We start from the raw sequence: 190126 nt of genomic DNA, 5'->3' as shown, positions 1-190126 counted from the left end.
CCCGGAGGTCACCGAGGTGAAAGAGTCGGCCGCAGCGCCCAATTCGTCGGCCAACCCGTTCCAGGCCGCCGCCGCCTGCAGCATGGGCGCCGACCCCGCGCCGCTGAACATCAGCAACGAATTGATCTCCGGCGGCAAGATCGGAAAACTCACCACAATTGGCCTCCTGGTCCTGCGCGCGGGCCGTCATCGGCCGTCGGTAGACGTATGAGAACGAGCGTTTTCTCAGCAAATGTTACGGCGCGCTCGCCGCGGATGTCGGATTTTCGCCGCCTCAGTTAGGCGCCCCTCGAGCCCCGCCTAACCGAGGAAGGCGAACCGCTGGGCGATGCTGAACAAGCCCGCTAGTTCGGTGCCCACGTTGAAGAACCCGGAGTTGAACCCGATCACGCCGGGAATGTTGGCGTTCGGGGCGCCGGTGTTCCCGATGCCCGAGGTGAAGCCGTTGAGGAAAGCGCTGCCGCTGGTCGTGTTGAAGAAGCCCGATACGAAGCCGGTGGCACCGCTGCCCGTGGCCGAGTTGTTGAAGCCCGACATAAGGTAGCCAGTGTTGTTGAAGCCCGAGGTGGTGTTGTCGCTGTCGGTGGTGAACCCGGAGCCGGTATTGACACTGCCCGAATTCCAGAAGCCGGTGTTGGCGATGCCCGAGTTCCCGCCGCCGGTGTTGACGGAGCCCGAGTTCCCAAAGCCGGTGTTGAAGCTGCCGCCGTTCCCGAAGCCGGTGTCGGCTTGACCGGCATTGCCGAAGCCGGTGTTGAGCGTGCCCGAGTTTCCGGTTCCGAAATTCGCACCGCCCGAGTTGCCGAAGCCGATGTTGCCGGTGCCGGAGTTTCCGATACCGAAGCTGTTGAGATGGCCCGGCGCCGCAATATTGGTGCCACCGTTGAAGATGCCGATGTTGCCGTCGCCGGAGTTGAAGAAGCCGATGTTGTTGGTGCCCGAGTTGCCGAAGCCGATGTTGCCGGTGCCGGAGTTCAGCCCGGCGAACGTGAACTGACCCGTCGCGGTGTTGTAGTAGGCGTTCCCGACGCCGACCAGGTTGTTGCCGGTCAGGCCGAATCCGACGTTGTTGTCGCCGTTATTCCCGCCGCCATAGTTTCCGTTTCCCTGATTCCCCAGGCCGAAGTTGCTGTTGCCGGTATTGCCCATCCCAACGTTGAATCCATTGACGCCGGTGCCCGCCCCCGCGTTGCCGAATCCGATGTTGTTGTTGCCGGTGTTTCCGCCGCCGATGTTGTTGTTGCCGATGTTTCCACTACCCACGTTGTTGTTGCCCTGGATAGGGTTGGCGAACAAACCGCCGCTGGTTCCGTTGCCGCTGCCGATGTTTCCGCTGCCGGTGTTGCCGCTGCCGACGTTGGCGCTGCCGTTGTTTCCGTTGCCGATGTTGCCGGTGCCGCCCTTGTTGCCGATCCCGATATTCGGCAGGTTCTGCAGCAACTGCGCAAACGGGTTCAGCTGGGCGGCGGCGGCCACCGCCCCGGCCTGGTAGCCGGTCATGGCCTGCACGTCGGCGGCCCACATCTCCTCGTACTGGGCTTCGGCGGCGGCGATCGCCGGGGCGGCCAGGCCGAAGAAGTTCGAGCGCACCAGTTGCACGAAGGCGTTGCGGTTGGCCTCGATCAGCAGCGGGTGAACCGTGGACTGCAGGGCCGTCTCGAAGGAACTGGCCACCGACTGGGCCTGCGCGGCCGCCCCGGCCGCCTGCGCCGACGCGGTGCTCAACCAGCCCGCATACGGGGCGGCCGCGGCCACCATCGCCGCCGACGCCGGACCCTGCCAGGCCTGGCCCGCCAGCCCCGAGGTCACCGAGGAAAACGACTCCGCCGCGGCACTCAATTCATCGGCCAGCCCATTCCAGGCCGCCGCCGCCTGCAACATCGGCGACGACCCCGCACCGCCGAACATCAACAGAGAATTGATCTCCGGCGGCAACATCGGAAAACTCACCATGGCGGACCTCCTGCCCGTTACACCGGCCGTTTGCCCGAACTGTCGGTGCGCCATGCGGTCATCGCGGCGCTCGCCAGATTTACCGAAGCGATGCCGTTCCTCCGGAGTAGAGGAATCCGCAGCATCGAGGATGTTACGACTGACAACGTGCAACCATTCGAGTTTCGCGGAAATTCGAGAACAAGTTGATTTGCTGACGGTCCCGACAATAAATTAATTCACTTCCCCGCCAACCCTCCGCGCTGGCCGAGCAAGCGCTTGGTTGATACCCTGATCGGATGGACCGAGTGCCCGGTCAGGCCAACAGCCGGCGAGACGAGCTACTGGACCTCGCCGCGACCATGTTCGCCGAACGCGGACTGCGCGCCACCACCGTGCGCGACATCGCCGACGGTGCGGGCATCCTGTCCGGCAGTCTGTACCACCACTTCTCGTCCAAAGAGGAGATGGTCGACGAGTTGCTGCGTAGTTTCCTGGACTGGCTGTTCGCCCGGTACAGCGAAATCATGGACACCGAGGCCAATCCGCTGGAGCGGCTCAAGGGGCTGTTCATGGCGTCGTTCGAGGCGATCGAGGACCGGCACGCCCAGGTCGTCATCTACCAGGACGAGGCCAAAAGGCTGCTGGCGCAGCCCAGGTTCTCCTACATCGAGGACATGAACCGCCAGCAGCGAAAGATGTGGGTCGAGGTGCTCAATCAGGGCGTCGACGAGGGGTACTTCCGGCCCGACCTCGACGTCGACCTGGTTTACCGTTTCATCCGTGACACCACCTGGGTGTCGGTGCGCTGGTACCAACCCGGCGGCCCGCTCACGGCAAAGCAGGTGGGTCAGCAATACCTCGCCATCGTGCTTGGCGGGATCACCAAAGAAGGAGCCTGAAACATGCCTGAGGCGTATGTCATCGACGCTGTGCGTACCGCGGTCGGCAAGCGCAATGGTGCGTTGGCCGGAGTACATCCGGTCGACCTCGGCGCGCTGGGATGGCGCGGGCTGCTCGATCGGGTCGACGTCGACCCCGCGGCCGTCGACGACGTGATCGCCGGTTGCGTCGACGCCATCGGAGGGCAGGCCGGCAACATCGCCCGGCTCTCCTGGCTGGCGGCAGGGTATCCCGAAGAGGTTCCCGGTGTGACCGTGGATCGGCAGTGCGGTTCCAGCCAGCAGGCGATTTCCTTTGGCGCGCAGGCAATCATGGCGGGGACGGCCGACCTGATCGTGGCCGGTGGCATGCAGAACATGAGCTGGATCCCGATCTCGTCGGCGATGACGGTCGGCGAGCAGTTCGGGTTCACCTCGCCGACCAACGAGTCCAAGCAGTGGCTGCACCGCTACGGCGACCAGGAGATCTCGCAGTTCCGCGGTTCGGAGATGATCGCCGAGAAGTGGAACCTGTCGCGCGAAGAGATGGAGCAGTACGCGCTGACCAGCCACGAGCGGGCGTTCGCGGCGATCCGCGGCGGTCACTTCGACAACGAAATCGTCACTGTCGAAACCGAATCCGGCCCGTTCCGGGTCGACGAGGGACCGCGCGAGTCGTCGCTGGAGAAGATGGCCGGCCTCAAGACGCTGGTCGAGGGTGGTCGGCTGACGGCGGCGATGGCCAGCCAGATCTCCGACGGCGCCAGCGCGGTGCTGCTGGCCTCCGAGCGGGCCGTCAAGGACCATGGGCTGAAGCCGCGCGCCCGGATTCATCACATCAGCGCCCGCGCCGCGGATCCGGTGTTCATGCTCACCGGGCCCATCCCCGCCACCCGTTACGCGCTGGACAAGACAGGGCTGTCCATCGACGACATCGCCACCGTCGAGATCAACGAGGCCTTCGCGCCCGTGGTTTTGGCCTGGCTCAAGGAGATCAAGGCCGATCCGGAGAAGGTCAACCCCAACGGGGGTGCAATCGCGCTCGGCCATCCCCTGGGTGCCACCGGCGCCAAGCTGTTCACCACCATGCTCAACGAGCTCGAGCGCGTCGGCGGTCGCTACGGCCTGCAGACGATGTGCGAGGGCGGCGGCACCGCCAACGTCACGATCATCGAGCGGTTGTAGCCTCTGACGCGCGGGTGTGCTGGCCCGCCAACGCAAATCAGAACGGGCTGACGGCGGTGTCGCTCGTGACAAACATGCCGTGGCCGGTGCCATCGTGGGTGAAGCGGATGCCGTCAGCGCCGGCGACGATCGTCCACCCTTGGATGTGATACGTCTGGCCCGCGACGAGGGTGGCAAACGGGGGATGGTCGTAGCCGACGCCGATGTTGGCGCCGCGGTAGGAGAACTGGCCCGCCGCGGTCACGACGGCCTGATCGGTGTCGGGCGGAGCCTGCACAAAGCTCCCCTGACACACGACATTGGGGCCGATCCCCGGCTCCGCGTCGTCGGAGCCGATCTCGCACAGCATCGGTGGCGTCTGGGTGGTCACTTTGGCGTCGTGCCCGGGAGTGGGGTCGGCGCTCGCGGGCGCCGCGCAGGCCAGCCCGGCGATGCTCATCGCCGCGATTGCGATGTTCCTCATATCGGTCCTCTCCGAACGGGATTGATTGGCTTCCCGCGACCGCCGCGTTGATGGATTGCGGATTGGCTTTGCTGGCGTGCATCTCAATGTAGCGGCTGGGATTAGCGCGCGGCCAGGACCAACGCGATCCCCCCGAGGGCCAGCAGCCAGCTGGTGAAGCTGCCCACCAGAAAGTATTCGGTTACCTCGTCGATGCCGACGCCCCCGTTGCGGTCTTTTGGGCGCTCAACTCCGGAAAGCGGATGATGCCCTTGGCGGCGACGACCGCGCTGGCCGCGGCCACCTGCCCGCCGACGCCCAGGCTCAGGATCAGCAGGCGCTCCATCGGGCCCAGCAGCCGTCCACCCTTGAGCCGGTCCGACGGCTGCGGCTCACCGGCCGGACGCACCGCGCCCACGGAGCCAAGCACCAAGCGCACCAACTGGTTTGCCGTGGCGAACTGCACCAGCACCACCCCGGTGACCATCAGCAGCCGGGTGGGCGCGACGTGTTGCAGGGGCAGATGTACCCACCCCGACCAGCGCGCGACGGTGCCGTCGACCGGCGCGGACCATCCCGACAACGCGATCAGCGCGACCAGCGTGACGGCGAACACGACCAACGGGGCCGCCTGCTGTTCGCCGCTGCCCCTCGCTGCGCCGACACAGCCACTCCCAGGCAGCCACCGCGACCGCGGCCAGCGCGAGCAACGGGACGTCGCCGGGATGCCACAGGCCGCCCAGCGCCGCGCACGCCACCACCACGACCGGCCCGACGGCCAGCGGCGGCCACGCGGCGCGAACCGCCCGCCGGCACAGATCGGCGATTGCGGCCGCGATCAGGAAGACCGCGACGGCGCTCACGGCAGGCTCCGAAGGTATTGGCTGGCAAGGACAATGAGATCAAGGCCGTCGCGCGCCGCCCGCTGGGACACCGCGGACGGGCTGATGCCTTCGGCCGCGGCAAGCTCCTTTTTGGTCCGGCCGGTCATCAAGCCCCTCACAATCCGCAACGATCTCTCATCGAGCGATCCAAGCAGATGGTCCCGACAGATCAGGGCGGCGTTGACCGCGGCGACGTCGCCGCGCGCGTCGCCGTCCGCCCGGAATGTCGTGCGCACCAGCGTGAACCCCGGCTGCCGTTGCGCGTCCGCGGTCTGCTGGATCGCCTCGCGGGCGGTCCACCAGCCCGGCCCGTCCTGGATCCCCGCCTCGGGATCGAGGATGGTGACCGCGCCCCAGCCGACACCGAACCGGACGTCGATTTCGGGCCCCAGGGTCAGCCGCAGGGACAGAGCGGCGTCGATTGCGGCGCCGACTGCCGCGTAGCTGCCCTGAAACTCGTCGCCCACGGTGAACGCCGGCGCGTCGATCGCGTCATCGGCGATTTGCCGCAAGGCGTTCGCGACGACGCGGTGCAGCTCGGCGCGGTCGGCGGCGCGGCGGGAACCAACCACGTCACCGATGAGCGTCGCGCGTGGTAAAGCGGTCCGCTTCATTCGAGCCATATAAAGATATTAGCCTAATTTTTAGCAAGTTTAGCTATCACCTTCACTATGGCGGGGCTTATGCATCCCCCACCAGCGCGGACGCCGCTCGCAGGTGCTCAATGGCGTCGCGGACGACCGACTCGATGAGTTCGGCGCACGACGGCAGGTCGTCGAGGATGCCGGCCACCTGCCCGGAGGCCAGCACGCCGGCTTCGGTGTTGCCTTCCACCAGTCCGGCTTTGAGCAGCATCGGGGTGTTCGCCGCCATCACCACCTGCGACCAGGTCAGCTCCTTGCCGTGGCGCATCGCCAGTCCGTCGCGCGCCATCGACCGCCAGGTCATCTGCGACATTTTCTTGAACTTTGCCGCGTTGCGTACCGCCGCGGCGAAACCGCGCACCGGGGAACCGCTTTCCAGCTTTTCGACCAGCCCGGTGCGCAGCACCCGGTGTGGCATGCCGTCGACGCGAGTGGTGACGACCGTCCCGTCCAGCGCGGCCTCCAGGTAGCGCCGCTTGACCGCGTCGGGCACGGTGGAATCCGAGGTGAGCAAAAACCGGGTGCCCATCGCCACGCCCGCCGCACCGTAGGACAAGGCCGCCGCGAGGCCACGGCCGTCGTAGAATCCGCCCGCCGCGATCACCGGGATCCCACTGCCCTCAACGGCATCCAGCACCGACGGCAGCAACAGCGTGGTCGCGACGGGCCCGGTGTGCCCGCCGCCCTCGCCGCCCTGCACGATCATCGCGTCGGCGCCCCAGCCCGCGACCTTGCGCGCGTGCTTGGCCGCGCCGATCGACGGGATCACCACCGCCCCGACGTCTTTCAGCCGGGCGATCAGCTCCTGTTTGGGCGCCAGGGCGAACGACGCCACCTTCACGCCCTCGCGAATCATCAGCTCGACGCGGTCGCCGGCGTCGGCGGCGTCGGCGCGGATGTTCACGCCGAAGGGCTTGTCGGTAGCGGCCTTCACCTTGCCGATGGCGGTCGCCAGCTCGTCGAGGGTCATCGTCGCCGACGCCAGGATGCCCAGCCCGCCGGCGTTGGCGGTGGCCGCCACCAGCCGGGCGCCGGCGACCCAGCCCATGCCGGTCTGCACCACCGGATGCTCGACGCCGACCAGTTGGGTCAGCGGCGTTCGCAGCCTCATCAGCGGATCTCTCTGTCGCGCAGCGCTTTCGGGTCGATCGTCTCGCGAATCAGGCGCAGCTCGTCGTCGGTCGGCAGCCGGGTCTCCTCGGCGCCGTCCAGGTCGTGAATCTCGAACGACGTGTTTTCCCGCACCTCGTCGGCCGAAACGCCCGGGTGCAGCGACGCCGCCCGCATGGTCCTATCCGGTCGGTTGAAATCGAACACCCCGAGGTTGGACACCACCCGGTAGGTGTTGGCGAACCGGAACGCCGGATTGTCGGCGTCCACTTTGTCCCAGCCGATGCCGCAGACCACGTCGACCGTCTCGCAGAACACCCGCTTGGAGTGGTTGCCGACCCAGTAGCTGGTCGCGTGGTTGATCGCGTTGCCGGGCGCGCCCCGCAGGCCGAACATCTGCCGGGTCGGGTGCTGCAGCGGTCCGAACGCCGAGATGTTCTGATTGCCAAAGCGGTCAACCTGATTGGCGCCCATCACCACGTGCCGCCGTCCCCAGGCCAGGGTCTCGAAGACGCGCCCGAACGGCATCCACCCTTCGATAGCTCCGGTCTTGCCCAGCGCCGGAGTGTCGGCCAGCAGCTGCGCCTCGCCGTCGGTCAATAGGATGTCCGGTGAGAACGTCAACCGCGCCAGCCGCGCACCGACTGACGCCATGTTGGTCATCGGGCTGACCATGATTTCGCCCGCGTCCCTGAACAATTCGGCGCATGCGACCGCGCAGATCTCGGCTCGGGTGCTGGTCACTTCGAAGCCTCCTCGCCAAAGGCACGCACGGCGGCCTGATAGTCGTCTTCGCTGCCGGAGAGGTAGGTCTGGACGAACTTCCGCCAGCCCTCGTCGGTGGAGGCCGCCTCGGCGTAGTGGCGCTGGAATTTCTCGTCCCGGCCGTAATCCGGTGCTGCGGTGGTGAAGTGGGCGCCGCCGGGCGCCTCTACGACCGCGTCGACCATCATCCGGTTCACCAGCAGCGCTTGCGGTGGCACTGCCTTGACCAAGTCCTCGGTCGCCACGACGCGTTCCACCGACAGGTAGCGCTGGTCGGCTGCCATCAGGAAGAGGTCGTCGAAGTACGGGTCGATGCCGGTGTAGGCGGCATTGCCTTGGCTGTCACCGAGATTGAGGTGCACGAACGCGGCGTCCAGGCGCAGGGCCGGCATCGCGAGCAGCGTCTCGTGCCCCCCGTCGGTGGGGTAGGGCGACGTCACGGTCTGCAGTTCGCCCTCCCAGAAGTCGGGGACAGAGCTGCCCAGCCCGGCGCGGATCGGCAGGAACGGCAGGCGTTGCGCGGCAGCCTGCAGGCCGCAGCGCAGCATCCCCTCGTCCATCTCGCGGGCCTCGATGGCACCGCTGGTGCGGGCCTTGGCAAACCACGGGTCGTAGAACGGCGGGGAGTCCAGCGATACGAACCCGTAGTAGACGCGCCGGACCTTGCCCGCCGAACAGAGCAGGCCCAGATCGGGTCCGCCGTAGGTGATTACGGTCAGGTCCTTGATGTCGGTGCGCAGCATGGCGCGCACGAAGGCCATCGGCTTGCGCCGGGATCCCCAGCCGCCGATGCCGATCGTCATGCCGCTGCGCAGCCAGGCCACCGCCTCGTCGAGGGTGGCTCTCTTGTCGCTCAAGACTTCTCCCCCTTCGCCGTACCGGCGAACGCGTCGCGGTGCTCGTCGGACACCCCGGCGAGGTTGAGTTCGAAAGTAAAGCCTTGCTCCATGCGGTAACTCGAGTTGACCCGTTGGACGTCGATGAGGTTGAGGGCCTCCTTGGCGGCGCGGATGACGCGGGTGTCCTTGGCGGCGATGTCGCGGGCCACCCGCAACGCGGCCTCGTCCAACTGGTCGCGCGGCACGACCTCGTGCACCGAGCCGAAGTGGTGCAGGGCGGCCGCGTCGACGGTGGCGGCGGTGAAGAACAACCGGCGCATCATGTGCTGGGGCACCAGTCGGGACAGGTGCGTGGCCGCGCCGAGCGCGCCGCGTTCAACCTCGGGCAGGCCGAAGGTGGCGTCGTCGGAGGCCACGATCACGTCGGAGTTGCCCACCAGGCCGATGCCGCCGCCGACGCAGAAGCCGTTCACCGCCGCGATCACCGGCACCGCGCATTCGTACACCGCGCGGAACGCGGCGAAGCAGCCGCGGTTGGCGTCGATCAACGCGGTGAACCCCTCGGTCTTCTGCATCTCCTTGATGTCCACCCCGGCGTTGAAGCCGCGACCCTCGGCCCGCAGGATCACCGCGTGGGTGGTGGGGTCGTTGCCGGCGGCGGTGATCGCCTCGGCGAGTTCGAACCAGCCGCGCGACGGGATGGCGTTGACGGGCGGGTAGTCCACGGTGACCGCGACGATGCCCGGTTCGATGGTGCTGGATGTGATGGTCAACGTGCACGTCCTCGGAAAAATAGGGTCGGCTACCTAAGCAAGCACTTGCTTGGTACGCTAGCACAGTGACTCCGCCCGAAGCAGGCCCCCTTTCGGGAGAAGCCATCAATCTGGGCCTGGCGGGACGGGTCGTTTTGGTCACCGGCGGGGTGCGTGGTGTGGGTGCCGGCATCAGTTCGGTTTTCGCCAAGCAGGGGGCCACCGTGATCACCTGCGCGCGACGGTCCGTCGAGGGCCTGCCGTATGAGTTCCACTCGTGCGACGTGCGCGACGACGACGCCGTCAAGGCGATGATCGATGCGATCGCCGACAAGCACGGCGGCCTCGACGTCGTCGTCAACAACGCCGGGGGTTCGCCATATGTGCTGACCGCCGAGTCCAGCGCGAAGTTCAACCGCAAGATCATCGAGCTCAACCTGCTTGGCGCGCTGTCGGTTTCGCAGCACGCGAACGCTCACATGCAGAACCAAGCGCGCGGCGGGTCGATCGTCAACATCTGCAGTCTGTCCGGGCGCCGGCCGTCGCCGGGCACCGGCGCCTACGGGGCGGCCAAGGCGGGGCTGGAAAGCCTGACCCAGACCCTGGCGGTGGAATGGGGCCCGAACGTGCGCGTGAATGCGTGCGTGGTCGGAATGGTAGAGACCGAACAGGCCGACCTGTTCTACGGCGACGCCGAGTCGATCGCCGCGATTTCGAAGAACGTGCCACTGGGCCGACTGGCCAAGCCCGAGGATGTCGGTTGGGCCGCAGCGTTTTTGGCTGCGGACCTCGCGTCCTACATCAGCGGTGCCACGTTGGAGGTACACGGCGGCGGTGAGCCACCGCACTACCTGGCCACCACGAACGCGAGCGCGATCAAGTAGAGGAGACGGGAAACTATGGGAGTGGTTGACGGCCGCGTCGTCATTGTCACCGGAGCGGGCGGCGGGATCGGTCGCGCGCATGCGCTGGCCTTCGCGGCCGAAGGCGCACGGGTGGTGGTCAACGACATCGGGGTGGGACTGGACGGTTCACCCGCCGGCGGTGGCAGCGCCGCCCAGGGCGTCGTCGACGAGATCATCGCGGCCGGCGGGGAAGCCGTGGCCGACGGATCCAATGTCGCCGACTGGAACCAGGCGGCCGGCCTGATCCAGACCGCCGTCGACACCTTCGGCGGCCTGGACGTTTTGGTGAACAACGCCGGTATCGTCCGGGACAGGATGATGGCCAACACCAGCGAGGAGGAGTTCGACGCCGTCATCGCCGTGCACCTCAAGGGCCACTTCGCCACGATGCGCCACGCCGCGTCGTACTGGCGGGGGCTTTCCAAAGAGGGCAAGGCGGTCGAGGCGCGGATCGTCAACACCAGCTCGGGCGCGGGCCTGCAGGGCAGCGTCGGGCAGGGCAACTACAGCGCCGCCAAGGCCGGCATCGCGGCGATGACGCTCGTCGCGGCCGCCGAGATGGGCCGCTACGGCGTGACCGTCAACGCCATCGCGCCGTCGGCCCGCACCCGCATGACCGAGACCGTCTTCGCCGACATGATGGCAACGCAGGACCAGGATTTCGACGCGATGGCGCCGGAGAACGTCTCGCCGCTGGTCGTCTGGCTGGGCAGCACCGAATCGCGCGGCGTCACCGGGAAGGTGTTCGAGGTCGAGGGCGGCAAGATCCGCATCGCCGAGGGCTGGGCGCACGGACCGCAGATCGACAAGGGCGCGCGGTGGGACCCGGCCGAGCTGGGGCCCGTCGTCGCCGACCTGCTGGCCAAGGCGCGCCCGCCGGTCCCGGTCTACGGGGCGTAACCCCGACTCAACGCGGCGGGTCGCACACCACCAACGGGATCACCCGGTCGGCGGCCTCGCGGTAGTTCCGGTAACGCGGATACATCTTCGTCAGTCGAGGCCAGTAATCGGCGCGCTCTTCTGCCGTGGCGTCGCGGGCGACCAAATCCAGCCGCTCGGCACGGATTTGGACCCGCACCTCGGGATTCTCCATGAGGTTCAGATACCACGACGGGTTTTCCTCACGTCCGCCGAAGGACGCCGGCAGGATCACCCGATCGCCGTCGCGCAGGTACAACGTCGCGGTGGTCCGCGGCTCGTTCGACTTACGCCCGGTCGTGGTCAGCAACGCGGCCGGAAAGCGCAGCAGCTTGGCGCCGATGCGGCCGTCGGTCCGCCGGTACACCCAAATGTGGGCGCGCGCAAAGTATTTGAGCAGCAGCGCGATCAGTCGAGAGTTGCGAACCCGGTTCACGGGTCGCAGATGACGACCGGGATCACCCGATCGGTCCACGACCGGTAGTCGTCGAATGACGGGTACATGGCGTCCAGCTTCGGCCAGTACTCTGCGCGCTCGGCCTCGGTGGCGTCGCGGGCCCGCAGTTGCAGCACCTCGTCCTTGATTTGCACGGACACTTGGGGATTGGCCTTGAGGTTGAGGTACCACAGCGGGTGCTTGTCGCTGCCCCCCTTGGATGCGACCAGCACCACGCGATCACCCTCGCGCAGGTAGAGCAGCGGGCTCACCCGCGGCTCACCGCTCTTGCGGCCCGTGGTGGTCAGCAGCGCGACCGGAGCCTTCTGGAACGTGCCGCCGAATTTGCCGTTGCTGCGTTGGTAGATCCACGCGTTGCCTTTGGCCATCCATTTGATGATGAAGCCGACCCACGGTGCGTTCAGCGAGCGGGGCTTCGGTTTGGGCATGGCGTTTCCTTAGCGCTGGATGAATGGTCGAAAGCGAACTTTAATGTGGTGGATTTCGGCTTGCCCGCCCGGGCTTTCGGCGGGGATCACGAACCTCTCGTCGACGTGCGCGGCCAGCCGTCGGCCACCGAGCCCCGCCTTGGTCACCACGGTGTAGGCCGCGTGCACCTCGTCGCCGGCGATGCGGTAATCCGGCGGCGTGGTGCCCGCGAGGACCCGGTACTGCGGCCCGCGGTTGAGGCTGCGGCGCAGGTGATTTCCGGAGAAGCCGTTCTTGAACCCCTGCTCGACGCGGGTGCACCGGGCCGCGAACGGAACGGCGTCGCCGTCGTGGCTGACCAGCGCGTCGATGTAGGCCTGCGCCGCCGCGATCCGGCTTTCGTCGGAAACGAGCACCGACTAGATGCGCTCGATGATGGTGCCCGTGGACAGGGCGCCGCCGGCGCACATGGTGATCAGCGCGGTGCTCTGATCGGTCCGCTCCAACTCGTGCAGGGCGGTGGTGATCAGCCGGCTGCCGGTGCTGCCCACCGGGTGGCCCAGCGCGATGGCGCCGCCGTTCACGTTCACCGTGGCCATGTCGGGCTCGTGGACCCGCGCCCACGACAACACCACCGATGCGAACGCCTCGTTGATCTCGGTGAGGTCGATGTCGCCCATCTTCATCCCGGCCTTCTCCAGCACCTTCGCCGTCGACTGGACCGGCCCGTCCAAGTGGTAGTACGGCTCCGCGCCGACCAGCGCCTGGCTGATGATCCGGGCCCGCGGCCGCAGCCCGAGCGCCTTGGCCTTGTCCTCGTCCATCCACAGCACCGCGGCCGCGCCGTCGGATATCTGCGAGGACGTCCCAGCGGTGTGGATCCCGCCCTCGAGGACCGGCTTGAGCTGGCTCAGGCCCTCCAAGGTGGTGTCGCGCAACCCCTGGTCGCGAGAGACCATATGGCGCTCGCTGGTCGGCTGCTTCTGCTCGTCGAGCACCGGCGCCTCGATGGGCGAGATCTCCCGGTCGAACCGGCCCTCGTCCCAGGCCCGCTTGGCGCGCAGCTGAGACTCGTATCCCCACGTGTCGATGTCGTCGCGGGTGATCCCCCGGCGCTTGGCGATCCGCTCGGCGGCGGTGAACTGGTCGGGCAGGTCGATGTCCCACGACGCGGGCCGCAGGATGGTGCGGTCGGGGCCGGCGTTGGCGCCGAGGCCGACGCGGCTCATGGCCTCGATTCCGCACGCGATGCCGATGTCGATGGCACCCGCGGCGATCAGGCCCGCGACGAGGCCGTTGGCCTGCTGGCCGCTGCCGCACTGGCAGTCCACGGTCATGGCGCCGACGTGCTCGGGCAGGCCGGCGACGAGCCAGCTCACCCGGGTGATGTTGTTGGACTGTTCGCCGTACTGCGTCACGCAGCCGCCGATGACCTGTTCGACGTCACCGGCTTGAAAGCCAGACGAGAGGCCCGCCTTTTCGACCAATGCCTTTTGCGTCGCCCCCAACAACTCGGTGGCGTGCAGTCCAGAGAGCCATCCATTGCGCTTGCCGATCGGGCTGCGGGTGGCTTCAACGATTACCGGGTTACCCATGACGCCAGGCTAGAACACGTTTCATTACTATGACAAGCGACGATGCTTCGGCGCCTTTTGTCTGCGGTGGAGGCATGTTTTACTGGCAACAGAGCGCCACTAGGAGAGCTAGTAAGGAGAAGTACGCCGTGCCCAGCCCCAATCTTCCCGCAGGGTTCGATTTCACCGACCCCGACATCTGGACGGAGCGCATTCCGGTCGAAGAGTTCGCCGAGGTGCGCGCGACCGCACCCATCTGGTGGAACGAGCAAGCCCCGGGTGAGGGCGGCGGTTTCCACGACGGCGGCTACTGGGCGATCACCAAGCTCAACGACGTCAAGGAGATCTCGCGGCGCAGCGACATCTTCTCCAGCTACGAGAACGGTGTGATCCCCCGGTTCAACAACGACATCGCGCGCGAGGACATCGAGGTCCAGCGGTTCGTCATGCTCAACATGGACGCCCCGCACCACACCCGGCTGCGCAAGATCATCTCCCGCGGTTTCACGCCGCGCGCCGTGGGACGCCTCGAGGACGAGCTGCGCGAGCGGGCCCAGAAGATCGCCCGCGACGCCGCCGCCATGGCGTCCGGCGACTTCGTCGAGCAGGTGTCCTGCGAGCTGCCGCTGCAGGCGATCGCCGGGCTGCTCGGGGTCCCGCAGGAGGACCGCGACAAGCTGTTCCGCTGGTCCAACGAGATGACCGGCAACGACGACCCCGAGTACGCCGACATCGACCCGAAGATGTCGTCGTTCGAGTTGATCCAGTACGCGATGCAGATGGCCGAGGAGAAGTCGAAGAACCCCGGCGACGACATCGTGACCCAGCTGATCGAGGCCGACATCGACGGCGAAAAGCTCACCGACGACGAGTTCGGCTTCTTCGTGGTGATGCTCGCCGTCGCCGGCAACGAGACCACCCGCAACTCCATCACCCAGGGGATGATGGCGTTCGCCGACTTCCCCGAGCAGTGGGAGCTCTACAAGAAGGAACGCCCGGCGACGGCCGCTGACGAGATCGTCCGCTGGGCCACCCCGGTCAGCTGCTTCCAGCGCACCGCCCTGGAGGACTACGAGCTGTCCGGCGTGACGATCAAGAAGGGCCAGCGGGTGCTGATGTTCTACCGCTCGGCCAACTTCGACGAAGAGGTCTTCGAAGACCCGTTCACCTTCAACATCTTCCGTGACCCCAACCCGCATGTCGGGTTCGGCGGCACCGGCGCGCACTACTGCATCGGCGCCAACCTGGCCCGGATGACGATCAACCTGATCTTCAACGCGGTGGCCGACCACATGCCCGACCTCACGTCGATCTCCAAGCCGGAGCGCCTGCGCTCGGGCTGGCTCAACGGCATCAAGCACTGGCAGGTCGACTACACCGGTCAATCCCCAGTGGCGGGCTGATGGACTTCGATCTCACCGCGACGCAACAGGCCGTCGCCGACGTCGCCACGTCCGTGCTCGAGCGGGACTTGAGTTGGGACGCCCTGGTCAGCGGCGGCGTGACGGCGCTGCCGGTGCCGGAGGGCCTCGGCGGCGACGGCGTCGGCCTGCCCGAGGTCGCCACGCTGCTCACCGAGGTGGGTCGCCACGGCGCCATCACGCCGGCGCTGGCCACGCTCGGTCTCGGCGTGCTGCCGCTGCTCGACTTGGCCTCCGAGGAACAACAGGGGCGTTTCCTGGCCGGCGTCGCGAAGGGCGGAGCGTTGACCGCGGCGCTCAACGAACCGGGCGCGGCGCTGCCCGACCGGCCCGCCACCACGTTCGCGGGCGGGCGGCTGTCGGGCACCAAAATCGCTGTGCCCTACGCCGAACAGGCCGAGTGGATGATCGTGACCGCCGACAGCGCCGTCGTGGTCGTCTCACCCAAGGCCGACGGCGTGCGGCTGGTGCGCACGCCGACGTCGAACGACTCCGAGGAGTACACGGTCACGTTCGACGGCGTCGCGGTTGGCGACGGCGACGTGCTGGCGGATGCGACGGCACGGCGGGTGAACCAGCTGGCGCTCGCCGCGATCGGCGCCTACGCCGACGGGCTGGTGGCCGGGGCGCTGCGGCTGACCGCCGACTACGTGGCGGGGCGCAAGCAGTTCGGCAAACCGCTGTCGACCTTCCAGACCGTGGCCGCGCAGCTCGCCGAGGTCTACATCGCCTCGCGCACAATCGACCTGGCGGTGAAGTCGGTGATATGGCGGCTGGCCGAGGGACGGGACGTCGATGACGACCTCGATGTGCTCGGGTATTGGCTGGCTTCGCAGGCGCCGCCGGTGATGCAGCTGTGCCATCACCTGCACGGCGGCATGGGCATGGACATCACCTATCCGATGCACCGGTACTACTCCACGATCAAGGACCTGACCCGGCTGCTGGGCGGGCCCTCGCATCGTCTTGATTTGGTAGGGGCGCAATGTTCATAGACCTGACCCCGGAACAGCGGCAGCTGCAAGCTGAACTGCGGGAATACTTTTCGAATCTCATCTCGTCCGACGAGATGAAGGCGATGGAGCAGGACCGGCACAACGAGGCCTACCGCGCGGTGATCCGCCGGATGGGCAAGGACCGCAAGCTCGGGGTCGGATGGCCAAAGGAGTTCGGCGGCTTGGGTTTCGGCCCTATCGAGCAGTCGATCTTCGTCAACGAGGCGCACCGCGCCGACGTGCCGCTACCCGCGGTCACGCTGCAGACGGTCGGTCCGACCCTGCAACAGTTCGGCAGCGAGCTGCAGAAGAAGAAGTTCCTGCCGGCGATCCTGGCCGGCGAGGTGCACTTCGCGATCGGCTACACCGAACCCGAGGCGGGCACCGACCTGGCGTCGCTGCGCACTACCGCCGTGCGCCACGGTGACGAGTACATCGTCAACGGCCAGAAGATCTTCACCACCGGCGCCCACGACGCCGACTACATCTGGCTGGCCTGCCGCACCGACCCGGAAGCCGTGAAACACAAGGGGATTTCGATTCTCATCGTCGACACCAGCGATCCCGGCTACTCCTGGACGCCGATCATCCTGTCCGACGGTGCCCACCACACCAACGCCACCTACTACAACGACGTGCGGGTGCCCGCCGACATGCTGGTCGGCGAGGAGAACGGCGGTTGGCGACTGATCACCACCCAGCTCAACAACGAACGCGTCATGCTCGGTCCCGCCGGGCGGACGGCAGGCATCTACGACCGGGTGCACGCCTGGGCCTCCAAGCCGGGTGCCGACGGGGTCACGCCGATCGACCACGCCGACGTCAAGCGGGCGCTCGGCGAAATCTACGCGATGTGGCGGATCAACGAGCTGCTCAACTGGCAGGTGGCCGCGGCCGGCGAGGACATCAACGTCGCCGACGCGGCATCGACCAAAGTCTTTGGGACCGAGCGTGTTCAGTACATTGGGCGCCTCGCCGAAGAAATCGTCGGCAAGTACGGCAACCCCGCCGATCCCGACACCGCCGAGTTGCTTCGTTGGCTGGACTCCCAGACCAAGCGCAACCTGGTCATCACTTTCGGCGGCGGCGTGAACGAAGTCATGCGCGAAATGATCGCGGCATCCGGTCTGAGGGTGCCGAGGGTGCCCCGATGACCGATATCAAGGAAGCGGTCGCGGAGATCACCGCCACCGTCGTGGCTGCGCCGCGCGTGGCCCGGGACCCGGTGAATCAGCCGACGATCAACAACTGGGTCGAGGCGCTCGGCGATGCCAACCCCATCTACGTCGACGAGGCCGCCGCCAAGGCCGCCGGTCATCCCGGAATCGTCGCGCCGCCGGCCATGATTCAGGTGTGGACCATGTTCGGGCTGGGCGGCGAACGCCCGACCGACGATCCCATGGGTCCGATCATGCAGCTATTCGACGAGGCCGGCTATATCGGTGTGGTCGCGACCAACTGCGAGCAGACCTACCACCGTTATCTGCGTCCCGGCGAGCAGGTCACCGTCCACTCCGAGATGCGCGACGTCGTCGGCCCCAAGCAGACCGGGCTCGGCGAGGGCTGGTTCATCAACCAGCACATCACCTGGCGGGTCGGTGACGAGGATGTCGCCGAAATGGCCTGGCGCATCCTGAAATTCAGGCCCCGCGAGGATTCGGCCGGGTCGGCCGTCCCCGACGACCTGGACCCCGACGCTATGATGCGCCCGTCGTCGTCGCGCGACACCGCGTTCTTCTGGGAGGGCGTCAAGGCGCACGAATTGCGGATTCAGCGTCGTGCCGACGGCGGCCTGCAGCACCCGCCGGTGCCAGCGGTGTGGCGGGACAAGGCGGAGCCGATCGACTACGTGGTGGCCAGCGGTAAGGGAACCGTGTTCAGCTTCGTGGTGCACCACGCGCCGAAGGTGCCCGGTCGCACATTGCCGTTCGTGATCGCACTGATCGAGCTGGAAGAGGGCGTTCGGATGCTCGGCGAGCTCCGCAACGTCGACCATGCCGAAATCAAGATCGGGATGCCGGTCCGCGCAACCTATATCGACTTCCCGGCCGGCGAGTCCGGTCCGGAGTGGAGCCTTTACGCCTGGGAGCCCTTGGGGGATCAAGCATGAGCGCGCCCGTTGCCGAAGTGGGCCTGCAGCTGCCCGAACTCAAGTTGCACGGCACGCCGACGTTCATCATCTCGACGGCCATCGCCACCCGGGACTTCCAGGACGTGCACCACGACCGGGACTTGGCTCAGACCAAGGGATCCAAGGACATCTTCGTAAACATCCTCACCGACACCGGCCTGGTGCAGCGTTACGTCACCGACTGGGCCGGGCCGTCGGCGCTGATCAAGTCGATCGGGCTGCGGCTCGGGGTGCCCTGGTACGCCTACGACACGGTGACGTTCTCCGGCGAGGTGACGGCCGTGGACGACGGGCTGATCACCGTGAAGGTGGTGGGCCGCAACAGCCTTGGCGATCACGTAATCGCGACCGCGACGCTGACGATGGGGGCCAGCTGATGCTTTCCGGGAAGGCCGCCATCGTCGGGATCGGCGCCACCGACTTTTCGAAGGACTCCGGCCGGAGCGAGCTGCGCCTGGCCGCCGAGGCGGTGCTGGACGCGCTGGACGACGCCGGTCTCAGCCCCGCCGATGTCGATGGCTTGACCACCTTCACGATGGACACCAACAACGAGACCGCGGTGGCGCGTGCGGTCGGCATCGGCGAGCTGAAGTTCTTCTCGCAGATCGGTTACGGCGGCGGGGCGGCGTGCGCGACCGTCCAGCAGGCGGCGATCGCCGTCGCGACCGGCGTGGCCGATGTCGTCGTCGCCTACCGGGCGTTCAACGAACGATCCGGGATGCGGTTCGGCCAGGTGCAACGGCGGCTGGTGGGAGACGGTGGCGCTCAGGCGGATTCGACGACGGCGGACAATTCGTTCTCCTACCCGCACGGGCTTTCCACCCCGGCGGCGCAGGTCGCGATGATCGCGCAGCGTTACATGCACCTGTCCGGTGCGACCAGCCGGGACTTCGGCGCGATTTCGGTGGCCGACCGCAAACACGCCGCCAAGAACCCCAAGGCGTACTTCTACGAGAAACCGATCACCATTGGGGACCACCAGAATTCGCGGTGGATCGCCGAGCCGCTGCGGTTGCTGGACTGCTGCCAGGAAACCGACGGCGCGGTGGCGATCGTGGTGACGTCGGTGGAACGGGCGAAGGATCTCAAGCAGCGGCCGGCGGTTATCGAGGCGGCGGCCCAGGGGTCCAGCCCGGACCAGTACACGATGGTGAGCTACTACCGCGACGAACTCGGGCTGCCCGAGATGGGGCTGGTCGGTCGGCAGATGTGGGCGCAGTCCGGGTTGCAGCCGACCGACATCCAGACCGCGATTCTGTACGACCACTTCACCCCTTTCACGCTGATTCAGTTGGAGGAGTTGGGGTTCTGCGGCCGCGGTGAGGCGAAGGACTTCATCGCCGGCGGTGCGATCGAGGTCGGGGGCAGGCTGCCCATCAACACCCACGGCGGTCAGCTCGGTGAGGCCTACATCCACGGGATGAACGGGATCGCCGAGGGCGTGCGGCAGCTGCGCGGCACCTCGGTGAACCCCGTGCCCGACGTCGAGCACGTGCTCGTCACCGCGGGGACGGGTGTGCCGACGTCGGGGTTGATCCTGGGCTGAGTTTCATGCCGAGCGTGCGGCTAGCCGCACGTTCGGGGCCCAACGTGCGTCCAGCCGCACGCTCAGCGACGTGTGAATAGGTGAAGTGACTACGGTGGTGCGGCGTGTAACGCTGCCGGCGTGCGTGAGCCGTTCATCGGCAGCGAGGCGATCGCTGCAGGCGTGTTGACGAAATCTCACTTGGCAACGCGTTGCGCTCGACTGTTTCCGGACGTCTACATCGCACGTGGCGGGGAGGTCAGCGCCAAGCTCCGGGCGAAAGCGGGATGGCTCTGGACGGAACGTCGAGGTGTGGTTGCCGGTTTATCCGCGGCGGCACTTCACGGCAGCGAATGGGTCGACGATGGGGAGGCCGTCGATTTGATCCACGACAATCGCCGCAGACCGGCCGGAATCCGGGTTCACGGAGATCGCATCGAAGAGGACGAGATCATGGCGGTAGCCGACATACCTGTCACGACGCCGGTTAGGACGGCGCTGGATCTCGGCTGTTGGTACCCGACCGTTCCCGCCGTGGCTGCCATCGACGCGCTTGCCCGTGCCACCGACCTGAAAGCACCCGACCTGGAAATGCTCGCTCTGCGGTACGCCGGACGCCGTGGAATCGCCCGGGCACGTGTCGCAGCGGACCTCTTCGATGCTGGTGCGCAATCGCCGAAGGAGTCCTGGCTGCGAGTAATCCTGGTGCAAGCGGGATTTCCGAAGCCGCGAACACAGATTCCCGTCTGTGACGAATTTGGTGAAGCATTCGCGTACCTCGACATGGGCTGGGAGAACGTGATGGCGGCTGCAGAGTACGACGGCGAACAGCACCGGACCGATCGGCGGCGGTACAGGTGGGACATTCATCGACAGGAAAAGATCGAGCGCCAGGGCTGGACCAATGTACGAGTGGTGGCTGGAGACCAGCCGGCTGAGATCATCCGTCGTGTTGCCGCCGCCGGAGTTCCCCGATCGTGCGGCTAGCCGCACGCTCGTCTTCGACTGTGCGGCTGGCCGCACGCTCGGCGGTAAGTGGCTGGCGGGTCAGGCGGGGACCAACTCCACTCCGCTCAGCACCACGGCGTTGTCCCGCGACGGCGCGACGACGCTGGCCACAAACCGGCCGTTCTCCTTCCAGATGCCGACTTTGAGCGTCTCGCCGGGAAAGGCCACGCCGGAGAACCGCGCGCCGTAGGAGGCCACCGCGCCCGCGTCGCCGTCGAGCAGCGCGTCGGTGATCGCCTTGCACGTCATGCCGTAGGTGCACAGCCCGTGCAGGATCGGCCTGGGAAAGCCTGCGGCGGCGGCGAAGTCGGGGTCGGAGTGCAGCGGGTTGCGGTCGCCGCACAGCCGGTACAGCAACGCCTGCTGCGGCAGGATCGGCACGTCGACCTCCAGATCGGGGGCACGATCCGGTGCGGTGTCCGACGAGGACGGCCCGCGCTCGCCGCCGAATCCGCCTTCGCCACGGGCGAAGATGGACCGCCGCTGCGTCCACAACAGGGTGCCGTCCGACGCGCTGACCGCCGTCTCGCTCCAGATCACCGCGGCCTTGCCCTTGTCCCAGATGTCGGTGAACCGGGTGACCGCGCGGGCGGACCCCGACGGCGGCAGCGGCGCGGGCACCTCGACGCGCTCGGAGGCGTGCAACACCTTGCCCAGCTCGATGTCGATGCCGGGGAACTGCACGGTCGGCGGAGTCGTCATATGAAACGACGCGGCGACGTTGCCGAACGTCGGCAGCACCTGCGGGGTGTCGTCCACCAGGTAGCGCAGCTCGCGGGGGTCCATCGGGTCCGCGCCGGCGCCCAGTCCCAGGTGGTAGAGCTGGATATCGCTGCTGGACCAGGAGAATTCGATGGGTTCCAGCTCGGCGGCCAGCGCGACCGCTACATCGATCGGCACGTCAGTTCACCCCCGCGATGTGCAGCGCCGCCAGGTAACCGAAGGTCATCGCCGGGCCGATGGTGCCGCCGGGGCCGGGATAGGTGTGCCCCATCACCGGCGCACTGACATTGCCCGCGGCGTACAGGCCTTCGATGATGCTGCCGTCGTCGCGTAGCGCGCGCCCGTGCACATCGGTGCGGATCCCGCCCTTGGTGCCCAGGTCGCCGGGCACCATCTTGGCGGCGTAGAAGGGCGCGCGGGTGAGCTCGCCCAGGTTGGGGTTCGGCTTGTTGGTCGGGTCGCCGTAGTAACGGTCGTAGGCGCTCTCGCCGCGGCGATAGTCCTCGTCGACGCCCGAGCGCGCGAAGCCGTTGAAGCGCCGCACGGTGGCCACGAACTCGTCGACCGGAAGGCCGGCCTTCTCGGCGAGCTGCTCGAGGGTGTCGGCCTGGATGATCACCCCGGATTCCAGCCACTTGCGCGGAATGCGTTGTCCGGGCTGCAGTCCCGCGAAGATGTAGCGGTCGCGGTACTGCTGGTCGAACACCAGCCAGGCGGGAATGTTCTCGCCCGGCCCGGGCCCCTGGCCGTATTGCCCGCCGTACATGTGGTGGCAGGCCTCGACGTAGGGCATCGATTCGTTCATGAACCGCTTACCGGACATGTTGACGATGATCGAGCCCGGCGAGTTGCGCTCCGACAGCGCGAACCACGGCGCGCCGACCAGCGGCACCGTCGGGCCCCACCACGCGTCCTCCATGATGTCCAGTGCGGCGCCCAGCTTTTCGCCGGCGATGATGCCGTCGCCGGTATTGGCCTTGGCGCCGACGGTCCATTCGGTGGTGATCGGCGCGCGCTGGTATTTCACCCGCATCTGCTCGTTGTGCTCGAAACCGCCGCAGGCCAGGATCACCCCGCGCCGGGCCCGGATCAGCTGTGGCTCAACGGATTCCGACGAGCCGGCGTCGCGCGCGTAGACGCCGCGCACCACGCCGTCCTCGACGTACAGGTCGGTCAGCGCGGTGTTGAGGACCACCGGAACGCCGGCGCGCTGCAACCCGATCCGCAGCGGCCCGATCAGCGCGCGACCCATGCCCACCAGGTTCTTGCCGGTCGCCTTGGCCCACATCGTGCGCGCGCCGACCTTCAGGCTGCGCGCCATCCCCCGCGGGTGCCGCTTGAGCTGGTTGAGCCGCACATAATCCTGTTGCATCACAACCACATTGAGCGGGACCTTGCCATAGGCGGGTTCGAGTCCGGCCTCGTCGGCACCGAGCTTGCGGGCGTTGAACGGCTTGGGCTCGATCGACCGGCCGTCGGGGCGGCCGCCAGGCGCCTCGGGGTAGTAGTCGGAGTAGCGCGGCACCCAGCACATCTTCAACGGCGTGTGCTTGAGCACGAACGAGAGCATCTCGGGCCCGCGCCGGAGGTAGGTGTCGATGCGCTCCGGCTCCACGACGTCGCCGATGATGCCGTGCAGGTAGGTGCGGGCCGCCTCGCGGGTGTCCCGCACGCCGTCGCGCTCGAGCACCTCGTTGTTCGGGATCCACACGCCGCCCCCGGACCGCGCGGTGGATCCGCCGAAATGGGGGGCCTTCTCGATCACTATTGTCGAAAGGCCCCGCTGCGCGGCGGTGAGGGCAGCCACCATGCCGGCCCCGCCGCTCCCGACCACGACGACGTCGTACTCCTGCGCTGTCATGTAGAACACGTTATAGAATTGCCCGGGTGGGGCGCTACTTGCCCGGTCAAACGAACGATGGGAATTCGGTAAATGCTCTCTGTTGCGATCCGCGACGAGCTGGCCGCCGACCTGGCCCAGGCCGAGCGGAGCCGCGAGCCGATCGGCCCGCTGACCGCCGCCCACCCGGACATCGACGTCGTCGACGCCTACGAGATCCAGCTGATCAACATCCGGCAGCGAGTGGCCGAAGGGGCGCGCGTGCTGGGCCACAAGGTGGGACTGTCGTCGCTGGCGATGCAGCAGATGATGGGGGTCGACGAGCCGGACTACGGGCACCTCCTCGACGAGATGCAGGTATTCGAGAACACCCCGGTCAAGGCGGGCCGCTACCTGTACCCGCGGGTCGAGGTCGAGGTGGGTTTCATTCTGTCCGCGGACCTGCCGGGCGCCGACTGCACCGAGGACGACGTGCTGGCGGCCACCGAAGCCCTGGTCCCGTCGATCGAGTTGATCGACACCAGGATCACCGACTGGAAGATCGCGCTGTGCGACACCATCGCCGACAACGCCTCGTCCGCCGGCTTCGTGCTCGGCGAGGCGCGGGTGTCGCCGGCCGATATCGACGTCAAGGCGATCGACGCGGTGCTGACCCGCAACGGCGAGGTGATCGCCGAGGGCCGCAGCGACGCCGTGCTGGGCAACCCGGTCACCGCGGTCGCGTGGTTGTCCCGCAAGGTGGAAAGCTTCGGGGTACGGCTGCGCAAAGGTGACATCGTGTTACCGGGATCGTGCACGCGAGCGATAGACGCACACCCCGGCGACGAGTTCGTCGCCGACTTCACCGGGCTGGGTTCGGTCCGGTTGTCGTTTGAATAGTGTCGGATTAGTTTTGAACTAATCCAGTTAAAAGGGAGCATCATGCCGTCTAAGGCGAGTGTGGCGATCGTCGGGTCCGGAAACATCAGCACCGACCTGCTCTACAAGCTTTTGCGCTCCGACTGGCTGGAACCGCGCTGGATGGTGGGCATCGACCCGGAGAGCGAAGGCCTGGCGCGGGCCCGCAAGCTGGGGCTGGAGACCACCCACGAGGGCGTCGACTGGCTGCTGGCGCAGTCGGAGAAACCCGATTTGGTGTTCGAGGCGACCAGCGCCTACGTCCACCGCGACGCCGCGCCGAAGTACGAGGCCGCCGGGATCCGGGCCATCGACCTGACCCCGGCAGCGGTGGGCCCGGCGGTGATCCCGCCGGCGAACCTGCGCGAGCACCTGGACGCGCCGAACGTCAACATGATCACCTGCGGCGGGCAGGCCACGATTCCGATCGTGTACGCCGTTTCCCGGGCCGTCGAGGTGCCGTATGCCGAGATCGTCGCGTCGGTCGCGTCGGTGTCGGCGGGGCCGGGCACTCGCGCCAACATCGACGAGTTCACCAAGACCACCAGCAGGGGCGTCGAGACCATCGGCGGGGCCAAGCGCGGCAAGGCGATCATCATCCTCAACCCGGCCGACCCGCCAATGATCATGCGCGACACCATCTTCTGCGCCATCCCCGAGGACGCCGACCGCGACGCGATCGCCAAGTCCATCCACGACGTCGTGGCCGAGGTGCAGACCTACGTGCCCGGCTACCGGTTGCTCAACGAGCCGCAGTTCGACGACCCGTCGATGAATTCCGGCGGCCAGGCGCTGGTCACCACCTTCGTCGAGGTCGAGGGCGCCGGCGATTACCTGCCCCCGTACGCGGGCAACCTCGACATCATGACCGCGGCGGCGACCAAGGTCGGCGAGGAGATCGTCAAGGAGTCCCTGTCGGCGACGGCGGGAGGAGCGCAAGCATGAGTGACATCTTCTTCAACCCGATCTGGGACGTCCGGATGACCGACACGTCGCTGCGGGACGGCTCCCACCACAAGCGCCACCAGTTCACCAAGGACGAGGTCGGCGCCATCGTGGCGGCGCTGGACGCGGCGGGCGTCCCGGTCATCGAGGTGACCCACGGCGACGGGCTGGGCGGGTCGAGCTTCAACTACGGGTTCTCCAAGACACCCGAGCAGGAGTTGATCAAGCTCGCCGCCGAGACGGCCAAGGAGGCCAAGATCGCCTTCTTGATGCTGCCCGGCGTGGGCACCAAGGAGGACATCAAGGAGGCGCAGAACAACGGCGGCTCGATCTGCCGCATCGCCACCCACTGCACCGAGGCCGACGTGTCGATCCAGCACTTCGGGCTGGCCCGCGAGCTCGGCCTGGAAACCGTCGGGTTCCTCATGATGGCCCACACCATCCCGCCGGAGAAGCTGGCGGCCCAGGCACGCATCATGGCCGACGCCGGCTGCCAGTGCGTCTACGTCGTCGACTCGGCGGGGGCACTGGTCCTCGAAGGGGTGCGCGACCGGGTGGAGGCGCTGGTCGCTGAACTGGATGACCAGGGAGATGGAGCGCAGGTGGGCTTCCACGGCCACGAGAACCTCGGACTCGGCGTCGCGAACTCGGTCGAGGCCGTCCGGGCCGGCGCCAAACAGATCGACGGCTCGTGCCGCCGCTTCGGCGCCGGGGCGGGCAACGCGCCGGTCGAGGCCCTGATCGGGGTGTTCGACAAGATCGGCGTGAAGACCGGCATCGACTTCTTCGACATCGCCGACGCCGCCGAGGACGTGGTGCGCCCGGCCATGCCGGCCGAATGCCTGCTGGACCGCAACGCCCTGATCATGGGCTACTCGGGCGTCTACTCCAGCTTCCTCAAGCACGCCGTGCGCCAGGCCGAGCGCTACGGCGTGCCGGCCCACGCGCTGCTGCACCGCGCCGGTCAACGCAAGCTCATCGGCGGCCAGGAAGACCAGCTCATCGATATCGCTCTGGAAATCAAACGCGAGCAGGCGAGCGGCGCCGTCGTCACGCGCTAGTCCCGAGCGATCGGCGTGTGCGCGGCCGGCGGAATCTATAAAATACTTTGAATCCGGCCGAAGGTGACGAACCTCCGCCGGGGTTGGTTTAGCGTTCGTCGTACTGATTGCATGCGCCGCTAGGGGATTCGATGAGCTTCCAGATGCTCCCGCCCGAGATCAACTCCGCGTTGATGTACATGGGTGCCGGAGTGGCGCCGATGCTGGAGGCCGCGACCGCCTGGAACGGGCTGGCGGCCGAACTAGGTTCCGCCGCCGAATCATTCGCTTCGGTGACCTCGACGCTGGCGAGCCAGGCCTGGCAGGGTGCCGCGGCGCAGGCGATGGCGGCGGCGGCCGCCCCGTACGCCGGGTGGTTGAGCGCGGCCGCCGCGCAGGCGTCCGGCGCGGCGGTCCAGGCCCAGGCGGTCGCCAGCGCGTTCGAGTCGGCGCTGGCCGCGACGGTGCACCCGTTGCAGGTGGACGCCAACCGCAACGGCCTCGTGCAACTCGTGATGTCCAACCTGTTCGGCCAGAACTGGCCGGCGATCGCGCAGACCGAGTTCAACTACGCCGAGATGTGGGCCCAGGACGTGGCCGCGATGGTGGGCTATCACGGCGGGGCGTCGGCGGCGGCCGGGCAGCTGCTGTCGGGGCAGGCCAGCCTGCCGCCCATTCCCAGCATTCCCGGCGCCGGCGGCTTGGCCGGCGGCGCCAGCTCGGGCCCGGCCGGCACCGGTGCCGGCGGCGTGGGTGCCGCAGCCGCGGGCAGTGCCGGTGCCGCCGGTGGCGCCGAGGGGGGCGGGCCGGCCGGCGCGGTAGGCGGAACCGGCGGCGACGGGGGCGGCGCCGGGGGTGCCGTCGGTGTCGGCGCCGGCGGTGCAGCCCTGGACGGCGGCTACGCCGGCGCCGCGACGCCCGGCGATGTCAACGCCGCTCCCGTCACGGCGGGCGGCACCGACGTCGGCGCCGGGAGCGTCGGTGGCGGCAGCCTCGGTGGCGGCAGCGCCGGCGGCATGGGTGGCATGGGGGGCATCAACCCCGGGCTCATCGGGACCGGTGGCATGGCGGCCATGACGATGGCGGCCGCCGCGAACAATTCCTCGGCGCCGGCGGGCACCGCCCCCGCGCCCCCGGCTCCGGCGGCCAAGGAGCCGCCCGCGCCGGTCGAACCCGTGGCGCCGGAAGCCCCGGAGGCGTTGGAGCCTTTGGAAGCGACGATCCCCGCGGCCGCAACGCCTCTCACCACGACATCGACGGCGGCCGGACCGGCAGCCGAGGTCACCGAGGCCGCAACGGCCGGGGCCGTCAAGTCCGAGGCCACGGGAACGGACGGGCCGGGCGAGCGGCTGGCCGTGGCGATGCCGCTGGACGAGCCGTCGGAACCGGAAGCCCGGGCCAACTAGCTCCCGCGCTCGCGGAGCCGTTTTCACTCCCGCCGGCGCGGGTAGTGTGGATTGCAAGCCTGTGCAAAGGAGCAATCCGATGACCGTGAAAGTCGCTTTGGGCCGTGGGCTGTACGGCCTGGTCGCCGGGGGTCTGCTCAGCGCCGCCGCCTCGGTGATGATCGCCCTGCCGTCGGCCAGCGCCGACCCGCCCTGCAATCAGACGGTGGGCAATTCCATCGACGCGTACCTGACCCGCCATCCGGATGTGAAGGCGCAATTGCAGGCCAAGTCCGAGGCCGAGGGTGGGGGCGGCAACGTCATCGACTACCTGAACCGGCATCCCGACGTCCGGCAGCACCTGATCGACCTGTCCCAGCAGTGCGTGCCCTGACGGCTTAGTCCTTCAAGTCTTGGAACGTACGGAACGACGCGCGCGAACGTTCGCCATTGACTAAAAAGTAGAACACGTTCTAGCGTCTAGGCGTGTCCGAAAATTCCTTTTCCGGCCCGCTGACCGCTGCGATCGCCGAGGCCGAACAACTCGTCGCCGCCGCACCGTTCATCGAGACCGAGGCCGACCTGCTCGAAGGCATGCAATATCTGGCCGGCTGCATCGCGGCCTGCACGCATTTGGCCTTCGATTACGACCGCGACCACCCGTTCCTGCAGTCGGGCACCGGGCCGTTCACGAAGATGGGCCTGGACAACCCCGACACCCTCTACTTCGGCACCCGGGTGCAGCCCGACAACGAGTACGTCGTTACCGGCCGGCGCGGCACCACCACCGACCTGAGCTTCCAATTGCTCGGCGGCGAGTACACCGACGACAACGTGCCCGCCAGCCAGGCCGCCTTCGACGACCGTGAACTCGACATCGCCGCCGACGGCAGCTTCGAGTGGCGGGTGCGACCAAGCAGCCCCGGCCAATTGGTGATCCGCGAGGTGTACGGCGACTGGTCGGCGCGGCGCGGCACGCTGACCATCGCCCGGACGGACACCGCGGGCACCGCGCCGCCGCCCCTGACCCGCCGGACGCTCGAAAAGCGTTACGCCACAGCGGGTAAGCAGCTGGTGAACCGGGTGAAGACGTGGCTGCAATTCCCGCAGTGGTTCTATCTGGACATCCCGGTCAACACCATGGTCGCGCCACGGCTGACGCCCGGCGGACTGGCGACGCAGTACTCGTCGGCCGGGCATTTCGACCTGCTACCCGATCAGGCGCTGGTGATCACCATCCCCGTCTCGGACGCCCCCTACCTCGGCTTCCAGCTGGGCAGCCTGTGGTACATCTCCCTGGACTACATCAACCACCAGACGTCGCTGAACAATACTCAGGCCCAAGCGGATCCGGACGGTAAGGTCCGCATCGTGGTTGCCGACCGGAATCCGGGCGTCACCAACTGGGTGGAAACGCTGGGCCATCGGCGTGGTTTCCTGCAGTTCCGGTGGCAACGGGTGTCCCGAGAGCTCACCGAGGCCGACGGGCCCACGGTCGAGCTCGTCGACTTCGACGCGGTGGCGGCCGCGCTGCCGTATTTCGACCACAACAAGATCTCCGAGGACCAATGGCGGGCGCGAATCGCGTTGCGCCAACAACAGATTCAAGCAAGGATGCTGGGATGACAAAGTTGCTCGACGGCAAGGTGGTGGTGATCAGCGGTGTCGGCCCGGGCCTCGGGACCACGCTGGCGCACCGCTGCGCGCGCGACGGCGCCGACCTGGTGCTGGCCGCCCGCAGCCTGGACCGGCTGGAGGCCGTCGCCAAGCAGATCGCCGACCTCGGGGCCCGCGCGACGACGGTGCGTACCGACATCACCGACGAGGACCAGGTGAACAACCTCGTCGCTGCGACGCTGGAGGCCTACGGCAAGGTCGACGTGCTGATCAACAACGCGTTCCGGGTGCCGTCGCTGAAACCATTCTCGGGCACCAGCTTTCAGCACATCCGCGACGCGATCGAACTCAGCGCACTCGGCGCGCTACGGCTCATCCAGGGATTCACGCCGGCGTTGGCCCAGTCGAAGGGTTCGGTCGTCAACGTCAACTCCATGGTGCTGCGGCACTCTCAGGCGAAGTACGGCGCGTACAAGATGGCCAAGTCCGCCCTGCTGGCGATGTCGCATTCACTGGCCACCGAGCTGGGTGAGCAGGGGATCCGAGTCAATTCCGTTGCGCCGGGCTATATCTGGGGCGAGACGCTGCAGGGCTACTTCAACCACCAGGCCGGCAAGTACGGCACCACGGCCGAGCAGATCTACGACGCCACCGCGGCAGGCTCCGACCTCAAACGACTGCCCACCGAGGACGAGGTAGCCTCGGCAATCCTGTTCATGGCCAGCGACCTGTCCAGCGGCATCACCGGGCAGACCCTGGACGTCAATTGCGGGGAGTACCACACCTGATGGGTTCTGAGCGCACCGATGTCGGCACCGTCGACGAGCTGCACGCGTCGGCCACCAAGCTGACCGGGCTCGACGACTTCGGTGCCGACGACGACAACTACCGCGAGGCGCTCCAGGTGCTGCTGGAGTCCTACCGGCGCGATGCGGGCCTGACGGTGTTGGGCAGCAAGATGAATCGGTTTTTCCTGCGCGGCGCGCTGGTGGCCCGGCTGCTCTCCGAATCGGCGTGGAAGCAATACCCGCAGCACGCCGACGTCGCGATCCAGCGCCCGATCTTCGTCACCGGGCTGGTACGCACCGGCACCACGGCGCTGCACCGGCTGCTCGGTGCCGACCCGTCGCATCAGGGCCTGCACATGTGGCTGGCCGAGTTCCCGCAGCCGCGCCCGCCCCGCGACACCTGGGACTCACACCCGTTGTACCGCCGGCTCGATGACCAATTCACGCAGCACCACCAGGAGAACCCCGGCTATACCGGCCTGCACTTCATGGCCGCGTACGAGCTGGAGGAGTGCTGGCAGCTGCTGCGGCAGTCGCTGCATTCGGTGTCCTACGAGACGCTGTCGCACCTGCCCACGTACTCGAAGTGGTTGTCGCAGCAGGACTGGACGCCGTCGTATCGCCGGCACCGCAAGAACCTCCAGCTGATCGGGCTCAACGACCCCGAGAAGCGGTGGGTGCTGAAGAATCCCAGCCACCTGTTCGCGTTGGATGCCCTGATGGCGACCTACCCCGACGCGCTGGTGATCCAGACCCACCGGCCCGTCGAAACCATCATGGCCTCGATGTGCTCGCTGGCTCAGCACACCTCGGAGGGCTGGTCGACGACGTTCGTCGGCGCCGAAATCGGCGCTGACGCAATGGAAACCTGGTCGCGCGGGCTGGAACGGTTCAACACCGCGCGCGCCAAATACGACTCGGCCCAGTTCTACGACGTCGACTACCGCGACCTGATCGCCGACCCGATGGGCACGGTTGCCGACATCTACCGCCACTTCGGGCTGACGCTGACCGACGAGGCGCGGGCCGCCATGGAGAAGGCCCACGCCGACAGCCAGTCCGGCGAGCGGGCGCCCAAGCACAAATACTCGCTGGCCGACTACGGGCTGACGGTGGAGGCGGTCAAGGAGCGGTTCGCCGGACTGTGATCGGCCGGCCGGGAGACTGCAACAGGTAATGCATTTCCGCCAGTGGCGCCGTCGCTATATGCAGTCTCGCGGGGGTTGAAGTATGCCCTCGGCGACCGCGTGTTCGATGCTGTCGCTCAGTTTGGGGCATGACTTGACCCGCGCGGTATCGCCGCCGGAGTCCCGTATTTCGCTGAAGTACGCGCACCGCTGAGCCGCCTGCGTGCTCCACTGCACCGCGGTGTGGCCCGGGCCCAGCCTGCGGACGGTCACGGTGACATGGCAGAACCGGCAATCCACGGGCAGCAGTCCCGACGTCAGGTAGCGCTCACGGTCGGCGCGGCTGGCCTCGGCCACCGCGGCGGCCCGCTGCGGGTCCCCCGCGAAATCCCTTGATTTCGACCACGATCCGGAGCCGTCCTCGGACACCGGCGCATCATCGTGGTCGTGATGGCCGTGCAATGCCAGCATCGACCGGGCCAGCCGATCGACGTCGGGAACCGGTGGCTGCTCCTCCGGCATCAGACCGATTCGGCGTCTTTGGCCTTGAGGTTCTCCTCGACCTCGGCGTTCCAGTACTCGTTGGCGCGGGTGGTGTCCACCTCGATCTCGAAGCGCTCCACCATTTCCGGCTGGATGTCGGCCACGTCGACGTAAAATTGCTGATACCAACGACGCAGCTGGTACACCGCGCCGTCCTCCTCGACCAGCAGCGGGTTGTCGATGCGTGTCTTGTGCTTCCAGATCTCGACGTCCTGCAGGAAGCCCTTGCTGACGCCCTCGGTGAACACACGCGACAGCTTGTCGGTCATTTCGTCGTCCATGCCCTTGGGCTTTTCGACGGTGACGCCCCACTGCAGCATGAACGAGTTCTGCGTGACGGGGTAGTGGCAGTTGATCAGGATCGACTCGGCCTTGTAGCCGCCGTAGCTGTTGTGCAGCCAGTTGATCATGAACGACGGCCCGAAGTAGGACGCCTCGGAGTCCAAATGCGCTTCGCCGTAAGAGGTTCCGAGGTCATTTACGTCGGGCCGGCCCACGTTGTGCAGATATTGCGAGGCGATGTGGCCCTCGAAGACGTTCTTGAAGTACGTCGGCAACCCGAAGTGGATGTAGAAGAAGTGCGCCATGTCGGTGACGTTGTCGATGATGTCGCGGCAATTGGATCCCTCGATGAGGATGCTGTTCCACCGCCAGTCGGTCCACTCGTCGCTGTGAGCCTCGGGGATGTCGGGGATCCTGACCGCCGGGTCGGGTGGGTTGCCCTCGTGGTCGTGCCAGACGAACAGCAGGCCACCGCGGACATCGGTCGTCCACGATCGCGTACGCGCCGTCTTGGGCGTGCGCTTGGCGTACGGCACCAACTTGCAGCGCCCGTCGCCGCCCCAGCGCCAATCGTGGAACGGGCAGGCGACCTCGTCGCCCTTGATGGTGCCCTCGGACAAGTCGCCGCCCATGTGCCGGCAGTAGCCGTCGAGGACCTTGATGTCGCCGTGGGAGTCGGCGAAAACCACCAGCTTGGTGCCGAAGGCCTGGACCGCGTGCGGTTTGCCGTCCCGGAAGTCCTTGGCGACGCCCAGGCAATGCCATCCCCGGGCATACCTTGTCGGCAGGGCGCCGGGGTCGATTTCCCGGATGCCGGCCGCTGTGGTGTCGGTACTCACCTGTCACCTCCAACTAGTCTCTAACTAGAACACGTTACAGTTTTGGGTCGGGGTGGCGCAATGACGGCCGGTCTAGCTGGGGTTTGCTGGGGCGTATTCACCCCTCGGGTATATGTAGACGATGCCCCTGTTTGCTTTCGAGGGTCGCGCGCCGCGGGTCGATCCCACCGCGTTCGTGGCCCCGACCGCGACCCTGATCGGCGACGTCACCGTGGAAGCGGGGGCGTCGGTCTGGTTCAACGCCGTGCTGCGCGGCGACTATGGGCCGATCGTGGTGCGCGAGGGCGCCAACATCCAGGACGGATCGGTGCTGCACGCGCCGCCCGGCATTCCCGTCGACGTCGGCCCCGGGGCGACGGTCGCGCACGTCTGCGTCATCCACGGCGCTCACATCGGGCCCGAGGCCCTCATCGCCAACCACGCCACCGTTCTCGACGGCGCGGTGATCGGCGCGCGCAGCCTGGTCGCGGCCGGGTCGCTGGTGCTGGCCGGAACCCAGATCCCGGCCGGGATGCTGGCGGTCGGATCGCCGGCGCAGGTCAAGGGCCCGGTCGCCGGCACCGGCGCGGAAATGTGGATCAACGTCAATCCGCAGGCCTACCGCGACCTGGCGCAGCGCCATTTGGCCGGGCTGGAACCGATCTAGCCCGACACCTTCTTGACCGACGCGGTCGCGCGGTCCAGTTCCCAATACGCACGAAGGGCGGTCATCTTGCCCTCGTCGTTCGCCCTGTAGGTGAACACGCCCTCCGCGGTGACCCGATAGTCGCCCGTGGTGATCAAAATGTGCCCGACGTTGGCTTCCTCGTTGCCGCACTGGTAGGTGTCGCGGAAGACGAACTCGATCTTCGTGGTGGGGGCGATCGCCTTGTCCCAGAACGCCGAAATGGCGTCGCGGCCGCGGTGTCCCTTGCCCTCGGGGTCGAAATGCGACGGCCCGATGGGATCCTCGACGATGGCGTCGTCGGCGAACACCGCCAGCCAGGCGTCCTTATCCCTGGCGATGACCGCCTCGCGCGAGCGGCGGCCGGCCTCGTGCGCCGGGTGCTCGGTCACGGCTTATCGGCTCCGACCACCCACATGGAGTAGTACTGCGAGCCGCCACCGTAGGCGTGCCCCAGCGCTTTTCGCGCACCCGGAACCTGGTGGTCCCCGCCCTTGCCCATCACCTGGATCGCGGCCTCTGCGAAGCGGATCAGGCCCGACGCACCGATCGGGTTCGACGACAGCACGCCGCCCGACGGGTTGACCGGCAGCCGCCCGCCGATCTTGGTCTCGCCGGCCTCGGTGAGCTTCCAGCCCTCGCCCTCGGGGGCAAAGCCGAGGTTTTCCAACCACATCGGCTCGAACCACGAGAACGGCACGTAGATCTCGGCGGCGTCGATCTCGTCGATCGGGCTGGTGATGCCGGCCGCCTTCCACAGCGCGGCGGCCGCGTCCCGCCCGGCCTGCGGGCTGACCTGGTCGCGCCCGGAGAACTGCAGCGGCTCGGTGCGCAGCGCGGTGGCGTGAATCCAGGCGACCGGATTGCCTTGGGCCAGCCGGGCTTCGGCGGCCTCCTCGTTGCCGATCACGACGGCCGCGGCGCCGTCGGACGACGGGCAGGTCTCGTCGTAGCGGATCGGGTCCCACAGCATGGGCGACTCCATCACCTTCTCCAGGGTGATGTCGGGTTGATGCAGGTGCGCCAGCGGGTTCCTGGCGCCGTTGAGCCGGTCCTTGACCGCGACCATGGCGCCGATGTTCGTCGGCGCACCCGATCGACGGATGTACGAACGCACGTGGGGGGCGAAATACCCGCCGGCGCCGGCACCGACGGGCTTGATGAAGGGGATCGGAATCGACAACGCCCACATGGCGTTTGACTCGGACTGCTTTTCCCACGCCATCGCCAGGACGCGCCGGTACTTGCCCGACTGCACCAGGCTCGCGGCCACCACTCCGGTGGACCCGCCGACCGATCCCGCGGTGTGCACCCGGATCAGGGGCTTGCCGGTGGCGCCCATGGCGTCGGCCATGAACAGCTCGGGCATCATGACGCCCTCGAAGAAGTCCGGCGCCTTGCCGACCACGATGGCGTCGATGTCGTCGAAGGTGGAACCCGAGTCTTCCAGCGCCCGGTCGATGGCCTCGCGCACCAAGCCGTTCATCGAAACGTCTTGGCGCTTGGCGACATACTTCGTCTGCCCGGTACCCAGTACCGCGGCAAGGTGTGCCCCTGCACCGGCCATCAGTTCTTTCCTTCCATGACCGCGACCAGGTTCTGTTGCAGGGCGGGACCGCTGGTGGCATGCGCCAGCACCCGCTCGGCCGAACCGTTCCAGATGTGTTGTGCCGCAAACCCGATGCGCTCCAGGCCGGCGACGAACATGGGGTTGGCCGCCAGGGCGCCGCCGGACGGATTGACCTTCGTCTGCCCGGGAATCCTGATCGACTCGGCGAGGATCAGGTGCTGGTGGGTGAACGGCGCGCAGATCTCGGCCACGTCGAGGTTGTGGACTTTTCCGCCGGTGGCCGCGTGCGCCGCCGCCCTCGTCGACGGCGACTCGGTGAGGTCACGCGCGCCGAGCACGGGTGTTTCGATGCGGTGTTCGATACCGGTGATCCAGGCCGGGTTTTCGCGCAACTCGCGCGCCCGGTCGTCGGCGGCGAGCACGATGACGGCCGCACCGTCGGTGATCGGCGCGATGTCGTGGCGGCGCAGCGGGTCGGCGAAGAACGGCCGCTCCAGCAATTCGTCGAGGCCGACCGGGGCCTCCACGGAGTCGACCCGTTTGGCGTTCGCGAAGGAATCGAGCGCGACGCGCGCCATCTGCAATTCGGTCCACTTGCCGCTGTCGAGCCCGATGCGGGCCTGCAGCCCGGCCATCGACACCGAGTCCGGCCACAGCGGCGCGACGGTGTACGGGTCGGTCTGCCGCGACAGGATCCGGCGCAGGACCCCGGCCGAGGACTTGCCGAAGCCGTACACCAGCGCGGTGTCCACCTCGCCGGTCAGGATCTTGATGTAGGCCTCGTACAGCGCCCAGGCCGCGTCCATCTCGACGTGCGACTCGTTGATCGGCGGCACGGCACCGATCGAGTCGATCGCCGAGATGAACGAAAACGCCCGTCCGGCAAGGTAATCGGAGGAGCCCGAGCACCAGAAGCCGATGTCGGCCTGGCTGATGTTCAGGTCCTCGTACAGCTGGGCGAAGCACGGCATCAACATTTCGACGCCGTTGGTGGTGCCGTCGGTGCGGCGGACATGCGGGGCGTGGGCAAAGCCGACGACCGCAACGTTGCGAGCGCTCATGTGCAGGTAGGCCCTTTACAGGTGGTGCTTGTAGGTGTCGTATTCGGCGTCGGGTTCGCCGGTCGGCCGGAAGTACTCGATGTTGTCGATGCCAAAACCCCACTCCTCGCGGGGCTTCCACACCGCCTCGACGCGCATGCCCATGCGCACCTCGTGCGCGTCGATGTCGGCGACCAGATGCAAAAACGGGATGTCGGCGCCGTCGAGCAGCACGTAGGCCGCCACGTAGGGCGGTTTGATGCGCTGGCCCTGGAACGGGATGTTGATGATCGCGAACGTCGTCACCGTGCCCTTGTCGGGCAGTTCGACGAAGTCGGTGGTGGGCAGGCCGGTGGCCGGGTCGGCGCCGTGCGGCGGGAAGTACACCTTGCCGTTTTCGCCGGTTTTAGCACCGAGCAGCTTGCCCTCCGCGATGGCCCGCAGATACGCGCTCTCCTCGTGCGAGGCGCTGTGCTGGATCGTCAGCGAGACCGGTGTGACGATCATGGTGACCGGGTCCTGATCGCTCGGCGCGCCCTCTGGTGCTGGAGTTTCCGCGTCGTCGCCCAGCTTGAAGTAGGCGATGTCGGTGATGGCGCCGACGGTCTCGTCGGCCCAGTGCACGTGCACCCTGGTCCCGGTGCCGATCGCATCCGGTTCGCCCACGTCCACCGCGTGCAGCAGCAGGGTGTCGGCACCGTCGAGCTTGATCAGCGCCCACGCGAAGGGCCGGTCGAGCGGCTGGCCCTCCAGCGGCTCGGGTTGCCACGTCCACGACGCGACGGTCCCGACGCTGGCGACCGGTACCATCTCGCCCAGCGGTTCGTAGGTGACGGGGTCATATTCCGCCGGCGGGACATGCACCCGGCCATCGGATCCGCGCACCCCGAGAATGCGGCGCTCGCGCAGCGCGGTGAAGAACTTGCCGAGCGTGGTACCGACTGAACGGGTGTAGTCGAAGGCCAGAGTTAACGGCGCTGAGAGAGGCGGCTCGGAGTGATCGATCGTGGTCGGGCCGCTCGAAGTGGCTGTCACGCCATCGAGTAGAACAGGTTCTAAGAACCGTTTCAACATCGGGTTGTGATCGGGTCGGTTCCGGCCGGGAAAGGCGCAGAGATGAAGCTGGGATTGCAGCTGGGGTACTGGGGCGCTCAGCGCCCGGAGAACCACGCAGAACTCGTCGCCGCCGCCGAGGATGCCGGGTTCGATGCCGTGTTCACCGCCGAGGCGTGGGGATCCGACGCCTACACGCCGCTGGCCTGGTGGGGCTCGGCGACGCAGAGGCTGCGGTTGGGCACCTCGGTGGTCCAGCTGTCCGCGCGGACCCCGACGGCGTGCGCGATGGCCGCGCTGACGTTGGATCACCTGTCCGGTGGCCGGCACATCCTGGGGCTCGGCGTGTCCGGCCCCCAGGTGGTGGAGGGCTGGTACGGCCAGTCGTTTCCCAAGCCGCTGGCCCGCACGCGCGAATACGTCGACATCCTGCGGCAGGTTTGGGCGCGGGAGGCGCCGGTGACCAGCGACGGGCCCCACTATCCGCTGCCTCTGACCGGTGAGCGCGCAACGGGGCTGGGTAAGCCGCTCAAGCCGATCACCCATCCGCTGCGCGCGGACATCCCGATCATGCTGGGCGCCGAGGGGCCCAAGAACGTCGCGCTGGCCGCCGAGATCTGCGACGGCTGGCTGCCGATCTTCTACACGCCGCGCATGGCCGACACCTACAACGAGTGGCTCGACGAGGGGTTCGCCCGCCCGGGCGCGCGCCGTAGCCGCGAGGACTTCGAGATCTGCGCGACGGCCAACATCGTCATCACCGAGGACCGCGCCGCCGCGTTCGGCGCCATGAAGCCCTACATCGCGCTCTACATGGGCGGGATGGGCGCCGAGGACACCAACTTCCACGCCGACGTCTACCGCCGCATGGGCTACTCCGAGGTGGTCGACGACGTGACGAAGCTGTTCCGCAGCAACCAGAAGGACAAGGCGGCGGAGATCATCCCGGACGAGGTGATCGACGACGCCGCGATCGTCGGCGACATCGACTACGTGCGTAAGCAGATCAAGGTCTGGGCGGCGGCCGGCGTCACCATGATGGTGATCAACGGCCGCAATACCGGGCAGCTACGCGAGGTGGCTGGGCTGGTCTAGGCCAGCCTTGCCAGGGCATTAGAACGCGTTCTAGATTGGCCCGATGACAGCCTCGCAGCACACCATCGCGGGCACGGTACTGACGATGCCGGTGAAGATCCGCAAGGCAAACCAGCACATGGCCATGTTCTCGGTCGACGCCGACGCCGCGCAACGACTGATCGACTACAGCGGCCTGCGGGTCTGCCGCTACCTGCCCGGCCGGGCGATCGTGGTCCTGATGCTGATGCACTACATCGACGGCGACCTGGGCGAGTACCACGAATTCGGTACCAGCGTGATGGTCAACCCGCCGGGCTCTGAGGCGACCGGGCCCCGCGCCCTGCAGTCGGCCGGCGCGTTCATCCACCACCTGCCCGTCGACCAGCCGTTCACGCTGGAGGCCGGCACCAAGATCTGGGGCTACCCGAAAGTCATGGCGGACTTCACCGTTCGCGAGGGGCGCCGGTTCGGTTTCGGCATCAGCGTCGACGGACAACTGGTGGCCGACATGGAGTTTCGCCGGGGCCTGCCGTTCAGTCTGACCCCGCGCACCCAGTCGCAGCTCTCGTACTCGCACCGCGACGGAGTCACCCGCGAAACCGGGTTCGAGCACATGCTGGAGGGGGTCCGCACCCGGTTGGGTGGGGTGCGCCTGCGGCTCGGCGACCACCCCTACGCGAAAGAGCTGGCGTCGCTTGGCCTTCCGAAGCGCGCGCTATTGTCGAGCTCTGCCGAGAACGTCCAAATGTCGTTCGGCGACGCCCAGGAGATCTCATGACCATGACTTCAGCGACCCGACCCGACGTGGACCTGACGGACGGCACCTTCTACTCCGGGGATTCCCGGTCCGTCTACAAGTGGATGCGGGAGAACGAGCCGGTCTTCCGCGACCGCAACGGGTTGGCCGCCGCGTCGACGTATCAGGCCGTGATCGAGGCCGAGCGCAATCCCGAATTGTTCTCGAACGCCGGCGGCATCCGGCCCGACCAGCCGGGCGTCGAGATGATGATCGAGATGGACGACCCGCAACATCTGTTGCGCCGCAAGCTCGTCAACTCCGGTTTCACCCGCAAGCGCGTCAAAGACCTCGAGGGGTCGATCACCTCGCTGTGCGACACGCTGATCGACGCGGTGTGCGAACGCGGCGAATGCGACTTCGTCTGGGACCTCGCCGCACCCCTGCCGATGGCGGTCATCGGCGACATGCTCGGCGTGCGTCCCACCGAACGCGAGATGTTCCTCAAGTGGTCCGACGACCTGGTCAGCTCGCTGAGCAGCACCGCGGCCGAGGCGGATATGCAGGTCACCATGGACGCCTTCGCGGCCTACAGCGAATACATGATGGGCATGATCACGGCCCGCAAGTCCGAGCCCACCGACGATCTGGTCAGCGTCCTCGTGCACGCGGAGGTCGAAGGGTCACGGCTGGAGGACCACCAGATCGTCACCGAGGTGCTGCTGCTGCTGATCGGCGGCGACGAGACCACGCGCCACACGCTGTCCGGCGGCACGCGGCAACTGCTGCTGCACCCCGACCAGCACCAGCGCCTGGCGGGCGATTTGAGCTTGCTGCCCAACGCGATCGAAGAGATGCTGCGCTGGACCGCGCCGGTGAAGAACATGGCCCGCACGGTCACCGCCGACAACGAGTTCCACGGCACTGCGCTGACCCAGGGCGAGAAGATCATCCTGCTGTTCGAGTCGGCGAACTTCGACGAGAAGGTCTTCGACGACCCGGAGAGCTTCGACATCGAGCGCTACCCGAACAACCACCTCGCGTTCGGCTTCGGGACGCACTTCTGCCTGGGCAACCAGCTCGCTCGTCTGGAGCTGTCGATCATGCAGACGCGCCTGCTGCAGCGCCTCCCCGACATGCGGTTGGCGTCGGACGCCGCGCTGCCGCTGCGGCCGGCCAACTTCGTGTCCGGACTCGAGAAGATGCCGGTGGCGTTCACGCCGGGCGCGCCGCTTTCGTAACCGTTCGCGTTCGGCGGGCCCAAGCCGTTGCCAGCCGCGCCAGAATGCCGCCCGGCGTGTGCCCGGCCATCACCCGGATCGTGATCCACCCGAGTTCGGCCAGGGCTTCGTAGCGCTCGGCATCTCTGCGCACTTGGCGGGGATCGGTCCAGTGATGGACGCCCTCGTACTCGAGCGCGATTTTCTTGTCGTCCCAACCCAAGTCGACTACCGCGACAAGCTCTCCGTATTCGCCGTACACCGGTATCTGGGTCTGCGGCCGCGGGTAGCCGGCGTTGATGACCAGCAGTCGTAGCCAGGTTTCGCGGGGCGACTCGGCGCCGGGATCGACGAGATCCAGCGCGCGTCTTGCCCGCCTGATGTTTCGGTGGCCTTTGTAGCGCTCGGCGAGCAGTTCCGTATCGGCGATCTTGAGGCGCGTCGCCCGGGCGAGGGCGTCGATCAGCGCGACCGCTTTGTCGACGGGGTATCGCGACGCCAGGTCCAGGGCGGTGCGCGCCGGCGTCGTCACTGGCATCCCGCGGAGGATCTCGACCTCGTCGTCCTCGAAACGATCGGCCCAGGTGCGGATCGTCTTGGGTGCACGCCTGTTCTGGTAGATGAGTTCGGCGGGCGCGTGTGCATCGATCCATTTGGCGCCGTGCAGCGCGGACGCCGAATGTCCCGCGACGATTCCGCGCCGCCGAGACCACAGCCAGGCGGCATGGGCGCGCGTCACCGCGGTGAGGGCTGTGCCCCGCGGCGTGTAGACGTCGGGATGCAGCGCGACGAATCGGGTTCGCAGGCTATGTCGCGTCAGCTCGCCCGCTGCTAGGGCCTCGCTGCCGATGAATGGTTCTTCCACGGACGCAGTCTGTCTCGAACCACCGACAGCCGCGCCGAGCGTGACGTGAGGGCGCAAAATCGGCCCTCAGACTCCGAAAACTCGCCATGAGTTCACGCTCGGCGAGGGGCGGGGCTCGGCGGGGGGAGCTAGCGGTTTTTGAACTGCGGCTTGCGTTTTTCGGCGAACGCGCGCGGGCCTTCCTTGGCGTCGTCGGACAGGAATACCTTGATGCCGATCTGGGTGTCGATCTTGAAGGCCTCGTTTTCGTGCAGGCCCTCGGTTTCGCGGATGGCCCGCAGGATGGCCTGCACGGCAAGCGGGCCGTTGTTCTCGATCAGCGAGGCGATCTCGAGCGCCTTGGTCAGCGCCTGCCCGTCGGGCACGACGTAGCCGATCAGCCCCATCTCCTTGGCCTCGGCGGCGGTGATATGCCGTCCCGTCAGCAGCAGGTCGCAGGCGACGGTGTAGGGGATCTGCCGCACCAGCCGCACCGCCGAGCCACCCATGGGGTAGAGGCTCCACTTGGCTTCGGAGATGCCGAACTTGGCGCTCTCGCCGGCGATGCGGATGTCGGTGCCCTGCAGGATCTCGGTGCCCCCGGCGATCGCGGGCCCCTCGACGGCCGCGATCAGCGGCTTGGTCAGCCGTCGTCCCTTCAGCAGGGCGTCGATGCGCGACGGGTCGTAGCTGCCGTCCTTGAACGACTCACCCGGCGGCTTCTTGGTCGCCGCCTTGAGATCCATGCCGGCACAAAAGTAGCCACCGGCCCCGGTGAGGATGCAGCAGCGGATGTCGTCGTCGCTGTCGACGCGGTCCCACGCCTGCACCATGATTTCCATCATTTCGGTGCTCAGGGCGTTGCGGGCGTGCGGTCGGTTCAGGGTGACGATCAGGGTGTGACCGCGCTGCTCGACGAGCGCATCGGCTGCGGAGGGCCCGGTCTGCCCGTTTGCTGGAGTCTCGGCCACGGCTACCGCCTTTCGGTCGACGTTGGGGGCGAGCTTGTCAAGAAATGTAACACGTTCTAATTTGGTGGCCGTGGCCCTGAACATTGCCGACCTCGCTGAGCACGCCATCGACGCTGTGCCTGACCGTGTCGCCCTCATCTGCGGCGACGAGAAGCTGACCTACGCCCAACTCGAGGAGAAGGCCAACCGCCTGGCGCACTACCTGATCGACCGGGGCGTCAAGAAGGACGACAAGGTCGGGCTGTACTGCCGCAACCGCATCGAGATCGTCATCGCGATGCTGGGCATCATCAAGGCCGGCGCCATCCTGGTCAACGTCAACTACCGCTACGTCGAGGGCGAGCTGCGCTACCTGTTCGACAACTCCGACATGGTCGCGCTGGTGCACGAGCGCCAGTACTCCGACAAGGTCGCCAACGTGCTGCCCGACACCCCGAACGTCAAGACGGTCCTGGTCGTCGAGGACGGCTCGGATGACGACTTTCAGCGCTACGGCGGCGTCTCGTTCTACGACGCGATCGCGCAGGGGTCACCCGAGCGCGATTTCGGTGAGCGCAGCGCCGATGACATCTACCTGCTCTACACGGGCGGCACCACCGGCTTCCCGAAGGGCGTGATGTGGCGCCACGAGGACATCTACCGGGTGCTGTTCGGCGGAACCGACTTCGCCACAGGCGAATTCGTCAAGGACGAGTACGACCTGGCCAAGGCCGCCGCCGCCAACCCGCCGATGATCCGCTACCCGATTCCGCCGATGATCCACGGCGCCACCCAGTCGGCGACCTGGATGTCGATCTTCTCCGGCCAAACCACCGTGCTGGCTCCGGAATTCAACGCCGACGAGGTGTGGCGCACCATCCACGAGCACAAGGTGAACCTGCTGTTCTTCACCGGCGATGCGATGGCGCGGCCGCTGCTCGACGCGCTGAACAAGAGCAACGACTACGACCTGTCGTCGCTGTTCCTGCTCGCCAGCACCGCGGCGCTGTTCTCCCCGAGCATCAAGGAGCGGCTGCTCGAGCTGCTGCCCAACCGGGTCATCACCGACTCGATCGGCTCGTCGGAGACCGGGTTCGGCGGCACCAGCATCGTCGCCTCCGGTGCGCCGCACGCCGGCGGGCCCCGCGTGACCATCGACCACCGCACCGTCGTGCTCGACGAGGACGGCAACGAGGTCAAGCCCGGTTCGGGCGTGCGCGGTTTCATCGCCAAGAAGGGCAACATCCCGGTCGGCTACTACAAGGACGAGAAGAAGACCGCCGAGACGTTCAAGACCATCAACGGCGTGCGCTACGCCATCCCCGGGGACTGGGCCCTGGTGGAGGAGGACGGCACGGTCACCATGCTGGGCCGGGGCTCGGTGTCGATCAACAGCGGCGGCGAAAAAATCTACCCCGAGGAGGTCGAGGGCGCGCTGAAGGGCCACCCCGACGTGTTCGACGCGCTGGTGGTCGGCGTGCCCGACCCGCGCTACGGGCAGCACGTGGCCGCCGTCGTGCAGGCCCGGCCGGGCACCCGCCCGTCCCTGTCGGAGCTGGACAGCTTCGTGCGCACCGAGATCGCGGGATATAAAGTGCCGCGCAGCCTTTGGCTGGTCGACGAGGTAAAGCGTTCTCCCGCAGGCAAACCCGACTACCGCTGGGCCAAGGAGCAGACCGAGGCGCGCCCCGCCGATGACGTGCATGCGAGCCACGTGACAACCTGACCGGCGTGACGGACTTCGTCAAGCGCCACCCGGACGCGCCCGCCGGTTACTTCGGCTGGGAGGCCGCCGGATTGCGATGGCTCTCCGGCGTCGACGGCGGGGTGCCGTGCGCGCGGGTCGTTTCCGTCGATGCGAAGAGCCTGACGCTGCGGCGGCTCGATTCGGTGGCGCCCAGCGCGGAGGCGGCCCGGGCATTCGGTCGCCGGCTGGCCGTCACGCACGACGCGGGCGCCCCGGCCTTCGGCGCCGGGCCCGGCGGTTGGGACGGGCCCGGGTTCTTCGGCCCGCTGTCGCAGCCATTGCCGATGTCGCTGCGCCGGCACGAGCGCTGGGGCGACTTCTACGCCGACGAGCGCCTGGCGCCCATGGCCGAGCGCGCGGCGGGCCGCCTCGACGCCGCGACCCGCGCCGCGATCGACGCCGTTATAAAGCGATGCCGCGCCGGTGAGTTCGACGACGACGACTCACCGGCTCGGCTGCACGGCGACCTGTGGTCCGGCAACGTGATGTGGACACCCGACGCGGTGGTGCTGATCGACCCGGCCGCCCACGGCGGCCACCGCGAGACCGACCTGGCGATGCTCGCGCTGTTCGGCTGCCCCCACCTCGACGCCGTCCTCGAGGGCTACCAGCGGGAGCGGGCACTGAATAACGGCTGGCGCAACCGCATCGGGCTGCACCAGCTCTTCCCGCTGCTGGCGCATGTGGTCCTGTTCGGCGGCGGGTACGCGCGGCAGACGCACGCCGCCGCCCGCGCCGCGCTGGATGCCTGACCGGCGGCTACTGTTGGTCGCGATGACCATCGACGTCTGGATGCAGCATCCGACACTGCGCTTCCTGCGCAGCGACATGCTGGCGTCCCTGCGGCGCTGGACCGGGGGAGCGATCCCCGACACCGACATCCCGATCGACGCCACCGTCGCCGCGATGGACGCCGCCGGTGTCGAGGTCGGGCTGCTCAGCGCGTGGCTTGGACCGAACGGCCAGGACCTGGTCTGCAACGACGAGGTCGCCGAATGGGTTCGGTTGCACCCCAACCGGTTTGCCGGCCTCGCCACGGTCGACCTGGACCGGCCGATGGAGGCGGTCCGCGAGCTGCGCCGCCGCGTGCGGGAGGGGTTCGTCGGGCTGCGGGTGGTGCCCTGGTTGTGGAACGCGCCGCCCACCGACCGCCGCTACTATCCGCTGTTCGCGGAGTGCGTGGAGGCGGGGGTGCCGTTCTGCACCCAGGTCGGCCACACCGGCCCGCTGCGACCGTCGGAGACCGGGCGCCCGATCCCCTACATCGACCAGGTGGCCCTCGACTTTCCCGAGCTCGTCATCGTCTGCGGACACGTCGGCTACCCGTGGACCGAGGAGATGGTCGCCGTCGCCCGCAAGCACGAGAACGTCTACATCGACACCTCGGCCTACACCGTCGAGAGACTGCCGGACGAGCTCGTCCGGTTCATGAAAACCCGCACCGGACAACGCAAGGTCCTGTTCGGCACCAACTACCCGATGATCACCCACACCCACGCCCTGGCGGGCCTGGACGGGCTCGGGCTCAGCGACGAGGCGCGCCGAGACTTCCTGCGCGGCAACGCCCAACGCGTATTCGGACTGGAGGCAGATAGGTGAACGGCGCGCACGCCCTGATCAACACCCTGGTCGACGGCGGCGTCGACGTGTGCTTCGCCAACCCGGGCACCTCGGAGATGCACTTCGTGGCCGCGCTCGACGACGTTCCCCAAATGCGCGGCGTGCTAACCCTTTTCGAGGGCGTCGCCACCGGCGCGGCCGACGGCTACGCCCGCATCGCCGAGCGACCGGCCGCCGTGCTGCTGCACCTGGGTCCCGGGTTGGGCAACGGACTGGCCAACCTGCACAACGCCCGGCGCGCCCGGGTGCCGATGGTTGTCGTCGTCGGTGACCACGCCATCTATCACAAAAAGTACGACGCCCCGCTGGAATCCGACATCGACGCGGTGGCGGGCAGCGTCTCGGGTTGGCTGCGCCGTAGCGAAGACACCGCCGCCGTTGCGTCCGACGCCGCCGAGGCGATCGCCGCCAGCCGGTCCGGTTCGCAGATCTCGACCCTGATCCTGCCCGCCGACGTGTCCTGGTCCGACGGGGCGCAGCCCGCCCGCACGGCGTCCGCGCGGCCGGCGGCGCCGCGGTCGTCGGCCGCTGCGCTCGAGGTGCTGCGTTCCGGGGAGCCCGCGGTGCTGATGATCGGCGGCGACGCCACTCGCGGTGCCGGGCTGGCCGCCGCCGCGCGCATCGCCGCGGCGACCGGGGCCCGGTTGTTGTGCGAGACGTTCCCGACGCGGCTGGAGCGCGGCGCGGGCGTGCCGGCCGTCGAGCGGCTGGCCTACTTCGCCGAGGCCGCCACCGCCCAGCTCGACGGCGCCAAGCACCTGGTGCTGGCGGGTGCCCGGTCACCGGTGTCCTTCTTCGCCTACCCCGGCCTGCCCAGCGACCTGGTGCCGGCCGGCTGCGCGGTGCACCTGCTCGCCGAAACGGGCGGTGCCACAGAAGCTTTGGTGACGTTGGCCGACGAGCTGGCGCCCGGAACCGTCGCGCCGGTGGCAGCGGCGTCGCGCCCGGGGCTGCCGACCGGCGCCCTGACGGCGGCCGCGGTCGCCGACGCGATCGGCGCGCTGCTGCCCGAGCGGGCGATCGTCGTCGACGAGTCGAACACCTCCGGGGTGTTGCTGCCGCAGGCGACCGCCGGTGCGCCGGCGCACGATTGGCTGACGCTGACCGGCGGGGCGATCGGGTACGCCATCCCGGCCGCGGTGGGCGCGGCGGTGGCCGCGCCCGATCGTCCGGTGCTGTGCCTGGAGTCCGACGGCTCGGCGATGTACACGATCTCGGGGTTGTGGACCCAGGCGCGCGAGAACCTCGACGTGACCACCGTGCTCTACGACAACGCCGCCTACGACATCCTGCGGGTGGAGCTGCAGCGCGTCGGGGCGGGGTCGTCGCCCGGACCCAAGGCGCTCGACCTTCTCGACTTGTCCCGCCCTACAATGGATTTCGCCAAGATCGCCGAGGGCATGGGAGTGCCGGCCCGGCGCGTCAGCACCGCCGAGGAATTCGCCGACGCCCTGCGCGCGGCGTTCGCCGAACCCGGGCCGCACCTCATCGACGCGGTGGTGCCGTCCCTGCTGGGTTAGTCGAAGACCGTCGTCCCGAGACCGCTGGGGCTTTCGGAGATGTACACCGGCCCGAGCTCGAAGGGGATATTCCCGGTGTTCATCACGCTGCCGGTGACGGTGAGTGGGTTGGCCGCGGTCGTCGTGTAGGTGTACAGCAGCTGACCGTTGCTGTAGACCGAAACGACGGTGCCCACCGGCACGGTTCCCGTTGATTGACCGGTCCCGAGCAGGGCTCCCGGGATGGATCCGAAATTGTCACCGGAATCGACGATCAGGGAGGGCACGACCGTGGACGTCATCGTGTGCCCGGGGACGGTGACCTGGACGTCCAGGTTGCTGACGGTCGGCGATCCGGTCACCGAGACACCGCCGGTCAATTGGTTGGGACCGAACACCAGCTGGCTTTGCGGCTGGTTGAAGAGCGCGCCCTGGTTGAGGGTGCCGGGCAACGCCGTGATCACCGTGCTGGTCCCCGGGCCCCCGGCGTTCGGGCCGATGCCCAAGACGCCGACCACGCCGGTGCCCGCCCAATAGTTCGCGAAATTCGTTGCGTTGCTGCCGGTGAGGACGTCGACGGCGGTCGGCGACGTGACGCTGACGACGGACCCATTCGCCCCGCTCAAAAAACCCACCGTCTGGTCGGAGGTGGTGTAGTTGACCGTCACCGACGCGCCCGGCCCGGAATAAGTGACCGAACCGGTGGCGACCGATGGACCGGGGTTCGGCACGTATTGCCCTTCGATGACAAGCCCGGACGATCCGGTGTCCACCAGCACGGGCGCCGGCGGCCCGCCGTTGACCGAGACGTACACGATCGGGAAACGGTTCTGCGACAACGTCAATGCGACGGCTTGGTTCTGCGAAATCGGCGTTCCGTTGCTGCCGGCGCCCCCGGTGCCGGTGCCGGCTCCGCCGGTACCGCCGGCGCCGTTGGTGCCGGGCGAGCCGACCGTGCCGCCGCCGCCCCCGGTTCCGCCGTTGCCGCCGTTGCCGCCGTTTGAGCCGTGACCGCCGGCGCCGACGGTTCCGCCGGAGCCGGCCGCGCCGCCGGAGCCTACGGCGCCGGCGCTGGCACCGTTGCCGCCCGTTCCGCCGCTGCCGCCGTTGACGCCGGTGCCGGCCAGGGTGGCGGCGCCGCCGTTGCCGGCATTCGCGCCGTTGCCTCCTTGGCCCGCGTTGCCGCCGGTTCCGCCGTTGGCGCCCGCCCCGCCGGTGCCGCCCGTGCCCCCGGCGCCGCCGGCTCCGCCGCCGCCGCCGTTGCCGCCGTTGTCGCCTTGGGCGTTGAAGGTGCTGCCGCCGGCGTCGCCGCCCGCGCCGCCGCTCCCGCCCTGCCCGCCGGTGCCGCCGGTGCCGCCAGTGAAGCCGCCGCTACCCAGCCCGCCGTTGCCACCGGAGCCGGCGGCGCCGCCGGCGCCGCCGTTCCCGCCGGTGCCGACGGGCAGCGCTTCGCTGCCGGGCGCCGACTGGAAGCCGCCGCCGGGCGCGCCGCCCGCGCCGGCGCCGCCGCCGTTGCCGCCGGCGCCGCCGGTACCGCCGACGCTGCCGGCGCCCGTGCCTCCGGTGCCGCCCCCGCCGCCGGTGCCGCCGTCGCCGCCCGGCCCGCCGTTGCCGTTGGAGCCGAAGAAGCCGTGCTGGGGTGCCGTCGAGCTGAGCCGTTGACTGGCCGCGCCGCCTTGACCGCCCTGGCCGCCCGCGCCGCCGTTGCCCCCGCCGAAACCGGAATTGGGGCCGGGCGCGCCGTTGTCGCCGAGGCCGCCGGCCCCGCCGTTGCCTCCCGCGCCGCCGTTGCCACCGCTGCCGAAGTAGGTGTTGTTGTTTGCGGCGTCCTGCAGGCTGGCGCTTTCGCCGGGCTCGCCCCCGGCGCCGCCGTTCCCGCCATTTCCGCCGCTGCCGCCGGCGCCGCCGCCGGTATTGACGCCCGCGCCCCCGGCGGTGCCCTGACCGCCGGCGCCGCCGTCGCCGCCGTCGCCGCCGCTGCCGCCGGCGAGCGCGCCGGTGCCCGGGTTGCCGCCGGTGCCGCCCGCGCCGGCGTCGCCGCCGTTGCCGCCGTTGCCGCCGGCACCGCTGCCGACCGCCGCACCGCCGTCGCCGCCGCTGCCCCCGTTGCCGCCGTTGCCGGCCCCGCCGCCGTTGGCCGAGCTGCCGCCGTTGCCGCCGTTACCGCCGGTGCCGCCGGCGCCGCCTTGGCCGCCGGTGCCCGCGGCGCCCGCGCCGCCCGCGCCAGTGCCGGCCTGCCCGCCGTCGCCGCCGCCCCCGCCGTCGCCGCCGCGGCCGCCTTGACCGCCGACCAGCCCCGCATGGGCGGTGTTGTCGGTGCCGGTACCACCCTGCGCGCCGGCGCCGCCGACCCCGCCGGTGCCGCCCGTGCCGCCCACACCCTGCCGGCCGCCGCTGCCGATACCGGCTGCTCCGCCGGTGCCACCGTCGCCGCCGGTCCCGCCCTGGCCGCCCTGCCCGCCGGCCGCACCCGCGGCGGCGACGCTGGTGTTGTCGGCGCCGTCGCCGCCGGTGCCGCCCTGGCCGCCCTGCCCGCCGTTGCCGGCGGTGCCCGCCGCGCCCTGCGTCAGGCCGGCGCCGCCGATCCCCGCGGCGCCGCCGGTGCCGCCGGTGCCCCCGGCCGCGCCCTGCCCGGCGGCCTGCGTCGGGTCGCTGCTCGCGGTTCCGTGGCCGCCCTGCCCACCGGTACCGCCGACTCCGCCGGTGCCGCCGGTGCCGCCCACACCCTGGTGGCCCCCGGCGCCGGACCCCGCGGCGCCGCCGGTGCCGCCGTCGCCGCCGTCGCCGCCGGCCCCGCCCTGCCCGCCTTGGCTGCCGGCCGCGGCGACCGCGTTGTTGGCGCCGGTGCCGCCGGTGCCGCCCTGGCCGCCCTGGCCGCCGTTGCCGGCGGTGCCGGCCGCGCCCTGGGTCAGGCCGGTGCCGCCGATCCCGGCGGAGCCGCCGGTGCCGCCGGTGCCGCCGGCCGCGCCCTGCCCGGCGACCTGGGTGGGGTCGCTGCTCGCGGCGCCCTGGCCGCCCTGCCCGCCGGTCCCGCCGATCCCGCCGGTGCCGCCGGTGCCGCCCACACCCTGGTGGCCGCCGGTGCCGGAACCCGCGGCGCCACCGGTGCCGCCGCCACCGCCGGCCCCGCCCTGGCCGCCCTGCCCGCCGGCGGCGCCTGCCGCGGCGACCCCGGGGGCGGCGCCGGTGCCGCCGGTGCCGCCTTGACCGCCCTGCCCGCCGTTGCCGGCGGTGCCGGCCGCGCCCTGGGTCAGGCCGACGCCACCAATCCCCGCGGAGCCGCCGGTGCCGCCGGTGCCGCCGGCCGCGCCTTGCCCCGCCACCTGGGTGGGGTCGCTGCCCGCGGCGCCCTGGCCGCCCTGCCCGCCCGCCCCGCCGCCACCGCCGGTGCCTCCGGTGCCACCCACACCCTGGTGGCCGCCGCTGCCGGACCCCGCGGACCCGCCGGTGCCGCCATTGCCGCCGGCGCCACCCTGACCGCCTTGAGCGCCCGGGAGGCCGGGCCCGGCAACCGCCGCACGGTCGGCACCGGTGCCGCCGGTCCCGCCCTGGCCGCCCCGCCCGCCGTTACCGGCGCTGCCGGCCGCGCCGTGCGTCGAGCCGGTGCCGCCGACCCCCGCGGAGCCGCCGGTGCCGCCCTGACCGCCCTGGGCGCCTTGGCCTGCGACGACGGCGGGGTTGGTGCCCGCCGCCCCGGCGCCGCCCTGCCCGCCGGCGCCGCCCGTGCCGCCGGTGCCTCCGGTTCCGCCGATGCCCTGGTGGCCGCCCCCGCCGGATCCGGGATCGCCGCCCAGACCGCCCTGGCCGCCCTGGCCGCCCTGGCCACCTTGGACGCCTTGGATACCGGGCGCGACGACGGTCGTGCTGTCGGCGCCGGTGCCGCCGGTGCCGCCCTGCCCGCCTTGCCCGCCGCTGCCCGCGATGCCGGCCGCGCCGTGCGTCGAGCCCACGCCGCCGAACCCGGCGGACCCGCCGGTGCCGCCGGTGCCACCGGCCGCGCCCTGCCCGGCGGCCTGGGCCGGGTCGGTGCTCGCGGCACCCTGCCCGCCCTGCCCACCGGAGCCGCCGCCACCGCCGGTGCCGCCCGTGCCGCCGACACCCTGCTGGCCGCCGCCGCCGGAGCCCGCTGCTCCGCCGTTGCCGCCGGTGCCGCCGGTGCCGCCCTGGCCGCCTTGGGCGCCTTGGATACCGGACGCGGCGACGGCGGTGTTGTTGACGCCGGCACCGCCGGTACCGCCCTGACCGCCCTGCCCACCGTTGCCGGCGGTGCCTGCGGCCCCCTGCGTCGAGCCCGCGCCTCCGGCGCCCGCCGCCCCGCCGGTGCCGCCGTCGCCGCCGAGCCCGCCCCCGCCGGCGGCCGCGCTCTGGGTCGCGTCGGTGCCGGTGCCGCCCTGACCCCCGGTGCCGCCCTGACCGCCCGTGCCGCCCTGTCCGCCCGCGCCTTGCTGGCCGCCACCACCGGGGCCGGTCGCCCCGCCGACACCGCCCTGTCCGCCGGCGCCGCCATCGGCGCCCAGGCCGCCCTGTCCGCCCCCGGCCGCGCCCTGGCCGCCCGCGCCGCCCTGGCCGCCGGTGCCGCCCGCTCCGCCGGTCCCGCCGCTGCCGGCACTGCCGGTACTGCCGTCGCTGCCGTGGCCGGCGGCGCCGCCCGCGCCGCCGGTGCCGCCGACGCCGCCACTGAAGCCGCTGATAGTGCTGCTGCCGCCGGCAGCGCCGATGCCTCCAGCCCCGCCGGCGCCGCCCGCTCCGCCGTTGCCCGCGAGGCCCCCGAACATGCCGCCGTTTCCGCCCGCGCCGCCGGTCCCGCCGCTGCCGCCCCCTTGGCCGGCGCCCGCAACGCCGGTGGCGCCGGCGCCGCCCACCCCGCCGGAGCCGCCCGTTCCGCCGTTGCCGAACAACCCGGCGTCCCCGCCGCGGCCGCCGGTTCCGCCGGGCGTGCCGGGGGCGCCGGTCTGACCCGAGCCGCCGGTGCCACCGTTGCCGAACAAGATCCCGCCGGGCCCGCCGGCCTGCCCGGTCCCGGCGGCCCCGTTGGTGCCGTCACCGATCAGCGGGCGTCCCAACAGCAATTGCGTGGGCGCGTTGATGACGCCCAGCAGGTCCTGCTCGACGGTCTGCAGCGGTGAGGCGGCGGCCGCCTCGGCGGCGGCATACGAATTCCCCGCGCTCGCCAACGCCTGCACGAACCGGTCATGAAACGCCGCGGCCTGCTGGGCAAGCCTCTGATAGTCCTGGGCCTGTTGGGAAAACAGCGTCGCGATGGCCGCCGACACTTCGTCGGCCGCCGCGCTCGATACGGACGTGGTCAGGGTGGCCGCAGACGCATGACTGCCGGCCAGGCCCGCGCCGATGCGCTCGAGGTCCGCGGCCACCACGCCGAGCGCTTCCGGCGAGACGAGCACGTACGTCATCGGGCACCTCGCCGTAGCTCGGGAAGGGCTGAACAGCTACTGGGGGAGCCTAACGCGTCACGCGCGGCCACCGAGGGTTTCCGCCGAAATCGCGTGTTCTCGCCAAAAGCGCTCTCTGTCAACTGAATTAGGGTCGGGCACCGCTGAGCTCCGGAAGGTGGCCGACGAGCCAGTCCGTCATCGCGTTGACGGCGTCCACGCCGGCCTCGAACGCGCCCGTCTCGGCCGCGAGGGCCACGCCCGTGTAGCCGGAATCCGTTGGGATGAGGCCGAATTGGCGGACCAGATAGCCGATGTCGACGCCGGGTCCCCAACCGCCTTTGGCGGCAACGTCTTTGGCGGCCAGGCCCCAGCGTTGCCCGGCAACGAGTTGGCGCATGAGAGCGACGACGTCGGCCGCGTCCGGCAGATGGGCCAGGCTGGCGGCGAACCGCGCTTGACCGGCCAGGGTCCACTGTGTTTGGCCGAATACGGTGAAGCCCGGGCGAATTCGTCGTGATTCAACGGCGGTGGCCGCGTCACCGCATTCGCTGAGGACGGACTGCACCTGCCGGGCCGCGTCCACCGGCTCGCCCAGCTGCGACCACAACTGCTCGGACGCGTGGTTGTCGGATTCGGTGATGGCCTTGACGACCAACTCGCGGGCCCGCGCGGGGTCGCGGCGCAACGCCGCGATCGCCAACGGCACCTTGATCGTCGACCACGCGACGCCACCCGACCATCGGCCCAACGAGTACACCGCGGCCGGACCCGGGCGGGCGATCGCGATGCCGATGGTCGCCGGGACGGCCGCCGCGAGCGCTTCGAAGCTCGCTTCCAGCTCGGGCGTCAACCTCAAACCGTGCCGCCGGAGCCGCCCGCGCCGCCGGTACCGGCGCCGGTACCCCCGGCGCCGCCGGTCTGGCCGCTGCCGGCCTGGCCCGCATTACTCGTACCGGCAACGCCGCTGCCGCCGACACTGCCGGTGCCGGACGCGCCCCCGGCGCCGCCGGTGCCGCCGGTGCCGCTGTTGCCGCCGGTCTTGCCGTCCCCCGCCGCGCCGGCGCTGGCGCCGCTGCCGCCACCTCCGCCGCTGCCCCCGGTGCCGCCGCTGCCCGCGGCCCCACCGGCGCCGCCGGCGCCGCCATCGCCGGAGGTGCCACCGCCGAAACCGGTCCCACCCGTGCCGCCGATGCCGCCGCCGCCGCCGGCGCCGCCGATCGACCCCACACCGCCGTTGCCGCCGGTGCCGCCGTTGCCCGCGGTGCCGGTCGCGCCGCCCTGCAGGGTGCCGCCGTTACCGCCGGCACCGCCGATCCCGCCGGTAGCGCCGGTGCCGCCGGCTCCGCCGGCCCCGGCATTGCCGCCGGTACCACCGCTGCCGCCGTTGGCGCCGCCGTTACCCGCGGCGCCGCCGTTACCGCCTTGCCCCCCGGCGCCCGCACTGATTGAGCCGTCGTTGCCGTTGCCGCCGTGGCCGCCGTTGCCGGCGGTGCCGGTGACGCCGGCGCCCACGATGTTTCCGCCGCTACCACCGGTCCCGCCGGCGGCGCCGTTACCTCCGGCGTTGACGGGCTGGCCGTCGACGATGGTGGTGCCGTTGGTGGCGTTGCCGCCGTTGCCACCGTTGCCGGCGGTGCTGCCGGCCGACCCGGCGGTCACGTTGCCGCCGTTGCCGCCCTGGCCGCCGGCGCCGAACCCGCCGCCGGCCCCGCCGTCGCCGCCCTTCCCGGCGTGGGCCACCCCGTTCGCGCCGGTTTCGGCCGCGTTGCCGCCGGCGCCGCCCGTCCCACCGGGCGCGAACTGCCCGCCGGCGCCGCCGTTCCCCGCGTTCCCGGCGGTGGCGGTCCCGTTGTCGGCGCTGTTGGACGCGTTGCTGCCACCGCCGCCCGTTCCGCCCTGCTGAATGACGACGGTCGGGCTGGTGGAGCTGACGCCATCGGCCCCGGTGCCGCCGGGGTTCCCAGGATCGGGGGTGCCGGTCGCGGCGGTGGAGGTCGGTGGGATCGAGGTGTTGACTGCGTCGGCGCCCTTGCCGCCGGCGCCGCCCTTACCGCCGTTGCCGCCGTTGCCGCCGGTGCCCAGAGCGCCGCCCGCGCCGCCCGTGCCACCGCCCGCGGCCCCGCCGGAACCGGGGCCGCCGCCCGCGCTCCCGTCGCCGCCCCTACCGCCGGCGCCAGCGGTCGGGGTCGCGTTGGCAGTCGCGTTGATGCCGTCGGCGCCCTGGGCGCCGGCACCGCCGTCGTTGCCGTTGCCGCCGTTCCCGCCCTGGCCGCCGTTGCCGCCGCTGAGGCCGACCCCGCCGGTGCCGCCCTGGCCGCCGGAGCCGGCAGCACCGGCGTTGCCGCCGTCGCCGCCTCGGCCGGCCGGCGGGACGACGTTCGGGTTCGCGCCGGCCCCGCCGGCCGCGCCGGTATTTCCGTCGCCACCCTTGCCCGCGTTGCCGCCGTTGCCGCCTAGGCCGCCGTTGCCCGCAGGCGCACCGGCGGCGCCGGCCCCGCCGGCGCCACCCTGGCCGCCGTTGCCGGCGCTGCCGCCCTGGCCGCCGCCACCACCCGATCCGGGCGCCGCGGTGTTGGTGCCCTGTACACCCGTGCCACCCTTGCCGGCGGTTCCGCCGTCCCCGCCGAGGCCGCCGGTGCCGCCGAGGCCGCCCTGGCCGCCCGCGCCGGCGCCGCCGCCCTGGCCCCCTTGGCCGCCCTGGCCGCCTTGGCCGCCGGTGCCGCCCTGGCCGCCGTCCGGCGCGGTCGGCACGCCGCTGCCGGGGGTGACGGCGGTGCCGCCGTTGCCGGCCGTGCCGCCGGCGCCGGCCGCGCCGCCCTGACCCCCTTGGCCGCCGATTGCGCCGACGCCGCCTGCGTTGCCGCCGTCACCGCCCTGGCCGCCGCCGGCGCCAGCGCCGCCTGAACCGCCCTGGCCGCCGGCTGGCGCTGCGGCGGTGCCGGTCGTGCCGCCACCGCCCTGGCCGCCGCCACCGCCGGCGCCGCCCTGACCGCCCGCGCCGCCGTTGCCACCGGTTCCGCCGTTGGCGCCCGCGAGACCCCCGTCGCCGCCGCGGCCGCCGATGCCGCCCGCGACGCCGCTTCCACCGGACTGGCCGTCGGATAAGAGGTCGTTCACGCCGGACGCGCCGCTGCCGCCCTGCCCGCCGGCGCCTCCGGCAGCGCCATTTCCGCCCGTGCCCTGGATGCCCGCGGTGCCGCCGTTGGCGGCCCCGGCCGCACCGCCGTCACCGCCCTTACCCCCGTCACCGCCCCTGCCGCCGGCCGGGCTGTTGGTGCTGTTGTCGCCCGCGTGCCCGCCGGCCCCGCCGCCGGCGCCGTTCCCGCCCTGGCCCCCCGTTCCGCCGGTGCCACCGGCCCCGCCCGCCGCACCGCCGCTGCCGCCGGCACCGCCCCCGCCACCCGCCTGACCGGCGCCGCCGGCGGCGTTGGGCGTCCCGGTGTTGTCGGTGCCGGCGATGCCCGCGGTGCCGTTGCCGCCCTGGCCGCCGTTCCCGCCGTCTCCGCCGGCTCCGGTGGCGCCCGCTTGACCGCCGCCGCCGACGCCCGCCGCGCCGCCGCCACCGGGCGTACCGCCCGCGCCGCCGTCGCCACCCCGGCCACCGGTGTTGCCGTTGCCGCCCGCGTCGATGCCGGCGCTGCCGTTGCCGCCGAGGCCGCCCGCGCCGCCCAGCCCGCCGTTGCCGGCCACGCCGCCCACGACGGCCGCCCCGCCCTGCCCGCCGTTGCCGCCCTGGCCGCCCTGGAAGCCGGCGTTGCCCGGGCTGCCGGCGCCGACCGCGACGGGACCGTTCGCACCCGTGCCGCCGGTGCCGCCGGTGCCGCCGGTGCCCCCGGCGCCGATACCGCCGGGCAGGCCGGCGCTGGTGAGCATCCCGGCCGCGCCCCCCGCGCCGCCGGCCCCGGCGGTGCCGCCGTTGCCGCCGTTGCCGCCGAGGCCCTGGCCGGCGACGGTGACGCCGTTCGCGCCGTGCCCGCCCATGCCCCCGGTGCCGCCCTGGCCGCCGAGCCCGCCGGCGCCACCGTGGCCGAACAGCAGCGGGCCGGTGCCCCCGGCCCCGCCGTGACCGCCGCCGCCGCCGTTGCCGCCGAGGCCACCCTGAGTGGCGAGGTTCGTCGAATCGATGCCGGCGGCGCCGTTCCCGCCCTGGCCTCCGGCCCCGCCGTCGCCGCCGTTCATCAACCACCCGCCGGCCCCGCCGTTGCCGCCGTCGCCGCCACTGCCGGCGGCGCCGCCGCCCGAAGCGCCGGGGCTCCCGATCCCGCCCGCCCCGCCGGCCCCGCCGGCGCCGACCAGCGCCGCGCCGTTCCCGCCGTTGCCGCCGTGGCCGCCGGTGCCGCCGCCGGCCCCGCCCTGGCCGCCGGGGCCACCGGCGCCCCCGCCGCCGATCAGCCACGCGCTGTTGCCGCCGTTGCCGCCGGTCCCGCCGATGCCACCGGCGGCGCCGATGCCGCCGTTGCCGCCGGGGCCACCGGCCCCGAACAGCCAGCCGCCGTTGCCACCGTTGCCGCCGCCCGCGCCGCCGGCGCCGCCCGCGCCGCCCGCGCCGCCGCCGCCCCACAACCCGGCCGACCCGCCGTTGCCGCCCGGTTGCCCCGGAGCGCCGGGTGCTCCGGCGCCACCGTTGCCGTACAACCATCCGCCGTCAGCGCCGTTGCCGCCCGGCGTCGTCGCGTTGGCGCCGTTGCCGATGATCGGGCGCGACAACAGCGTCTCGGCGGGTGCGGCGGCCGCGTTGATCAGCGACTGCAACGGCGCGACGTTAGCCACCTCGGCGGTTACGTACGACCCGGCTGCCGCGCCGAGCGCCTGGACGAACTGTGTGTGGAACGACGCCGCCTGCGCGGCGACGGCTTGATAGCCGCGGGCGTGCTGAGAGAACAGCGCCGCGATAGCCGCCGACACCTCGTCGCCGGCCGCGGTCATCACCGTCGTCGTCGTGGCGGTCGCCGCCGCGTTCCCGGCGGCCAACGACTCGCCGATGCGCCCGACCTCGGCGGCCACCGACGTCAACTGTTCCGGTGAGACAAACACGTACGCCACCATCGCTGCGATTAGTAGGACCGGATCGTAACTCGCTGCCCGCAACTCATTGCGGGTTTCCGGCTAATGGCGCGAATTTCCGTGCCGCTACCGGCGAATCGACCACACCGGATCGCCGCAGTCGACGCCCTCGGCCGCCAGCTGTCGTTTGAGCACCTTGAAGGTCACCGTCCGCGGCAGCTCCGCACTGACCCGGACGTAGGACGGCCACTGCTTAGGGCCCAGGTCGGGCTGCTCGGCGAGGAACGCCCGCAACTTCTCGGGATCGAAGTCCGCGCCCGGGGCCATGACCAGCGCGGCCATCACCTGGTCGCCGACTATCGCGTCGGGCACCGCATACACCGCCACCTCGGTGGCGTCGGGGTAGCGCAGCAGCACCCGCTCGATCGGGGCGGCGCCCAGGTTTTCGCCGTCGACTCGCATCCAATCCCCAAGTCGCCCAGCGAAATACGCGTAGCCGGCCTCGTCGCGGTAGGCGAGGTCGCCGCTGTGGTACATGCCGCCGGCCATCCGCTCGGCCTCGGCCGCCTCGTCGTTGTAGTAGCCCTCGAAACGGCCGGCCCCGGCGGTGTTCACCAACTCGCCCGCCACCCCCACCGGGCACGGCTCGCCGGTGTCGGGGTCGACGATGGCGATCCCGTCCGGCAGCGGCCCCAACGCGCCCGGCGGCGTGTCGGGGGTCCGGGCGATCGCCACCCCGCCCTCGGTCGAACCGAAGCCGTCCTGGACGACGCAGCCGAACCGGCGGGCGAAGCGGTCGATGTCGCCGGGCACGCCCTCGTTGCCGTACACCGCGCGCAGCGGGTTGTCGGCGTCGTCGGACCGCTCCGGCGTGGCGAGCACGTACGACAGGGGCTTGCCGACGTAGTTGGCGTAGGTGGCGCCGTAGCGGCGCACGTCCGGCAGGAACCCGGACGCGGAGAACTTGCGCCGCAACGCAATTGAGCCACGGCACGCCGCGGCCACCGCCCAGCCGACCAGCACGGCGTTGGAGTGGAACAGCGGCATCGACACGTAGCAGACGTCGTCGTGGCCGAGGCCGAAGCGCTGTGTCATCGTCACGCCGGCGATCGCCACCTTGCCGTGGCTGCACTTGACCGCCTTCGGCTCCCCGCTGGTACCCGACGTGAAGATCAGCATGAACAGATCCGCCGGCGATGCGGACCGAAACTCGAGCGCGGCACCCCGATGCGCCTCGACCTCCGAAGCCCACGCCGCGGAGTCGACGTTCACGTGCTCGATATCGGCCAGTGGCGCAGCGGAATTCGAGTCCGCCAGCACGACCTGGCAGTCGGCGTGTGCGATGTCGCGGGCCAGTGCCTCGCCGCGGCGCACCGGGTTGAGTCCCACCGGCACGATGCCCGACATGCCCGCCGCCGCCAGCATCGCCGAGAAGAACGGGGTGTTCTCCAGCAGCACCCCGACATGCGGCGGCTTGGCGGGGTCGAGGCGCTCGCGCAGCGCCGCCGCGATCGCGGCGCCGTGCCGGAGGTGATCGCGCCAGCTGCTGAACGAGTCCTCGAAATAGACACCCGTGTCGCCGATCTCGGCCAGCGGCACCAGCAGATCGGTGACGGTCAGATCGGTCGGGCTAAGCAGGGGTTTCGGCAAGCTCACGGCCGATCCGGCGCAACTGCCCGGTGGCACCGCGCAGCGCGAACTCGATCTCCTTGGCGACCAGGAAGTAACGGTGCACCGGATGATCGGTGTCGACGCCGACGCCGCCGTGCACGTGGACGATGGTGTGCGCCACGCGGTGCCCGGCGTCGGCCGCCCAGAACCCCGCGCTGGCGACGTCCATCTCGGCCGGGATGTCCTCCGACACCCGCCAGGCCGCCTGGGTCAGGGTCAGCCGCAAGCCCTTGACGTCGATGTAGCCGTCGGCCAGCCGCTGTCCCACCGCCTGGAAGCTGCCGATCGGGCGGTCGAATTGTTCACGGGTGCGGGCGTATTCGGCGGTCATCTGCAGGCCCCGCTCGAGGACCCCGAGCTGGAATGCGCTGCGGCCCAGGGTGGCGAGCGTGTCGAGCCAGGCCACGATGACGTCGTCGCCAACCCTGCGCGCGCCGTCCACGGTCGTCCCGTCCAGCGCCAGGTGCCCGATGCTGCCCAGGCCGGTGGTCGCCAGCGCCGTCACCGTGACCCCCGGGTCGTCGGCGGCGACCAGGAAAACGGCCGGGCCGGAATCGGTTTCGGCCGGAACCAGGAAGGCGTCGGCGACGGGACCGAAGCCGATCTGGGTGCGTGTGCCGGTCAGGCGGTAGCCCGCAACGGCTCCCGAGGCCTTGGTGGCCCGCACCGGGCCCTCGCCCATCTCGCCGTCGAGCGCGACGGCGAGGATCTTCTCGCCCCGCACCGCGGGCACGCCCCAGCCCTGCTGCAGTTCCTCGGAGCCGAATCGGGCCAGCGCCCCGGCGCCCAGGACGACCGACTCCAGGTAGGGCACCGCGGCCAGCTGGTGGCCCAGCGCAACGAGGATGGCTACCTGCTCGAGGACGCCGAAGCCGTCGCCGCCCAGCGCCGCCGGCGCCGCGCTGGTCAGGATGTCGGACTCGACGAGCTTGTCCCACAGCGATCGGTCGAATCGTTGCTCGAGCCGGTCCAGCTCGCGCTGGTGCTCCGGCGTGCACACCGCGTCGACGATCGTGTCGACCAGCCCGCCGAGGTCCTGCGCGGCTTCTGTCGTGGTGAAGTCCATGAATTCTCGTCCTTAATAGTCCCTATATAGAGGAAGCTCTAGCGGTTGGCCCGGGGCAGGCCCAGCGCGACCATCCCGATGATGTCGCGCTGCACCTCGTTGGTGCCGCCACCGAAGGTCAGGATCAGACACGCCCGGTGCATCCGCTCGACGCGGCCGCGCAGCAACGAGTGCGGCGAATCCTGGCGCACGGTCGCCGCGGTGCCCAGCACCTCCATCAGCAGGCGGTAGGCCTCGGTGGCCAGCTCGGTGCCGAACACCTTGGCGGCCGACGCGTCGGCGGGCGAGAGGTCTTCACTGGCCGCCGAGGCCAATTCCCAGTTGATCAGCTTGAGCACCTCGGCCTTGGCGTGCACGCGGGCCAGGTTGAGCTGCACCCACTCCGAGTCGATCAGGCGGGCGCCGCCGTCGTCCTTGGTGTTCTGCGCCCACTCGCGAACCTCGCGTAGCGCCAGGAAGATCGGCTGCGGCGAGACCAGGGCGACGCGTTCGTGGTTGAGCTGGTTGGTCACCAGTTTCCAGCCGCCGTTCTCCTCGCCGATCAGGTTGGTCACCGGGACGCGCACGTCGGAGTAGTAGGTGGCGCTGGTGTCCACCCCGGCCATGGTGTGCACCGGCGTCCACGAGAAACCCTCGGCGGTGGTCGGCACGGTCAACATCGAGATGCCGCGGTGCTTCTTGGCCTCGGGGTTGGTGCGCGCGGCCAGCCAGACCCAGTCGGCGTAGGCGATCAGGCTGGTCCACATCTTCTGGCCGTTGATCACGTAGTCGTCGCCGTCGCGGACGGCGGTGGTGCGCAGGTTCGCCAGGTCGGTGCCGGCGCCCGGCTCGGAGTAGCCGATGGAAAAGTGCAGTTCGCCCGCCGCGATCTTGGGCAGGAAGAACTTCTTCTGTTCCTCGGTGCCGAACGCCATGATCGTCGGGGCCACGCTGTTGATCGTCAGGAACGGCACCGGCACGCCGGCGATCGCGGCCTCGTCGGTAAAGATCAGCGAGTCCATCGGGGAGCGGTCCTGGCCGCCGTACTCCTTGGGCCAGTTGAGGGTGAGCCACCCGTCCTTGCCCATCTGCGCAACGGTGTCGCGGTACGCGGTGCCGGTCCCGACCTCGCCGCCCCCGCTCGAAGTCAGCGCCTCGCGGCGCTCGGGCGTCATGAGCTCGGTGAAGTACGACCGCAGCTCGCGACGCAGCTCCTCCTGTTCAGGGGTGTAACTGATGCGCATTCCAGCCGTCCTTCGGTTCACGTGACACGCTGTGACTCGACCAACGGCTACCCGTTCGCCACCCCGGTTGTAACACGTTCTAGTCTGGGAATCCAGCGACCGTTTCCCCTGAGACATCGGGGCCCTATGGTGTACCTACACGCTGATGGGGCGTGTGCTCAGGTCCGAGGCCAGGCTCGAGGAGGGTGCCGTGCGGGTGATCGTCGATCGTGACCGGTGTGAAGGTAACGCGGTGTGCATGGGAATCGCACCCGACATCTTCGACCTGGACGATGAGGACTACGCCGTCGTGAAGACCGACCCGATTCCGTCCGACCGAGAGCAGTTGGCCGAGCAGGCGATCGCGGAGTGCCCGCGCGCGGCTCTGCTGCGGGATAACTAGAGGTATTCATAAATTGACTAGCAGCAAAAACGCGACCGATCTCTCCGGAAAGGTCGCGGTGGTCACCGGCGCGGCCGCGGGACTGGGCCGCGCCGAGGCCCTCGGCTTAGCCCGCCTCGGCGCGACGGTCGTCGTCAACGACATCGCCGCCGCGCTGGACGCCTCCGACGTCGTCGACGAGATCAACGCGAGCGGTGCCAAGGCCGTCGCGGTGGCCGGGGACATCAGCCAACGCGCGACGGCCGACGAACTGATCGCCACCGCCGACGGCCTCGGTGGGCTCGACATCGTGGTCAACAACGCCGGGATCACGCGCGACCGGATGCTGTTCAACATGTCCGACGAGGAATGGGACCTCGTCATCGCCGTGCACCTGCGCGGACATTTCCTGCTCACGCGCAACGCGGCCACCTACTGGCGCTCGAAGGCCAAAGAAGCCGCCGACGGCAAGATCTTCGGCCGGATCGTCAACACCGCGTCGGAGGCCGGTCTGGTGGGGCCGGTGGGGCAGGCCAACTACGGCGCCGCGAAGGCGGGCATCATTTCGCTCACCCTCACGGCCGCGCGGGCGCTGGGCCGCTACGGCGTGTGCGCCAACGCGATCTGTCCGCGGGCCCGCACGGCGATGACGGCCGACGTGTTCGGCGCGGCGCCCGACGTCGAACCGGGTGGCATCGACCCGCTGTCGCCCGAGCACGTGGTGAACCTGGTCAAGTTCCTGTCGTCGCCGGCCGCCGCGGAAGTCAACGGCCAGGTGTTCATCGTCTACGGCCGGCAGGTGACGTTGGTCGCCGCGCCGACGGCGGAGCACCGCTTCGAGGCGGACGGCCCCGCGTGGGACGCCGGCCGGCTCAGCGGCGCGCTGCAGGAATACTTTGCTGGGCGTGATCCGGAGCGGAATTTTTCCGCCGTCGGCCTGATGGAGCAATGACCGCGTGAGGGAACTTTTCGGGGGGAAATCGACAAGTAGAACGTGTGTCAGATTAGTGCCGTAGCAATAGCTCTGACCTGGACGAATTAACGGTTCGGATACAGAAATGCTGTTCATTGACACCGTGAGATTCTTCTGGGTTAATATGATCCGGCTCACACCGAGCCGCATGCGAACGAAGGCACCGCAAAGGCGATACACAGGCTTCGCCGCGAGCAGCAGAGGGGGGTGGCCGCGTTGATACAACAACTTGCGGTTCCCGCCCGCGCCGTCGGCGGGTTCTTCGAGATGATGATCGAGACCGCCCGGGCGAGTTTCCGGCGGCCGTTCCAGTTCGGTGAGTTTCTCGAGCAGACGTGGATGATCGCGCGCGTGTCGCTGGTTCCGACGCTGCTGGTGTCCATCCCGTTCACCGTCCTGGTGGCCTTCACCCTCAACATCCTGTTGCGGGAGATCGGCGCCGCCGACTTGTCCGGCGCGGGAACGGCGTTCGGCACCATCACGCAGCTGGGGCCGGTGGTGACCGTGCTCGTCGTCGCCGGCGCCGGCGCCACCGCGATTTGCGCCGATCTGGGGGCCCGCACCATCCGCGAGGAGATCGACGCGATGCGGGTGCTCGGCATCGACCCGATCCAGCGGCTGGTGGTGCCCCGGGTTTTGGCCTCCACGGTGGTCGCGCTTTTGCTCAACGGGCTGGTGTGCGCCATCGGCCTGTCCGGTGGCTACGTGTTCTCCGTCTTCCTGCAGGGCGTCAACCCGGGGGCTTTCATCAACGGGCTGACGGTGCTCACCGGGCTGCGCGAGCTGGTGCTCGCCGAGGTCAAAGCGCTGCTGTTCGGCGTGATGGCCGGGCTCGTCGGGTGCTACCGGGGCCTGACGGTCAAGGGCGGGCCCAAGGGTGTCGGCAACGCCGTCAACGAAACCGTCGTCTACGCGTTCATCTGCCTGTTCGTCATCAACGTGGTGATGACCGCCATCGGCGTGCGGATTTCGGCCAAATGACGGCGCGAGCGGGCACCCGATGAGCTACGACGTCACCTACCGGCTGCGAAACCTGGCGGCGAGGCTGCAGGGGCCCGTCGACGACTTCGGCGACCAGGCGCTGTTCTACGGCGAGACCCTGCGCTACGTCCCCAACGCGCTCACCCGGTATCGCAAGGAGACGATCCGCAACATCGCCGAGATGACGTTGGGCGCAGGGGCTCTCGTGATGATCGGCGGCACGGTTGGGGTCGCGGCCTTTTTGACCCTGGCCTCCGGCGGTGTCATCGCCGTGCAGGGTTACTCCTCGCTGGGCAACATCGGCATCGAGGCGCTGACCGGCTTTTTGTCGGCATTCCTCAATGTCCGCGTCGTCGCGCCGGTGATCGCCGGAATCGCGCTGGCGGCCACCATCGGCGCCGGCGCCACCGCCCAGCTGGGCGCCATGCGAGTGTCGGAGGAAATCGACGCCGTCGAGTGCATGGCCGTGCACTCGGTGTCCTACCTGGTGTCCACCCGTCTGATCGCCGGGCTGATCGCGATCATCCCGCTGTATTCGCTGTCGGTGCTCGCCGCGTTCTTCGCCGCAAGGTTCACCACGGTGTACATCAACGGGCAGTCCAAAGGTCTTTACGACCACTACTTCAACACCTTCCTCATACCGTCGGACCTGTTGTGGTCGTTCCTGCAGGCCATCGTGATGTCGATCGCGGTCATGCTGGTTCATACCTACTACGGCTACAACGCGAGCGGCGGACCGATCGGCGTCGGCATCGCGGTCGGCCAGGCTGTGCGGACCTCGCTCATCGTCGTGGTCGTCATCACCCTGTTCATCTCGTTGGCCGTCTACGGGGCGTCCGGTAACTTCAACCTCTCCGGGTAAGGGGGCCGTAAAAGGAACATGTCAGACGGAAGAACCCGACGCACATCTGCTCGGCTGGCAGCGGCGCTGCTGGCCAGTTTGTTGGTTGCGTTCGCCGTCGTGACTTACCTCTCCTACACAGCGGCTTTCGCCTCGACCGACAGCGTCACCGTCTCGGCGCCGCGGGCGGGGCTGGTGATGGACAAGGGCGCCAAGGTCAAGTACCGCGGCATCCAGATCGGCAAGGTCACCGACATCGACTATTCGGGGAACCAGGCCCGGCTGACGCTGGCGATCGACAGCGACCAGATGCACTTCGTCCCGTCCAACGCGACGGTGCGCCTGGCGGGCAACACCATCTTCGGCGCCAAATCGGTGGAATTCCTTCCGCCGCAGGCCCCGTCGCCGACGTCGCTGCGTCCCGATGCGCACGTGGCGGCCTCCGCGGTGCAGCTGGAGGTGAACACCCTTTTCCAGTCGCTGATCGACCTGCTGCACAAGGTCGACCCGGTCGAGCTGAACGGCACGCTGAGCGCGCTCGCCGAAGGCCTGCGCGGCCACGGCGACGACTTCGGCGCGCTGCTGTCGGGGACGAATACGCTGGCGCGCCAAGCGAACCCGAAGCTGCCCACGCTGCAGCAGGACTTCCGCAAGGCCGGGATCGTCACCGACACCTACGCCGCCGCCGCGCCCAATCTCAACACCATCTTCGACAACCTGCCGGTGATCAACAAGACGGTCGTCGACCAGCAGCAGCACCTCAACGACACGCTGCTGGCGACGATCGGCCTGGCCAACAACGCGTATGAGACGTTGGAGCCGGCCGAGCAGAACTTCATCGACGCCATCAACCGGTTGCGCGCCCCGATCAAGGTGGCCCACGACTACTCGCCGGAATTCGGGTGTCTGTTCGCGGGCATCGAGCGCGGCATCAGGGAATACGCGCCGATCCTCGGCGTGCGCAAGGCGGGCCTGTTCACGTCGTCGAACTTCGTCCTCGGGGCGCCGTCGTACACCTTTCCGGAGAGCCTGCCGATCGTCAACGCCTCCGGCGGCCCGAATTGCCGTGGGTTGCCGGACATCCCGACCAAGCAGAGTGGCGGTTCGTTCTACCGCTCGCCGTTCCTGGTCACCGACAACGCGAACGTCCCGTACGAGCCGTTCACCGAGGTGCAGGTCGACGCGCCCTCGACGCTGCAGTTCTTGTTCCATGGCGCCTTCGCCGAACGGGACGACTTCTGATGGCCGCCGCGGGGGTACCGTCGCACCGGTCGATGGTGATCAAGGTCAGCCTCTTCACGCTGGCCATGCTGCTGGTGGCGTCTGGTCTGGTGATCGTTTTCGGTGACTTCCGATTCGGACCCGAAAGCACCTACCACGCAACGTTTATCGATGCGTCGCGGCTGAAAGCCGGCCAGAAGGTCCGCATCGCCGGGGTGCCGGTCGGCGCGGTGTCGGGCATCAAACTCAACCCGGACAACACCATCGACGTGAAGTTCGGGGTCGACCGCCGCTACACGCTGTACTCGTCGACGCGGGCGGTCGTCCGGTACGAAAACCTGGTCGGGGACCGCTATTTGGAGATCACCTCGGGTCCCGGGGAGCTGCGCAAGCTGCCCGCGGGTGGAACGATCGACTCCCAGCACACGCAGCCGGCGCTGGATCTCGATGCGCTGCTGGGCGGGCTGCGGCCGCTGGTCAAGGGGCTGGACGCGGACAAGGTCAACACGATCAGCGGCGCCGTGATCCAGTTGCTGCAGGGCCAGGGGGGCGCGTTGTCCGACGTGCTTTCGAACACCAGCGCGTTTTCGTCGGCGCTGGGCCACCGCGACCAGCTCATCGGGGACACGATCACCAACCTCAACACGGTCCTGGGCACCGTCGACCAGAAGAGCGCGCAATTCTCGGCCAGCGTCGACCAGCTGCAGCAACTGATCACCGGGCTGGCCAAGAACAAGGACTCGATCGCCGGGGCCATCCCGCCGCTCGCGTCGACGACGACGGATTTGACTGAGCTGCTGAAGAATTCGCGCCGGCCGCTGCAGGGCGTTCTGGAAAACACCCGGCCGTTGGCTACCGAGCTGGACAACCGCAAGGCCGAGGTGAACAACGACGTCGAGCAACTGGGCGAGGACTACCTGCGGCTGGCCGCGCTCGGCGCCTACGGGGCGTTCTTCAACATCTACTTCTGCTCGGTGACGATCAAGATCAATGGACCGGCCGGCGGCGACATCCTGATCCCCATGGGCGGCCAGGTCGACCCCAGCAAGGGGAGGTGCGCCTTTGCCAAATAACACCGAGTTGCAGAGCGCGCCACGGCGCGAGCCCGACCCGCTGCGCACCGGCATCTTCGGCGTGGTGCTGGTGGTCTGCGTCGTGCTCATCGCCTTCGGCTACGCCGGCCTGCCGTTCTGGCCGCAGGGCAAAACCTACGACGCCTACTTCACCGACGCCGGCGGCATTACGCCCGGCAATGCGGTCTACGTGTCGGGCTTCAAGGTCGGCAAGGTGACCTCCGTCGGCCTGGCGGGCGACAGCGCCAAAGTGACCTTCAGCGTGGACCGGCACGTCCGCGTCGGTGACCAGTCGCTGGCCGCGATCCGCACCGACACCATCCTCGGCGAGCGCTCCGTCGCCGTGACCCCCGGCGGCGGCGGCACGACGACCACGATTCCGCTGAACCGGACGACGACTCCGTACACCCTGGCGGGCGCCCTGGAGGATCTGGGCAACAACGCGAACAATCTGGACAAGCCGCAGTTCGAGCGCGCGCTCAACGTGCTCAGCGACACGTTGCGCGACGCCACCCCCGAACTGCGCGGTGCCCTGGACGGGGTGACATCGCTGTCGCGCACGCTCAACCGCCGTGACGAGGCGCTGCAGGGCCTGCTGGTGCACGCCAAATCGGTGACGGGTGTGCTGTCGCAGCGCGCCGGCCAGGTGAACAAGCTGGTCGACGACGGCAACGAGTTGTTCGCCGCGCTCGACGAGCGCCGCGCCGCGCTGCGTCAGCTGATCTCCGGGATCGGCGGTCTGTCCCAGCAGATTTCGGGCTTCGTCGCCGACAACCGCAAGGAGTTCGGTCCCGCGCTGAGCAAGCTGAACCTGGTGCTGGCCAACCTCAACGAGCGCCACGAATACATCACCGAGGCGCTCAAGCGGCTGCCCACCTACGCCACCGAGCTGGGCGAGGTGGTCGGCTCCGGCCCCGGCTTCAACGTGAACGTCTACGGGGTGATACCCGCGCCACTGCTGGCGGCGATGTTCGACCTCGTCTACCAGCCGGGCAAGCTGCCGGCCAGCCTGTCGGACTACCTGCGCGGGCTGATTCAGGAACGCTGGATCATCAGGCCCAAGTCACCATGACGAGGCGGATCACCGGCAGCAGGGGGCTGCGTTACGGCACCATCATCGCGCTGGTCGCGATGCTGGTGGGGGGCGTGTATGTGCTTTCGGCACAAGGCAATAACCGCACCGTCATCGGCTACTTCGCGTCCGCCGTCGGTCTATATCCCGGCGACCAGGTCCGCATCCTCGGGGTGCCGGTGGGCACGATCGACACGATCGAACCCCGCCCGAGCGACGTGAAGATCACCATGTCGGTGTCCAAGGACGTCAAGATCCCGAAGGATGCCCGGGCGGTCATCATTTCGCCGAACCTGGTGTCGGCGCGCTTCGTTCAGCTCACCCCGGCCTACACGGGCGGGGCGGCGCTGCCCGACGGCGGGAGCATCGACCTGGCCCGCACCGCGGTGCCGGTGGAATGGGACGAGGTGAAGGAGGCCCTGACCCAACTGGCCGTCCAGCTCGGCCCGAAGGGCTCGGTGGGCGGGTCGATGCAGGGCCCGTTGGGCGCGGCGATCAACCAGGCGGCCGACACGCTGAACGGCAAGGGCGACTCGTTCCACAACGCGCTGCGGGAGCTCTCGCAAGTGGCTGGGCGGCTGGGGGATTCGCGCAGCGACCTGTTCGGCACGGTCAAGAATCTGCAGGTGCTGGTCGATGCGCTGTCGGCAAGCAACGAGCAGATCGTGCAGTTCGCCGGCAACGTCGCGTCGGTGTCGCAGGTGCTCGCCGACAGCTCGCGGCATCTGGACAACACGCTGGGCACGCTCAACCAGGCACTTTCGGACATCCGCGGATTTCTGCACGAACACAACTCGACGATCATCGATACGGTCAACAACCTCAACGACTTCGCCCAGACGCTGAGCGACCAGAGCGACAACATCGAGCAGGTGCTGCACGTCGCCGGCCCCGGTATCGCCAACTTCTACAACATCTATGACCCCGCACAGGGCACGCTGAACGGTCTGTTGTCGATACCCGAATTCGCCAACCCGGTGCAGTTCATCTGCGGTGGGTCCTTCGAGACCGCCGGCGGGCCAAGGGCACCCGATTACTACCGTCGCGCCGAGATCTGCCGTGAGCGGCTGGGCCCGGTGCTCCGCCGGCTCAGCGCGAACTTCCCGCCGATTATGTTCCACCCGCTCAACACGATCACGGCGTACAAGGGTCAGATCATCTACGACACCCCCGAGACGCAGGCCAAGGCGGCCACGCCGATTCCGCAGCTGACCTGGATACCGGCGAAGGGTGTCCAAGCCCCGCCGGCCGCCCAGAATCCCGCGGACCTGCAGGCCCTGCTGGTGCCGCCGGCGCCGCAGGGCGGTCCGGCGCCCGGTCCCGGGCCGGGCAACGCCTTCGGCCCGCTGCCGGGACCGCCGCCGGGCCAGGCGCCCGGTTCGCCGGCGGCCGATCTGGGTGGTGGCTGATGAGGCGAATCTGGTTGCGCGGCAGCGCGTTAGCGGCGGGCGGGGTGTTGCTGGCCGGTTGTCAATTCAACGGACTGAACTCGTTGGCGATGCCCGGCACCGCCGGTCATGGTAGCGGCGCGTATTCGGTCACCGTCGATCTGCCCGACGTGGCGACGCTGCCGCAGAACTCGCCGGTCATGGTCGACGACGTGACCGTCGGCAGCGTCGCGGGTATCCAGGCCGTGCAGCGCGCCGACGGATCCTTCTATGCCGCAGTGAAATTGGCGTTGAACAAGAACGTGGTGTTGCCGGCCAACACCACCGCGAAGGTGGCTCAGACGTCGTTGCTGGGTTCGATGCACATCGACCTGGCGCCGCCCACGGGCAAGCCGGCGACCGGCCGGCTCAAGGACGGATCGAAGATCGCGGAGTCCAGCACGGGCCGCTATCCCACCACCGAAGAGGTGCTTTCGGCGCTGGGCGTCGTGGTCAACAAGGGCAATCTCGGTGCGCTGGAAGAGATCACCGACGAGACCTATCAGGCCTTCGCCGGCCGGCAGGACCAGTTCGCCGGCCTGATCCCCCGATTGGCGGAACTGTCGGCCGGGCTCAACCGGCAGGTCAACGACATCATCGCCGCGGTCGACGGGCTGAACCGGTTCTCCTCGACGCTGGCGCGTGACAAGGACAACCTGGGGCGGGCGCTGGACACGCTGCCCGAGGCGATCCGCGTGCTCAACAAGAACCGGGGGCACATCGTCGACGCGTTCGCCGCGCTGAAACGGCTGGCGACGGTGACGTCGCACGTGCTGGCGAAGACCAAGGTGGACTTCGCCGAGGACGTCAAGGGCCTTTACTCGGTCGTCAAGGAGCTCAACGACAACCGGAAGAACTTCGTCACCTCGCTGCAGCTGCTGCTGACCTTCCCGTTCCCCAATTTCGGTATCAAGCAGTCCGTGCGTGGCGACTACCTCAACGTGTTCACCACCTTTGACCTCACGCTGCGCCGCATCGGGGAAACGTTCTTCACCACCTCCTTCCTGGACCCGAACATGGCCCACATGAGCGAGATCCTCAACCCGCCCGACTTCCTGACCGGGGAACTGGCCAACCTGTCCGGGCAGGCCGCCGACCCGTTCCAGATACCGCCCGGCACCGCTTCGGGCTCTCAAGGGCAGTAGGGGGCGGCGCGCATGCTCGACAAACTGACCAGGGTCCAACTCGGGATCTTCGCGGTCATCACCGTCGTCACCCTGGGCGTGATGGCCGTCTTCTACCTCCGGCTGCCCGCGACGTTCGGCATCGGAACCTACGGCGTCAGCGCCGATTTCGTCGCCGGCGGCGGGCTGTACAAGAACGCCAACGTGACCTACCGCGGCGTGGCGGTCGGCCGGGTGGAATCGGTGGGGCTCAGCCCCGACGGCGTCATCGCCGAGATGCGGCTCAACAGCGGCACCCCCATTCCGTCGAACGTCACCGCCACCGTCAAGAGCGTGTCGGCCGTCGGTGAGCAGTACATCGACCTGGTGCCACCGGGCACACCGGCAACGAACAAGCTGCACAACGGTTCTCGGATCGACCGGGCCAACACCTGGATCGGCCAGGACGTCGCCGACCTGTTGAAGCGGGCGGAGACGTTGGTCAACAGCCTCGGCGACACCCGGTTGCGCGAGTTGCTGCACGAGACGTTCATCGCCGCCAACGGTTCGGGCCCCGAGCTGGCCCGGCTGATCGAGTCGGCCCGGTTGCTGGTGGACGAGGCCAACGCCGACTACCCCCAGGTCTCACAGCTGATCGATCAAGCCGGCCCGTTCCTGCAGGCCCAGATTCGGGCGGGCGCGGACATCAAGTCGCTCTCGGATGGGTTGGCGCGGTTCACCTCCGAGGTGCGTCAGGCCGACCCGCAGCTGCGCCAGACCCTGGCGACGGCGCCGGGCGCCACCGATGAGGCCAGCACCGCATTCTCCGGCATCCGCCCGTCGTTCCCGGCGCTGGCCGCCAGCCTGGCCAACCTGGGCCGGGTCGGCGTGATCTACCACAAGTCGATCGAACAGCTGCTGGTGGTGCTGCCCGCGCTGTTCGCGGCGATCACCACGATCGCCAACGGCACCCCGCAGGACGAGGGCGCCAAGCTGGACTTCAAGCTGGACCTCAACGACCCGCCGCCGTGCGCGGTCGGCTTCTTGCCCCCGCCGCTGATGCGCACCCCCGCCGATGAGACGCTGCGCGAGCTACCAAAAGACCTGTACTGCAAGGTCGCCCAGAACGACCCCAGCACCGTGCGCGGTGCGCGCAACTACCCGTGCCAGGAGTTCCCGGGCAAGCGCGCGCCGACGATCCAGTTGTGCCGCGACCCCAAGGGCTTCGTTCCGGTCGGCCGCAACCCGTGGCGCGGTCCGCCGGTCCCGTACGACACCCCGATGACCAACGGGCTGAACGTGTTGCCGCCCAACAAGTTCCCGTACATACCGCCGGACGCCGAGCCCGATCCGGGCGTCGCGATCGCCGGGCCACCGCCGCCGGGTGTGGTGCCGGGGCCGGGGCCGCTGCCCAACCATCAGCCAGCGTACTCCCCGCCGCCGCCGAACGACAACGGGCCGCCGCCGCCGTTCACGTCGTGGCAGCCGCCCGGCGTGCCGCCGGTGCCGCCGCAGATCCCGTTCCCCAAGTGGCTGCCGCCGCCGGCGCCGCCCGTGGGGATCAACCCGCCGCCGGCGGGTCCGGGACCGGAGAAGCCGTGGGGGCCGCCGGCGCCCGGTCCGCAGCCGCAGGCCAGCGGCCCGGCCTACACCACCTATGACGAACGGACCGGCGCCTTCGTGGACCCGGCGGGCGGCACTGGTATTTTCGCGGCCGGCGCAACCGGCACGTCCAGCGCCGAGAACTGGGTGGACCTGATGCTTGATCCAAGGCCTCTTTGATTGGCAATGCAGTGACGACTGAACCAACAACGACGCAGCGCGTCCGTCGGCGGGCGTCCCGCGCGGCGGGACCGGCCAAGGCCGAGTCCGACGGCGCCGCTGCGGTTACCGTCGACATCCCGGCCGCCACGGATAAATCCGTGAAACCCGCTGATACCGGCGCCGCCCGCAAGGCCCTCAAGTCCGTCAAGCCGCCGCCGCGGCGGCGGCCGAACGCGGCGTTGGTGGCGTGGACCTCGCTTGCGGCGGGACTGCTGGCGGTCGCCGCGCTGAGCGCCTGCGTCGTCGCGCTGATCTTCCAGCAGCGCCACGCCCAGGCGGACCAGGCGCGCGATCAGCGTTTCGTCGACACCGCCACGCAGACGGTGGTCAACATGTTCAGCTACAAGCAGGACGACATCGACGAGAGCGTGAACCGGTTCTACAACGGGACCAGCGGCCCGCTGCGCGGAATGCTGGGCGCCAACAACAACATCGAAAACCTCAAGGCCCTGTTCCGTTCGACCAACGCCACCTCCGAAGCCGTCGTCAACGGCGCCGCTTTGGAGGGCATCGACGCCGTCACCGACAACGCGTCGGTGTTGGTGTCGGCGCGGGTCACCGTCGCCGACATCGACGGCACCAACAAGCCGTCCATGCCTTATCGCCTGCGGGTCATCGTGCACGAGGACGAACAGGGGCGGATGACCGGCTACGACCTGAAGTATCCAAACGGGGGCAACTAGTGCGGCGGTTGCTTGTCGCCGTCGCGGGCTCCCTGCTGGTGTTGGCGTTCGTCGGCCTGTCCGCGGCGGCCGGCTGGTTCTACTGGGAACGGGTGCAGACGCGCGGCGAGGCGGCGGCGCGGGCGGTGTTGCCGGGCTTGGCGGCCAAGGAGATACCCGAGGTCTTCGGCTACGACTACCAGACCGTCGAACGCAGCCTTACGGCCGCCTACCCGCTGCTCACACCGGCCTACCGCCAGGAGTTCCAGAAGAGCGCCAACACGCAGATCATCCCGGAGGCCAAGAAGCGCGAGGTGGTCGTCCAGGCCAATGTCGTTGGCGTGGGCGTCATGTCGGCCAAGCGCACGTCGGCGTCGGTGATGGTCTACATGAACCGCACCGTTACCGACAAGTCGCGCCAGCCGGTTTACGACGGCAGTCGGCTGCGGGTCGACTTCGCCAAAATCGGCAAGCAGTGGCTGATCGCCTACATCACGCCGATCTGACGAATCCGCTCACCAGCACGCGGCAATTAGGTTGCACTGCATGGGGTATCGCTGAACCGGGCTGGGCGGCGCTCCGACCAGATGCAGCGAGAACGGTTGCTTTTTCATGTCCGACGGCAGCCCGCAGACCGGACCGTGCAAGGTGGTGTGGGTGCCGGTCATGGATTCGTCGCTGAACGCGTAGGTTTCGGTCGACGGTGCGGTGCCGCCGCCCGGACATGACACGCCGTCCGCATTGTTCACCGTGAGGGTCCACAGCATGCTGGACATGCGTGCCCTGCTGGAAAAGTTCTGCGCCTTGTCGGCGGCCGAGATCTTTTCGGGCGTCGAACTCACGACGTTCAGGGAGCAGCTCATCGCAAAGACGATCGGGTCCGAATAGTCGTTCATGTTGCGGGTCCCCGACGGCTGATCGCACAGCGCCGTGATTGTCCAGCTGACCCCGGAGACGCCCGCCTGATCGAAGGAGTACGTGCCATCGGGCGGCGGACCGATCGCGCTCGCCGGATCGCCCGACGTCAGCGCGATTCCCAGTGCGACGGCCGAACAGACGCCGGCACCAGCGGCCAGCCCACGCCGGAGTTTCATGCTGCCCCCTTCCACGTTCGACGCTGCATCTGAGTATCACAGCGTTGCGGGCCCGACACCATGGGTGGGCCGCGGCTACTTGGCGGCAGACGGATGCGACTCGGCGAGCGCGTCAAGGAACGACCGCGCCCAGCGGTCGACGTCGTGGGCGAGCACCTGGCGGCGCAGCGACCGCATCCGCCGGCGCCCCTCCTCGTCCGGCTGGTTGAGCGCCGCCTCGATCGCGTCCTTGACCCCTTCGAGGTCGTGCGGGTTGACCAGGTACGCCTGCCGCAGTTCAGCGGCGGCGCCGGTGAATTCGGAAAGGACCAGCGCGCCGCCGAGGTCGCTGCGGCACGCGACGTACTCCTTGGCGACCAGGTTCATCCCGTCGCGCAGCGGGGTGACCAGCATGACGTCGCCGGCCACGAAGAATGCGATGAGTTCGTCGCGGGGCACGGGGCGGTGCAGGTAATGCACCACCGGGTGACCGACCTCGGCATATTCGCCGTTGATGTGGCCGACCTGGCGTTCGATGTCGTTGCGCAGGATCTGGTAGCTCTCCACGCGTTCGCGGCTCGGGGTCGCCAACTGCACCAGCACGGTGTCGTCACGTTTGGCGCGGCCCTCGGCCAGCAGCTCGGAGAACGCCTTCAGGCGAACGTCGATGCCCTTGGTGTAGTCGAGCCGGTCGACGCCGAGCAGGATCTTGCGCGGGTTGCCCAGCTCGGCGCGGAGCTCGCGGGCGCGGCGCCGGACGTCGCGGTGGCGCGCCGCCTGGTCGAGCGCGGTCGAGTCGATCGATATCGGGAAGGCGCCCACCCGGACGGTGCGGGACCCGAGCTCCACCTCGCCGTACCGCGAGCGCACCCCGACCGCGCCGCGGGAGGTGTTGACGCCGATCAACCGCCGCGCCAGGAAGAGGAAGTTCTGCGCGCCGCCGGCCAGGTGGAAGCCCACCAGGTCGGCGCCGAGCAGGCCCTCGACGATCTCGGTGCGCCACGGCATCTGCATGAACAGCTCCACCGGCGGAAACGGGATGTGCAGGAAGAAGCCGATGGTCAGGTCGGGGCGCAGCTCGCGCAGCATCTTGGGCACCAGCTGCAGCTGGTAGTCCTGCACCCACACGGTCCCGCCCTCGGCGGCCGCGCGGGACGTGGCTTCGGCGAAGCGGCGGTTGACGTCGACATAGCGGTCCCACCATTCGCGGTGATAGATGGGTTTGACGATGACGTCGTGGTACAGGGGCCACAGCGTGGCGTTGGAGAATCCCTCGTAGTACTGGGCGACGTCGTCGGTGGTCAGCCGGACCGGGTGAAGGTGCAGGTCGTCCTGCAGGACGGGCTGGTAGTCGAGGTCGTCGTCGTCATCGGCGACCCCCGGCCAGCCGACCCAGGCCCCGCGCCGGCGGCGCAACAGCGGCTCCAGGGCGGTGACCAGCCCGCCGGGGCTGCGTTTCCAGGTCGTGGCGCCATCGGGAAGGCGCTCGAGGTCGACGGGCAGCCGATTGGCGACCACGACGAAGTCGGAGTTGCCGAAGCCTCCCTGGGAAGCCATTTAGGCGTCGTGCTTTGCCGGCCCAATACCGAGCATGGACAAAAAGACGCGGCACTCGTCGGCGTCGTTCGCATAGGCGGCGACGACTCGCCTCGCCTGGCGTGCGGTGCTGTCGGCCAGCGGCTCCACGTCGCCGAGTTCGCCAGGATCAGATTTGGTAGGCATGACATAACTGTAGGCCAAGCGCGTGACCCGGGAGGGAACCGCTTACAGACTGGCCGTAATGTGTAAACAACGCGGATCTGACAGAAGGTGGCGGAATGACACTCTCCGAACGAGCCGGCACCGGCGCCGAGGCGACCGGCGCCGAGGCGCTGGTGACCTACGAAACCCTCGACGAGGGCCGCGTTGCCCGGATCTGGCTCAACCGGCCCGAGGCGCACAACGCGCAAAGCCGTGGGTTGTTGGTCCAGCTCGACGAGGCGTTCCTGCGCGCCGAGGCCGACGACGCCGTTCGCGTGGTGATCCTGGCGGCGCGCGGCAAGAACTTTTCGGCCGGCCACGACCTGGGCTCGGAGCTGGCGCTCGCCGAGCGCGCCCCCGGGCCGGCGCAGCTGCCGAGCTTCAAGATCAACGGCGGCACCCGCGAGCCGATCGCGGAGAAGATCTACCTGCAGGAGTGGCACTACTTCTTTCAGAACACCTGCCGTTGGCGCGATCTGCGCAAGATCACCATCGCCCAGGTGCAGGGCAACGCGATCTCGGCGGGGCTGATGCTGATCTGGGCGTGCGACCTGATCGTCGCCGCCGACAACGCAAGGTTTTCCGACGTGGTCGGCGTGAGGATGGGCATGCCGGGCGTCGAATACTACGCCCACCCTTGGGAATTCGGGCCGCGCAAGGCCAAGGAGTTGCTGCTGACCGGTGATGCGCTGGACGCCGACGAGGCCTACCGGCTGGGGATGGTGTCGAAGGTCTTTCCGGCCGACGAGCTGGCCGACAAGACTCTGGAGTTCGCGCGGCGCATCGCCGAGCGTCCCACGATGGCGGCCATGCTGATCAAGGACTCGGTCAACGCCGCCTCCGACGCAATGGGCTTCACCGAGGCGCTGCGGCACGCGTTCCACATTCACGAGCTGGGCCACGCGCACTGGGCGGCCCACAACGAAAACCGGTACGCCGTCGGGCTGCCGCCCGACGTCGAGGACTGGCGCAACCCCAAGCCGACGAAGCTCGCCCGCCGCGACACCCCGTAGCGCGAGCGGGCGCGCCAGAGGCCCGTGTGGCTGGTGTGACGGCTCACCTACACTAGAACCCGTTTCAGTTTCGGCGTAAGGGGCGCGGCGTGCAGCTTTCTTTCGAAAACCGGACGTACCTGGTCACCGGTGGCGGCAGCGGGATCGGCAAGGGGGTCGCCGCCGGGCTGGTCGCGGCCGGCGCCTCGGTCATGATCGTCGGTCGCAATCCGGATCGGCTGGCCGCCGCCGTCAAAGACATCGAGGTGCTCAAGGCGGCCGGCTCGGTCCGCTACGAGGCCGCCGACATCACCAACGAGGAGGAGGCCGCCCGCGCGGTGGACGCGACGACGGCGTGGCACGGCCGGCTCCACGGCGCGGTGCATTGCGCCGGCGGGTCGGAGACGATCGGGCCGATCACCCAGATCGACTCGGAGGCCTGGCGGCGCACCGTCGACCTCAACGTCAACGGAACCATGTACGTGCTCAAGCACGCGGCGCGGGAAATGGTGCGCGGCGGCGGCGGTTCGTTCGTCGGGATCTCGTCGATCGCGGCCAGCAACACCCATCGCTGGTTCGGCGCCTACGGGGTCACCAAGTCGGCCGTCGACCACATGATGCAGCTGGCCGCCGACGAGCTCGGCCCGTCGTGGGTGCGCGTCAACAGCATCCGCCCGGGCCTGATCCGCACGGATCTCGTTGTGCCGATTACCGAATCGCCGGAGCTGAGCGCCGACTACCGCCAGTGCACGCCGCTGCCGCGGGCGGGCGAGGTCGAGGACGTCGCCAACCTGGCGATGTTTTTGCTCAGCGACGCGGCCGGCTGGATCACCGGGCAGTGCATCAACGTCGACGGCGGCCACATCCTGCGGCGCGGCCCGGACTTCTCGGCGATGCTCGAACCCGCCTTCGGCGCCGACGGCCTGCGCGGGGTGGTCTGAGTCTCTCAGGCCGTGTGTCTACACGTAGCGCGGGCGTTCGCGTGACGGCTCATTCCGCGGTGGGTTCGACGACGTCGAATCCCTTGTAACCGGCGGCCGCGACGTCGGCGATGATCTGACCGTAGACCCCGAAGCCGCCGACGAACGGCATGAACACCCGGGGTTTGCCGGGAATGTTGGCGCCCAGGTACCACGAGTTCGCGCGTGGCATAAGCGTTTCCGCCGCCCGGTCGGAACATTCCTTGACCCAGTCGGCCGCCGCGTCGGGACGAGCCTCGAGCGCGACGGCGCCGTGCTCGTCCAGATAGCCGATTGCGTCGGCGATCCAATCCACGTGCAGCTCGGCGTGCAACACCATGTTCGCCAGCACCGAAGGACTGCCGGCGCCGGCGATGTTGAACAGGTTCGGGAAGCCGGGGACGCCCAGACCGAGATAGGTCACCGGGCCCGCCGCCCAGGCCTCGTTCAGCCTCCGCCCGTCGCGGCCGACGATGTTCATGTTCCGCACAGATCCGGTCATCGCGTTGAACCCGGTGGCGAGCACCAGCGCGTCCAGCTCGAAGTACGCGTCGGAGGTGTGGATGCCCCCGGCGTCGATCCGCTGGATCGGGGTGGCCCTGATGTCGACCAGGTTCACGTGGGGGAGGTTGAAGGTCTGATAGTAGCTGTCGTCGGTGCATATCCGTTTCGTGCCGATCGGGTGGTCCTTGGGAATCAACAGGTCGGCGACGGCCGGGTCGTCGATCACCGCGCGAACCTTCTCCTCCCAGAACAGGCGCGCGGTGTCGTTGGCTTCGATGGTCGACATCTGGTCCGGAAACGTCTTGGAGAACAGCACACCGCCCAGCCGCCAACGTTTCTCGTAGGCCGCCCGCCGCTCGTCGTCGGCCACCTCGAGCGCCGACTTCGGGTGCGGGGTGTGTGGTGAGCCGCCGCCGCTGCGCATCGACAGCCGGCGCCGTTCGGCATAGGTCGCCTTCTGCTCACGCACGGTCTCGTCCTCGAGCGGGACATTGCCCGCGGGCACGCTGTAATTCGCCGTGCGCTGGAAAACATGCAATTGCGCGGCCTGCTGCGCGATGCAGGGAATCGCCTGAATCCCGGAGGATCCGGTGCCGATCACGCCGACCCGCTTGCCGGTGAGGTCGACGTCGTCGTGCGGCCAGCGACCGGTGTGGTAGATCGCGCCCCCGAACGAGTCCAGCCCCTCGATCGCCGGGATGTTGGCATTGGAAAGCGGGCCCACTCCGAGCACGACGAACCGCGCCGACACCCGGTCGCCCGCGTCGGTGCGGACCTTCCACCGCATGGTGTCCTCGTCCAGCACGACATCGGTCACCCGGGTGCCGAACGTGATGTCGCGGCGCAGGTCGAAACGATCCGCGACGTGACGCAGGTACCGCAGGATTTCGGGCTGGGTCGCGTACTTCTCGCTCCATTCCCATTCCTGCTGCAAAGCGTCGTCGAAAGAGTAGGAGTAGTCCACGCTTTCGACATCGCAACGTGCGCCCGGATAGCGATTCCAATACCAGACACCGCCCACGTCGTCAGCCGACTCGAACACCCGCACGCTCAGGCCGCCACTGCGGAACCGGTGCAGCGCGTAGAGCCCGGCAAAGCCGGCGCCGACGACGACAACGTCTACGGTCGACGGCGCGCTTGCCGCGGTCGATGATGCCGTGACGTTCAAGCCGGTTGCCTTTCTGGTCGACGCCCTTCCGCCGGTGACGCTACGGATCGACCGGCACCGGTGAAAGCCGTCCTCCCGCTCAGCGGATCACCGCGCGCGACGGACACTGGCGCTGCGTGAGCGCAGCGTCGTGCAAAGAGCTTCTGCGGCAATGCGTTTGGCTAACGGGGGCGGACAACGGCCAAGATGGCCCGGCTCGACCCGCACGCGAAACGCTTCCTCGAAAAATTCGGTCTCCCGAGGCACGTTAGAGCCGCACGCGGGCGTCGGCGACGCGACGTCTCATTGATCGGGACAGCGCCGCCTACCTGATCGGAATCCGCTCTACATTTGCGCGATCAGTGAAGTGGACGGGGTTATGGTTCGTGCGACTGTCGGTCATGGATGCGTTCTTTTCGTCGGAAGGCACGAGATGACCGAAAACCTGGTCGACCTTTCGCGCACGTGACCGGCGCCGACTTTCGACGGCGGCGCCAGCGCCGGGCGCGTCCTTGTCACGACACCGGCAACGCCGGCCGGTGGGATTCACCAGGAACAGCGGGGTCGTTGGCATCCCCACGGAAGGAAGGTCGTCGGCATGACGGCGAAGTCGGATCAGCTGGCGGGAAAGGTCGCCATCGTCACCGGCGGGTCCCGGGGGCTGGGGGCGGCGATGGCCCGCCTCGTCGTCGCCCGGGGCGGCAAGGTTGTCATCGCCGATCTGCTCGACGACGAAGGTACGCAGCTTGCGGCCAACTCGGCGATTGCGCGAGGTACAAACACCTCGACGTCACCGACGCCGGGCAATGGGCGTCGGCGGTGCAATTCAGTCTCGCCGAGTTCGGGACGCTGACCGGCCTGGTCAACAACGCCGGAATATCCGCGGGCGCAACGTTCGTCGAGCACGAACCCCTCGGGCAATTCCGGACTGTCCTCGAGGTGAATCTGGTCGGAGTCTTCAACGGCATGCAGGCCGTCATCCCGGCCATGCGCGCGGCGGGCGGCGGCTCGATCGTCAACATCTCGTCGGCGGCCGGTCTCATGGGGCTGGCGCTGACCGGCAGCTACGGGGCCTCCAAGTGGGGCGTGCGCGGTCTGTCGAAGGTGGCGGCGGTAGAGCTCGGAACCGATCGCATCCGCGTCAATTCGGTGCACCCGGGCATGGTCTACACGCCCATGACGGCGCAGGTGGGTATCCAGACCGGCGAGGGCAACTATCCCAACACGCCGCTGGGGCGCGTCGGCGTCCCCGAGGAGATCGCCGGCGCGGTCGGCTTCCTGCTGTCCGACGAGGCCGCCTATGTCACCGGCGCCGAGCTGGCCGTCGACGGCGGCTGGACCACCGGTCCCACCGTGAAATACGTGACGGGTCAATGACAATGGGGGCCACCGCTAGCCTCCGGCGTCCCGGTCGGCGAGTGCGGCGAGCGCCGACCAGTCCAGCTGCCCGCCGCCGGTGGCCACCAGCGTGAGCAGGCGGTCGCGTAGCACGCTGGCCACCGGCAGCGGCACCTCGAGCTGCTCGGCGGCGGCGAGCACCAGCCGGACGTCCTTGAGACCAAGGCTGGCGGCGAACCCGGCCGGCTCGAACTCCCGGCGCGCGATCAGCCCGCCGTAGGTGGCGTACGCGGGCGCGGTGAACAGGGTCGAGGTGAGGATGTCGACGTACTGTTGCCGGTCGACGCCGGCCTTCGCGACCAGCGCGACGGCCTCGCCGACGCTTTCGATGGCCGAGGCGAGCAGGAAGTTGCCGCTGAGCTTCACCAGGTTGGCGGTGTGCGGCTGCTCGGACACCACGAAGGTCCGTTGCCCGATCGCGTCGAACAGCGGCGACAGCGGCGCCAGGACCTGTGGGGCGCCCGCCGCGATGACGAAAAGCTTTGCGGCAGCGGCCGCTTCGGGCCTGCCGAACACCGGCGCGGCGGCATACCGCTGGCCGGCGTCGCCGTGCGCGGCCGCCAGGCGCTGCGAGAGCCCGACGCTGATGGTGCTCGACGACACGTGCGTGGCGCCCGCCGGTAGCGAGGCCAGCAAGCCGCCGTCCCCGAACGTCACGGCCTCGACCGCCGCGTCGTCGGCCAGCATGGTGAACACCACCTCGGCATCGCTTGCCTCGGCCACGGTGCGCGCCGCGGTCGCGCCCCGCTCGACGACGCCCCCGGCCTTGCCGGGGGAGCGGTTGTACACCGCGACCCGGTGACCCGCGTCGATCAGGTTCGCCGCCATGCCCCGGCCCATGTTTCCCAGGCCGATGAATCCGATGTCCATGCCATACACTCTGCCTCTTATGAACCCTGCAACGCAGCGACTCGAGGGCAAGCGGATCCTGGTGACGGGCGCCGCATCCGGGATCGGCCAGGCCACCGCGCTGCGGTTGCTCGACGAGGGCGCCGCCGTGGCGGCCTCCGACATCGCCGAAGACGGCCTGGCCGCCACCCGGGCGCGGGCCGAGGAGGCGGGGACGGCGGAGTGCCTCATCACCCTGCCGATGGACGTCGGCGACGAGGACTCCGTGATCGACGCCGTGGCCGCGGCCGTCGGGGCCCTCGACGGACTGGACTCGCTGGTCAACGCGGCCGGCATTTTGCGCGCCGCGCACACCCACGAGACCAGCCTCGAACTGTGGAACCGGATCGTGGCCGTCAACCTGACCGGAACGTTTCTGGTGGTGCGCGAGGCGCTTCCGGCGCTGCTGGCGAACGCGCGCAGCGCGATCGTGAACTTCAGCTCCACCTCGGCGTCGTTCGCCCACCCCTACATGGCGGCCTACGCGGCCAGCAAGGGCGGCATTCAGTCGTTCACGCACTCGTTGGCGCTCGAGTACGCCAAGGACGGCCTGCGTGCGGCGTGCGTGGCGCCCGGCAGCGTCAAGTCCGGAATCACCGATGCCACAGGCGGATACATCCCGAAAGACGCCGACTGGTCGTTGTTCCCCAGGCTGATGCCGATCCTGCCCACCTCCGTCGAATCCAGCGGAACCGGGATGGCCGAGCCCACTGCGATCGCCGGGGTCATCGCCATGCTGGTGTCCGACGACGGGGCCTGGATCACCGGCACCGAAATCCGCATCGACGGCGGCACCCACGCCTAGCCCCGGGATCAGTTGACGCAGGGCACCCCGCCGCCGTCGATCGGTTTGCCTTGATCGGGCGTCGGATACGCGGTTGTGGTGCCGTTGTAGTAGTACGTGTTCGACCTGCTGGCGGTCGTGGTGGTCGTCGTCGAATCGTCGGCCGTGGTTTCGTCCGCCGCCGGCATCGAGAAGTTGGTGTCCACGATCACCCGGATGTGCCCGGGCTGGATGCTGCTGTCCGGTTGCCTGGGCGCGTCGATCCCGAGCAGGGTGGCCACGTTGCGCGCGTCGGTGTCCGCCCCCGCGCCGTAGGAGATGGTGGTGGCGGTCGGCTCGCCCGAATTACGGTCGCGCACTTGGCCTGCCGTGTATCCGTGCTTCTTCAGGCTGCGCGACACCTCGGACGCCATGCCGCTCATGCTGCCCGCGTTGATGACGTCGACGACGGTGGACGGGCTGGGTTTGGCGGCGGTGGTGGCGGGCGTGGTCGTCGGCGGCGGCGCGCCGATCGCCGCGGCCACCTCGGCCTTGATCGCCGCCGGGTCGATGATGTTGACGTCCTGGCCGTCGATGTTGTCGTAGCGCACCACCGGCAGCGTCCGGAATTCGACGTTGCCGCTAGAGAAAAGCGCGCCCAAACGCTGGATCAGGTCTTCGTCCCAGCCCGACGACAGCACGACATCCTTGCGCGCCACCGCCATCAGGCTTTTGAGCTTGTCGATGTTGGTGAAGGTGCCCGAGGCCTGCAGTTCGTGCATGACCGAGGAGATGAACGCCTGCTGGCGGTGGGTGCGGTCCAGGTCCCCGTTTTCCAGCCCGTGACGCTGACGCACGAACGAAAGCGCTTGGGAGGCATCCAGTCTCTGTCGCCCGGCCGGGAAGTCGGCGCCGGAATACGAGTCGTAGACGGGATGGTTGAGGCACACCTCCACGCCGCCCAGGCTTTGGGCCAGATCGTAGAAACCGGCCAGATTCACCTCGGCGAAATAGTCGATGGGGACGCCGGTCAGGCTGCGCACCGCGCGCAAGGTCGCCGCCCGGCCCGCCTCGCGACCCTTGGTCTCGAGTTCCTTCTGGCTGCTGGCACCTTGATTCGCCAGCTTGTTCGCGACGTACTGCTTGGTGAGCCCGTACGCCTCCTTGATCTTGATGTGGTTGTAGCCGGGAACGCCGTTGAACGGCACCCAGTCGTCGCGGGGTATCGAAAATGCGACGACCTTGTTGTCGGCGCCGACGTGCACCAGGATCAGCGTGTTGGTGTTGTAGCCACCGTCGTCGGAATCGCCGGCGTGCAAATGCTTCAGGATCGACCAGGGCAGGTCGTTGCCGTCCTGGTCTTTGCGCGAGTCCAGCCCGATCAGCAAGATGTTCATGTTGTCGCCACTGGAGCGCGGATCCTCCGGCGACAGCGCCTCCGAAATGGTGATGCCGCCGAACGCGCCGTGGGCGACGTAATATCCCGCCGCGGTCATCAGCAGCGCCCCCACCGACACCAGCGCCATCGCGCCGCGCGTCAGCCCCTTGCGCAGCCGCGACGGTCGCCGAGGCGCGCGATGGCGGCGATGCGCACCGCCAGAGCGTGACATCAAAAACCTCGTCCACTTACCAGCGCACCACCGATCACCGCAATAGCGGGTTGCGGTGATGTCGCTTGCAGCATGCCGTCAAGTATGCGTGAGCTTGCTGTGATCGCTCTAACGGAGCAGCCTGATGTAACCAGGGTCACCAGGGGTGACTGCAGCGGTTTCCGGGCGGCGATCTGGGCGCGACCAGCGGTTTTGGGTACCGACGCCGGGCTCGATCGCCCGGGCGTCTCAAGACGGTCGCGGGAGGGGCACATGGCCGACGAGATCGACCCCAACTTGTCACCGGGCCGAGACCGCTCGTCGCCTCGCACCGGCGTCGCGCGGCGGCTCCGGCAGCGCTTCCAGCGCCTTCCAGCGGGTCCGCGGTTGGTGCTTCCGACCGCGCTGCTGCTGGCCGCGGTCGTCGCCGGGTTCTACGTCTGGATGCGGCCGGCGCACGACGACTGGTCACACCTGCCGGCGCGGCTGGTTTGCCAGGCGCAGCCCGGCCCGGCACCCCCACCCTCGTTGACGGTCGCGTCCGTCGGCGTCAGCCATCCCCGGGGCAGCATGCTGCAGTTGGTGATCCGATTCGCCCAGCCCTTCCCGCCCGCGCCAGGCTATGCCGTCAACTACGCCGTCGCCAACAACGGCACGACGTTTGCGATCCTGAACACACAGCAGGGCACCGACGAGCTCGCGATCCATCGAGCGGACAAGCCCGATTCCCCAGATATCCGGGCCGACAAGGCAACTCACGCCGCCAAGACCGCTCCCGACGCCGTCGAGATCAGCCTGGAGCTGACCAGGTTCGGCCTCGCCGAAGTGGCGGTAAAGCCGGCCCTCACGGTGTCGGCTCAGCTGAACACCCCGCCGGTGACGTACGCGACGCAGCTCTGCCGGACGTAACGAAAACTGCTCCGGCGATCAGCACCGCGGCAGTCAACCCAACCACCGAGGGGACCTTCCTCGATGCGTGCCTCGTTGGCACCGGATGCATCCCAGGACCGTTTTGATCCGCGCGCCCGGCGGGTACGCAACCCGGAGCCGATTGGAGGGCTGATCATGACGGACACAGTGGCGCCGGAGCCCGGCACCCCGGGCGAGACGCCCGAGCGGCTGACGCCGGCCGAACCACCCGAGCGGCTCACGCCGGACGACCCGCCGGAGCGGCTCGCGCCGGCCGACCCGCCCGAGCGCCAGCCACGGCAGTGACCCCGAAGCGGATGGAGGCAGAGCATGCGCGCTGAAGAAGGCGACGAAACGGTCGGCGATTACGCGGCCAAGGGGGAGCAGACCCTCGGCCGAATCAAGGACTCCCAACGCGCGGGCAACCCGCTCGGCAGGCTGGTCCGCCGGATCACCAAGCTCCTGGGAGGCGGCAAGCATTCCGCCGAGTGAGAAAAACGCGGGGAGATTCCGAGAGGGTCTTACTATCTCCTGGTGACCAGAGCGCCCGCGGCACCCGAAACGTTTTCGACCGAGGGGCCCGGCGGCGTGCGCATCGTCGCCGACCGCCTGGGCAATTCGCGGGCGCGCGCCGTGGTGTTCCTGCACGGTGGTGGGCAGACCCGCCGCTCGTGGGCTAAAGCGGCCCGCGCCGTCGCGAAGCGCGGCTGGCAGGCCGTCACCATCGACCTTCGCGGCCACGGAGAATCCGACTGGTCGGACGACGGCGACTACCGCGTCGTCAGCTTCGCCGCCGACGTCCAGGAGGTGTTGCGCACCCTGCCGCCGGAGCCGGTGCTGGTGGGCGCATCGCTGGGCGGCTTCACCTCGATGCTGCTGGAGGGAGAGCTCGCACCCGGCACGGCCAGCGCGGTCGTCCTGGTCGACATCGTCCCCAACATGGAGCAGTCCGGGGCGAACCGGATTCACGCGTTCATGTCCGAACGGGTGGAGTCCGGGTTCGGCTCGCTCGAGGAGGTCGCGGACGCGATCGCCGAATACAACCCCCACCGGCCCCGGCCCACCGATCTCGAGGGCCTGACCACCAACCTGCGCCGTCGCGGCGATCGGTGGTACTGGCACTGGGATCCCCAGTTCATCAGCGGCACGGCGGCGTTTCCCCCGTTCGAGGTCACCGACCCCGACCGCATGCACGCGGCCGTCGAGGCGATCCTGCGAAACGGCGTACCCATGCTGCTGATCCGCGGTCAGGTCAGCGACCTGGTCAGCCAGGAGCGCGCCGACGAATTTCTGGCGCGCTTCCCGCAGGTCGAGTTCGCCGACGTGCACGGGGCGGGGCACATGGTCGCCGGCGACCGCAACGACGTCTTCGCCGAGGCCGTCCTGAAATTCCTTGCCCGGCACGTGGACTCCGAATGACGCGCCGTTCCGCCGTCGCTGGGCGAAGGCCAACCGGAGAGGCGGCGTGACCATGCGGTGGTTGCGAGGGTGGGGGATCGGCGCAGTGGTGGCCGTGGCCGCGGCGGTGCTGGCGTCCCCCGTGCGGGCCGATCCCGGCGTGACGCCGGGTGTCAAGGTCGAGGCTGACAATAGCTCGTGCACATCGGGTTTCGCGGCCCAGGGCGACGACGGCAGCTACTACCTGATGACCAGTGGGCACTGCGACGCGCACGACGGTTCGGTATGGACCTACGGGGACGACATCCCGCTCGGCCGGATCGCCCAGAGCGAGCACGACGGCGACGCCAGGGACGCCGCGGTCATCCTTCTCGACCCGGGCGTCGGCGCACCGATCGGGCACATCGGCGGACGGTATCTGGTCCGGGATGTGTTGAGCGCGAATCAGATTCAGGCCGGCATGCCGTTCTGCAAGGTCGGCGCGGTCACCGGTGAGACCTGCGGCACCGTCAAGGACGTGACGGGCGACGTCGTCGAAGCCAGCGTGTTCAGCCTCAACGGCGACAGCGGCAGTCCCGGTTTCGTGAAGAACCCGGACGGCACCGTCAGCGCGGTCGGCCTGTTGATGTCGTCCCCGGACGGCGACGACTACACCACCTACTTCGCTCTGGTGAACCCGCTCCTCGGCCGGTGGGGCTTGCATGTCCTGTCCTGACGGACGGTTCGTCCGGCTCGGTCGCGACGGCGGCGTGGTCACCATCGAGTTGGTCAACTCCAAGTCGCTCAACATCGTCGGCACCGGCGCGATCGAGGAACTGACAGAAACGTTCGGCCGCGTCGGGAACGACGACGACGTGCGGGTCGTCGTGTTGCGCGGGGCCGGCGACAAGGCGTTCATCGGCGGGGCCGACATCAACGAGATGGTCGCGCTCGACCGCTCCAGCGCCGAAGTGTTCATCCGCCGGCTCGCGGGGCTGTGCGAGGCGATCCGCGACTGCCCCGTCCCGGTAATCGCGCGGCTGGCCGGCTATTGCCTCGGCGGCGGCCTCGAGGTCGCGGCGTCCTGCGATCTGCGGATCGCCGAGCCGGCGGCCAAATTCGGCATGCCGGAGGTGGCGGTCGGCATCCCGTCGGTGATCCATTCGGCGTTGCTGCCGGCGCTGATCGGGGCCTCGCATTCGGCGTGGCTGCTGCTGACCGGCGAGACGATCGACGCCGAGACCGCCGCCGCCTGGGGCCTGGTGCACGAGGTCGTCGCCGCCGACCAACTCGACACCCGCATCGCCGCGCTCGCAACCAAGCTCGGCGGATTCGGTCCGCACGCCGTCCGCCAACAAAAGTGCCTCCTCAACGCCTGGTTCGATATGTCAGTGCACGGTGCGATCGAGGACAGCATTGAAAAGTTCGCTCAGGCATTTCTGACCGGCGAGCCACAACAACACATGCGGGCCTTTCTTTCGCGCAAGAAAGGCTCGCAGTAGCCGTCGTTTAATTCGTCGGCGATAAACGAAATCCAATTTCGCGATTCTCCGGCCGAATTGACCGGTGCGCCCGGGCCAGTAGTCTGAGCACGAGTTCAGGAGGGGGGCGCTGCCGGGGGACCGCCGGCGCACGCGTTATGTCGTTCAAATACATAAACGTTCCCGCGCTGATCGCCGCGGCCGGCGGTGATCCGTGGGCGATCAATCAGAGCCTGCAGGTTGGCCGCCCGGCACAGATCTCCGCGTTAGCTACGGCCTTTCACGGAGCGTGCCGCTCCACCGCCGAAGCCGACGCGACCTTCGACCAGGCCCGCCGCCGCTTCGAGGTCGCCTGGACTCACGAAAACGGCGAGAATCCGATCAACGACGCCGCCGAGGTGCAGCGCGTTGCGCAGGTGCTGGGCGCCCAGTCCGAGCAGCTTCCGAAAATCGGCGCCCATCTCGAAGAGGTCGCCGCGGCCCTGGCCGAGGCGCAAAAGGACGGTAGGGCCACAATCGCGGGCCTGGACTCGTCGTTGCACGAGCTCGACGACATGATCGACCAGGCCGTCCGGATGAAAGCCGATGCCACGCTCACCGCCGCCGACCGCGAGGCGCTCGAGGCGTTCATCGATTTGTGCGAAGAGGACGCGGTGCTGGTCACCAAACGCGCGCTGGACCATTTGCATTCGGTCCGCAACGGCTACACCCAGACCCTGCGGAAGGGCCAGTCGAACCTGGCCACCGACGGGTACGACCCGGCCCGCGTCGGGGGCCTCGACGGCCACGAGGCCGAGACGCCGGACTCGGCCGAACGCGACGTCCGCGCTGCCCTCGGCGGCGACAAGGCCGCCGCGTCCAGGGTCAACGGGGTGCTGGGCTCGATCACCCCCGACCAGCTCGCCGGGAAGGTCCCCCTCACGCCCGAGCAGGCGTCGGTGGTGAGCCAGCTGCAGGCCCAAGAGCACGGCATGTCCATCGATGCGCTCAAGACCGCCGAGCAGCGCCTGGGCGACGACAAGCGCATGATGGGCGATTCGTGGCAGCTGATGAGCAACCCGAACCTGGTCTTCCCCAAGACGCCGTTGAAGGTGGGCGCCAAGCAGGGCTCCGAGACCGTGCGAGGAAGCGTCGCGCAACTGCCTGACAGCGTGCAGCAGGCGCTGGACGCCAAGCAGCCGGGCTGGATGTATGCCGACCAGACCAGGACGATCGCCGACATCGTCCGGGACGGCAACCCCGTGCTGCAGCGCAACACCGGGATCGACCAGAGCCTGCTGCACAAGGGGGCGATGATCATGACGCAGGACTGGTCGCGCAACACCTTCGACCCGACGGTCGAGTCGGTGTTCTGGGCGACCGGCCGCGACCACCAGGCCGTCAACTGGTTCGTCAACCAGCAGGGCGTGTGCGATGAGTCGAGCCAGGATTTCCTGAGAAACATCACCCACCACGCCTGGTCCGACGGTGGCGACGCAGCCGGGTCGTTGTTCAGCTGGACCAAGGACGCGGCCGGGCCGGAGGCCCGGATCGCCGGGCAGACCGCCCAGACGTACGGGGCCTATCTCGGCTCGCACTCCCACGAATTGCTGGACCTCCCGGGCCACCACACCCTCGGCCAGGTCGATCCGAAGCTGACCCAGGCGTTCGCCACCGGCCTGTCGCCCTACGTCTCCAACGTCGCCGGCGGCACCAACGAGTTGTCGCCGTATTTCCACACGCCGGACACCAACACCGACGTGGAATCCAAACTGCCCATCGCCAAGGGCATCTTCTCGGTGCTCAGCACGGACAAGGACGCCTCGAACATCTTCAACGGTGCGGCCATGCAGCAGATCATGGCGGACCAGAACCGCTATGCCGACGCCGTCGCGCACCACCTGCCCGGCGCCGTCGCCAACGACGCCGACCTGCAGCAGGCGGCGACGCTGAAGGGATTGGTCGACGTCGGGGTCAACAACGCCGTGCACGCCGAAGGGCTCAACGGCGCGCAACAGGCCGGCGAGGCCTACTCCCGGAAGGAGTCCGCGTACAACTCGGTCGTGAAGGGGGGCAGCACCGCGTTGGGGCTGGCCGGCAAGTCGCTGCCGCCGCCCTACAACATGATCGGCAAGATCGGCTCCCCGGCACTGACCATGGGCGCAAATGCCTTGGAGCAAGACATCATTGGCGCGCCGCCCTCATCGGCACCCCTGCACGACGTCGTCATCCCGCACATGCCGGACAGCACCGCATATTCACAAGTGCTCGACGGGCTGGTGGCCAACCGGGTCCCGACGGGATTGCCGCCCGAGTTCTTCGCGCCCGACGTCCCCGGCGATCCGCGCAGCCCGCTGCACGTCGCGACCTACGATGAATACGTCCGCAACTGCCGACAGTTGGCGGGGATGGCGCCCCTCAACGACTACAAGTTCAACGAGAGGCTGAAAAACACGGTGCAGGGAATTTTGGGCGATGGCACCGTGATTCCCCACATGCAACATCAGTACGACGCCGTGACGCAGATACCCGACCCCTAGGAATAGGTTCGACTGGCTCGTGAATGCATTGCGGCAAGGCTTGATTCGCCCCCTGGTGGCCGTGGCGTTGTGCGCGGCTTTCGCGGGCTGCGGTTCGCCGGCCGCCGAGCACCCCGCCCCGCCGCCGCCGCTCACGCTTCGGTGGACGGGAAACCTGGCCGAGGAGCGGCTGGTGTGGAGCGCCGAACCGGGAATCGATCTGCTCACCGGAGCGGCGGTGGTGGTTCGCGCCTACCTCGAGTCGGTCATTTTGGCCGAAACCGGCGGCGATATCGGCTACGCGTATCCCGGGTTCACCCGCGCGGTCCCGCCCGACGCGCCGGAGGGCCAACCGGACAGCACCCGCGATCGTCAACCCAACACCGGGCACCCGCTGCGTGATCGCGTCGTCGGCACCGGCCGCTTGCACATCCTGCGCGTCGACACGGTGGGTCGACAGGTGACCGCCGTCGTGTGCGGGTGGGGGTACGGCGATGCGCTCGACCTCGGCAACGCAACGTATGGCTCCAAAAGCGCTTTGCCCGCAACCGGTCCCGCGGCGGGGCTGGCGTTGCGGTGGATCCGGATGACGGCGCCCGAGCACGGCCCCTCGGTGCCGCTGCCGCCCCAGAAAGGCCCCGCCCCCGCTCCCGTCGACGACGTCTTCGGCAGCTGGCGGGTCGACGGTTACCTCACCGCCGATCCCACGATGGCCAACCTCGACCCGGCCGAGTGGCCGTCGCAACCGGCCGACGCCCGGTCATGCGTGGACACGGCACCCGACCCGGTGGAGCGCCGGCTGTTTCTGCTCAACGGCGTGCATCCCCGCTCCGACTTCCCCACGCTGCCGCCGTATCCGGGTTGGCCCGCGGCGGAAAACCAATAGCGCGCATTTCGTCATTTTCAATATTTCTGTATGCGTAAATTCGCCTCCTTTTCCGGCGCCGAGATCCATGATGTCCAGTACGTATACGCAATCTGGAGGGTGGGGCGATGGCGTTCATGCTCGTTGTGCCGGAGATGCTCGAATCCGCTGCGATGGATGCGGCGCAGATCGGTTCGGCGGTGAGCGCCGGCAATCTGGCCGCGGCCATTCCCACGACGGGACTGGCCGCCGCCGCCGCCGACGAGGTGTCGGCGGCCATCGCGGCGCTGTTCGGCTCGCATGCCCGGGAGTATCAGGCGGCGGCGGCGCAGGCTGCGGCGTACCACGAGCAGTTCGTGAGCGCCCTGACGGCCGCGGCGACGACGTACGCGGGTGCCGAGGCGAACATCGTCACCAGCCTCGGTTCAGCCGCTTCCAATGGTTTCCAGACGTTCGTCTACGGGCCGATCCACGGCACCGGCCAGGCATGGATCGCCAGCCCGCTCGGCCAGGCGCTCGACCCGATCGTCAACACGCCCACGGAGTTGCTGCTCGGGCGCGCCCTGATCGGCAACGGCGTCGCCGGAACGGCGGCATCCCCCACCGGTGGCCCGGGCGGCCTGTTCTTCGGCGACGGCGGGTCCGGCTATTCCCCGACCGGGGGCGTGAACGCGCTCGGCGGTGCCGGCGGGGCCGCGGGGTTCATCGGCAACGGCGGCGCGGGCGGCACCGGCTTCGCCGGCGGCATGGGCGGCGTGGGCGGCGTCGGCGGCTGGCTGATGGGCAACGGCGGGATGGGCGGCGGCGGCGGTGTCGGGGGACCGGGCGGCACCGGCGGTCACGCGTTCTTCCTCGGCAACGGTGGCCTCGGCGGGCCCGGCGGCGCCGACGGGGCGGCCGGTCGTGCCGGGCTGTTCATCGGCACCGGCGGCCCCGGTGGCCCCAGCGAGCCGATCATCCAGATCGACTTCGTGCGGCACGCCCAGTCATACGGCAACGCGGCAAACCTGATCGACACCGCGGTGCCCGGGCCGCATCTGACTCAACTGGGGCTGAGCCAGGCGAACGCCATCGGCGCGCTGCTGAACCAGCAGGGCCCGTTCGCCGGGATCTTCGAATCGCAGCTGATCCGGGCGCAGGAGACCGCCGCGCCATTGGTCGGTCTGCAGGTTCCCGCGATGACCCCGCAGGTTTTGCCCGGGCTGAACGAGATCAGCGCCGGGATTTTCGAGGGCATGCCCCAAATCCCCGCGGGGATCGCCTATCTCGTCGGCCCCCTGACGTGGACGCTTGGCTTCCCCCTGATGCCGAACCTGGGCCTGGGGTCCGTCGACTTCAACGGGGCGGTATTCGACCAGGGCTTCACCGGCGCGCTGCAAACGATGTACACCAACGCCATGGCCAACCCCGTCATCGGTGCGAGCGGCAAGATCACCGAGGCCGCGTTCTCCAGCGCGTTTGCCATCGAGACCGGGACACTGATGAACGTCGACAACCCCAACCCCTTGCTCGTCCTCACCCACTCGCTGCCCAACACCGCGATCGTCCAGGTCCAGGGCAACCCCATCGACGGCTGGACGATGACCAGTTGGGACGGGGTCCCCGTCGGGCCGCCGACACTGCCGACCAAGCTCTTCGTCGACATGCGCAACCTCATGACGGCGCCGCAGTTCGCGGCCTTCGACGTCGGGTCGTCGCTGTTCACCGGCGATCCGGCGACGATCGCCAACGCGGTCCGCGGCGGCATCAGCGACGTCGGCGCGGCGGCATTCACCTTCCCCTACAACGTCACTCGCGATCTGATGGACGCCGGCGCCGGCCTCATCGGGACGTAGCAGCGAACTCAGCCGGCCGGCGTCGCGCGTAAGATCAGCTGCTCGGTCTCCGTGGAGGCGGGTGCCTCGAGAAAGCCGGCAAGGCCGTCGACCGCGGCGCTGACGAACAACGCGAACGGGGTGACGGGATCGTTGCGCCGGATCGCGCGCTCGCGCTCGGCAGCCAGGTGCACGGCAAGGTCTTGGGCCTGCCGGATCCGCATGGATCGCGCCGGCTCCGGGATGTGCGGCAGCAGCCCCTGCATCCGAAAAGTGAACTCTTCCTGAGACTGCACGGCGTTCGACTGACGCAGGAAGACGTCGGCCGCACCGGCGCGCTGCAGTTGCTCGATGAACGAAACATAGGAGCTGTCAGGCGATTCCGCCAACTCGATCAGCGGCAGGATGTGCGCCTCGAGCTGAGCCCGCAGGTCATCGGGATTCGCCCGGGCCCGCAGCAGGGCGCGACGCTGCATCAAGTCGTCGAGGCGGTAGGCGAAGATCGCCCGCAGCAGATCGTCTTTCGAGCCGAAGTGGTACCGGATCGCGGAGTTGTTCGACGAGCCCGCCTCCGTCGCGATCTGGCGCAACGAGACGCCGGCGAACCCATGCTCGGCGAACAGGCGCTCGGCCGTCAGCAGCAGCTGCAACGCCGTGGCCGGCGCGGGCGCGGCCGGGATGTTCACGCTTGCTCCTCGATGCGCGCCCGCAGATACGCTTCGATGTCGTTGGCGCGCTGGACAAGTGCGTCGCGCACCTCGGGGGCGGTAACGACGAGGAACCGGCCCGCCTCGACCGCGTCCGCGGTCAGCCGACCGACGTCTTCGGCAGACACGATCTGGTGCGCCGGCGCCCGGGGCGTGGCGGCCGCGTCGCCGTAGACGGTGATCCCCTCGAGGATGTTGGTGATCACCCCGGACGGGCAAAGGCAGCTCACCCCAACGCCTTTCGGGCCGAGATAGGTCGCCAGCGCCTCGGACAGGCCGACGATAGCGTGTTTGGTTGCGACGTACGGAAGCCGATCGAACCCGTAGGCCAGCAGCCCCGAGGCCGACGCGGTGTTGATCACGTGGCCGCTGCCCTGGGCGATCAACCCGGGCAGGAACACCCGGTTGCTGCGCGCGACGCTCATCAGGTTGACGTCGATCGTGCGGGTCCATGCCTCGTCGGGCAGGGTTTCGGGGGCGCCGATCGCGATGACGCCGACGTTGTTCATCACCACGTCGATGCGGCCGAACCGCTCGAGCGCGGCGTCGCGCAGCCGCCGCAGGTCCGCCTCGACCGTCACGTCGGCGGACCGCCCGATCGCCGGGTGCCCGAGCGCGGTGATCTGCTCGACGACCTCGCTGGCCCGGTCTTCCGACAGGTCGCTCACGACGACGGACGCGCCGCGTTGGGCGAACTCCGCCGCGGTCGCGCGGCCGATGCCGCTGCCCGCGCCGGTCAGCACGGCGATCGCGCCATTGAGATTGAGGCCCTTGGTCATCCGATACCGACCGCCTTGGTCCGGAGGAACTCGAACAGGCCCTCCTCACCGCCTTCGCGCCCGAACCCGGAGATGCCGATGCCGCCGAACGCGAGCTCGCAGCCGACGACAGGGCTGGCCCCGTTGACGTACACCCCACCCGCTTTGAGCGCGGTCACCATCCTGGTCACCCGGCCGGCGTCCTTCGTGTACACGTAGGAGGCGAGCCCATAGGCGGTCGAGTTCGCGATTGCGATCGCCTGTTCTTCGGTCTCGAACCGCATCAGCGACAGCACCGGGCCGAAGACCTCGATCTGGCCCAGCTCGGACGCCGGGTTCACATCGCCGAGCACGGTCGGTTCCACGAAGAACCCGTTCGGCAGGTGAGCCGGGGCGTGGCCCCCGGCCAAAAGTTTCGCCCCGTCGTCTTGTGCCCGCGCGATCATGGCCAGGATGCGCTCCTGGGCCTCGCGCGTCACGACGGGGCTGATGACGGTGGTCGGGTCGAAGGGGTCGCCGCATCGCATCCCGGCGACCATCGCCAGAACGCGCGCGACGACGTCGTCGTAGATGTCGTCGTGCACGACCATGCGCGACGGGATGGCGCAGCCTTGCCCGGCGAGGGTGCCCAGGACGCTGAAGGTATTGACCGCGACGGCAGTGTCCAGGTCGGCGTCCGGGAACAGGACGTTGGCGGACTTGCCGCCGAGCTCGAGCACGGCGGGTTTGAGGGATTCCGCGCACGCGGCAAGGATTTTGCGTGCCGTCGCCGGTCCACCGGTGAAGCTGACCTTCTGCACCAGCGGATGGCGCACCAGCGCGTCGCCCGTCTCCGGCCCGCCCAGCACGAGGTTGACCACCCCGTCGGGAATGCCGGCCTCCTTGACCAGACCCATCAGATGCTCGGTCGCGTACGGCGTCAGCTCGGAGGGCTTCATGACGACCGTGTTGCCGGCCGCGAGCGCCGGGATCAGTTTCATGCCGACCGAGACGACGGGCCCGTTCCAGGTGAGGATGACCCCGACGACGCCGTACGGCTCGGGCAGCGAGTAGGCCAGCTCGCGTTGGTTGGCCGGGAACGACGTGACGCGGCCTTCGATTTTGTCGGCCCAACCGGCGTAGTACGACGTCCAACTCGCCATGATGCCGACCAGGGATTGGCTGATGCCGGCCGTCATCCCGTTGTCCAGTACCGACAATCGGGCGATTTCGGTGGTGTCGCGTTCCATCAGCTCCCCGAGCCGGCGCAGGACGCGCGCGCGCTCCGCCGGCCGCCAGGCGCGCCACTCCGCGTAGGCGGCGTCGGCCGCGTGCACGGCGGCGTCGACGTCGTCCGGGCCGGCCAGCGGAACCGGGCCCTGGGTCTCGCCGGTCACCGGATACACGTGCTGATAGACGCCGCCCGAACCGCTCGCGCGAGCCTCGCCGCCGATGTGCAGGTGCACCGCGGGAACGGTCAGGTCGACGCTCATCGGGGTCCTCCGGACTCTCGCGCTAAGAAAGGCTACTTATTTCTAAGGCACTTGACTTCAAAGGTCAAGTGTGTGCCTAATGCTCGAATGGACGTGACGGAGCTCTTCGACCTCACCGGCAAGGTCGCCGTGGTGACCGGCGGCGCCGGCGGCATCGGCGAGGTGTACGCCGACGCGCTGTGCGGCGTCGGCGCGTCGGTCGTGATCGCCGACATCAACCTGCAGGCGGCGCAACGCACTTCAGATGAGCTGAAGGCCAAGGGGTTTGACGCCATCGCGGTGCATCTCGACGTGACCTCCGCCGAATCGGCCGCCGCGATGGCGTCGGCGACCATCGCGGCGTTCGGCGGGATCGACATCCTGATCAACAACGCCGCGATCATGACCGACCTCCCGCCGTATGGGCTGTCGAACATGCCGATCCCGGACTGGGACCGGGTCCTCAACGTGAACCTGCGCGGCCCGCTGGTGTGCACCCAGGCGGTCGTCGAGTCGATGACGGGGCGCGGCGGCGGGCGCATCATCAACGGTTTATCCGCCGGTGCGTTCATGCCGGGCGGGATCTACGGCGTGTCGAAGTACGCGCTGCACGGCTTGACCTGCAACCTCGCCACCGAACTCGGGTCGCGGGGCATCAACGTCAACGGGATCGCCCCCGGCCTGGTCGACAACGAAAGCGCGTACGTGAGCCTGCCCAAGGACTCGCCGGTCCGCGACATGCTGGGCGCCCAGATTCCCGGCAAGACGTCGGGCCCGCCCGCCGACCTGATCGGCACGATGTTGCTGCTGTGCTCGCCGGCGGGGGATTGGATCAACGGCCAGACGATCTCGGTCGACGGCGGCTGGATCATGCGGTTCTGATGGCCGAGTGGACAACTCGCGAGCAACGGCTGGCGGTCGCGCGCGCGGAGTACGAGCGCATCATGCGCTCCGCGAGCCCGGACCCCAGCGGCGCCTACATCGAGTCCGGGGTGATCGGGTACGTCTTCGGCGAGATGTGGCGGCGGGGTGTCCTGACCCCGCGAGATCGGCGCTGGATCACGCTGACCTGTGTCGGCGAGGCCGGGGCGATCGTGCCCATCGAGACCCACGTTTACGCGGCCCTGAAGAGCGCGGACATCACCTACCCCGAGTTCGACGAGTTCGTCCTGCACTTCGCGACGCAGGCAGGCTGGCCCAAGGCCTCGGTCCTGCAGATGTACGGGATGACGGCCATGTTCAAGATCGCCGAGGAAACCGGTGAGCCGTTGGCGCCACACGACTTTGAGCTCTGGGCCGAACCCACCGAAGCCGGCGCGCGCCGGGAGCGCGGCGCCACCGCGTACCAGCACATCCATGGCGCCCCACCGCCGCCCGCCTCGACCGCGTTCCAGGGCCGCTCCCGTATGGATTACCTCTACGGGGAGGTCTGGAGCCGACAGCGGTACCTCACCCGCCGCGACCGCCGCGTCATCAGCCTCTGCAGCGCGGCGGCGACCACGATCGACGAGGAGGTATCCGAGCACCTGCGGGCCGCCCTCACCCTCGGGGACATGACCCGCGACGAGCTCGAGGAACTCGTCGTTCATTTCGCCGTCTACCTGGGCTGGAACGTGGCGCGACGCCTCGACGACCTGCTGATCCGCGTGGCCGGCAGCCTGGACTTGTGACAACGGCGCGCCACCATCAGACTGGCTGACATGCGCGATCGCGAGACGATCGACTCGGAATTGCGGCTCATCGCCCTTCGCCGCCAGGCGATCCGCGAACAAGGCGGCCAGCCGTCGTCCCAACAGGTCGACGAGTTGCTCGACGAGCGCCTGGGCGACCTCCCCCGAGTGACCGCACCTGAGCGGGCGACCGCGGAGGCGACCTCCCGCATCACGCCCCGGCGACGCAAAAGTAGGCTGCTCCGCTTTGGCCCGCTCGCGGTGTTGCCGCTATCGCTGCTCGCCGTCGCCGCGGCCGCCGTGGTGGCGGTGATGTTTGGGGGCGACAAAGCACGGCCCGCCGACTCGGCCGCCGCGCCACCGCAGCCGACGAGCGCGCGGCCCATCCCCGCCACGCCGCAGGCCCACACGCCGCCGGTGGACATCGTCGACCGGGCGTTGGTCGACACGCTGAGACACGACGGCATTCCGGTTCCCAGCCAGGACTACGTGACGACGCATGGCCATGCGGTCTGCGAATTTTTGACCCACCAACCGAACTTTGCCGAGGCGGTCCGCTTCGTGCAGCGCTCGACGGTGTGGGACGCCGACCAAAGCGCCAGTTTCACGGCGGGCGCCGTCGTCTCGTATTGCCCCCAATACATGCCCACCAGCCCGGCCGAGACGCAGCCGGGGTTCCAGAACACCCTTTCCGATCTGCAGGCCGCCCAAGGCGATCTGCAACGCATCCAAGGCGACCTGGAAAGAATCCGAGACGGCCTGCCGGCCATTCCGGGCCACCAGTGATGTGGTGTCACGGGTCCGGCGGGGGAGGCGGCGGAGTCCACCGCGTGCCGTCCGTCGTCCATCCGCACGGCAGGTAGTTCAGGTGCGGCGGCTGGCCGTCGAACGTCAGGCATTTCGGTGCACCCGGCGGTGGCGCCGGCGTCGTCTGCTGCGTGTCGGCGTGAGTGACACCCCCGCTGAGTATCAACGCCCCAACGGCAACTGAAATCGCTGCAAACTTCCGCATTTCGGGCTCGGCAAGTGCTTGGACCAACCACTGTCAATGCTAGGCGTCTGCGTGGTCGCCGGACCTTGGGGTTTCCTGCCAAATCGGGCGCCCCTGCGCTTGTTTGGAGCGCGCCTGAGCGGGTTTAGCCCCCGGGCGGTAGTGCGCTCTCAGGTCAGGACGGCCAGGCGTGCCGGTGCTTGAACACGGCCGCGCTGCCGGTGGCGCCGCAGCATCCGCATGCGGGCGGGCAGGGCTTCGATCGCCGCAATTAGCCAGCGGCCGTGGGCATCTGGTGCAGCCGGCCCGACGGCCCCGATAGCGATCCCGATCAACGACCCAGGTATTGATTGACGCCATGGCGTGTTTCACAGTCCACAGGACGGATTGGTTTTTAGGCAAGAATTCGCATTGAGCTCAATCTCCGCGACGCCTGGTGCTATTTTTCGGGGGATCCCGTTCGGGATGTAGCGGAAGGCTCTGACGGATGAACCATCGGCTAGCCTGGCTGGGTCCCGTGGCCCTGGCCCTCGGCCTGACATTCGCCGGCCCCGTGAACGCCGACACGACCGCAAAGGAGGACCGCGCGGTCGAGTGGGCCACTAGCAAGGTCGGCTCGAACGACTACGTTTTCGCGTGCGGCAGGTTCGTGGCCAACGCCTACGGTGAGCCCGGCCTCGGTTATCCCTCGGCGCTGGCATTCCACGATCACCTCGTGACCACCAGACAAATCCACCTGGACATGAACTTCCCCAAGGGCGCGCTGGTGTTCTCGCAAAGCCAATGGGACGTGGACAGCGGAGGGCACGAGGGGCATGTCGTGATCGCCAGGGGCGACGGCACTTTCGTCTCCGGTGGGGTGGACCAGAGCTCACAACGGGGCGCATCGGGACTGGGTGGCGGTAGCACCGTGCAGATCCTTAAGTCCTGGAACCCGGCCCCCGGTGCCGAATATCTCGGTTGGGCCGACCCGCCCGCGAGCTGGCCGGGAGTGTGACCCGCGCGGATCAGTGACGAGTCTCGCCACAGGATGGCAGTTGTATTACAGCCGTAATACCATTTCTGTGTGGTGGCCGATTGGAGCAGGCGCGGCGAACACGTCTCGGCCAAGCATCAGCTCAGCCCCGCCGAGGCCAACGAAGCCCTCTCCGATCCCGACGCCGTGGTGTTCGAACCCGACTACAACACAAAGAGCGGCGTATCGGTTCGCACCGTCGGTTATTCACTGACCGCGCAAGCGATCCTGACCGTCATCACCTACGAAGAGAACGGAATCGTCTATGGCGCGAGTGCATGGTAGTCGAACAGCCGGGACCGCCGTTACTCCCAACAAGGAGGGCCAGATGAGCAATCTTGACGAGCGCCTGGCGCAATTGGGCGACGAAGCCGAGGCTGGCGAAGCCGATCAGGCGATGCGGCCGTTGCCGCCTCAGGTCAAGGTCAGCCGGCCCGGGCGTGCCCGCAGCAAAGTGCTGCAGGTGCGACTCAACCCGGATGAGTTGGCCGCACTGGAAGCGATCGCCGATCACCGCGAACTGCCAGTGTCGACCGTGGCCCGCGAACAGATCCTGCGGTTACTGGCCGACAACGGCGAAGACGGCCCAAACCCGTTGGGACAGCTCCTAGATGCAGCCGAACGGGTGAACGAGATTGCCCACGAAGTGCGCCGGCACTTGGGACCAAAAGCCACCTACCGCCGTTGAGGCGGTCGGCCCATACAGTTGACGGACTAACGCGCTAGTCGACGTCGGGCCATCGCGTGTGAATTCTCGGCTTCGAGTGTGAAGCCTGGGCAGAGATCTTGCCTGGACGCCGCCCTACGCTCACCACCAAAGCCACAGATTCACACTCGAAGCCGTCAGCTCACACTGGACGCCACGGAATTGAGCACCGTTTGGCGGCTTCACCCCAAAGACGAGACCGCCCGCGTTCGCACGGCGTCAAGCCGTAGAATCGCCATCGGCCCGGCCGCGTTAGCTCAGTTGGTAGAGCGTCGCTCTTGTAAAGCGGATGTCGAGAGTTCGAGTCTCTCACGCGGCTCCACCCAAAGATGTTCTGCACCAACGTATGCCAACAGGCCTAAGCGGCCTAACGGCTCACTCGTCGGTCTCGATGATGCGCGTCGAGCGCACCGACCGCGACGACGGGCGCCGCGAGGGTCGCCGGCCGGGCAGCGGGATGCGGTCGGCGATGCTGCTCAACGGGTTGACCACCATGGTCAGCGAGATGACCGCGTCCTGCAGCGTTGAGATGGCCGGCTCCAGCGCCTCCATCCCGGGCGTCAGCCGGGCCAGGGTGTCGGCGACGTCGGCGAGCTGGTCCAGCGGGCCGTGCTTGGCGGTGAGCTTGTCGATCAGCCCGCCCTCGGCGAGCAGCCGCTCGGCCAGCCCGTCCTCGGCCAGCACCCGGTCGATCAGCCCCTCTTCGGCCAGCAGCTGATCGGCCAGCCCGCCGGGCTGCAGCGCCCGCTGCAACCCACCGCCCTCGGCGGTCAGCCGGTCGAGCAGGCCGCCCTCCGAGGTCAGCATGTCGACCACCCCGCCCGGGCGCAGCAGCCGGTCCAACGGCCCGTCCTGCGCCACGGCGCGGCCCAGCGGTGCGTCGTCGTCGAGCAGCCGGGCCAGCCGGTTGGCGCGGCTGATCGCGTCGTCGATGCCGAACATGGCCGCCATCGCGTTGGTCCGCGACTCGCCGGCGGCGTCGCCCAGCGCGCGCTTGGCCACCCCGACCGCCGTGGCCGCGACGTTCAGGCTCGCGTCGGCGGCGGCCAGCCCGGCGCGCGCGGGAGCCGTCGCGAGCGACACGATGCCTTTGGCGAGGTTCATGCCTTCAGAGTCTAGGCACGAGGCCGGCGGTGAAACCGGATCGTTCCAAGCTGACGCGATGTTTTTTGGCAGACTGTTAGCAGACGACTGGCACCGAGCTTTCAGCAACTCCACAATCAAGGGCACACGCCAACCAAAGGACAGAAGTGACCTCCAGCGAATCCAAACCCGAGGCCCGCGTTCTCGTGGTCGACGACGAGGCCAACATCGTCGAGCTTCTTTCGGTCAGCCTCAAGTTCCAGGGCTTCGAGGTCTTCACCGCCACCAACGGCGCCCAGGCCCTCGATCGCGCCCGCGACGCCCGCCCCGACGCCGTGATCCTCGACGTGATGATGCCGGGCATGGACGGCTTCGGGGTGCTACGCCGGCTGCGCGCCGACGGCATCGACGCCCCGGCGTTGTTCCTGACCGCCCGCGACTCGCTGCAGGACAAGATCGCCGGCCTGACACTGGGCGGCGACGACTACGTGACCAAGCCGTTCAGCCTGGAGGAGGTCGTTGCCCGGCTGCGCGTCATCCTGCGGCGCGCCGGCAAGGGCGGCGCCGAAGCGCGCAATGCCCGCCTGAGCTTCGCCGACATCGAGCTCGACGAGGAGACCCACGAGGTGTGGAAGGCGGGCGAACCGGTGTCGCTGTCGCCGACCGAGTTCACGCTGCTGCGCTACTTCGTGATCAACGCGGGCACCGTGCTGAGCAAGCCGAAGATCCTCGACCATGTATGGCGCTACGACTTCGGCGGCGACGTCAACGTCGTCGAGTCCTACGTGTCCTACCTGCGCCGCAAGATCGACACCGGGGAGAAGCGGCTGCTGCACACCCTGCGTGGCGTGGGCTATGTCCTGCGCGAACCGCGCTGAGCAGAATAGAAACATGGCCAACAAGGTTCGCCGCGGATTGCCGCTACGGGTGGCCCTGGTGGGCGCCACCCTGATCCTGGTGGCGTGCGGTCTGGCGTTCTCGGGCTTCGCGGTCACCTCGATCCTGCGGCACAGCCTGATCAGCCGCATCGACCAGACGCTGCTCGACGCCTCCCGCAGTTGGGCGCAGGCCCCGCGCAGTCAGTCGCCGCGCCCGTACGAAGGCCCCGACCCGGGCCGCCCGCCGTCGAAGTTCTACGTGCGGGGCATCAGCACCGACGGCACCCCGTTCACGGCCATCAACGACCGCAACGCCGAGCCGGCGCTGCCGCCCAACAACGACGTGGGCCCCAACCCCACGACCCTCCCGTCGGTCAACGGCTCCGACATCCAGTGGCGCGCGGTATCGGTGCGCGGCCCGCACGGGCTGACGACGGTCGCGGTCGACCTGTCCGACGTGCAGCACACCCTGGGCTCCCTGGTTTGGTTGCAGATCGGCATCGGGGTGGCGGTGCTGGTGATCCTCGGGGTGGCCAGCTTCGCGGTGGTGCACCGCAGCCTGCGGCCGCTGACCGAGGTCGAACACACCGCCGCCGACATCGCCGCCGGCCAGCTGGATCGCCGTGTCCCGGAGCGCGACCCGAGAACCGAGGTGGGCCGACTTTCGTTGGCGCTCAACGGAATGCTCGCCCAGATCCAGCAGGCGCTGGCGTCCTCGGAGTCCTCGGCCGAGAAGGCGCGTGGCTCCGAGGAACGGATGCGACGGTTCATCACCGACGCCAGCCACGAACTGCGCACGCCGCTGACCACCATCCGCGGCTTCGCGGAGCTGTACCGGCAGGGCGCCGCCCGCGACGTGTCCATGCTGCTGTCGCGGATCGAGAGCGAAGCCAGCCGGATGGGCCTACTGGTCGACGACCTGCTGCTGCTGGCGCGCCTGGACGTGCAACGGCCGCTGGAGCAGCACCGGGTGGACCTGCTCGCGCTGGCCAGCGACGCCGTGCACGATGCGCAGGCGATCGACCCGGAGCGGGCCATCACCCTGGAGGTCTTCGACGGTCCGGGCACCCCGGAGGTGCTCGGTGACGAGCCGCGCATCCGGCAGGTGCTCAGCAACCTCATCGCCAACGCCCTGCAGCACACCCCCGCCAGCGCCGACATCGACGTGCGCGTCGGCACCGAGGGCGACGACGCGGTGGTCGAAGTAGCCGACAAGGGGCCGGGGATGAGTGCACACGACGCGTCGCGGGTGTTCGAGCGGTTCTACCGCACCGACTCCTCGCGGGCCCGGGCCAGCGGCGGCACGGGCCTGGGGCTGTCCATCGTCGAATCGCTAGTGCGCGCCCACGGCGGCAGCGTCAGCGTGGCGACCGCGCCCGGCGAGGGGTGCTGCTTCCGCGTCACGCTGCCGCGCGTCAGCGACGTGCCCGCGCACGTCTGACGCGCTGAGTGCGTTAGCCCAACTGCTCCAGCGCCGCCTTGATCTTCGCCTGCGCCTGGTCGAGGGATTCCGGTGACGGGTTGCGGTCGACGTTGGCGAAGCCGAAGTCGCTCAGGCTGCGGGTGGGAAAGACGTGGACGTGCAAATGGGGCACCTCGAGCCCGGCGATGATCATCCCGGCCCGTTCGGTGCGAAACGCCTTGCACACGGCTTTGCCGATCAGCTGGCTGACCGCCATGACGCGGGCGAACACCGCCCCGTCGACGTCTTGCCACTGGTCGATTTCGGCGCGGGGCACCACCAGCGTGTGGCCCGGGGTCATCGGCTCGATCGTCAGGAACGCGACGATCTCGTCGTCCTCGTAGACGAAACGGCCGGGTAGCTCACGGTTGATGATCTTGGTGAAGATCGACGCCATGGCCCCCAGCATGCCACGCCGCTCGAAGCGGAATCGTTAGCGCACCGTTGCGACTTCGTTCTGCGGCCTCGGGATGATCACTCCTGACCCGTTCATGGGAGGAGACCTCCGTGCGGTTTCCGGTGGCGTTGCTGGCCGCGTGCGCCGTGAGCTTCGCACCGACGCTCGTCTCGGCGTCGGTCCCGTCGCCCGCGCGGGGGGCCGCGGCCTGGGGCCCGTTTGCGACGCCCAACCCGTTCATGGCGCCGCTGGGCCTCGCGTCGCTGCACAACGACGCCGAATCCTCCGACGCGGGACCGCTTCCCGGGCCCGGGGCCCGCCTGAACGAGATCTTCGGGTATCCGCTGCTGTCGGCGTGCCCGACGATCATGCAGGGCACCGATGGGCTGGTGCTGGCGCTGTGCACGACCATCGTCGGCCAGATTCCGACCATTTTCCTGATCGATCCGGGCGGCATTGTGCCGCGCATCGTCCCGTTGGCGAGCCTGCAGGTGGCCAAGGGCACCCTGCTCGGCGGTGTCTATGCCTACCTGGACAACAACAACCAGGTGGTGATGATCGACGGAAGCAACCACCTGCTGCGCATCTCCCACGTCAAGACGGGACCGCTGGGCTGCTGGAAGCTGGTCATCACGGAGTCCACCGACCTGTCAAGCGTGATACCGGGCGGTGACGGCTCGGTCGGCCTCGTGCCGGACTACGCGGGCAATGTCTGGTTTGCCACCGGCAACGGCGTTGTGGGCGTGGCCAAGTCGGGCGGGGGCGTGGCCGCCGTGCAGCTGCCCGTCGGCGAGCAGGTCGCCAACAGCATCTCCGCGGCGCCCAGCAATCGCGTCGCGGTGGCCACCACGTTCGCCCTCTACGAACTGAACCTCGACATCGCCGGCAACCCGCAAATCCTTTGGCGCGCAGCCTATGACCGCGGAACCGCCCGCAAGCCCGGGCAGTTGAGCTGGGGGACCGGCTCCACGCCGGTGTACTTCGGTCCGATGTCCGGCGCCGACTACGTGACGATCGTCGACAACGCCAGCCCCCAGGTGCACGCGCTGATCTACCAGTCCGGAACCGGCCAATTGATCTGTCAGCAAACGGTTTTGACGCAGGGCGGCCCCGGCAGCGAGAACGCGCCGATCGGGCTCGGGAACTCGATGTTCGTATCCAGCAGCTACGGCTATCCCTACCCTGCGGTTCCGGCGGGCGCGGGACCCGCGGTGCCGGCGACCGCGCCGTTCGTCGGCGGCATGACCAGGGTCGACGTCGACAATCCCGGGTGTCATACGGTGTGGGAGAACAAGGTTCGCAGCGCGGCGCTGCCCCACCTGTCCGCCGCCGACGGCCTGCTCTACACCATCACCCGGATCGGGCTGGATCAGACCACGCCGCTGGACATCTTCGCCTACGCCGTGGTCGACGCCAGCACCGGAGCGCTGTTATGGGAGCAGCCGAAATCGGCCACCATCCTCAGCGATCCGATCCAGACCCCGTTCATGGTGTTGATGGATCACAAGGCCATGCAGGGCCACATCACCGGGCTCGGCCGTATCGGCTGAGCGGACTACTGCTCGTTGCCGAACTGCATGACGTCGAGGTTCCAGTAGCCGCGCATGTTGGTGATCAGGCCCGCGCCGTTGACCTTGTAGGTGAACACCCCGCGTACCGTGCTGGTGAAGCCGCCCTCGAATTTGCTGTGCAGCACCAGGATATGCGCGACCTCGTCGGGTGAGCTCGACGGGAACGTCTCCTCGCAGGTGACGGTCAGCTGGTTGGCCGCGATGTTGGTGTCGAAGAAGCCGCCGACGGCTTCCTTGCCCCGGACCCCGGTGCCGTCCGGGTTCGTGACGGACTTGCCGATGGGGTCCTCGATGACGACGTCGTCGGCCATCAGGGCCAGCCAGCCCTCCCGGTCGTGGGCCTGCACGCACCGCCACGACGCCTGCGACGCGGCCAGCGCGGGCGAGACCTGCTCGGTTTCGGTCATTTTTCTTCTCCTGTCTCTAGATTGCGCACGCGGCGCGCGCGCCCTCCTCGGTGGCCTTGCGGATGAGCCCGAGGCCGCCGCAGTCGCCGGCGGCGTGCACCTCGGCACCGGGCAACGCGGTGACCAGCCCGTCGAACAGGCTCGTGTCGGGCTCGACGGTCCCGGCGATGACGACGCTGTCGGCGGACAGCTGCCGTGCGGCGCCACCGTCGGGCGCGTACACCACGGCCTGCGGCGTGATGCGCTCGACGGCCGCCCGGACGTGCACGGTGACGCCGAGCCGGTCGAGGCGATCCATGTGCTCGGTCTTGCGTTTGTCGCCCACTTCCGGGGCAATGTCCTTGCCCGCCTCGAGGATCGATACCCGCCTGCCCCGGGCCGCCAGGAACTCGGCGAGCTCCAGCGCGACCAGATCGCCGCCGACGATGGCGACCCGCCGGCCCATCGGCATCCAGGCCCGGGTGGCGAGCCGCACCGCGGCGGGGCGCACCATCCGCTGGCGCCACCCGGCGAACACCCGGCCGTCGACCAACTCACGCAACCCCGGCCCGGTGTGCACGTGTGGAAGCTCCGCGCCGGCAATGGCCGGCACCGCGACATGGCCGCCGGTGGCCACTACCACCGCGTCGGGTTCGGCCCTCACCACATCATCGACCGAAACGAATTGATTCAGACGGACTTTCACCGCGCTCAGCTTGATCTCGTCGCGCAGGTAGCGCAGGAAAGGCTGGTTTTCGGGGTGCAGGACCGACGCCCAGCGCAGCGCCCCGCCGAGTTGGCCTCCACGCTCGTAGAGCGTGACGCGGTGGCCGCGCCCGGCCGCCACGCGGGCGGCCTCCATCCCGGCCGGCCCGCCGCCGATCACCGCCACGCGCTTGACGCGGACGGCGCGCGGCGCCGCCAGTGCGCGCTCCCTGCCGGTGCGGGGGTTGACGGCGCAGTCGACGGAAAAGCGTTGTTCCATTGCGTCGATGCAGTTTTCGCAGGAGATGCACCGGCGGATTCGGTCCGCCCGGCCGGAGGCCAGCTTGCGCGGCAACTCGGGATCGGCGAGCAGCGGGCGGCCCATCGCGATGAAATCCGCGCGCCCCTCGGCCAGGATCCGCTCGGCCCGCACCGGGTCGTGAATGCGGCCCACGGCGATCACCGGCACGTCGACCGCCTCCTTGACCGCGGACGCGGCGCCGACGTTGACCCCGTCGCCGTCGTCGGCCCCGTTGACCATCCCGGTGACCAACCGATCGATCACCCCGCCGCTCACGTGGAACGCGCTCACCCCGGCGGCGACGAGATCGGGTGCCAGCCGGGCGGTTTCGTAGATCGGCCGGCCCCCGGCGACCCGCTCGTAGCCGGAGATGCGCAGCGTGATCGGCAGGGCGTCGCCGACCTCGGAGCGGATCGCGGCCAGCGCCTCCAGCACCACCCGCAGCCGGCCGCGCGGCGCGTCGCCGCGGTAGTCGTCGGTGCGCCGGTTGCGTTGCGGGGCAAGGAAAGATCCCAGCAGCATGTAGCCGTGCGCGGCGTGCAGCTCGATGCCGTCGTATCCGGCCTCGGCGGCGCGGCGCACCGCCGCCCGAAACAGGTCGAACACCTCGGTCAGCTGCTGACGCGTGATCTCGGCCGACGGGCGCCCGGTGAGGTAGGACGGAATCACCGACGGGCCCAGCGAGGCGACGCCGAAGAGCTCCGGCCCGAGGCCGTCGGGCCCGGCGTGCACGATCTGGGGCTGGATCTTGGCTCCGTGTTCGTGGACCGCCTCGACCAGCGCCCGGTGCGCGCCGACCGCGTCGTCGGTGCCCAGGTGCAGGCCGCCGGGGGTCTCGGGGTGCCGGGGGTCGACCCCGGTGGCGCCCAACGTGATCAGCCCGACGCCGCCCTCGGCGCGGGCGACGAAGTAGTCGCGGGTGCGCTGCGACGGCAGCCCGTCGCGGGTGCCGTACATCGTCTCCATCGGAGACATGACCACGCGGTTGCGCAGCGTCATGGCGCCGATTCGTCCCGGCGCCAGCAGATGCGGGAAGCCGGCGCTCACCGGCGGGCCGACGGTGGGCTTACCGGTCGGCGTCCGTGTAGCGGATGACGCCGCGAATGTTCTTGCCGTCCAGCATGTCCTGGTAGCCGTCGTTGATCTGCTCGAGGCGGTACTGCGTGGTGACCATGTCGTCGAGATTCAGCTTGCCGGCCTTGTACATCGACAGCAGCTGCGGGATGTCGTATTGCGGGTTGCCGCCGCCGAAGATGGTGCCCTGCAGGTTCTTCTGCATCAGCGTCAGCATCGCGAGGTTCAGCGTCACGTTGGTGTCGAGCAGGCTGCCGATGGCCGTGGCCACGCAGGTGCCGCCCTTGGCGGTGATGTTCAGGTAGTTGTCGATGTCGGAGCCGTGCAGCTCACCGACCGTCACGATCACCTTGTGGGCCATCAAACCGTAGGTGACCTCCGCCATGCCCATCAGCGCGGCCTCGATGTCGGGGTAGACGTGGGTGGCGCCGAACTTCAGGGCCTGGTCGCGCTTCCACTCCACCGGGTCGATCGCGAAGATGTAGCGGGCGCCGGCGTTGGCGGCACCCTGCAGCGCGGCCATGCCGACGCCGCCGACGCCGACGATGGCGACGTCCTGGCCCGGGCGGATGTCGGCCGTGCGCACCGCTGAGCCGTAGCCGGTGGTGACGCCGCAGCCGACCAGCGCGGCGACCTCGAAGGGGACCGACGGGTCGATCTTCACCACCGAGGCGCGGTGCACGACCATGTACGGCGAGAAGGTGCCCAGCAGCGTCATGGGGTAGACGTTCTGACCGCGGGCCTGGATCCGGAAGGTGCCGTCGGAAACGGCCTGGCCGCCGAGTAGCCCCGCGCCCAGGTCGCACAGGTTGCGCATGCCGGCCTGGCACGTCGGACAGGTCCCGCAGGACGGGATGAACGACAGCACCACGTGGTCGCCCGGGGCGAGGTCCTCGACGCCGGGGCCGACCTCGGTGACGATGCCGGCGCCTTCGTGCCCGCCGAGCACCGGGAAGCCCGCCATCGGGATCCCGCCGGTGACCAGGTGGTGGTCGGAGTGGCACATGCCCGCCGCTTCCATCTGGATCTTGACCTCATGAGCCTGCGGGTCGCCGATCTCGATGTCCTCGATGGTCCACGGCTGGTTGAATTCCCAGATCAGTGCGCCTTTTGTCTTCACGTTGGACCTGACCCCATTTCGCCTTTGAAGTGAGACTGCCGGAGCCGTCTTGGCTGGCAGCGTTGGTGACGGATGCCACAGGGCACCCCTGTGGCGTCAGCATAGCGTGTGCGACAAATCAAATGCTTGGTTGGTCGCTCACCAGATGGGGACGGGCGCCTGGCCGAGCGGGTAGTAGCCCGGCAGCTTCTCGCCCGCGATGCTGCGTTCGATCCGCTTCTGCATTCCGGCACTGAGGTCGCCGGACTCGATCAGGTTCGCGAACATCTTCGCGACGTGACCGAAGTCGAAGAAGTCACGCTGCCACTCGATGAGCCGCTCGTCGTTGAGGCGGAACCAGCTGCCGCCGATGCCGTAGATCTCGTCCTGGCTGCCGTCGGTCTTGTTGACGATCTGCTTCCAGAAGCCGACGATCTCGCCCTGCTTCTCGTCGATGAGCACCTTCTGGTACTCGTAGACCCAGTTCTCCAGGCCCTGCATCTCCAGGCCGAGTGCGATGTCGCGGATCTCGTCGACGCCCACGCACATCACGTCTTCCTTGGGACCGATGTTCCAGCCGTAGGTGGCGTCGCGGGTGTAGAAGTCCGCCAGTGGCCGCCAGTCGCCCGCCTTCTCGCAGTCCCTGTTGGCCTGCAGCCAACGGTCGACCCATGCCTCGAGTTGTTCGCGGGAGTGTGACGCCATGCTCAGTCTTCTTTCTCTTTGATCAGCAGTGCTTGCGTTGGGCACATCTCGACCGCGCGCTCGACGTCGTCGCGGGCGTCTTCGGGCGGTTCGGGGTCGAGGATCTCGACCTTGCCCCGCTTGGGCACCCGAAACACGTCCGGCGCCTCCAGTTCGCACATGGCGTGCCCCTGGCACAGGTCCAGGTCGGCCTCGACTCGGTAGCCCACCGCTATCCCCCGGTATTGCGCTTGCGGTAGCGCACCTTCGCCGGCCGGGCCAGCTGCACCACCATCTTGGAGTGGTCGTTGTGATAGCTGTCCGCCGGCTGCGCCATCTCGAACTCGTACTCGCGCAACAGGACCGAGAAGATCGCCTTGATCTGCATCTGGGCGAACGCGGCGCCGACGCAGCGGTGCCGGCCGGCGCCGAACGGAATCCAGGTCCACCGGTTGACGATGTCGGCCTGCTCGGGCTTGTTGTAGCGATCGGGCCTGAACGCGTCGGGGTCGGGAAAGTCCTCCGGGATGCGGTTCGAGATCGCCGGGGACGCCGCGACGAAGTCGCCGGCGTGGATCGGGAAGCCCTCGACCTCGAACTCGCCCTTGGCCACCCGCATCAGGATGATCAGCGGCGGGTGCAGCCGCAGGGTCTCCTTGACCACGTTGTCGAGCTTCGGAATCGAGCGCAGCGCATGGAAACTCACCTCCTGGCCGTCGGCGTAGAGCTCCTCGAGCTCGGCCAGCACCTCGGCGTACACCTCGGGATGGCGGATCAGCTCGATCAACGTCCATGCCGAGGTCCCGGAACTGGTGTGGTGCCCGGCGAACATCAGCGAGATGAACATCCCGGTGACCTCGTCGGCGGAAAACCGCGGGCTGCCGTCCTCGTCTTTGATCGACACCAGCACGTCGAGCATGTCGCGGTCGGCCTTGTCGGCGGGCGGATTGGCCAGCCGGTGATTCATGATCTCCTGAACCAGCGCAACGAGTTTCACGCGCGCCTCGTCGCGGCGCCGGAAACTCTCGATCGGCAGGTACGGGTCGACGTAGCACAGCGGGTCGGTGCCGCGTTCCAGCTCGTGGTAGTACTCGGCGAACCGGTGGTCGAGCTGCTCGCGGAATTTCACACCGATCAGACACGCCGTCGAGGTGTAGATGGTCAGTTCGGCGAAGAAGTCCAGGAGCTCGATCTCGCCCTCGTCGCCCCAGTCGGCGATCATCTTCTTGACTTCGCCCTCGATGGTGGCGGCGTGGCCCTTCATCTGCTCGCCCCGCAGCGCCGAGTTGTGCAGCATCTCCTTGCGCCGCTCGGGGCTGGCGTCGAACACGACGCCCTTGCCGAAGATCGGCGTCATGAACGGGTACGCCTCGGCCTGGTCCAGGTCTTCGTCGGCGGAACGGAAGAAGAATTCGTTGGCGCCGGCCCCGGACAGCAGGATGACGTGCTTGTCGACCAGCTGGAACCAACCGACGTCACCGCACTCGTCGCGGACGCGCTTCATCAAACCGATTGGGTCGGTGCGGAATTCCTCGAGGTGGCCGTGCTCCTCTTCGCCGCCGGAAACCCGCGGCACAGTAGCAGTGCTGGTCATGACGGCATCCCCTCTTCGCCCAGCGCGAGTTTCTGGCGATCCTTGTTGTCGGCCAACGGGGCCTCGGGCTGCAGCTCCATGTTCGCGATGAAGCCGCCGCGCGGCGTCTCGGCGACGAACGTGATGGCCCGCGCCAGGTCGGCCGCGCGCAGGAAGTAGTCGTGGCGGGCCTGACCCCACTTGGCCCAATCCTCCAGCGCGGGCCCGATCTTGTCGGCCGGCAGGCTCCAGCCCATCGACGTCTTCGTCGGGCCGGGGTGCACGATCGAGGCCCGCACGCCGGTGCCCTCGAGCTCCATCTGGAAGTTAGTGACCATCGCGACGAGCGCGGCCTTGGCGGCGCCGTATGCGCCCATGTGCGGCCGCTGGCGCAGCGCCACGTCGGAGCCGACGAAGATCAGGTCGCCGCGCCGGCGCTCGAGCATGCCCGGCAGCACCGCGGCGGCCAGCCGGTTCGCGCCGACAAGGTGGATCTGCAGCTGCGACTCGAACTCGTCGGTGGTGATCTCGGCGAGCTTGCCGAAGTAGGTGTCGCCGGCGCCGGTCACCAGCACCTCGATCTCGCCGAGCGCGTCGACCGACTGCGCAACAAAGGATTTCACCGAGTTCGGGTCGGTGACGTCCAGGTGGAATCCCACCGCCTCGCCGCCGTCGGCGTTGATCTTGCCGACGATGTCGTTGAGCTTCTCGACCCGGCGGGCACCCAGGGCCACCGGGAAGCCGTGCGCCGCGAGCTCGATCGCGGTGGCCTCCCCGATGCCGGAGGAGGCGCCGGCCACGATCGCCGGCCGGCGCTCGGGCAACGGGTCAAAGCGGGGCATTCAGCGGACCTCCACGCTCATCGGCAGGTGAGCGAACCCGCGGACATTGCTGGAGTGGACGCGGACGGCGTTGGCCTCGTCCACCTCATATCCGCGGATTCGCTTGAACAACTCGGTCAGCGCGACCCTGGCTTCCATCCGGGCCAGGTGCGCGCCCAGGCAGAAGTGTGCGCCACTACCGAAACTCAAAAGCTTGGGCCCGATTTCGCGCCCGATCACGTAGTCGTCGGGGTTTTCGAACACCCGCTCGTCGCGTTGCGCCGACCCGGGCAGCAGAAGCACAACGTCGCCCTCGGGAATGGTGGTGTCGTAGAGCGTGAGCTGCCCGGAGACGGTGCGGGCCAGGATCTGGCTGGAGGTGTCGTAGCGCAGCGTCTCCTCGACCCACAGCGGCACCCGCGACAAATCCGCGTAGACCGGGGCCAGCTGGCCGGGGTTCTTGTGGCCCCAAAAGGCCGCATTGGCAAGGAGTTTGGTGGTGGTCTCGTTGCCGGCGATCACCATCAGGAACATGAACCCGAGGACTTCCTCGTCGGTGAGCCGGTCGCCGTCGATCTCGGCGTCCAGCAGCGCCGACGTCAGATCCTCGGTGGGCTGCTTGCGGCGCTCGGCAATCATCTCCTGGTAGTAGACGATCAGGTTGATCGACGCCTCGATGGCCGAGGCCGGCACGTCGTTGACACCGTCCTCGCGGTGCATCACGCCGTCGGCCATGGCGCGGATGCGGTCGCGGTCGGCCACCGGCACGCCCATCAGCTCGGAGATCACGTCCATCGGCAGCTTGCCCGCGAACTCCGCGACATAGTCGACGGTTTCGCCGGCGGTGGCGCGCTCCAGCATGGTGTCGAGGTGCCCCACGGCGAGCTCGGTGACGCTCGGCTCGAGCTCCCGGATCCGGCGCGGGGTAAAGCCTTTCGACACCAGCGTGCGCAGCCGCAGGTGGGCCGGGTCGTCCATCGCCAAAAACGACATCGTCTTCGACGCGTGGGGCCCCCGCGAGACCGGGTCCAGCGACACCCCGTCGCGGTTGGACAGCGTGGTGCTGTTGCGGAAGCCCTGCCAGACGTCGCCGTGCCGCGACAGCGCCCAGAAGTTCAGCTCGTCGTTGCGATACAGCGGGGCCTCGTCGCGCAGCCGCTTGTAGTACGGATACGGGTCTTCGTGGAAGTCGTAGTCGTAGGGGTCCAGGACCAGCTCGTGGTCGCCGACATGCACGGTCATCGCTCGTCCCCGCTTGTCTCCCCGCTGGTTTCGAGGCTCGTCTCGCCCGCGCCGGCCAGGATGAGGCCCACCACGTAGCCCAGCCGGTCGGCGATTCCGCGATAGGTGACCTCGCCGCTGCCGGCCTGCACCAGCGCGCCGAAGAAGGCCATCTCGAGCGCGGACACGGTGGCGGGGTTGGCGCCCGGCCCGATGGCCGACGCGATGCGGCGGTGGATCTCCGCGCCGATCCGGTCGCGCGCGGCGCTCACCGCGGAATCGGCGCCGCCGCCCAGCAGCGCGGTCGTGCAGGCCGCCCCCACTTCGGGCTCGTCGGCGACCACCAGCGCCAGTGCGCGCAACGTCCGGTCCACCCGCAGGGGCATGGGGTCGTTCACGTCGGTGAAGTAGGGGACCCGCCGCACCAGGTCGAGGTAGACCTCGGCGATCAGGTGGTTCTTCGACGAGAAATAGGTGTAGGCGGTCGCCGGGGCCACCTTGGCGCGGGCCGCGACCGCGCGCACGGTCAGGTCGGCGTAGGACTTTTCGCGCAGGGTCTCGATGCCGGCGGCGAGCACCTTGCGAAAGGTCTCCTCCTGGCGACGGTTGCGCAAAGTTGCTCCGGTCTGGCGGTCGGCGTGAGATGCGATCATAGCCAGTGCATCGCTGGACACTTGTCCAAGCTATCGGACGGCGGGCGCCGTAAGCAAGCCCACGGGTCGAATATGCAGGTTATTGCGCTATGTCGAGACGGGCTCTTGCACCTGCGACGGCCTGACGGCTATGGTTCGATGCGAAAATATCGGACAACTGTCCACCCATTTTGATCGGGGCTGATCAGCCTTTATCGGCCCGGTGATGTGCGCTGACGAGGCGGGAGCGGGAGATATGGCCCAAAGAACACTGTTGGCCGACGGCGCGAGCGCACTGTTCATCGACGGCAAGTTGTCGCCGGGCAGCGCCGGCACCTTCCCGACGATCAACCCGGCGACCGAGGAGGCGCTGGGGGTCGCCGCCGACGCCGGCGCCGACGACATGGGCCGCGCCATCGACGCCGCGCGGCGGGCCTTCGACAACACGGACTGGTCGCGCAACACCGAGTTGCGGGTGCGGTGTGTGCGGCAGCTGCGCGACGCGATGAAAGAGCATCTCGAGGAGCTGCGCGAGATCACCATCGCCGAGGTCGGCGCGCCGCGGATGCTGACCGCGATCGCGCAGCTGGAGGTGCCGGTCAACGACCTGTCGTTCGCGGCCGACACCGCCGAGTCCTACGAGTGGAACACCGATCTGGGCCAGGCGTCGCCGATGGGCATCCCCACCCGGCGCACCATCGCGCGCGAGGCCGTCGGGGTCGTCGGCGCCATCACGCCATGGAACTTTCCGCACCAAATCAACCTCGCCAAGCTGGGTCCCGCGCTGGCCGCGGGCAACACCGTGGTGCTCAAGCCCGCGCCGGACACGCCGTGGTGCGCGGCGGTGTTGGGCGAACTCATCGCCGAGCACACCGACTTTCCGCCCGGCGTGGTCAACATCGTCACCTCCAGCGACCACGGCGTCGGCGCCCAGTTGGCCAAAGACCCTCGGGTGGACATGGTTTCGTTCACCGGGTCGACTGCCACCGGCCGCAGCGTGATGGCCGACGGCGCCGCCACCATCAAGAAAGTGTTTTTGGAGCTGGGCGGCAAGTCGGCCTTCGTCGTGCTCGACGACGCCGACCTGGGCGGCGCCGTCTCGATGGCGGGGTTCTCGGTCTGCATGCATGCCGGGCAGGGATGCGCGATCACCACCCGGTTGCTGGTGCCGCGCGCCCGCTACGACGAGGCCGTCGCCATCGCGGCCGCCACCATGGGCGGAATCAAGCCCGGAGACCCCAACGACGCGGGAACCATTTGCGGGCCGCTGATTTCGGCGCGGCAACGGGACCGGGTGCAGGGCTACCTCGACTCGGCGGTCGCCGAGGGCGGGACGGTCGCGTGCGGCGGCGGACGCCCGGCCGACCGCGAGGTCGGGTTCTTCATCGAGCCCACCGTGATCGCGGGCCTGGGCAACGACGCCCGCGTCGCCCGGGAGGAGATCTTCGGGCCGGTGCTCACGGTGATCCCCCACGACGGCGACGACGACGCCGTGCGCGTCGCCAACGACTCGCCATACGGCTTGTCCGGCACCGTCTTCGGCGCCGACCCGGACCGGGCCGCCGCGGTCGCCGCGCGGATCCGGGCGGGCACCATCAACGTCAACGGCGGCGTCTGGTACTCCGCGGACGCGCCGTTCGGCGGCTACAAGCAGTCCGGCAACGGCCGGGAGATGGGGCTGGCCGGTTTCGAGGAGTACCTCGAAACCAAAACCATTGCTACGGCGAGTTAGAGGAGCGGCATGCGGTTCGAGAACAAAGTCGCGATCGTCACCGGATCCGGTGGCGGTATTGGCCAGGCGTACGCCGAGGCGCTGGCGCGCGAGGGCGCTGCGGTGGTCGTGGCCGACATCAACGCCGAGGCGGCCGAGGGTGTGGCCAAGCAGATCGTGCTCGACGGCGGCACGGCGCTGAGCGTTCCGGTGGACGTGTCCGACCCGGCGTCGGCCAAGGCGATGGCCGACCGCACGCTGGCCGAGTTCGGCGGCATCGACTACCTGGTGAACAACGCCGCGATTTTTGGGGGCATGAAGCTGGACTTCCTGCTCACGATCGACCCCGAGTACTACAAGAAGTTCATGAGCGTGAACCTCGACGGCGCGCTGTGGTGCACCCGCGCGGTGTACAAGAAGATGGCCAAGCGCGGCGGCGGGGCGATCGTCAACCAGTCGTCCACCGCGGCGTGGCTGTACGCGAACTACTACGGCCTGGCCAAGGTCGGCATCAACGGCCTGACCCAACAGCTTTCGCGCGAGCTCGGCGGCCAGAACATCCGGATCAACGCGATCGCACCCGGTCCCATCGACACCGAGGCCAACCGGACCACCACCCCGCAGGAGATGGTCGCCGACATCGTCAAGGGCCTGCCGTTGTCCCGCATGGGAACCCCCGCGGACCTGGTCGGGATGTGTCTGTTCCTGCTGTCCGACGAGGCCGCGTGGATCACCGGGCAGATTTTCAACGTCGACGGCGGACAGGTAATCCGATCATAGCCGCCGGGCGACGATGCAGAGCGAAGCGATGAGGAGGAGCGGCGAATCATGTCAGAGCACCTGCGGATCGGGTTCATCGGGCTGGGTAACCAGGGCGCGCCGATCGCCAAGCGGCTCGTCGAATGGCCGGGTGGGCTAACGGTTTACGACATTCGTACCGAAGCGATGACTCCGTTGGCCGAGGCCGGCGCCAGCCTGGCGGACAACGTTGCCGATGTCGCCAAAGCCGATCTCATTCAGATCGTCGTGCTCAACGACGCCCAGGTGCGGGAGGTCGTCGGGGAGTTGGCGTCGCACGCCAAGCCGGGCACCACCATCGCGATCCATTCCACGATCAGCGACACCACCGCGGTCGAATTGGCGGACGAGCTGAAGCAGAAGGACATCCATATCGTGGACGCGCCCGTCAGCGGGGGCGCCGGGGCGGCCGCAAAAGGCGAACTGGCCACCATGGTCGGCGCCCAGCGCGAGGTCTACGAGCGGATCAAGCCGGCGTTCAAGCAGTGGGCATCGATGGTGATTCATGCCGGCGAGCCGGGTGCCGGCACCCGAATGAAGCTGGCGCGCAACATGTTGACGTTCACCTCCTACGTCGCGGCGTGCGAGGCCATGAAGCTGGCCGAGGCGGCCGGCCTGGACCTGCAGGCGCTGGGCCGGGTGGTCCGCCACACCGACGCCCTCACCGGCGGCCCGGGTGCGATCATGGTCCGTGAGAACATGTACGACCTTGACCCGGAAAACTTCCTGTATCAGCCTTTCCTGCACACCAGGGGTCTGGGGGAGAAGGATCTGAGCCTGGCGCTGGCGCTGGGCGAGGCGGTTTCGGTCGACCTGCCGCTGGCCCGGTTGGCCTACGCGGGGCTGGCCGCCGGGCTCGGAGTACCGCACACACAGAAAGAGACGTGATGGAGGAGCTGCGCCGCAAGGGCCTCGAGAAGATGAACGAGGTCTACGGCTGGGAGATGCCCAACGTGGAGGGCGACGCGTACTTCGACCTGACCGTCGATCACCTGTTCGGCAGCATCTGGACGCGACCGGGATTGTCGATGCGCGACAAGCGCATCATGACGCTGACGGCGGTGACCGCGATCGGCAACCGCGACCTGGCCGAGATCCAGATCAACGCCGCGCTGCTCAACGGCGAACTCAGCGAGACCGAACTCAAGGAGATGGCGGTCTTTCTGACCCACTACCTCGGCTTCCCCCTCGGCTCCGCGCTCAACGGCGCCGTTGACACCGTTATCGCCAAGCGCAGGAAGGCCGCCGCCAAGGGCGCCGGGGAGGACAAGAAGGCCAACGTGGAGGGCGCCGTCAACATGCACCGGGGCGCCAAGCGCGACTAAGTTTGCCGAGCAGACGCAAAAGCCCCCAATTCGTCGGTGTGTCGGGTGCTTTTGCGTCTGCTCGCCGTGAGGGTCAGTGCCGCGAAGCCTCTTGGGCGAGTTGCACTCTCGAGCTCACCCCGAGTTTGGCGTAGACGTGACTCAGGTGCGCTTGCACCGTGCGCGCGGAGACGAACAGGCGCGCGGCGATGTCCTTGTTCGAAAGCCCCTCGCAGACCAGCTTCACCACTTTGAGCTCGGCAGGCGTCAGGGACTCCCAGCCGGTTGCCGGGCGTTTGCGCTCGCCGCGGCCGCGTGCCGCATAGTCGATCACCGCGTCCAGCGAAAGGGCCGCGCCCTCGGCCCACGCTTCCTCGAACTCCTCGCCCCCCATGGCTTCCCGCAGCGATGCAACGAGCTCGTCATGGGCGGCGTCGTAGATCGTGAAGCGGACGTAGCCGGTTCGGTCGCGCAGCGCCGCCGCCGCTCCCAGGAGGCGCGCCGCTTCTCGGTCCGCGCCGCCGCCCCCGGCGAGGGTGGCGAGGCACTCCAGGACTTCGGGAATCACGAAGTAGCCCTCGACGTCACCTGCTCCCGTGAGCGCATCGTGGGCGTCGCGTTCGGCCTGCTCGCGATCGTTCTGGGCGATCGCGACGCGGGCTCGCTTTGCCAGCGCGAACAGCCGATGCATGCCAGGCGCGACCGCGACGGCATCGTCAGCCCAGCGACGCGCCACCGTCAGATCACCCTGCATGAGGGCGACGTCCGCGAGTGGGATGACGTTGACCACGGCCAATTCGGGTTGAACCTTCATGCGCTCCCATGCCGCCTCACCGGCCTCGGCGGCGGCGTCCACGTCACCCGCGGCCAGATTCGCAACAGCCAGCGCGGCGTACGCAAAGCCCTGATTGAACGCACCGAGGTCCGCGGCGGCCTCGGTCGCCGCGGCGGCGGCGGCGCGCGCTCCTTCCGGGTCACCGGCGTAGGCGAGCAGGTGGCCCAGGCTGACCAGGCTGGACATCCGCCACGTTTCGTCGTGCGCCGCCTCCGATTCGGCAACCAGCGAGCGAAACTGCGTGACCGCGCCGACGAGATCGCCCCCCCACTGCTGCGCCAAGCCGATACACCACCGACACCCGCGGGAGGCGTAGCCGTCGCCGATCGCGTCGGCGATGTCGCGGCCTTCTTCGCCGGCCGCGCGCGCCGCGGTCGGGTCGCCTTTGCCGGCCACCGCGGCGAAGGCCTGAAACGCCAGGATCTGGCTCAGACTCCGGTCGTCGCCCACCGCTCGGGCGAGGCCGAGCGCTTCCTCGAAGTACGGGCTGCTGGCGGCCGCGTCGAAGGCGGCGATGATGCCGCAACCAGCGAGCGCGCGAACCAGCAACAGCGGGTCGTCGATCTCGCGGGCGAGCGCCAGAGCCTCCAGCGCCTTGTCCATGTTGTCGTGAATGGTCTGCGCGCCCTCGAGGGTGGCATTGTCCGCGAGCGCCCGGGCGCGAACGGGGAGCGGGACCCCTGCATCGTGCGCCGCGGCGTCGGCGAGCGCCGCTGCGAACCAGGCCGTCCCTTCTTGCGCACGGCCGCGAGTGGTCCAAAGCGGTTGCAACGCCGACGCGAGCCGCAATGCCGCGGCGATCTCGCCGTTCTCACGGCACCAGGCGAACGCCGCCCGCAGATTGTCCATCTCGATCGCGGCCCGCTCGACCCTGCTCTGGTAACCGGTTCGCCCGGGCGCGTCGAGCAGCGCCGCCATCGCGGTGTAGTGGTCGCGGTGACGCCCGCGTACCGCGTCGGCCTCGCCGGACTCGCCGAGTTTCTCCAGCGCGTACTGACGCACCGTCTCCAGCATCCGGTAACGCGTCCCGAAGTCGGTGTCATCGGCCGCGATGAGCGATTTGTCGATGAGCAAGGTGAGCTGGTCGAGGGTCTGATAGCTCTCGACGTCGCTGCCGCCGCAAACCGCTTGCGCCGCTTCGAGGTCGAACCCGCCCATGAACGTGGCGGCGCGGCGGAACAGGACGCGCTCCGGCTCGGTCAACAGGTCGTGCGACCAGTCCACCGAGGCTCGCAGTGTCTGCTGGCGGCGCACGGCCGTTCGCGCGCCGCCGGTCAGCAGCCGGAACCGGTTGTGCAGGCTGTCGCGGATCTGGGTCAGCGACAGCGCGCGCACCCGCGCGGCTGCCAGCTCGATGGCCAGCGGTATGCCATCGAGGCGCCCGCAGATCTCGCGCACCGCGACCGAGTTCTCCCCGGTCACAACGAAATCGGGCCGAACCTGGCGCGCGCGGTCGGTGAACAGGGCGATCGCCTCGTCGGCCAGCGACAGGGACGGCACCGCCCAGGCGACCTCGCCCGCCACCCGGATCGGCTCCCGGCTCGTGGCAAGAACAGTGACCCACGGACACGCCCCCAGCAGCGCGACGGTCAGCGAGGCGCACGCTTCGATCAGGTGCTCGCAGTTGTCCAACACGACGAGCAGCTGCCCGCCCCCGATGGCACGCGTGAGCGTGTCCATCGCCGAACGGCCCGCCTGGTCGGGCAGCCCCAGCGCGCGTGTCGCCGCGACCGGTACGACGTCGGGGTCGGTGACGGGCGCCAGGTCGACGTACCACACCCCGTCCGCGAAATCGCCGTCCATCTGCTCTGCGACATGCACCGCCAACCGCGTCTTGCCGACGCCGCCCGCTCCGGTCAGTGTCACCAGTCGGTTGTCGGTCACCAGCCGTCGCACCGCCCCGATCTCGGCGCCGCGGCCGACGAAGCTGGTGAAGTGCGGCGGAAGGTGTTGCTTTCCATTGGTTTTCGCTGCCCGAAGCGGTGGGAAGTCGTTGCGCAGGTCGGCGTGACACAGTTGGGTCACCCGTTCGGGCCGGGGCAGGTCGCGCAGTGGGTGGGTGCCCAGGTCGAGCAGCCACGCGTCGGCGGGAAGAGCGTCGGCGAGCAGGTCACTCGTCGTGGCCGACAACACCGTCTGGCCCCCGTGCGCCAGGTCGCGCAGCCGCGCGGTGCGGTTGATGGCGGGCCCGACATAGTTTGCTTCGTCGCGCAGCTGCACCTCGCCGGTGTGCAGGCCGATCCGCAGGCTGATCGGTGCGAGCGGCGTAAGCTGCAGCGCCAGCGCAAACGCGGCGGCGTCGCTGGCGCGGGCGAAGGCCACCACGAAGCTGTCGCCCTCGCCCTGCTCGACCGGGCGCACCCCGCCGTGCTGGGTGACGAGGTCCGATACCGCGCGGTCCAGGCGCGCGATGGCCGCGCTCATCTCGTCGGGCCGGGTCTGCCACAGTCGCGTTGAGCCCTCGACGTCGGCGAGCAGCAACGTCACCGTTCCAGTCGGGAGTTCGCTGACGCCCAAGTCGCTCCAATTCAGTGGCCGGATGTCCACGCGTCGATCGGTCTCAGTCATGTTAGCCAGGATGCGACCACCGCACCCGGCAAACATCGGCCAAAAGGCCTAGAAGGCCGTCTCGGCCGTCCGCGTGAAATCTAGGTCTTTTGGCGAATGTTCCCCGCCGCGATCCGTCGGATAGTGGGCTCACCGACTCAAGGAGGTCACATGAACAGCCAGACCCTGATCGATGCCCACTTCACGACGGGCGTCCTGCACGGGCACTACGACAGCCGCTTCGAAGACCTCGTCGCGGCGCTCGCCGACGAAGTCACCACCGGGGGCGAACTCGGCGCCGCGATCGCCGTCGACATCGACGGCGAACTCGTCGTCGATATCTGGGGCGGGCACGCCGACAGAGCGAAAACCACCGAATGGTCGGAAGACACCATCGTCAACGTCTTCTCCAGCACCAAGAGCGTGACCGCGCTGGCGGCGCTGGTGCTCGTCGAGCGCGGGCTGCTCGATCCGTTCGCGCCGGTCGCCAAGTACTGGCCCGAGTTCGCCGCCAACGGCAAGGAGCGGATCGAGGTGCGCCACATCCTGAGCCACACCTCGGGGGTGTCCGGCTGGGAGATGCCGTTCACCCTCGAGGACATCTACGACTGGGAGAAATCCACCGCGCAGCTGGCCGCCCAGGCGCCGTGGTGGCAGCCCGGCACCGCGTCGGGTTATCACGCCGTCACCAGTGGCCACCTGATCGGTGAGGTCGTGCGCCGCATCACCGGCAAGTCGCTGAAACAGTTTGTGCGCGAGGAGATTGCCGAACCGCTGGGCGCCGACTTCCAGATCGGCGCCGCACCCCAAGACGACGCCCGCATCGCCGAACTGGTGGCGCCCCCGCCGCTGGACGTGCCGCTGGACGCGGTGCCCCACGACCATCCGATGTACAAGACGTTCGCCGTCACGCCGCCCACCCCGGAATCCGCGCTGGCGGCCGAGACGACCGCGTGGCGCCGGGCGGACATCGGCTCGGCCAACGGCCACGGCAACGCGCGCTCACTGGTTCGCATCCTCGCCCCGATTTCATTGGGCGGCAGCGCCAATGGAGTGCGGCTGCTGAGTCCCGAGACCATCGACCTGATCTTCGAGGTCCAGGCCGACGGCACCGACCTGGTGCTGGCCATGCCGGCCCGGTGGGGCATGGGATTCGCGCTGCCCCACCCCGAGGCGGTGCCGGACATTCCCGACGGGAGAACCTGCTACTGGGGCGGCTGGGGCGGCTCGATGGCGGTGATGAATCCCGACCGCCGCACCACCTTCGCCTACGTCATGAACAGGATGGGGCAGGTCACCTCGGCGGGAACCGAGCGCACCCGCAAGTACACGCGGCTGACCTACCAGGCCCTGTAGGAGGCGCGCGCGGGCGCGGCTAGTCTGACGTCTCGTGCGCGTCCTGGTGATCGGCTCCGGTGCCCGTGAGCATGCGCTGTTGCTGGCGCTGCGCCGCGACCCACAGGTCACGGGCCTGGCCGTCGCCCCGGGCAACGCCGGCACCGCGCGGCTGGCCGAACAGCACGACGTCGACATCACCTCCGGCGCGGACGTCGTCGCCCTGGCCCGCGCGGTGCACGCCGACCTGGTGGTCATCGGGCCCGAGGTGCCGCTGGTGCTCGGGGTCGCCGACGACGTGCGCGCCGCCGGCATCGTCTGCTTCGGCCCCGGCCGGGACGCCGCCCGCATCGAAGGCTCCAAGGCGTTCGCCAAGGAGGTCATGGCCGCCGCCGGGGTGCGCACCGCGACGAGCGAAACCGTCGACAGCCCGGCGCGTTTGGACGCCGCCCTGGACCGGTTCGGGCCCCCGGCCGGTGACCCGGCCTGGGTGGTGAAGGACGACCGCCTGGCCGCCGGCAAGGGCGTGGTCGTGACCCCCGATCGCGAGGTCGCCCGCGCCCACGCCGCCGGCCTGCTCGAGGCCGGACACCCGGTGCTGCTGGAATCGTTCCTCGACGGGCCCGAGGTGTCCCTGTTCTGCGTCGTCGACGGGGACACCGTCGTGCCGCTGCTACCCGCGCAGGACTTCAAGCGGGTCGGCGACGGGGACACGGGTCCCAACACCGGCGGCATGGGCGCCTACGCGCCGCTGCCGTGGCTGCCCGACGCCGTGTACCGGGACGTGGTGAGCGGGATCGTCGAACCCGTTGCGGCCGAACTGGTTCGGCGGGGCAGTCCGTTCAGCGGATTGCTTTATGTCGGGCTGGCGATGACCGCGAAGGGACCCGCCGTCGTCGAATTCAACTGCCGCTTCGGCGATCCCGAAACACAGGCGGTGCTGGCGCTGCTGGACTCGCCGCTGGGGCAGCTGCTCCACGCCGCGGGATCCGGCACGCTTGCCGAGTTCGGCGAGCTGCGCTGGCGCGACGGCGCCGCGGTGACGGTGGTACTGGCGGCCGAGAGCTACCCCGGACGCCCCCGGGTCGGGGACGTCGTCGTCGGCTCCGAGGCCGAGGGGGTGTTGCACGCGGGAACGGCGCGGCGCGACGACGGCGCGGTCGTCTCGTCGGGCGGCCGGGTGCTGTCCGTGGTCGGCACCGGTGCGGACCTGTCCGCCGCGCGCGTGGCGGCGTACGACATCTTGAGCTCGATCAAGCTGCCCGGCAGTCACTTTCGCAGCGATATCGCCCTCGCCGCGGCCGAGGGCAAGGTGCGTGTCTAGCGTCCTGAGTCGTTATTCACCGACACCAGATGACGGCGTACTCGGTCTCCTAGCACGTCGAGCGGGGGGGGTATGTACGGATTTGAACGGACGGGTTTTCATCCATATCCCCCACAGTCGGCGGATGAATTCACGGCAACTGAATCAATGGCTCGGGACGACTCTAGAAGCCGACCGCCTGACCGTCGCGGCGCGGATCGCTGACCGCCAGATACCCGTCGTCGAGACGCCAGATCGCCTGGCAGCTGCCGAATTCGTTGTAGTCGTCGATGGTGATCAGTTCGTGACCGCGTCGCCGGAGTTCGTCCAACGTCGTTGGCGGGAAACCCGTTTCGCAGCTGACCTGCAGGCCGTGCACCCACCGGAACCGCGGACCGTCGCACGCGGCCTGCGGGTTTTGCCCGTGATCGGCGATGCGCACCATGACCTGCACGTGGCCCTGGGGCTGCATCATGCCGCCCATCACCCCGAAGCTCATCACCGGCGCACCGTCCTTCGTCACGAACCCGGGGATGATCGTGTGGTACGGACGCTTGTTCGGCCCAACGCAATTGGGGTGCGCCGCGTCGCAGACGAAGTGGGTGCCTCTGTTCTGCAGGGCGATCCCGGTGCCGGGCACCACCACCCCGGAGCCGAACCCCATGTAGTTCGACTGGATCATCGACACCATCATCCCGTCGGCGTCGGCTGCGGTCAGGTACACGGTGCCGCCGCTCGGCGCGCCCACGGACGCCGGCTTGGCCCGCTCGCGATCGATGAGCGCCGCCCGCCGCTTCAGGTAATCCTTGTCCAGCAGTCGTTCCGAAGGCAGCGCCATGTGGTCGATGTCGGCGACATAGGCCAGGGCGTCGGCGAAGGCCAGCTTCACCGCTTCGATCTGCAGGTGCACGCTGTCGGCGGAATCGGCGGCCAGCGCGGACATGTCGAAGTGCTCCAGGATGCCCAGGGCGATGAGCGCGACGATGCCCTGGCCGTTGGGCGGAATCTCGTGCACCGTGTAGCCGCGGTAGGCGGCGTCGATCGTGCCGACCCAGTCGGCGCGGTGTGCGGCCAGGTCGTCGGCGCGCATGGCCCCGCCGTTGGCCAGGGCGTGCGCCTCGAGGCGCTCGGCCAGCTCGCCGCGGTAGAACGCCTCGCCGCGGGTCGCGGCGATCTTCTCCAGCGTGGCCGCGTGGTCGGGAAACGTGAACAGCTCACCGGGTTTCGGCGCCCGCCCGCCCGGCATGAAAGCCTGGGCGAAGCCGGGCTGGTCCTTGAACAGCGGCACCTGGGCCGCCCATTGCTCCGCGACGGTCGGCGAGACCAGAAAGCCGTTGCGGCCGTAGGAGATCGCGGGCGCGAAAAGCCGCTCGAACGGCAGCTTGCCGAACTTGGCGTGCAGCTCCGCCCACGCCGACACCGCCCCGGGCACCGTCACCGAATTCCAGCCGAGCGCGGGAACGTCTTTGCCGCCGAAGTACTCTGGCGTCCACGCCGCCGGGGAGCGCCCGGACGCGTTGAGCCCGTGCAGTTCCCGGCCGTCCCAGACGATCGCGAATGCGTCCGAGCCGATGCCGTTGGACACCGGCTCGACCACCGTGAGCGCGATGGCGGTGGCGACCGCCGCGTCCACCGCGCTGCCGCCCGCGGCCAGCATGCGCAGGCCCGCCTGCGCCGCGAGCGGTTGCGAAGTGCATACGACGTTGGCCGCCAGCACGGGCTTTCGCGGCCAGGCGTAGGGGAAACTCCAGCCGAAGGGTGCGCTCACCTTCGCGAGCGTAACGCCCGCGATCAGGCCGTCAGCAGCGGCGCCAGCCACGTCAGCTCGGCCGGCAGTTGCGAGCTCCAGAACCCGCCGTTATGCCCGCCGGGCGAGAACCCGCCCGCGGGCGGATTGGGCAGTTGGGCGATGAACTGCTTCGTCGCCCCGTAGAACGGGTCGCTGTCCCCGCAATCCACCCGGATCGGGATCGACGCCAGCGCCGGCATGCCGAACACCGAGTTCGCGGCGAAGTCGTCGGGCCCGTCGAACGCGCCGGGCGCGGCCGCCCCCGACGACAACCACAACGCCGGGCTCACCGCGCAGATCGCCGCGGTGCGCGCGGGTCCCAGCCGGCCCCCGAGCAGCAGCGCGCCGTAGCCGCCCATCGACCAACCCAGGAACGCCACCCGCGACGTGTCCAGGTCGTGGCCGCCCAGCATGGGGATGAGCTCGTCGAGCACCATGGCCCCGGCGTCCTCGCCCGATGCCCGCTTGTGCCAATAGCTACCGCCGCCGTCGACGGCGACCACCGCAAACGGCGGCAGCCCGGCATCGACGGCCTGCGCCAGTCCCTGCTCGACGCCGCCGGCCATCACGGTGGACGCGTCGCTGCCCTTGCCGTGCAGTGCGATCACCGGCCGCAGCGCCTTGGTCTGTCCCGGTGGACGGGCGATCGCCCAGTTGGTGCTGATGCCACCGCGCGCCGCCGAAACGAAGGAGCCCGTCACCATGGTCGGCGCGGGCTGAGCCGGGGCCGCGGGCGCGGGGGGTGCGCTCGGCGGGGGCGCCGGCGCCGGCGCGGCTTGAGATGCGCGAGGTTGTACCAGGCTGTCGAGGGCGTACGCGCCGGCGGCGCCGACGGCCGCGCCGGCGCCCAGGCGGAGCAGAGCGCGGCGACTCAGGTCGGGCATGCGGGCCATCATGCCATGGGCGTTTGGCCAAAATGGCAATGCAGTACCACTTTTGCTGGCACCATGGCTACTCGTGACGGCAGCAGTTACTCCGAAAGGAGAACGTCGGCGGTACGCGCTCGTGAGCGCCGCCGCGGAGCTGCTTGCCGAGGGCGGGTTCGAAGCGGTGCGGCACCGGGCGGTCGCCCGGCGGGCCGGCCTGCCGTTGGCGTCCACCACTTATTACTTCTCGTCCCTGGACGATTTGATCGCGCGCGCCGTCGAGCACATCGGGATGATCGAGATCGCCCAGCTGCGGTCGCGGGTCACCGCGTTGTCGCGGCGCCGCCGCGGGCCCGAGACCACCGCCGAGATGCTGGCCGACCTGCTGGTGGGGGACCTGTCCGATCCGGCGCTCACCGAGCAGCTGATCTCTCGCTACGAGCGGCACATCGCCTGCACCCGGCTGCCCGCGCTGCGCGAGACGATGCGCCGCAGCCTGCGCCAGCGCGCCGAGGCGGTGGGCGAGGCCCTGGAGCGGTCCGGTCGATCCGTGCGGATCGAGCTGGTGTGCACGTTGATCTGCGCGGTCGACGGTTCGGTTGTGTCCGCGCTGGTCGAGGGCCGGGATCCCGCCGCGGCCGCGCTAAGCACGGTGGTCGAGCTCGTCGACGTGCTTGCTCCCATCGACCCGCGGCCGGTGCAGATCTGAGCCGTCCCGCAGCGACGGCGTAACGATGTACCCGGTGGCGTAGTCGCCGTAAATCGTGATGTCGGCCGGGAGGCGCTGTGCGTACAACGCAACGTAGGCGCAGACGACGGCGTCGACGGGATCTTCGGCGCGGCGCAGCTCGCATTTGCGTTGTGCGGTGGCCACCTGCCGTCGCAGCTCCGCCCAGCCGTCGTGGCTCGCGACGCGCATCGGCACCTCGGCGTGCGCGAGCTTTTCGACGCCGTCCATCAACAACAGCAGCTCAGATTTGAGCCGGGCGAGATCGCGGCCGGGTTTTGCCTTGTATTTGAGGGTCCGCGCCAGCCGGAACAGCACCACGGTCGCCGCATGCGGGTACACCTCGATGGCGCGCCGCGGGGCCGGCGACCGGGGGTCCATGACGAGCCCCAGCGCCCGCGCCAGCCGGGCCGCGCGCGGGGTGTCGGCGAACTCCGGTTTGCCGGTGTTGACCGGGTGCGCCCCGGCTTCGAACCGGCGGAAGTCGCGGTTGAGCGCGGTCTCGGCGGGCCGCTCGCCGGTCGGGTTCGTCACCACCAGCGGCGCGTCGAAGCCGACCACGCAATCGCCGCCGACGTAGGGCGACAACGTGGCCAGCAGCGCCGCGTCGTCGCGCACGGCGTCGAGGTGGACCAGGTGGCCACCGGCGTCGACGGCCGCGACGCCGGTGGGGTTGCGGCAGGCCCACGCCAGGTCAACGCCGACGAAGTACATCGCGCACAATTGTGCCGCGAGAGTGCGGTTACCGACGCCACTACTCGGCGAATGCGTCGCCGGTCGCACTTTCGCGGTGCCGGCCGAACCGTAAGCTGTGTCTTTGTGAGCATTCCGAACGTCCTGGCCACCCGGTATGCCAGCGGGGAGATGGTCGCGATCTGGTCGCCGGAGGCCAAGGTCGTCGCGGAGCGGCGACTGTGGCTGGCGGTGCTGCGGGCTCAGGCCGCGTTGGGGATCAACGTCCCGGCCGAGGCGATCGCCGACTACGAGCGGGTGCTCGACGACGTCGACCTGGCCTCGATCGCCGACCGCGAACGCGCGCTGCGCCACGACGTCAAGGCCCGCATCGAGGAATTCAACGCGCTGGCCGGTCACGAGCATGTGCACAAGGGAATGACCAGCCGCGACCTCACCGAGAACGTCGAGCAGCTGCAGATCCGCCGATCGCTGGAAGTGGTGTTCTCCCACGGGGTCGCGGTGGTGGCGCGCCTCGCCGAGCGCGCCGTCACCTATCGGGACCTGGTGCTGGCCGGGCGCAGCCACAACGTCGCCGCGCAGGCCACCACGCTCGGCAAGCGGTTCGCTTCGGCGGCGCAAGAGACGCTGATCGCGCTGACCCGGCTGCGGGAGCTGATCGATCGCTATCCGCTGCGCGGGATCAAGGGCCCGATGGGCACCGCGCAGGACATGCTCGACCTGCTCGACGGTGACGCCGCCAAGCTCGCCGAACTCGAAGGCCGCGTCACCGACTTTCTCGGCTTCGCAACGGTTTTGAGCAGCGTGGGCCAGGTGTATCCGCGCTCGCTGGATCACGACGTGCTCTCCGCGCTGGTGCAGCTGGGCGCCGGGCCGTCGTCACTGGCCCACACCATCCGGCTGATGGCCGGGCACGAGCTCGTCACCGAGGGCTTCGCGCCGGGACAGGTCGGCTCGTCGGCGATGCCGCACAAGATGAACACCCGCAGCTGCGAACGGGTCAACGGGCTGCAGGTGGTATTGCGCGGCTACGCCTCCATGGCCGCCGAACTGGCGGGCGCGCAGTGGAACGAGGGCGACGTGTTCTGCTCGGTGGTGCGCCGAGTCGCGTTGCCGGACAGCTTCTTTGCCATCGACGGCCAACTCGAGACGTTCCTGACGGTGCTCGACGAGTTCGGCGCCTATCCGGCGGTGATCGGCCGCGAGCTGGATCGTTACCTGCCGTTCCTGGGCACCACCAAGGTGCTCATCGCCGCGGTGCGCGCCGGCATGGGGCGCGAGGCCGCCCACCACGTGATCCGCGAACACGCGGTGGCGACGGCGCTGGCCATGCGGGAGCGCGGCGCCGAGCCCGACCTGCTGGAGCGCCTGGCCGCCGACGAGCGGCTGCCGCTGGACCGGGCGGCCCTGGACGCCGCGCTGGCCGACAGGAAGGCGTTCACCGGCGCCGCCGGTGACCAGGTGGACGAGGTCGTCGCGCAGGTGGACGCCTTGGTGAGCCGCTACCCGGACGCGGCCAAATACACCCCGGGCGCGATCCTGTGACGCTCGCCGGTGCCCTCGCGGGGATCGACTTCACCGACCTCGACAACTTCGCCAACGGATTCCCGCACGAGTTGTTCGCCGTGCATCGGCGGGAAGCGCCGGTGTACTGGCACGAGCCGACCGACAACACGCCCGACGGCGAGGGCTTCTGGTCCGTCGCCACCTACTCCGAAACCCTTGCGGTGCTGAAGGATCCGGTGACTTTCTCGTCGGTCACCGGCGGCGAGCGGCCATTCGGCGGTACGCTGCTGCAGGACCTGGCGATCGCGGGCCAGGTGCTCAACATGATGGACGACCCGCGGCACTCGCAAATCCGGCGGCTGGTCAACTCCGGGCTGACGCCGCGGATGATCGGCCTCGTGGAGGACGACCTGCGGGTGCGGGCCCGCCGCCTGCTGGACGCGGTCGCGCCGGGCGAACCGCTCGACTTCCTGGTGCAGATCGCCGCCGAACTGCCGATGCAGATGATCTGCATTCTGCTGGGAGTGCCGGAGTCCGAGCGACATTGGCTGTTCGAGGCCATCGAGCCGCAGTTCGACTTCGGCGGGTCGCGCAAGGCCACCTTGTCGCAACTCTCGGTCGAGGAGGCCGGGTCGCGGATGTACGACTACGGTCAGCAGCTGATCGCGTCGAAGCGGGCCGAGCCGACCGACGACATGCTGTCGGTCGTCGCCAATGCGATGCTCGATGACGCGCGGGCGCCGGCCATGTCCGATCTCGAGCTGTACCTGTTCTTCAGCCTGCTGTTCAGCGCCGGCGCGGAGACCACGCGCAACGCGGTCGCCGGCGGGCTGCTGGCGCTGGCCGAGCATCCCGACCAATTGCGCGCGCTGCGTGCCGATTTCGGCATGCTGCCGACGGCCGTGGAAGAGATGGTGCGGTGGACGTCGCCGTCGCCGTCGAAGCGGCGCACCGCCACCCGCGACGTCACGCTCGGCGGGCAGTCGATCCGCGTCGGGCAGAAGGTGCAGATCTGGGAGGGTTCGGCCAACCGGGACGCCGACGTGTTCGACCGCGCCGACGAGTTCGACATCGCCCGAAAGCCCAACCCGCATTTGGGCTTCGGACAGGGGGTGCACTATTGCCTGGGCGCCAATCTGGCCCGGCTGGAACTGCGGGTGCTGTTCGAGGAACTGCTGGCGCGCTTTTCGGCGGTGCGGCTCGCCGGGCCCATCGAATGGACCCGCAGCAATCGGCACACCGGCATCCGGCACCTGGTCGTGGAGCTGATCGAGGAACCGTGACGATCCGGCTCGCCGCTGCCGAGCCGTCACCCGATGTGTTCGCCGCGGTGATGGCGACCGGAATCTTGTCGGTCGGCGCGCGCGATCACGGGTACCGCTGGATCAGCGACACCCTCGGTGTCGTGGCCACGTGCGCACTGCTGGTCCTGGTCGCGCTGGTGCTCGTCAGCGCGGTGGTCAGGCGCGGCATCCCGTTGTGGGACTTGCGCGATCCCGACGTGACCCTGCGGCTGTTCACCTTCGTCGCCGCGTGCGCGGTGCTCGACAGCCGGCTGGCCGCGAACCGGACGGTGCTGCGGATCCTCGGCGCGGTGGCGCTGTCGTCCTGGGCGGTTCTGATCGCGCTCACCGCGCGGAACATGTCGCGCCACCCGTGGGCCGCGCTGCGGGACCGCGCGCACGGCGCGTGGGAGCTTGGCAGCGTCGGTACCGCCGGGCTGTCGATCGTGGCCGCGACGCTCGCGCGCCACGAGCCCTGGGCGCTGTGGGTGGCCGTGCCGGTCTGGGTGCTGGCGCTGTGTATCTATCTCCTCATGACGTCGCTGATCCTGTGGCGCACCGTCACCGAACGGCAGGACCTCGACGGCCTGGAGCCCGATACCTGGATATTGATGGGCGGCTTGGCGATTGGGACGCTGGCGGGCGACGTCATCCACGGCCTGGCCCCGGCGGGACTGGCGGGCCCGGTGCGGGCAATCACCGTGGTCACCTGGGTCGCGGCGACGGTCTGGATACCGCCGCTGATCTACTTCGGCCTGCACCGCATCAGTCAGCGGCCCGGGATGTTGCACTTCGCCGGCGTGTGGTGGGCGTTCGTGTTCCCGCTGGGCATGTATTCCGCCGCCTGTTACGCGATGGCCGCCGAGCTCGGGCAGCCGTCACTGCTCACCGTTTCGCTGGTCTTCTTCTGGGACGCGTTGGCGGCGTGGCTGATTGTGGTCGTCGCCGGGCTGTTGCGGCTGCGGCAGGCCGCGCATGAAGTCGGGTCAGCCCGCGCGCGTCGCGATGCCCGCCGACCGTAGTTCCAGCGCGGCCAGCGCCCGGATCGTCACCGGATCCTCGCGCCGCCACCCGCCGACCGGATCGGCGCTCACCGCGACCAGCTTGCGCGGCTGCCGGTTGGTCAAGGCCCGCAGCGCCAGCAGCTGTTCGCCGGCTGGGGTCGCGGCCAGGCCGGTGACGGTCCACTTGCGGCGGAAGAACCGCAGCCGCAGCAACAGCCACGGGATCACGACGATCAGCAGCGGCACCGCGACGACGGCCAGCGCCAGCAGGACCGCGAGCCAGCTCGCCGTGGCGTCGAGGCTGCGGCCCGCCGCCGCGATGTCGAGCGCGGCCTCGCTGGCCGAGGTCAGCGGCTTGCTGACCGCATCGCCCAGCACCGGGATGTGCTGGGCGCCATGGCCCGCCGAGGCCAGGTTGCCGGCGATTCCGTTCGCGCCGGTCTCGACCTGCGCGCCGGCCTCGGCGATGGTCGAGATGGCGTCGTACACGGCGGTGCCGACGAGCAGCCACAGCGCCGTCCACAGGAAGATGGCGAAATCGCTGAAGAGCTGGGCCGCCAGCCGGCCGGGTGTCGTGGCGTAGGGCAGGATTCGCGATGGCGATCTCATAGCCCCATACCAGCACAGCTCCCGGCGCCGCGTCGCGCTCGAGTCGACCGATAGGCTGGCCCGATGCGCCCGGCACTGTCCGACTACGAACATCTGGCCAGCGGCAAGGTCCGCGAGATCTACCATGTCGACGACGAGCACCTGCTGCTGGTGGCGACCGACCGCATCTCCGCGTTTGACTACGTCCTGGACAGCACGATCCCGGACAAGGGCCGCATCCTGACCGCGATGAGCGTGTTCTTCTTCGGTCTCGTCGACACCCCCAACCATCTGGCCGGGCCGCCGGACGACCCGCGCATCCCCGACGAGGTGCTCGGCCGCGCGCTGGTGGTCCGCCGCCTGGAGATGCTTCCGGTGGAATGTGTGGCCCGTGGGTACCTGACCGGTTCGGGGCTGCTGGACTACGAGGCGACCGGCGCGGTCTGCGGCATTGCCCTGCCGCCGGGTCTGGTGGAGGCCAGCAAGTTCGCCACGCCGCTGTTCACCCCGGCGACGAAGGCGGCGCTGGGCGACCACGACGAGAACATCTCCTTCGCCCGGGTGATCGAGATGGTGGGCGGCGTGCGCGCCAACCAGCTGCGCGACCGCACGCTGCAAATCTATGTTCAGGCCGCCGATCACGCCCTGACCCGCGGAATCATCGTGGCCGACACCAAGTTTGAATTCGGCACCGACCGTGACGGCAACCTGGTGCTGGCCGACGAAATCTTCACCCCCGACTCGTCGCGCTACTGGCCCGCCGCGGAGTACCGGCCCGGTGTGGTGCAGACCAGTTTCGACAAGCAGTTCGTCCGCAACTGGCTGATCGGCCCCGAGTCCGGCTGGGACCGGCACGGGTCGGCGCCTCCGCCACCGCTTCCCGACGACATCGTCGACGCCACCCGCAGCCGCTACGTCGAGGCGTACGAACGCATCTCGGGACTGCGGTTCGACGACTGGATCGGCCCGGGCGCATGACGGACGCGTCGCTGAACGTACCCCCCACGGCGAAACGGGTGGACACCCGGCGCGAGCACCACGGCGACGTGTTCACCGACCCCTACGAATGGTTGCGCGACAAGGCCGACCCCGAGGTCATCGGCTACCTGGAGGCCGAGAACGACTACGTCGATGCGATGACGGCCCACCTGGAACCGTTGCGCCGGCAGATCTTCGACGAGATCAAGTCGCGGACCAAGGAGACCGACCTGTCGGTGCCCACCCGGCAGGGCGACTGGTGGTATTACGCCCGTACCTTCGAAGGCAAGCAGTACCGAGTCCAGTGTCGTTGCCCCGTAGGCGATCCCGACGACTGGGACCCGCCCGTCCTCGACGAGGACACCGAAATCCCGGGCGAACAGGTCCTGCTCGACTCGAACGCGGAGGCCGAAGGCCACGAATTCTTCGCGCTGGGCACCGCGATGGTCAGCCTGGACGGCAACCTGCTGGCATACTCCGTCGACACCCTCGGCGATGAGCGCTACACCCTGCGGTTCCGGGACTTACGCACCGGCGAGCAGCACGCCGACGAGATCGCCGACATCGCGGCCGGGGCGACGTGGGCGGCCGACAACCGCACGGTGTACTACCTGACCCTGGATGCGGCCCATCGCCCCGACAAGGTCTGGCGGTACCGGCTCGGTTCCGGCAAGGCGTCGGAGCTGGTGTACCACGAGGCCGACGAACGGTTTTGGCTGGGCGTCGGGCTGACCCGCAGCGAGAAGTACGTGTTCATCGCTGCGGGTTCGTCGGTCACCTCCGAGATCCGCTTCGCGGACTCCGCCGACCCGCGGGCACCGTTCACCGTCGTGTTGCCGCGGCGCGAGGGCGTGGAGTACTCGGTCGAACACGCCGTGGTCGGCGGGCAGGACCGGTTCCTGATCCTGCACAACGACGGCGCGGTGAACTTCACCCTCACCGAGGCGCCCGTCGGTGACCCGACCCGACAACGCACCCTGGTCGCGCACCGTGACGATGTCCGGCTCGACGGGATGGACGCGTTCGCCAACCATGTGGTGGTGAGCTACCGGCGTGCGGCGTTGCCACGAATCCAGTTGTGGCCCATCGATTCCGACGGCGGCTACGGCGAGCCCGCGGAGATCTCGTTCGACTCCGAGCTGATGTCGTCCGGACTGGGCGGCAATCCGAACTGGGATTCGCCCAAGCTTCGGATCAGGGCGGGTTCGCTGATCACCCCGGCGCGCGTCTACGACGTCGACTTCGCCACCGGCGAGCGCACCCTGCTCCGCGAGCAGCCCGTCCTCGGCGGCTACCGGCCCGACGACTACGTCGAGCGGCGCGACTGGGCGCTGGCCCAGGACGGCACCCGCGTCCCGGTGTCGATCGTGCACCGCGCCGATATCTCGTTGCCGGCACCGACGCTGCTCTACGGTTACGGCGCCTACGAAATCTGCACCGACCCAAGCTTTTCCATCGCCCGGCTGTCGCTGCTGGACCGCGGCATGGTGTTCGCCATCGCCCATGTCCGCGGCGGCGGGGAGATGGGCCGGCTGTGGTACGAGCACGGCAAACTGCTGGAGAAGAAGAACACCTTCACCGACTTCGTCGCCGCCGCACGGTATTTGGTGAGCTCCGGCGTCACCCGACCGGAACGGCTGGTCGCCCTGGGCGGCAGTGCGGGCGGGCTGTTGGTGGGCGCGGCGGTGAACCTGGCGCCGGAGCTTTTCGCGGGGGTCCTCGCGCAGGTCCCGTTCGTCGACCCGCTGACCACCATCCTCGACCCCTCCCTGCCGCTGACCGTCACCGAGTGGGACGAATGGGGAAACCCGTTGAGCGACAGCGATGTCTACGCGTACATGAAGTCGTATTCGCCGTATGAGAACGTCGAGGCCAAACGGTACCCGGCCATCCTGGCGATGACGTCGCTGAACGACACCCGGGTCTACTACGTGGAACCCGCCAAGTGGGTCGCGGCGCTGCGGCACGCCAACGCCGACGGCAACACGATCCTGCTGAAGACCCAGATGAACGCGGGGCACGGCGGCGTCAGCGGCCGCTACAAGGCTTGGGAGGAAACCGCTTTCCAATACGCGTGGCTGCTAGCCGCCGCCGACCGCGACCGCTACGGCGGCGGTCAGGAAGAGGACCTCCATGGCCGTCCGCAGGGGTAGGCGCGTCGTCATCGACTTGGGCGGGTCGGGCATCCGGGCGGCGTAGACGTTGGCCGGGAACATGGCCAGCATCAGCAGCAGCAGGCAGACTGCGGCCGCGACGCGGGTCGCGGGCACCAACAGGCCCACGGCGCCGAGCACCTCCAGCAGGCCGGTGATCGTCACCAGGTAACCGGGGGCGGGCAACCGGGGCGGCACGATGGCGATCAGGTCGCGGCGCAGGGCCGGCGCGAAGTGGGCCAACCCGGTCACCAGGAACATCGCCGCCAGCCCGATGGCGATCGCCGCGGTCCAGCCGTTGGCGTAGCCGACACCGAGCCAGCCGATGCACCGGGCGGCGATGGTTCCCACCAGCAGCGTGATCAACGGAGCCATTCACCCATCCCATCTAGACACTGACAAGTTACCCTGCCGTTCGAGGGCTGATCGGTTATTCGTGGGCCGTTTGACTGGCCGGCTGCTTCGGAAGAAACGCCGCCGGAACAATCGTGAGCGCCACCAGCGCGACCCCGATCACGAATACCGTTGTGTACGCGTGGGATAGGTCGTGCAGCAGGCTGCCCGAGAAGCCGGGGGCAAGGGTCCGCGGGGGCACCGCGGAGGGATCGACCGGGACCCCGGTGGCGGCAGCCCTCTGCTGCAGCGCCGCGAGTTTGTTTGCCGCGGCGATGTTTTCGCTCCGATTGAACTGGTTTGTGAGGACCATCGACATCAGCGCGGTCCCCATGGAGCCGCCCACCTGGTTACTGACGCTCATCAGCGTCGTCCCGCGGGCGATCTGGTTGGGCGCCAGCGCCTGCACCGACGCGACAGAGAGCGGCATCATGGTGCAGCCCATCCCGAGCCCCATGATCGCCAGCCCGATCAGCAGCGTCGGCTGATAGTGGGCCTGCCTGGCGACGCCGAACGCAAACGCGCCCAGGCCCGCGATGATCAGCGCGATGCCGACCAACACGAACTTGCCCGGACCCTGCCGGTCCACCAGCGGGCCGGTCAGCCGCATGGTCAGCATCGCGCCCAGGCCCTGGGGGATCATGTGCAGGCCGGCCTGCATCGGCGTCTGGTGCAGCACCTGCTGGAAGTAGCTCGGCAGCAGCAGGCCGGCGCCGAAAAAGGCGGTGGCGAACAGCAGCATCGTCACATTGGCCTGGGTGATCACCTTGTTCTGGAACAGCCGCAGGTCGATCAGGGGGTGATCGGCACCTCGCCGCGCGTGCACGACGAACGCGGCGACCAACGCCAGGCCGATCGCCGCCGGGATCAGGACGCGGCGATCGGTCACGGTCCCGTAGCGCGGCACGGACGACACCGCGAACAGGAACGTCGCCAGCCCGGGCGACAGCAGCAACCCGCCGACGACGTCGAAGGTTTCCGACCGCGCGGGGTGATCCCGCGGGAACACGGCCGCCGCCAGCAGCAGCGTGACGAGCGCGATCGGCAGGTTGATCAAAAAGATCCATCTCCAGCTGGAGGTGTCGATCAGCCAGCCGCCCAGGATCGGCCCGCCGATCGGGGCGAGCAGCATCGGGATGCTCAGGATCGACATCAGCCGGCCGAGCCGCCCGGGGCCCGCCTCGCGGGTCATGATCATGAATCCCAGCGGCATCAGCATGCCGCCCCCGATGCCCTGCACGAATCGAAACACGATGAGCTGCAGGATGGTTGAGGCCACCGCGCACAACAACGAGCCCAGCGCGAAGGCCACCACCGATCCCATGAACAGCCGCTTGGTGCCGAATCGGTCGGCGGCCCAGCCCGTCAGCGGGATCACGGCCGCCAGTGCGAGCGTGTAGCCGGTCATCGTCCAACCGACGACGGCCTGGGTCGACCCGAATTGTCCGATGAACGTGCGTTGGGCGACGGCGACGACAGTGACGTCCAGGATCGCCATCACGGTGGCCAGCAGGCACACGCCGGAGATCCGCAGCAGCCGGGCGTCGAGCCTGTCGGGGTAGATCTGGGCGCCCGGTTGCCCGGCGGGGGCGATGGTCGGCGGGGGGTCGCCCGCGGTGGATCGGGCCTTGTCCATGAGGTTGCTTAGCATATCGAATCGATCGTCCCGCCGGGCCGGGTCGATATACGCCTGTTGTCCGCGTGTCCTTCACCATCCCGACACCTGGAATCGTCACACTGCGGGTGTGTCCGGAAAATTGATCGTCTCGGTCTCGGGGATCGGCGCCCGCACCCGCGACGACGTGGAGGCGTTCTGCGCGCAGCTGGACGCCCGCGACATCCCGGTCTCGTTTCTGGTCGCTCCCCGGCTCGGGGGCGACTATCGGCTCGACCGCGATCCGCACACGGTGGACTGGCTGACCGCGCGGCGGGCGGGCGGGGACGCCATCGTGTTGCACGGCTACGACGACCCGGCCACGAAGACGCGCCGCGGCGAGTTCGCGGTCCTGCGCGCCCACGAGGCCAACCTGCGGCTGATGGGGGCCGACCGCGTGCTCGAACACCTCGGGCTGCGGACCCGGTTGTTCGCGGCACCGGGCTGGGTGGTCTCCCCGGGCGTCGTCAAGGCCTTGCCGCAGAACGGTTTTCGGCTGCTCGCCGATTTACATGGGGTGACCGATCTGGTCCGGCACACCACCGTGCGCTCCCGGGTGCTCGGCATCGGCGAGGGCCTCCTGACCGAGCCCTGGTGGTGCCGGATGGTCGTGCTGGCCGCCGAGCGGATCGCGCGGCGCGGCGGCGTGGTGCGAATCGCGGTGGCCGCACACCAATTGCGCAAGCCGGGGCCGCTGCAGGCGATACTCGACGCCGTCGACCTGGCCGCCATGCACGGCTGCACGCCGACGGTGTACCGGTGGCGGCCCGAGAGGGTGATGCCCGGCGCGGCCTGAGCGCCGGCCGGCCCGCTCATTACCCTGGTCGGACATGAGCGATTCATCGGTCGCGGGGTTCGCCGCGGACGCGATCATCGTCGGCGCCGGGCTGTCGGGCCTGGTGGCGGCCTGTGAGCTGGTGGAACGCGGCCTGCGGGTGCTGATCCTCGACCAGGAGAACAGCGCCAACCTGGGCGGTCAGGCGTTCTGGTCGTTCGGCGGCCTGTTCTTCGTCGACAGTCCCGAGCAGCGTCGCCTGGGCATCCGCGACAGCCACGAATTGGCCTTGCAGGACTGGCTCGGCACGGCGGCCTTCGACCGGCCCGAGGACTACTGGCCCCGCCAATGGGCGCATGCCTACGTCGATTTCGCCGCGGCGGAGAAGCGCAGCTGGCTGCGCGAGTGCGGGCTGAAGATCTTTCCGGTGGTGGGTTGGGCCGAGCGCGGCGGCTACGGCGCGCAGGGGCACGGCAACTCGGTGCCGCGGTTCCACATCACCTGGGGCACCGGGCCGGCGCTGGTCGAGCTCTTCGCGCGCCGGCTGCGGGACCGCTCGACGGTGCGCTTCGCGCACCGCCACCAGGTCGACGAGTTGATCCTGGAGGGCAGCGCGGGGGATGCGGTGACCGGCGTCCGGGGCACCGTGCTGGAGCCCTCGTCCGCGCCCCGCGGGGTGGCGTCGTCGCGAAAGGCGTTGAGGCAATTCGAATTCCGCGCCTCCGCGGTGCTGGTGACCAGCGGCGGCATCGGCGCCAACCACGACCTGGTGCGCAAGAACTGGCCGAAGCGGATGGGCCGCGTCCCCGAGCAGTTGCTCAGCGGCGTGCCCGCGCACGTCGACGGCCGGATGATCGCCATCTCCCAGCGGGCCGGCGCGCGGGTGATCAACCCCGACCGGATGTGGCACTACACCGAGGGCATCACCAACTACGACCCGGTCTGGCCGTTGCACGGCATCCGCATCATTCCGGGCCCGTCATCGCTGTGGCTGGACGCGTCCGGCAAGCGGTTGCCGGTGCCGCTGTACCCGGGGTTCGACACCCTTGGCACGTTGGAGTACATCACCAAGTCCGGGTTCGACTACACCTGGTTCGTGTTGAACGCCAAGATCATCGAGAAGGAGTTCGCTCTCTCGGGTCAGGAGCAGAACCCCGACCTGACCGGTCAGAGCGTCCGCGAGCTGCTGCGCAACCGCGCCAGCTCGGGGCCGCCGGCACCGGTGCAGGCCTTCGTCGACCGGGGAGTGGACTTCGTCAGCGCGGACTCGCTGCGCGAGTTGGTGAGCGCGATGAACAAGCTGCCCGACGTCCAGCCGCTGGACTATGCGACGGTCGAGGCCGAGGTCACGGCCCGGGATCGCGAGGTGGCCAACAAGTTCACCAAGGACGGACAGATCACCGCGATCCGCGCCGCCCGGACCTATCTCGGCGACCGCCTGGGCCGGGTGGTGGCCCCGCACCGGCTGACCGATCCGAAGGCCGGGCCGATGATCGCGGTCAAGCTGCACATTTTGACCCGAAAGACGTTGGGCGGCATCGAGACTGACCTGTCCGGGCGGGTCCTCACGGCCGACGGGACGCCGCTCACCGGGCTGTACGCCGCCGGCGAGGCCGCCGGCTTCGGCGGGGGCGGGGTGCACGGCTACCGGGCGCTGGAGGGCACGTTCCTGGGCGGCTGCATTTTCTCCGGGCGCGCCGCGGGCCGCGGCGCCGCCGACGACATCATCTAGGCCACGAGTCTCGAGCGCGAGCGGCTAGAAGGTGACCGCGCTTTCCTCCGGGAGCACCTGGAAGTCGGTGCTGGTCATCTCGGAGAGCCGGCCGTAGTAGATGCCCCGCGCGTCCGGGGCGATGATGCCCTGGTGAATGGGCACCGCTCGGGCGGGCGCCACCGCGCGCAAATAATCGACCGCCTCGGCGACACTCATCCACGGGGCCGCCGCCGGCGTGGCCAACACGTCCACCGGCTCGTCGGGCACGAAGAGCGCGTCGCCGGGATGCATCAATCGAGCCGGGTGGCCGCCATCGCCGACCACATACGAAATGTTCTCTATCACAGGGATTTCCGGGTGGATCACGGCGTGCCGGCCCCCGACGGCCCGCACCGTCAGCGCGCCGATCTGCAACTCGTCGCCGACGTGCACCGCGCGGCAGGGGTCGCCCAGCTGGGCCGTGGTCTGCGGATCGGCGTACAGCGCCGCGTCCGGGTTGCCCTCGAGCAGCGACGGCAGCCGCCCGACGTCGACGTGGTCGGGATGCTGGTGGGTGACGAGGATGGCCGAGAGCCCGGTGATCCCCTCGAAACCGTGGGCGAAGGAACCGGGATCAAAAAGCACCCGGGTGTTGTCGAACTCGGCGAGTAGGCAGGAGTGGCCGAAGTGCGTCAATTGCATGTCTACGATTGTGCCCTGAAGGAGTGGTGCCGATGCGCGTGATCCTGGCGACGATGCTGGTTGTCGGCGGCTTCGCCGTGTCATTCGCCGTCATGGTGCCCGCGTACGCCGAGCCCGAGACCTGCCCGGCCGTGTGCGACCAGATCCCCAACACCGCATGGATCCGGCCGCGCGCGGTGCCGCTGGACTCCGCCTACGCCTGGCCCGCGCTCGCGGGTTCGGCCGTCCCGCTGACGGGCACCGGAACGCCGAGGTTTCGGTTCGAGGACCTGTGCGCCACACCGGCGGCGCCGCAGGACCCCCGCGACTCGGCGGTGGCGGCGCGGGTGACGATCACCCACCCGGACGGCCAGTGGCAGTTGCAGGCCCAGATCCTGCATTGGCGCGGCGACACGGCCCGCGGCGGCGCGACCGCGGCCTCGGTGTTCCGGGCCGCCGTCGCCGCGCTGCGCGCCTGCCAGCAGCAGGTACCGGCGCAGTCGCCCTCGCTCACCACCGACGAGCCCAGCCGGATGGCCGCGGTGATCAGCGGTCCCGTCGTCGCGCACACCTACCTGGTGGCCCACACCGCGAGCAGCACGATCAGCGCGCTCACCCTGTGGTCGTCCGCCCCGCCGCAGGTGCCCTGGCCGTCGATGCCCGACGACCCGGTGCTCAACGCAATGACGGCCCCCCTGTGTGACGCCTACATCGCCTCGTGCCCGTGATCCACGCGCGCCGGTACAGTTAGCCCCGAAACACAGCTGAGGAGGAGCGCCGGTGAGCCGGGTCGTCGTTCATGTGATGCCCAAAGCGGAGATTCTCGACCCGCAGGGCCAGGCCATTGTCGGCGCGCTGGGTCGGCTCGGCCACCCGGGGATCTCAGATGTCCGGCAGGGCAAAAGGTTTGAGCTGGAGGTCGACGACACGATCGACGACTCCACGCTCGCCGAGATAGCGGAATCGCTGCTGGCCAACACCGTGATCGAAAACTGGACGATCACCCGGGAGGCACAGTGACGGCGCGGATCGGCGTCATCACCTTTCCCGGCACGCTGGACGACGTGGATGCTGCCCGCGCGGCGCGGTTCGTCGGCGCCGAGGCGGTCGCCCTGTGGCATGCCGACGCCGACCTCAAGGGGGTCGACGCCGTGGTGGTGCCCGGCGGCTTTTCCTACGGTGACTACCTGCGCGCGGGGGCGATCGCCAGGTTCGCCCCGGTGATGGCCGAGGTGGTCGACGCCGCGCGGCGCGGCATGCCGGTGTTGGGAATTTGCAACGGCTTTCAGGTCATCTGCGAAGCCGGGCTGCTGCCTGGGGCGCTGACCCGCAACTCGGGTCTGCACTTCATCTGCCGCGACGTGTGGCTGCGCGTGGCGTCCACGTCGACGGCATGGACGTCGCGCTTCGACCCCGACGCCGATCTGCTGGTGCCGCTGAAATCCGGCGAGGGCCGCTACGTCGCGCCCGACAGCGTGCTCGACGAACTCGAGGGCGAGGGCCGGGTGGTTTTCCGCTACCACGACAACCCCAACGGGTCGCAGCGCGACATCGCCGGCATCAGCTCGGCCAACGGCCGCGTTGTCGGGCTGATGCCGCATCCCGAGCACGCCATCGAGGCGCTGACCGGTCCCTCCGACGACGGCCTGGGGCTGTTCTATTCGGCGCTGGACGCCGTGCTGGCCGCGTGAGCGGGAATCCCTGCCGCACTGCGTAACTCGTCGAACGCCGCGGTGAGTGCGTCGGTCGCGTCGTGCGGGTCGTGGAACGTCCGGTCGTCGGTGAGCACCGCGATGCCCAGCTGGTCGACGTAGCTCCACACGGTGATGTTGACGGGCGCGCCCGGCGAAAGCACGCCGGTAGAGTAGATCTCGCTGACCGCCGCGCCCCCGAAGTGGCCGCGCTCGCGCGGGCCGGCCACGCTGGACACCGCGACGTTCATCATCTTGTTCGGCCCCTCGCGGCAGGCCAGCCACCGAAACGCCGCCGGGGCGACCGCGGTCGGCAGGTAGGCCATCATCCGCTCGTAGAGCCGCGGGCCGAGAATCTCGTGGTCCTCCTTGGCGATTCGGGTGGCCAGCGAGACCAGGCGTACCCGTTCGGCCGGGTCGGCGACGTGGACGGGCAGCGAAATGGACAGCCCGCTGATGTTGTTGCCGGTGATCCGGTCCGACTTGTCGGTGGCGGTCGGCACGGACGCGATGATCGGCCGGTCGGCCACGCCGTCGTAGGCCAGCAACAGCGCGCGCAACCCGCCGGCAGCCGTCGCCAGCACCAGGTCGTTCATCGTGACGCCCAACGCCTTGGCGGTCGCCTTGACGTCGGCCAGCGGCAGTGAGGCGCTGGCGAACCGCCGCCGGGGCGACACGACGTGGTTGAGAAACGTCGGCGGAGCATCGAAGGCGTCGGCCAGGTCGGGGTGATCCCCGCGTTCGCGGGAGCGGCGGCGCACCCGCGTCAGGCCGACGGCCGCGTCCCTGGCCAGGCCCGGCAGCGCGGCGATTTGGCGCACATGGTCGCGCGCGGCGGCGCGCAGCAGGTGGGCCGTCGAGGGTGTGATGCCGTACTCGTCGTTGTCGCGCTCGTCGGTCGCCCCGTCCTTGAGATCCATCGCGCGCGCCAGCAGGTTCACCGACGCGACACCGTCGGCGAGCGCGTGGTGAACCTTGCCGATCAGCGCGAACCGGCCCCCGGCCAGCCCCTCGGCGAAGTGGAATTCCCACAGCGGGCGCCGCCGGTCCAGCGGCGTGGAGGCCACCTCGCCGATGAGGCCGTCGAGCTCGCGGCGGCCGCCCGGCGCGGGCACCCGCACCCGGTGCAGGTGGTAGTCGAGGTCGATCTCGCAGTCCTCCTGCCACATCGGGTGGTGCAGCTTCCAGGGGATGTCGACGAGCCGGTAGCGCAACGGTTCCAGCAGATGCAGCCGGCGCCGCACGTGGTGGCAGAACGTGTCGAAGCCGAACTCGCCGTCGAAACCGGACGGGTCGATCACGGCGACCTTCAACGTGTGGGTGTGCAGGTTGGGCGTCTCGCTGTAGAGCAGCATCGCGTCCATACCGTTGAGCCGCTTCACAATTCAGCCTCGCCGCGCTCGAGTCAGCCCAGGATCGGCAGGCGGCGCTGGCTTGCCAAGCGCTTGAGCGCGGCCGTCATCACCGCGCGCACGTGAGCGTCGACCTCGTCGACGTCGGGGTCGTCGCCGAAGCGGGCGGTGACGTCTATCGGTTCGAGCACCTCGGTGACGATCTTGGCCGGCAGCGGCAGGTTGGGCGGGAAGATCACGCTCAGCCCGAACGGGAAGCCGAAGCTGACCGGCAGGATGTCCATCCGGGCCTTGGTCAGCCCCAGCTTGCGGGCCAGCCAGTTGCCGCGGGTCAAGAACAACTGGGTCTCCTGAGCGCCGATGGACACGGTGGGCACGATCGGCACCCCCGCCTCGATCGCGGTCCTGACGTAGCCGGTGCGGCCGTTGAAGTCGATGGCGTTCGCCTCGAAGGTGGGCCGGTAGGAGTCGTAGTCGCCGCCCGGAAACACCAGCACCACCGCGCCGGAATGCAAGGCGGCCGCGGCGTTCTCCCGGCTGGCCTCGATGACCCCGAGGCGGCGCAGCCACCCGTCCAGCGGACCCATGAACAGGCCGTAGTGGCCCAGGGTGTACACGGGCCGGTCGTAGCCGAACCGCCGGTAGAAGGCCGGCGAGAAGATCAACACGTCCGGCGTCAACATGCCACCGGAGTGGTTGGAAACCACGAGCGCCCCACCCGCCGCCGGAACGTTCTCGATGTTGCGCACCTCGGCGCGATACCACCGCTTGATGACGGGCCCGACGGCGTTGGCGACCTGTTCGGTGAAGGCCGGATCCCATTTGGCGGTCTCGTGATTGTCGGCCGCCTCGACTGTGCTGCCCTGCATGGTTCCCCGCTGTCGTGTTCCTGGCATTCGCTATTGGTTGCCGATATGACGCCTGCCTCAAACCTCAGCACCCTTTGACATATGATACTCTCCATTTTGGAGAATGTCATATCCGTTTGCTGGGGGGCCATGCCGCGGGGGAGGAAATGTCCGAACGAGTTCTTGTCACAGGGGGTTTCGGGCTGGTCGGCTCGCAGACCGTGCGCCGGCTGGTCGCCGACGGGCACGACGTGGTCGCCACCGACCTGGGCACCCGCGGCCAGCGCAAGGCGGCGAGGTCGCTGCCGGCCGGGGCGCGGGCGCGCTGGGCGGACCTGACCGACCCCGGCGAGGTCGACCGTCTCGTCGCAGACGCGTCGCCGACGGTGATCATCCACCTCGCGGCGGTCATCCCGCCGGCCATCTATCGCCATCCGGACCTGGCCCGTCGCGTCAACGTCGACGCGACGGTGGCGCTGCTGCGCGCCGCGGCGGCGTGCCCGCACCCGGTGCGGTTCGTCCAGGCGTCGAGCAACGCCGTGCACGGCTCCCGCAACCCGCACCGCCACCCCGAGCTGTTGCGCGCCGACACCCCGCTGCGACCGGTGGACCTCTACGGCGCGCACAAGGCCGAGGTCGAGGAGCGCGTCCGGGCCTCCGGTCTGGAATGGGTGATCCTCCGGCTGGCGGGCGTCATGAGCGTCGATCTCAGCGCGATGCCGCTGAGCATGGACGCGCCGTTGCTGGAAAGCGCGCTCCCGACCGACGGGCGGATCCACACGATCGACGTCCGCGACGCCGCGCTCGCGTTCGCCGCGGCGGTGACCGCCGATGTCGCCGGGGAGATCCTGTTGATCGGCGGTGACGAATCCCATCTGCTGCGGCAGGGGGAGGTCGGGAAAGCGCTGGCCGCGGCGCGGGGCCTGGTCGACGTCTTGCCGGCGGGGCGCCCGGGCGACCCGGACAGCGACGACGACTGGTTCGTCACCGACTGGATGGACACCGGCCGCGCCCAGCAGGCTCTACGCTTCCAGCACCATCGCTGGCCCGACATGCTCGCCGAGATGCGCGCGGCCGCCGGGTGGCAGCGACATCCGATGCGAGTGATCTCCCCGATCGCTCGGCAATTTTTCAAACGCCGTGCGGCTTACCGGAATCGGCCCGGACGCTACGCCGACCCGTGGGGTGTGCTCAGGGCCGAGCTCGGCGAGCCCCACCCCGTCCACTAGTCGTCCGGGGCCCTCAGCCGGCGTCGCACACCAGCGGCTGCGGCGCCGACGGTAACTCGACGGCGGGATCCAGCTGACCGAACAGCTCGATCGCGTCGGCGATGACGGCGTCGACGAAGGACGCGAAGCCCTCGAAGTTCTTCAGGTTGCCGCGGATCCACTGCGATCGCCGCGCCACTACGCCGATGCGCTGGGGGTCGGAGGAGCCGTGCACGATCGCGATCACCTCGCGGTCCTGCCGGTTCCACGCGTCGGCGAAGTGCATCAGCCAGGGGCGGGTGGTGGCGGGAAAGAAACACGCGGGGGCCACCCGGACCATCAACACGTCGCCGTGCGTCGGGCAGACCTCGAGGTGGACGTGCAGGCGCCGCGGGCGGGTGTTGGCGACGTAGAAGAATTCGCCATCGTGCTGGCCCCGGAAATATCGGCTGCCGCGGGTGCGCAGATAGCGTTCGACCAGGTTCGCGCAGAGCGCCTGACTCGTCATGCCATCGATGCTGGCCCCGACGGCTTTGCGGATGCTTGGAGCCAAGCTAGCCGCGAGCAAAGAAGTTGGTGAGAATTGGCTGAGCGACCTACGGGGCGCCCAGCGGATACAGCCCCGGCAGATTGACCACGATGGCCTCCTGGGTGCTGCGGGCGATCACGACCTCCGCGGTGCAGCTCGGGTCGGGGTTTTCTTCGCGGTGCGGCAGGTACGGCGGGATGAAGACGTAGTCGCCGGGGGCGGCCGCGATGCGCACCTCGCCGGCGCCGTCATGGAAGACGAACTCCGGATGGCCGCTGCGCACATAGATCGCGGTCTCCGATTCGCCGTGATGATGGTTCGACGAGACGGTGGCCGGGGACGCGTGCGTCTCACCCATCCACAGCTTCTCGGCGCCAACCGAGGTGCCGGTGAGCGCGGCGAAGCGCCGCAGGCCCTCGGATTGCGCGGTGTCGGAACTGATGTCCGACGCCCTGACGTGATGCACGCGGCTGCGCGCGACTCCCGTTGCGCTGTCGCCGAAGTCGGGATGGAATCCGTCCGAGGTCGCCATGATGCTCCCGTCAGTCGTCTCTGCTGCTAGCGACGAGGCGCTCGGCCAGCTCGCGCAGGTCGCGCACGATGATCTGCGGTTGCGGCAGCCCGTCAACCGGCAGCGGTGGGTTGCCCGGCCGGGTGATGAGGGCCGAGCTGAAGCCGACATGCTGCGCGCCGAGGGTGTCCCAGGCGTGCGCGGCCACCATCATGCATTCGGCGGGCGCCACCTCGAGGGTTTCGCACACGTACCGGTACACCGCCGGGGCCGGCTTGAAGGCGCGACGGGCATCGACGCTCAACTGTTGTTCGAAGAAGCGGGCCAGCCCCGAATTCTGCAGCGCCGTAGGCCCGTTCGGGTTGGGCGGCGAGTTCGTCAGGGTGACGAGGCGGAAGCCGTCGTCGCGCAGGGCGGTCAGCCCGTCGGCAACATCCGGATGCGCCGGCATCGTGAGCAGGCCGGTTGTCAGGCGCTGCACGTCGTCGTCGGTCACGCCGACGTGGTAGACGTCGCCGAGCATGCGCAGCGTGCCCCGGGCGAGTGTGGGGAAGTCCACGTAGCTTCCCGCCAGGGTGATGGTCATCGAGTACAGGATCAGTTGCGCGAACCATTCCCGCAGCACCCGCTCGTCACCGAACAACATGCCGAAAAGCGGCGCCAGCGACTCGAGATCGAGCAGCGTCTCGTTCACGTCGAAGACGAGCACCGACGGCGCAGCCATGGCTACGGCGCCGCGTTCGTGGCCGCGGGGATGCCCGGCCGCAGGTACCAGACCAGGCAGAGGCAGATCAGCACCATCGCCGCCACGGGCCACCACAGCGCGACGACGGCCGCCGACACGAACGCGGCGATGGTGATGAACGACCTCATCCGCATCAATCTACGCACCCGTTGCGACCAGCCCCATCGTCGTGTCCTCTCGTCCGAAACCCGTTCGCGACCAGCCCTATTCCAGTACGACGACCATCTTGCCTCCGGCGTCTCCGGCCTCCATCACCCGGTGCGCCTCGTGGATCTGGTCGAACGTGAACACGCGGGACGGTTTTGCCTCGAGCTTGCCCTCGGCGACCTGGCGCGCGATGTCTTGCAGGGGCACGTCGGACAGTGGGAACCCCTCGGCGCCAAACACGAAGCTGCCGAAGAAGTTCCAGTTCACGCCGGAGGCCATGCGCAGCAGCGGGTTGAAATCGCCGATGGGGTCGAGCCCACCCAGCCAGCCCGCCAGGCAGGCCGTGCCGCCGCGGCGCAGCATGTCCAGGGAGTCCAGGATGGTGCTGTTGCCGACGAGGTCCAGGACCGCGTCGACGCGTTTGGATTCGGGCAGGTGGCCGGCCAGGTCGCGCCGCTCGACCTCGACGCGTGCCGCGCCGAGCCCCTCGAGCATGGCGAACCGGCCCCGGCTACGCGCGGTGGCGATGACGTGCGCGCCCGCGGCGACGGCCATCTTGAGCGCGGCCTGCCCGAACGACGATGTGGCGCCACGCAGCACCAGGGTCTGGCCGGCTTTCAGGCCGAGGTTGCGGAACAGGCATGTCCACGCGACCGCGTAGGTTTCGGGCAGCGCCGCCAACTGCGACCATGGCAGGTCGGACTCGATGAGCGCGACGTTCGCCGCGCGTACGCGCGTGTATTCGGCGTAGCTGCCGTTGATGGTGCGCCCCAGGCCGCCCATGAGCGCCGCCACCTTGGCGCCGACCGGGAATTCGCCTCCCGGGCACGAGTCGACGATGCCGACGCATTCGATGCCGCTGACTTCGGCGGCTTCGGCCCACTCGCCGCGCCGCATGTGCAGCTCGGCGTGATTGAGTCCGAATCCCTTGACCTCGATCACCACTTCGCCGTCGCGGGGCAGCGGCTTCGGGATGTCGGTGTAGACGAGGCTGTCCAGGCCGCCGAAGCCCGTCAGGACGATCGCGCGCATGGTTTCGCCCCCGGGTTGTTCCCGTACCACCGCCGGCGCGCTGGGCAGCTGAAGTGAATCAGTCATGGACAATTACCGCCTCTTCCCCGCTTGTGTCGCCCTGCGATTACGCGCGCCGCCCGCGGCCAGGTGAATGGGCCAACTAGCCCACTATTATGGGCTACTCAACCCAGTCTGTCCAGGGCTCGTCAGGACTCGTCGCGGCGGCGACGGGCGGATCGGCCTGCCCGGGGCGCGGGGGCCGCCGCAAAGGCGCGGACGTAGTCGACGGCCGCGTTGACGGCCGCCCGCAGCGGTTCGGGGTCCCCGGTGGCGAACGTAATCAGCGCACCGCCCTGATGGGCGGCGACCAGGGACGCGGCCAGGTGGCGTGGGTCGGCGTCGGGCCGCAGCTCGCCGCGGCGCCGCATGGCGGCGAGTCCGGCCTGGAAAAGTCCGATCCAGAGGTCGTAGCCGGCGGAGAGGTCGTCGTGAATCTCGTCGTCGGCGTCGATCAGCTCGCCGGCCAGCGAGCCGTACACGCAACCACCCACGCGGTAGACGGCGTCCGTGTCGGCCACGCAGGCATCGGCCCACGCCTGCAGGTCGGCGATGCTGTCGAGGGCGCCGAACGCCGGCCGGGTGTGGAAGGCCTGCACGTCGCCGCGGCGGGCGGCCACGACGTGACGGGTCAGGTCGCGTTTGTCGCGGAAGTAGTGGGAGATCTGCGAACCGCCCACGCCGGCCGCCCGACGCACTTGGTCGAGGCTGGTGCTGGCGACGCCCCGCTCGAACATGAGGCGCGCGGCGACCTCGACGATCCGCGCCCGCGTCGCCAGACCCTTACGGGTGAACCGCGTGGCACCGTCGTCTGTCACGGTGCGCGCTGCGCTGTCCCGCCCCGGCCGCGGGCGCGACGGGCCGGCCGCGGCGCCCGCTCGGCGGGATCGGCGGCGAACGTGCGCAGATAGTTGACCGCGAAACGCACGGCGTCGGCGTGCGGCCACTGCGTCCGATAGGTGAAGGCCAAGGTGCCGCCCCCCTGGTGCGCGCTCACGATGACCATCGCCAATCGCCGCGGGTCGGCATCCGCGACCACGACGCCGTCGTCTTTCATGCGCTGAATCGCCTGCTGCAGCAGGGAAATCCACTCCCAATAGCCCGCCGCCAGCGTCTCGCGCGTCGCGTCGTCGGACTTCGCCAGCTGCGCGGCGAGGGCGTGGTAGGTGGGCGTGCCGACGTACCCGATGCGCCTGAGGTAGCGCATGTTGAGCTCGATCCAGCGCTCGAAGTCGTCGAACGAACTCAGGCCCCCGAGCCTGGGCTGGCGGTGAAAGTCGAGCACCACGCCGATCTGACGGCGGATCACCGCGCGGATCAGCGCGCTCTTGTCGGCGAAATAATGGGCCAGCTGGGATCCGCTGGCCGACGCCGCCTTGCGCACCCGCTCCAGGTTCGACGCGGACAGGCCCTCCGTGACGATCAGCTGGGCGGCCGCGGCCACGATCCGGTCGCGGGTGGCGCGCCCCTTGGCGGTCAACCGTTGTTCGTCCAGAACATCGGGATGGGCCATTGCGTCAGGCTAACCCGCGCGCCGCCGAACTCTGGGATATTCAACCCAATGCCCGTGCCGCGCGGCCCGGTCAGGCGGGCACGAGCACCTTGTCGAGGAAGTCGCGGACCAACCCGGTGACGTCGTCCAGTGCCGACTCGAGCAGGAAGTGGCCGCCGTCGAGCAGATGGATCTCGGCGTCGGGCAGGTCGTCGGCGAACGCCTCGGCGCCGGCCGGACCGAATATCTCGTCGCCGCGGCCCCACGCCGCCAGCAGCGGCACGCGGCGGGCGCGAAAGTATTCGTGCAGGCGGGGATACAGCGGCGCGTTGGTGGCGTAGTCGCGCAGGAGCTTTAGCTGCACCTTGTCGTTGCCCGGGCGGGAGATCAGCGCGTAGTCGTGCTGCCAGGCTTCCGGGTCGACAAGGGTCTCGTCGGCGACGCCGGTGACGTATTGCCATCGGGTGGCGTCCAGCGTGAGGAATTGGCGCACCGCGGCCTCGGTGTCGGCGGTCTGCTCGCGCTGGTAGGCCCACACCACCTTCCAGAAGCTCTCGACGAATCCCGCGTCGTAGCCGTTGCCGTTCTGGGTGACGATCGCGGTGATGGCGTCGGGGTCGTGCAGGGCCAGCCGCCAGCCGATCGGGGCGCCGTAGTCCTGGACGTAAACGGCGTACCGGTCGAGCCCCAGCGTGCCCAGCAGGCCCGCGGTCAGGTCGGTGAGCGCGTCGAAGGTGTAGTCGAACTCCTCGACGGGTGGCGCGTCGGACAGCCCGAAGCCCAGATGGTCGGGCGCGATCACGTGGTAACGGTCGGCCAGTGCCGGTATCAGGTTGCGAAACATGTAAGAGCTGGTGGGAAACCCGTGCAGCAGCACCAGTGATGAGGCTTCGGGATCGCCGGCCTCCCGGAAGAACAGCCGATGGCCGTCGACGGTGGCGTATCGATGGTGGACTGCCGGCATGACGTACCTCCTGGGCCCTTGCGCACATCGGCGATCCGCGCGGTTCTGGGTTGTCTGACCCAGTATGCACCCGAACGGGCCGCGCGCAACAGCAGATCTGTTGCCGGCCAAGTCGGGTTGACATATTCTGGGTCAGATATCCCAATTTGTGCCGAGCGAGGTGACGCGGGTGGGCAGGCTGGTTTCGGTCAATGTGGGCCTGCCCAAGGACGTGCGTTGGCGGGAAAAAACCATCCGCACCGGGATATGGAAGACGCCGGTCGCGGGGCCGGTTATGGTGCGCCGCAACAACTTCGACGGGGACGGGCAGGGTGACTTGGCCGGCCACGGCGGCGAACAGCGCGCCGTCATGGTCTACCAGCGGGAGTCGTACGAGTACTGGAAGACCTACCTGGGGCGCGACGACCTGGAACCCGGCCACTTCGGCGAAAACTTCACCGTCACCGGACTGGGCGATGACGACGTCTGCATCGGTGATCGCTACCGGATCGGGAAGGCCGAATTCGAAGTCACCCAACCACGTGTCACCTGCTTTCGGGTCGGCTGGCGCCTCGACGAGCCCGAGATGCCCAACCTGCTTGTCGCCCACCGTCGCCCGGGGTTCTACTTCCGGGTCATCACCGAGGGCCACGTCCGCGCCGGCGACGACATCGTGCGGACCCGTCGCGGCCGGCACGAACTCAGCGTTGCCGACGTCGACGCGCTGTTGTATCTGTCAGGCCGTGACGCGGGGCAACTCCGCAAGGCCGTCGACGTCCCGGCGCTCAGCCCCGGTTGGCAGCAGTCCTTCCGTGACCTGCTGGCCGAGGGCGTCGCACCGCCAATTACCGCCGCTTGGAATGGATTTTGCCGGTTGCGCGTCACCCAGACCCGCCGGGAAAGTGCGTCGGTGCTCTCGATCACCCTCGAGTCCGCGGATCACACCGCCCTGCCCCCGCCCCTTCCCGGCCAGTACCTCCCGGTGCGGGTTCCCCGGGCCGGCGAACCGGCACCCTTGCGCAGCTACTCCCTTTCGGGTGACCCCGGCGCGGGCGTCTACCGAATCAGCGTCAAGCGCGAGGACCGCGGCGTGGTGAGCCGCTGGCTGCACGCCCACGTCCGGGTGGGGTCGGTGCTCGAGGCCGCCGCGCCGCGCGGCGACTTCTGCCTCAGCGGGGACGGCAATCCGGTGGTGCTGTTATCGGCGGGGATCGGGGTCACCCCCGTGCTGGCGATGCTGCACGCGCTGTCCGATTCCGGCAGCGGTCGCGACATCTGGTGGTTGCACACCACGCGCAATCGCGAAACCGAGACCTTCGCAAGCGAAGTCGACTCCCTCGTCGCGTCACTGCCGCACGCGCGGCGTCGGGTGTTCTACACCGAGACCGAGGGCCGCCTCAACCGGGAGTCGATCGCGTCGCTGGGCCTGCCCATCGATGCCACCGTCTACCTCTGCGGCCCAACGCAATTCATGGTCGACGCCCGCGACTTCCTCACCGCCGGCGGCCTCGACCCCGCGCGCATACACAGTGAATTGTTCGGTGCCCTGCCGGCGATCAACCCGGGCGTGGTCGACATGGGTCCGCGCAGGCCGCCGCACCCGCCCGGGCCGACGCCGGGTACCGGGCCGCCGATCACGTTCGCGCGCAGCGGGCTGACGGTCAACTGGTCGCCGGACTACCGCAGCATCCTCGACCTCGCCGAAGCGTGCGACGTGCCAACCCGTTTCGCGTGCCGCAGCGGGGTCTGTCACGTGTGCGTCACGGGCGTCGTCGCCGGGGCGGCGACCTACGTGCAATCGCCGCTGGAAAAGCCCGGCGAGGGCGAAGTGCTGATCTGCTCGGCCGTGCCGCGCAGCGACCTCGTGCTGGACCTCTGACCGGCCGACCCTTCTTACGGGGCCAGGCAGACCGACGCCTCGGCGGTGTAGCACAAAAACGTCAGCGTCTCCTGCATGTACAGCTGTACGGTCTCGGCGTCGTGGCTGAGGTAGCCGATCGCGACGTCGGTGCCCAGCTGCAAATCGAAGTCTCCGCCGCGGGTGGTCAGCACGAAGGCGCCGTCGATGGCCGGCGCCCAGATGATGTCGCCGTCGACCAAGCGGTTCAGGTGCTCGCGGATGGGATATCCGTGTGCGGTGGTCTCGCTGACCTTGGTGTAGGTCTCCGCGGACAGCAGCACCGAGTAAGGACCGTCGACGCCGGCCAGCCGCAGGCCGGTCAGCGCGTGCGAGATGGCGTCGGGCATGTCGCGCGGATCCTCGGGCAGGGTCAGCGGCGGGTTGGAGCTGCAGCTGCGGATGCCCTCGATCGACGCGGCGGCATAGCCCTCGAAGATCGTGCGGTCCTCGACGAACGCCAGCTTCTTGGCCGCGACCTTGACCGGGTCCCAGTCGGAGTCGTTCGAACCACGCTCGACGTCGTCGATCTCGGTGCGGGACAACGTGAACGGCACGCGCAGCCGGACCAGGGGTTTGCTAGCCCGCAGGTGGGCCACCACACCGTCGGTGGGCGCTTCGACGTCGACGAGCCGGCCGGTGCTGACCGACGCGGCGACCGGGCCCCCGGGCTCGCTGACGTCGACGACGCGCCGCCCGGCGATATGGCGCTTGAAGGTCCGGGTGGCCTCCAATTCGATTTCCGCCCAGGCGACTTCGGTGATCGGTGCCAGGTCGCGGTAGAGGTTGTTCATCGGAGGGTTCCTTTCAGGCTGCCGATCGCGAGTGAGCCATCGTCGGGTGCGGGGGCGTCTTGCTGCGCCGTCACGGGTGGCGCGGGCAGGGGCGGTGGGTCGTCGAGGAAGTCGACGGTGGGGGAGAAGAACAGCCCGCCGGTGACCGCGGTGGAGAAGTCCAGGATCCGGTCGGTGTTGCCGGGCGGGTCGCCGAGGAACATGTTCTGCAGCATCCGTTCGGTGACCCGCGGCGTCCGCGAGTACCCGATGAAGTAGGTGCCGTACTCGGCCTTGCCCAGCTCGCCGAAGGGCATGTTGTGCCGCACGATCTTGAGCTCGGTGCCGTCGTCGTCGGTGATGACGTTGAGCGCGATGTGGGCGTTGGCCGGCTTGACGTCGTCGTCGAATTCGATGTCGTCGAGCTTGGTTCGGCCGAACGCCCGTTCCTGTTCGGTGACCGGCAGCGCATTCCACGCCGACATGTCGTGCACGTACTTCTGCACGTGCACATAGCACGAGCCCGCGAAGTCGGGGTCCTCGTCGCCGACGGCGGTGGAGCTGACCGCCAGTGGGCCGTCGGGGTTTTCGGTCCCGTCGACGAAGCCCAGCAGGTCGCGATTGTCGAAGTAACGAAAGCCGTGCACCTCGTCGACCACGGTGACCGCGCCCGCCATCGCGCGCAGGATGCGGTCGGCCAATTCGAAACAGACGTCAAGGGTCTCGGCGCGGATGTGGAACAACAGGTCCCCGGGTGTGGCCGGCGCGGTGTGCCGCGGGCCGTGCAGCGGGATGAACGGATGCAGCTCGGCGGGCCGCGGTCCGGAAAACAGGCGATCCCACGCGTCGGAACCGATGGAGGCGATCACCGACAACCGCTTGGGCGGTTCGCGGAATCCGATCGCGCGCGCCAGCCCGGACACGTCCTGAAGCGCGTCGCGCACGGTCTCCTCGCCGCCGTCGTCGATGGTCAGCACCAGGAAGATCGCGGCCGGGGTCAACGGCGCGAGGATGGGTTGGGGCTGCACTGGCGGCACTCTGCCGACCCTATCGTTAACCCCGCCGTCCGGAACAGCGATGATGTTCAGCATGCCGGCCAGCGCCGCAGGCCTCTGCGATTTCATCGACGCGTCTCCGTCGCCGTTTCACGTCTGCGCCACGGTGGGCGCCCGGCTTGTCGAGGCCGGCTACGCCGAACTCGCGGAAGCCGACCGCTGGCCGGGGCGGGCGGGCCGCTACTTCACCGTGCGGGCCGGCTCGCTGGTCGCGTGGAACTCCGCCGGAGCCGACGGCCCGTTCCGCATCGTCGGCGCGCACACCGACAGCCCCAACCTGCGGGTCAAGCAGCATCCGGACCGGCTGGTCGCCGGGTGGCGCGTGGTGGCGCTGGAGCCGTACGGGGGAGCGTGGCTCAACTCCTGGCTGGACCGGGACCTGGGGATCAGCGGGCGGCTGTCGGTCCGGGACGGCGCCGGGGTCGGCCACCGGCTGGTCCGCATCGACGAGCCCATCCTGCGGGTGCCCCAGCTCGCAATCCACCTGGCCGAGGACCGCAAGTCGGTGACCCTGGACCCGCAGCGACACGTCAACGCGGTCTGGGGCGTTGCCGACCAACCGCTTTCGTTCGTGGACTACGTCGCCGCGCGGGCCGGGGTGGCCGCGGCCGACGTGCTGGCCGCCGACCTGATGACGCACGACCTGACCCCGTCCACGGTGCTGGGCGCCGACACCGATTTGTTGAGCGCCCCCCGGCTGGACAACCAGGCCAGCTGCTACGCCGGGATGGAGGCACTGCTGGATGCCGAACCCCGGGGCTTTCAACCGGTGCTGGTGCTCTTCGATCACGAGGAAGTCGGCTCGTCGTCCGACCACGGCGCGCAGTCCGACCTGCTGGGCACCGTCCTGGAGCGCGTCGTGCTCGCCGCCGGCGGCAACCGGGAAGACTTCCTGCGCCGGCTGCCCGCGTCCATGCTGGCCTCGGCCGACATGGCGCATGCCACCCACCCCAATTACCCGGAGCGGCACGAGCCCGGCCATCTGATCGCGGCCAACGCCGGGCCGGTGCTCAAGGTGCACCCGAACCTGCGGTACGCCACCGACGGACGCACCGCGGCGGCCTTCGAGCTGGCCTGTCGCCAGGCCGGCGTCGGACTGCAGCGCTACGAGCACCGCGCCGACCTGCCGTGCGGTTCGACCATCGGGCCGCTGGCGTCGGCGCGCACCGGCATCCCGACCGTCGACGTCGGTGCCGCCCAGCTCGCGATGCACTCCGCGCGCGAGCTGATGGGCGCACACGATGTGGCCGCCTATTCCGCTGCGCTGCAAGCGTTTCTTTCGCCGCACTGACCTACGATCCGGTCATGGCGCTCAAGGTGGAGATGATCACGTTCGACAGCACCGACCCGGCAACGCTCGCCGGGTGGTGGGCGGAGCAATTCGAGGGCACCACGCACGAGCTGCTGGCCGGCGAATTCTTCGCCGTGGCACCGGCCGAAGGCCCCCGCCTCGGATTCCAGAAGGTGCCCGATCCGACGCCCGGAAAGAATCGCGTGCACCTCGATTTCAGCGCCGCGGATGTGGACGCCGAAGTGTCTCGCCTGACGGCCGCCGGAGCCACCGAGGTCGAACGGCACCGGGTCGGCGACAACTTCCGCTGGGTCGTGCTGACCGACCCCGAGGGCAACGCATTCTGCGTGGTCGGTCAATAGCCGGCGGGGCGACCCTAGACTGTGGGCGTGACTGACACCGTCGAGCACGCCGCCACCACGCCCGACCAGCCGCAACCGTTTTCCGAACTGGGCCTCAAAGACGACGAATACCAGCGCATCCGCGAGATTCTGGGCCGGAGGCCCACCGACACCGAGCTGGCCATGTACTCGGTGATGTGGAGCGAGCACTGTTCCTACAAATCGTCGAAGGTGCACCTGCGCTACTTCGGTGAGACCACCTCCGACGAGATGCGCGCCGGCATGCTGGCCGGCATCGGCGAGAACGCCGGCGTGGTCGACATCGGCGACGGCTGGGCCGTCACGTTCAAGGTGGAGTCGCACAACCATCCGTCCTACGTCGAGCCCTACCAGGGCGCGGCCACCGGCGTCGGTGGCATCGTCCGCGACATCATGGCGATGGGCGCGCGGCCGGTCGCGGTGATGGACCAGCTCCGCTTCGGCGCCGCCGACGCGCCCGACACCCGCCGGGTGGTCGACGGCGTGGTGCGCGGCATCGGCGGCTACGGGAACTCGCTGGGCCTGCCCAACATCGGCGGCGAGACCGTCTTCGACGCCTGCTACGCAGGCAACCCATTGGTCAACGCGATGTGCGTGGGCGTATTGCGCCAGGAGGACCTGCATCTGGCGTTCGCCTCGGGCGTGGGCAACAAGATCATCCTGTTCGGCGCGCGCACCGGCCTTGACGGCATCGGCGGGGTGTCGGTGCTGGCGTCGGACACGTTCGACGAGGAGAACTCGCGCAAGAAGCTGCCCTCGGTGCAGGTGGGCGACCCCTTCATGGAGAAGGTGCTCATCGAATGCTGCCTGGACCTGTACGCGGGCGGGCTGGTGATCGGCATTCAGGATCTCGGCGGGGCCGGATTGGCCTGTGCAACTTCCGAATTGGCGTCGGCCGGCGACGGGGGGATGGCGATCCAGCTCGACGCCGTTCCGCTGCGGACCACCGAGATGACGCCCGCCGAGGTGCTGTGCAGCGAGTCGCAGGAGCGCATGTGCGCGGTGGTCGCGCCGGAGAACGTCGACGCCTTCATGGCGGTGTGCCGCAAGTGGGAGGTGCTGGCCACCGTGATCGGCGAGGTCACCGACGGCGACCGGCTGCGGATCGCCTGGCGCGGCGAGACGGTCGTCGACGTGCCGCCGCGCACCGTGGCCCACGAGGGACCGGTGTACCAGCGCCCGGTCGTGCGCCCCGACTCGCAGGACGCCCTGAACGCCGACCGCTCGACGAGCCTGCCGCGGCCGGCAACCGGCGATGAGCTGCGCGCGACTTTACTTGCGCTGCTTGGCAGTCCGCATCTGTGCAGCCGCGCGTTCATCACCGAGCAGTACGACCGCTACGTGCGCGGCAACACCGTGCTGGCCGAGCACGCCGACGGCGGCGTGCTGCGCGTCGACGAGTGCACCGGCCGCGGCATCGCGGTGTCGACCGACGCGTCCGGGCGCTACACCCAGCTGGACCCCTACGCCGGCGCCCAGCTCGCCCTGGCCGAGGCGTACCGCAACGTCGCCGTCACCGGCGCCACGCCGGTCGCGGTGACCAACTGCCTCAACTTCGGGTCCCCCGAAGACCCCGGGGTGATGTGGCAGTTCTCCCAGGCGGTGCGCGGCCTCGCCGATGGCTGTGCGGCCCTTGGCATTCCGGTCACCGGCGGCAACGTGAGCTTCTACAACCAGACCGGGTCGACGGCGATCATGCCCACGCCGGTGGTCGGGGTGCTCGGTGTCATAGAGGACGTGAGCCGATGTCTCCGCACGTCCTTCGGCACCGAACCCGGGGAAACCCTGATCCTGCTGGGCGATACGCGCGACGAGTTCGACGGCTCCGTCTGGGCGCAGGTGACCGCCGACCACCTGGGCGGGCTGCCGCCCGCCGTCGACCTCGCGCGCGAGAAGCTGCTGGCCGACGTGCTGACCTCCGCGTCGCGCGACGGGCTGGTGTCCGCCGCGCACGACTTGTCCGAGGGCGGCCTGGCCCAAGCCGTAATCGAAGCGGCGCTGGCCGGCGAAACCGGTTGCCGCATCGTGCTTCCCGAAAACGCCGACCCGTTCGTGATGCTGTTCTCGGAGTCGGCGGGCCGCGTGCTGGTGGCGGTGCCGCGCACCGAGGAGAGCCGGTTCCGCGCGATGTGCGAGGCGCGCGGGCTGCCCGCCGTCCGCATCGGCGTCGCCGATCAGGCCGTTGACGCCGTCGAGGTGCAGGGCCTGTTCACGGTTCCGCTGGCCGAACTGCGCCAGACGTCCGAATCGGTGCTGCCGCGCCTGTTTTCACAGTGACTCTGCGCTGACGGCGCGGGCCACTCGCACTTCTTCACCATGGATGCAGAGTCAACGGCAAAGCCGCTCGCCCTAGCCGCCGCACTGGTCGGCTGGAGCTTCGTCACCCCCCGCATGCCGGCGGCAGCCCGGATAGCGTTACAGACCGCCGTCAGCGCGCTGCTGGTGCGTGCGACCCGCGCCCCGCTGGGTCTAACACCGCCGCGGCTGACGGCGGGGGTACGGCTGGGCTCGGCGGCCGGCGCGGCCGCGGCCAGCACGATCGCCGCGAGCAGCGCGGCGCCCGTGGTGCGCGCGGCGATGGCCGGGCGTGAGCCGCCGCCGTCCGCGATCGGCTGGCTGCTGGTGCGCATCCCCGTCGGCACCGTGTGGGCCGAGGAGGCCGCCTTCCGCGGCGCGCTGGCCGCCGCCGGCGCCCGGGCGTTCGGCCGGCCCGGCGGACGGGTGCTGCAGGCCATCGCCTTTGGGTTCTCCCACGTCGCCGATGCGCGGGCCACCGGCCAGCCGGTGGCGGGCACCGTGCTGGTCACGGGTGTGGCGGGCTGGGTGTTCGGCTGGCTGGCCGACCGTTCCGGCAGCCTTGCCGCGCCGATGCTCGCGCATCTGGCCGTCAACGAGGCCGGTGCGATCGCGGCGCTGGCCGTGCGACGCTGAGCCATGCCCGCCCGTCACGCCGCCGACCCGGCCAAGACCCGCCAGGCGGTGCTGGCCGTCGTGCACTGGTTGCGCGACGAATCGCGGCCGGCACCCGATCGGGCGGCCCTGGCGACCGCGGTGCGGCTCACCGCGCGCACGCTGGCCGCGGTGGCGCCCGGCGCCAGCGTCGAGGTCCGGATCCCGCCCTTCGTCGCGGTCCAGTGCGTCGCGGGACCCCGGCACACCCGCGGCACGCCGCCCAACATCGTGGAGGCCGATCCGCGCACCTGGCTGCTGCTGGTCACCGGGCTGGTGCCGATCGAGGACGCGACGACGAGCGGGACGCTGACGCTGTCGGGCTCCCGGGCGGGTGAAATCGGCCACTGGCTGCCCCTGGTCGACATCGACCCAAGATAACCCTGAACTGCACGTTTAGGCTTTTCGGGCCGGCGAATTCGGCGCCCAACACGCGCGACGGATTGGGCGCGCCGCCCGTCGTGCCCGTAGACTCCGTGACGTCACCAATCGTTCGCAGGGAGCCGCCGAACCGTGACCGTGCAGGAACTGGAACAGGACCTGAACTCCCCCCGGGAAGAGTGCGGCGTATTCGGGGTCTGGGCCCCCGGCGAAGAAGTCGCCAAACTCACCTATTACGGCCTGTACGCCCTGCAGCACCGCGGGCAGGAAGCCGCGGGCATCGCCGTCGCCGACGGGTCGCAGGTGCTGGTCTTCAAGGACCTCGGCCTGGTCAGCCAGGTGTTCGACGAGCAGACGCTGGCCGCGATGCAGGGCCACGTCGCCATCGGGCACTGCCGCTATTCCACCACCGGCGACACGACGTGGGAAAACGCGCAGCCGGTGTTCCGCAACACCGCGGCCGGTACCGGAGTCGCGTTGGGGCACAACGGGAATCTGGTCAACACCGCCGAACTCGCCGCCCGCGCCCGCGAGGAGGGCTTGATCGGCACCCGCTGCCCGGCCCCGGCCACGACGGACTCCGACATCCTGGGCGCGCTGCTGGCGCACGGCGCCGCCGATTCCAGCCTGGAGCAGGCGGCGCTGGAACTGCTGCCGACCGTGCGCGGGGCGTTCTGCCTGACGTTCATGGACGAAAACACGCTGTACGCGTGCCGCGATCCCTTTGGCGTGCGGCCGCTTTCGCTCGGACGGCTGGACCGCGGCTGGGTGGTGGCGTCCGAGACGGCCGCACTCGACATCGTCGGCGCCTCGTTCGTCCGCGACATCGAGCCCGGTGAATTGCTGGCCATCGATGCCGACGGGGTGCGCTCGACGCGATTCGCCAACCCCGAGCCCAAGGGCTGCGTCTTCGAGTACGTCTACCTGGCCCGCCCGGACAGCACGATCGCCGGCCGGTCGGTGCACGCGACCCGGGTCGAGATCGGGCGCCGGCTGGCCCGCGAATGCCCGGTCGAGGCCGACCTGGTGATCGGGGTGCCGGAGTCGGGCACCCCGGCGGCCGTCGGGTACGCGCAGGAGTCCGGCATCCCGTACGGGCAGGGCCTGATGAAGAACGCCTACGTCGGGCGCACGTTCATCCAGCCGTCGCAGACCATCCGCCAGCTCGGCATCCGGCTGAAGCTGAACCCGCTGAAAGAGGTGATCCGCGGCAAGCGGCTCATCGTGGTCGACGACTCGATCGTGCGCGGCAACACCCAGCGTGCCCTGCTGCGGATGCTGCGGGAGGCCGGCGCTCTCGAGGTGCACGTGCGCATCGCCTCGCCGCCGGTGAAGTGGCCGTGTTTCTACGGCATCGACTTCCCGTCGCCGGCCGAGCTGATCGCCAATGCCGTCCAAGACAAAGAGGAGATGCTCGAGGCGGTCCGGCACGCCATCGGGGCCGACACGCTGGGCTATATCTCGCTGCGCGGCCTGGTCGCGGCCTCCGAGCAGCCCGCGTCGCGGCTGTGCACCGCCTGCTTCGACGGCAAGTATCCGATCGAGTTGCCGGGGGAGACGGCGCTGGGCAAGAACGTCATCGAGAACATGCTCGCCAGCGCGGCGCGCGGTGCCGCGCTCGACGATCTGGCGCCCAGGGACATTCCAGAAGTGCCGATCGTGCGCTGACCGAATTCGCTTGGCGCATCAAAGACGTTTGATACCGGCGCGAAGCGCCGCCCGGTAGCCTTTATCGCGATGACGGATCCCGGAAAAAGCCCCGGACGCAACCCGGGCAGCCAGGGCATCACCTACGCGTCGGCCGGGGTGGACATCGAAGCCGGTGATCGCGCCGTGGCGTTGTTCAAGCCGCTGGCGACCAAGGCGACCCGGCCGGAGGTACGCGGCGGGCTGGGCGGGTTCGCCGGGCTGTTCGCGCTGCGCGGCGACTACCGCGAGCCGGTGCTGGCGGCCTCCACCGACGGCGTCGGCACCAAGCTGGCGGTCGCCCAGGCGATGGACAAGCACGACACCGTGGGCCTCGACCTGGTCGCGATGGTGGTCGACGACCTCGTGGTGTGCGGCGCCGAGCCGCTGTTCCTGCAGGACTACATCGCGGTCGGCCGGACGGTCCCCGAACGTCTGAGCGCGATCGTCAGCGGCATCGCCGAGGGCTGCGTGCGCGCCGGCTGCGCGCTGCTCGGCGGGGAAACCGCCGAACACCCCGGCCTGATGGAGCCCGACCACTACGACATCTCGGCGACCGGCATCGGCGTCGTGGAGGCCGACGACGTCCTGGGCGCCGACCGCGTCAAGCCCGGCGACGTCATCATCGCGATGGGCTCGTCCGGCCTGCACTCCAACGGGTACTCGCTGGCCCGCACGGTGCTGCTGGAGATCGACCGGATGAACCTGGCCGGCTACGTCGAGGAGTTCGGCCGCACTCTCGGCGAAGAGTTGCTGGAACCGACCCGCATCTACGCCAAGGACTGCCTGGCGCTGACGGCCGAGACCCACGTCCGCACGTTCTGCCACGTCACCGGCGGCGGGCTGGCGGGCAACCTGCAGCGCGTCATCCCGCCGGGGCTGGTCGCCGAGGTCGACCGCGGCACGTGGACGCCCGCGCCGGTATTCGCGATGATCGCCCAGCGCGGCCGGGTGACCCGCGAGGAGATGGAAAAGACGTTCAACATGGGCGTCGGCATGATCGCCGTCGTCGCCCCGGAAGACACCGACCGCGCCCTGGCCATCCTGACCGCGCGGCATTTGGATTGCTGGGTGTTGGGCACCGTCGGCAAAGGCGGCAAAGACGGCCCCCGGGCCAAACTGGTCGGGCAGCACCCCAGGTTCTGAGAGCGCGCTGCTAAAAAGTGTGCCGATGCTCAGAGCATCGGCACGGGGGTTGGGTTCTAGCGACGCCAGTCGTCTTGATCGTCCCAGGAATTGCCCGGACCGGAACCGTCCGAGTCGTCCAACCCGTCGGGTTCGTCTGCGCTCGTGCCCGACAGCTCGCGCTGTAGCCGCTGGAAGTCGGTCTGCGGGGAACTGTATTTGAGTTCTCGTGCAACCTTGGTCTGCTTTGCCTTAGCCCGGCCGCGGCCCATGGGGGAACCCCCTCGCGCAATAACGGAGCGGCCTAACGAGTAGGCGGCTCCGATCTCTGGTGTCGTATTTGTCCTGCCGACAGTTTACCGTGCCTGCGGGCCGGGTGTCGGCGGCCCCTGTCCGCTGTGGTGGACGTCATCGGCCATTATCCCGCACCGCCGCGCAACCGTTCAACGGCCAGCCGGCCCGCCCCGACGTGGTCGGCGGCCGGCACGGAATCGGCGTCGATCGCCGCGGCGACCGCCGCCTCGGGGCCCGTCGCCAGGGGTGTGTCCGCCGGCAACCCGCGCTTGACCAGCGCCAGCGCCACCGGCCCGAGGTCCACGTGGTCGACCACGGTCCCGAGGCGCCCCACGGCACGAGCGCCCGCCACCACCGCGTCGCCCGTCGCGGGCCGCTCCACCGAGCCATCGAGGTGCAGCAACACCAGCATGCGCGGCGGTTTGCCCAGGTTGTGCACCCGCGCGATGGTTTCCTGCCCGCGATAGCAGCCCTTGTCCAGGTGCACGGCCCCCGCGCCGGGACCGCCGATCCAGCCCACCTCGTGCGGGATCGTGCGCTCGTCCGTGTCGACGCCGAGCCGCGGGCGCAACGCCGCCACCCGATGTGCCTCGAAAGCCCACACCCCGGCCGGTTGCACGCCCGCCTGCGCCAGGCGGTCCCGCCAGCCGGCCGACCCGTCGCGCGCGATGACCAGGTCCAGCTCGATCTGCTCGGCGGTTGCGCCCGGCATCCGGCGCACGAAGCCGGCGGCGACGGGAACCGCGGCCGCCTCGGCGGGCAGGGCGTCCAGCCCGAGCGCGTCGAGCACCGCCCGGTCGGCCAGCCGCGGACCCAGCAGTGTCAGCACCCCCAGCTCAGAGCCCGTGGGCGTCACCTCCGACCAGAAGACCATCTTGCGCAGATACTCCAGCAGCGGCTCGCCCCGCCGGGGTTCGGTATCGAGGTAGGTCGTGCCGCCCAGCTCCGTCTGGATCCAGTGGTCCTCGACGCGGCCCTGCCCGTCGAGGCTGAGGTTTTGCGTGCTGGCGCCCTCGGGCAGTTCGCTGACGTGCTGGGTGGTGAGGCTGTGCAGCCAGGTTTGGCGGTCTTTGCCGGTCAGGGTGAGCACCGCGCGGTGCGAGCGGTCGATCACCACCGCGTCGGTCTCGGCGGCGCGCTGCTCGCCCAGCGGATCCCCGTAGTGCCAGACCGCGCCGGCGTCGGGCCCGGGATCGGGTGCGGGAACGGCGTTCACGACGCCAACTCTACTGACCGGTGCCGCCCTCCACCGAACGTGCGGCCAGGCGCACACTCGAGCGCGACGGTGCGGCTGGCCGCACACTCGCCACTAGGCTTGCTGTCCATGGCCGACCCGATGGGCGTGATCGTCACACTGGACGGCGAGACGCATTCGCCGGGGGAGCGGTTGCTGCACGCCGACGACCTAGCGGCCGTGCGCGGCGACGGCATCTTCGAGACGCTGCTGGTGCGCACCGGCCGGGCCTGCCTGCTCGAGTCGCACCTGCAGCGGCTCACGCATTCCGCAAAGCTGACGGACCTGCCCGCGCCCAACCTTCCCGCCTGGCGGCGCGCGATCGACGAGGCGACGCGGCGGTGGGTCGCGGGCACCGCCGAGGAGGGCGCCATGCGGTTGATCTACAGCCGCGGCCGCGAGAACGGTTCGGCGCCGACGGCCTACGTGATGGTCACCCCCGTCCCGGACCGGGTGACCGCGGTGCGCCGCGACGGGATCTCCGCGATCACGCTCGATCGCGGGCTGCCCGCCGACGCCGCCGACGCCATGCCGTGGCTGCTGGCCGGCGCCAAGACGCTGTCGTACGCGGTCAACATGGCCGCCCTGCGCCACGCCGCCCGGCAGGGCGCCGGTGACGTGATCTTCGTCAGCTCCGACGGCCACATCCTGGAAGGCCCGCGCTCGACGGTGGTGATCGCCACCGCTGCGCCCGGGGACCCGTGCCTGCTCACACCGCCACCGTGGTATCCGATCCTGCGCGGCACCACGCAGCAGGCCCTCTTCGAGGTGGCCCGGGCCAAGGGCTATGACTGCGACTACCGCGCGCTCCGCGTCGCGGATCTGCATGCCGCCCAAGGGGTTTGGCTGGTGTCCAGCATGACACTGGCCGCCCGGGTGCACACGCTCGACGGGCAACCACTGGGCCGCTCACCGATCGCTGCCGAATTCGCCGAGCTGGTCGACGCGGCCATCGCCGGTGATCGCTGAGCGTTCGCGGGGCGCGGTGGCCTGCACCGCATTGATTTCCCGGCGCCCTGTCGGATTGGCGCTGCGCCGTTCGTCGAGTAGGTAGAGAGTGGAGTACAGGGCTTCGCTCACGATCCGGAGGTTGCGACGTATGCAATATTTGGCGCTGTTGATCAGCAAGGAACGGGACGTGGCCCCCGACGAGCGGGCAGCGGTGATGACCGCCTACCAGAGCTTCCACACCAAGGCGGCGTCAGCCATCCGCGCCGGTGATGCTCTGCTGCCGTCCGCGGCAGGTGTCCGCATCACCGGGGGGCCGGACGCCCCGGTGACCACCGACGGCCCGTTCGCCGAGGCCGCCGAGGTGGCCGGCGGTTACTACGTGTTCGAGGCCGACAACCTCGACGAGGCCTTGGCGTTGGCCCGCGACATCCCTGCCGCGCAGCACGGCGCGATCGAAGTGCGGCCGACCTACCACGTGTTCGATCCCGATTGGTCGGGCACCGGCGCCCAGTGGCTGGCGCTGCTGCTGGAGCCACCGGCGAACGCACACACACCGGGCACACCGGAGTGGCAGGCGGAAGCGGCGCGGCACGGTGAATTCGCCGCCGCCGCAGGAGATCACATCGTCGGCGGCGCCGCATTGCACGAGTCCACGACGGCGACCACGGTGCGGGTACGCGACGGTCAGGTGCTGCTGACCGACGGTCCCTTCGTGGAAGGCGCCGAGATCGCCACCGGCTTCTATCTGCTGGCGGCCGCCGACCGTGACGAGGCGGTCAAACTCGCCGCGATGATCCCCGCTTCCGCGGTGCAGCTGCGCCAGCTGGCGGGAGTCTCCGGCCTGTAGGACATGACGAACCTGGACGGCGTCTTCCGTCGGGAATGGGGACCGGCCGTCGCCGCGCTGGCGCGGTGGTCCGGCGACCTGACCGTCGCCGAGGACGCCGTCCAGGAAGCCTGCGCCGAGGCGCTGCGCGCCTGGCCCCACGAAGGGATGCCCGACAGTCCGGGCGGATGGTTGGTGACCGTGGCGCGCAACCGCGCCCGGGATCGGCTACGCCGCGAATCCGCGCGTCCCGGAAAGGAATTGGCTTCCGTGCTGGACGAGATTCGGGTGCGCACCGATGCCGCCGACCCCCACCCGGTGCTCGACGACGAGCTGCGGATGATGTTCACCTGTGCGCACCCGGCACTCGACCGGCCGTCGCAACTGGCGCTCACCCTGCGACTGGTATCCGGGCTGACCGTCGGCGAAATTGCCCGTGCGCTGCTGCAGAGCGAGGCGGCCATCGGCCAGCGAATCACGCGCGCCAAGAACAAGATTCGGCATGCCAACATCCCGCTGCGGGTGCCGCCGGCTGAGCTGCTGGCCGAGCGCACGCCGCACGTTCTCGCTTGCATCTATTCGGTGTTCACCGAGGGTTACTGGTCGACGGCGGGCCCGTCGGCGATTCGCGACGAATTGTGCGACGAGGGGATCCGGCTGGCACAGGAGCTGTGCGCGCTGATGCCGCAGGAGCTGGAGGCACACGCGCTGGCCGCCCTGATGCTGCTGCACGATTCGCGGCGCGCGACCCGCGTCGACCCCGCCGGGATGCTGGTGCCGCTCGAGGAGCAGGACCGGCGCCGGTGGGATCGGGACCGCATTTCGCGCGGGCTGGACCGGCTGCGGCGGGCCGAGCGATCAACGGGTCCCTATCTCGTGCAGGCAGTGATCGCCGCGTTGCACGCGACGGCGCCGAACTGGGAACAGACGGATTGGGTCAGCATCTGCGCGGCGTATGACCGGCTTGTGCGGATAACCGACTCCCCGGTGGTGCGCGCCAACCGCGCTTTGGCGGTCGGTTTCCGCAGCGGCCCCGACGCCGGCCTGGCCGCCCTGGACGCGGTGGCGCACGATCCCCGGCTGGCTCGCTCCAACCTCGTGGCGACGGTGCGCGCCGACCTGCTTCGGCGCGCGGGAAGGCCCGCCGAAGCCGCGACGTGGTATCGAACGGCCTTGGAAGCCAACAGTTCTGAGCCGGGCCGCGAATTCCTGCGGCGGCGCATCGCCGAGTGCGGGGGGTGACATCCGTCCGGGCGAGAAACTCGCGGAGTGAAGCAGCGGGGATTCGTCATCAAAACTGGGTCTGACGTGCGGGGATGCCGCCAAATGCTATGGTCGTGGCACACAGGGAAGGAGGTGGTCCGCGAAATTGATAGCTTCATGGACATGTGAGGTGGCTACGCGTTAGCTGCATGGCTCGGAAGCACCGGCGCGTAACGCAGCTGGCGAATTTCCCGTAGCCACCCGGCCCCCGAGTTCCGGTCAGTCCAACCGGAGATTCGCTCGGGGGCCGCTCCATGTCCGGGCCCCCTATCCCGCGAAGCGGGACAGCCGCGCCGAAAGGTGCGGCACCAGTCCGCCGTCGGCGTCCACCCGCTCCTCGACGTAGGCCAGGTCGCCGCCCTCGACGATGCCGTAGAGCCGCTTGGCGCCGCCGACTAGCACGCCCGAGCGGCTGCGTGCCAGCGCGTCGGTCACCAGTTCCCACGACGACTGGGTGCGCGGGCGGCCGTAGAACAGCTCGACGTAGCCGGCCGAATGCGCCAGCAACAGCTCGATGGCCTGCGACTCGGTCGGGTCGTCGGGATCGGTGACGAAGCGCCAATACCCCGTCTCGCGCAGGCCGGGCTTCGGGTATTCGCCGTTGTCGTCGAGCCGCCAGGAGCGCGCTTCCCAATTCAGATAGTCACCGCCGTCGTGGGAGACCACGATCTGCTGACCGAACCGGTAGTCGCCGTCGGGCCCGCGGCCCTCGCCCTCGCCGCGCCACACGCCGACCAGCGGCAGCAGGGCCAGCAGCGCGTCGTTGAGGTTGGCGCCTTCGCGCAGGTTCGCGGTGTCGGGGGGCACCGGCAGATCATCGAAGGCTGGGATATTGCGGGCGGCGGTCACTTTGGCGCGCTCGGCGGCGGCTGCCACGGCGCGGTCGCTCGAACCCGCGGGACCGGCCGGTCCGTCGGGGCCCTCGTCGGGGGTCGTGCGCCGCTCCTCAGCATCGCTGCGCTCTGCATCGTCGCCGGCGCGGGTCACGATTCGTCGGTGATGAGCCGGTAGAGCGTGTACAGCGCGAACCAGGCGATCACCAGGGTCACGCCGACCAGCATGATCTCGAAGAACAGCACCACGGGGACGAGTCTATTCGTCCCCCTGGATCAGGCGATCTTGACGTCCACCTCGTGGATGCCCGCGCCGGACGGGCTCACCACGGCGTCGCCGTTGCCGACGGGGGACAGCGCGCGCAGCGTCCAGGATCCGGGCGCGGCAAAGAACCGGAAGTCACCGGTGGCCGACGCGACCACCTCGGCCGTGAACTCGTCGGACGAGTCCAGCAGGCGGACGAACGCGCCGCCCACGGCCTGACCGTCGCCGTCCACGACGCGGCCGGTGATCACCGTCTCCTTCTCCAGGTCGACGCTGGCGGGCAACGTCAGTCCTTGCTTCGGTCCAGAGCACATATCAGCTTCCCAACTCGATCGGGGCTCCCACCAGGGAGCCATATTCCGTCCAACTGCCGTCGTAGTTCTTGACGTTCTTGTGCCCGAGCAATTCCTGCAGCACGAACCAGGTGTGCGACGAACGCTCCCCGATCCGGCAGTAGGCGATGGTTTCCTTCGTCCCATCCAGCCCGGCGTCGGCGTACAGCTTGGCCAGCTCCTCGTCGGACTTGAAGGTGCCGTCCTCGTTGGCGGCCTTGCTCCACGGCACGTTGATCGCGCCGGGGACGTGGCCCGGCCGCTGGCTTTGCTCCTGCGGCAGGTGCGCGGGCGCCAGGATCTTGCCCGAGAACTCGTCGGGGGAGCGCACGTCGACCAGGTTCTTGACGTTGATGGCCGCGATGACCTCGTCCCGGAAGGCGCGGATGCTGTTGTCCGGCGCGGCCGCGGTGTAGGTGGTGGCCGGCCGGCTGACGGTGTCGGTGGACAGCGGGCGCCGGTCCAGCTCCCACTTCTTGCGGCCGCCGTCGAGCAGCTTGACCTGAGCGTGGCCGTACAGCTTGAAATACCAGTAGGCGTAGGCGGCGAACCAGTTGTTGTTGCCGCCGTAGAGGATCACGGTGTCGTCGTTGGAGATGCCGCGGTCGGACAGCAGTTTGGAGAATTGCTGGGCGTCGACGAAGTCGCGTTTGACCGGGTCCTGCAGGTCGCCGCGCCAGTCCAGCCGGACGGCGCCGGGGATGTGCCCGGTGTCGTAAGCGCTGGTGTCCTCGTCGACTTCGACGAAGACGACGTTCGCGGCCTCGAGATTGCTCTGGGCCCAGTCCGCGGAGACCAGGACGTCGGAGCGTGCCATGGTTTGGATTCCTTTCGATTGCTGCTGACGAATGGGGGGTTAACAGGCATTGGAGGCGCGCGGCCGCAGCCGCGCGACCAGCGGGTAGAGCTGGCAGCCCAGGCAGATGCCGAATGCTGCGTTCAGGAAGGCCGCCACCAGCGCGGCCGCGGTGGCGACGACGCCAACCAGCAGGGCGCCCGCGGCGAATCCCGCGGCCCCGCCGGCGGCGAAGATCAGGCCGACGAGCTGGGCGAACTTCAGCGGCGCGACGGGTTCGCGCTCCGCGACCGGTCCCAGCCGGGGCGCGACGACGCGGGCGAACACCCGCCCATAGGGGTGTCGGCGCGGCCCACCGATGGCGCCGACGGCGAAGATCACGGCCTGCGCCCCGAGAATGACCGCAGCCGCCAGGGGGCTGGCGGCTGAAACGATGAGCGCGAGCACGAGGACCGCGGTCGTGACCCAGGCGGTGAACCTGGGCCCGCGGACGTCGACACGGTCCGGCTCCAAGGCGGTGTTGCTGCTCGGCACGGTAGGTACTCCTAGAAATTTGGTTGCGCGGAAAGCGGGGGAGGCACGCCTTCGGGATCCCGCGGGGGTTCCCAGCTGCTCCGAGTGCGCGCAGGGCGCCGCGACTCAGCAGCTACAGCAACAGCGACAGCCCGTCAGCCGGCACAGATCGACTGCGCGGCGCTTGGTGAGCAGGAGCTCGGGGCGGGCTGACACGCCGGCAAGCTTACCCAATGACGCCGCGCTCAAGCCAACAGCGGGTGCACCGCCTCGCGCAGGTCGGCGGCCTTGGGCACGCCGGACGCCCGGTACCGCTGGCGTCCGTCGACATCGAAGATCAGCGTGGTGGGTAGCGACAGCACCGAAAACCGCCGCGCGGCGGCCGGATTCGCGTCGAGGTCGATCTCGACGTGCGCCACGTCGCCCAGGTCCTCGCACACCTGGCCGACCACCCGGCGCACGCGATCGCACGGCCCGCACCAGGGGGCGCTGAAATGGACGATGGTGGGCCCGTCGCGGGAAAGGCCCAGGTCCGCGGTGTCGGGGGTCGCGTCGCGATCGGAGTCGATCTCGCGGAGCCGTCCCGAGCGGCGGGTCAGCAGCCATCCGGCCAGGGCCGCGGCGACGACGGCCGCCCCGATCGCGGCGACGACGGTAATCATGACTGCTTGAACCCGTCCAGCCGCAGCGTTACTCCCCGGGCGACGCCCTCGATGATCACGTCGGAGCCGCGCGCGCCCTCGGCGGTCGGTGCGACACCGAAAGGAAGCCGCTGGTCGGGCAGCCTGGAGCTGAAGGCATGCAGCACCGCGTCGCGCTTGTCGTCCGGGACGGCTTGGTCGGCGGTGTCGGGTCCGGTGAGGACGCCGGTGGGCGTGAACACCAGCGTCGCCGGGTCGTCGGGGGCGATGGACAGGTCCACCGCGACGCTCACCCGGTGCTCGAAACCGGCCGAGTGCGGCGTGCCGCTGAACACCAGGCCGTGGCTGTCGGAGATGCCCGACGCGGTGACCCCGCCGGTTGCGGTGTTGGTTTCCCGCGGCGGTGCCTCGACCATCAGGTCCGGCATGCCCAGGTACCGGCCCAGGTGCGTCGAGTCGATGATGATGCGGCTCTCCAGCCTGCCCACCGGCAGGTTCGCCTCGGGCCTGATCAACCAGGACGCGTCGGTCAGGTCCACCGAGTACATCGTGGCTTCGACGGTGGCGGTGCCGACCCTCGCGTGATCGACGGCGCTGGCCTTGATCTCGACCTGGCTGTAGTGACGGCGCATCGCCTGCGGGATGAAGGGGAAGGCCACGATGGCGACGAACGGGTCGGACCCCAGCTGCGCCACCTTGCGCACCGTGGACGACAGCCGGTACTCGGCGTAGATGCTGGTCCCGTAGTCGACGCCGACGGCGCCGACCACGAGGACGCCTACCGCGATAGCGGCCGCCGTGACGCCGATCAGCACTCTGCGCATCGGCACATTGTCGCGTAATCGCCCGGCCGCCGCCCCGCGGACCGTCCCGTGGCTGCTCGCACGACATCGTCGCCGGGCGGAAAATCCCAATGTCAAGTTATCGTTAAATGCCTGGCAACCAACGCGGCGTGGCGTTACGAACTTTGGGAGATGCCGTTCCCCGAACTGGAGGGGCTTGTTGGAGCTATTACTGCTGACCTCGGAGCTGCACCCCGACCCGGTCCTGCCGTCGCTGTCGCTGCTCTCCCACGTCGTCCGGACCGCGCCGCCGGAACCTTCCTCGTTGCTAGAGGCCGGGACCGCGGACGCCGTGCTCGTCGACGCGCGCACCGACCTGTCGTCGGCGCGCGGGCTGTGCCGGCTGTTGAGCACGGCGGGCCGTTCGGTCCCCGTCCTGGCCGTGGTGACCGAAGGCGGGCTGGTGGCGGTCAGCTCAGACTGGGGCCTCGACGAGATCCTGCTGCCCGGCACGGGACCCGCCGAGATCGACGCCCGGCTGCGGCTGGTGGTCGGCCGCCGCGGCGGCCTCGCCGACCAGGAAAGCGCGGGCAAGGTGAGCCTGGGGGAGCTGGTGATCGACGAGGGCACCTACACTGCCCGACTGCGCGGCCGCCCGCTCGACCTGACCTACAAAGAGTTCGAGTTGCTGAAATATTTGGCCCAGCACGCCGGGCGGGTGTTCACCCGCGCGCAGCTGCTGCACGAGGTGTGGGGCTACGACTTCTTCGGCGGCACCCGCACGGTCGACGTGCACGTGCGACGGCTGCGGGCCAAACTCGGCCCCGAACACGAGGCGCTGATCGGCACCGTGCGCAACGTGGGCTACAAGGCCGTACGGCCGGCGCGCGGTCGGACCCCGATCGCGGACCACCCCGAGGCGGGCGACGCGGACGCCGAGTCAGACGCCGAGTCGGACGCCGAGGATCTGCCACAGCCGCTGCGCGACCCGCTGCGCAGTCAGTGACCCCGCCGCACTGGCGCTCCACCCTGACCGCCGAAGAACAGCGGGGTGTGCGCGAACTCGTCTCCGCCGCAACCGAATTCGACGGCGTTGCGCCGGTCGGAGAACAGGTGTTGCGCGAACTGGGGCACGACCGCACCGAGCACCTGCTGGCCCCCGGCGGCCAGCACCCGGGCACCGTCGACGGCTACCTCAACCTGTCCCTGCCCCGCGATGGCGGCGCGGGGATGGCGGAACTGGTCGTGCACCCGCGGGCCCGGCGCCGCGGCATCGGCGCGGCGATGGGACACGCGGCGATGGGCAAGACCGCCGGGCGCAACCACTTCTGGGCGCACGGCACCCTCGAACCGGCCCGGGCGGCCGCCGAGGCGCTCGGCCTGGTCGCGGTGCGCGAACTGGTCCAGATGCGTCGCTCCCTGCGTGACGTCCCCGACTCGGTGCCCGCCGTTGCCGGGGTGGAGATCCGCACCTACGTGGGCCCGCCCGACGACGCGGAGTTGCTGCGCGTCAACAACGCCGCGTTCGCCTACCACCCCGAGCAGGGCGGCTGGACCGAAGCCGACCTCGCCGAGCGCCGCCGCGAACCGTGGTTCGACCCCGCGGGCTTGTTCCTGGCGTTCGGCGCCCCCGGCACCGATCAGGCGGGTGTGCTCCTGGGCTTCCACTGGACCAAGGTGCACCTCGACCGGCCGGGGTTGGGTGAGGTCTACGTCGTCGGCGTCGACCCGTCGGCGCAGGGCCGTGGCCTGGGGCAGGCGTTGACGGCCATCGGGATCCGCTCGCTGGCCGACCGGCTGCGCGGCTCGGCCGAACCGACCGTGCTGCTGTACGTGGAGTCCGACAACACCGCCGCGGTGCGGACCTACGCGGGCCTGGGCTTCACCACCTACAGCGTCGACACCGCCTACGCGCCGGCGGCCACCGCCGGCTGACGGCGTCGCGTGAACCCGCGTCGTTCACAATGCATTCATCTCCGCGGGGTTCTCTGGGGCGCGTCGCCGCATACTTTCGCGGCGTCTTGGCAACCTTGCTTGGGGGGGAACAGCCGGGGGCGACCGTGCGCGCCCGAAATGCGGCGGAAAGCGAGAGCGGTGAGGCTCGACAGGCAGCTGGCGGCCGCGGTCATGGCGATGGCGGTCTGCGCCGGGACGGTGACCGCCTGCGGCGGCGATGACAACCGCCGCGGCGGTTCGGCGACCGCCAAGCCGGGAGCGGCCGGCGCGGCGGACTGTGGCGGCAAGAATGCGCTGACGGCGGAGGGCTCGACCGCCCAACAGACCGCGATGTCAATGTTCAACCAGGCCTGGGGGCAGTCCTGCCCGGGCAAGAGCGTGTCGTACAGCGCGACCGGATCGGGCGCCGGCCGCGAGCAGTTCATCGCGGGCCATGTCGACTTCGCGGGGGCGGACTCGCCGCTGGTCGCCGACCAGATCGGCCCCGCGGCCAAGCGCTGCGACGGCAATCCGGCGTGGGATCTGCCGCTGGTCTTCGGTCCGGTCGCACTGGTCTACAACCTCCCGGGCCTGCCGAAGCTGGTCCTCAGCAGCGACGCGCTGGCCAGGGTGTTCAGCGGCAGGATCACGTCCTGGAACGACCCGATACTGCTGGCGCTCAACCCCGGCGTGCCCCTGCCCGACACCAAAATCGTGCCGGTCTACCGCGCGGACTCGTCGGGAACGACCGACAACGTACAGAAGTACCTCACGGCCGCGGCGCCGCAGAGCTGGACCCGGGGTGTGGGCACGAAATTCCAGGGCGGGGTCGGGCGGGGAGCCACCAAGTCGGCCGGTGTGATCGAGGCGGTGCGGGCCGCCCCGGGCGCCATCGGGTACGTCGAGCAGGGACTGGCCGACCAGGCCCGGATGCCCTATGCCCGGATCGACACCGGCCACGGCGTGGTCGCGCTCACCACCGACACCGCCGCCAAAGCCATTCAGGCGGCGGGCTTTGTGGGCGACGGCAACGACCTGGTGCTGGATCTGAACCCGATGTACGCAGCCGGGCCGCCGGACGCCTACCCGTTGGTGCTGGCCAGCTACGAGATCGTGTGCTCGAAGGGCTACGACGCGGACACCGCCGCCGCAATCAAGTCGTTCCTCGGCGTGGCCGCCGGCAACGGGCAGGCCGGGCTTCCGTCCGCCGGTTATGTCCCGCTGCCGGATAAAGTCAAGGAGCGGTTGGTTACCGCGATCGACGCGATCCAGTAGCCGATGGGCACCGGGAAGCAGGTAGGAGCAGTAGTGGCCAAGCGGTTGGACCTCAAAGCCGTCAACATCTATTACGGCGCGTTCCAGGCCGTCGCGGATGTGACGATGTCGGTCCTGCCCCGCAGCGTGACGGCGTTCATCGGTCCCTCGGGGTGCGGCAAGACGACCGTGCTGCGCACGCTGAACCGGATGCACGAGGTGATCCCGGGCGCGCGGGTCGAGGGCAGCGTGCTGCTCGACGATCAGGACATCTACGGCTCGCGCATCGACCCGGTCGGGGTGCGGCGGGCGATCGGGATGGTCTTCCAGCGGCCGAACCCGTTCCCCGCCATGTCAATTCGCGACAACGTGGTCGCGGGCCTGAAGCTGCAGGGGATGCGCAACCGCAAGCTGCTCGACGAGACGGCCGAATCCTCACTGCGCAGCGCGAACCTGTGGGACGAGGTCAAGGACCGCCTGGACCGCCCCGGCGGCGGGTTGTCCGGCGGCCAGCAACAGCGCCTGTGCATCGCCCGGGCGATCGCCGTGCAGCCCGAGGTGTTGCTGATGGACGAGCCGTGCTCGGCGCTGGACCCGATCTCGACGATGGCCATCGAGGAACTGATCGGTGAGCTGAAGCAGGACTACACCATCGTGATCGTCACGCACAACATGCAGCAGGCCGCCCGGGTGAGCGATCTGACGGCGTTCTTCAACCTCGAAGCCGTGGGAAAGCCCGGCCGCCTCGTCGAGATCGACGATACCGAGAAGATCTTCTCCAACCCGACCCGGAAGGCGACCGAGGACTACATCTCCGGACGGTTCGGCTAACTGCCGACGGGCGACGCGGGACCGTCCGGCTTGCGCACGTTTTTCGGGTCCTCGCCCGGCAGGGTGCCGGTCGCCTGAAAGATGACGCGCCTGGCCACCTCCACCGCGTGATCGGCGAAGCGCTCGTAAAAGCGGCCCAGCAGCGTCACGTCGACGGCTGCCGCCACACCGTGTTTCCACTCGCGGTCCATCAGCACCGAGAACAGGTGCCGGTGCAGGTCGTCCATGGCGTCGTCTTCTTCGCGTATCCGCGCGGCCTTCTCCGGGTCGCGGGACAACACCACCTCCTGCGCGGCGTTACCCAATTCGACTGCGATGCCGCCCATTTCGGCGAAGTATCCGTTGACCTCTTCGGGCAGCGCGTGCTGCGGGTGGCGCCGACGGGCGATCTTGGCCACGTGCAGGGCCAACGCGCCCATCCGGTCGATGTCGGCCACCATCTGGATCGCACTGACGATCGACCTGAGGTCACCGGCGACCGGCGCCTGCAACGCCAGCAGCACGAACGCGCTTTCCTCGGCGCGGGCGCTGAGCGTCGCGATCTGTTCGTGGTCGGAGATCACCTGTTCGGCCAGCACCAGATCGGCCTGCAGCAGGGACTGGGTGGCCCGCTCCATGGCGATCCCGGCCAGCCCACACATCTCGCCGAGCCGCTCGGATAACTCAGAGAGCTGCTCGTGGTAGGCAGTCCGCATGTCGTCAAGCGTACGTTCTGGCCGCCCAAAAGACGCGCAGCGGTGCCGCCAAAGGTCTTTATTCGCAGGTGGTGTCGGCGGCGTTGGTGACAGTCAGGTCGTCGGGCAGCTTGGTCGGCGCGGTGGCCGACCCGCGTTCGATCTGCATGTTGATCGACGAGCCGGTGGGCGCGGGAGTGGCGACCGAGTTGAAGTCCGGCCCCAGCACCACCTGGATGACCTGCCCGTAACCCGAGACCCGCTGGACCTTCGCGTTGGCGAAGGACGACGCCACCGTGGCGGCGGCCTGTTCGTTGCCGGGCGAGAACAACACCGTCGTCGTGTTCACCGAACTGGGATAGTCGTCCGGCGACATCACGTTGAAGCCGTTGCGCTTGAGCTGACGGGTCGCGGTGGCCGCCAGCCCGCTCTGCGCGGTCGCGTTGGACACCCGCACCGTGACCTCGCGCGGCGACGTCGTCATCACCTGCTGGTGTTGCGCCTCGGGCGCCGCGGCGGGGGTCGGCGTCTTCTTGGTGGTCGGCGCCTTCTTGTTGGGTGTCGCGGTCGAGGTTTGCGACGTGCCGCCCAAAGCCGTGGCGTTCTGGTCGTTTTCCTCGGGTAGCGGATCGTCGTTGATGATGGCATCGAACAGCGCCCGCGTGTCCGCCATCCGCGGCGGCTCGTCACCGTTTTGGTCGGTGATGCCGGTGGGCACGGTCACGAACGTCATGTGCCCGGCCGCCATGCCCTGCAGCGACTGACCCAGCTGCACGAGGTCTTTGGTCTTGACGTTGTCGACGTAGGTGTCGCCGATGAACATGTTGACGACGTTGTTGAGCTTGTTGAGGTCGAGCAGCGTGTCCTCGGAGATCAGCGACCGCAGCAGCGATGACAGGAACAGCTGCTGGCGTTTGATTCGGCCGTAGTCGCCGTTGGTCTCGGTGGTGACTTGCCGGGCCCGCACGTAGTTCAAAGCCGTTGGGCCGTCGACGACTTGGCGTCCGGCCCGCTCCAGCACGGTGCCCAGCTCGTAGTCGTGCAGGGGGGTGCTGCTGCACACCTCGACGCCGCCGAGGGCCTCGACCATTCGCGCGAACCCGGCGAAGTCGACGGCGATGAAGCGGTTGATGTTCAACCCGGACAGCTTCTGGATCTCCTTCACCAGGCACTTCGGCCCGCCGAAGGAAAACGCCGAGTTCAATTTGGTCTCGGTGTAGATCATCTTCGGGCCCCAGGTCTTGGTCTTCTCGTCGAAGACGGGTCCGTACTTACCCGTGCTCGGGTTCCACGCCTCGCACTGCAACGGGGTGATCGCCAGATCGCGCGGGAACGACACCGCGACCACGCGCTTGCGGTTGGCCGGGATGTTGACGAGCATCACCGTGTCCGAGCGCGCGCCGTCGGCCTGGTCGGTGCTGCCGGCGCCCATGTCGGCGTTCTCCCCGGCGCGCGAGTCGACGCCGACGATCAGGAAGTCTTCGTCGCCGTATTGCCCGTGCGGGTCGCGGACATCGCTCGAGTCCGGGTCGAGCGCGCTGATGATGTTGAGCCGATGGTTCTTCGACGCGCTCCATTGCCACGCGCCACCGGTCATGGCGAGTGCCAGCACGGCGAGGAACGCGGTCAGCGAGCGCGCGGCCAGCAGGATCGGCCTGCGGCGCGGCCGGGGTTCGACTTCGGAGTCGTTCGGGGCCTGCTCCGCGGCTTCGGGCGCGTCGGGCGCGTCGTCGCTCGGGTAGTTGGCGGCGTCGAGGTCGGGGAGGTCGGGAAGTTCCGAAGCTGCGTCGAGCGAGTAGGCCGGGGTGTCGATCACCTGGGTGTCCCGCAGGTCGACGGGCGGGTCCGGGGCGACCTCCGGTTCGTCGTCGGGGGCGACGTGCCGGCGGCGACGCCCGGCGGTGGTCGGGGCCCCGACTTTGGCGATCAAGTCGGCGACGGTCAGCCCGCCCTCGGCGTGAGAGCCCGTCCGTTCGGGCTCGCCCGGTTCGGTGGGCGCCGGCGGTTCTTCGAGCTCCGGCGGCTCCGTCAGGGCCGGTTCGGCCTGCCAGCGGTGGATGCTGTCGTCGGACGGTGGCCCGGAAAACCGCTCCCAGGGAGCTGCGCCGGGCGTGGCCAGCCGGGTGCGCCGATGGCCAAGAGTGGCGTCAGTGCCGCCATCACTCATGTCCTCTCGGCCTCCAAAGCTCACGCAACTCTGATGCGACGTCAGGGAACCGTCCGCACGATGTCAGCGCGGCGCCACCGACCGCGCAATGCAGCAAGTTCCACATCGTACTGAGTTATCGCCCCGGAAGCGATTTCGAGTTGGGAAGACCCTTATCCGCCGGAGTGCATGACGTCCGCCCCGGCCGGCACCGTGCAGTCGTCCGGGTCGGCCAGCCAGCCGTCGGGGAGGGCCACCCGGGCGGGTGAGCCCTGCCGGCCGCGGGGGCCGGCGGCGGCGTCGGGGAAGGGGACCGCGCCGTCCAACCGGTCCAGCAGCCTGTCGAGTTCGTCGAGCGTGTTGACCATCGCGAGTGCGCGCCGCAGCTCGGAGCCCGCGGGAAATCCGTGCAGGTACCAGGCGACGTGCTTGCGGATGTCGCGCATGCCTTTGTCCTCGCCGAAATGCGCGGCCAGCAGCCGGCCGTGCCGGCGCACGATGTCGGCGACTTCGCCCAGCGTCGGCGGGGTAGGGGCGGGGGCGCCGGTGAACGCCGCCGACAGCTCGGCGAACAGCCACGGCCGGCCCAGGCAGCCCCGCCCGATGACAACCCCGTCGCAACCGGTGCTCGCCATCATCGCCAACGCGTCGCTGGCGTCGTAGATGTCACCGTTGCCGAGCACCGGGATCGTCCGTACCTCTTGCTTGAGCCGCGCGATCTGCTCCCAGTCGGCGGTGCCGGAATACCGCTGCGCGGCCGTACGGGCATGCAGGGCCACCGCGGCGGCGCCCTCGGCCTCGGCGATGCGCCCGGCGTCCAGGTGGGTGTGGTGCTCGTCGTCGATGCCGACGCGGAATTTGACCGTCACCGGTATCGGCGTGCCTTCGGTCGCTCGCACCGCCGCGGCCACGATCCGCCCGAAAAGCCGCCTCTTGTAGGGCAGCGCCGCCCCGCCGCCCCGCTTGGTGACCTTGGGCACCGGGCAGCCGAAATTCATGTCGATGTGATCGGCCAGGTTTTCGTCCGCGATCATCCGGGCGGCCGCGTACGTGGTGGCCGGGTCGACGGCGTAGAGCTGCAGCGAGCGCGGCGACTCGTCGGGGGAGAACGTCGTCATGTGCATGGTGACCGGATGGCGCTCGACGAGCGCGCGCGCGGTGACCATTTCGCAGACGTAGAGCCCGCTGACGGTGCCGACCCGAGCGAGTTCCAATTCGCGGCACAGCGTCCGGAAGGCGACGTTGGTCACGCCGGCCATCGGGGCCAGCACCACGGGGCTGGCGAGCGTGATCGGACCGATGCGCAAGGGTTCCCCGAACCGGCCTAGCGCCGGCTCATCGCCAGCTTGCCCGCGGTCTTGTGCAGCTCGTGCGCGGTGGTCTTGCGGCCGGTGCGGGCCTCGCGCTCGAGCTGGCGCTGCTTGGACACCTCGAACTTGTCGCAGGCCATCTCGAGTTCCTTCATCAGCCGGGCCAGGTCGTCGCGCAACGCGGCCGCCTCACCGGTGAAGTCCTCGCGCTCGAAGATGCGCCACTTCTTCAGCACCGGCATCACGACCTCCTCGAGGTGGATGCGCGGGTCGTAGACGCCCCCGACGGCGATGACCACGGCCTTGCGCCGGAACTCGGGGACCTGGAAGCCGGGCATCTGGAAATGGCTCAGGATCAGGTGCAGCGCCTTCATCGCCTGGTTGGGGACGAGGTCGAACGCGGCCTCGCTGACGTCGCGGTAGAAGATCATGTGCAGGTTCTCGTCGGCCGAGATCTTGGCCATCAGCTGGTCGGCGACCGGGTCGTTGCAGGCCCGGCCGGTGTTGCGGTGCGAAATCCGGGTGGCGAGTTCCTGGAAGCTGACGTAGAGCATGGAGTGCGTGAGGGTGTCGGCGAAGTACTCGCCCTGGTGGTTCTGGCCCGGGCTGAAGCCGCGGTTGACCACCTCGATGCGGAGCTTCTCCAGCTCGACGGGGTCCACCGCGCGGGTCACGACGAGGTAGTCGCGCAGCGCGATGCCGTGCCGGTTCTCCTCGGCCGTCCAGCGGTTGACCCATTGCCCCCACGCGCCGTCCATGCCCATGTTCATCGCGATCTCGCGGTGATACGACGGCAGGTTGTCCTCGGTGACCAGGTTCTGCACCATCGCCACCTGGGCGACGTCGGAAAGCTTGCTCTGCTCGGGGTCCCAGTCCTGGCCCCCGAGTGCGTAATAGTTTTTGCCGTCCGACCACGGGATGTAGTCGTGCGGGTTCCACGGCTTGTGCACGCTGAGGTGCCGGTTCAGGTATTTCTCCACCACCGGCTCGAGCTCGTGCAGCAGCTGTAGGTCGGTCAGCTCGGCTGACATAATCCCCTCCAGTTATCTGTGTCGGCGGGTAGCAGTCAATATATCTGTGTCCGCCGGTAGCATCAAGTTTGTCCCGGGCGCGCCATGTCACAAATTGGGATGTCGAGCAAGCGACGCGGAATCCGCCAGCGTAGCGCACTTTCGGCGCGAATTACCCCTGGTCGGCCGGGGCGACGTACGGCGTGGCGGCGCTGAACAGCATGTTGATGCAGTAGTCGATGAATTGCTTGCGTGTCGCGCCGAGCTGGCCGTTGAGGTAGGCGGTGAACAGGCTGGTCAGCCCGCCGACCAGGCTGGTGGCGATCATTTTCTGCAGCACCGAATCGCCGATCCGGGACAGCTTGCGCTGCAGCAGGTCGATGAAGTTGGGCATCCACTCCGCGCCCGACTGGGTCAAAATCGGCTCCACCGCGGGCGCCAGCAGCAGCACCCGGCCCCGGACCGGGTCGTCGACCATCAGCTCGACAAATTGTTCTACGGCCTCGCGCGGCGTCTTCGCCGAGGTGAGTGTGTTCATCGCGCGCGTGCACACGTCGTCGTAGACCGCGCGCACGAATTCGTCACGGTCGGAAAAGCTTTCGTAGAAGTAGCGCTCGGTGAGCGCGGCCTTGCGGCACACCGCCCGGACGGTCAGCGCCGGGCCACGGTCGCTGCCGAGCAATTGCACGCCGGCGGTGATGAGATTGTCGCGGCGGAGGGCGGACCGACTCTCGAGAGGGACGCCGGTCCAACGGCCCCGTCGTTGACCGGTTGGCACATCGCTCCTAAGCTGAAAAATGACAACGTATGTAGTCAGAATTGCCGATAACTCACAGGAATCCAATAGTGACCCAAGATACGTCCGCAGCCCGCTCCCTGACCAGCGCCGGACCGGGCGGCGCCGCGGCGCCCGCCGGTACCGACGTCGCGGCCGGTTGCCCGGTGTCGCCGCTGGGCTACGCGGCGCCGCCGACGCCGCTCGGCCCCGACTCGCTGACCTGGCGGTACTTCGGGGACTGGCGCGGCATGCTGCAGGGCCCATGGGCGGGGTCCATGCAGAACATGCACCCCCAACTGGGCGCGGCGGTCATCGACCACTCCACGTTCTTCCGGGAGCGCTGGCCGCGCCTGCTCCGCTCGTTGTACCCGATCGGTGGGGTCGTTTTCGACGGCGACCGCGCCCCGGTTACCGGCGCCGAGGTACGCGACTACCACACCGACATCAAGGGCGTCGACGAACAGGGCAGGCGCTACCACGCGCTGAATCCCGACGTCTTCTACTGGGCGCACGCCACCTTCTTCGTCGGCACAATTCATGTGGCCGAACGGTTTTGCGGCGGCCTGACCGAGGCGCAACGCCGCCAGCTCTTCGACGAGCACGTCGAGTGGTACCGCATGTATGGCATGAGCATGCGGCCGGTGCCTGCGTCCTGGGAAGAGTTCCAGGCCTACTGGGATCACATGTGCCGCAACGTCTTGGAGAGCAATTGGGCCGCCCGTACGGTGCTGGATCTGACCGAACTGCCCAAACCGCCGTTCGCGCAATGGCTTCCGGACTGGCTGTGGGCGGCGCAGCGCAAGCTGATGAGCCCGTTCTTCGTGTGGCTCACCGTCGGACTGTACGACCCGCCGGTGCGCGAGCTGATGGGCTACCGGTGGTCGCGCCGCGACGAATGGCTGCACCGGCGCTTCGGCGACCTCGTCCGGGCCGTCTTCGCTTGCGTGCCAAGCCGATACCGCAAACACCCGCGGGCGCGCGCCGGTTTCGACCGGGTCGCCGGGCGCATCCCGGCCGACGCGCCGCTGGTGCAGACGCCGGCGCGCAACCTGCCGCCCCTGGACGAGCGCGACAACCCGAAGCACTACTGCCCGAAGGTTTCCTAGCCGGTCGGCTTACCCGTGGGCATGCGCGTGCACGCCCTCGAGGTCGGACTGATGCACGTGCTGATGAGTGTGCTCGGTTCCGTCCTCGTGGGTGTGCGAGTGCTCGTGCGCGACGTGATTGTGCTCGTGCGTGGTGTGCGCGTGGGAATGGGCCCCCTCGGCGTGGCCGTGCTCGTGCGCGTGCGGCGCCTCGTGGCTGTGTTGTTCGGTCATGATCTCACCTTCCATGTGAAATGTGATGCGGCGCTGCGCTATTCGGCAGGGCCTGACGGCCGTGACGGCCGTCCTGCGACGGCCTTCAGCCCACCCTCGCCGCGGTGGTGCGCCGGAACTCCGGGGCCCGCGTGCTCGGCGTTGCGGACCGCGTCGATGACGAGTTGGCGGACGTGGTCATTCTCCAGGCTGTAGAAGATGGTGGTTCCGTTGCGGCGGGTGCGGACCAGGCGCGCCATCCGCAGCTTGGCGAGGTGCTGGGAAACGGACGGCGCGGGCTTGCCCACGTGTTCGGCGAGTTCGTTGACCGACATCTCGCGATGCGTCAGCGACCAGAGCACCTGCACGCGGGTCGCCTCGGCGAGCATCCGGAAAACCTCGACGACAAGACCGGCCTGGTCGTCGGGCAACCGTCCTTCACCATTATCTGCATGCATACGCAGATAATAGCGAATGATTGCGGTCGCGGCAACGCCGGCGGTTTCAGCTTTGCGGGACGACCGTCGATCGGCGCTGCCCGTCGTTGCGTTCGTTCCACAACCGGTAGACGTCCACCGCGCCGTCGTGGGGCTGGTAGCGCATCGGCAGGCGGCGCTCGTCCCAGTCCTTGGCGAATTCGTCGTAGAACGTCGAGACTTCGAAGTACTTGCGGTCATCGACGTAGTACGGCTCGTAGGACTCGCGGGTGGTCAGGAAGACGACTTCCTTCGGCGAGCAGTAATACAGCGAGCCCAAACACATCGGGCACGGGTGGGCCAGCACGTAGATGGTGGCGTCGACCAGGTGCTCGGTGCCCAGTTTCCGGCAGGCCTCGCGGATGGCAAGGATCTCCGCGTGCGCGGTCGGATCGTGGGTCTGGGCCGCTTTGTTGGCGCTCTCGGCAAGCACCTCGCCGTCCTGGACGATCACCGTCGCGAACGGCCGGCCCCCTTCGGCGACGTTGCGGCGGGCGAGGTCGATCGTGCGCCGGGCGAAGTCGCTCACACGTCGCAGGGTAGTCCCGCGAGCAACCGCGACCGGCGCTGTGATACTAACTAGACTATCTATATTTCTCGGCTCGGGATGAGGGGACACCATGGCGCGCACCGATCGTGATCGCTGGGATTTGGCGACGAGCGTGGGCGCCACGGCGACCATGGTCGCCGCCCAGCGGGCGCTCTCCAGCGACGAGAAGCTGATCGACGACCCGTACGCGGCACCGCTGGTGCGCGCGGTCGGGATCGACGTCTACGTCCGGCTGGTCAACGGTCAGATCCCGGTCGGCGGGGAATCGGAGTTCGACCCACAGCGGATGGCGCAGGGGATGGCCTGCCGCACCAGGTTTTACGACCAATTCTTCCTCGAGGCGGCACAGGGCGGCATCGGCCAGGTGGTCATCCTCGCGTCGGGACTCGACGCGCGCGCCTACCGCCTGCCGTGGCCGGCGGGCACCGTCGTCTACGAGGTCGACATGCCCGAGGTGATCGAGTTCAAGACGCTGACGCTGAGCGACCTGGGCGCCGAGCCGACCGCCGAGCGGCGCACCGTCGCCGTCGATCTGCGCGACGACTGGGCCACCGCCCTGCGCGCCGCCGGCTTCGACCCGCAGGCCCCCGCCGCGTGGAGCGCCGAAGGCCTACTGGTGTACCTGCCCGACGAAGCCCAGGACGCGCTGTTCGACAACATCACCGCGCTCAGCGCGCCCGGCAGCCGCCTGGCTTTCGAATTCGTCCCCGACACCGCCGTTTTCGCCGACCAGCGGTGGCGCGCACACCACGACCGGATGAGCGAACTCGGGTTCGAGATCGACTTCAACGACCTCGTCTATCACGGTCACCGCAGCCACATCCTGGAGTATCTGACGCAACGGGGCTGGCGGACGTCGTCGCAAACCACCAAGGAACTGCACGCGGCCAACGGCTTCGTCTATCCCGACGACGAGGTCGCCGAAGCCTTCGCCGACGTGACCTACAGCAGCGCGGTGCTTACCGGCTGAGCAGGTCGTCCTTCAGGCGGTTGGTCAGCATCTCCTGGAACACGGTACGAGCGGGATCGTAGAGATCCTGGAAGGTCGTAAGCACGGCGCTCCGGTCGAATTCCGGGATCGCCCCGGTCGGGGTCCAGAAGCTGTCGATGTCCATCAGGAAGAACGGCCCCTGCGCGGCCGGCATCGTGCGGCGCAGGTGGTAGCTCGCGTCCAGCGCCTGGCCCACGCCCGGGCCGTAGCGCACGATCATCGATTTGCCGGGTTGCGCCTCGCGGTAGACCGCGGCGCCCTGCCACTCGGTCAGCGCCAGGCCGGCGGGAGCGATGCGTTGCGGCCCCAGCAGCGGCTCGGCGATCCAGTTGCTCCACTCGATCCGGCCGTCGACGCCCTGGGGCACGCGGATTTCGAGGACGTAGCGCAAGCCGAGTCGTTCCACTCCGACGATCGACGAGAACTCCGAGCGGGCGTCGATGACCCGCATCGCCACGTCCACCAGCGCCTCGAAGTTGGTGTACGAGGTGGTCTCGATGACGACGGCCTGGGTCTTCATCGACGCGGCCAGCGTGTTGTCGCGGTTGACGTACCGGACGAAGCGCTCGGCGGCCGGTTGCGGCTGCCCGCCGGCCCCCATCGCCCACGCCACGTCCTGCGCCTGCCGTTCGATGGGCAGGAGGTCGGCGAGCAGGCGTCTGAGCTCCGCGCTGGATGTCTCGGTGAGCGAATCCGTTGCCGGGTGACGGATTTCCAGGGTTACCAGGGCTACTGGCGCATTGGGTTGGGCCGCATCGACAGTCATCTTGCGAAGCATAGCCAAGCCGATTGGCGGCTAAACGGGGGCCATGCCACGCGGCCGCGTCGTCGGCGTCTGCCAAGGTAGTGACCGCCGCCGGGTGCCCCCACCAGGGCTCGAACCTGGGACCTGCGGATTAAAAGTCCGTAGCTCTACCAACTGAGCTATAGGGGCGCGAAGGTTCAGGATACTGCGCGTGAGGCGGCCGCCCGAACGGCGCCCGAGCGCCGCTCGTTTGAGGATTTGGCCTGCGGTGACCTAAGCTGGCGTGGCTCCCAACGGTAACCGCGTTGCGAGTACCCCGGAGAGATTCGGTTCTGGCCCCCTTCGTCTAGCGGCCTAGGACGCCGCCCTTTCAAGGCGGTAGCGCGGGTTCGAATCCCGTAGGGGGTACCCTGCGACGCGGCTACGCGGAGCAACAAGCGAGGCCCTGTGGCGCAGTTGGTTAGCGCGCCGCCCTGTCACGGCGGAGGTCGCGGGTTCGAGTCCCGTCAGGGTCGCCAGCACGGCGAGGCACTCAATGCCTTCCGGCCAGGTAGCTCAGTCGGTACGAGCGTCCGCCTGAAAAGCGGAAGGTCGGCGGTTCGATCCCGCCCCTGGCCACCAGTCTTGAGCTGCACGGACGCGGTGATGGCACTCTATGGATGGTTCGGTGTGTCCGGTTCCTGTCCGTTCGCCCGGTTTTTGGCGACGTCCTGAAGCCGGTCGAGATTCGTGGCTACGTGGTCGAGTTCGTCTGAATAGAGGTCGCTGTAGATGTTCGCGGTGACGGTCGGCGTCGAGTGCCCCATCGTCTTCTGGACGTAGCGGAGGTCGGCGCCGGAGGCCCGGGCCAGGCTGGCGTAGGTGTGGCGCAGGTCGTGAATCGTCAGCGGCACCAGTCCGGTTTTCTTTAGGGCTTCGTTCCAGTCGGTATGCCGGCGCCAGTTGTTTGATCTGAGGAACCCGCCATTTGGCGAGGTGATTGCATGTTCTGTGGGCGCGCGATTATCGATCCTTGGTTTGAGCGCGTCGATGACGATTTGGGGGAGTGGGACGGTTCGGGCGGCGGCGCGAGTTTTTGGCGGCCCGACGATGATCCGGCCTTCCACTTCTGGCGCGGCCTGGCGGACATAGAGCCGACGCGCAGTTAGGTCGATGTCGCCGACCCGCAGGCCGACGAGTTCGGACCAGCGCAGGCCGGTGAAGGCGAGGATGATCACCACGTCGCCGTGGTCGCCGCATGCGGCTGCCAGGGCGGCGACTTCGGTGGCGGTCAGATAGCGGTGGCGTTCTCGGGTGGGTATCCGCCCGGATGACACCCCGTCAGCCGGGTTGCTGTGGATTCGACCGTCCTCGCGCGCCATGTCGAGAATCGACCGCAGCAGCCGCAGCGTGGCGAGTTTGGCCCAGGGACCGACGGTCATGGAATCGATGAATTGCTGTATATCCTTTCGGCTGATTTCATCAACCGGGACGTGGCCGAAACGCGGACTGATGCGTAGTTCCCAATGCTGGGTGTAGCCGCTCCAGGTCTTGGGCGACACTGCGGGGCGTTTCAACGCGCTGTATTGCGTCCAGACAGCGGCGAGTTTGGCCCGGCCAAGTCGGGGGTCGAAGCGTCTGGCGCCGATCGCCGCTTCGCCATCCCGGTCGGCCTTGAATGCCCGCGCTTCTCGCAAGGTGGCGAACGTCGACGACGTCTCAGCCCATCCCGACGGGGAGTCTGAATCACGCACCAGGTAGCGCACTTGATAGCGCGGCAGACCGGCCGAATTGATCCGCTTTCGGATACCGCGCGGGACCGATCCGGCCACTTAGCGACGCACCTTACGAAGCCATGCGCGGACTTCAGCTGCGTCCCAACGTCTTACGCGATCAGATAGCGTGTAGCAGGGCGGTCCCACGTCTGCGCCGTGTTCGCGCAATGCGCCCCATCGACTCACCGTCGCAGCGGACACGCCAAGCAGCTCGGCCACCTGCTCCGCTGTTAGAAGCTCTGGAAAGGTCGCTGTCGCGGTGGCGCTGGTTTTGATGCCGAGGGTTGTCATGCCGATGTCCTCAGTTCTCTGCTGAACCAGCGCGACTTGAGCTTGTAGGCCCGTATTCTTGTGCGACAGAACGGATTAGCGAATCGGGCCAGAAGTCGGCGCGTACTCGCATCGTTGACCCGTCTTCGGCGATGACGTATCCGGTACCAGGCTCATTTGGGTTGATCCGATGCGCGGGGGCGGCGTCGGCGAGGCCGTCACCCAAGACCATGGCGACTTCGTCGCGTGAGCGCAGCCGCAGTGCGACGGTTTGGGTGAACAACCCGCGCATGGGCAGAATCTCCTTGCGAGGGTCCTGCATGAATGCGGCGACCACGATGCCTACAGCCCTACCCTTTGTCAGGATGCGTGAGAGTGAGCCCGCAACTTGCTTCCTCAGTGCCGCGTCCGTCATGTATGCGGTCAAGCCCGCGAATTCATCGATGAGCAGCACGACGAGCGGTTCGGCGGTGCTCGGTGTGTGCGAACGCGCTCGGCCGGCCATCCTGCGACCGCGGCTGTCTAGTAGCTCCTCCAAGTTGGTCAGCAGTCTCGCGGCGTTGGCCTCGGTCGTCGCAATGCCGCTGAATAGTGCAGACCCGACTGACACTTCGATCCCGTACTTGAGATCCACGGCGAACAGCCGCACGGTTCCCGCCTTGATGGCTGGGCCTAATCCGCCTGCAATGCCCCAAAAAACGGAGCCCTTGCCCGCACCCGAGCACCCAACAGTGAGGGTGTGCAGGCCGGCGACGCGCAGAGTCCATGCCGACCCATTCTCACGCCGGCCGACCTCGACGCCCGTCGGCTCGACGCTGGTTGGGAATGCAGCGGTCTCTGCCTCTGAAAGGCATTGTTTCATAACGAATTCCACGCGAACCGTGCCGGGGCCGATCAGTGTCGAGCGGGCGGAATGCGCCCCGACAGCGTCACGAATTGCGGGGACCGCGTTTTCGAGGTCGTCCACCGTCTGGCCGGTCCGTGTTCGGACTGTCATCCGTAGGCAGTCGCCGAACATGCTCACCCCGAGAAGGCGAGGATGAGTCCAAACTGTCCTCGTCCTGCTCTTGCCCTGTGCGTCCGTGCGTGTGACGTGCTCGGGAGTCGACAACCCGCAGGCCTTGGCAACCCGTGGCCAGGAGATCGATGCCCAGATCAGCCATCGGGCCCGACATGCTGGTGTTGCAACATAACGCCCAAATGTGGCGGGGGAACGCACTCTCCAAACGACGAGCGAAACGGCGACCACGCCGATCACCGCAATGAGCCACATGGCGCCGACCGCCAGCAGGTGCGTGAGGTCAAAGAAGTCGATGCCGGCGTCGGGATCTGGAATCGAATACGGATCGCTAGGTACTACGGGGTCGTACGGACTCATGCTGACACCCGGTCTCCCGCTGAGGACCCCGCCTTGCCGGTGTCCGCAGTCATACCCGAGGCCCGAAACGACCACGCGATGCGGCCGGATTCGCTCGAACGGTCTACGTACGGCAATATGTATAGTTCCTCGAAAATCACTGGTGTGAAGGGCATTCCGGCAGTGTTCGGTGGGCACACAGGCTGCTTGGGCGTTGCGAACTTGACGGTGAGAGTGCGCGCTCGCTTACTAGCTGTCGGGTCGCCGTCGAGGACTTCGACCTGCCACAACGGAGCGCCTGATTCTCGATCAGTCGCCTGGACCTTGTTGTCCTTCGTCGACCGCTCGTAATCGATCACCGCCGTCACGTCGGACACCACAAACGCTTTGCGTGGGAAAACCTGCTGGTGTGACACCTTGAGCCATTTCGGCACAGACATTTGTCGACCTTTCATGAGAACTGCTCTAGACAAGTTGAGGTTACATAGTCGTCTAGAGGAGTGCAACGGTCGACGCCCAGTTGATCGAAGACTTTGGGCTCAGCGGGCCGGGAACTCGTATTCGAGCAGGTAGGCGGAAGCAACTTTCACCGTGTCGCAGACCTCAACCGCCACGTCATTCGCGTCATATGCGGTTCGCAGCACTGTCAATACGGGAACGCCTGGTTCGAGTTCCAGTTGCCGCCGTTCTTCGGGAGTGGGCATTCGGGCTGCGACCTCCTCGGTGAAGTGACCGAGTACGTGGCCATTCTCTTCCAGTCGGGCGTAGATGCCCCCGGGCCCAGTGTCCACCTGCTCGATCCTCGTGCCTTCGGCGAAAGCAGCCGGGATGAAGGAGACCGCCGTTTCAACCGGTCGGCCATTCGCCAGGTAGCGGCGCGATCGCACGACGATGTCATCGTCCGGTGATAATCGAAGTCGTTCCGCTACAAACGAATTCGGCTTCTCGCGGCTCACCGCAATATTGTCGACTTGCGGCGAGTAACCCGATTTCTCGGCCTCGACGGTAAACGCCGCCTTGCCTGCCGCGCGATGCTGTCGCGCGAATCGATCCGACGCGAGCCGGCGGATGGGGGGCGTCGGGCGAATAAACACCCCGCGGCCATGCTGCGAGACGACCAGTCCCTCGGAACGAAGCTCCTGCACAGCTTGTCTTACCGTCATGCGTGCCACACCGAAATGCTCGATAAGTTCCGTCTCAGACGGCAGTCGTTCCCCGGGAGCTAGCCGGTTGGAACGGATCGCTTCTCGCAACATGCCCGCGATCTGCCGATATGGCGGCTTGTCATCGGCTCTGTCGATTTGTCCAAGTTGCAGCACCCGCTGGCCTTCCATCACATGTCTAGACGACTAGTCTAGGAAGCCAGTCAACCCGTGTCTCTTCTGCCGGCATCGAACAAGGAGGACCCCAGAAATGGCAACCTCGCCT

186 protein-coding genes, 5 tRNA genes and 4 pseudogenes (1 of these 195 running past the window's edge) are annotated in these 190126 nt (G+C 69.1%); 101 read left to right on the top strand and 94 right to left on the bottom strand.

From position 1 onward, the window contains the following. On the bottom strand, nucleotides 1-153 hold a 153-nt coding region (locus AC5Y43_RS10905; protein ID WP_499972244.1), incomplete at its 3' end, for a PPE domain-containing protein. A 147-nt stretch (nucleotides 154-300) separates the two neighbouring features. After that, complete coding sequence (locus AC5Y43_RS10900) at nucleotides 301-1953, bottom strand: PPE family protein (RefSeq protein ID WP_499972191.1); 1653 nt, start codon at nucleotides 1951-1953, stop codon at nucleotides 301-303. Nucleotides 1954-2231: 278 nt separating this feature from the next. Between AC5Y43_RS10900 and kstR2 the strand changes: the two genes are divergently transcribed. Both kstR2 and fadA6 read left to right on the top strand, forming a co-directional pair. After that, a complete protein-coding gene (kstR2, locus tag AC5Y43_RS10895) occupies nucleotides 2232-2834 on the top strand; it encodes a TetR family transcriptional regulator KstR2 (protein ID WP_499972190.1) in 603 nt (200 codons plus the stop codon). A gap of 3 nt (nucleotides 2835-2837) precedes the next feature. After that, nucleotides 2838-3998, top strand: a complete 1161-nt coding sequence (gene fadA6 / locus AC5Y43_RS10890) for a steroid 3-ketoacyl-CoA thiolase FadA6 (protein ID WP_499972189.1) — start codon at nucleotides 2838-2840, stop codon at nucleotides 3996-3998. A gap of 37 nt (nucleotides 3999-4035) precedes the next feature. On the opposite strand, the gene AC5Y43_RS10885 is transcribed toward fadA6, so the two are convergent. The 7 genes and pseudogenes from AC5Y43_RS10885 to echA20 all read right to left on the bottom strand — a co-directional run bounded on the left by AC5Y43_RS10885 (nucleotide 4036) and on the right by echA20 (nucleotide 9455). After that, nucleotides 4036-4461: a DUF2059 domain-containing protein gene (locus AC5Y43_RS10885; RefSeq protein ID WP_499972188.1), complete on the bottom strand. Its 426-nt coding sequence runs from the start codon at nucleotides 4459-4461 to the stop codon at nucleotides 4036-4038. Between the two features lie 101 nt (nucleotides 4462-4562). After that, a pseudogene (locus AC5Y43_RS10880) lies at nucleotides 4563-5303 on the bottom strand (hypothetical protein). Beyond that, on the bottom strand, nucleotides 5300-5947 hold the full coding sequence (locus tag AC5Y43_RS10875; protein ID WP_499972186.1) for a SatD family protein: 648 nt from the start codon (nucleotides 5945-5947) through the stop codon (nucleotides 5300-5302). Before AC5Y43_RS10875 ends, AC5Y43_RS10880 begins: the two are co-directional and overlap by 4 nt. Before the next feature lie 58 nt (nucleotides 5948-6005). Beyond that, nucleotides 6006-7079: a (3aS,4S,5R,7aS)-5-hydroxy-7a-methyl-1-oxo-octahydro-1H-indene-4-carboxyl-CoA dehydrogenase gene (gene ipdC, locus AC5Y43_RS10870; RefSeq protein WP_499972185.1), complete on the bottom strand. Its 1074-nt coding sequence runs from the start codon at nucleotides 7077-7079 to the stop codon at nucleotides 6006-6008. After that, nucleotides 7079-7822, bottom strand: coding sequence for a cholesterol ring-cleaving hydrolase subunit IpdB (ipdB, locus tag AC5Y43_RS10865; protein ID WP_499972183.1), 744 nt, complete (start codon nucleotides 7820-7822; stop codon nucleotides 7079-7081). Before ipdB ends, ipdC begins: the two co-directional genes overlap by 1 nt. Next, nucleotides 7819-8700, bottom strand: a complete 882-nt coding sequence (gene ipdA / locus AC5Y43_RS10860) for a cholesterol ring-cleaving hydrolase subunit IpdA (protein ID WP_499972182.1) — start codon at nucleotides 8698-8700, stop codon at nucleotides 7819-7821. The genes ipdB and ipdA overlap by 4 nt, the downstream gene beginning before the upstream one ends. Next, nucleotides 8697-9455 (bottom strand): (7aS)-7a-methyl-1,5-dioxo-2,3,5,6,7,7a-hexahydro-1H-indene-carboxyl-CoA hydrolase, encoded by a 759-nt coding sequence (echA20, locus tag AC5Y43_RS10855; RefSeq protein ID WP_499972181.1) that lies wholly within the window; start codon nucleotides 9453-9455, stop codon nucleotides 8697-8699. The genes ipdA and echA20 overlap by 4 nt, the downstream gene beginning before the upstream one ends. A gap of 104 nt (nucleotides 9456-9559) precedes the next feature. Between echA20 and AC5Y43_RS10850 the strand changes: the two genes are divergently transcribed. After that, nucleotides 9560-10318, top strand: a complete 759-nt coding sequence (locus tag AC5Y43_RS10850; protein ID WP_499972242.1) for an SDR family oxidoreductase — start codon at nucleotides 9560-9562, stop codon at nucleotides 10316-10318. Nucleotides 10319-10333: 15 nt separating this feature from the next. Then, entirely contained in the window at nucleotides 10334-11239 is a 906-nt protein-coding gene (locus tag AC5Y43_RS10845) for an SDR family oxidoreductase (RefSeq protein WP_499972179.1), read from the top strand. 7 nt (nucleotides 11240-11246) lie between these two features. Here AC5Y43_RS10845 and AC5Y43_RS10840 read toward each other — a convergent pair whose 3' ends face one another. From AC5Y43_RS10840 to AC5Y43_RS10825, 4 genes are read right to left on the bottom strand one after another with little or no spacing between them, the layout of a single operon-like run. After that, nucleotides 11247-11702: a nitroreductase family deazaflavin-dependent oxidoreductase gene (locus tag AC5Y43_RS10840; RefSeq protein WP_499972241.1), complete on the bottom strand. Its 456-nt coding sequence runs from the start codon at nucleotides 11700-11702 to the stop codon at nucleotides 11247-11249. Next, complete coding sequence (locus AC5Y43_RS10835; RefSeq protein ID WP_499972178.1) at nucleotides 11690-12142, bottom strand: nitroreductase family deazaflavin-dependent oxidoreductase; 453 nt, start codon at nucleotides 12140-12142, stop codon at nucleotides 11690-11692. Before AC5Y43_RS10835 ends, AC5Y43_RS10840 begins: the two co-directional genes overlap by 13 nt. A 9-nt stretch (nucleotides 12143-12151) precedes the next feature. Continuing rightward, nucleotides 12152-12538: a DUF8021 domain-containing protein gene (locus tag AC5Y43_RS10830; protein ID WP_499972177.1), complete on the bottom strand. Its 387-nt coding sequence runs from the start codon at nucleotides 12536-12538 to the stop codon at nucleotides 12152-12154. 3 nt (nucleotides 12539-12541) lie between these two features. Then, a complete protein-coding gene (locus tag AC5Y43_RS10825) occupies nucleotides 12542-13717 on the bottom strand; it encodes a steroid 3-ketoacyl-CoA thiolase (RefSeq protein WP_499972176.1) in 1176 nt (391 codons plus the stop codon). 128 nt (nucleotides 13718-13845) lie between these two features. Between AC5Y43_RS10825 and AC5Y43_RS10820 the strand changes: the two genes are divergently transcribed. From AC5Y43_RS10820 to AC5Y43_RS10790, 7 genes are all read left to right on the top strand, one after another. Next, nucleotides 13846-15099 (top strand): cytochrome P450, encoded by a 1254-nt coding sequence (locus AC5Y43_RS10820; protein WP_499972239.1) that lies wholly within the window; start codon nucleotides 13846-13848, stop codon nucleotides 15097-15099. Continuing rightward, complete coding sequence (locus AC5Y43_RS10815; RefSeq protein WP_499972174.1) at nucleotides 15099-16112, top strand: acyl-CoA dehydrogenase family protein; 1014 nt, start codon at nucleotides 15099-15101, stop codon at nucleotides 16110-16112. Before AC5Y43_RS10820 ends, AC5Y43_RS10815 begins: the two co-directional genes overlap by 1 nt. Further along, nucleotides 16103-17266 carry an acyl-CoA dehydrogenase FadE29 gene (fadE29, locus tag AC5Y43_RS10810; RefSeq protein WP_499972173.1) on the top strand — a complete coding sequence of 388 codons (1164 nt, stop codon included), beginning with the start codon at nucleotides 16103-16105 and terminating at the stop codon, nucleotides 17264-17266. The genes AC5Y43_RS10815 and fadE29 overlap by 10 nt, the downstream gene beginning before the upstream one ends. Next, nucleotides 17263-18222, top strand: a complete 960-nt coding sequence (locus AC5Y43_RS10805) for a bifunctional MaoC family dehydratase N-terminal/OB-fold nucleic acid binding domain-containing protein (RefSeq protein WP_499972172.1) — start codon at nucleotides 17263-17265, stop codon at nucleotides 18220-18222. Before fadE29 ends, AC5Y43_RS10805 begins: the two co-directional genes overlap by 4 nt. Continuing rightward, complete coding sequence (locus AC5Y43_RS10800) at nucleotides 18219-18620, top strand: MaoC family dehydratase (RefSeq protein ID WP_499972171.1); 402 nt, start codon at nucleotides 18219-18221, stop codon at nucleotides 18618-18620. The genes AC5Y43_RS10805 and AC5Y43_RS10800 overlap by 4 nt, the downstream gene beginning before the upstream one ends. Continuing rightward, complete coding sequence (ltp2, locus tag AC5Y43_RS10795; RefSeq protein WP_499972169.1) at nucleotides 18620-19789, top strand: 17-hydroxy-3-oxo-4-pregnene-20-carboxyl-CoA lyase; 1170 nt, start codon at nucleotides 18620-18622, stop codon at nucleotides 19787-19789. Before AC5Y43_RS10800 ends, ltp2 begins: the two co-directional genes overlap by 1 nt. Nucleotides 19790-19909: 120 nt before the next feature. Continuing rightward, nucleotides 19910-20755 (top strand): hypothetical protein, encoded by an 846-nt coding sequence (locus AC5Y43_RS10790; RefSeq protein WP_499972168.1) that lies wholly within the window; start codon nucleotides 19910-19912, stop codon nucleotides 20753-20755. 60 nt (nucleotides 20756-20815) lie between these two features. On the opposite strand, the gene chsH3 is transcribed toward AC5Y43_RS10790, so the two are convergent. Both chsH3 and kstD read right to left on the bottom strand, forming a co-directional pair. Further along, complete coding sequence (chsH3, locus tag AC5Y43_RS10785; protein WP_499972167.1) at nucleotides 20816-21676, bottom strand: enoyl-CoA hydratase ChsH3; 861 nt, start codon at nucleotides 21674-21676, stop codon at nucleotides 20816-20818. A 1-nt stretch (nucleotide 21677) separates the two neighbouring features. Continuing rightward, nucleotides 21678-23360 (bottom strand): 3-oxosteroid 1-dehydrogenase, encoded by a 1683-nt coding sequence (gene kstD, locus AC5Y43_RS10780; protein WP_499972165.1) that lies wholly within the window; start codon nucleotides 23358-23360, stop codon nucleotides 21678-21680. A 72-nt stretch (nucleotides 23361-23432) separates the two neighbouring features. Between kstD and AC5Y43_RS10775 the strand changes: the two genes are divergently transcribed. The 8 genes from AC5Y43_RS10775 to AC5Y43_RS10740 all read left to right on the top strand — a co-directional run bounded on the left by AC5Y43_RS10775 (nucleotide 23433) and on the right by AC5Y43_RS10740 (nucleotide 31159). Then, nucleotides 23433-24218 (top strand): 2-keto-4-pentenoate hydratase, encoded by a 786-nt coding sequence (locus AC5Y43_RS10775; RefSeq protein WP_499972163.1) that lies wholly within the window; start codon nucleotides 23433-23435, stop codon nucleotides 24216-24218. A 42-nt stretch (nucleotides 24219-24260) separates the two neighbouring features. Continuing rightward, entirely contained in the window at nucleotides 24261-25181 is a 921-nt protein-coding gene (locus AC5Y43_RS10770; protein ID WP_499972161.1) for an acetaldehyde dehydrogenase (acetylating), read from the top strand. Beyond that, nucleotides 25178-26242 carry a 4-hydroxy-2-oxovalerate aldolase gene (gene dmpG / locus AC5Y43_RS10765; protein ID WP_499972158.1) on the top strand — a complete coding sequence of 355 codons (1065 nt, stop codon included), beginning with the start codon at nucleotides 25178-25180 and terminating at the stop codon, nucleotides 26240-26242. The genes AC5Y43_RS10770 and dmpG overlap by 4 nt, the downstream gene beginning before the upstream one ends. 131 nt (nucleotides 26243-26373) lie before the next feature. Further along, the gene (locus AC5Y43_RS10760) at nucleotides 26374-27627 is read left to right on the top strand and encodes a PPE family protein (protein ID WP_499972157.1); all 1254 of its coding nucleotides are present in this window, start codon (nucleotides 26374-26376) and stop codon (nucleotides 27625-27627) included. 79 nt (nucleotides 27628-27706) lie between these two features. Then, nucleotides 27707-28000, top strand: a complete 294-nt coding sequence (locus AC5Y43_RS10755) for a hypothetical protein (protein ID WP_499972155.1) — start codon at nucleotides 27707-27709, stop codon at nucleotides 27998-28000. Between the two features lie 92 nt (nucleotides 28001-28092). Beyond that, the gene (locus tag AC5Y43_RS10750) at nucleotides 28093-29232 is read left to right on the top strand and encodes a hypothetical protein (protein WP_499972154.1); all 1140 of its coding nucleotides are present in this window, start codon (nucleotides 28093-28095) and stop codon (nucleotides 29230-29232) included. Beyond that, nucleotides 29229-30011: an SDR family oxidoreductase gene (locus AC5Y43_RS10745; protein WP_499972153.1), complete on the top strand. Its 783-nt coding sequence runs from the start codon at nucleotides 29229-29231 to the stop codon at nucleotides 30009-30011. Before AC5Y43_RS10750 ends, AC5Y43_RS10745 begins: the two co-directional genes overlap by 4 nt. Next, nucleotides 30011-31159, top strand: coding sequence for a sulfotransferase family protein (locus tag AC5Y43_RS10740; RefSeq protein WP_499972151.1), 1149 nt, complete (start codon nucleotides 30011-30013; stop codon nucleotides 31157-31159). The genes AC5Y43_RS10745 and AC5Y43_RS10740 overlap by 1 nt, the downstream gene beginning before the upstream one ends. 54 nt (nucleotides 31160-31213) lie before the next feature. Here the strand turns inward: AC5Y43_RS10740 and AC5Y43_RS10735 are convergent, their stop codons facing one another. Together AC5Y43_RS10735 and AC5Y43_RS10730 are read right to left on the bottom strand one after the other, a co-directional pair. Beyond that, a complete protein-coding gene (locus tag AC5Y43_RS10735) occupies nucleotides 31214-31660 on the bottom strand; it encodes a hypothetical protein (protein ID WP_499972149.1) in 447 nt (148 codons plus the stop codon). Continuing rightward, complete coding sequence (locus AC5Y43_RS10730; protein WP_499972148.1) at nucleotides 31660-32802, bottom strand: 3-ketosteroid-9-alpha-monooxygenase, oxygenase component; 1143 nt, start codon at nucleotides 32800-32802, stop codon at nucleotides 31660-31662. Before AC5Y43_RS10730 ends, AC5Y43_RS10735 begins: the two co-directional genes overlap by 1 nt. 121 nt (nucleotides 32803-32923) lie before the next feature. Here AC5Y43_RS10730 and AC5Y43_RS10725 point away from each other — a divergent pair, with 121 nt between their 5' ends. Next, entirely contained in the window at nucleotides 32924-33448 is a 525-nt protein-coding gene (locus tag AC5Y43_RS10725; RefSeq protein WP_499972146.1) for a gamma carbonic anhydrase family protein, read from the top strand. Here AC5Y43_RS10725 and AC5Y43_RS10720 read toward each other — a convergent pair. From AC5Y43_RS10720 to AC5Y43_RS10705, 4 genes are read right to left on the bottom strand one after another with little or no spacing between them, the layout of a single operon-like run. Beyond that, the gene (locus AC5Y43_RS10720) at nucleotides 33445-33858 is read right to left on the bottom strand and encodes a nuclear transport factor 2 family protein (protein WP_499972144.1); all 414 of its coding nucleotides are present in this window, start codon (nucleotides 33856-33858) and stop codon (nucleotides 33445-33447) included. The genes AC5Y43_RS10725 and AC5Y43_RS10720 overlap by 4 nt on opposite strands. Beyond that, complete coding sequence (locus AC5Y43_RS10715) at nucleotides 33855-35033, bottom strand: thiolase family protein (protein ID WP_499972143.1); 1179 nt, start codon at nucleotides 35031-35033, stop codon at nucleotides 33855-33857. Before AC5Y43_RS10715 ends, AC5Y43_RS10720 begins: the two co-directional genes overlap by 4 nt. Continuing rightward, nucleotides 35033-36097, bottom strand: coding sequence for a thiolase family protein (locus AC5Y43_RS10710; RefSeq protein ID WP_499972141.1), 1065 nt, complete (start codon nucleotides 36095-36097; stop codon nucleotides 35033-35035). The genes AC5Y43_RS10715 and AC5Y43_RS10710 overlap by 1 nt, the downstream gene beginning before the upstream one ends. 15 nt (nucleotides 36098-36112) lie before the next feature. Continuing rightward, nucleotides 36113-37111, bottom strand: a complete 999-nt coding sequence (locus tag AC5Y43_RS10705; RefSeq protein ID WP_499972140.1) for a Zn-ribbon domain-containing OB-fold protein — start codon at nucleotides 37109-37111, stop codon at nucleotides 36113-36115. Between the two features lie 81 nt (nucleotides 37112-37192). Here AC5Y43_RS10705 and AC5Y43_RS10700 point away from each other — a divergent pair, with 81 nt between their 5' ends. From AC5Y43_RS10700 to AC5Y43_RS10690, 3 genes are read left to right on the top strand one after another with little or no spacing between them, the layout of a single operon-like run. Next, on the top strand, nucleotides 37193-38224 hold the full coding sequence (locus AC5Y43_RS10700; RefSeq protein ID WP_499972137.1) for an LLM class F420-dependent oxidoreductase: 1032 nt from the start codon (nucleotides 37193-37195) through the stop codon (nucleotides 38222-38224). 43 nt (nucleotides 38225-38267) lie between these two features. Next, nucleotides 38268-38984 (top strand): acetoacetate decarboxylase family protein, encoded by a 717-nt coding sequence (locus AC5Y43_RS10695; RefSeq protein WP_499972135.1) that lies wholly within the window; start codon nucleotides 38268-38270, stop codon nucleotides 38982-38984. A gap of 2 nt (nucleotides 38985-38986) precedes the next feature. After that, nucleotides 38987-40183 (top strand): cytochrome P450, encoded by a 1197-nt coding sequence (locus AC5Y43_RS10690; RefSeq protein ID WP_499972238.1) that lies wholly within the window; start codon nucleotides 38987-38989, stop codon nucleotides 40181-40183. On the opposite strand, the gene AC5Y43_RS10685 is transcribed toward AC5Y43_RS10690, so the two are convergent. Together AC5Y43_RS10685 and AC5Y43_RS10680 are read right to left on the bottom strand one after the other, a co-directional pair. Further along, nucleotides 40158-41027 carry a type IV toxin-antitoxin system AbiEi family antitoxin gene (locus AC5Y43_RS10685; RefSeq protein WP_499972236.1) on the bottom strand — a complete coding sequence of 290 codons (870 nt, stop codon included), beginning with the start codon at nucleotides 41025-41027 and terminating at the stop codon, nucleotides 40158-40160. The genes AC5Y43_RS10690 and AC5Y43_RS10685 overlap by 26 nt on opposite strands. A gap of 128 nt (nucleotides 41028-41155) precedes the next feature. Further along, entirely contained in the window at nucleotides 41156-41977 is an 822-nt protein-coding gene (locus AC5Y43_RS10680; protein WP_499972134.1) for a crotonase/enoyl-CoA hydratase family protein, read from the bottom strand. Nucleotides 41978-42041: 64 nt separating this feature from the next. Between AC5Y43_RS10680 and AC5Y43_RS10675 the strand changes: the two genes are divergently transcribed. From AC5Y43_RS10675 to AC5Y43_RS10660, 4 genes are read left to right on the top strand one after another with little or no spacing between them, the layout of a single operon-like run. Next, nucleotides 42042-43682 carry an acyl-CoA synthetase gene (locus tag AC5Y43_RS10675; protein ID WP_499972132.1) on the top strand — a complete coding sequence of 547 codons (1641 nt, stop codon included), beginning with the start codon at nucleotides 42042-42044 and terminating at the stop codon, nucleotides 43680-43682. 5 nt (nucleotides 43683-43687) lie between these two features. Continuing rightward, nucleotides 43688-44455 carry a fructosamine kinase family protein gene (locus tag AC5Y43_RS10670; RefSeq protein WP_499972130.1) on the top strand — a complete coding sequence of 256 codons (768 nt, stop codon included), beginning with the start codon at nucleotides 43688-43690 and terminating at the stop codon, nucleotides 44453-44455. A 22-nt stretch (nucleotides 44456-44477) separates the two neighbouring features. Then, complete coding sequence (locus AC5Y43_RS10665; protein ID WP_499972128.1) at nucleotides 44478-45302, top strand: amidohydrolase family protein; 825 nt, start codon at nucleotides 44478-44480, stop codon at nucleotides 45300-45302. Next, entirely contained in the window at nucleotides 45299-46843 is a 1545-nt protein-coding gene (locus AC5Y43_RS10660; protein WP_499972126.1) for an acetolactate synthase large subunit, read from the top strand. The genes AC5Y43_RS10665 and AC5Y43_RS10660 overlap by 4 nt, the downstream gene beginning before the upstream one ends. On the opposite strand, the gene AC5Y43_RS10655 is transcribed toward AC5Y43_RS10660, so the two are convergent. The 6 genes from AC5Y43_RS10655 to AC5Y43_RS10630 all read right to left on the bottom strand — a co-directional run bounded on the left by AC5Y43_RS10655 (nucleotide 46840) and on the right by AC5Y43_RS10630 (nucleotide 61179). Further along, entirely contained in the window at nucleotides 46840-52233 is a 5394-nt protein-coding gene (locus AC5Y43_RS10655) for a PE domain-containing protein (RefSeq protein ID WP_499972124.1), read from the bottom strand. The two genes, AC5Y43_RS10660 and AC5Y43_RS10655, sit on opposite strands and share 4 nt — an antisense overlap. Before the next feature lie 127 nt (nucleotides 52234-52360). Further along, complete coding sequence (locus AC5Y43_RS10650; RefSeq protein ID WP_499972122.1) at nucleotides 52361-53071, bottom strand: serine hydrolase; 711 nt, start codon at nucleotides 53069-53071, stop codon at nucleotides 52361-52363. Continuing rightward, nucleotides 53068-57258 carry a PE family protein gene (locus tag AC5Y43_RS10645; protein WP_499972235.1) on the bottom strand — a complete coding sequence of 1397 codons (4191 nt, stop codon included), beginning with the start codon at nucleotides 57256-57258 and terminating at the stop codon, nucleotides 53068-53070. Before AC5Y43_RS10645 ends, AC5Y43_RS10650 begins: the two co-directional genes overlap by 4 nt. Before the next feature lie 87 nt (nucleotides 57259-57345). Beyond that, nucleotides 57346-58857, bottom strand: coding sequence for a long-chain-fatty-acid--CoA ligase FadD17 (fadD17, locus tag AC5Y43_RS10640; protein WP_499972234.1), 1512 nt, complete (start codon nucleotides 58855-58857; stop codon nucleotides 57346-57348). Next, nucleotides 58850-59956, bottom strand: a complete 1107-nt coding sequence (locus tag AC5Y43_RS10635) for an acyl-CoA dehydrogenase family protein (protein ID WP_499972121.1) — start codon at nucleotides 59954-59956, stop codon at nucleotides 58850-58852. Before AC5Y43_RS10635 ends, fadD17 begins: the two co-directional genes overlap by 8 nt. Nucleotides 59957-59994: 38 nt before the next feature. Further along, a complete protein-coding gene (locus AC5Y43_RS10630; RefSeq protein ID WP_499972119.1) occupies nucleotides 59995-61179 on the bottom strand; it encodes an acyl-CoA dehydrogenase in 1185 nt (394 codons plus the stop codon). Between the two features lie 190 nt (nucleotides 61180-61369). Here AC5Y43_RS10630 and AC5Y43_RS10625 point away from each other — a divergent pair, with 190 nt between their 5' ends. The 12 genes from AC5Y43_RS10625 (at nucleotide 61370) to AC5Y43_RS10570 (ending at nucleotide 73223) form a co-directional block, all read left to right on the top strand. Beyond that, entirely contained in the window at nucleotides 61370-61561 is a 192-nt protein-coding gene (locus AC5Y43_RS10625; protein WP_499972232.1) for a ferredoxin, read from the top strand. Nucleotides 61562-61574: 13 nt separating this feature from the next. Continuing rightward, nucleotides 61575-62492 carry a 3-oxoacyl-ACP reductase gene (locus tag AC5Y43_RS10620; RefSeq protein WP_499972118.1) on the top strand — a complete coding sequence of 306 codons (918 nt, stop codon included), beginning with the start codon at nucleotides 61575-61577 and terminating at the stop codon, nucleotides 62490-62492. A 237-nt stretch (nucleotides 62493-62729) separates the two neighbouring features. Continuing rightward, nucleotides 62730-63494: an MlaE family ABC transporter permease gene (locus AC5Y43_RS10615; protein WP_499972230.1), complete on the top strand. Its 765-nt coding sequence runs from the start codon at nucleotides 62730-62732 to the stop codon at nucleotides 63492-63494. A gap of 19 nt (nucleotides 63495-63513) precedes the next feature. Then, nucleotides 63514-64356, top strand: a complete 843-nt coding sequence (locus tag AC5Y43_RS10610) for an MlaE family ABC transporter permease (RefSeq protein ID WP_499972117.1) — start codon at nucleotides 63514-63516, stop codon at nucleotides 64354-64356. A gap of 18 nt (nucleotides 64357-64374) precedes the next feature. Then, a complete protein-coding gene (locus AC5Y43_RS10605) occupies nucleotides 64375-65577 on the top strand; it encodes an MCE family protein (RefSeq protein WP_499972115.1) in 1203 nt (400 codons plus the stop codon). Beyond that, nucleotides 65577-66629 (top strand): MCE family protein, encoded by a 1053-nt coding sequence (locus AC5Y43_RS10600; RefSeq protein ID WP_499972114.1) that lies wholly within the window; start codon nucleotides 65577-65579, stop codon nucleotides 66627-66629. Before AC5Y43_RS10605 ends, AC5Y43_RS10600 begins: the two co-directional genes overlap by 1 nt. A gap of 7 nt (nucleotides 66630-66636) precedes the next feature. Then, nucleotides 66637-67701 carry a virulence factor Mce family protein gene (locus tag AC5Y43_RS10595; RefSeq protein WP_499972228.1) on the top strand — a complete coding sequence of 355 codons (1065 nt, stop codon included), beginning with the start codon at nucleotides 66637-66639 and terminating at the stop codon, nucleotides 67699-67701. Next, complete coding sequence (locus tag AC5Y43_RS10590) at nucleotides 67698-69110, top strand: virulence factor Mce family protein (protein WP_499972113.1); 1413 nt, start codon at nucleotides 67698-67700, stop codon at nucleotides 69108-69110. The genes AC5Y43_RS10595 and AC5Y43_RS10590 overlap by 4 nt, the downstream gene beginning before the upstream one ends. Further along, nucleotides 69110-70273 carry a virulence factor Mce family protein gene (locus AC5Y43_RS10585; protein WP_499972111.1) on the top strand — a complete coding sequence of 388 codons (1164 nt, stop codon included), beginning with the start codon at nucleotides 69110-69112 and terminating at the stop codon, nucleotides 70271-70273. Before AC5Y43_RS10590 ends, AC5Y43_RS10585 begins: the two co-directional genes overlap by 1 nt. Before the next feature lie 12 nt (nucleotides 70274-70285). Continuing rightward, on the top strand, nucleotides 70286-72013 hold the full coding sequence (locus AC5Y43_RS10580; RefSeq protein WP_499972110.1) for a virulence factor Mce family protein: 1728 nt from the start codon (nucleotides 70286-70288) through the stop codon (nucleotides 72011-72013). Continuing rightward, entirely contained in the window at nucleotides 72010-72738 is a 729-nt protein-coding gene (locus AC5Y43_RS10575; protein WP_499972108.1) for an Rv1363c family protein, read from the top strand. The genes AC5Y43_RS10580 and AC5Y43_RS10575 overlap by 4 nt, the downstream gene beginning before the upstream one ends. After that, on the top strand, nucleotides 72738-73223 hold the full coding sequence (locus tag AC5Y43_RS10570) for a mammalian cell entry protein (protein WP_499972107.1): 486 nt from the start codon (nucleotides 72738-72740) through the stop codon (nucleotides 73221-73223). The genes AC5Y43_RS10575 and AC5Y43_RS10570 overlap by 1 nt, the downstream gene beginning before the upstream one ends. A 9-nt stretch (nucleotides 73224-73232) precedes the next feature. Here the strand turns inward: AC5Y43_RS10570 and AC5Y43_RS10565 are convergent, their stop codons facing one another. The 3 genes from AC5Y43_RS10565 to AC5Y43_RS10555 all read right to left on the bottom strand — a co-directional run bounded on the left by AC5Y43_RS10565 (nucleotide 73233) and on the right by AC5Y43_RS10555 (nucleotide 75512). After that, nucleotides 73233-73811, bottom strand: coding sequence for a hypothetical protein (locus AC5Y43_RS10565; protein ID WP_499972106.1), 579 nt, complete (start codon nucleotides 73809-73811; stop codon nucleotides 73233-73235). A 75-nt stretch (nucleotides 73812-73886) separates the two neighbouring features. Continuing rightward, a complete protein-coding gene (locus AC5Y43_RS10560; RefSeq protein WP_499972104.1) occupies nucleotides 73887-75347 on the bottom strand; it encodes an alpha,alpha-trehalose-phosphate synthase (UDP-forming) in 1461 nt (486 codons plus the stop codon). Then, on the bottom strand, nucleotides 75348-75512 hold the full coding sequence (locus AC5Y43_RS10555; protein ID WP_499972102.1) for a hypothetical protein: 165 nt from the start codon (nucleotides 75510-75512) through the stop codon (nucleotides 75348-75350). 95 nt (nucleotides 75513-75607) lie between these two features. Between AC5Y43_RS10555 and AC5Y43_RS10550 the strand changes: the two genes are divergently transcribed. Both AC5Y43_RS10550 and AC5Y43_RS10545 read left to right on the top strand, forming a co-directional pair. Then, nucleotides 75608-76543 carry an enoyl-CoA hydratase gene (locus AC5Y43_RS10550; RefSeq protein WP_499972100.1) on the top strand — a complete coding sequence of 312 codons (936 nt, stop codon included), beginning with the start codon at nucleotides 75608-75610 and terminating at the stop codon, nucleotides 76541-76543. Nucleotides 76544-76632: 89 nt separating this feature from the next. Beyond that, complete coding sequence (locus AC5Y43_RS10545; RefSeq protein WP_499972099.1) at nucleotides 76633-77463, top strand: SDR family oxidoreductase; 831 nt, start codon at nucleotides 76633-76635, stop codon at nucleotides 77461-77463. A 49-nt stretch (nucleotides 77464-77512) separates the two neighbouring features. On the opposite strand, the gene AC5Y43_RS10540 is transcribed toward AC5Y43_RS10545, so the two are convergent. After that, nucleotides 77513-79153, bottom strand: coding sequence for a flavin-containing monooxygenase (locus tag AC5Y43_RS10540; RefSeq protein WP_499972097.1), 1641 nt, complete (start codon nucleotides 79151-79153; stop codon nucleotides 77513-77515). 577 nt (nucleotides 79154-79730) lie between these two features. On the opposite strand from AC5Y43_RS10540, the pseudogene AC5Y43_RS10535 reads away from it, so the two are divergent. Next, a pseudogene (locus AC5Y43_RS10535) lies at nucleotides 79731-80509 on the top strand (glucose 1-dehydrogenase). A gap of 15 nt (nucleotides 80510-80524) precedes the next feature. On the opposite strand, the gene AC5Y43_RS10530 reads toward AC5Y43_RS10535, so the two are convergent. Further along, nucleotides 80525-81400, bottom strand: a complete 876-nt coding sequence (locus tag AC5Y43_RS10530; RefSeq protein WP_499972096.1) for an NAD(P)-dependent oxidoreductase — start codon at nucleotides 81398-81400, stop codon at nucleotides 80525-80527. Between the two features lie 19 nt (nucleotides 81401-81419). Between AC5Y43_RS10530 and AC5Y43_RS10525 the strand changes: the two genes are divergently transcribed. Next, nucleotides 81420-82223, top strand: a complete 804-nt coding sequence (locus tag AC5Y43_RS10525; RefSeq protein WP_499972095.1) for an SDR family NAD(P)-dependent oxidoreductase — start codon at nucleotides 81420-81422, stop codon at nucleotides 82221-82223. An 8-nt stretch (nucleotides 82224-82231) separates the two neighbouring features. On the opposite strand, the gene AC5Y43_RS10520 is transcribed toward AC5Y43_RS10525, so the two are convergent. Next, nucleotides 82232-83791, bottom strand: a complete 1560-nt coding sequence (locus AC5Y43_RS10520) for an LCP family protein (protein WP_499972094.1) — start codon at nucleotides 83789-83791, stop codon at nucleotides 82232-82234. 252 nt (nucleotides 83792-84043) lie between these two features. Here AC5Y43_RS10520 and AC5Y43_RS10515 point away from each other — a divergent pair, with 252 nt between their 5' ends. The 9 genes from AC5Y43_RS10515 (at nucleotide 84044) to AC5Y43_RS10475 (ending at nucleotide 92735) form a co-directional block, all read left to right on the top strand. Then, nucleotides 84044-84679 carry a DUF2510 domain-containing protein gene (locus tag AC5Y43_RS10515; protein WP_499972092.1) on the top strand — a complete coding sequence of 212 codons (636 nt, stop codon included), beginning with the start codon at nucleotides 84044-84046 and terminating at the stop codon, nucleotides 84677-84679. Nucleotides 84680-84835: 156 nt separating this feature from the next. Next, the gene (locus tag AC5Y43_RS10510) at nucleotides 84836-84985 is read left to right on the top strand and encodes a hypothetical protein (protein WP_499972091.1); all 150 of its coding nucleotides are present in this window, start codon (nucleotides 84836-84838) and stop codon (nucleotides 84983-84985) included. A 24-nt stretch (nucleotides 84986-85009) separates the two neighbouring features. Next, a complete protein-coding gene (locus AC5Y43_RS10505; RefSeq protein WP_499972090.1) occupies nucleotides 85010-85171 on the top strand; it encodes a hypothetical protein in 162 nt (53 codons plus the stop codon). A gap of 42 nt (nucleotides 85172-85213) precedes the next feature. Then, a complete protein-coding gene (locus tag AC5Y43_RS10500; protein ID WP_499972088.1) occupies nucleotides 85214-86098 on the top strand; it encodes an alpha/beta fold hydrolase in 885 nt (294 codons plus the stop codon). Between the two features lie 52 nt (nucleotides 86099-86150). Then, a complete protein-coding gene (locus AC5Y43_RS10495; protein ID WP_499972087.1) occupies nucleotides 86151-86792 on the top strand; it encodes a S1 family peptidase in 642 nt (213 codons plus the stop codon). After that, on the top strand, nucleotides 86779-87558 hold the full coding sequence (locus AC5Y43_RS10490) for an enoyl-CoA hydratase (protein ID WP_499972086.1): 780 nt from the start codon (nucleotides 86779-86781) through the stop codon (nucleotides 87556-87558). Before AC5Y43_RS10495 ends, AC5Y43_RS10490 begins: the two co-directional genes overlap by 14 nt. A 137-nt stretch (nucleotides 87559-87695) precedes the next feature. Next, on the top strand, nucleotides 87696-90056 hold the full coding sequence (locus AC5Y43_RS10485; protein ID WP_499972085.1) for a putative alpha/beta hydrolase: 2361 nt from the start codon (nucleotides 87696-87698) through the stop codon (nucleotides 90054-90056). Nucleotides 90057-90096: 40 nt separating this feature from the next. Continuing rightward, the gene (locus tag AC5Y43_RS10480) at nucleotides 90097-90921 is read left to right on the top strand and encodes a hypothetical protein (RefSeq protein ID WP_499972083.1); all 825 of its coding nucleotides are present in this window, start codon (nucleotides 90097-90099) and stop codon (nucleotides 90919-90921) included. Nucleotides 90922-91028: 107 nt separating this feature from the next. Continuing rightward, the gene (locus tag AC5Y43_RS10475; RefSeq protein ID WP_499972082.1) at nucleotides 91029-92735 is read left to right on the top strand and encodes a PE domain-containing protein; all 1707 of its coding nucleotides are present in this window, start codon (nucleotides 91029-91031) and stop codon (nucleotides 92733-92735) included. 8 nt (nucleotides 92736-92743) lie between these two features. On the opposite strand, the gene AC5Y43_RS10470 is transcribed toward AC5Y43_RS10475, so the two are convergent. The 3 genes from AC5Y43_RS10470 to AC5Y43_RS10460 are packed head-to-tail and all read right to left on the bottom strand — an operon-like array spanning nucleotide 92744 to nucleotide 95651. Beyond that, on the bottom strand, nucleotides 92744-93400 hold the full coding sequence (locus AC5Y43_RS10470; protein ID WP_499972080.1) for a TetR/AcrR family transcriptional regulator: 657 nt from the start codon (nucleotides 93398-93400) through the stop codon (nucleotides 92744-92746). Further along, nucleotides 93397-94200 carry an SDR family oxidoreductase gene (locus tag AC5Y43_RS10465; protein WP_499972078.1) on the bottom strand — a complete coding sequence of 268 codons (804 nt, stop codon included), beginning with the start codon at nucleotides 94198-94200 and terminating at the stop codon, nucleotides 93397-93399. Before AC5Y43_RS10465 ends, AC5Y43_RS10470 begins: the two co-directional genes overlap by 4 nt. Beyond that, nucleotides 94197-95651 (bottom strand): aldehyde dehydrogenase family protein, encoded by a 1455-nt coding sequence (locus tag AC5Y43_RS10460; RefSeq protein ID WP_499972076.1) that lies wholly within the window; start codon nucleotides 95649-95651, stop codon nucleotides 94197-94199. The genes AC5Y43_RS10465 and AC5Y43_RS10460 overlap by 4 nt, the downstream gene beginning before the upstream one ends. Before the next feature lie 87 nt (nucleotides 95652-95738). Here AC5Y43_RS10460 and AC5Y43_RS10455 point away from each other — a divergent pair, with 87 nt between their 5' ends. The 7 genes from AC5Y43_RS10455 to AC5Y43_RS10425 all read left to right on the top strand — a co-directional run bounded on the left by AC5Y43_RS10455 (nucleotide 95739) and on the right by AC5Y43_RS10425 (nucleotide 100334). After that, complete coding sequence (locus AC5Y43_RS10455; RefSeq protein WP_499972074.1) at nucleotides 95739-96512, top strand: SDR family oxidoreductase; 774 nt, start codon at nucleotides 95739-95741, stop codon at nucleotides 96510-96512. Next, nucleotides 96512-97300, top strand: a complete 789-nt coding sequence (locus AC5Y43_RS10450) for a carboxymuconolactone decarboxylase family protein (RefSeq protein ID WP_499972072.1) — start codon at nucleotides 96512-96514, stop codon at nucleotides 97298-97300. The genes AC5Y43_RS10455 and AC5Y43_RS10450 overlap by 1 nt, the downstream gene beginning before the upstream one ends. Nucleotides 97301-97330: 30 nt before the next feature. Further along, nucleotides 97331-98086, top strand: coding sequence for a DUF732 domain-containing protein (locus AC5Y43_RS10445; RefSeq protein WP_499972071.1), 756 nt, complete (start codon nucleotides 97331-97333; stop codon nucleotides 98084-98086). A gap of 692 nt (nucleotides 98087-98778) precedes the next feature. Beyond that, the gene (locus AC5Y43_RS10440; RefSeq protein WP_499972070.1) at nucleotides 98779-99288 is read left to right on the top strand and encodes a hypothetical protein; all 510 of its coding nucleotides are present in this window, start codon (nucleotides 98779-98781) and stop codon (nucleotides 99286-99288) included. A 69-nt stretch (nucleotides 99289-99357) separates the two neighbouring features. After that, a complete protein-coding gene (locus tag AC5Y43_RS10435) occupies nucleotides 99358-99591 on the top strand; it encodes a BrnT family toxin (RefSeq protein WP_499972068.1) in 234 nt (77 codons plus the stop codon). Nucleotides 99592-99634: 43 nt separating this feature from the next. Continuing rightward, a complete protein-coding gene (locus AC5Y43_RS10430; protein WP_499972067.1) occupies nucleotides 99635-99994 on the top strand; it encodes a hypothetical protein in 360 nt (119 codons plus the stop codon). A gap of 264 nt (nucleotides 99995-100258) precedes the next feature. After that, nucleotides 100259-100334 (top strand) — tRNA-Thr (locus AC5Y43_RS10425). A 53-nt stretch (nucleotides 100335-100387) separates the two neighbouring features. On the opposite strand, the gene AC5Y43_RS10420 is transcribed toward AC5Y43_RS10425, so the two are convergent. Beyond that, entirely contained in the window at nucleotides 100388-101116 is a 729-nt protein-coding gene (locus AC5Y43_RS10420) for a hypothetical protein (protein ID WP_499972065.1), read from the bottom strand. Nucleotides 101117-101262: 146 nt separating this feature from the next. Here AC5Y43_RS10420 and phoP point away from each other — a divergent pair, with 146 nt between their 5' ends. Continuing rightward, nucleotides 101263-101973, top strand: a complete 711-nt coding sequence (gene phoP, locus AC5Y43_RS10415; protein WP_499972063.1) for a two-component system response regulator PhoP — start codon at nucleotides 101263-101265, stop codon at nucleotides 101971-101973. Between the two features lie 13 nt (nucleotides 101974-101986). Then, on the top strand, nucleotides 101987-103414 hold the full coding sequence (locus AC5Y43_RS10410) for a sensor histidine kinase (protein WP_499972061.1): 1428 nt from the start codon (nucleotides 101987-101989) through the stop codon (nucleotides 103412-103414). A 13-nt stretch (nucleotides 103415-103427) separates the two neighbouring features. Here AC5Y43_RS10410 and AC5Y43_RS10405 read toward each other — a convergent pair whose 3' ends face one another. Further along, on the bottom strand, nucleotides 103428-103832 hold the full coding sequence (locus AC5Y43_RS10405; RefSeq protein ID WP_499972060.1) for an HIT family protein: 405 nt from the start codon (nucleotides 103830-103832) through the stop codon (nucleotides 103428-103430). 110 nt (nucleotides 103833-103942) lie between these two features. On the opposite strand from AC5Y43_RS10405, the gene AC5Y43_RS10400 reads away from it, so the two are divergent. Next, the gene (locus tag AC5Y43_RS10400; protein ID WP_499972059.1) at nucleotides 103943-105382 is read left to right on the top strand and encodes a hypothetical protein; all 1440 of its coding nucleotides are present in this window, start codon (nucleotides 103943-103945) and stop codon (nucleotides 105380-105382) included. A gap of 5 nt (nucleotides 105383-105387) precedes the next feature. Here the strand turns inward: AC5Y43_RS10400 and AC5Y43_RS10395 are convergent, their stop codons facing one another. From AC5Y43_RS10395 to AC5Y43_RS10355, 9 genes are all read right to left on the bottom strand, one after another. Then, nucleotides 105388-105810 (bottom strand): ketosteroid isomerase family protein, encoded by a 423-nt coding sequence (locus AC5Y43_RS10395; RefSeq protein WP_499972057.1) that lies wholly within the window; start codon nucleotides 105808-105810, stop codon nucleotides 105388-105390. 16 nt (nucleotides 105811-105826) lie between these two features. After that, nucleotides 105827-107842: an oxidoreductase gene (locus AC5Y43_RS10390; RefSeq protein ID WP_499972055.1), complete on the bottom strand. Its 2016-nt coding sequence runs from the start codon at nucleotides 107840-107842 to the stop codon at nucleotides 105827-105829. 19 nt (nucleotides 107843-107861) lie between these two features. Then, nucleotides 107862-108989, bottom strand: coding sequence for an NDMA-dependent alcohol dehydrogenase (locus AC5Y43_RS10385; RefSeq protein WP_499972053.1), 1128 nt, complete (start codon nucleotides 108987-108989; stop codon nucleotides 107862-107864). 138 nt (nucleotides 108990-109127) lie between these two features. Further along, nucleotides 109128-109673, bottom strand: coding sequence for a nuclear transport factor 2-like protein (locus tag AC5Y43_RS10380; RefSeq protein WP_499972051.1), 546 nt, complete (start codon nucleotides 109671-109673; stop codon nucleotides 109128-109130). A 2-nt stretch (nucleotides 109674-109675) separates the two neighbouring features. After that, nucleotides 109676-109882, bottom strand: a complete 207-nt coding sequence (fdx, locus tag AC5Y43_RS10375; protein ID WP_499972049.1) for a ferredoxin Fdx — start codon at nucleotides 109880-109882, stop codon at nucleotides 109676-109678. A gap of 2 nt (nucleotides 109883-109884) precedes the next feature. Continuing rightward, entirely contained in the window at nucleotides 109885-111246 is a 1362-nt protein-coding gene (gene cyp51, locus AC5Y43_RS10370) for a lanosterol 14-alpha demethylase (RefSeq protein WP_499972048.1), read from the bottom strand. Beyond that, complete coding sequence (locus AC5Y43_RS10365; RefSeq protein WP_499972047.1) at nucleotides 111243-112067, bottom strand: SDR family oxidoreductase; 825 nt, start codon at nucleotides 112065-112067, stop codon at nucleotides 111243-111245. Before AC5Y43_RS10365 ends, cyp51 begins: the two co-directional genes overlap by 4 nt. After that, the gene (locus AC5Y43_RS10360; protein ID WP_499972045.1) at nucleotides 112068-113288 is read right to left on the bottom strand and encodes a cytochrome P450; all 1221 of its coding nucleotides are present in this window, start codon (nucleotides 113286-113288) and stop codon (nucleotides 112068-112070) included. Beyond that, complete coding sequence (locus AC5Y43_RS10355; RefSeq protein WP_499972044.1) at nucleotides 113285-113941, bottom strand: TetR family transcriptional regulator; 657 nt, start codon at nucleotides 113939-113941, stop codon at nucleotides 113285-113287. The genes AC5Y43_RS10360 and AC5Y43_RS10355 overlap by 4 nt, the downstream gene beginning before the upstream one ends. Nucleotides 113942-114155: 214 nt before the next feature. Between AC5Y43_RS10355 and AC5Y43_RS10350 the strand changes: the two genes are divergently transcribed. Genes AC5Y43_RS10350 through AC5Y43_RS10335 form a run of 4 tightly spaced genes read left to right on the top strand, consistent with a single transcriptional unit; the run spans nucleotide 114156 to nucleotide 117733 of the window. Beyond that, nucleotides 114156-115631 carry an aldehyde dehydrogenase gene (locus AC5Y43_RS10350; protein WP_499972043.1) on the top strand — a complete coding sequence of 492 codons (1476 nt, stop codon included), beginning with the start codon at nucleotides 114156-114158 and terminating at the stop codon, nucleotides 115629-115631. A 9-nt stretch (nucleotides 115632-115640) separates the two neighbouring features. Next, on the top strand, nucleotides 115641-116390 hold the full coding sequence (locus AC5Y43_RS10345) for an SDR family oxidoreductase (RefSeq protein ID WP_499972041.1): 750 nt from the start codon (nucleotides 115641-115643) through the stop codon (nucleotides 116388-116390). Nucleotides 116391-116438: 48 nt separating this feature from the next. Beyond that, on the top strand, nucleotides 116439-117296 hold the full coding sequence (locus tag AC5Y43_RS10340) for an NAD(P)-dependent oxidoreductase (protein ID WP_499972040.1): 858 nt from the start codon (nucleotides 116439-116441) through the stop codon (nucleotides 117294-117296). Beyond that, on the top strand, nucleotides 117296-117733 hold the full coding sequence (locus AC5Y43_RS10335; RefSeq protein WP_499972038.1) for a carboxymuconolactone decarboxylase family protein: 438 nt from the start codon (nucleotides 117296-117298) through the stop codon (nucleotides 117731-117733). Before AC5Y43_RS10340 ends, AC5Y43_RS10335 begins: the two co-directional genes overlap by 1 nt. A 73-nt stretch (nucleotides 117734-117806) precedes the next feature. Here AC5Y43_RS10335 and AC5Y43_RS10330 read toward each other — a convergent pair whose 3' ends face one another. After that, the gene (locus AC5Y43_RS10330) at nucleotides 117807-121115 is read right to left on the bottom strand and encodes a LuxR C-terminal-related transcriptional regulator (RefSeq protein ID WP_499972036.1); all 3309 of its coding nucleotides are present in this window, start codon (nucleotides 121113-121115) and stop codon (nucleotides 117807-117809) included. 150 nt (nucleotides 121116-121265) lie between these two features. Between AC5Y43_RS10330 and AC5Y43_RS10325 the strand changes: the two genes are divergently transcribed. Both AC5Y43_RS10325 and purD read left to right on the top strand, forming a co-directional pair. Then, the gene (locus tag AC5Y43_RS10325) at nucleotides 121266-122450 is read left to right on the top strand and encodes a serine hydrolase domain-containing protein (protein WP_499972035.1); all 1185 of its coding nucleotides are present in this window, start codon (nucleotides 121266-121268) and stop codon (nucleotides 122448-122450) included. A gap of 34 nt (nucleotides 122451-122484) precedes the next feature. Next, nucleotides 122485-123753, top strand: a complete 1269-nt coding sequence (gene purD, locus AC5Y43_RS10320; RefSeq protein WP_499972032.1) for a phosphoribosylamine--glycine ligase — start codon at nucleotides 122485-122487, stop codon at nucleotides 123751-123753. 163 nt (nucleotides 123754-123916) lie between these two features. Here the strand turns inward: purD and AC5Y43_RS10315 are convergent, their stop codons facing one another. Both AC5Y43_RS10315 and AC5Y43_RS10310 read right to left on the bottom strand, forming a co-directional pair. Next, on the bottom strand, nucleotides 123917-125500 hold the full coding sequence (locus AC5Y43_RS10315; protein WP_499972031.1) for a gamma-glutamyltransferase family protein: 1584 nt from the start codon (nucleotides 125498-125500) through the stop codon (nucleotides 123917-123919). 23 nt (nucleotides 125501-125523) lie between these two features. Beyond that, nucleotides 125524-126417, bottom strand: a complete 894-nt coding sequence (locus AC5Y43_RS10310) for an alpha/beta hydrolase-fold protein (RefSeq protein ID WP_499972226.1) — start codon at nucleotides 126415-126417, stop codon at nucleotides 125524-125526. Between the two features lie 61 nt (nucleotides 126418-126478). Between AC5Y43_RS10310 and AC5Y43_RS10305 the strand changes: the two genes are divergently transcribed. Next, the gene (locus AC5Y43_RS10305; protein ID WP_499972029.1) at nucleotides 126479-127096 is read left to right on the top strand and encodes a TetR/AcrR family transcriptional regulator; all 618 of its coding nucleotides are present in this window, start codon (nucleotides 126479-126481) and stop codon (nucleotides 127094-127096) included. On the opposite strand, the pseudogene AC5Y43_RS10300 reads toward AC5Y43_RS10305, so the two are convergent. Next, nucleotides 127053-127828: pseudogene (locus tag AC5Y43_RS10300) on the bottom strand (DUF429 domain-containing protein); the annotation flags it as partial. The gene AC5Y43_RS10305 and the pseudogene AC5Y43_RS10300 sit on opposite strands and share 44 nt — an antisense overlap. 105 nt (nucleotides 127829-127933) lie before the next feature. On the opposite strand from AC5Y43_RS10300, the gene purB reads away from it, so the two are divergent. Genes purB through AC5Y43_RS10285 form a run of 3 tightly spaced genes read left to right on the top strand, consistent with a single transcriptional unit; the run spans nucleotide 127934 to nucleotide 131618 of the window. After that, a complete protein-coding gene (gene purB, locus AC5Y43_RS10295) occupies nucleotides 127934-129352 on the top strand; it encodes an adenylosuccinate lyase (protein ID WP_499972026.1) in 1419 nt (472 codons plus the stop codon). Next, the gene (locus AC5Y43_RS10290) at nucleotides 129349-130596 is read left to right on the top strand and encodes a cytochrome P450 (RefSeq protein WP_499972024.1); all 1248 of its coding nucleotides are present in this window, start codon (nucleotides 129349-129351) and stop codon (nucleotides 130594-130596) included. Before purB ends, AC5Y43_RS10290 begins: the two co-directional genes overlap by 4 nt. Further along, complete coding sequence (locus tag AC5Y43_RS10285; protein WP_499972022.1) at nucleotides 130593-131618, top strand: tellurite resistance/C4-dicarboxylate transporter family protein; 1026 nt, start codon at nucleotides 130593-130595, stop codon at nucleotides 131616-131618. The genes AC5Y43_RS10290 and AC5Y43_RS10285 overlap by 4 nt, the downstream gene beginning before the upstream one ends. On the opposite strand, the gene AC5Y43_RS10280 is transcribed toward AC5Y43_RS10285, so the two are convergent. Continuing rightward, nucleotides 131583-132209 (bottom strand): hypothetical protein, encoded by a 627-nt coding sequence (locus AC5Y43_RS10280; RefSeq protein WP_499972020.1) that lies wholly within the window; start codon nucleotides 132207-132209, stop codon nucleotides 131583-131585. The genes AC5Y43_RS10285 and AC5Y43_RS10280 overlap by 36 nt on opposite strands. 63 nt (nucleotides 132210-132272) lie before the next feature. Between AC5Y43_RS10280 and AC5Y43_RS10275 the strand changes: the two genes are divergently transcribed. Both AC5Y43_RS10275 and AC5Y43_RS10270 read left to right on the top strand, forming a co-directional pair. Next, nucleotides 132273-133166 carry a phosphoribosylaminoimidazolesuccinocarboxamide synthase gene (locus AC5Y43_RS10275; protein ID WP_499972018.1) on the top strand — a complete coding sequence of 298 codons (894 nt, stop codon included), beginning with the start codon at nucleotides 132273-132275 and terminating at the stop codon, nucleotides 133164-133166. After that, a complete protein-coding gene (locus AC5Y43_RS10270) occupies nucleotides 133163-135319 on the top strand; it encodes a S9 family peptidase (protein WP_499972016.1) in 2157 nt (718 codons plus the stop codon). Before AC5Y43_RS10275 ends, AC5Y43_RS10270 begins: the two co-directional genes overlap by 4 nt. Here AC5Y43_RS10270 and AC5Y43_RS10265 read toward each other — a convergent pair. Together AC5Y43_RS10265 and AC5Y43_RS10260 are read right to left on the bottom strand one after the other, a co-directional pair. Further along, the gene (locus tag AC5Y43_RS10265) at nucleotides 135248-135694 is read right to left on the bottom strand and encodes a DoxX family protein (RefSeq protein ID WP_499972014.1); all 447 of its coding nucleotides are present in this window, start codon (nucleotides 135692-135694) and stop codon (nucleotides 135248-135250) included. The two genes, AC5Y43_RS10270 and AC5Y43_RS10265, sit on opposite strands and share 72 nt — an antisense overlap. A 55-nt stretch (nucleotides 135695-135749) precedes the next feature. Beyond that, nucleotides 135750-137363 (bottom strand): DHA2 family efflux MFS transporter permease subunit, encoded by a 1614-nt coding sequence (locus AC5Y43_RS10260; protein ID WP_499972012.1) that lies wholly within the window; start codon nucleotides 137361-137363, stop codon nucleotides 135750-135752. A gap of 94 nt (nucleotides 137364-137457) precedes the next feature. Here AC5Y43_RS10260 and AC5Y43_RS10255 point away from each other — a divergent pair, with 94 nt between their 5' ends. Continuing rightward, a complete protein-coding gene (locus AC5Y43_RS10255; protein WP_499972011.1) occupies nucleotides 137458-138162 on the top strand; it encodes a DUF2334 domain-containing protein in 705 nt (234 codons plus the stop codon). A 34-nt stretch (nucleotides 138163-138196) separates the two neighbouring features. Further along, complete coding sequence (locus tag AC5Y43_RS10250) at nucleotides 138197-139873, top strand: FAD-binding dehydrogenase (protein WP_499972009.1); 1677 nt, start codon at nucleotides 138197-138199, stop codon at nucleotides 139871-139873. A gap of 24 nt (nucleotides 139874-139897) precedes the next feature. Here AC5Y43_RS10250 and AC5Y43_RS10245 read toward each other — a convergent pair whose 3' ends face one another. Beyond that, a complete protein-coding gene (locus tag AC5Y43_RS10245) occupies nucleotides 139898-140536 on the bottom strand; it encodes an MBL fold metallo-hydrolase (protein ID WP_499972007.1) in 639 nt (212 codons plus the stop codon). Here AC5Y43_RS10245 and AC5Y43_RS10240 point away from each other — a divergent pair. From AC5Y43_RS10240 to purQ, 3 genes and pseudogenes are all read left to right on the top strand, one after another. Continuing rightward, a pseudogene (locus tag AC5Y43_RS10240) lies at nucleotides 140513-141243 on the top strand (ATPase). The gene AC5Y43_RS10245 and the pseudogene AC5Y43_RS10240 overlap by 24 nt on opposite strands. Nucleotides 141244-141295: 52 nt before the next feature. Further along, a complete protein-coding gene (gene purS / locus AC5Y43_RS10235) occupies nucleotides 141296-141535 on the top strand; it encodes a phosphoribosylformylglycinamidine synthase subunit PurS (RefSeq protein WP_499972005.1) in 240 nt (79 codons plus the stop codon). Next, nucleotides 141532-142206 carry a phosphoribosylformylglycinamidine synthase subunit PurQ gene (gene purQ, locus AC5Y43_RS10230; RefSeq protein ID WP_499972003.1) on the top strand — a complete coding sequence of 225 codons (675 nt, stop codon included), beginning with the start codon at nucleotides 141532-141534 and terminating at the stop codon, nucleotides 142204-142206. Before purS ends, purQ begins: the two co-directional genes overlap by 4 nt. On the opposite strand, the gene AC5Y43_RS10225 is transcribed toward purQ, so the two are convergent. After that, the gene (locus AC5Y43_RS10225; protein ID WP_499972000.1) at nucleotides 142173-143588 is read right to left on the bottom strand and encodes a WS/DGAT/MGAT family O-acyltransferase; all 1416 of its coding nucleotides are present in this window, start codon (nucleotides 143586-143588) and stop codon (nucleotides 142173-142175) included. The genes purQ and AC5Y43_RS10225 overlap by 34 nt on opposite strands. Nucleotides 143589-143611: 23 nt before the next feature. Beyond that, entirely contained in the window at nucleotides 143612-144427 is an 816-nt protein-coding gene (locus AC5Y43_RS10220) for a lysophospholipid acyltransferase family protein (protein WP_499972225.1), read from the bottom strand. Nucleotides 144428-144573: 146 nt separating this feature from the next. Between AC5Y43_RS10220 and AC5Y43_RS10215 the strand changes: the two genes are divergently transcribed. Beyond that, nucleotides 144574-145635 (top strand): NAD-dependent epimerase/dehydratase family protein, encoded by a 1062-nt coding sequence (locus AC5Y43_RS10215; protein ID WP_499971998.1) that lies wholly within the window; start codon nucleotides 144574-144576, stop codon nucleotides 145633-145635. 13 nt (nucleotides 145636-145648) lie between these two features. Here the strand turns inward: AC5Y43_RS10215 and AC5Y43_RS10210 are convergent, their stop codons facing one another. The 8 genes from AC5Y43_RS10210 to AC5Y43_RS10175 all read right to left on the bottom strand — a co-directional run bounded on the left by AC5Y43_RS10210 (nucleotide 145649) and on the right by AC5Y43_RS10175 (nucleotide 151073). Continuing rightward, a complete protein-coding gene (locus tag AC5Y43_RS10210) occupies nucleotides 145649-146122 on the bottom strand; it encodes a hypothetical protein (protein ID WP_499971996.1) in 474 nt (157 codons plus the stop codon). An 88-nt stretch (nucleotides 146123-146210) separates the two neighbouring features. After that, on the bottom strand, nucleotides 146211-146675 hold the full coding sequence (locus tag AC5Y43_RS10205; protein WP_499971994.1) for a cupin domain-containing protein: 465 nt from the start codon (nucleotides 146673-146675) through the stop codon (nucleotides 146211-146213). A 10-nt stretch (nucleotides 146676-146685) separates the two neighbouring features. Next, a complete protein-coding gene (locus tag AC5Y43_RS10200; RefSeq protein WP_499971992.1) occupies nucleotides 146686-147378 on the bottom strand; it encodes a haloacid dehalogenase type II in 693 nt (230 codons plus the stop codon). A gap of 2 nt (nucleotides 147379-147380) precedes the next feature. Further along, nucleotides 147381-147527: a hypothetical protein gene (locus tag AC5Y43_RS10195; protein WP_499971990.1), complete on the bottom strand. Its 147-nt coding sequence runs from the start codon at nucleotides 147525-147527 to the stop codon at nucleotides 147381-147383. Between the two features lie 76 nt (nucleotides 147528-147603). Then, on the bottom strand, nucleotides 147604-148650 hold the full coding sequence (locus AC5Y43_RS10190; RefSeq protein WP_499971988.1) for a zinc-binding alcohol dehydrogenase family protein: 1047 nt from the start codon (nucleotides 148648-148650) through the stop codon (nucleotides 147604-147606). Between the two features lie 116 nt (nucleotides 148651-148766). Continuing rightward, the gene (locus AC5Y43_RS10185; RefSeq protein WP_499971986.1) at nucleotides 148767-149435 is read right to left on the bottom strand and encodes a TetR/AcrR family transcriptional regulator; all 669 of its coding nucleotides are present in this window, start codon (nucleotides 149433-149435) and stop codon (nucleotides 148767-148769) included. Next, complete coding sequence (locus AC5Y43_RS10180) at nucleotides 149432-150130, bottom strand: TetR/AcrR family transcriptional regulator (RefSeq protein ID WP_499971985.1); 699 nt, start codon at nucleotides 150128-150130, stop codon at nucleotides 149432-149434. Before AC5Y43_RS10180 ends, AC5Y43_RS10185 begins: the two co-directional genes overlap by 4 nt. 70 nt (nucleotides 150131-150200) lie before the next feature. Further along, complete coding sequence (locus AC5Y43_RS10175) at nucleotides 150201-151073, bottom strand: alpha/beta fold hydrolase (protein WP_499971983.1); 873 nt, start codon at nucleotides 151071-151073, stop codon at nucleotides 150201-150203. Between the two features lie 169 nt (nucleotides 151074-151242). On the opposite strand from AC5Y43_RS10175, the gene AC5Y43_RS10170 reads away from it, so the two are divergent. Next, nucleotides 151243-152931 (top strand): MOSC domain-containing protein, encoded by a 1689-nt coding sequence (locus AC5Y43_RS10170; RefSeq protein ID WP_499971981.1) that lies wholly within the window; start codon nucleotides 151243-151245, stop codon nucleotides 152929-152931. 14 nt (nucleotides 152932-152945) lie between these two features. Here AC5Y43_RS10170 and AC5Y43_RS10165 read toward each other — a convergent pair whose 3' ends face one another. Both AC5Y43_RS10165 and AC5Y43_RS10160 read right to left on the bottom strand, forming a co-directional pair. Continuing rightward, on the bottom strand, nucleotides 152946-153743 hold the full coding sequence (locus tag AC5Y43_RS10165) for a family 1 encapsulin nanocompartment shell protein (protein WP_499971979.1): 798 nt from the start codon (nucleotides 153741-153743) through the stop codon (nucleotides 152946-152948). Further along, nucleotides 153740-154813 (bottom strand): Dyp-type peroxidase, encoded by a 1074-nt coding sequence (locus AC5Y43_RS10160; protein ID WP_499972224.1) that lies wholly within the window; start codon nucleotides 154811-154813, stop codon nucleotides 153740-153742. Before AC5Y43_RS10160 ends, AC5Y43_RS10165 begins: the two co-directional genes overlap by 4 nt. Here AC5Y43_RS10160 and AC5Y43_RS10155 point away from each other — a divergent pair. The 7 genes from AC5Y43_RS10155 (at nucleotide 154812) to purM (ending at nucleotide 162610) form a co-directional block, all read left to right on the top strand. Next, on the top strand, nucleotides 154812-156068 hold the full coding sequence (locus tag AC5Y43_RS10155; protein WP_499971977.1) for a M18 family aminopeptidase: 1257 nt from the start codon (nucleotides 154812-154814) through the stop codon (nucleotides 156066-156068). The two genes, AC5Y43_RS10160 and AC5Y43_RS10155, sit on opposite strands and share 2 nt — an antisense overlap. 14 nt (nucleotides 156069-156082) lie before the next feature. Further along, nucleotides 156083-156430 carry a VOC family protein gene (locus tag AC5Y43_RS10150; RefSeq protein ID WP_499971975.1) on the top strand — a complete coding sequence of 116 codons (348 nt, stop codon included), beginning with the start codon at nucleotides 156083-156085 and terminating at the stop codon, nucleotides 156428-156430. A 27-nt stretch (nucleotides 156431-156457) separates the two neighbouring features. Continuing rightward, the gene (gene purL / locus AC5Y43_RS10145) at nucleotides 156458-158725 is read left to right on the top strand and encodes a phosphoribosylformylglycinamidine synthase subunit PurL (protein WP_499971974.1); all 2268 of its coding nucleotides are present in this window, start codon (nucleotides 156458-156460) and stop codon (nucleotides 158723-158725) included. Nucleotides 158726-158764: 39 nt separating this feature from the next. Continuing rightward, complete coding sequence (locus AC5Y43_RS10140; protein ID WP_499971972.1) at nucleotides 158765-159379, top strand: Rv0804 family intramembrane glutamic endopeptidase; 615 nt, start codon at nucleotides 158765-158767, stop codon at nucleotides 159377-159379. A gap of 3 nt (nucleotides 159380-159382) precedes the next feature. Then, a complete protein-coding gene (locus AC5Y43_RS10135) occupies nucleotides 159383-159778 on the top strand; it encodes a sterol carrier family protein (RefSeq protein ID WP_499971970.1) in 396 nt (131 codons plus the stop codon). A 132-nt stretch (nucleotides 159779-159910) separates the two neighbouring features. Beyond that, a complete protein-coding gene (purF, locus tag AC5Y43_RS10130) occupies nucleotides 159911-161446 on the top strand; it encodes an amidophosphoribosyltransferase (RefSeq protein WP_499971969.1) in 1536 nt (511 codons plus the stop codon). A gap of 69 nt (nucleotides 161447-161515) precedes the next feature. Beyond that, on the top strand, nucleotides 161516-162610 hold the full coding sequence (gene purM / locus AC5Y43_RS10125; RefSeq protein WP_499971967.1) for a phosphoribosylformylglycinamidine cyclo-ligase: 1095 nt from the start codon (nucleotides 161516-161518) through the stop codon (nucleotides 162608-162610). Nucleotides 162611-162666: 56 nt separating this feature from the next. On the opposite strand, the gene AC5Y43_RS10120 is transcribed toward purM, so the two are convergent. Then, nucleotides 162667-162861 (bottom strand): DUF3073 domain-containing protein, encoded by a 195-nt coding sequence (locus tag AC5Y43_RS10120; RefSeq protein WP_499971966.1) that lies wholly within the window; start codon nucleotides 162859-162861, stop codon nucleotides 162667-162669. A 146-nt stretch (nucleotides 162862-163007) separates the two neighbouring features. Continuing rightward, nucleotides 163008-164099: a CAF17-like 4Fe-4S cluster assembly/insertion protein YgfZ gene (ygfZ, locus tag AC5Y43_RS10115; protein ID WP_499971964.1), complete on the bottom strand. Its 1092-nt coding sequence runs from the start codon at nucleotides 164097-164099 to the stop codon at nucleotides 163008-163010. Between the two features lie 126 nt (nucleotides 164100-164225). On the opposite strand from ygfZ, the gene AC5Y43_RS10110 reads away from it, so the two are divergent. Continuing rightward, entirely contained in the window at nucleotides 164226-165086 is an 861-nt protein-coding gene (locus AC5Y43_RS10110; protein ID WP_499972223.1) for an aminodeoxychorismate lyase, read from the top strand. Here the strand turns inward: AC5Y43_RS10110 and AC5Y43_RS10105 are convergent. Further along, the gene (locus AC5Y43_RS10105) at nucleotides 165027-165197 is read right to left on the bottom strand and encodes a hypothetical protein (protein WP_499971963.1); all 171 of its coding nucleotides are present in this window, start codon (nucleotides 165195-165197) and stop codon (nucleotides 165027-165029) included. The genes AC5Y43_RS10110 and AC5Y43_RS10105 overlap by 60 nt on opposite strands. A 19-nt stretch (nucleotides 165198-165216) precedes the next feature. Here AC5Y43_RS10105 and AC5Y43_RS10100 point away from each other — a divergent pair, with 19 nt between their 5' ends. Both AC5Y43_RS10100 and AC5Y43_RS10095 read left to right on the top strand, forming a co-directional pair. Further along, a complete protein-coding gene (locus tag AC5Y43_RS10100; RefSeq protein ID WP_499971961.1) occupies nucleotides 165217-165915 on the top strand; it encodes a YciI family protein in 699 nt (232 codons plus the stop codon). Between the two features lie 3 nt (nucleotides 165916-165918). Then, a complete protein-coding gene (locus AC5Y43_RS10095; protein WP_499971959.1) occupies nucleotides 165919-167136 on the top strand; it encodes an RNA polymerase sigma factor in 1218 nt (405 codons plus the stop codon). 288 nt (nucleotides 167137-167424) lie between these two features. On the opposite strand, the gene AC5Y43_RS10090 is transcribed toward AC5Y43_RS10095, so the two are convergent. From AC5Y43_RS10090 to lmeA, 7 genes are all read right to left on the bottom strand, one after another. Then, nucleotides 167425-168033, bottom strand: coding sequence for a heme-binding beta-barrel domain-containing protein (locus AC5Y43_RS10090; protein ID WP_499972222.1), 609 nt, complete (start codon nucleotides 168031-168033; stop codon nucleotides 167425-167427). Nucleotides 168034-168266: 233 nt separating this feature from the next. After that, nucleotides 168267-168569 (bottom strand): DUF1416 domain-containing protein, encoded by a 303-nt coding sequence (locus tag AC5Y43_RS10085; protein ID WP_499971956.1) that lies wholly within the window; start codon nucleotides 168567-168569, stop codon nucleotides 168267-168269. A 1-nt stretch (nucleotide 168570) separates the two neighbouring features. Continuing rightward, nucleotides 168571-169404, bottom strand: coding sequence for a sulfurtransferase (locus tag AC5Y43_RS10080; RefSeq protein ID WP_499971954.1), 834 nt, complete (start codon nucleotides 169402-169404; stop codon nucleotides 168571-168573). A 39-nt stretch (nucleotides 169405-169443) separates the two neighbouring features. After that, nucleotides 169444-169917 carry a DUF4395 domain-containing protein gene (locus AC5Y43_RS10075; RefSeq protein WP_499971952.1) on the bottom strand — a complete coding sequence of 158 codons (474 nt, stop codon included), beginning with the start codon at nucleotides 169915-169917 and terminating at the stop codon, nucleotides 169444-169446. Between the two features lie 105 nt (nucleotides 169918-170022). Continuing rightward, on the bottom strand, nucleotides 170023-170112 hold the full coding sequence (locus AC5Y43_RS10070; RefSeq protein ID WP_499971951.1) for a putative leader peptide: 90 nt from the start codon (nucleotides 170110-170112) through the stop codon (nucleotides 170023-170025). A 29-nt stretch (nucleotides 170113-170141) separates the two neighbouring features. Beyond that, nucleotides 170142-170558 (bottom strand): thioredoxin family protein, encoded by a 417-nt coding sequence (locus tag AC5Y43_RS10065; protein ID WP_499971949.1) that lies wholly within the window; start codon nucleotides 170556-170558, stop codon nucleotides 170142-170144. Then, entirely contained in the window at nucleotides 170555-171367 is an 813-nt protein-coding gene (gene lmeA / locus AC5Y43_RS10060) for a mannan chain length control protein LmeA (RefSeq protein ID WP_499971947.1), read from the bottom strand. Before lmeA ends, AC5Y43_RS10065 begins: the two co-directional genes overlap by 4 nt. Before the next feature lie 169 nt (nucleotides 171368-171536). Here lmeA and AC5Y43_RS10055 point away from each other — a divergent pair, with 169 nt between their 5' ends. From AC5Y43_RS10055 to pstB, 4 genes are all read left to right on the top strand, one after another. Next, nucleotides 171537-172325 (top strand): winged helix-turn-helix transcriptional regulator, encoded by a 789-nt coding sequence (locus AC5Y43_RS10055; RefSeq protein WP_499971945.1) that lies wholly within the window; start codon nucleotides 171537-171539, stop codon nucleotides 172323-172325. Next, the gene (gene mshD, locus AC5Y43_RS10050; protein ID WP_499971943.1) at nucleotides 172322-173254 is read left to right on the top strand and encodes a mycothiol synthase; all 933 of its coding nucleotides are present in this window, start codon (nucleotides 172322-172324) and stop codon (nucleotides 173252-173254) included. The genes AC5Y43_RS10055 and mshD overlap by 4 nt, the downstream gene beginning before the upstream one ends. Nucleotides 173255-173413: 159 nt before the next feature. Further along, nucleotides 173414-174529 (top strand): phosphate ABC transporter substrate-binding protein PstS, encoded by a 1116-nt coding sequence (gene pstS, locus AC5Y43_RS10045; RefSeq protein ID WP_499971941.1) that lies wholly within the window; start codon nucleotides 173414-173416, stop codon nucleotides 174527-174529. A gap of 33 nt (nucleotides 174530-174562) precedes the next feature. Continuing rightward, nucleotides 174563-175339, top strand: a complete 777-nt coding sequence (gene pstB / locus AC5Y43_RS10040) for a phosphate ABC transporter ATP-binding protein PstB (RefSeq protein WP_499971939.1) — start codon at nucleotides 174563-174565, stop codon at nucleotides 175337-175339. On the opposite strand, the gene phoU is transcribed toward pstB, so the two are convergent. The 5 genes from phoU to AC5Y43_RS10015 form a co-directional block, all read right to left on the bottom strand. After that, on the bottom strand, nucleotides 175336-176034 hold the full coding sequence (phoU, locus tag AC5Y43_RS10035; RefSeq protein WP_499971937.1) for a phosphate signaling complex protein PhoU: 699 nt from the start codon (nucleotides 176032-176034) through the stop codon (nucleotides 175336-175338). The genes pstB and phoU overlap by 4 nt on opposite strands. 58 nt (nucleotides 176035-176092) lie before the next feature. Next, on the bottom strand, nucleotides 176093-178180 hold the full coding sequence (locus AC5Y43_RS10030) for an LCP family protein (protein ID WP_499971935.1): 2088 nt from the start codon (nucleotides 178178-178180) through the stop codon (nucleotides 176093-176095). Nucleotides 178181-178332: 152 nt separating this feature from the next. Beyond that, nucleotides 178333-179466 (bottom strand): tRNA dihydrouridine synthase DusB, encoded by a 1134-nt coding sequence (dusB, locus tag AC5Y43_RS10025; protein ID WP_499971933.1) that lies wholly within the window; start codon nucleotides 179464-179466, stop codon nucleotides 178333-178335. A gap of 17 nt (nucleotides 179467-179483) precedes the next feature. Continuing rightward, on the bottom strand, nucleotides 179484-180500 hold the full coding sequence (locus AC5Y43_RS10020) for an acyl-ACP desaturase (RefSeq protein ID WP_499971931.1): 1017 nt from the start codon (nucleotides 180498-180500) through the stop codon (nucleotides 179484-179486). 151 nt (nucleotides 180501-180651) lie between these two features. Further along, a complete protein-coding gene (locus AC5Y43_RS10015; RefSeq protein ID WP_499971927.1) occupies nucleotides 180652-181257 on the bottom strand; it encodes a TetR/AcrR family transcriptional regulator in 606 nt (201 codons plus the stop codon). A gap of 68 nt (nucleotides 181258-181325) precedes the next feature. Between AC5Y43_RS10015 and AC5Y43_RS10010 the strand changes: the two genes are divergently transcribed. Beyond that, nucleotides 181326-182363, top strand: a complete 1038-nt coding sequence (locus AC5Y43_RS10010) for an oxygenase MpaB family protein (RefSeq protein ID WP_499971926.1) — start codon at nucleotides 181326-181328, stop codon at nucleotides 182361-182363. Between the two features lie 9 nt (nucleotides 182364-182372). On the opposite strand, the gene AC5Y43_RS10005 is transcribed toward AC5Y43_RS10010, so the two are convergent. The 3 genes from AC5Y43_RS10005 to AC5Y43_RS09995 are packed head-to-tail and all read right to left on the bottom strand — an operon-like array spanning nucleotide 182373 to nucleotide 183560. Continuing rightward, complete coding sequence (locus AC5Y43_RS10005; RefSeq protein WP_499971925.1) at nucleotides 182373-182576, bottom strand: zinc transporter Slc39a7; 204 nt, start codon at nucleotides 182574-182576, stop codon at nucleotides 182373-182375. A gap of 38 nt (nucleotides 182577-182614) precedes the next feature. Continuing rightward, nucleotides 182615-183013, bottom strand: coding sequence for an ArsR/SmtB family transcription factor (locus AC5Y43_RS10000; protein WP_499971923.1), 399 nt, complete (start codon nucleotides 183011-183013; stop codon nucleotides 182615-182617). 46 nt (nucleotides 183014-183059) lie between these two features. Beyond that, entirely contained in the window at nucleotides 183060-183560 is a 501-nt protein-coding gene (locus AC5Y43_RS09995) for a nucleoside deaminase (RefSeq protein WP_499971921.1), read from the bottom strand. Nucleotides 183561-183651: 91 nt separating this feature from the next. Between AC5Y43_RS09995 and AC5Y43_RS09990 the strand changes: the two genes are divergently transcribed. Next, a complete protein-coding gene (locus tag AC5Y43_RS09990; RefSeq protein ID WP_499971919.1) occupies nucleotides 183652-184551 on the top strand; it encodes a class I SAM-dependent methyltransferase in 900 nt (299 codons plus the stop codon). On the opposite strand, the gene AC5Y43_RS09985 is transcribed toward AC5Y43_RS09990, so the two are convergent. Then, nucleotides 184541-185350, bottom strand: a complete 810-nt coding sequence (locus AC5Y43_RS09985) for a TIGR04255 family protein (RefSeq protein WP_499971918.1) — start codon at nucleotides 185348-185350, stop codon at nucleotides 184541-184543. The two genes, AC5Y43_RS09990 and AC5Y43_RS09985, sit on opposite strands and share 11 nt — an antisense overlap. Before the next feature lie 83 nt (nucleotides 185351-185433). After that, a tRNA-Lys gene (locus tag AC5Y43_RS09980) sits at nucleotides 185434-185506 on the bottom strand. Nucleotides 185507-185652: 146 nt separating this feature from the next. Here AC5Y43_RS09980 and AC5Y43_RS09975 point away from each other — a divergent pair. The 3 genes from AC5Y43_RS09975 to AC5Y43_RS09965 all read left to right on the top strand — a co-directional run bounded on the left by AC5Y43_RS09975 (nucleotide 185653) and on the right by AC5Y43_RS09965 (nucleotide 185938). Then, nucleotides 185653-185725 (top strand) — tRNA-Glu (locus tag AC5Y43_RS09975). A 33-nt stretch (nucleotides 185726-185758) separates the two neighbouring features. Then, nucleotides 185759-185835: transfer RNA gene (locus AC5Y43_RS09970), tRNA-Asp, on the top strand. A 26-nt stretch (nucleotides 185836-185861) separates the two neighbouring features. After that, a tRNA-Phe gene (locus AC5Y43_RS09965) sits at nucleotides 185862-185938 on the top strand. A 32-nt stretch (nucleotides 185939-185970) separates the two neighbouring features. Here the strand turns inward: AC5Y43_RS09965 and AC5Y43_RS09960 are convergent. The 5 genes from AC5Y43_RS09960 to AC5Y43_RS09940 form a co-directional block, all read right to left on the bottom strand. Continuing rightward, nucleotides 185971-187128, bottom strand: a complete 1158-nt coding sequence (locus tag AC5Y43_RS09960) for a tyrosine-type recombinase/integrase (protein WP_008263933.1) — start codon at nucleotides 187126-187128, stop codon at nucleotides 185971-185973. Continuing rightward, a complete protein-coding gene (locus tag AC5Y43_RS09955) occupies nucleotides 187129-187362 on the bottom strand; it encodes a helix-turn-helix transcriptional regulator (RefSeq protein WP_008263943.1) in 234 nt (77 codons plus the stop codon). It abuts the gene before it with no gap. A gap of 10 nt (nucleotides 187363-187372) precedes the next feature. Beyond that, complete coding sequence (locus AC5Y43_RS09950) at nucleotides 187373-188719, bottom strand: hypothetical protein (RefSeq protein ID WP_020821580.1); 1347 nt, start codon at nucleotides 188717-188719, stop codon at nucleotides 187373-187375. Next, entirely contained in the window at nucleotides 188716-189138 is a 423-nt protein-coding gene (locus tag AC5Y43_RS09945; RefSeq protein ID WP_008263947.1) for a hypothetical protein, read from the bottom strand. The genes AC5Y43_RS09950 and AC5Y43_RS09945 overlap by 4 nt, the downstream gene beginning before the upstream one ends. A gap of 99 nt (nucleotides 189139-189237) precedes the next feature. Next, nucleotides 189238-190032 carry a GntR family transcriptional regulator gene (locus AC5Y43_RS09940; protein WP_020821582.1) on the bottom strand — a complete coding sequence of 265 codons (795 nt, stop codon included), beginning with the start codon at nucleotides 190030-190032 and terminating at the stop codon, nucleotides 189238-189240. A 79-nt stretch (nucleotides 190033-190111) separates the two neighbouring features. Between AC5Y43_RS09940 and AC5Y43_RS09935 the strand changes: the two genes are divergently transcribed. After that, nucleotides 190112-190126: the 5' end (the start) of an NUDIX hydrolase gene (locus tag AC5Y43_RS09935; protein WP_008263949.1), read on the top strand. It continues 417 nt past the right edge of the window; the window shows 15 of its 432 coding nt (coding positions 1-15); its start codon is at nucleotides 190112-190114; its stop codon lies off the right edge, out of view.

This window comes from Mycobacterium sp. NGS57, from assembly GCF_059812405.1.
The sequence above is the reverse complement of the archived record's forward strand: the minus strand, read 5'-3'. Positions and strand labels throughout refer to the sequence as shown.

Excerpts from the sequence above, each read along its gene's own strand:
- AC5Y43_RS10280 (WP_499972020.1), bottom strand. The coding sequence starts at position 132,209 with ATGAGATCGCCATCGCGAATCCTGCCCTACGCCACGACACCCGGCCGG.
- fadE29 (WP_499972173.1), top strand. The coding sequence starts at position 16,103 with ATGTTCATAGACCTGACCCCGGAACAGCGGCAGCTGCAAGCTGAACTG.
- AC5Y43_RS10310 (WP_499972226.1), bottom strand. The coding sequence starts at position 126,417 with ATGATGGCCCGCATGCCCGACCTGAGTCGCCGCGCTCTGCTCCGCCTG.
- phoU (WP_499971937.1), bottom strand. The coding sequence starts at position 176,034 with ATGCGGACTGCCTACCACGAGCAGCTCTCTGAGTTATCCGAGCGGCTC.
- AC5Y43_RS10080 (WP_499971954.1), bottom strand. The coding sequence starts at position 169,404 with ATGGCACGCTCCGACGTCCTGGTCTCCGCGGACTGGGCCCAGAGCAAT.
- AC5Y43_RS10560 (WP_499972104.1), bottom strand. The coding sequence starts at position 75,347 with ATGGCTTCCCAGGGAGGCTTCGGCAACTCCGACTTCGTCGTGGTCGCC.
- AC5Y43_RS10410 (WP_499972061.1), top strand. The coding sequence starts at position 101,987 with ATGGCCAACAAGGTTCGCCGCGGATTGCCGCTACGGGTGGCCCTGGTG.
- AC5Y43_RS10760 (WP_499972157.1), top strand. The coding sequence starts at position 26,374 with ATGAGCTTCCAGATGCTCCCGCCCGAGATCAACTCCGCGTTGATGTAC.
- AC5Y43_RS10695 (WP_499972135.1), top strand. The coding sequence starts at position 38,268 with ATGACAGCCTCGCAGCACACCATCGCGGGCACGGTACTGACGATGCCG.
- AC5Y43_RS10175 (WP_499971983.1), bottom strand. The coding sequence starts at position 151,073 with ATGCCGGCAGTCCACCATCGATACGCCACCGTCGACGGCCATCGGCTG.
- AC5Y43_RS10195 (WP_499971990.1), bottom strand. The coding sequence starts at position 147,527 with ATGAGGTCGTTCATCACCATCGCCGCGTTCGTGTCGGCGGCCGTCGTC.
- AC5Y43_RS10485 (WP_499972085.1), top strand. The coding sequence starts at position 87,696 with ATGTCGTTCAAATACATAAACGTTCCCGCGCTGATCGCCGCGGCCGGC.
- AC5Y43_RS10250 (WP_499972009.1), top strand. The coding sequence starts at position 138,197 with ATGAGCGATTCATCGGTCGCGGGGTTCGCCGCGGACGCGATCATCGTC.
- AC5Y43_RS10725 (WP_499972146.1), top strand. The coding sequence starts at position 32,924 with ATGCCCCTGTTTGCTTTCGAGGGTCGCGCGCCGCGGGTCGATCCCACC.
- AC5Y43_RS10710 (WP_499972141.1), bottom strand. The coding sequence starts at position 36,097 with ATGAGCGCTCGCAACGTTGCGGTCGTCGGCTTTGCCCACGCCCCGCAT.
- AC5Y43_RS10825 (WP_499972176.1), bottom strand. The coding sequence starts at position 13,717 with ATGGGTAACCCGGTAATCGTTGAAGCCACCCGCAGCCCGATCGGCAAG.
- AC5Y43_RS09955 (WP_008263943.1), bottom strand. The coding sequence starts at position 187,362 with ATGACAACCCTCGGCATCAAAACCAGCGCCACCGCGACAGCGACCTTT.
- AC5Y43_RS10340 (WP_499972040.1), top strand. The coding sequence starts at position 116,439 with ATGTCAGAGCACCTGCGGATCGGGTTCATCGGGCTGGGTAACCAGGGC.
- AC5Y43_RS10100 (WP_499971961.1), top strand. The coding sequence starts at position 165,217 with ATGCAATATTTGGCGCTGTTGATCAGCAAGGAACGGGACGTGGCCCCC.
- AC5Y43_RS10635 (WP_499972121.1), bottom strand. The coding sequence starts at position 59,956 with ATGGACTTCACCACGACAGAAGCCGCGCAGGACCTCGGCGGGCTGGTC.
- purM (WP_499971967.1), top strand. The coding sequence starts at position 161,516 with ATGACGGATCCCGGAAAAAGCCCCGGACGCAACCCGGGCAGCCAGGGC.
- AC5Y43_RS10495 (WP_499972087.1), top strand. The coding sequence starts at position 86,151 with ATGCGGTGGTTGCGAGGGTGGGGGATCGGCGCAGTGGTGGCCGTGGCC.
- AC5Y43_RS10450 (WP_499972072.1), top strand. The coding sequence starts at position 96,512 with ATGGCCGAGTGGACAACTCGCGAGCAACGGCTGGCGGTCGCGCGCGCG.
- AC5Y43_RS10900 (WP_499972191.1), bottom strand. The coding sequence starts at position 1,953 with ATGGTGAGTTTTCCGATGTTGCCGCCGGAGATCAATTCTCTGTTGATG.
- AC5Y43_RS10520 (WP_499972094.1), bottom strand. The coding sequence starts at position 83,791 with ATGTCACGCTCTGGCGGTGCGCATCGCCGCCATCGCGCGCCTCGGCGA.
- AC5Y43_RS10845 (WP_499972179.1), top strand. The coding sequence starts at position 10,334 with ATGGGAGTGGTTGACGGCCGCGTCGTCATTGTCACCGGAGCGGGCGGC.
- AC5Y43_RS10465 (WP_499972078.1), bottom strand. The coding sequence starts at position 94,200 with ATGACCAAGGGCCTCAATCTCAATGGCGCGATCGCCGTGCTGACCGGC.
- AC5Y43_RS10330 (WP_499972036.1), bottom strand. The coding sequence starts at position 121,115 with ATGACTGAGACCGATCGACGCGTGGACATCCGGCCACTGAATTGGAGC.
- AC5Y43_RS10215 (WP_499971998.1), top strand. The coding sequence starts at position 144,574 with ATGTCCGAACGAGTTCTTGTCACAGGGGGTTTCGGGCTGGTCGGCTCG.
- AC5Y43_RS10690 (WP_499972238.1), top strand. The coding sequence starts at position 38,987 with ATGACTTCAGCGACCCGACCCGACGTGGACCTGACGGACGGCACCTTC.
- AC5Y43_RS10360 (WP_499972045.1), bottom strand. The coding sequence starts at position 113,288 with ATGACCGTGCATGTCGGCGACCACGAGCTGGTCCTGGACCCCTACGAC.
- AC5Y43_RS10665 (WP_499972128.1), top strand. The coding sequence starts at position 44,478 with ATGACCATCGACGTCTGGATGCAGCATCCGACACTGCGCTTCCTGCGC.
- AC5Y43_RS10530 (WP_499972096.1), bottom strand. The coding sequence starts at position 81,400 with ATGGACATCGGATTCATCGGCCTGGGAAACATGGGCCGGGGCATGGCG.
- AC5Y43_RS10020 (WP_499971931.1), bottom strand. The coding sequence starts at position 180,500 with ATGTCAGCCGAGCTGACCGACCTACAGCTGCTGCACGAGCTCGAGCCG.
- AC5Y43_RS10380 (WP_499972051.1), bottom strand. The coding sequence starts at position 109,673 with ATGGCGTCACACTCCCGCGAACAACTCGAGGCATGGGTCGACCGTTGG.
- AC5Y43_RS10630 (WP_499972119.1), bottom strand. The coding sequence starts at position 61,179 with ATGCGCATCAGTTACACCCCTGAACAGGAGGAGCTGCGTCGCGAGCTG.
- ipdC (WP_499972185.1), bottom strand. The coding sequence starts at position 7,079 with ATGAGGCTGCGAACGCCGCTGACCCAACTGGTCGGCGTCGAGCATCCG.
- AC5Y43_RS10335 (WP_499972038.1), top strand. The coding sequence starts at position 117,296 with ATGGAGGAGCTGCGCCGCAAGGGCCTCGAGAAGATGAACGAGGTCTAC.
- AC5Y43_RS10350 (WP_499972043.1), top strand. The coding sequence starts at position 114,156 with ATGGCCCAAAGAACACTGTTGGCCGACGGCGCGAGCGCACTGTTCATC.
- AC5Y43_RS10815 (WP_499972174.1), top strand. The coding sequence starts at position 15,099 with ATGGACTTCGATCTCACCGCGACGCAACAGGCCGTCGCCGACGTCGCC.
- AC5Y43_RS09990 (WP_499971919.1), top strand. The coding sequence starts at position 183,652 with ATGGCGCGCACCGATCGTGATCGCTGGGATTTGGCGACGAGCGTGGGC.
- AC5Y43_RS10510 (WP_499972091.1), top strand. The coding sequence starts at position 84,836 with ATGACGGACACAGTGGCGCCGGAGCCCGGCACCCCGGGCGAGACGCCC.
- AC5Y43_RS10085 (WP_499971956.1), bottom strand. The coding sequence starts at position 168,569 with ATGTGCTCTGGACCGAAGCAAGGACTGACGTTGCCCGCCAGCGTCGAC.
- kstD (WP_499972165.1), bottom strand. The coding sequence starts at position 23,360 with ATGACAGCGCAGGAGTACGACGTCGTCGTGGTCGGGAGCGGCGGGGCC.
- AC5Y43_RS10265 (WP_499972014.1), bottom strand. The coding sequence starts at position 135,694 with ATGGCTCCGTTGATCACGCTGCTGGTGGGAACCATCGCCGCCCGGTGC.
- AC5Y43_RS10245 (WP_499972007.1), bottom strand. The coding sequence starts at position 140,536 with ATGCAATTGACGCACTTCGGCCACTCCTGCCTACTCGCCGAGTTCGAC.
- AC5Y43_RS10345 (WP_499972041.1), top strand. The coding sequence starts at position 115,641 with ATGCGGTTCGAGAACAAAGTCGCGATCGTCACCGGATCCGGTGGCGGT.
- AC5Y43_RS10490 (WP_499972086.1), top strand. The coding sequence starts at position 86,779 with ATGTCCTGTCCTGACGGACGGTTCGTCCGGCTCGGTCGCGACGGCGGC.
- AC5Y43_RS10590 (WP_499972113.1), top strand. The coding sequence starts at position 67,698 with ATGACGAGGCGGATCACCGGCAGCAGGGGGCTGCGTTACGGCACCATC.
- AC5Y43_RS10135 (WP_499971970.1), top strand. The coding sequence starts at position 159,383 with ATGCCCGCCCGTCACGCCGCCGACCCGGCCAAGACCCGCCAGGCGGTG.
- AC5Y43_RS10655 (WP_499972124.1), bottom strand. The coding sequence starts at position 52,233 with ATGACGTACGTGCTCGTCTCGCCGGAAGCGCTCGGCGTGGTGGCCGCG.
- AC5Y43_RS10580 (WP_499972110.1), top strand. The coding sequence starts at position 70,286 with ATGCTCGACAAACTGACCAGGGTCCAACTCGGGATCTTCGCGGTCATC.
- AC5Y43_RS09940 (WP_020821582.1), bottom strand. The coding sequence starts at position 190,032 with ATGGAAGGCCAGCGGGTGCTGCAACTTGGACAAATCGACAGAGCCGAT.
- AC5Y43_RS10205 (WP_499971994.1), bottom strand. The coding sequence starts at position 146,675 with ATGGCGACCTCGGACGGATTCCATCCCGACTTCGGCGACAGCGCAACG.
- AC5Y43_RS10565 (WP_499972106.1), bottom strand. The coding sequence starts at position 73,811 with ATGAAACTCCGGCGTGGGCTGGCCGCTGGTGCCGGCGTCTGTTCGGCC.
- AC5Y43_RS10095 (WP_499971959.1), top strand. The coding sequence starts at position 165,919 with ATGACGAACCTGGACGGCGTCTTCCGTCGGGAATGGGGACCGGCCGTC.
- AC5Y43_RS10420 (WP_499972065.1), bottom strand. The coding sequence starts at position 101,116 with ATGAACCTCGCCAAAGGCATCGTGTCGCTCGCGACGGCTCCCGCGCGC.
- AC5Y43_RS10445 (WP_499972071.1), top strand. The coding sequence starts at position 97,331 with ATGCGCGATCGCGAGACGATCGACTCGGAATTGCGGCTCATCGCCCTT.
- AC5Y43_RS10800 (WP_499972171.1), top strand. The coding sequence starts at position 18,219 with ATGAGCGCGCCCGTTGCCGAAGTGGGCCTGCAGCTGCCCGAACTCAAG.
- AC5Y43_RS10430 (WP_499972067.1), top strand. The coding sequence starts at position 99,635 with ATGAGCAATCTTGACGAGCGCCTGGCGCAATTGGGCGACGAAGCCGAG.
- AC5Y43_RS10260 (WP_499972012.1), bottom strand. The coding sequence starts at position 137,363 with ATGCTAAGCAACCTCATGGACAAGGCCCGATCCACCGCGGGCGACCCC.
- AC5Y43_RS10885 (WP_499972188.1), bottom strand. The coding sequence starts at position 4,461 with ATGAGGAACATCGCAATCGCGGCGATGAGCATCGCCGGGCTGGCCTGC.
- AC5Y43_RS10030 (WP_499971935.1), bottom strand. The coding sequence starts at position 178,180 with ATGAGTGATGGCGGCACTGACGCCACTCTTGGCCATCGGCGCACCCGG.
- AC5Y43_RS10525 (WP_499972095.1), top strand. The coding sequence starts at position 81,420 with ATGAACCCTGCAACGCAGCGACTCGAGGGCAAGCGGATCCTGGTGACG.
- AC5Y43_RS10210 (WP_499971996.1), bottom strand. The coding sequence starts at position 146,122 with ATGACGAGTCAGGCGCTCTGCGCGAACCTGGTCGAACGCTATCTGCGC.
- AC5Y43_RS10365 (WP_499972047.1), bottom strand. The coding sequence starts at position 112,067 with ATGCCCCGCTTTGACCCGTTGCCCGAGCGCCGGCCGGCGATCGTGGCC.
- AC5Y43_RS09985 (WP_499971918.1), bottom strand. The coding sequence starts at position 185,350 with ATGCTTCGCAAGATGACTGTCGATGCGGCCCAACCCAATGCGCCAGTA.
- AC5Y43_RS10835 (WP_499972178.1), bottom strand. The coding sequence starts at position 12,142 with ATGCCCAAACCGAAGCCCCGCTCGCTGAACGCACCGTGGGTCGGCTTC.
- AC5Y43_RS10555 (WP_499972102.1), bottom strand. The coding sequence starts at position 75,512 with ATGCCTACCAAATCTGATCCTGGCGAACTCGGCGACGTGGAGCCGCTG.
- AC5Y43_RS10605 (WP_499972115.1), top strand. The coding sequence starts at position 64,375 with ATGTCAGACGGAAGAACCCGACGCACATCTGCTCGGCTGGCAGCGGCG.
- AC5Y43_RS10505 (WP_499972090.1), top strand. The coding sequence starts at position 85,010 with ATGCGCGCTGAAGAAGGCGACGAAACGGTCGGCGATTACGCGGCCAAG.
- kstR2 (WP_499972190.1), top strand. The coding sequence starts at position 2,232 with ATGGACCGAGTGCCCGGTCAGGCCAACAGCCGGCGAGACGAGCTACTG.
- dmpG (WP_499972158.1), top strand. The coding sequence starts at position 25,178 with ATGAGTGACATCTTCTTCAACCCGATCTGGGACGTCCGGATGACCGAC.
- AC5Y43_RS10200 (WP_499971992.1), bottom strand. The coding sequence starts at position 147,378 with ATGGCTGCGCCGTCGGTGCTCGTCTTCGACGTGAACGAGACGCTGCTC.
- AC5Y43_RS10740 (WP_499972151.1), top strand. The coding sequence starts at position 30,011 with ATGGGTTCTGAGCGCACCGATGTCGGCACCGTCGACGAGCTGCACGCG.
- AC5Y43_RS10440 (WP_499972070.1), top strand. The coding sequence starts at position 98,779 with ATGAACCATCGGCTAGCCTGGCTGGGTCCCGTGGCCCTGGCCCTCGGC.
- AC5Y43_RS10585 (WP_499972111.1), top strand. The coding sequence starts at position 69,110 with ATGAGGCGAATCTGGTTGCGCGGCAGCGCGTTAGCGGCGGGCGGGGTG.
- AC5Y43_RS10460 (WP_499972076.1), bottom strand. The coding sequence starts at position 95,651 with ATGAGCGTCGACCTGACCGTTCCCGCGGTGCACCTGCACATCGGCGGC.
- ltp2 (WP_499972169.1), top strand. The coding sequence starts at position 18,620 with ATGCTTTCCGGGAAGGCCGCCATCGTCGGGATCGGCGCCACCGACTTT.
- AC5Y43_RS10160 (WP_499972224.1), bottom strand. The coding sequence starts at position 154,813 with ATGCTGAACATCATCGCTGTTCCGGACGGCGGGGTTAACGATAGGGTC.
- AC5Y43_RS10715 (WP_499972143.1), bottom strand. The coding sequence starts at position 35,033 with ATGGCCGGTGCAGGGGCACACCTTGCCGCGGTACTGGGTACCGGGCAG.
- AC5Y43_RS10275 (WP_499972018.1), top strand. The coding sequence starts at position 132,273 with ATGCGCCCGGCACTGTCCGACTACGAACATCTGGCCAGCGGCAAGGTC.
- AC5Y43_RS10610 (WP_499972117.1), top strand. The coding sequence starts at position 63,514 with ATGAGCTACGACGTCACCTACCGGCTGCGAAACCTGGCGGCGAGGCTG.
- AC5Y43_RS10735 (WP_499972149.1), bottom strand. The coding sequence starts at position 31,660 with ATGCCGGAGGAGCAGCCACCGGTTCCCGACGTCGATCGGCTGGCCCGG.
- AC5Y43_RS10120 (WP_499971966.1), bottom strand. The coding sequence starts at position 162,861 with ATGGGCCGCGGCCGGGCTAAGGCAAAGCAGACCAAGGTTGCACGAGAA.
- AC5Y43_RS10220 (WP_499972225.1), bottom strand. The coding sequence starts at position 144,427 with ATGCAGGGCAGCACAGTCGAGGCGGCCGACAATCACGAGACCGCCAAA.
- AC5Y43_RS10155 (WP_499971977.1), top strand. The coding sequence starts at position 154,812 with ATGCCGGCCAGCGCCGCAGGCCTCTGCGATTTCATCGACGCGTCTCCG.
- AC5Y43_RS10515 (WP_499972092.1), top strand. The coding sequence starts at position 84,044 with ATGGCCGACGAGATCGACCCCAACTTGTCACCGGGCCGAGACCGCTCG.
- AC5Y43_RS10700 (WP_499972137.1), top strand. The coding sequence starts at position 37,193 with ATGAAGCTGGGATTGCAGCTGGGGTACTGGGGCGCTCAGCGCCCGGAG.
- AC5Y43_RS10770 (WP_499972161.1), top strand. The coding sequence starts at position 24,261 with ATGCCGTCTAAGGCGAGTGTGGCGATCGTCGGGTCCGGAAACATCAGC.
- AC5Y43_RS10395 (WP_499972057.1), bottom strand. The coding sequence starts at position 105,810 with ATGACCGAAACCGAGCAGGTCTCGCCCGCGCTGGCCGCGTCGCAGGCG.
- AC5Y43_RS10600 (WP_499972114.1), top strand. The coding sequence starts at position 65,577 with ATGGCCGCCGCGGGGGTACCGTCGCACCGGTCGATGGTGATCAAGGTC.
- AC5Y43_RS10000 (WP_499971923.1), bottom strand. The coding sequence starts at position 183,013 with ATGCATGCAGATAATGGTGAAGGACGGTTGCCCGACGACCAGGCCGGT.
- AC5Y43_RS10005 (WP_499971925.1), bottom strand. The coding sequence starts at position 182,576 with ATGACCGAACAACACAGCCACGAGGCGCCGCACGCGCACGAGCACGGC.
- AC5Y43_RS10065 (WP_499971949.1), bottom strand. The coding sequence starts at position 170,558 with ATGATTACCGTCGTCGCCGCGATCGGGGCGGCCGTCGTCGCCGCGGCC.
- AC5Y43_RS10325 (WP_499972035.1), top strand. The coding sequence starts at position 121,266 with ATGAACAGCCAGACCCTGATCGATGCCCACTTCACGACGGGCGTCCTG.
- AC5Y43_RS10270 (WP_499972016.1), top strand. The coding sequence starts at position 133,163 with ATGACGGACGCGTCGCTGAACGTACCCCCCACGGCGAAACGGGTGGAC.
- AC5Y43_RS10475 (WP_499972082.1), top strand. The coding sequence starts at position 91,029 with ATGGCGTTCATGCTCGTTGTGCCGGAGATGCTCGAATCCGCTGCGATG.
- AC5Y43_RS10805 (WP_499972172.1), top strand. The coding sequence starts at position 17,263 with ATGACCGATATCAAGGAAGCGGTCGCGGAGATCACCGCCACCGTCGTG.
- fadA6 (WP_499972189.1), top strand. The coding sequence starts at position 2,838 with ATGCCTGAGGCGTATGTCATCGACGCTGTGCGTACCGCGGTCGGCAAG.
- AC5Y43_RS10165 (WP_499971979.1), bottom strand. The coding sequence starts at position 153,743 with ATGAACAACCTCTACCGCGACCTGGCACCGATCACCGAAGTCGCCTGG.
- AC5Y43_RS09950 (WP_020821580.1), bottom strand. The coding sequence starts at position 188,719 with ATGAGTCCGTACGACCCCGTAGTACCTAGCGATCCGTATTCGATTCCA.
- AC5Y43_RS10140 (WP_499971972.1), top strand. The coding sequence starts at position 158,765 with ATGGATGCAGAGTCAACGGCAAAGCCGCTCGCCCTAGCCGCCGCACTG.
- AC5Y43_RS09945 (WP_008263947.1), bottom strand. The coding sequence starts at position 189,138 with ATGTCTGTGCCGAAATGGCTCAAGGTGTCACACCAGCAGGTTTTCCCA.
- AC5Y43_RS10775 (WP_499972163.1), top strand. The coding sequence starts at position 23,433 with ATGCTCTCTGTTGCGATCCGCGACGAGCTGGCCGCCGACCTGGCCCAG.
- AC5Y43_RS10455 (WP_499972074.1), top strand. The coding sequence starts at position 95,739 with ATGGACGTGACGGAGCTCTTCGACCTCACCGGCAAGGTCGCCGTGGTG.
- AC5Y43_RS10875 (WP_499972186.1), bottom strand. The coding sequence starts at position 5,947 with ATGGCTCGAATGAAGCGGACCGCTTTACCACGCGCGACGCTCATCGGT.
- AC5Y43_RS10150 (WP_499971975.1), top strand. The coding sequence starts at position 156,083 with ATGGCGCTCAAGGTGGAGATGATCACGTTCGACAGCACCGACCCGGCA.
- AC5Y43_RS10550 (WP_499972100.1), top strand. The coding sequence starts at position 75,608 with ATGACACTCTCCGAACGAGCCGGCACCGGCGCCGAGGCGACCGGCGCC.
- AC5Y43_RS10405 (WP_499972060.1), bottom strand. The coding sequence starts at position 103,832 with ATGGCGTCGATCTTCACCAAGATCATCAACCGTGAGCTACCCGGCCGT.
- AC5Y43_RS10755 (WP_499972155.1), top strand. The coding sequence starts at position 27,707 with ATGACCGTGAAAGTCGCTTTGGGCCGTGGGCTGTACGGCCTGGTCGCC.
- AC5Y43_RS10180 (WP_499971985.1), bottom strand. The coding sequence starts at position 150,130 with ATGGCCCATCCCGATGTTCTGGACGAACAACGGTTGACCGCCAAGGGG.
- AC5Y43_RS10745 (WP_499972153.1), top strand. The coding sequence starts at position 29,229 with ATGACAAAGTTGCTCGACGGCAAGGTGGTGGTGATCAGCGGTGTCGGC.
- cyp51 (WP_499972048.1), bottom strand. The coding sequence starts at position 111,246 with ATGACCAGCACTGCTACTGTGCCGCGGGTTTCCGGCGGCGAAGAGGAG.